Here is a 224122-nt window from a genome sequence, read left to right as displayed (position 1 = left end):
GTGCGCGGCAACTGTTGCGGCGAGCGCCTCTTTCACGGTGTAGCGAGGGCGCCAGCCAAGGCCGTGGGTCAGGGCGCTGATGTCGACTTCGAGCGAACCAAGCAGACGATCGGCTTCCGCTTCTTTGCCGCAAAGCGTCAGCACTCCTCTGAGCACTTTGGGTGGTACTGGAATCAGGTGTGCGGACCTTCCGAGCGCGTTGCCCACTGCGCGGATCAGCGCTGGCGTACTCAGGGGCTCGCCGTCACTGATGAGAAACACCTTGCCGACGGCGTCCGGATGCTCTCCAAGCAGGCACAGCGCGTCGGCGAGATTACCGACGAAGACCAGATCGCGGCGGTTCTGGATGGCGCCGAGCGGCAGCCAGTATCCCTTCCGGACTAAGTGCAACAAGCGCGCGAAGTTTGCGCCGACGCCAGGGCCGTAGACGAGCGGGGGGCGCAGCACGACGGCGTCCACGCACGAGGTCAGCACCGCCGCCTCGGCTTCCAGTTTGGAAACGGCGTAGGGGTCGGTGGGAGCGGGCGGGTCCTCGGGGCGGAAAGGATGTTCCGGTGCGCTGGATTCGCCATTGACCTTTACTGAGCTGAGGTAGACCAGGCGCCGCACACCGGCAGCCGCGGCTGCGGCACAGAGTTCCGCCGTTCGCGCCACATTGACGCGCCGGAATGCGGCCAGTGGGTCGCGTTCGCTTTCCTGCATCACGTGCACCCGCGCGGCCAGATGCCAGATAGCATCGACACCCGACACTGCGACACGCCAGTCGACCGGCAAATTCAGGTCGCCGACGACAACGGATTCGTCCCAGGGGCCTGGCCGAGGTTGGCGAAGCGCAGCGCGCACACGGTAGCCGCGTGCTTTGAGCTGTGGAATCAGTGCCGTGCCAACAAAGCCGTTGGCGCCGGTCACCAGCGCGATAGGGCGGGAACATGACGACATGTTCCCATTTTGCCCGAGCCGGGCGGGCTGGCGCCGCGACGCGCGTGGTGGCGTCGCGGCGGCGCGGTCGCTTACTCCTCGTCGACCGGTTTGAACGCAGCAGTCAATGCCTGCTGTACGTTTGGCGGGGCCGGTTCATAGTCGGCCATCTCCAGCGTGTAACTGCCTTGTCCGCCAGTGATTGACTTGAGGCGCCCCTGAAAGTCGTTCAGCTCGGCGAGCGGTGCTCGTGCATTGATGGTCACCATGCCGCCGCGTGCCGTGCCGGTCTGCGTGACCTGACCGCGCCGAAGTGCGAGTTCGCCGTTCACGTCACCGATGGCCATCTCAGGCACCGTGACCTCCAGGTTCACAATCGGCTCCAGCACCATGCCGCGCGCCTTGCTGATTGCGTCGAGGAAGGCCTTGCGACCGGCCGTGATGAAAGCGACTTCCTTGCCGTCGACCGGGTGGGTCTTGCCGTCATACACGGTGACCTCCAGATCCTGCACCGGGAAGCCGGCAATCGCACCGCCACCGAGCACGTCGCGCACGCCTTTTTCCACTGCGGGAATGAACACACCCGGGATCGTGCCGCCCTTGACGGCGTCGACAAAGCGGAACCCTTCGCCGCGGGCGAGCGGGGCGATCTTCAGGTAGACCTCACCGAACTGACCGGCACCGCCGCTTTGCTTCTTGTGGCGATGGTGGCCTTCCGCAGCGAGCGTGATGGTCTCGCGGTAAGGAATCGTTGGCGGGTGACTGTCCACTTCGAGCTTGTACTGTGCGCGCATCTTTTCGAGGATACGGCTCAGGTGCAGCTCGCCTTGGCCGCGAATCACGGCCTCGTGGGTGGTGACGTCGTGCTCGACGTGCAGGCCCGGATCCTCCGCGGCCAGACGGTGGAGAATCTCGGCGAGCTTCTGTTCGTCTCCCCGGCGTTTGACGCGTACGGCCAAGCCATACACCGCATGCGGAATCGGCAGCGGGTGGAAGTGGATCACTGCGTCTTCCGGGGCATCGTGGAGGACGGCATCGAAGGCCATGTCGTCGATCTTCGTGATCGCGCAGATCTCGCCGGGGCCCGCGCGATCAATCGGGGTGAGCTGCTTGCCCTGCATGCGGAACAAATGAGCGACACGGAAAGGCTTGCGTGCCTCGCCGGCATACAGCTGGGTATCCGGCGTGAGCGTGCCTTGCAGCACACGCACCACGCCGATCTTGCCCATGTAAGGGTCGACTTCGACTTTGAATACATGGGCCAGCGCATGGTCGTTTGGATCGTGGCTGGCGATCAGGGGCTCCGCTGCATCGGCATTGCCGCCCGGCCATTTCTCGAAAAGCGGCGGGTTGCCTTCGAGCGGGCTGGGCGCGAGGCGCACGATGAAATCGATCAGCTCCGGGATGCCGGCACCGGTGCGGGCGGATACGAACAGCACCGGAACCAGGTGATCCTCACGCAGCGCGCGTTCGAACGCGTCGTGCAGCGCTTCCGGTGCGATCTCTTCGCCTTCGAGGTAACGCTCGGTCAGCGCTTCGTCCACTTCGACGACCTGCTCAACTAGGGCACGGTGTGCGTCCTCGATTGAGCTGAAATCGGTCGCGTCTCCGCTCAGGTTGAAGAAGCAATCGACGACGCGGCTTCCACCATCGGCCGGCAGGTTGATCGGCAGGCATTCGCGCCCGAAGGCGGCCTGAAGCTCTTCAACCAGGGCGGGGAGGTTCACCCGCTCGGCGTCGATCTTGTTCACAACGACGAGGCGGCAGAGCTTGCGTGTCTGGGCCCAGAGCATTGCCCGGCGGGCCGTGATTTCGATGCCGTTCTGCGCGTTAACGACGGTGGCGACCGTGTCCGCCGCATCCAGTGCGGCAAGCGCCTGGCCAGCGAAGTCGGGGAATCCGGGTGTGTCCAGCAGGTGCACCAGGGTGCCGGCGCGTTCGAAGTTTGCAACCGCCAGTTTGGCGGAGTGACCATGTTCCTTTTCGAGTGGATCGTAGTCGCAGACCGTGGTGCCGCGGTCTACGCTGCCTGCCTGTGGAATCGCGCCGGCGGAAACGAGGACTGATTCGATCAGTGTCGTTTTGCCGGCGCCCGCGTGGCCTAGCAGGGCGAGAGTCCTCAGATCTTGCGGGGTCGTCATGGCTGCCTCCTTTGTGAGTCTTCTTGGCTGTGACGCTACACCCGGCGCGGTGCGCTCAGGTTTGACGCGCGTCAGCGCGTTGGCGGGCGGTTTGCTGGACTTCGCCGCGGCGCTGGCGTAGCATCCGCGCCCCTTCAGAATAGACGCAACCATGCTTGACCACGCGGCCCGCGCTTGCGGCATTGACTTCGGCACCTCGAACTCCACTGTCGGCTGGCTGCGCCCGGGTGCTCCCGCCTTGCTGACCTTGGAAGACGGCAAGCCGACGCTGCCCTCAGCGGTGTTCTTCAATGCGGATGAAGACAGCGTCTGCTTTGGCCGCGCCGCGCTGGCCGAATACCTGGACGGCTACGAGGGGCGCCTGATGCGCGCGCTGAAGACGCTGCTCGGTTCCAGTCTGATGGATGGCAACACCGAGGTGCTTGGCCGCCTGTTGCCCTTTCGCGATCTGCTCAGGCAATTCATCGCCGAACTCAAGCGGCGTGGCGAGCTCGCGGCTGGCCGCAGCTTTGATCAGGCGGTGTTCGGCCGTCCGGTGCATTTTGTCGACGACGATAGTGCCGCCGACCAACTCGCGCAGGACACGCTGGCGCAGATTGCCCACGCCGTCGGTTTCCGCGAGGTGAGCTTCCAATATGAGCCGATCGCAGCGGCCTTCCACTACGAACAGTCGCTCGACCGCGAAGAGTTGGTGCTGATTGCCGACATCGGCGGCGGCACCTCGGACTTTTCGTTGGTGCGCTTGTCACCGGAGCGCGCGAAGGTGGACGACCGCCGCGAGGATCTGCTCGCCAACGCCGGCGTGCACATTGGCGGTACGGATCTGGACCGCGCGTTCAACCTGGCGCAGGTGATGCCCTTGCTGGGCTTTCGCTCGAAGAAGAAGAACGGCACCGAACTGCCGGCGACGCCGTTCTTCAACCTGGCGACCTGGCATACGATCAACTTTTGCTACACCCGCGCCGCCTGGACCGAGTTCCAGGACATGTATCGCGACGGTGCCGAGCGCGAGAAGCTGGAGCTGCTGCTCAATCTGATTGGCGAACGCGCGGGGCACTGGCTGTCCTTGCAGGTGGAGGAGGCGAAGATCGCGTTGTCCGACGTGCCGGAGGTCGTGCTGGATCTTGCGCGGCTGCACCGCAAAGGCGGTACGCCGGTGCACCCAACGATCACGCGTGCTGCGCTGGATGCCGCGATTGCGCCGCTGGTTGATCGCGTCGGCGACACCGTGGCGGGCATGCTCGATCGCGCGGGGGTGGCGCGTTCGCGCATCGATACGGTGTTCTTTACCGGTGGTTCGAGCGGCGTGCCCTTGCTGCGTCAACGCATTGCGTCGGAAATTCCGACCGCGCGTGCTGTCGAGGGCGATCTCTTCGGCAGCATTGGTGCGGGCCTCGCGGTGGATGCCGCGCGCCGCTACGGCTAGTCACGCGCCGTTCCTGCTCGTTTGAACCCTCACGCGCGCACTGCAGTGCGCCACGCAATCCAGAGTTTGCGAATCGGGCCGAGCGAGGTGCGGTGCGTCAGTACCTGGCAGCCATCGGCGCGGATCTCACTCAGCAGCGTGCGGTAGATCGCGGCCATCACGAGGCCAGCGCGCTGCGATTTGCGGTCTTCCTTCGGCAGCAGCGCCATCGCTTGCTCGTAGTGGTGTTCGGCGCGGTCGATCTGGAATTCCATCAGCGCGCGAAAGTTCTCCGAGTGCTTACGGTCAGAGATCTCACGCGCGGTCACGTTGAAGCGCTGCAAGTCTTCCACCGGCAGGTAGATGCGGCCGCGGCCCGCGTCTTCGCCCACATCACGGATGATGTTGGTGAGCTGGAAGGCTAGCCCGAGTTCGTGGGCGTACTTCTGCGTCTGCCGGTTGCTGTAGCCGAAGATCTCGGCAGCGAGCAGGCCTACCACGCCGGCCACGCGGTGGCAGTATAGCGAGAGCCCCTTGAAGTCTAGGTAGCGGGACTGCGTGAGGTCCATCTCCATGCCGTCGATGATCTCGGACAGGTGCTCCTGCGGCAGGTTGAACTGCTGCACCATCGGCTGCAGCGCCTTGCCAACCGGATGCTGCGGGGTACCGTTGTAGACCGCGGCGAGCTCCTTTCGCCACCAAGCAAGCTTGGTCTGGGCGAGCTGCGGATCAAGCGTTTCATCCACGACGTCGTCGACCTCGCGGCAGAAGGCGTAGAGCGCGGTGATCGCGCGGCGCCGCTCCGGTGGCAGGAACAGGAAGCTGTAGTAGAAGGAAGATCCGCTCGCGGCGGCTTTCTGTTGGCAGTATTCGTCAGGCGTCATGGTTTCATTCGCAGCGCGCGCCAGATCAGGCGCAGCCAGTCTGTCCGTGCCAGCGTGGGGCGGCGGCGGAACACGTCGTAATCATTGCTTTCGATGGCCTCGCAGATGCGCAGGCCGCCCTGAACTACCAGCCGCAATTCCCAGCCGAAGCGGCCCGGCAGGGCCAGCGCCAGCGCGGCCCCGTCCAGCATCATGGTGCGTGCGCGTCCGACCTCGAAGGCCATCAGTGCGCGCCAGTTTGCGTCAATGCGCCCATCGGCGATCTGGGCTTCGTCGACGCCGAAGCGGGCGAGATCTTCGGCCGGAAGATACACGCGGCCCTTGGCCCAGTCGATCGCAACGTCCTGCCAGAAGTTGATCAGCTGCAGGCTGCTGCAGATCTGGTCAGACCAGCGTACATGCTGCGATGTGTCGGCGCGGAACAGCCGCAGCATCAGGCGCCCGACGGGGTCGGCCGAGCGTCGCGTGTAGTCGCGCAGTTCGGCGAAGTCCGCGTAGCGGGTCTTGCCGACGTCCTGACTGAAGGCGTCCAGCAGGTCGCGTAGCAACACGGTGGGCAGCTGGTGCTCGCGAATGGCCGCCGCGAGTCGTGCGAACATCGGCAACTTCGGTGTCTCGCCGCGGTCGATGGCATTGATCTCGCGGCGGTAGTCATTGAGCTGCGCAAGGCGCTGGATCGGTGGCGCGTCGCCTTCGTCTGCAATGTCGTCCGCACTGCGTGCGAAGGCGTAAAGCGCTTCCACGGCCGGACGCAGATGCCGCGGCAGGAGGACGGACGCGACAGGGAAGTTCTCGTAGTGGTCAACCGGCATGGGGGCCGCAGTATAGCGGAGCCGCGTGGCGCGGCCTGGCACGAGGCCGGCTGCACGGGGTATTCAAGGGGGCAGGGTGACGCGGCAACTGGAAATTGAAGGCCTGGCGAAGCAGGTTGCGGGGCGGCCGCTTTTTGCCGGCCTGCAACTGACCATGAAGGCCGGCGAGTTCGTGGCAGTGATGGGTGAGTCCGGCACGGGGAAATCCACCCTGCTGAACCTGATCGCCGGGCTGGAGACGCCGGACGCTGGGGCCATTGCGCTCGCAGGGCAGGCCCTGGGCGGACTCGACGATCGCGCGCTGACCTTGTGGCGCCGTCACGCGCTGGGTTTTGTGTTTCAGTCCTTCCACATCCTGCCGCACTTGTCGGTCGGCGATAACGTTGCGCTTCCGTTGCGGCTCAACGGACATCGCGCGCCAGCGGCCGCCAAAGCCGCCTCCGCGATGCTTGAACGGGTCGGCCTTGCGGCGCGGGCGGCCAGCATGCCTTCGGAACTCTCCGGCGGTGAGATGCAGCGGGTGGCGATTGCCCGCGCGCTGGTGCACCAGCCCTTGCTGGTGCTGGCAGACGAGCCGACGGGCAACCTTGATCCGGACAACGCAGCACGCGTGCTCGCCTTGCTCGCCAAGCAGGTGCGAGAGCAGGGTGCGATGTGCCTGATGGTGACCCACTCTCACCAGGCTGCGCTGGTGGCCGACAGGGTGTTGCGGCTTGCCGATGGCTGTCTGATCGCAGCATGAACCTGGTCGTCGGTCTCTTCATATCCAGCCTGCGCCGGCGGCGGTTTGCCACCGGCCTGAGCCTGATCGCCGTAATGCTGGGTGTCGCGCTGGGCGTGGCGGTCAGTGTCGTGAACCGATCGGCGCTCGACGAGTTTGCGCACGGCGTCCGTGTGTTGTCGGGCGACGCGGATCTGCAGCTTGTCGGTCCGCGCAATGGTTTCGACGAAACCATTTTTCCGCGCGTCGCGATCAGCGACGGCCTTGCGCTTGCAAGCCCGGTGGTGGAGGTTGATGTGCGCTTGCCGGGGCGCGACGCAACGCTGCGGGTGGTCGGCCTCGATCTGCTGCGCTCAATGCAGGTGCAGCCAGCACTTCGTCCAGAAGTCGATGCGTCTTTGGACGCAGGCGCGCTGCTCGATCCAGATGTGATCTACCCGTCGCCTGCCGCCCTGCAGACCTTCGCGCTGCGGACGGGGCAGACGATCACGCTGCAAGCGGGCTTGCAGACCGTATCACTTCGCGTCGGGGGGACGGCGGGCGGCTTCGCGCCTGGTCAGGTCGCCGCGCTGATGGATATCGCGGGCGTGCAGTGGCATTTGGGGATGCTTGGGCGCCTGACGCGGATCGATTTACGCTGGGCGACCGACGGCGATACACCGGCTACCCGTGCGGCGCTGCAAGCACTGCTGCCGCCAGGTCTGCAACTCGTGGCGCCAGTGCAGCGCGAGATGCAGGCCGCCGACATGTCGCGCGCCTATCGCGCCAATCTGACGATGCTGGCCGTGATTGCGCTGGCGACGGGCGCCTTTCTGGTATTCGCCACACAGAGTCTTTCGGTGGTTCGGCGGCAGTCGGAGTTTGCATTGCTGCGAGCGCTTGGGGTGACGCGCGGCCAATTGCTTGGCGGCGTACTCGCCGAGGGCTGTGCCGTGGGCCTTGTCGGCGGCTTGGCAGGCGTGGCCGCGGGGCACGGCCTTGCCGCGATCGCGCTGCGCACGCTGGGTGGCGATCTGGGGGCGGGCTACTTTGCCGGTTCGCGGCCGGCGCTGCAGTTTGATCTCGCGGCGAGCGCTGTGTTCTTGCTGCTGGGCCTCGCGGCCTCTGCGCTCGGCTCGTGGTGGCCGGCGCGGCGTGCCGCCAATGCGGACATTGCGCCGGCGCTGCGAAGCGCGCATCAGCCCTTGCTGCCACCCGCTCGTGTCCATCACCGCGTCGCGCTCTGCCTCGCACTGCTCGCACTGGCCCTCGCAAGCGCGCCGCCGCTGGGCGGCCTGCCTGTCGGCGGTTACCTTTCGGTTGCCTGCGTGCTTGCGTGCGCGGTGGTTTGCCTGCCGGCACTGGCTCATCTCGTGACCCGCTTGCTCACGCGGTGGCCAGGCTTGCTGCTCGGGCTCGTTCGTGCGCGTGTGGCAGCCGCACCCAGCCACGCCGTGATTGCTGCGGGGGGTGTTCTGGCGAGCGTTGCCTTGTCCGTGGCGATGGCGATCATGGTGGCGTCTTTCCGCGATTCCGTGGATGCCTGGCTGGGGCGGGTTTTGCCGGCTGACCTGTATGTCCGCACCGCTCAAGGTGCGGTGGTGGTGGGTCTGGATTCAGCAGCCCTGCAGCGGCTTGCCGCGATCCCGGGCGTAGCGCGTGTCGAGCCGATTCGGCATGAGCAGATCCGGCTAGGCGACAACAGCCTTCCGGTTGCGCTGGTGGCACGTCCGGTACCCGCCGAGGGGGCAGACCGTGTATTCCCGATGCGTGCATTGCGAGCGTGCACGGGGGATTGCATCTGGGTCTCCGAGGCCATGACCGATCTGTATGGCTGGCGCCCGGGCCAGCAGGTAACGATCCCGATCGGCGAAAGCCTGCGGCGGTTTGAAGTGGCCGGTATCTGGCGTGACTACGCGCGGCAGAGTGGCGCGATCCTGATCGACCTTGCCCGGTATCGCGCGCTGACCGGTGACCAGCGGGTGAACGATGTGGCGGTGTGGGCTGCAGCGGGTGTGGCGCCGGATGCGCTGCGCGGCCAGGTCCGGCAGGTCTTCGGGCCCGGTGTCGAGATCGCAAGTGCCGAACTTATTCGGCGCAGCAGCCTTGCGCTGTTCGACCGTACCTTTGCAGTGACTTACGCACTGGAGGCTTGCGCCGTGCTGATCGGCCTCTTCGGCATTGCCGCAAGCTTTGCAGCGCTTGCCGCGGCGCGGCGCCGAGAGTTTGGCATGCTGCGGCACATTGGCGTCACGCGCGGCCAGATCGGCAGCATGCTGGCACTGGAAGGTGCCTTGGTCGCCGGGATCGGTGTGCTCGGCGGCCTGCTGGCGGGCGCCGCGATCAGCGTGCTGCTGATCTATGTGGTGAATCGGCAGAGTTTTCACTGGAGCATGGACTTCGCGGTGCCGGGTGCCAGCCTTGCGCTGTTCTCCGTGGCGATGCTCTTGTTTGCCGCGCTCGCGGCACGCTGGGCCGGCAGCCAGGCAATGCGGCTGGATGCCGTGCGCGCCGTGCGGGAGGACGCGTAATGCGGCCAACGCGTCGTCGCCTGCTGGGCATGCTCGCCGCGGCACCGTTTGCGCCCGCCGTCGCGGCGCCCGAATACCCGAGCGTGCAGCGGCAAGTGCTGCGCTTTCCGGCAGACCATGGCGCCCACCCCGAGCACCGCATCGAATGGTGGTATCTCACCGGCTGGCTGGAGACTGCGGGCCTTGCGCCATTCGGGTTCCAGCTCACCTTTTTCCAGATCCGGCCCGGCATTGCGGAGGGCAATCCGAGCCGTTTCGCCGCTCACCACATTGTCGTTGCCCATGCGGCCGTGGCATGGCCCGGCGCAGGGCATTTGCTGCATGCGGCCCGAACAGCGCGCAGCATGGCGGGGCTGGTCGGCGCAAGTGTTGGCGATTGCGATGTGCGCCTTGATCGTTGGCGCCTATGGCGGCAGGCGGACTCGTTCAAGGCGGATGTCGACGCTGGCGACTTCGCCTTGCAACTTGCTTTTGGGCCAAGTGGTGCGCCATTGCTCCACGGTGATGGCGGCTTCAGCCAGAAGGCGCCCGGCGCGCAACACGCCAGCCAGTATGTGAGCCTGCCGCAGTTGCCGGTGCGCGGGCAGGTACGTGCGGCAGGGCGGGCATTGGAGGTTGAAGGGCGGGCCTGGTTCGATCACGAATGGTCCAGCAGCCTGATGCATCCCGAGGCAGCGGGTTGGGACTGGACCGGCATCAATCTTCACGACGGATCGGCGTTGATGCTGTTCCGCATGCGCCGGCGCGACGGCAGTGCCTTATGGCACGGCGGTACCCTACGGCGAGCGGATGGGGCTATCCAACACTACGGTCCCACGGACATCGCATGGCAAACGCTTCGCGACTGGCGCAGTCCGCGCTCTGACGTCCGCTGGCCTGTGTCGCAGCGCGTCCGATTTGCTGGCCGCGCACTGACGCTGACGCCCTTGATGGACGACCAGGAACTCGACACCCGAAGCACTACAGGTGCGATCTACTGGGAGGGCGCGGTACGCGCTCACGAGGGCGGTCAGGAGGTCGGCCGTGGCTATCTTGAGCTGACGGGCTACGACAAGGCGCTCCGCCTCTAGCACAGCCCTTTTTGGGGGATGGCGCGTAGCTGTCCGAGGTCACAAGGCGAAGGGCCAGAGCCCACGTTCGCAGAGTCCGTCTGCGTAGCGCCTGCAGTGCGTCGCAACATCGGGGCGCAGTGCCGACAGCCAGTGGAGTGGCAGGGCGGATTCGCCGTACATGGCGCCGAGTATCGCGCCGGTGATTGCGCCGGTTGTGTCGGCGTCGCCGCCGCGGTTGACCACGTCGATCAGTGCCGATTCGAAGCTGTCGGTGATGTCGATCGACTGGAGAACGACGCGCATGGTGTCGACGATGTAGCCGGTGGGGTTGCTTTGCGGTTTTGCTCGGAAGTGGAAGCTCGGGTACGCCTTTACCAGGGCGTGGGCCAGCGCGATGACGCCGCGTATGCCGTGCCCGAGTATCCCGGCCTGGATCATGCCGACTACGAACAGCGTCGCGGCATCGGTCAGCGGGTTGTGGTGCGTGACACGCGCTTGCGAAAGCGCGATTCGGCGGATCGTTTCGGGTGGCGCGCCAAGCAGAGCGATCGCTATCGGTGCGCAGCGCATCGTTGCGCCGTTGCCCGCATCGTCGGACGGGGGAACACAGGCTTCGCCGGTTCTTCGAAACCGCATCACACCGCGACGCACCGTGTTGCCGATGTCGACCGGCTTGCTGCGCATCCACGCATCAAAGGCGCGCGCGAAGTCGGCAGGCCCGGGATCGGGCGAGGCGAGAAGCGTGTCGGCGACGGCGAATGCCATCGTGGTGTCGTCCGTCACCTGACCGGGCGGTAGCCTCAGCCAGCCACCACCGCGGATCTGCGCGTGGCAGCCGTACAGGGCGCGAATCTCGCGCGGGGTCATGAATTCCACCGTTGCACCCAGCGCATCGCCAAGTGCGAGGCCGAGCATCGCCCCGCGCGCGTGCTGTCGAATACGTTGCGCTGCCGCGCCGGCTGGCCATAGGCATTGCATCGGTGGCATGTCGAACGGTGAGGGAATTCCGTCGCCAGACATGCTCGCGGCCTAACCGAAGCGCGCGGGGGGGGAGAGCGATCCGGGCGGGTTCAGCGGATCGCCGAGCTCATTCACGATGACGCCTTCGACGGGGCAGATCGCCGCACATTGCGGTGTGGCGTGCGCATCAACGCACTCAGTGCAACGCAGCGGGTCAATCAGGAAGTGTGGTTGCGCTTCGATGATCGCCTGATGCGGGCAGAGTGTGACGCAGGCCCAGCAGTTGACGCAGCCGGCGATGATCTCAAGTGCCATTGCGGCGAGCTCCGGCTATGCGCGGCGTTGATGCGCGGGCGCGTTGGCGAGTTGGCCGCTTTCGAGCATCGCTTGCCAGACTGCTCTTGCGGCGGACGCCACGTCCTCCATCGCGTGCGATCCGTCGGGGCGGATGCCCGCAGCCTCCAGTTTTCCCCACGGCTCGATACCGATACGCGAGCAGAGCATGACCTCGCAGTCAGCGAGCGAGGCCAGGGTTCGGGCGAGGGTGTTGTCCGCCTCGCCGCAGTCCGCCTCGCCACCGCAGTACTGCGCGGCGGCACGCGTGCCAAGGGTGTGCACGCTATCGGCCGTGACCTCAAGAATGCGGAAAGACTTCGCATGGCCGAAGTGCGTGTCGATGATCGCGCCGGTGCTGCTGGCGACGGCCATCCGCACCGGGCGACCGGGCGATACAGTGGCGCGGTGGAGTGCAATGACTTGGGCGCTCGCAGCATGGCGCGCAGCGCGCTTTTCGGCCAGTTCGGCGTTGATGGCCGCCCGCAGTGCGATTCGCCGACCCATGGCGGCGTGCTCGTCGATCTGCATTGCCTCGATCTTTTCCAGCGTGAACTCTGCGCCACGGTCTTCGCCCAGCATGCCGACGGCGTCGGCACGGCATTGCTGGCAGTGGCGCATCATGTTCATGTCGCCGGCACAGTCGTCCTGCAAGGCCTTCAGCTCCTGCGGGGTCGGGCCGCGCTGGCCGGTGAGACCGAAGTGTGTGCCGTGCGCCGGGTCGGAAATCAGCGGCATCACGTTGTGCAGAAACGCGCCTTTGGCGCGCACAACGCGAGAGACTTCCTTGAGATGTTGATCGTTGATGCCCGGAATCATCACCGAGTTCACCTTAACGAGGATGCCGCGTTCGACCAGCATCTCGAGCCCTTTCTGTTGCTGCGAGATGAGAATTTCCGAGGCTTCCCTGCCGGTGACGCGCCGGTGGTTCCAGAAGATCCATGGGTAGATCTGCGCGCCAATTTCCGGGTCGATGCAGTTGATCGTGATCGTGACGTGATCAACGTGATACGCCGCAATCTGGTCGACGTACCGCGGCAGCATCAGGCCGTTGGTGGAGAGGCATAGCTTCAGATCCGGCGCGCGTTCTGACAGTTCGGCGAATGTGGCGAACGTGCGCTCGGGGTTGGCCAGCGCGTCGCCCGGGCCGGCAATTCCCAGCACACTCATCTGCGGGATGGCGGCGGCGACCGCGAGCGTCTTCTTCACTGCCTGTGCCGCAGTCAGAACCTCCGAGACGACGCCTGGGCGGGACTCATTGCTGCAGTCGTACTTCCGGTTGCAGTAGTTGCATTGGATGTTGCAGGCGGGGGCCACCGCCACATGCATGCGCGCGAAGTACTTGTGCGCCTCTTCGGAGTAGCAGGGGTGGTCCTGCACGCGTTGCGCAGTGCTGGCATCCAGTTCGTCGATTTGTTGCGTGCTGGAGCCACAGCGGCCGCTGGCGCAACCGCTGATCGGTGCGGTCGGGTTCGAAGTTGAAGGCGTCGGCATGGGGCGCTCCCGAGGATGTTTGTCCCCGGTTCAGCAATTGCCATGCCGATGCGCGCCTGCACCGCGGCGCCTAGCCGTTGGTGGGGCGGGCGCCGCGTTCTGTCGTTTAGCCTACACAGTGCTATGTACGAAACAGCACAGGCGCGGCAGGCGTCAAGCCTTGCGGCTGAGCAGCAGCCCGCACTCGAGATGATGGGTGTAGGGGAACTGGTCAAACACCGCGGCGGCATCGATGCGATGTGTTGCTTGCAGGGCCTCTACGTTGTCGCGCAGGGTTTGCGGGTTGCACGAGATATAGAGGATGCGGTCGAAGCCGGCCGCCATCTTCAACGTGGTGTCATCGAGCCCGCTGCGCGGCGGATCGACGAACAGCGTACTGAAGTGGTAGCTGTCGAGGTCAATGTCCTTCAGTCGCCGGAAAGGACGCACACGTGCCAGCGCATCGCTCATTTCATCGCTGGAGAGGCGCGCAAAGGCCACGTTCGTTACGCCGTTGGCTTCCAGGTTGTAGGCCGCCGCACGCACCGAGGACTTGCTCACTTCGGTTGCCAGCACTCGCTCGAAGTGAGGCGCCAGCGCGACCGTGAAATTGCCGTTGCCGCAATACAGTTCCAGCAGATCGCCACCCAGGCCTTTGGCCTGCTGACACGCCCAGCCGAGCATTTGGCGGTTCATACCGCCATTCGGTTGGCTAAAGCTGCCCTCGATCTGCTGGTAGCGCAGCGGGCGGCCGTCTACTTCAAATGCCTCCAGCACCCAGTCGCGTTCCAGCACGATCTTCTGTTTGTGGCTGCGCCCGATCAGCATGACCTGCATCTTGGCTGCGAGTTCGCGCGCGGCGGCTTCCCAGGCTTCGTCAAGCCTGCGGTGGTAGATCAGCGTGATCAGCATTTCGCCGCTGAGCGTCGACAGGAAGTTCACCTGGAAGAGCTTGCGCTTGAGCTCCGGCGAGGCGATCACCGCGTCGCGCAAAACCGGCATGGCCTCGCAGATGGCCGCCGACGCGGTCGGGAAGTCTTGCAGCAGCACAGGCTGCTTCGGGTTGTCCGCTTCCCACATCGCGTAGTCCACCCGCTCGCCGTGGTGCCACATGCGGAACTCGGCCCTCATGCGGTAGTGCTGCGGAGCGGATTCAAACACCGCGGGCGCGGGCAGGCCGAAGGCGGCGAAATCGTGTTTGAACTGCTCGACCTTGGGGGCAAGCTGGGTGGCGTAGTGATCGGGGCTGAGGCGGGTCTGAGACATGGCGATGCTTGAAACCGGGGTGGAACGAAGGGCGCAACGATACCGTGTTAAGGCCCGCGGCGGGTAAGCCGTTGCTTGTGCGCTGTCGAGGCACGGCTCGTCGTGTGCAGAGCGCCCCATGTAGATCGAAGCCGAGAGGCGTCCGCCCGCGCTGGGGATACACGTTGGGAAGTGGCGCCTGTTGTTTTGTGTTGCTTGATTGGCTGTCTCGGGCGTTCGCGATGCGGCGGGCGTATGCAACCACGGGGCGGTATTCTGCAATTTGCTTCAGCTTGAAATGCTGCCATCCGTGAACGATTCTTGGAGTCTGCCGGGCGCTGGCTCGGCCAACACGCGGATCAAGGAGGCGTCATGCAAAGAAACCCTGTTGGCTGGTTCGAGATCTATGTGCAGGACATGCCGCGAGCGAAGGGTTTCTACGAAGGCGTGTTCGGCGTCAGCCTGCAAGCGCTTGACAGCCCCGGCATGGAGATGTGGGTCTTTCCGATGACAGACGGCCCCGGTGCCTCCGGCGCGCTCGTCAGAATGGACGGCTGCGTGTCTGCTGGTAACAGCACGTTGGTGTATTTCACCTGTGCGGACTGCGCGGTGGAGGCCGGCCGAGCCGTGGCGCTTGGCGGCAAGGTTTTCAAGGAGAAGTTCTCGATCGGGCAGTACGGCTTCGTCGCCCTGGTTTGCGATCCGGACGGCAACATGATCGGACTGCATTCGATGGCCTGAGTGCAACGCCGCGCCGCCTTTACTGCCTTGATGGAGTCCGTTACTCGCGGCTTCCGCGCGTGAATTCCAATCACGAAGGGCGATTTGGCGAGGGTGCGCACCCTTCGATTTGCGCCATACAGCCGTCGCGCTGGGCTCGATTAGCCAATTTGATCTGCCGTGTCCGTTGCTGAGGTGGTTTGCCCGTTCGCACTTCGGGCGATGCAGATCAGGACGCCCGCGGCGCGCTGGCGCAAAATCGGCATGCCGGCTGCCCTAAGACCCGCGCTGAATGCGATGCAACTGATTGACATCCCGATACCGCCGGAGTTTTCCAACTGGCTCGAACGTGTGAGTTGGGTCGAGATTGCGCCTGATGAGCCGATGCCGGTTTTCGCTGGGGCGCGGGTGAATCTGCTATTCGTGGTCGACGGTGAAGTGCGGGTCGACGGGATCGGCGATGCGTGTATGGTGGCTGCGCCGGTGTGCTGGGGGCCAACGCGACGTGCCGGCGTGGTGCGTTGCGGGAGTGAGCTGGCGCGGGGCTGGCTGGTGAAGCTGGCCGGCGGCGCGGCACCGGCCGTGCTGGGCACCTCTGCCGAGGCGCTCGCTTCCCGCGTTCAGCCCTTGAGCCGGCTATGGCCGCACCTGAGCGCAGAGGCCCTGGGCAAGCAGGCGGATCGCGGGCTGGCGACAGTGCTCGCCTGGATCGCAGCCGCGATCGGACGCTGGGAAGACCGCCTGCTCTGGTCGCCAGGCCAATGCCTGCGCGTGATGGGCCTGATCGACTCGACGCCGGTCGCGCAACTGGCGAGTCAGCTGGGCATCAGTAAAGCCACGCTCGAGCGGCGGACCTGGGCCGCGTTTGGCCTGCCGCCCAAGGGGCTGGCACGTGTGCAGCGCCTCTATCGCAGCCTGGCGATGATCGACGCTGCGAACGACGCCGACCTTGCCGCGCAGGCGGGCTTCTTCGACCAGTCACATTTCATTGCCGATTTCCGCCAGCTGACCGGCTCCACCCCGGCGCAGTTCCGGCGCCTCGCCGTCGATCGCCCCCAGCTGCTGAGTCTCTACAACGCGGCGGATTTGACTGGCGGCATCCACGGCGGCTGAGTCACGCAGACCTCGCCCCAGGCGATCAACGCGTTTTTCACTTTGACCCAGCGAGAGAGGCTGCCCGTCAGGCCAAGGCCGCCGGTCAGGCGCTCCCGCCACAGCGCGATGCGCTCGCCGGCGCTATCAACCAGTTCAGCTTCCACCGTGGCGCCGCCGCTATCGAGCGGATAGAAAACCAGCAAGGCCGAGGCAATGTTCAGCGCCGGGCTGACAGGCGTCAGTTCGCTGAGCGTGACATTCAGGGTTGGCGCGCCGTCGCGCGGAGGCTTGAGCGATGCACGAAGCGACGCAGCGAGCGCGTTGCCGATTTCGTCGACCTCTGCCGCGTCGTCCGGCGCGACGCTGCCCGTGATTCGCACCGCGCCCAGGCGAGGCGCTTCGAGCGTGGCGGGCGAGGCGGATTGGCGTACCAGGACTTCCACGCTGGCGGTCTTTTGCACCACCGCCCATGCTTGCGTTGGGTTTGCTTCGCCCGGACGCTCGTGAAGCACGGCGCAGGCCGACAGGGTACTGATCGAAAGGCCCATAGCGAGGGCGACGAAGGCTTGGTGTTTCATGATGAGTTCCTCAGAGCAATGCAGAAATCCGCTGCGCAGCAAGGCGCGGGCTGGGGGTGTCAGGCGGGTAGGGGCGTGTGCCCACGCGCACCAGCAGTTGAATGTGTTTGAGCCCCAACGCGGCTGCGATCGAGCGGCGCTGTGGCAAGACTTCGAGCGCCTGTGACATCGGGTGCAGCGCGATCGCTGCGGGTACCGCGCGCAGCCAAAGGCGCATCAGCTCGGCGCCTGAGTGGCGCCAGTCCGCAGGGGTGTCATGTTCCGTCGTGAAGACGAGCCAACCGGCGCCTTCCTGCACTTGGCGGGCCGCCAGTTCCAGCGAGCGGGCGCGAAATGCCGGCGTGAGCACGTCATCACGCGAGTACGTCGCAGCCACCCAACGCTGCGCAAGCCATGGCAACTCCATGGTGGCGGGGGTCACGCCGGTCGGGTTCTCGGCGATCTCGCCTTCCCGCCAGCGAATCCAGCGCGCCAGCTCGTGCCAGACGGCGTCTTCCTTGCACTGCGCAGCGGTCGCTTCCAGCGTGGCGTCTGCGATCGCCCGTACCGCCGGGGTGCCGTGGGCGAAGAAGCGCGCGGAGGGTGCGGCGACGAGGCAGGCGGCGAGCGCTGCCTCACAACCGGCCAGCGGCGCCAGTGCCTTGCGCAAGGTGCGGCGTCGGCGAAGCGCCGGCAGCCAGGTGGTGTCGACCGAACGCGGGTTGAAGCGCAGTGGCAGGGCTCCCGCGGCACCCGCGCACTCATCTTGCTCGAGCCGCAGGCCACGCGCGGCGGCAGCGACTTCAAGCCCGACGAGGAATGCGCCAAGGCTTTGCGAGCATTCGCGCCCATCCGGATCGACGACCGGCAGATCGCGGCCGGGCGCCCGGCTCAGGCGCCAGTGCTCACGGTCGTGCAATCCGATCTGCCAGGGTTGCGAATTGTGGCTGCTGGGTGCGCGTGCGGCGTCGTTGATGATTGCATGCGCTTGATCCACCCAGCCGCCCGGTGCGGCTGGCATGCCGACGGGGAGGCCGTAGGAGCTGCCGGCCGGGATGGCCCTGAGCGCGCCTAGCGACAGGCTGGCGCCGAGAAAGTCGCGTCGATTCATCGCGTGCTTCGTTGCTGTGGTGTTGATGGAATTGGGCCACCGGGGGGCAGGGCTGCTATAGGAAAAAAACGTCACGCGTTGGCCCACGCGACGCTGAGCCAGCGCAAAAAGGCAGACGGGTCGCGCCTGGATACTCAAGGCCAGCCTGTGGGAGCGGAGGAATTGTGATGAGCCGAATACCCGCTGAGATCGCCACGTTTCTCGCGAGCCACCATGTCGCAGTGGCGGGCGTCTCGCGCAGCGCGAGCGGGCCCGGTGCGCTGATCGCGAAACGGCTGCGAGACAGTGGCCATGCCGTGTGGCTGGTCAATCCGGCGGCGAACGAGATTGGCGGTGTGCCTTGCTATCCCAGCCTATCCAGCGTGCCGGGCGAGGTGGGCAGCGTGATGGTCGTGACCGCGCCGGCCGATTCGGTGAAGGTGGTTGAGGAAGCGATTGCGCGCGGCGTGCGAGCGGTGTGGCTGCACCGATCGTTCGGTGAAGGCAGTGTCAGCCCCGCAGCGGTCGAACGCTGCCGCGCGGCAGGCGTAACCGTGGTTGAAGGTGGCTGCCCGATGATGTATCTGCCCCCGGTGGACATCGCCCACCGCGTGTTCCGGTTCTGCCTGGAATTGCAGGGCCGTGTGCCGCGCTGCGCTGCGCCAGCGCGATCACGCCGCGCGGCTATCCGCTGGTGTCCCCGCCTGGGCTGGTGGTGCCGCGGGGATGTAGAGCAAGGCCTCGGTGAAGTCCGCAGCGCAATGGCGAAGATCAATCGATTCGAGGTGAAAGGTGGCGTCGAGCCGCCATGCCGATTGCGGCAGCCATTGCAGGAAGATGAAGTCGAGCAATTGCGTCAGGCGCCCAAGATCCAATGCCTCGGGCGGGTGCCAGCCTGCGTAGCGGAATACCGCGAAGCGTCGCGCCGGGATGCGGTGGCGCTCAAGGCCTGCCGGTATCGGTGCGTCCGGCCGCACTTCGAGTGCGGGCACGTAGGTCGCAAGGCCGGTCAACGGGTTTACCGGTTTGACGAGGCCGATGTACACGTCCGGGGCAACGCTGCCCCGGATACGCGGTGCGTCGCGTTCCATGAAAGCGCGCCCGGCGCTATTGGCCAGTCCATCCTGCAGGTCTTCGCTCAGCGCAAGATGGATAGCACGGCCTATCAACATCCGTTGCGGGCAGACGACAAAGCTCGGGTCGGCAAGCAAGCCGCCCCCCGGCGTTTCGCGAACAACCAGTGGGCCGGCGATCTGAATCGCCTTCGGGTTTCGCCGCAAACGGGCCGGGGTTTCGCCGAAGCGGCGCGTAAATGCCCTTGCGTAGCTCTGTTCAAAGCCGAAACCGTAGCGCAGCGCCAGATCGAGCACCGAACCCTTCCCGTTGAGCAGATCGACCAGGCTTTCGTCGAGCTTGCGGTTGCGCACGTAGCTCATCAGCGGTACGCCGGCCAACGCGCCAAAGAGCCGGTGAAAGTGAAAGGGTGAATAGGCCGCCACCGCAGCCAGGTCGGTGAGCGACAAGGGCGCAGTGAGCTGCGCTTCGACATGGCCCAGTACGCGCCGGATTGCGTCGAGCGCGTCGCGGGTGATCGGGGTATCGCAAGAAAGGTTCATTTTCGATCCTTGCCGGCCTGCACGATCCATTTCATGACTGACTCACGGAACACATCATGAAACCAAGGCTCCCTATCCTAACGCTCGCCGGGCTGTGCGCACTTGGCCTGAGCTTGTTTCAGGCCGAGGCAAAGGCTGCCGGCGCGCCGACCACGACAACGGCAAATGCCAGTGCGACGGCCGCGGCACGCAACCGGCTGATGTTCGAGGAGATGCAATCGCCGGCCGTGAATGACGGCGCCTTGAAGGATGGCCCGACGCGCTACTTCTCGGTGTATCTGCCACCCACCTATTTCGAGGAGGCTGAGCGGCGCTTCCCAGTGGTCTACTACCTGCATGGCTTCGGTGGCGGAATGGGCTTTCTGGCCTACTTCAAGGACGTGCTGGATGCAGAGATGCGCAAGCCCGGCACCACCCCGTTCATTGTGATCGAGGCCGACGGTACCAACAGCCTGCGCGGGAGCTTCTACGTGAACTCGGCTGCAAGCGGCCGCTGGGAAGACCACATCGTGCAAGAGCTGGTGGGGTGGGCGGACTCGCACCTGCGCACGATTGCGGCGCCTGCCGGACGTGGTATTGCCGGGGCGTCGATGGGCGGTTTCGGCGCCATCCACCTTGGTTTGCGCCACCCCGATGTGTATCAGTCGGTTCTGGCGTTTGCGCCAGGTCTGGTCGCGCCGGGCCAGATCAAGGCCGCCTGGGAGAGCTGGAACACCGAGATCAAGCGTGCCTATGGCGCCGCCTTCTCGCCCAACCCAGCGCTTCCGCGTCCGTATGCCGAGATCCCGCTGTTTGACGGCTCACCGGAAGATGAGCGCATCGTCGCAAACTGGGAGCGCGGCTTCGGCGCCCCGCAGGAAAAGATCGATGCCTACCTTGCGCAAGCGGCGCGGCTGAAGTCGATCCAGATCGTGGTTGGGAAAGACGACGAGTATGGTTGGATCGTCAGCGGCAGCAAGGCGTTTTCAAAAGCGCTGGAGGCGCATGGCATCGCGCACGAGCTCGTACTGATCGATGCAACGCACGCGATGCCCACAAGCTTTCCGGCCCGCTTCCTGGTGCCGCACTTCTCGAAGGCATTTTCGGCGCGCGATTGACCAGCGGGCGCTCAGAACTGCTTCACCTCGATCCCCAATGTTTGCACGCGGTAAGCGATCTGGCGCGGTGTCATGTTGAGCAGGCGCGCTGCCTTGGCCTGCACCCAGCCGGCTTGCTCCAGCGCGGCGATCACGCGATCGCGTTCATCCAGCGTCGGGTCGTCCAGGTCGATCCGGTTGGCGGCGGCTACGGCGGCCAGCTCGCGCTGGCGGTCGATACGGATCAGGTCGGCATCGATGTGGCCGCTTTCCGACATGACCGCGGCGCGCTCAAGGCAGTTCTCCAGCTCACGGACGTTCCCAGGCCAGTTGTATTGCATCAGGCGCGTGATGGCCGCCTCGCTCAGGTCGAGCGGCCGGCCTTGCGCATTCGCGACACGCCCGATCAGATGGCGGGCGATCTCGGGCACGTCTTCGAGCCGCTCGCGCAGCGGGGGCACGGTAATCGGCATCACGTTGAGCCGGAAGTAAAGGTCTTCGCGGAACTTGCCATCGTCCACCGCGTCTTCCAGATCGCGGTGCGTCGCCGCGATGACACGCACGTCGACCTTCATCGTGCGGCCACCGCCAACGCGCTCCAGCTCGCCCTCCTGAAGCACGCGCAGCAGCTTGGCCTGGAAGGCGGGCGAGATCTCGCCGATTTCATCGAGGAAGATCGTGCCGCCGTCGGCCATTTCAAAGCGTCCCTTGCGTGCCGCCACGGCACCGGTGAAGGCGCCTTTCTCGTGGCCGAAGAGTTCCGATTCGAGCAGGTTTTCCGGCAGCGATGCGCAGTTCAGTCGCACATAGGGGCCGCGGCCGCGGGGCGAGTTGTAGTGGATGGCGTTCGCGATCAGCTCCTTACCGGTGCCGGTTTCGCCGCGGATCAACACGGTGGTGTTCCACTTCGACACCATGCGGATCTGCTCGAAGATGCGGCGCATCGCTGCCGAGTGGCCGACCATGTTGTCGAAGCCGTGCTGCCCGCGCACCGCACGCCTCAATGTGTCACGCTCTTCGGCGATCGTTTCCTTCTCATGCGCCACGTCGAGCGAGAGCTTCACGCTCTGGCCGATCAGGTTGGCGACCATCTCGACGAAGCGTGCGCGTACCGCGAGCTGCCCATCATCAAGGCGGTTCGGCTGCACCGCGAGCGCGCCGTGCAAGGTGCCACCAACGTGGATCGGCGCCGCGATGAAGGGCAGGCGACGTTCGTAGATGCCGAGCCGGTTGAGGAAGCGCGGATTGCTCGCGATGGAGGGCAGGGCGACTGTCTTGCCTTCTTCGAGGATCAGCCCCAGCACGCCCTCGCCAGCCTGGTAGCGGACCGGTTCGAAGTCTTCTGCTTCGACACCTTGCAAGGCGTTGACAACCAGTTCTCCGCTATCGGAATCGAGCACGCTGATCATGCCGCGCGTCAGGCCAGCGGATTCCTCGAGGACCCGCAGCACCTCCTGCGGTGCCTGCTTGACGTCGAGGGTGCGCGAGAGGATTACGCTGACGCGGTAGAGGGTTTCGAGTTGAATGCGGTGGAGTGCGCCTTCGGTGTCCATGGCCTTACCCGATCTCGCGACTGTTGAGCGGCGTCATCGATGCGGACGCGTGGCGAAGCAGGGGCAACACCAGCAGGGCGGTGCAGCCACCGCCCGCCGCGTTACCCAACTCGATGCTGCCCCCGTGATCCACCGCCACCTGCTGAGCGGCGGCCAGCCCTGTGCCGAGGTGATTGCCGTGCTGCTTCTTTGTGCTGAAGAAGGGCTCGAAGGCCTTCAGGCGCAGTTCGTCCGGGAGGCCAGGGCCGCTGTCCTCGACGCGCACCTCCAGGCTGCTGTGCAGCGTACGGGTGCTGATGTTGAGCTCGCGCTGCCGCCAACCCTTGACGTTCATCGCCTCGATCGCGTTGTCGACCAGCGCCTTGAGCAGCGCCCTCAGACGCGTCGGCGAGCCCTGGATGGCCGGCAGCACAAGCTGAGGCTGCCAGCTCACGGATACGCCGGCAGTGAGCAGCCGAACGGCAGAGAGATCCAGCACATCGCGCACCACTTCATTGAGGTTGACCGCTGTGCTGGCCTCTTGCGCGCGCGCCGGAATCGCGCTGCGCAGGGTCTCAAGCGCGGTCTGGCCCGCCTTGAGTGCATCCGCCAGTGCCGCCTGAGCCGGGTCGCAGCCGCGTCGGCCCATCATGTTGACGACCGAGCCGAGAATGTTGAGCGGCCCCTCCATCTGGTACACCGCGGCGGACAAGCTCTCACGTAGCGCTTGCTGGCGGCTTTCCTCGGCCATCACGGCCTGCAAGGCGGCGATGCGCGCCTTCTCCTGCTCCTGCACTTGCCGGCTCACATCGGTGGCCACCAGAAGCAAGAAGGCTTCTCCCTTGCTGGCATAGAAGTCGTCCGCCTCATCGCTATCCGCCGCGACCCACACGGCGGAGCACGAGAACCAGCGCGGTGAGCGCCAATGTGGGCGGTCGAGCCGCACCTGGCGGTCGAGGAAGGCGTGGCTGCCGGGTTTGAAGGGGCCGAAACCGCTGCCCAGTTCGTTGCGGATCGCGTCCAGCAATACCTTGGCTGGCTCGGCCATGCCGAGGTCGGACATCAGCGCCTTGTAGGCGAGGTTGTCGAGCACGACGCGGTCACCAATATCCAGCAGGGCGAGCACCAGCGGGGCGCCGTCGACGACCGACTCGATCAGCGCTTTCTGGTTGCGCACCGCACATTCAAGCTTGTGCAGCGCGGTGATATCGCGGTGCAGGCCAAGGTAATGGCTGATCTGGCCCGCCTCATCCAACACCGGCGTAACGGTGAGGTCGGCGAGGTAAGGGGCGCCGTCCTTGCGGCGATTCACCAGGCGCCCGGTCCATGTCTCCTTGCCGGTGATCCGCCGCCACATCGACTTGTAAACCTCTGGCGGCGTGGTGTGGTTCGACAGGATCGACTGATGCTGCCCGACGGCATCGCTTGCGCTGTAGCCGCTGACGCGTGTGAAGGCCGGGTTCACATACTCGATGCGGGCGCGCGGGTCGGTGATCGAGATCGCGATGTCGGCCTGTTCGACTGCGGCACGGAATAGCGCGGCAGGAATCTTCCGGGCAACCGCAGGTGCGGCCTTCTTCGTGGTGGCGGTCTTCTTCTGCTCTGGCATGGTGGGCCTCGTGTGAACGCTCGCCTAAGGCAATGCAGCAACCGTGCCGAGAATCCGCGCCCCGCCACCGCGCTTGAGCAACGTCAAATGCCGGTGTCGTTGTGAGGATTCGTCACAACGCAACGTCGGTTTGTTGCATCCCCGACACGCTCACGCCCTTGTCAGGAGGGTCGTGATTCACGCGCATTTCCTGCGCGGATGCCTTGTTGCGCGGCGTCCGCGCACTGCCACGGTGCGGCGTGCATCGCCTTGGCACGCTCCATGCGAAAGCAGGGCAGGAGGTCGCAACCGACATGAGTGAATACCTGATCCTGCTCGTCAGCACCGCACTGGTGAACAACGTAGTGCTGGTGAAGTTCCTGGGCTTGTGCCCCTTCATGGGCGTCTCGAAGAAGCTCGACAGTTCCTTCGGCATGGGCCTCGCCACCACCTTCGTGATCACCCTCGCCTCCGGGGCGTGCTGGGCGCTCGAGCACTACCTTCTCGCGCCGCTGGGCCTGAACTACCTGCGCATCCTGACCTTCATCCTCGTCATCGCGGCTGCGGTGCAGTTCATCGAGATGGTGGTGCGCAAAGTCACACCGGAGCTCTACCGCACTCTTGGCATCTACCTGCCGCTGATCACCACTAACTGCGCTGTGCTGGGCATTCCCCTGCTCAACGTGCAGCAGGCCAACAACTTTGCGATGAGCGTGATGGTGGGGTTCGGCGCATCGGTGGGCTTCACGCTGGTGCTGACGATGTTTGCCGGCCTGCGCGAGCGCCTCTCGCTCGCCAAGGTGCCGCAAACCTTCGAGGGTGCGCCGGTCAGCTTCGTGCTTGCTTCACTGCTGGCACTGGCATTCATGGGATTTTCCGGACTGAAGCTCGGTTGAGCGGGGAGGTTGAAATGATTGCGCCGATTGCCAGTGTGATGTTCCTCGGCCTCGTTCTGGGGCTGATCCTCGGCTATGCCGCGAAGGTCTTCCATGTTGAGGGCGACGCCCTGGTGGAAGAGCTGATCGAGCTGATGCCCGGCACGAACTGCGGGCAGTGCAGCTTTCCCGGTTGCTCCGGTGCCGCGAACGCAATCGCGCGTGGCGAAGCAAGCGTCGATTGCTGCCCCGGGGGTGGCCGTGCGTTGGCCGAGGCCATCGCCGCAAAGATGGGCGTGAGCTTGGGCGCAGGTGGCAAGGCCGATAGCGGGCCGAAGCTCGCGCAGGTGGCCGAGCATCTTTGCATTGGTTGCGCGCGCTGCTTCAAGGTCTGCCCGACCGACGCAGTGATCGGTGCAGCCAAGCAGATACACGGTGTGCTGCATGGCGCCTGCACCGGCTGCGGCAGTTGCGAGAAAGAGTGCCCGACCGGTGCCATCGGCCTCGAGCCGGTGCCGGTGACGCTGCGCGACTGGAACTGGACGAAACCGGCTCTGGCCGTCTGAGGAGTAGCAAGATGGGATTGCGTGAACTTCTGAATGGTGTGCGCTGGGGCGTACATCCGCACGACGACCACAAGCGGCCAGCTGCCGACGTGCCGTTGCGAGTGATGCCGCTGCCCGCAAGGTTGTGTGTGCCGCTGTTGCAGCACGTGGGTGCGCCGGCGTTGCCGGTTGTAGCAGTGGGCGAACGCGTGCTGCGTGGCCAGCTGATCGCCGCCGCGCAAGGCAATGTGTCGGCGCCTGTTCATGCCCCAAGCTCCGGCGTGATCAGCGCGATCGGTGAGGTGACTGCGCCCCATCCCTCGGGGCTGCCGTTTTCGGCGATCACGATCGAACTGGACGGCAAGGACGAAGCAGGTGAGCCGCTGACGCCGCAAGTTGATCCGTTCAGCCTCGCGCCGGCGGAGGTATCCCAGCGAATTGCGGATGCGGGCATCGTCGGCCTCGGCGGCGCGACCTTCCCGTCGGCCCCCAAGGCGCAACTGGGCCTCAAGCTCTCGGTGCATACCTTGATCATCAACGGCGGCGAGTGCGAGCCGTATCTTTCAAGCGACGACAGCGTGATGCGGGTGCGCGCAGACGAAGTGATCGATGGCGTGCGAATCCTGATGCACGCCACCGGCGCGACCAAAGCACTGGTGGGCATTGAGGACAACAAACCCGAGGCCACCGCAGCGATGCGCAAGGCGGCCGAGGGTTTTGCCTCGATCGAGATTCGCCCGGTGCCCGCGCGCTACCCGATGGGCTCCGACCGCCAATTGGTGCAGGTGCTCACCGGCAAGGAAGTGCCTTCTGGCGCGCGTACCGCGAGCATCGGCGTGCTGGTCAACAACGTCAGTACCTGCGCTGCCATCCACCGCGCCGTGCGGGTCGGCGAGCCGCTCTATCGGCGCATCGTTACGGTCAATGGCGGTGCGGTCGCACAACCGGGCAACGTCCTGGCGCCGATCGGCGTCCTGATCGAAGACCTGCTGCGCTTTGTCGGCCTGAAGGAAACCCCTGCAAGGCTGGTCATGGGCGGCCCGATGATGGGCGTGGCCTTGCCGCATGCGCAGGTGCCGACGGTGAAGGGCTGCGGCGGCATTCTCGCGCTGACAGCGGGCGAGATCACCGATACCGCTCCTTCGGCCTGCATTCGCTGCGGTTCCTGCGTGAAGGCCTGCCCGATGGGGCTGCTGCCGCTGGAGCTATCGGCCCACATCCATGCTGGCGAGTACGACAAGGCGGAGGCCAAGGGGCTCGACGATTGCCTGGCCTGCGGCTGTTGCGCCTACGTGTGCCCATCGCATGTGCCGTTGGTGCAGACCTTCTATCACGCCAAGGGCGAGGTCTGGAAACGCGCGCAGCAGAAGAAGCGCACCGAGTTCACGAAAAGCCTTGCGCAGGCGCGCAAGGAGCGTCTCGAACGCGAGGCACGCGAGCGCGTTGAAGCCGCTGCACGGCGAAAGGCGGAGCGCGCCGCACAACAGGCCGCTGCGCAGCAGGCCGCAACTTCAGCATCCGCCAACACCGCAGGAGGGGCCAGCGCATGAGCGCCCAAAGCATGATTCTTCAAACTGTGGCGTCGCCGCATGCACGGGCCGGCGAATCGGTCAGCGTCGTGATGCTCAAGGTTGTCGCGACCTTGGTGCCGGCCACCGTCTATGGGTTCTGGCTCTTCGGCTCGCCCGCCTTCTGGCTTTGGTTGATCACGATCGCATCGGCTTTGGCCGGTGAGGCGGTGTGCCTGCGTTGGGCGGGGCGCGATCCCGTGCCTTTGCTCAAGGACGGGTCCGCGCTGCTGACCGGTTGGCTGCTCGCGCTTTCGCTCCCGCCCTGGGCACCGTGGTGGATCGGCGTTGTCGGCGGGCTCTTTGCGACAACGCTCGGCAAACAGGTCTTCGGCGGGCTGGGCAACAACCTGTTCAACCCAGCGATGATTGCGCGGATCGCGCTGCTGGTTTCCTTCCCGGTACAGATGACCTACTGGGTCGTACCGGCGGGAGCGCCCGGCCTGCTCGATGGGCTGCTCATCACGCTCGGCCATATCCCGGTTCCCGACGCCATGAGCAGCGCCACGCTGCTGGGCCATGCGAAGACTGACCTCGCACGCGGCGTTGATTTGCTGCATACCGAGTTGCCGGGCCATGCCTTCAACTGGGTCGGCGCCCGTGTTGGCAGCCTTGGCGAGACCTCGACCTGGCTGATCGCAGCCGGTGGGGTGGCGTTGCTCACGATGCGCATCATCACCTGGCATGTCCCGGTGGCGATGCTCGCCGCAATCGCGGTTCCGGCTGCGATCGGGCATGCGGTCGACCCGGCGCGCTACATCGACTGGACCACGCATCTGATGTCTGGCGGCGCGATGCTCGGCGCCTTCTTCATCGCGACTGACTACGTCACCTCGCCAAGCACCCGGGCCGGGCAGGTGGTCTTCGGTCTGGGCTGCGGTTTGCTGACCTGGGTGATCCGTACCTACGGCGGCTATCCGGAAGGGGTTGCGTTTGCGGTGCTGCTCATGAATGCGCTGACACCGGCGATCGACCGCCTCATCAAGCCCCGGGTCTACGGCCGCACGTTCACCGGAAAACCGGCGTCCGTGCAGAAAGGAAAATCGAAATGAACGTCGCCGCGCTGCGAGAAGGCATCAGTTATCAGGGCGTGTTGCTGGCGCTATTCAGCACGCTGACTGCGGCGGCGCTGGTGGTGGCCAACGGTTTCACCGCGCCCGCGATCCACATCGCCGAAGAGCAGGACCTGGAGGCTTCGCTCCGGCAAGTGCTGCCCGCTGGCTTCAGCGACAACAACCTTCTGACCGATGTTGTTGTGGTGAAGGACAGCGCAGGCCTCGACGTTGAGGTGCACAAGGCGAGCAAGGGGGGTGTTCAGCAGGGGGCTGTGTTCAAGACCAGCACGATCGGCTACGCCGGGCCGATCGTGATCCTCGTCGGCCTTTCGCGCGATGGCGCCGTGCAGGGTGTGCGCGTGCTGCGCCATGCCGAAACGCCGGGCCTGGGCGACAAGATCGAAGTTGCAAAGTCCGATTGGGTGCACGCCTTCGAAGGCAAGGCGCTGACGACCGCGCGCTGGCTGGTGAAGAAGGACGGCGGTGACTTCGACCAGTTTGCCGGCGCCACGATCACCCCGCGCGGCGTTGTGAAGGCGGTGAAGGAAGCGTTGGAATTTCACCAGGCCAACCACGCGGCCATCTACGCCGAACACTGAGACGAGGCTCCCATGAAAACCAAAGACATCATTCGTAACGGGCTCTGGGATCAGAACGTGGTACTCGCTCAGATCCTCGGCATGTGCCCGACGATGGCGCTGACTTCGACCGCCACGAACGGGCTCGGCATGGGGCTCGCAACCACCGCGGTGTTGGTGGTGAGCAACATGGCCGTGTCTTCCGTGCGTGGTGTGGTGACCGAGCAGGTCCGCATCCCTGTGTTCATCGCGATCATCGCGACCATCGTCACGCTGGTGGATCTCGGCCTCAACGCCTGGATGCACGACCTCTACAAGGTGTTGGGCCTCTACATCGCGCTCATCGTCGCCAACTGCGCAATCCTTGGGCGTGCGGAAGCCTTTGCGTGCAAGAACGGCGTCCTCGCGTCGGGTGCAGATGGACTCTTCATGGGACTGGGCTTCACCGCGGCGCTGACTTCGATCGGCGTTGTGCGCGAAATCATCGGTAGTGGCACGCTGTTCTCGCAGGCCAGCCTGCTCCTCGGACCGCACTTCGCCTTCCTCGAAACGCGGGTGCTGCCGGGTTACGGCGGCACGCTGATGATGATTCTGCCGCCGGGCGGCTTCCTCACGCTGGGGTTGTTGCTGGCGGTTCGCAAACGGATCGAAATGCGGCGCGACGCCAGCAAGGCATGCGGTGTGGCGACTCAACCCAGTCATTGTGCGGCTTAACCGGGAGGCAACATGAAAGTATCCATCGCTTACGCAGAGCCGGGTCGGCAGGCTTGGCTCAACATCGAAGTGGAAGAGGGCACGCGGGTACGGGACGCGATTGAGGAGTCCGGCATCTACGCCCAGTTCCCGCACATCGACCTCGCGAGCCAGCGGGTCGGCATCTTCGGCAAGGCCGTCAAGCTCGATGCACCGCTTCGGGCGGGCGACAGGGTCGAGATCTACCGCGCGATCCAGTGCGATCCAATGTCGGTGCCGCGCCGGCCTGGCTTTGAACTGGACAGCGACGACGCCTGAAGCCGCACCTGCGGTTACGGCGGCCCTTCACCTCCCGAAACAATTCGGGGTCGGATTTTCGCCGCATGCCGAATACCATGCCCGGTCCAGGAAACAGTGGATCGGGCAGAGATGGACAGAAGGGCATTCCTCTGGGCGGGCAGTGTCGCGCTCGCCGCGTTCGCGTCTGAGGCCAGCGCGAAGAAGAAGTCACATCAAAAGAAGCCGCATCATCGCAATCGCCACAGCCCTTTTGAGGACATCGAGGCGAAGGTCGGCGGCCGTCTTGGGGTGTGCTGCATCGATACCGAAAGTGGCCGTATCACCGGCTACCGGGAAGGCGAACGCTTCCCGATGTGTAGCACCTTCAAATGGCTCGCCGCCGCTGCGCTGCTCGGGCGTGTCGACGCCGGACAGGAGCAGCTGGATCGGCGCATCGTCATCGCAAAGAGCGATCTGCTCGAATGGGCGCCGGTGACGAAGCAGCATGTCGGTGGTGAAGGGCTGAGCCTGGGCGAGTTGTGTGAAGCCGCAATCACCGAAAGCGACAACACCGCTGCCAATCTGATCCTGCGACAGATCGGCGGCATTCCGCAGTGGAACGCTTACGTGCGCGGCATCGGTGACACGCTGACGCGGCTTGATCGCGGCGAACCGGAGCTCAACGAAGCGCTGCCGGACGACGTGCGCGATACGACGACGCCCGCGGCGATGGCGGTCGACCTGCGCCGGCTGCTCCTTGAAGACAAATTGAGTGCGGGCTCCAAGGCCCAACTCACGCAATGGATGCTCGCCACCAAGACCAGCGACCAGCGCTTGCGAGCCGGCCTCAAGGCCGGCTGGCGACTCGCCGACAAGACCGGCACGGGCAACGCATCGACGGGCACAGCAAACGACGTCGGCGTCTACTGGACGCCCGAAGGCAAGCCGATTGTCGTGACGGTCTACCTCACTCAGGCCAAGGTTGACCGCGCCAAGCAAGAGGCGGTCATCGCTGAAGTTGGCCGTTGGGCGCGCGAACCTGGCACAACGCCTTCGGTTTGAGCTGTGGGGCGGGTGTGTAGCGCCGCACCTGAAAGCCGTCGTTGAAAAGGGGTGAGACGCCCCGTTCTTGGGCATCCGCAACCGCTGCGGTGCGAGCCGAGTCCGCTGGCCCGAGCGCACCTGTTGGCCCAGCTCAGGCAAGCCGCATCGCTCCGTGGCGCTCGCCGATACGGCGCATTACTTGCTTTCGTTAAAGTATTGATCGGCGCCAGCCACAAGTTGGCGCTGGAAGCGTTGCGGGGACGGATCTTTCCCCGGGTTGAGAGCAAGGAAGCAGCATGTTTGAACAGAATGGCAATGCCCGGCGCCTGTCCGCGGGCCTGCTCGAATCAGCGGCGCCGGCCACCGTTGGCCGTGTCGGTGCAAGTGCGGCCGCGAATGTGGCCTACCGTGCAGGCACTGACGAGTCTTCGGCCGTTTTGCAGGACGCCTCACACATTCACCGGTACGCACCGTCGGCGTGGATGTTGGTGCCGCGAAACAAGGCCTACGTCGAGACCTGCACCTTCTATTCCCAGCGTGAGGCACTGGCCCACGCTGAAGACTTCGATTGCGAGCTGGTGCCACTCTTTGAGCAGCCTGAGACACCTGTGCCGCTTCATCGGGTGATTGCGGTGCTGCGCGATTGTGTGGACGCCCTCGTACCCTTGACGGGGTCCGATTCCGACGAACTGCGCACACGGCGTGAAGCCGCGTACCGCGCGGCTGCCGCACTGCTACAGGAGGTGGATCATGGGTAGGCTAGCGCCCGTTGCATGGGTATGGACCGGCCCCGGCCGGCATGTCCAGCTTGAAAGGCCTGTGGGTACCCGGCATCCGGCTTGGAAACCGCTTTACGAGGAAGCGCACTTTGAAGCGGAGCAGGTGGCGCTGCGCGAGTTGAGCGAGACGGTCGAGGCGCTTGAGAGCATCTCGGCAAGTGACGATCTGAGTGCCGCAGAGCTGCAACGCGCGGTGCTGACGATGAAGGGCGCCCTGGCAGCACTCGGCGTTCATCGCTGAGCTTGGGTTGTCGATGTGGCGCGGGTGTCGCGCTACTTCCTGGTGATCAGGCTGCGCAACCACTCCCTCTGGTAGTGCGCGCGCCGCGTACTCAGAATCTGCATGCGGATCTTGTCGCGCACCTTTGCCAGCGGCACACGCCCAGCGGGGCGGATGTGATCGCAACACAGGATGTGGAAACCCATCGGCGACTCGAGTACGCCGGATAACTCGCCTGTCGCCATCGAGAACAGCGCTGCATCGAGCGCCGGAAACAGCTGGCCGCGCGTGACCGGGCCGAGCAGACCGCCTTGCATCGCCGTCGGACACTCCGAATGGCGCAGGGCTTGTTTCGCAAATTGCTCCGGGTCGCGCGCGCACTGAGCCCGTATCTGGTCGATGCGCGCACGCGCCGCGACCCGGCCGCTGCCGGCAAGGTCGTCGTTGATCGTGATGAGGATGTGCCTGACCGTGCGACGCTCGGGCGTGTGGAAACGATCGGCGTGCAGGCGGTAGAAGATCTCGACGTCTTGCTTGCTGACGGGCGGAACGTTGGCGGATACCGCGTCGAGCACCGCATCGACGGTCATGTCGCGCGTCAGCTCTTCGCGCAGCGCTGCTTGCGTGAGCCCTTGCTTTGCAAGTGTGCAGACGAAGTCCGCTTCGCTCTCAAAACGCGACATGACCTCAGTGACGCCAGCGTCCACCATATCGCTGCTGACCGCTACACGGCGGGCTTCTTCGCTCATCAGCACACGCTGCTCGATCGCCAGTTGGCGCGCCACCACTTCGTCGACGCGTGCGCGTTGCGCGTCGGACAGCGCGTCGGGCGCTTGCTGGAACAAGGCCTGCGCATGCTTGATCGTGAGGTAGCGCGACGGGGCATGTGCAACAGCTTGGCTTGTGGTGGCGTCAGGCATCACTCGTCTCCTGAATCGCTGGTGTGACCGGGCCAAGGGCGCGTTCGCGCACCTGGAGCGTGCGGCCAGGGAACACCGGAAAATGGACGTGGTAGGCGATGTCGTCGGCGACATCGCGAATCACCTTGAGCACTTCGCCCACCGCGCCAACGGGCACCCGTACCTTGCCGTTGATCGAGAGTGCTTTCAGGTTGCGCACCCGTTCCCGCGTCTCGAACTGAGATTCCGCCCAAGGGGCGTCAGCGGGAAGCAGTTCTTCCTCGCGGCAGCCGACAATCCGTTTGGCATCCAGAAAATGGACCGAGTAGATGATCTGATCCATCAGGAAGGTGCCGATGTCGACCACATGCCCGAGGCTGCCTCGGCGCACGAGCAGATCGCCGCGGGTGGCGCCGGGAAAGGTGCCGTCGTCGCGCACGTTGCGCACGACTCGCACCACATCGCCAAGTTCGAACTGCGGGTTCATCGCGGGGCCCGCCCGATGTCGCTGAGCTGCACGGTGGAGATGCCACGGGCGCGCTTGAAGACGCGGAACACGCCTTGCGTGATCGCGTCCGAATTCAGGTAGTCGTCGTAGGCGCGCGCGAGGCGCTCGTGCCACTGTTCGTAGACCGGCGGCTCGTCGGCGCTGCGCAGGTAGTCGTGGAAGCGCTGCAGGATGTGCAGCCGGTTGATTTGCACCACCGAACGTTCGTACGGGATACCGAAGTAGGCGAGGAAGTCCTCGATCGTTTCGAGTTCGGCAAGGTCGTCGGCCAGCGTGGGGGAGGGGGCGTGCATGGTGTCCTCGCGTTCGTTCAGCAGGGCAGTGGTTCTGGGGTGACACCGTCGAACAGGCGCATCAGATCGTCGTCGTTGGGGGCGCGCTTGGTTGTGACAACGAACTGCCGTACCCGGCCAAGCAGGGCGTCGGCTTCCATGTCGCCAACCGGGTGGCCCAGGCGGGCGAAGACGGACTTCACCGCGCCCTTGCCGGAATGCTTGCCGAGCACGACGCGGTGCGAGCGGCCGACCAATGCGGGGTCGAAACCCTGATAGTTGCTCGGATCCTTCAGAAGGCCGTCGACATGGATGCCGGCTTCGTGGGTGAAGACGTTGGCGCCGGTCAGGCTCTTCTGCGCGGGAATCGGTCGCCCCGATGCGGCGGCGACGCGCTCCGCGAGCACCGGAAATGCGGTCAGATCGATGCCGGTCGATATGCCGTAACACTGACCGAGGCCGAGCACGACTTCCTCCAGCGCAGCGTTGCCGGCGCGCTCGCCCAGGCCGTTCACAGTGGTGTTCACATGCGTCGCGCCGGCGCGGGCAGCGGCCAGCGTGTTCGCGGTGGCCATGCCCAGGTCGTTGTGCGCATGCATCTCGATCTGCAGGCCGCAGTGGCGTTTGAGCGTGCGAATCGCCCGCCGTACGCCGAAGGGCTCCATGACGCCGAGCGTGTCCGCGAAGCGGAGCCGGATGGCACCGGCAGCCTCGGCGACCTGGGCGATGCGAACGAGAAAACCAAGGTCGGCGCGCGACGCGTCTTCAAGCCCGATCGAAACGCCCAAGCCGAAGCCACGCGCGAGTGGCACCAGACGAGCGATCTCGCCGAGCAACCATTCACGCGACCGGCCGAGTTTGCGGGCCAGGTGTTGGTCGGAGGCCGGAGCGGAGATGTCGATCAGATGTGCGCCAAGCCCTTCGCAGGCGCGCACGTCCGACTCCGTGAGCCGCGCCCACACCATCAGGCGTGCGTGCAGGCCAAGGGCCGCGATCGCGCGGATGCTGGCACGCTCGTGCTCGCCCATCGCCGGGATGCCGACTTCCATTTCCGGCACGCCGAGGGCGTCGAGCCTGCGGGCTACATCCAGCTTCTCGGCGCGACTGAATGCAACCCCCGCGGTCTGCTCGCCGTCGCGCAGGGTTGTGTCATTAACGGTGACGAATGCGGGCATTGCGGTCTCCGTTGCGTTGCGCCAATCAGGCGTAGGCGGGTTGGAACAGCTTGTCCGGGTCTTCGACTGGACCGCTCTCGTTCCAGTAGGGCGAGATCTTGCGCAACTGCGCAATGATTGGCGGCACTGCCTCGATGACGCGTTCGATCTCGTCAAGCGTGTTGTAGCGCGACAGCGAGAAGCGGATGCTGCCGTGCGCCGCGGTGTAGGGAATGCCCATCGCACGCATCACATGCGAGGGTTCGAGCGAGCCCGAAGTACAGGCCGATCCGCTGGAGGCCGCGATACCCAACTTGTTCAACAACAGCAGGATGCCTTCGCCTTCGACGAACTCGAACGCGATGTTGCTGGTGTTCGGTAGCCGGCAGTGCAGATCGCCATTCGGGAAGGCGCGTGGCACGCGCGCGAGAATGCCTTTCTCAAGCTTGTCGCGCAGGAAGCGGACGTCCGTGTTCTCGGTCTCCATGTGTTGCATGGCGAGTTCGGCCGCCTTGCCCAGCGCGATGATGCCCGGTGCGTTTTCGGTGCCAGGGCGGCGGCTGCGTTCCTGCTGGCCGCCGTGCAAGAGCGCGCGGAAGCGCGTGCCGCGGCGCAGGTAGAGCACGCCGATGCCCTTGGGCGCATGCAGCTTGTGGCCCGAGAGCGAGAGCATGTCGATCTTGGTGCGCTTCAGGTCGATCGGCAGCTTGCCCACCGCCTGAACGGCATCGGTGTGGAACTGGATGCCGCGTGCGTGGGCGTACTCGGCCATCTCTTCGACCTGGAAGATCGTGCCGGTTTCGTTGTTGGCCCACATCACCGAAACGATTGCGACGCGGTCGGTCAGCAGTTCGCGGTAGGCGTCCATGTCGAGCCGGCCGCGGCCATCCACCCGCAGCTTGTGCACCACGTAACCCTCTTTCTCAAGCCGGTCGCAGAAAGCGAGCACGGCGGGGTGTTCGACCACGGTGGTGATGATCTGGTTGCGATCGGGCTGGGCCTTGAGCGCGGAGAGAATCGCGGTGTTGTCCGACTCGGTGCCGCCGGAGGTGAAGATGATCTCCGAGTCGTGCTCGGCGCCGAGCAGGGCCTGGATCTGCGCGCGTGCCTTCTTGATCGCCACACCCACCTGATTGCCGAAGCTGTGGATGGATGAGGCGTTGCCGAACTGCTCGGTAAAGAAGGGCAGCATGGCTTCAACGACGGCCGGGTCGCAGGGCGTGGTGGCGTTGTTGTCGAGATAGATCGGTTTCATGGTCGGGCGCTCCGTTGGGGGTCGGACGTTCTTTGCGGCGCGTTCAGCGCGCCATTTCGAGTTGGCTTGCGGGCAGCAGGCGCACGTATTCGCCCAGTTCTTCGAACAGCTTTTGCTGGATCGCCCCAAGCGTGGCGGCTTCGAGCGCGCAGCCCATGCAGGCGCCTTTGAGGTTCACGTAGATGTTCTTGCCGACGATGTCGACGATCTCGATGTCGCCATGATCGTTCTGCAGCATCGGGCGCACCGATTCGATGATTTCTTCGATCTTGCGCATGCGCTGGAGGTTGGTCATGCGCGGTTTCTCGGCAGCAACGGTGTCGATCGGTGCCGGGGCGGCGGCCGCTGGAGCTGCCTCGATTGCGCCGGCTTCGCAACGAGCCGCGACGATCGAGATCAGCACGTCCTCGATCTTCTCGTGGCAGGACGCACAGGCCCCGCCAGCCTTGGTGAAGTGGGTTACCTGTTCGAGTGTCGTGAGCCCGTTCTCGCGGACCACCCGTTCGATCAGCGCCGAATCGATCGCGTAGCACTTGCAGATCAACTCGCCTTCTTCGTGGTCGTCCTTCCATGCCTCGCCGCGGTAGTTCGCAATCGCGGCTTGCAGCGCTTCGCGGCCCATCACCGAGCAGTGCATCTTTTCCGGTGGCAGACCATCGAGAAAGGCGGCGATGTCCTGGTTGCTGACCTTGAGTGCTTCGTCCAGGGTTTTGCCCTTGACGATCTCCGTGAGCGCCGAGCTCGACGCAATCGCCGAGCCGCAGCCGAAGGTCTGGAAGCGCGCATCGCGGATGATCTCGGTTTCCGGGTCGACATCCAGCATCAGGCGAAGTGCGTCACCGCACTGGATGGAGCCGACATCACCAACCGCATTCGCTTGGTCCAGCGGGCCGGCGTTGCGTGGGTTGAAGAAGTGTTCCTTGACCTTTTCGGTGTAGTCCCACATGGCAGGCTCCTTGACGACTTTGAGGGCGCACCGTGCTGAACGGTGCTTGCAAGGTGCTACTGCAAAGCGTGTGCCAAGTGAGCTCGTCGGTCGCAAAGGCCTGTGCGGAAAGGGCTTGGGCGGGCGAGCGTGGCGCGATTGTCGGACTTGCGACAAGGCGCTGTGGGGAAGGCGCCGTAGCGGCGTGATCGGCGGCCGGGCCGCGGATGAAGCGCCACCGGCCGCAATCAATGCGGCCGGTGCGGGTGAGGCGGGGCGGGCGTCAGGCTGCCAGCGGCATCGCGCTGTGTGTGAAACAAGCCTTGGGGCAAACGCGGCTGCATGCGCCGCAGCCGGTGCAGTCCATCGGGTCGGCGAGCGACATCACGGACGAGATGCTCTCGCTGTCGTCGTCATCGTCGTCTTCGGGCAGATCGTCTTCGCTCCGATCGATCAGTTCCAGCACGTCACGCGTGCAGACCTTGTAGCAGCGGCCGCAGCCGATGCACTTCTTGGCATCGAGCGCGACAGCAAATTCAGGCGTCCATGGGGTGCCGCCGCGGGTGATACCGGTAATGTCAGACATGGTGTTGCTCCTGTGATGGTGAAATGGGGGGTGACTCACAAGGGGTGTTCTGTACGTGCCGCGCGCAACCGGGCCTCCGCTTCGGCCCAGGCCTGGCACGCGTCGTAGGTGGATTGCGAGATGCCGGGAATCTCGTGGAACGCGGCGGGAAGTCGATCCTCGACCAGGTCATGCAGCTGGCCTGCCCATTCGGATGCGATGCGCCGCAAGCGGCGGACGTCCTTTTCCAGCGATTCGAGTGTCGGGCTGTCCATGGCAGCGCTCACAGGCCGGCCACGTCCGGGTGGCGGCCGACGAGTTCGATCGCCACGGCGAGCTGCTTGTCCGCTTCCGTCTTCATCTTCGAGAAGGAATCGAAGCCGAAGCGATGCACATCGCGCAGGCTGCGATCCAGTGCAACGAGCTTGCCCACGGTGATGATCACGCGGCCGAAGCCTTCGTGCGACAGATGCACCAGCGGCACGGCCATGTTTCCGCATTCCTTTTCGATCAGCACCGCGATGGCGTTGTAGAAGGCACGCACTCGAGCGAGCGTGACTTCATCCGGATCGCCCAGCAGCGGAATCGCCGCACGGGCTTCCTTGGTCAGCACGAAGGGTGCAAGCAGCTGCTCAACGCTCTTGCCGTCGTGCACGCCATAGCTGTCCAGCGCACGCATCTGGCGCAGCATTTCGCGCATGAAGTCGGTTTCGAAGATCGGGTCGGGCACGGTGGTAGTGGTCGTCATGATTCGGAGCTCCGCTTGTCCGAAGGGGGGAGGGGACTGCAACTGTGTATGGCGGGCTGGTTCCAGTCGTCGCCCAGGCGTGCGGTCAGTACGCGCGCGGGGAGCAGGCCGGCGAACAAGCCAGTCAGGGCGCCTGCGAGGGCGGTCAGGTTGCCGTGGCCGAGGATCTGCCCGAGTACGGCGCCGACCACGCAGCCCACCGCTGGCACCAGGTAGGCAAGGGCGGCAGTCATCAGCAGGCGATGATCTTCAAGCGCGAGCGAAACCTCGGCGCCGAGCACGACGCCAGGGGCGAGCGGCAGCGCGAATACGCGATCTGCGGATTCGCCCTGGCAGGCTTTGCGCGCACCGCATGCGCTGCAGGCTGCAGCGGGCTGCACGGCGACGTCCATATGCCCGGGGTGGATCGCGATGACGCGTGCAGTGCGTTCCATCATTCCTGCCAACCCTCGGCGGCCATGCGCTCGAAGCGCGAATCATCGGTGTCGCGATGAATGCGGCGGTCTATCCACTGCACGCCGCCCGCATTGATCGCGTCGCGGATGCTGTTGAGCAGCGGATCGATCGATGCAGCGTTCTCGAGCCGGATCGGCTGGATGTTGGCCGCCAGCAGCTGGCGCACTGCCGAGCCGCCGACTGCCAGGCAGTAGACCGCCGCGCAGCCCTCCAGCGCCCGGATCCGCTCGCCGAGCTTGTTCTCATTGCCGTCCATGTTTTCGGGCGGGAATTCCAGCACCCCCGCCAGCCGGGCACGCTCAGCGTCTACCGTGAAGATGACGAAGCCTTCGGCGGCGCCGAAATGCTGGTCGACATGAACGCGGTCGCGGCTGGCGAATGCCACCCGCAGCGTGCCCGGCTCGGGGTCAGTGGCGGACCACGCCAGCGCGACTTTGCGAAGGGAGAGGGTGGTCTTCGCGGTCGCGGGGTCCGCCTGACCAAAAAACGGATCGGTAGGCCGGAATGTCATGGTGTTGCTCCAGGACGAGGTTGGCGATGTCGAACAGGGCTTGCCGCGCTGCGCGGTAGCCCACCCAGGGGCGGGCAAAGCCGCCCAGCCGGTCGTATTGCGGGAAGCCTGCGCGTAGCAGCGGAATACCGAGTCGCCCGGCGCACGGTGCAAGGTGCGCGCTGCCAACCAGCAACTGGGCATGCTGGCTTTGCGCTCCCTGTTCAAGATCCTGCAGGTCGCCAATCTGGACGGTGGCACAGCGCAGGCGCACGAGGGATTCGGCGCGCACCGGGGCAACGGCTGTTACGACCTCACAGCCATTGCTGGTCATGAATTCCGTCATGCCCGCAAGCAGGTCGGGCTCCCCTGCAATGCCCACGCGGAGGAAGCCGGTCATGAAGTGACTGTCGACCATGGCATCCTGCAGTTGGGCACGTTGTCGCTCGATCCGTGCCGGGACCGTGATGCCGGATATCTCCGCCAGCGTTTGCGTGAAACGGTCGCAGGCGTCGAGCCCCATCAGGTGGTCGAATCGGTAGTCGGGCACTTCGGTGCGCAGATGCAATTCGTCGGCCGCGCGCTTGAGCGAATCGCCGATGACCAGCGTGGCGACGGAGTCGCCCATTGCGGCAATTTCTTCACGTGGCGTACCGCCGAGCGTCAGCGGTGAGTGCTCGGCTTCGATCAGGTGGCCGTCGAGTGAATCGCCAAGGTCCGGCAGCACCACGGCGCGCAGCCCGAACGCTTCGCACCAATCGCGGATCACCTCGATGTCGCCCGGCGTCAGCGCGGCCGATGCGAGCACGTTCACCTGACGGCGCCGGCGGCCCGCATGTCGGGTGTGCGGCACCAACGTCTGGATGATCGCCTCGACCGCCAGCGCGAAACCGCTCTCCAGACTACCGATGTAGTCGGGCGTGTTCACCGGCACGATGGCCACCTGTGCGTACTGCGGGTGGCTGGCGCGGAACTCGCGCACCAACCGGTGAATGTCGCTGCCCTGGGTTTCGGCGATGCCGGTCGTAGGCAGGCCGATCACATCCGGGCCGCTTTTCTCGCACAGCGTCTTGAGGCCTTCGATGACGTTCTCGTCGGCGCTCATCACCGTGGCGATCTGGTCCATCGCCGTGGTCTGCAGCGGAATGCTCTCGCGGAAGTGGCGCACCAGAAACACCTTGCCGAAGGCGGTGCAGCCCTGCGAGCCATGCATCATCGGAATCGCCCGCTGCAAGCCGAGGAAAGCGAGGCTCGCACCGAGCGTGGAGCTTGTCTTCAGCGGATCGACCGAGAGCGGCTTGCTGCGTTTGATCACTTCGGCCATGTCAGGCTCCCACCGGCGTGCCGGCCAGCTTGCTGCGCGCCCATGGCGCCGGGCGGCGAACCGCATCCCAGACCGGGCTTTCGATGCTGAGCGCCAGCTGGCGCGCGAGTTCGAGCATGCCGCGGTATCCGGCATAACCGAATTCGCGTTCCTGGTTGATGTCGAGGAAGGGGAGGCGCGCCTTCAGCGCGGTGTAGAGGTTGCGTCCGCCCGCGATGAGGATGTCGGCGCGCAGGTCCTTGTAGGCGGTGAGCAGCGCCTTGGGGCTGCCGTCGTCGATCATCACCGCGTCCTCGCCCATCAAGTCGCGAATGCGTGCCTTGTCTTCGGCGGTGGATTTCTTCGTGCCAGTGGCCACCACCTGCATCCCCAGGTCTTGCAAAGCAGAGACGATGGACCAGGACTTCACGCCGCCGGTGTAGAGCAGTACCCGTTTGCCTTGCAGGCGCGCGCGCCACGGGTCGAGTGCTGCGTTGATCCACGCCTCCTCGCGTGCGATCAGCGCCTCGGTACGCGCGTTCAGATCCGCGTCTCGCAGCAGGCCGGCAAAGGCGCGCAGCGCCTCCGAGGTGTCAGCGACACCGTAGAAGCTGCCCTCGAAGTACGGCACGCCCCAGCGCTTCTCGAGCTTGCGCGCCACGTTCAAGAGGGCTTTCGCGCACACCACCATGCTGGCTTCGGCACGATGCAGCGTCTGCACCTCGCGGTAGCGGGCGTCGCCCGACAAGGTGCCGATGATGCGCAGCCCGAGTTCGTCGAACAGCGGCGCGACATTCCAGAACTCGCCGGCGATGTTGTATTCGCCGATCAGGCTCACGTCGTGTACCCGCTGGCCCGGCACCCACGCCACCGATACCGGCTCAGGTTCGCGCGTGCCGATTACATGATCGAGCATGGTCTCGCCGGCGATGCGGTTGCCGAGGTTCTTGCTGCCGTAGAAACCCGCCGCATCGACAGGCACCACCGGCACGCCCCAGCGCGCTTCTGCCGCTTTGCAGACCGCCGAGAGATCGTCACCGGTGAGCGCCGTGACGCAGGTGGCGTAGACAAAAACGGCCGCGGGCGCCTGCTCGTCGATCGCCTGCTTGATTGCGTGAAACAGTTTCTTCTCGCCGCGCCCCATGATCACGTCCTGCTCGCTGAGGTCGGTGGTCATGCCTGTGCGATAGAGCACCGGGCCGCTGGATCGTGTGCCGCGGTTGTCCCAGGAATTGCCCGCGCAGCCGATCGGCCCGTGCACGATGTGGGCGACGTCGGCAATCGGCAGCAGCGCGATCTGCGCGCCGTCGAAGCTGCAGCCACCGGCCGTTGCACCCGGCTTGGGGCGCGCGCAGCCGCTCTTCTCGCCGGCGTTGTGGGCGCAGGCGGGCTCATTCTGCAGGGCGGTGATCTCGGAAGCTTTCACGGTAGATGCCTGTCTGGATCGTGCAGCCTCACCTGCAAGCCCTGTGCCCGCGCCGCAAACGCCCGGCAGCACGCGGTTTGCGGCGCGTGCCACTGGTGACGAATGCGACAAATTGTCGGCATTTGTACAGTGCGCTCCGCCCAAACGACGGCCCGCCGTGCCGGTGCGGCGATGGTCTGATCCTTGCTGAAGAGGGTGCAAAGGAGTTCGCGATGAATGCACCCGAACCAAGCCTTTCACATCTCGCCGAAGTCGTTCCGCCCCTCGAGCAGATCGTTGTCGCCTGCGCGATCGCCCAGAGCCAGCGCATCGGTGCGCAGCCGTTGATTCGGGGCCTCGACGATGCCGCTTTTGCCGCGCTTTGCGCCCGCTGCCTGCCCGATGTGCCGCTGACAAATGGTCGCAGTGCGAGTGCCCCTTTCGATGAGTTCGACGAGCTGTTTGCTTTGCTGTGCGACCACGCCTCACCGCGCGACGAGCTTTCCGTGTGGCTCGCGGCGGCAATCGCGACTGCCGCGCAACGTGACGAGCACCTTTGGCAGGACATGGGTTTGCCATCGCGTCGCGAGCTGTCGGCAATCCTCAATCTGCGTTTTCCGAGCCTGGCGGCACTCAACGATCGCGACATGAAGTGGAAGAAATTCTTCTACCGTCAGCTGTGTCTGCGCGCTGAGGTACCCATCTGCAAGTCGCCGAATTGCGCCGATTGCAGCGACCTTGCGGTGTGTTTCGGGCCCGAAGACTGATCCTTTCCGCGGTCTTCGCTATGATTGGCCACGTCCAGCGCCTTGGCCCGGCGCCAGAACGACAGGAGAGCAATACCGGTGATCAGATCGATTGTGGTGCTGTGCGCCGTATTTGGGGTTTGTTCGCCCGCGTGGGCGGACGAAGTGGCTGTCGCCGTTGCGGCCAATTTCTCGGCGCCGATGCGCCAGATCGCCGACGAGTTCGAGCGCGCGAGCGGCCACCATGTGCGTCTGTCTCCCGGCGCCACCGGGGCGCTGTATGCGCAGATCAAGAACGGCGCCCCGTTCGACCTGCTGCTCGCGGCCGACGATGAAACACCCGCGCGCCTGGAGCGGGAAGGCAACGCGGTGGCCGCCACGCGCTACACCTACGCAATCGGCAAGTTGGTTCTCTGGAGTGCCAAGCCCGGTGTGGTGGACGACAAGGGGGGCGTACTGCGGCAGGGAAACTTCGAGCGGCTTGCGATCGCGAACCCCAAGACTGCGCCTTACGGTGAGGCCGCGGTCGAGGCGCTGACCCGCCTTGGTCTCTACGCCGGATTGCAGGCGAAGCTGGTGCAGGGCAACAGCATCGCGCAGGCCTACCAGTTTGTCGCGAGCGGCAACGCCGAACTGGGCTTGCTCGCGCTGTCGCAAGTCTGGAAAGACGGCGCATTGGTAAGCGGCTCGGCCTGGATCGTGCCGGAGTCTCTCTACGCGCCAATCCGGCAGGATGCCGTCCTGCTTGCTCGTGGCGCTGACAAGGCGGCTGCGTTGGCCCTGCTTCAGTTCTTGAAGGGCGACAAGGCGAGGGCGGTCATCAGGGCCTACGGGTATGGGCTTTGAGCATTGCGGCGCCCATGACTGCGCTTGAATCCCAGGATTGGTCGGCGATCTGGCTGACGATCAAGCTTGCCGCAACGGTGACGCTGCTGCTGTTGCTGCTCGGAACCCCTATTGCGTGGTGGCTTGCGCATACACGATCGCGCTGGCGCAGCGTGGCGAGTGCGCTGGTCGCAATGCCTATCGTGTTGCCACCCACGGTATTGGGTTTCTACCTGTTGCTGTTGATGGGGCCCGACGGGCCGGTGGGGCGAGCAACGCAAGCGCTGGGCATCGGCCTGCTGCCATTCACGTTTGGTGGGCTCGTCGTCGCTTCCACGTTCTATTCGCTGCCATTCGTCGTGCAGCCGATCCAGAACGCCATGGAGGCCATCGGCCCGCGCCCGCTTGAAGTGGCCGCCACCTTGCGTGCCTCGCCGTGGGATGCGTTCTGGTCGGTCGTCGTGCCGCTTGCGCGACCCGGTTTTCTAGCCGGCGCTATCCTCGGCTTCGCCCATACGGTGGGCGAATTCGGTGTCGTGTTGATGATCGGCGGCAACATCCCGGGTGTGACACGTGTGGTGTCGGTGCAGATCTTCGACCATGTGGAAGCGCTCGAATATGCGCGCGCGCACTGGCTCGCTGCTGGCATGGTGGGCTTTTCGTTCATCGTGCTGCTGCTCCTCTACACCCTCAGTCCGCAGGCTCGGCGCAGCTGATATGGCCACTGACGAACAGCGGATACGCCTGCGCTTGCAGCATCGATACCCCGGTTTCGAACTCGAAGCGGATCTCGCGCTGCCCGGGCGCGGCGTAACGGTGCTGTTTGGCCATTCCGGATCGGGGAAGACCACGCTGTTGCGCTGCGTCGCAGGGTTGGAGCGCGCGGCCAGCGCGTACCTGTCGGTCAATGGCGAAGTCTGGCAAGACACAGAACGGTCTCACTTCTTGCCGACCTGGCGTCGTCCGATCGGTTTCGTATTCCAGGAAGCGAGCCTGTTCCCGCATCTCGATGTGCGCGGAAACCTCGCCTACGGTAGCAAGCGTGCCGCGGCGACGGGTGGCGTGCTGACACTGCCGAAGGTCGCCGCCTTGCTGGGTATTGAGCATCTATTGGGCCGCGCCACCGATCGGTTGTCCGGGGGCGAGCGGCAGCGCGTCGCGATCGCGCGGGCCCTGCTTACGCAACCCCGTCTGCTGTTGATGGACGAACCGCTCTCTGCCTTGGACGCGGCGCGCAAGCAGGAGATCCTGCCCTACCTCGAACGGCTGCACGACGAGCTTGAGATCCCGTTGCTCTACGTGACGCACCAGGTCGAGGAGGCTGCGCGCCTGGCAGACCATCTGGTGCTGCTCGAACAGGGCAAGGTGCTGGCTAGTGCGCCGCTGGACGAAGCTCTGTCGCGGCTCGATCTGCCGCTCGCGCGGGAGCACGAGGCCGGGGTTGTGATCAGCGCAGAGGTCGTGGGCCACGATGAGCACTGGCATCTCACTCAACTGCGCTTTTCCGGTGGCGACATTGCGGTTTCGCAACGCCCGCTGAACGTGGGTCGATCGGTGCGTGTCCGTATCCTCGCCCGTGATGTCAGCATCGCATTGAGCGGGGATAACGCATCGAGCATCCAGAACCGATTCGCCTGCACTATTCGCGATATCGTTCCGGCTGACGATCCGTCGCAGTGTCTCGTCGGACTCGTCGCATCCGGCGTTCCTCTGTTCGCAAGGCTTACCCGGCGTGCTGTCAGCCAGTTAGGCCTAACGCCAGGCCTCGCGGTGTGGGCCCAGATCAAGGCCGTGGCACTGCTTGAGTGAGCGGCCGCCCGGCCGCGATGCGACCTCGCGGCTTGGCGACCGCACTGCATGAAACGAAGCGGCTCGGCCTAGCCGCCCACCGTGTCATGCCCGTTCTTCGCGCCGCATCCACAGGCACGCGGCTCGCCACCGGCGCCGCGTCCTCCGCATCCAGCGTTGTTACGGGTGGCTGACTTCTCATGCCCGCCACAACACGCCTTTTCCGTGGTGGGCTTCCCGATCAGTCGCTTGAATGCTGCGCCTAGACCATGTGCTGCCTTGCACGGGATACCGTGCGTAATTCGGCAGACGGTTTCGTGAAGTGATGAGGATGCGGGGTCGGGCTTGGGATCACACATGGCAGGCCTTGTTAGGGGTGTTGAGGATTTGCTCGGGCGGCTTACTCGGCGCTTGGAAATAGCGCCAGCGCTTGTCGCGCGCACTGAGTCAGCCATGCGCTGCGGCATTCATCTGAACTGCCGATCACCGGTTCGAAGTTGATGCGCTCGACCTTGTCGATGCCGCAGAAACCCCAAACACAGCGCTTCCACAAGTTGTCGAGCGGATCGCCGTAGCGTTCGAGTTCCGCTTCGCGGGGGGTGTTTGAGGTCGTGACCACCAAGGCGGCGCGGGCCTTGAGTTGGCCGATAACGACGCCTTCGCCACGGTCGTTGGTACCGAAGCGGTAGGCCTCGCCCGGCCTGAGGACGCGGTCGAGCCAGCCTTTCAGAATGGCCGGCGGCTGGCCCCACCAGTTTGGATGTACGACGACGATGCCGTCGGCCGCGAGGACGGCGTCCGCGTGCTCGCGAATCAGTGGTGGCGCCACGTTGCCGCGCAGCAACTCGTCCTCGGTGAAATTGGGGTCGAAGCGCTCGGCGCAGAGGTCGCGCAGCGTAACGGTGTGGCCCACTGCGGCCAGCTCACTCGCGATGCGTTGTGCGATGCCGTGGTTGAAGCTGCCCAAACGTGGATGGGCGAGAACGATCAGGATATTCATCGGTCGCGATCGTGCGTCAGCAACACTCGATTTCGATCTGGTCGAGCAGGGCGAGCGCCGTCTCGTCGTCATGCATCTCGAGTTGCTCCCGCAGAATGTTCAGGTGCGCATGGATCAGGAACAGCGGGTCATGCTTGGGGCCGCTTTCCGCAGCGAGCTTGCGAGCGAACAATTGCCAGAATCCGTTGGTGCGGGCGGGATCATCGATGTAACGCCGCAGCAGGGCGACGAGCCGCTGCGCTTGGCCGCTACAGTCGAGGCCGACGAAGCTGCAGTATCGGTCGCGTGTCGGGCTGTCGGCCTGAGGCGTGTTTGCCAGTTCAGTCTTCATCGTCGGTCAGGGCAATCGCGAGGCCGCTGGCGGTATCCGCACTGCTGGTCAGTGCCGCGCAGTGCCCCGCGGTGTTGATGCCGTAGAGCGCAAACCCTTCGCCCCGTGCGAGCGGTTGCAGGCGGGAGGGAATGTCGTTGTCGCTGCAAAGCGTGAACGGCATGCCAGGGAAGGCTTCGCGTAACGCGGTATCTACGCCCGCCTGGCGTGCCTTGCCGTGAGCCAGCGCGCCGCACACCTGTTTGAGAAAGTCCGCGGTGATCATGCGTCTTCGTCCGCTGTGGCGAAGCGTTCGAGCGATGGCGGGGTGACCCCCATCACACGGGCCAACCATGGCGGCGGACTCGCGAGGGAGGCTTGAAGGCGAACCGCACTGTCGCGTGCAGGGCCGGGCAGGGGGATCTTCACCGGATGCACGTTGGCGCGGATCACCTTGGCCGCCGCAGGGCCTCCGATCGATTGGACGTAGAGCACATCGCAATCAGCGATGAGGGCTGAGCGGGCGACGTTCTTATCCTCGGCATGATCGGCTTCGAGCGTTGAGCGCACGTCAACCAGGCGCAATTCGTCGGCTGAAACCTGGTAGATGAGGAAGCGCTCGCAGGAACCGAAATGTCCATCCAGCATTTCACCGTTGTTCGAGGCGCATGCAAGCCGAACTGAGCGCGGCATGTCGCCATCGGTATAGGCATCTGGCCGCGGTAGTTCGCTGCCCGTCACGCCCTCGCCCCAAAGCAGTCGCACTGCTTTCTTGAGATCTTCCTTTTCGGCGACGCAGATGCCACCGTCTCCGTCCATCGCCTCGCGCAAGAACTCCACCGAACAACCGGCGAGCTTCGTTTCCGATAACGGCAGATCGAGCTTCTCTGCAAGGGCCAGCGTCAGTTCGCGCGGGCTGACTTCCAGTGCCCTTGCGGCAAGGCCAATACGCAGCGCGGCTTCACGCGTGATCGATGTGTTCATGGCGAGCTCCGGACTTCCGAGACGAGGGCAACTGCGGCGGTGCTGTGCCATTGCTGCACGACACCGCCGCCGCGGGTCACATGTAGACGATGCAAGCGTCGCCCGAGGCACAGGTGGCCTGGCAGCGCGGGCCTTCGTCGTGGTCTTCGCATTCGTTACAGGTGTCGGCTTTGATCTTGACGATGCCGCCCTTGTCGAAGATCGAGTTGGTCGGGCAGACCTTGATGCAGTCGCCACAGCTGCTGCATTCGGCGACGATGATTTTCATTGCCATGATGGTTCTCCTAGCTATTCGACGCCGTCCACCCGACGGGCTCGCACCGAGATGGGCAGCCGTGCAGGGGCCGGGATCGGATCGATGAAGTAGACGCCCCCGTTACCGAGCCGGATTTCGCCACCCCACTTCTCAGGGGTGTCGAATTCGATCGAGGTGATTCGGTCCTCGATGTCGCGCTTGGGCAGGTAGAACGACAACCCACCATCTGGGGCCTTGCGTACCATGATGTTGGCCATGTCTTGGCTCCGGGTTCGTCGAGTCGGCGTGCCGTCGCGGAGCAAAAACGCGATCGGCACGCCGTGCTCGGCTGTGCTGGGTTCAGCGAACGATGTCGAAGTTGTAGTCGGTGTCGTTCATGAACTTGGTCTTCTCGTCCAGCCGCTCCAGTACTGCATTGGTCAGCGTGGTGACGAGGTACATGCCGCCCTCGTAGCCCAGCGTGGTCATGCGGTGCAGGTGGTGGCGATCGAAGATCGGAAAGCCCAGGCGGATCAGCGGCACTTCGAACTCCGGCCCCTTGTAGAGCGTGTCGCGCTGGATCGTCTTGCCGTAGGTGCTGCCAACGATGAAGTCCGGCTTGTCGGTGAAGCACAGGCTGCGCATGTGCCACAGGTCGCAGCCCGGGTACAGCTTGGCGTGCACACCGTAGGGCGAGGATTCGAGCAGCTTCTTCATCGCCTTTTCCCAACGCTTGTTGCTGTTGTTGCAGACGATGTGGGTCGGCTCGATGCCCAGTTCCAGCATCACCTTGGTGAGCCCCAGCAGGAAGTCGGGGTCGCCGAACAGCGCCATCTTCTTGCCGTGCAGCCAGGCGTGCGAGTCGGTCATCATGTCGACCAGGCGACCGCGCTCCTTGAGCAGCGATTCGGGGATCGGCTTGCCGGTGACTTCGGACACCTTCATCAGGAACTCGTCAGTCCACTCGACACCCATCGGGATGTTGAGCTTCGGCACCTCGTGGTTCCAGGTCGACTCGATGAACTTCTTGCTCTTCTCGAGCGAAGTCGGTTGCAGCATCAGCGTGGTGATGGCGTTCGGCGCGTCCTTCACTTCGTCGATCGTCGTGCCGCCGGCATACATCTGGTATTCGCCATTCGCCGGGGTGTCCAGCACTTCTTCCGGATCGCACAGGAAGGTGTAGTCGACGTCCATCTCCTTGAGCATCCGCTTGATGACGCGGTAGTTGCCCAGGTAGGTCTCGAAGCCCGGAACGATGTTGATCTTCTTGTTGCTGCCAACCACCTTGCCGTCCATCGTCGCTTGCGTGAAGTAGCTGACGATGCCCTCGAACATGTTGTCCCAGCCGGTGATGTGCGATCCGACGAAGGAGGGGGTGTTCGCGTAGGGGATCGGGAAGTCCTTCTCGACGTGGCCTTCCTTGCGCGCGTTGCCGATGAAGGCGCCGAGGTCGTCGCCGATGACTTCCGCGATACAGGTGGTGCACACCGCGATCATTTTCGCGTCGTACAGTTTGGTCGCGTTCTGCAGGCCTTCGTGCACATTCTTCTGGCCACCGAACACCGCCGCGTCTTCAGTCATCGAGTCGGCGATGAAGGCAATCGGCTCTTTGAAGTGACGGTTGAAGTAGGTGCGGAAGTAAGCGACGCAGCCTTGCGAGCCGTGGATGTAGACCATGGTCTTCTCGAAACCCATGCCGCACAGGGCGCCGCCGAGCGGCTGGCAGACCTTGGCCGGGTTGATCGTCAGCGCTTCGCGCTTGAAATTGAGGTCCTGGTATTCCTGGGTGGTCGTCCAGGCAAAGGTCTCGGCGATCTTCTCTTTCGAGACGGTCTCTTCAAAGGTCTCGCGCTTGTTCTTGATGAGCTCGCGATACTCCGGCTCGTTGAAGAGCGGGAAACACGGTTTCGTATCTTCGACGGTTTGCATCTTGCATCTCCTTGCCCGGCCAACTAGCTGTGGACGCGGGCGAAGCTTGATCGGCCGTGCGGCGGTAGCCACACGTGCTCACACGGACTTTTCTTGGGGCGGGCGGCTACGCGCTGCAGACCGGAATCCGGGGCAGGGGAGCCCCCCGGATTCCGCAGTACGGCAAGCGCGTAGGCTCAAGCGGCCTTGAGATCGTCAGCGCTGGTTTCTTCCTTGAGCCAAGGCGCCTTGAGCATTCCCCAGCAGGGGTTATTCACGGTCATGTCCATATCGCGGGCAAAGACCGCGAAACCATCGAAACCGTGATAGGGGCCGGAGTAGTCCCACGAGTGGAGCTGGCGGAAAGGCACGCCCATCTTGTGGAAGGCGTACTTCTCCTTGATGCCGGAGCCGATCAGATCGGGCTTGAGCTTGCGGACGAACTCTTCGAACTCGTAGCCGGTCACGTCGTCGTAGATGAGGGTGGCGTCCTTCATCTCTTTCATCGTGCGGTCGTAGTCATCGTTGTGCGCGAACTCGTAACCGGCGCCGATCACCTCCATGCCCAGATCTTCATAGGCACCGATGGTGTGGCGCGGACGCAGGCCGCCGACGTAAAGCATTACCTTCTTGCCTTGCAGGCGCGGCTTGTACTTAGCGATGATCGCGTTCATCGCCGGCGTGTACTTGGCGATGACGCGCTCGGCGCCTTCCTTGATCGTGTCGTCGAAGTGCGAGGCGATGTCGCGCAGGCTCTCGGCGATCTTGCTCGGGCCGAAGAAGTTGTACTCGAGCCAGGGGATCGCGTACTTCTCTTCCATGTGCCGCGCGATGTAGTTCATCGAGCGGTAGCAGTGGAGCAGGTTCAGCTTCACCTTCGGCGTGTTTTCCATTTCCGCCAGGGTGCCGTCACCCGACCACTGGGCGACGACCCGCAGGCCCATCTCTTCGAGCAGGATGCGCGATGCCCACGCGTCGCCACCGATGTTGTAGTCACCCAGGATCGCAACGTCGTAAGGCGTGCTCTCGAACGCCTGATCGTCGCGGTTAGAGATGATCCAGTCGCGCACCGCGTCGTTCGCGATGTGGTGACCCAGCGATTGCGATACACCGCGGAAGCCTTCGCAGCGCACCGGGATGATCGTCTTGCCGATCTCGGCCGCCTTCTTCTTCGACACCGCCTCGATGTCGTCACCGATCAGGCCGACCGGGCATTCGGACTGCACCGAGATGCCCTTCGACAGCGGGAAGAGGCCCTCGAGTTCATCGATCAGCTTGGCGAGTTTCTTGTCGCCGCCGAAGACGATGTCCTTCTCCTGAAAGTCGGAGGTGAAGTTGATGTCGCAGAAGGAATCCACGCCCGAGGTGCCGGCGTAGTAGTTGCGGCGGCCGCCGCGCGAGTAGGCGCCACAGCCCACCGGGCCGTGCGAGATGTCGATGATGTCCTTGATCGGGCCCCACACCACACCTTTCGAACCAGCGTAGGCGCAGCCGCGCTGGGTCATCACGCCTGGCACCGACTTGCGGTTCGACGTGATGCACTTCTTCGATTGCTCGATGGTCTTGTCGTTCACCATCAAGTGTTTGGCGCGGTCCTTCTTGGCCTTCTCGGGGTAGACCTCAAGCACCTCTTCAATGAGGGCCTGGGCCGCTTCGCGGGTCAGTTCAGTCATTACGTTCTCCCTGCGCCGGCCCCTAGCCGGACACGGCGCACTGGTTCAATCGCTGGATCGTGAAGTGGCTGAATCAGACTGCGAGTTCGGCGGCGGTCTTGCCGACGATCTTCTCGTCTTCCACTTCCATGATCCCGAACTCCATCAGCAGTTCTTCCAGCTCTTCCATTTCGAGCGGATTCGGGATCACGAACTTCTTGTTCTCGACGATCTTGCGTGCGAGTTCGCGGTACTCGTCGGCCTGCTTGGCGGTCGGGTCGTATTCGATGACCGTCATGCGGCGGATCTCGGCGTGCTGCACAACGTTGTCGCGCGGTACGAAATGGATCATCTGGGTGCCGATCTTCTCGGCCAGCGCGATGATCAGTTCGTCTTCGCGATCGGTCTTGCGGCTGTTGCAGATCAGGCCGGCAAGGCGAACGCCGCCCGAATTGGCGTACTTCACGATGCCCTTCGAGATGTTGTTGGCGGCGTACATCGCCATCATCTCGCCCGACACGACAATGTAGATTTCCTGCGCCTTGCCTTCGCGGATCGGCATCGCGAAACCGCCACACACCACGTCGCCCAGAACGTCGTAGAACACGAAGTCGAGGTCGTCGGAGTAAGCACCTTCTTCTTCGAGGAAGTTGATCGCGGTGATCACGCCACGGCCGGCACAACCGACGCCCGGTTCCGGGCCACCGGACTCGGCGCATTTGATGCCCTTGAAGCCGATCTGCAGCACGTCTTCCAGTTCGAGATCTTCGACAGACCCGGCGTCAGCGGCCAGTTGCATCACGGTGTTCTGCATCTTGGCGTGCAGGATCAGGCGGGTGGAGTCGGCCTTCGGATCGCAGCCGACGATCATCACCTTCTTGCCGGCCTCGGCCAGAGCGGCGACGAGGTTCTGCGTGGTGGTCGACTTGCCGATGCCGCCCTTGCCGTAAATCGCGCATTGACGAAGCTTTGCCATGGTGCTTCTCCTTGAGGGAAACGTTTTTCGGGTCAGGCACATGAGTTGCGTGAAATCGGGCAATCACCGCACTGACGTCTCGCACTCAAAATCGCAATGCGCGTGCCAGACCCGTCGAAATCGCTTCAAGCTTCTGAAAAACAAGGAGAAAACGTGGTTGACGGTGCTACGAGTGGCAGTGCGGCATGCGACAAAGCGCCGGCACTGTGTAGGGATGGCGACAAGGCTTGCGACAATCCGACGCTGCCGCCATGGGCGCGCCTATCGATCAACCGCTGCAATCTGCCTGCGGTAATCCTGGGCAGCTACACCTATCAGCAGCATCCCTCTGCACTGGTGCTCGACGGCGTGCTGGAGTTGCACCGCGACTTCTTTGCGCTGCTCGATGCAGAACCCTCAGAGGATGTTCGCCTGCAGCGCTTCTACGACTACATGAGCGTGAGTTTCAGGCTTGATGCGCTGGAAGACGCAGGCTATTCGCAAGGCGTATCGAAGCGGCGCGGCAGGCTCAATTACCTGAAGCTGATCCGCGGCTGGCACTTCAACTCAGACAGCGTGGAGGGCGCTGTACTCAAGGCGTGGGTCGAGTCCCGCTTCGGCCTTTTGCCGCGTCATCATCGCGCGCCGATTCGAGATTTTTCGGGCGAACCTTATCGCCTGTACCTGGAACAGCGCGCAACCGGGCTGTACAACACCAATGCGCTCGAGGCGCAGTTGGACCTCGTCTACACCTGGACCCAGTACGAACTCAAACGGCGCTTCCCGGATACGAGCCATTTCACGCTATTCCGCGGCCTCAACCGCTGGGAAGCACATGAGATTCTTGGTGAGCACGACGGCCAGTCGCTCGTGCTGCTCAATAACGTCAATTCCTTTACCTTCCAGCGCGAACGCGCCGAGGAGTTCGGCGATAGCGTGATCCGAACCCAGGTACCTGTACCCCGCGTGCTCTGCCTTGCGCGCCTGATGGCCGCGCGTCTGCAGGGTGAGGACGAAGTGCTTGCGATTGGCGGGGTCTATGGTGTCGATGGAATCTAGCGGTGCCCCGAGCGCTGGTCCGCCTCATCCCAAGAATTGCTTGATTGGCGCTGCGAAGCGGCAAGCGCTAATTGGCAGCGCGTCGATCGCGCACCGCTACGGGCTGAGCATAAAAAAGAATCAGGCCGCTGTGAGCGGCAAGAATGTGTCTAAGGAGTCCGGGGCGATTCAACCGCCATTTCATCAAAATCCTCGTCCCATCGTCCGGATGCAAAAGCGGCAATCGCAAGATCCGAGTCGTCCTGATGAAAATACCCGGATGCAGAGATGGCAAGACTCCTGAACACAAGCATCCCCACATCCTCGTAGACTTGACTGTCGAGAAGCAGGAGCTCCTTCAAGCGGTCTATCTTTGGGGGGAGAACACGGCAACACCACGCACAGAGCGATTGGTGCATGTCCGCGGAAACCCCAGCTCCACTAGGGCATTCTCCTTTGAATAAGTCGCCGATACACCGCTTCTGTATTCGACTCGCTCCTTTAGGGCATTCGAACTGGTTCGATCAGGTGCCCCCCAAAGGCCTTCGACCTCATCCGGTGACATACCAAACTTAACGGCCTCGACACCGACATAGGGTTCAAGGCGGAATATTTGCGTGACATCCATTGGTGAAGTTCCGGTGTCACGATGTTTGACGTCATTTGCGCAGCAGCCGGCCCGCCTGGCGAGCCGGGGCGCATGACCTGTCTCAGCCTTTAGCCATCTGCGCCACGTCGGCCATGACTTGCAACTCGGTAACTTGCGAAAGGATGCTCAGGTGTATATGAGCGTTGAGCTTTTGCAGCCGGTTCAGCGAGGGCTCACCGCCAAGGGCCAGCGCGGGCACGAAGCCGTACATGGTGTCGTGGTCAAGGGGGCCGAGTGTGGCTAAAGCGCGCTCGAACAGTGGCTGATCGTCGCTATCGGTGACATCGTAGGTATCGCGAGAGGTGCTGCTGAAAAACAGCTGTAAGGTTAGGTCCGGACCGTCTTCTTTGAACTCTTCCAGATCGAAAGCAGGGAAGGCAAGCCCGTCGGGTGCGTTGATCCTTAAGGACTGTCCACTGTTGGTACCCCATAAAACCAGCTTTCCAAAAGCCGACCGCGCGATGACGTAGTAGGCATCCCGTTCCATGAACGGCGTATCCCCAATCCAGTCATCCAGCACCTCTTCCCATTCGTCTGGATCCACTGTCCAGAACAAACCCTTTGCATAGCCGCACCAACCGTACTCTTGCCAGTACTCCAGGAGCTTGTCAGGCAGCTTGCCGCGGAACTTGGCGATTTTCTCTGGCGGTACGTCACGCCGCGCTATGGGCGGTCCAAAACCTTCGTACTCTAGAAAGTTCTCCATGAATTGATCCATGCGCACGTCTCCTTTTGCTATTTGCAGCGCTTCAGCTTGGCATTCATCTTCGTGTCGCCACGCTCATGTGCCGGGACTTCCTTGGCGGCCTTGTCGAGTTCACCTACACGATCTTTCCACTGTGAGCCGATGGATGAATTGACGCCCTTATCTCCCATTGAAGTCACCACGTCTTTGCCGCCAGCAATCATATCGGGGTTATGCAGGGCAGCCAGAGTCTTCATTCGGTCGGTAGCCATTGCTGCTGCTTGTTGCTGGGCCTCCGATCCCAGAACACCTTGCTTGTTGAGTTGTTTCTTGAACCTCTCAGTCAGTTCCTTGCTGTACTCAGCTCTGGCCCTCTGCTGTGCCGCCCCGGTCCCATGCCGCCCAATCTCTTGGTACTTCGCCCGACCTTCCAGGTACTCCTTGATACTCAACTTATTGAGGCCGCGCTCCTGATCAAGGAGTTGCCGATCATATTCGGCTGGGTCGCCTTTTGAGTTCTTCTTGAAGCACTTGACCTGGTGCTCCTTCATTCGCTGGGCTTTGACCTTCCCCCCATCCTTGCCTTTGCCCGCCTTCTCCGCCGCTTCCTTCTCCGCCTTCTCCGCGGCTTCTTTTGCAGCCTTCTCGGCTGCTTCCTTCGCTGCGCGATCGGCGGCTTCTTTGGTCGCTTTGGCGCCGGCCTCTGCCGCCATTTTCGCACCGCGCCGGCCTGCCTTGGCGGCCGAGGCGCCCCAGCCGGCGAACGGAATGGCCGAGGCGAGCGAAAGGCTCGCCCCAATCCAGTCGCCGCGCGCGGCACTGATGCCCGCGTTGGCCAGGTCTGCGATTTCGCCCACACCGGGGATCAGTCCTACGACATCCAGCCCGAGCTGAACGCCGTCCATAATCTGTGCGCCGGTGCCGGCTTCTGCCGCGGTTTCAGCCTTGACCGGTGGATTGGCCTCTGCCGCAGGGATCTTGGGCGCACTGGGTGTGCCAACGATCTTGCCGACGGTGTTGCCCTTGCTCATGAGCCGTTCATCCAGAATTCGTCCTCATGACGCAGAATCGGCTTACCTTTGGCTCGCACCGTGCCGGAGTGGGCCTTCGGGTAACAGGTGCCGCCTACCGTACCGCTCTTGATGCCCTTGGCCACGCCTGCGGCGTCCCCGATCGTGCTGGGCACTTTGCTTTGGTCAAAGACCACCAGCGGTGCCCCATTGGCTCGCACATTGGGTACCACCGCCACGGCGTCACCCAGCTTGGCGATTACCGGATAGGGAATCGGAGGAGTGCTGTTGCCGATCGGTGTTTTGCACACGTCGGGCGCGAGGCTCACGACCAACCATTGCGTATCTTTGCGCGCGATGACTTGATCAGCCATGAACGCGTTCCTCTGTGCGGGGTTTGGCCATGCGCACCAGGGGGGCTTGCGGATTGACCTCGTAGCGGGTTTCTGCGACCCGAATCGGCAAGGACTCTGGTAAGACCAGGCGCCAGACCAGATCAATGCGCTGGGCATCGAGGTCGGCGATGAGCGTGTCGATGCGCATGGGCAGCGGCAGCAAGAGGCCGTCGTGCCAGCGCGTCAGCACGAAAGCACGGTGCCGCGGCAGCGCGCAGCGCAGCACGCTGTTGCCGTTCTGATCGCGCTGCACGCCCGGTGTGTCGGCAGCAGAAAGGTTGGTGAAGCTGAGCTGTTCGTCCCCCACGAGATAGGGCACTTGCTGATCGTCGGGGGCGCAGTTCCAGTAGCCAAAGTCAAAATCCTCGGGCAGGTTGGGGTGGCGTGTGTCGAGCCAGTGCTGATCGTAGGTGCCAGCGAGCGCGCGGCGCGGTTGCCAAGGCCGGGCCAGGGCGCCGAAGCCTGCAGGCTGGCATGCGGTGGGAGGTGTCGCGCTAGGCTTCTGTGCGTGCCGCCAGAAGTCTCTGGCGCTCACCCGTGCGCTTGGCCGTTCAATCCGTGGTGCGGGTACGCTGCGCGTGCGTGTGGCTTTCAACCACCAGCTGCTGACGGCACCATGCCCGAGTGGGTTGTACTCACACGCGTCGTGCGCAATGGCCTGTTGAGTCTCGGGCGCCTGGGCATCCGGATGCTCGGCGCGCTGCGTCGGCGTCAGGCGCGCATTCTTCGGGACGCGCTTGGCTGCTGCCTCGCCGGCGTTGATCCGGCTCTGGCCGCCCCAGGCGTATTCGTACCGCAGCGGCAAGGTGGTGAAGGGTTTCGGAGCGGTCAGACGCCACGGCGTGGGCTTCATGACGCCCAAGCTCAGGATCTGCACGAGTTTGCCGAGCGGGGCAAGAGGCCAGGGCAGGCGCCGAAAGGATCGCTCGCCAGTCACGATCAGGGTTTTGTCGAGCAGCACCTCGCCGGGTTTGGGCGTCCGTTGGGCGCGTTGCTTGGCATCCTTCCAGGCATCAAGCGCTTCGGTTGAGGGAGCCATCAAGGGGTTGAGCCCGCGCGGTCGCTCAGGAATAGGCATCGCGCCATCCGGGCGCTGAATCCGGCAATTGACGCGCACCTGGGGCTGCGGGTGGTCCTGCGGCGTATGGGCACTGCCGATCACAATGATGTCGCAAGCCGGTTTGTACGGCGCCAGGTCGCTTTCCTGGCGCGGACTGCTGGTGTTGAGCGCCTCGAAGCATTCGTCCTGGATGCAGAGCGGTACCGCATCCTCATCCATCGGAGTGAGCACGGTTGCGCCCTGTGCGTCGAGCGTGATGCGGTAGCCCACCCGCATCACGATGGTTCGGTGCGGCGTATCTTGGGCATCGAGCGAGGCAAAGCAGAGCGCATCGAATGGCGTGAGGTTGCGAAATTCCATGGCAGCCTCAGTTGATGTCTACGTCTTTGCCGTTGATCTGAACCGCACCGCTGGCGCTGAAATCAAAACGCGTACCGTTGATGAGCACGGTGCCGTCGGATTTCATGACCAGGCTGGCCTGCCCGACCGTGATCTCCAGTTCGTCTCCGGCGTTGATGCTGTATTTCTTGCCGACGGTAGTGCTCTTCGAGAGCCCGACCTGTTCAAGCTGAGCCAAGCCGACTGCGGTGTTCATCGCGCCACCGACCGTCACCGCATAGCCTGCACCCACGGTGAGCGCTTTGGCAATCGCGACCGTTTCGGTCTTGCACTGACCTACTGAAACCGATTGGTTGGCGCCAATGCTGGTGGTCTCGTTCTGCCCCACATCCTCGGTGCGGTTGTCGCCGATCGAGATCGTTTCATTGTGATCGACGCGTTCGGTGCGGTTGCCGTGGACGGTGATGGTTTCGTTGTTGTCGACGGTCTCGGTGCGGTCGTGTTTAACGTGCACCGTTTCATTGTTGTCGATGGTCTTGGCTCGGTCATGACCGACCCAGTGGGACTCGTCGTGTTCGACTTCGATGCGCTGGTCTTTTTCGGCGTGCAGCCAAAGCTCTTCCGAGCCCTTCTTGTCTTCGAAGCGGATCGCGTTGGCGTTCTCGTAGGAGCCTTTCGGCGTGGAGCGCGTGAGGATGCCGCTTTGCGTCTTGTTGGCGGGAAGACTCCAGGGCGCCATCGTTTCGGCGTTGGGCACCATGCCGGTGATCAGCGGCCGATCGGGGTTGCCATCGAGGCATTGCACGATGACTTCGGTGCCGATGCGCGGAATGCTGGTCATGCCGAAGTTCGCCCCCGCCCAGGCGGTGGCGACCCGCAGCCAGCAGGAACTCTTCTCGTTGTAGCCGCCCTCGCGGTCCCAATGAAACTGCACGCGCACGCGGCCGTATTCGTCGGTGTAGATCTCTTCCCCGGCGGGACCGACCACCGTGGCGGTCTGCAGCCCGTAGACTTTGGGCTCGACGCTGTTGTAGCCGCGGCCCGGGCGCCAGGGGATCTTCTTCCTCAGGCAGGTGAAGACGTTGCGATAGGCCGGCGTGCTGTCGCCGCCGTGGGCGGCCATCTCGTAGTTGTTGGTGACGTGATGGTAGGTGTCGAGGATCAGCAACTGGGCGTCGGTGCCGCCGCTGCCGATGGCACCGAAGTCGAAGTGACCACGCAAGGTAAAGTGCCGCCCGGGTTGGGCATAGCGTTCGTTGCCGCTTGCCTCAAACCGCTTCGTGGCGGCCTCGATCTCTTCCATGCGCAGCTTGACCAACGCATCGCCTTCGCCGCTGTTCTGAAACCCGTAGGCGCCGGCGTATTCGTATACTTCCATCGCGGGCAGCTCGCCCTGCTGGTTGAGCGTGGGCACGTCGGCGCTAAGCGGATGCGGGTTCTTGAAGTCGAAGCTGCGGGCGCTGTAGCGCGTTGAGGCGACCTGGCGTACCGGTGTGAGGTTGGCAATCCCGTCGTCGTCTTGAGAGCCGCCTTCGGCTTGCCAGACCATGAAGGGCTCGCCGTCGATCGCTTCACACACTTGCGTGGTGTCGTCACCGATCACCAAGGTGTGGCCATCGGCCCGGTGCTCGTACCAATAGCTCCAGCCACGCGCTTCGAGTCGGCGATGCACGTAGTTGTAGTCACTCTCTCCGGCCTGGCAGGCGAAGGTCATCGGCGCATCCGCACCGATCACCCTCAAGCGCCAATCCTGCTGGGGATAGTCACCGAAGATGGCGTTGAGCTGCGCCTCGAGGTTCTGGTCATGGAACAGGTAGTGATCGAAGCGGTGGCGCAGGAACGCGAGCCACGGCCGCAATACCATCTTGTAGAAGGCCAGACCGCCGTCTACCCGCTCCAGACTGAACTCGAACACATGGCCATTGAAATGACGCAGGCTGCCATCTTCACGCACCAGCGAAAGTGTGACGCGCTTGCCGATCAGATCCTTGAGTTCGAGCGAGGCATCGTCCGAGAGTACTTCCGCCACGAACTCGAAGTCGCGCGACATGCGCTCGGTGGCACTGAGCTGATTGGCGAGCAGTTGCGCCGCCGGGCCGTCATTGCCGGGGAAAGCGAGCGTGAGGATGCGCTTATGCTGTGCGCCGAGCAAGGACGCGAGCGTCGCTGCGATGGCAGAGTCGTAGACAGTCATTGACGAGGTCCGAAGGGCGAATACGTAGGCGTGCGCGTCAGCGGTGGCTTTCCAGGTCGAGACGCGGAATCGTGCGTGCGTCCGCACCGGTGCCAAACGTGACGCCTTGTTCCGACCATGCAATGTGCCCCCAGCGCGCTACGGCCTCAATGTCGTCGGCGGCGGTACCCAGCACGATCGGCGTGTGCTCATAGCTCTGCCAGAGCGTCGGGCGCCCGACATAGACAGTGGCTGTGACCCGCACGCCAGCACCATCAGGCTCGGCGTAGACGTAGGCACCGTAGAGGGCTTTGCCTTGGGTGCCGTCTCCCCAGCTGACTGCGATCAGGTTCTGGTAGCGCTGCGCAGGTGGCCACGCCATGGCAAGGAGTGCAAAGGCAATAAGGAGCAGCGCAAGGCTGGCAGCGGCCAGTAAGCGATGGCCACGCGGCATGGCATCACTCATTGCATCAGGATGGCAAACGGGTTGGAGGATTTAGCGCCCAGAGCGGGCTTGGGGGTCACCGTCTTACTGGACTTGCCGACGGTCTCCGGTGCGAAGACTGGGCGCGGCGCTCTCCAGGCGACCCGCTTGCGAAGTACGCCACGGACATCAAACTCCTTCGCGTAGCACTGCTGATGAAACCTCTGCATCGCCTCGTCGGTGATCGTGATGCCGGCGAGGCGAACCGACTTGCCGCCGTCCCAGTTGTAGCGGTCATAGAAGTGGAAGTCGAAGTCCAGGGTGTACGCGAATTCGTCCTTCTCAGCGGCATCGATCTGCACAGCGCCTTGACCCCAGTAGGAGTAGCCGCCAATCGCAAAGAACAGGTTCGTGTCGTCGCGCTGGCGAAAGTAGCCATGCCCGAGCGCACCGGAGGTGATGGCTTGGCGGCCAGGCCGCAGGGTTTGGGCGAACGCTTTGGCCAAGGCCAACTCGCTGTCGAACTGACTGCGCAATTGCGCAGACTTGCCCAGCAACTCGGGCATGTTCAGCGTGTAGTCGTTGCCCGTGTTGTTGAGGTAGTGCCGCATGTGACGGACCGCATCGACGCCAATCGTGACATCCAGGCCGTGCGTGTCCATCGCCATCTCCAAGGCGCGCTTGTAGAGCAGGTACTGCGCCGTTTGCGGGGCGCTGCACCAGGCCCCGGAGCCCGGGTCCGGCTTGATCTTCGGCGGCGCGCTTCCGAGCAGGTAGTTCGGCATGTTGATCGGCAGTCAGTGGGCGCTCAGCGCGAGCGCGTGATACTTAGGTGCCCCCATCTCTGGAGCGCGGGCTTTCAACGCCGGCCGACCCAAACCACGGCCGAACCAACAGTGCTTCACGGGTAGAGAGCAGCTTTGCGTGTCAGAGCGGGAGCAGCGCGGATTCTAGGGCGAGCGGCACCAGCAACTATGCCAAATAGTTATCCGCTCGTATGCGAAATCTTCATCGCGTGAAGCGATTGCTGGAGACGGAACACGAAGCACCCCACAGAACTTGCTGGCCTAATGGACCACGCTGGCCAAAATCGACCAAGCTGACCCAAGCTGGCGCGCAGGCCCGAGTTGTCCGCGCTGGCCCAGGGCGGCCTCGCTCGCCCACGGTGGCTACGCTAGATCGAATGGATCATGCCGGTCAGCATGGTGAAGGCCAGCTTGCGCTTGTGCAGATAGCCGTCTTACGCCGACGTGTTTGAAACTGGGGCGTTTCAGGGGCGTAGGAGGTCGGACTCTCTCAAATAGAACCGATCGAGCGCCTGTCGCGCTAAGACGCACCGTCAGCGTGATTGGGTGGGCTGGTCGCGCTCGGATGATCGCTGCGCCGATCAGTGCAAGCAAGAACTGACGCGGAGTCCATTGTAGATATCGTCGACCTCTGTCAGACAACCCCGAGCCAACACCCTAGATCGAGGCAACCGCTGCGCCGAAGCTTCTCTTGACGTCCAACCGGCGCATCCCAATTGGTGCGGGCACTTCATCGGTGGGGAAACCTGAACGGTCGAATTGCGCAGGGCCTCTGCGGATAGGAGTGCTAGCATTCCCCCCGTTACTGTGCGCGAATCGCTGCATAGGGGTGGGCTGTCTAGCTAGTCGTCGAGGTACCGTCCATAGCCGTCTTCACGGCTAGCGCCGTGGCGGGTAATACGACCAGCTTCTCCTAAATCTTTGCTATAGACCCGCCGCTGGACTGAGGCAGGCATCGCACATTAGCGGATTGCCGAGTTACTCGACGGCGGCGCGCCTGATGGTCCCGAGACGCCGCGGCGTCTGGGGTCGCTCAGGGTTGGGTCGCGGGTGGACCTGGAGCTTACGATCGGCGAGCGTTGCTTGAGCGGGTTGGTGCAGGCTCGTCGCTAGGCAGCGGCGGGCTACGAGGCAGCGATTTCCGAGGGGCAACGCGCGGCGCTGGTAAGTGGCGCCCGCGCGGACCTTAAGCAGATCACGTTGGGGAACCTGCAGCCGGGCGATGCCGTCTAGGTGTTGAGGATCACCAAAAACTGACCCACTTATAGGGTCCGCGATCGCCGAAAACTGACCCACGTAGAGACACTGTCCCGCTCTGAGCTGAGCGGGGGAAACAGGAGTGATCAGCGTGGGCATGTTGGCCAAGATCAGGCGGCTGCATTTGCGCGATGGACTGTCCATCCGCGAGGTGAGTCGTCGCACGGGGTTGTCGCGCAACACCGTGCGTGAGTGGTTGCGCCAGGAGGGCGTAACCGAACCGAGGTACGCGAAGCGCGAGCGCCCCAGCGTGGTCGCGCCGTGGGCCGAGCAATTGGAAGCGGCGCTGCGCGCCGATGCGCATCGACCGGTGCGCGAGCGTCGTACGGCCAAAGCGCTTTTCGAGCAGATCCAGGCGTTGGGCTATTGCGGCAGCTACCCGCGCGTGGTGGTATGGGTGCGCCGCTGGCGCGAAGCGCAGGCGGCCGCGCCCCGGCGTGCGGCGTTTGTGCCGCTCGCCTTCGAACTCGGGGAAGCCTTCCAGTTCGACTGGAGTTGCGAGTACGTCTTCATCGGCGGCCTGCGTCGGCGCCTGGAAGTCGCGCATACCAAGCTTGCCGCCTCGCGTGCGTTCTGGCTTAGCGCCTACCCGAGCCAGAGCCATGAGATGTTGTTCGATGCGCATGCACGCGCGTTTGGCGCCTTCGGTGGTGTGCCGCGGCGCGGCATCTACGACAACATGAAAACGGCTGTCGATAAGGTCGGCGTCGGCAAAGCGCGTGCGGTGAATGCACGCTTCGCCGCGATGTGTTCGCACTACCTGTTCGAGCCCGAGTTCTGCAACCGCGCCAGCGGTTGGGAGAAAGGGATTGTCGAGAAGAACGTCCAGGATCAGCGACGCACGATCTGGCGCGAGGCGGCCGAGCAGCGCTGGCCGGATCTGGCGCACCTGAACGACTGGCTCGCCTCGCGTTGTCGCCAGAGCTGGGAAGACACTGCGCATCCGGACTGGCCGCTGCTGACTGTCGCCGACGTGCTGCAGGATGAGCGCGCCCAGTTGCTGCCGCTCGCCCAACGTTTCGATGGCTACATCGAACACCCGGTACGCGTCTCGCACACCGCGCTGATTCATTTCCAGCGCAATCGCTATAGCGTGCCGACCGCACACGTGAATGCCGTGTTGAGCCTGCGCATCTATCCGGAAGAGCTCGCGCTGATCGCCGAAGGTGGCATCGAAGTCGCGCGTCATCCGCGCTGTTTCGAGCGCGATCAGACGCGCTACGACTGGCGTCACTACATCGACCTGGTGCAGACCAAACCCGGTGCGTTGCGCAACGGCGCACCGTTTCGCGTCATGCCCGAGGCGCTGCAGCGCCTGCAGCGTCACCTGCTGCGCCACGCCGGGGGAGATCGCGTGATGGCGCAGGTGCTCGCGGCCGTGCCGATCCATGGGCTCGACGCCGTGCTGGTCGCGGCCGAACTCGCGCTGGAGGCCGGCCGCCCCAGCGCCGAGCATGTCCTCAACGTGCTCGCGCGGCTCAAGGAGGGCACGCCCAAGCATGTATCAACCGCCGCCTTGGTGCTGACCCTCAGCGAGGAGCCGCGGGCCGATGTGGATCGCTACGACCGACTGCGCGGAGGGCTGCAATGAGCAACGCGATTGTGATGCGCCTGAAGGCGCTCAAACTCCATGGCATGGCGGCCAACTGGCCGGAACTGCTGGCCCGCTGCCAGCATGCTGCGCTCGGCCCCGAGGCGCTCATCGAACAACTGCTCGAAGCTGAAACGGCCGAACGCACGGTGCGTTCGATCGCCTATCAGATGAGTGCGGCGCGCTTCCCGGCGCATCGCGATCGGGCGGGCTTTGATTTTGCGGCCGCACGCGTCGACCAAGCCCTCTTCGATACGCTGCACACCACGGCCTTCACCGAAGCCGCGCACAACGTGGTGTTCATTGGCGGTCCCGGCACCGGCAAGACGCATCTGGCTACCGCGCTCGGCGTGGAAGCGGTGCAGCGACACGGCAAGCGGGTGCGCTTTCACGCCACGATTGAGTTGGTGAACGCGCTCGAACAGGAGAAGGCAGCCGGCAAGGCCGGACAGATCGCGCATCGGCTGATGTACGCCGACATGCTGATCCTCGATGAGCTCGGCTATCTGCCGTTTAGCCAGGCGGGTGGCGCCTTGCTATTTCACCTGCTGAGCAAGCTCTACGAGCACACCAGCGTTGTGATCACCACCAACCTCAGCTTTTCCGAGTGGGGCTCCGTGTTCGGCGACGCGAAGATGACCACGGCGCTCCTCGATCGCCTCACCCATCACTGCCACATCGTGGAGACGGGCAACGATTCCTGGCGCTTCCGGCACAGCACAACCACCGCTGACGCACTTCGCGCCGCATCATCCAAGAAACGAAAAGGAGGAAAAACCGAACCGCAGGAACAACTGACTTTCACAGACCAAGGCCCCCTCGGGTAGCCTTGCAGGGTGGGTCAATTTTCAATGATCGCGCTGGGTCAGTTTTAGGTGATCCTCAACAAGTTGGGGGCCTTGAGCGCATAAGCCACGATGCCACGCAGCACGAGTGTCTCGGGTCTGACCAAGTAAGAGTCGAATCCCTCGCAGCGGTACGCGATACCCTCGGTCATCAGCGCGCTCTCGATTTCAATCGACAGATGCGGACTGCGCAGGATGACAGCCTGGTCCTCCGATCTGTTTGCCTCGTCACTCTTGCGCCAAGCCCTGATCGCCTTCACAACGTGTGGGGCAGCAGTCGCCGGGTTGGATGCCACGTATTCGCGTACCCAGATGTCGGCGCGAACGACGCGCCCTGACTCCGTGGGCGTTGTCTTCTTGTACGCGGTAGCGTGGGTCATCGCAGGCCCATGACGGAACGTCTTGCTCAGTCGCATTCGCTCGACGCCAGCGGCATTCACTAATGACATGACGAAGTCGACGGTCGCACCGCGACGGCTATGAATGACCTGATCGAAGTCACCAGCCGCCGTGATGAAGGTGCGCGGTGCGCGCTCCATGTGCTCGACCAATCGGGCGGTGATCGGGTTCATGTCCTGCATCTCGTCGATGACGATGACGCGGAACGCTGGCAGGGCGCTGGACGCGGACTGATCGAGTAGACGAACCAAATCGAAGACGGCGTCCTCAGATGTCCGCCAAATCACATCGACGAGACGGCGCTGGCGCTCTACCTCAACGTGCAGTCTCAACAGGAACGGATCGATGTCACGCTCGCGCGCGTGCTCCTCAATGGGTTCGGCGTTCTCTTCATCAGCGTCATTGAGCCCATACATCTGCGCCTTCAGGAATTGGGAGATCTCGAGGAACTCGGCGATCTGAGCGTTGTATTCGGGTAGCGCCGAACTGATTGCGACACATCTTGCCTCCGCACGCCGGCGCACGTGGCGAACCGCTTCGCGAACCATGGGAGCCAACTCCTCTGGCCGATCACGAACCGGCGCGCGATCGTTGAATTGGTCAGCGAGCACCTGAAGGGCGAAAGCACGGAACGTCTGGATCCGAACATGCCGGGCGAGCGTCGGAGCGACGCCGATTTCCTCGAGACGGCCACGCAGCACTGCGGCTGCCTCATCCGAAAAGGTCAGACCGAGCAGATGCTCTGGCGCGACCTGGCGCCGCAGCGACTCTGCGAGTCGCAGCGCCAAGGTCGTGGTCTTCGCTGCACCTGCGTCCGCTACCACAACCACTTTCCGTTCTCGGTGCGTCTGGATCGCCAACTGCTCGTCAGTCGGCGGGAAATTGGTCGGTTTGAATCGAGGCTCGCTAGGGGTCATGGTGACGTCAGAAGGTTCATACGAGAGAGGCAGATGGTTCCCGGGAGGCCATGGTCCCCCGGACACAATGAAGGTCTTTGGTGATGCCTCTCGGCAGAAGAAGCGGCGGGAGTTTACGCTTCCTCGGGTGCCCGACTCGCCAACTTGGGGTCTGCCAACCGCGACACAGATAACTTTAATATTATCGCTTGGGTGCGATCCGCAATGATGAACGCCATATCGTGCCCGGACTGAGTCCGATACGGTTTTGTGACGTCACTCTACTTGCCGAGGACGGGGGCCGACTCCGGCCCCACGAGATATCAGTCCGCCTGCGTGTGATGGGCCAGGGCATTCTTCGCGCTGCGCACGGTGCGGAAATCGCGCCAGATGCGCGAGCAGGATGATGGGTCCCACCACGACGCCGATGAGCCCTACTGCGAATGCTTGGACAGCGAATTTGATCCACCGCATCAGTGGTGAGTAGTAGCCACCGCTCGGAGAAAAGTAGCGCCCCAAGAACTGCCAACCGGACGGGAGGAAGCCCGCGATCAGCGCGAACCAGAGCGCTAGACCAAAGGATGTCTGACCAATGAAGCGCAGGAACGCCCCGACGAACAGGACGCCCATGAGCGCGAGTTGAAGCCAGAGCGACCTCGTAATGCCCTTGTTATGCGTAGTGAGTGCAGACGCCTACCGGACATCCACGACCAATGCGTCCTTCCAGTGCCAGAGCGTTGTCGCGGCGTCGTGGTAGCGGTGGTTCGGCAACTCCTGTTCCATGAAGCGTACGACGGCGCTCGCTTCCGCTTTCAGACCGACCAGGGAGAGCGACTCAATCATCCGCGAGATACGGTAGTCGTGATCGCCGCTGCGGTTGGCCCACCAGTCGAAGCGGCGCTCCCAGTTGCCGGCTTTGCACACTTCGCCTTCGACCCAATCGAGGCCAAGTACCGCCAGCGTGCGTGCAAACGAGCGTCGCATGGCGTCGATGACCGCGGCGTCCTGCGCGAAGATCGCGAAGTCTTCCGGCGTCGGTGCCGGGCCCAAGGGGCAATTGCGCCCCTTTCGAGGCAGCGGAAACTGCCATCCCGCCAGGTCCGGTGCGGTGCAGTAGTCAAGGTCCGACATCTCCAGGATGCGCTGGAGCGAGCGGCCTGCATGATCCTTGCCGTATCCCACCAGGAAAGCGTGTGCAGCGGCCCCGTTGGAACTCAGTTGTCCAAGGGATGGCATCGGAGCCGCCGGCCGCGCGAGGCGCTCGGCCAGGCGCTTCACGACGTGCATCGAGCCCCCGAGCACACACTCATCGACTAGATCCATGCTCGCCCGCGGCCCGGAGCCGAGCATCACGATGATCGCGCCGCGCGACCGAGCCTTCTCGATCAGAGACCGCGTCGGGGTGAGCGTCATATCACTTTCCACCACCAAGATAACGTCAGAGCGCTTTGCCCGCAGTTGCGCCTCGTTCAGGGCCATGTCATAAGGAAGTTCATCGAGCAGCGTGATCGCCGGTCTGCGGCACGGCGCGTAGCGTCTGCAATGGTGGCATGTAGTCGCACTGTCGCTCAGCGGTGCGCCACATTCGCCGCAGGAATCCTTGAAAAGGGAACCGAAGAGTTCAATCGGCGCAGGCACCCCTGCGCGCTGCAGCCATTCGTCGGTGCGCTCGGTCATGATCCATGGGCAGCCCAGTGTGCGATAGAGCTTTTGGACCTCGCTGAAGAGCGCGGGTATCGGGTGTTGCTTAAGTTCGGTGCGCAGACCGTTCCAATGTGCCAGAAAGCCGGTCGGGTCAGCGTGAAATGCGGCCGCACTGGCAAAGCGCTTGCGGTCTGCGCTCCGCCAAGCGTAGAAGTTCTCTCCGCGGGCCAGGCCGTTCTGACTGATTGCGTATCCGGAGCCGACCAGTATCGTCACGGTCTCGGCTGCCTGAAGCCGGCGGGCCACGCTCTCGATCTGGATCGGCGAAACAGCCTCTTCGTCGCGGTCGCGGTAGGCGCCATACAGGTGCTTGCGAGCGCGCTTGCGCTGGTACATGTCTTCGTCCGCGTGCTTGAGGAAGGACTTCGGATTGTCAGCCGACTGGGCCTCGGCGACGCCGATGGAGAGGCTCACGCGTAGGCCGGTCCTGACCTTCGCCCAGTCGCGGCTACGCACCTGCGCTTCGATGCGGTCGCAGATGAGACGTGCCACTTCATCCGTCGTGCCGCGAAAGAGCAGGGCGAACTCGTCGCCGCCGATACGGGCGGCGAGATCGCGCTCGCGCACATTGGCGCAAAGCACCGCCCCAACTTCCTTGAGGACCAGATCGCCCATCTCATGGCCAAACACATCATTGATCTGTTTGAAGCGGTCCAGATCGATCAGCGCGACCGAGAACGGCTCACCTGCGTCGTGCGCCTGTGCGAGCCATTCACCGATGCTGTCCTCGAAGCGGCGCTTGTTGGCAACGCCGGTCAGGCTGTCTTCATAGGCGAGCTTTTCGAGTTCGAGCGTATGTGCCCGCAGCGCCCGGTTGGCCTGCGCGTTCGTGCGCGCTTCGATCAGGGTGGTGGCCGCGAGTCGGCGCTCACTCAGGTCGCGGTTCAGGCGCTGCTGCTCGATCTGCGTCAGTTCAAGCATCACTTCGAATGCGACGTCCCGGGCGTTGAGCGCCCGCATTGCCGATGCAGCGGCCTGACGCGCGAGCACGCCCAGCGCCTCGCTCTCCAGCGCATTGGCAGCAATGCATGCCGTTGAGAGGTGATCGCGGATCGAATCGGTGCTGCGACTTAGGTACCCGCGCTCGATACCGATGAGCGCATCGAGCAAGGCAGGCAGCGCCTCAGGGCTATTGGAAGTGCGGCGCGATATAGCCTCGTGACCTGTCGCGTCAGCGGCGTCGGGGGCGTCACCTTTGATCGCCCGCAAACTCAGCTGAAAGCGCGCCATCAAATCTACCGTCGCCTGCTGCCCGGGGAAAACGCACTTCGGCGACGGCCCTGGTCGCACCGCGGCGGGCGTCGGTGTGTCATCGGTCAGTTCGGGGCGTGCGGCTTGCGGCCACGCGCGCAGATCGATCCAGTCTCGGTATGCGATCCAGGCAGACAGTTCGGCAAGTTCGGCCGGTGCGGCCAGTGCCGGATCGGTGGCGGAGCGTTCGGCAATCCGCTGGAGGGTGCGGCGCGCCATCGCGACGTTGGCGTTCCACAGGTAGGCATGGGCCAACGCGATGTCGGCGCGCAGCGTCCATTGGCCGGATGGCGTGCGTGCAGCCAGTTCGGTGGCAAGCAGCGCGAGCTCGAGTGACGCCACCGGCTGCCCGATACGGGCGCTCGCCAGCGACTGAACCGCCAGCGCGCTGATTTCGGTAGTGAGGTCTTGCGCCGCTTGGGCGGCCTCGACGGCGCGCCCGGCGGCGTCGCGCGCACGCCGCAGCCTTCCCAGCGCGAGATCGAACAAGGATTGGCCGAATTCGATCGCGATGCGATGCGCTGCCGATGCTTCCGCTCGCGTGTGGTGCAGAGCGCCTTCGGCGGCATCGAACTGTCCGGCCGTCAGGAGGGCTTCGACGGTATCGGTGAGCTGAGGGTGACGGGCGTCGGTGGTCAATGTGCCTTCAGGGGCGAGGCGATCAGTCGGCATGGTCTGCGGTGGGAAAACGGAAGGTAGGTGCGCCGAGCGGAGCATTGGCTACGTGCGGCGGTGGCGTATGAGTTGGGGGGACATCAGATTGCTCGGCATGGGAGGGATAACGACTGCGCTCGCGCGAGCTTGAGCTGACTGCTTGGTCAGGCGTCTGTTTCGTTGGCGATGCCATAAAGCACTTGCCCGGTCGGGCCGGCGCTGACTGCGCTTTCGCAGTGGCCCGCCTGGTCGTCGAAGAAAAAGTCCGGTTCGAATGCTTTGAGGAAGGGGCCTTTGGGCAGACCGCCGAGAAAGCAGGCTTCATCGACCTCGATGCCCCAGTGCAGCAGGGTGCGGATCGCGCGCTCATGCGCCGGGGCGCTGCGGGCGGTCACCAGTGCGGTACGAATCTGCACGGTGTTTTCGCGCGCACGCGACTGCAAGCCATGCAGCGCGGCGAGGAAAGGTTTGAAGGGTCCCGCTGGCAGCGGCTCGTTGATGCGGATCACCTCGTGCTCGACAAAGCGCGCCAGGCTCTCACCCTTGAACACCCGTTCGGCCTGATCGCTGAACAGCACCGCGTCACCGTCGAAGGCGATGCGGATCTCGTCCGGGTTGCGCGCCGCATCGGCGGCGGAGGCGGGATAGACCTGGGCGGCCGGATAGCCAGCGAGCAAGGCTGCACGCACGTCCTGCGGATTGGCCGAGAGGAACAGGGAGGCATTGAGCGGCGCGAGGTAGCGGTGCGGCGAGCGCCCGCGGGTGAAGATGCCGCGTTCGATCGACAGCCCGTAGTGTTTGGCGGCGCGGAAGATGCGCAGGCCACTGACCGGGTCGTTGCGCGACGCGATCACCACCTCCACCGGCTGTGTCGACGCGCTGTTCAGACGCAGCAGTTTTTGCACCAGCGGATACGCGACCCCGGTCGGCGGGGGATCGTCGAGGCGTTCGAGCTGCAAGGCCCGATAGGCGCCATCGTCACCCGTTTCAAAGACCGCGTTCTCTGATTCCAGGTCGAAAAGCGCGCGCGAGGAAATGGCGACAACCAGTTTTCCGTCAAGGGTCGGGGACATCGCTGTGCCTCTCAGTTCGTGTTCGCTTGATCCGTCATCGCCACGGCATCGCTCGCAGGCGTCGCCAGCCCTCAGGGATCCAGAAGAGCGCGGGCAACGCGAGCACCAAGCACAGCGCTTCCGTGCCTTCCCACGACAACGCGCCTTGCAGCGGATTGGCCTCGGTCAGTGGCCACCATGGCCGAATGTCCTGATGCACGATACCGTCGAGCAGCAGGTGGCTCAGCGTGCCGGCCAAGGCCCCGGCCAGCGCCGAGCGGGCTGAGATGCGGACGCCCAATGCGCGTTCCGGCCATCGTTTGATGGCGACACAGATCAGCGTGATCAGCAAGGCGCCGGCCAGGGTATGCGAATAACCATGCAGCACGCTCGCGCCACGTAGCATGCCGATGCCCGGTTCCAGGTCGATCAGGATCTGTGCGCAGGTGAAGCTTGCAAGGCTCATGCGCGGGCCTGCCACGCGCTTGAGCGTGATGCCGGGGCCAAGGTGGAAGGGCGTGAAAGGCATCGCTGTCTTCGGCGGACGGTCGGTGATGAAAGTCGGGCGCCCTGGCGATCAGGGCGTCCAGTCCCAGGCGAGTCTAGTCCAGTCCAGCGCATCGATCCGCGTGAGCACCCAGGGCTCGGTCGGAACACCGATGGCATCCTGGAACCACACAGCCGCGAGGGATGAGTAACACCCGCCCTGGTCACGTGCGACCTCGGACGATTCTCACACCCCGATGCATGTGATAAAGCCGACGCGCTGCCAGCGCTCGCTACTCCCGTCGCTTCGCGTGACCTCCCCCACGAAGCGCTGAGGCGTCAGCAATACAGGCGTTCCGAAATGGGGCGGTAACCGGCCGCGCGCGCTGCGCAGAGCTTCCTTGCCGCGATATTCGATCTCATCCCGGATCTGACCGGGCAGGCCACACAGCATGCCATCGTAGGTCCCGAATTGAATCAGCTCAGTCAAAGTGATCACTCGCCCATCGGCCAGCGTGCGCGTCCAGCGCGGATGCGTCAGCGGATGGCCTTTCGTGTGGCCGCTATCGATGACCGGCCCGTTGGCGCTGCAGCGCTTGGCCTGCATCTCGAACATCTCGCGTTCTGCTTCGTTCAGATCGCCGTGCATGGACTGTCTCCAGTAAGGACTTCGGGTTGGAGCTGGCTCGGAGGGCCTCGTAGAGCTCGCGCAGCGACGCGGCACCGAGGCGACAGCGATCCATCAAGATGATGATCTCGGCGGGAGCAAGGCGGCCGGTCAGCAGCCGTCGCACCGAATCGAAGGGCGGTCCGATGTGCGTGCCCAGGGCAGCGATGCTTCCAGCGCGACCGCCGTATCGTCAGCCGTGTAACGGTGCGCGCTTGCGTGGCGCAAAAAAAGGGAGGAGCCGCGCGCGACGGCCGGTTGGGGCTTCGAGGATATGCGTGGATTTCGCGATCGGGCGGCTGATGCTGGTCGCCCTTAGGATCGAGCGTTTGGATGTGGTCGAGCAGGGCTTTGGAACGAGGACACCTAGCTTGCTGTTACGAAGCTCGGGGGTGATGCGCCGTGACGAGGCACATGGCGTGTAACTCCAATCCCATGCCTGACGGGGGGCCTCTGGGCGAGCGACGTCGCGGGGGCTGCCCGACGTCATTCGGTCCGCGTCAATCAGAACCTCAGTGAGTTCGATGAGCAGGCCTGTGTCATTGAAGAGCACCTTTGATGATCGTGGCGCGTGGCGAGAGTCCGTCCTGCAGAGCAGCCTGTCCGGCTTTTCGCCCCTCCAGGCTGACGCCGGTCAGGTATTTATCGCGCGCCCGCGCCTAGAAGCAGAACGCGGGCCTCTGACAGGCATCGCAATCTATTGGCGGAGGCGATCAGCCTGATGACGTTCCAACTCGAATCCCTTTAGGGCGCTCTTGTCGAGTGAGTCATTGGCCAAACAGAAATGCCCAACGTATGTGCTTGGCGGGCGAGAGGCGCCCGGCGGGTGCTAAAGCGCCCGCGGCTCCAAAGAGCAGCTGTCGTGCGTGGGATTCACGTACCTTGCCTTGCCAACAACGCCAAGACTGCGGAGCTGTCCGCTGCACCGGTGGCCGGCTTGCTCGGTCGCGAAGCGGGAAAATTCGGGAGAAGACTCTGGGGAAAACCGCAGCACTAGAGAGTACTTCGCGGTACATCGACGTACAAAAAACGAATAAAACCAATGGTGCGGGTGAAAGGACTCGAACCTTCACGCCTTGCGGCGCCAGAACCTAAATCTGGTGCGTCTACCAATTTCGCCACACCCGCACAGGGTGACTGAGGGGCGCGATTATAGCGTGTTCGAACGCTTCCGCGGCCCCTCTGGTGCTGATCGTTACGCGACGAGCGACTCGCCCTTGTGCGCCTGAATGATTTGGATCAGTTGGGCAAACACCTTCGGTGTGCCGGCGACGATATTGCCGGTGCTGACGTAGTTGGCGTCGCCAGCAAAATCGCTGACAAGGCCACCGGCTTCCTGAACCATCAGCGCAGCCGCGGCAAAATCCCAAGGCGCGAGGCCGATCTCGAAGAAGGCGTCGAAGCGGCCGCAGGCAACATAGGCGAGGTCCAACGAGGCGGCACCGGGGCGGCGCAGGCCGGCGGTTTTCTCGGTCAGCTCGCGGAACATCTTCATGTACGCGTCGGCATGCTCGAATGCGCGGTATGGGAAGCCGGTGCCGACGAGCGAATCGTTCAGGCGAATCCGGCGCGAGACGCGAATACGGCGGTCGTTCAGGAAGGCGCCGCGCCCGCGCGAGGCAGTGAATAGTTCATTGCGGGTCGGGTCGTACACAACGCCGTGCTGCACGACGCCGGCTTGCGCATACGCAATCGACACGGCGTACTGCGGAAAACCATGGATGAAGTTGGTCGTGCCATCAAGAGGATCGATGATCCACTGGTGCTCGCTCTCGCCGAGGGCGCCGGACTCCTCTGCTAGAATTGCGTGGTCCGGATAGGCTTCACGGATCGTCTCGATGATCGACGCTTCGGCTGCGCGATCGACTTCGGTAACGAATTCGTTGGGCTGTTTGGTGCGTACCTCGACTTGGTCGAGATCCATCGATGCGCGGTTGATGATGCCGGCCGCGCGGCGCGCTGCCTTGACGGCGATGTTGAGCGTCGGGTGCATGAAGTGCGTCTGCCTTGCTGCGGCGTGAGCCGCTTGGTCGTCGGCCCGCAGCGAACGGCGGGCTATTCGAATTCGTAAAACCCTACATTCTACTATGACTGAGCCTTTGGCGCTGCGCCGGATTCGTGTTGTTCTATCGCGCCCCAGTCATCCGGGCAATATTGGCGCGGCAGCGCGAGCGATGAAGACGATGGGACTGCATCAGCTTGTGCTGGTGTCGCCCAAGGAATTCCCGAGCGCCGAGGCGACCGCGCGCGCGTCCGGTGCGACCGACGTGCTTGAAAATGCGCGTGTCGTCGATAGTTTGGAAGAGGCGCTGGCTGGTACGGTGATGGCTGCAGCATTCACCTCTCGGATCCGCGAAATGTGCGCTGCGCCGCGGTGGGCGAGTGAGGCTTCCGGCGAGTTGCTGTCGTTTGCAGGGCAAGGTGATGTGGCCATTGTGTTCGGCAATGAAACCTTCGGGCTGTCGAACGAAGAAGTGATGCTGTGCCAGCGTGCGGTGACCATTCCCGCCAATCCGGAATACGCGTCGCTGAACCTTGGGGCCGCAGTGCAGGTAATCGCGTACGAGTTACGGCGAACTGCGCTTGAAGGGCGGTTGGCGCCGCTGCCGCAGGCCTTGGGTGAGGTGGCGCCGCATGAGGACGTTGAGCGACTGATCGCACATTTTGAACGTGCAATGATTGCGTCCGGCTTTCTGGACCCGGATAAGCCGCGCCGTTTGATTCCCCGTCTTCGTCGGCTCTTTGGTCGTGCGGCCGTCGAGCGGGAGGAAGTCGCGATCCTCCGCGGCATGCTCGCGAGTTTTGAGCCTAAAGTTGACCGGAATACTCGGGATTTCTAGCATTTCACCTCGAACCGTATTTGTACTGAAACCTGACAGGAAGCCCCATGTTTGCGCGATTGCGTGAAGACATCGCCAGCGTTCTCGAACGCGACCCCGCCGCCCGTTCGCGCTGGGAGGTGCTGACCTGTTACCCGGGTGTGCACGCGCTGATCTACCACCGGGTTGCGAACGCACTCTGGCGGCGAGAGTTTCACTGGGCTGCGCGGTTTGTGTCGCAGATTTCGCGTTGGCTCACCGGAATCGAGATCCATCCTGGGGCGCGGATTGGGCGGCGTGTGTTCATCGATCACGGCATGGGTGTTGTGATCGGCGAAACGGCTGATATTGGCGACGACTGCACGATTTATCAGGGCGTCACGCTCGGTGGTACCTCGCTCTACCGCGGTACGAAACGTCACCCAACGCTTGAAGCGGGTGTCGTGATCGGTGCGGGAGCGAAGGTGCTGGGCGGCTTTACGGTTGGGGCTGGCGCCAAGGTCGGTTCGAACGCGGTGGTGGTGAAGCCCGTTCCGGCCGGGGCTACGGCGGTAGGTAACCCGGCCCGGATCATCGAGTCGGCGCGCGACCAGGCGCGAGAAGAGAAGGCCATGGAGATGGGCTTCTCCGCCTACGGGGTGACGCAGAACATGGACGACCCGGTATCCAAGGCGATGCACGGTCTGCTGGATCATGCGGTTGAGACCGACCGACGCTTCGAGGTGCTGGTAGCGCGACTCAAGGCGGCTGGCTTCGACCTGGATGCCGACGTTGCTGCCTGCGACCGTTTCGATCCGAACCAGCTCTCGAAGATGGTCGATTAAGGCTCCCGCGGTGCCCTAATGTTGACTGATTTGATCAGGAATTGTATTCTTGAGTAAATCGATCAACTATTGAGGTCGTGTCCCGCCGATGTGTGCAGGGGCCGACTGGTGCGGGAACGAACGATGAGACTGACAACCAAGGGGCGTTTTGCGGTGACCGCGATGATCGACCTCGCGCTGCGCGAGGGCGATGGCCCGGTGACTTTGTCAGGGATCAGTGAGCGTCAGCGCATCTCACTTTCCTATCTTGAGCAGCTCTTCGGCAAGCTTCGCCGCCATAACCTGGTGGCCAGCGTTCGCGGGCCCGGCGGCGGCTACTGTTTGGCCCGGCCAGCACCCGAGATTTCGGTCGCGGACATCATCTTCGCCGTTGATGAGCCGCTCGATGCAACGCAGTGCGGTGGCAAGGAGAATTGCCAGGACGAGCACCGCTGCATGACGCACGACCTCTGGACGAATCTGAACAAGCGCATGTACGAGTATCTGCACTCGGTTACGCTGGGCACGCTGGTTTCGCAGCAGCGCGCGCGGGCCGAAGGTCAGCAGGTCCTGCACGATGAGCGTGCCTGTATCGCTAAGGGCAAGCAAAAGCTCAAGCCGGAGGCGATTGCCCCCGCCTGATCGCTGCCATGTTCGCTCCGACCTACCTCGATCACAACGCCACCACGCCGCTCGATCCGCGCGTGCGCGAAGCGATGTTGCCTTACCTTGACGCGCGCTTCGGCAACCCGTCGAGCCGGCACGAGTATGGTCGGCAGGCGAGGGCGGCGGTCGATCGTGCGCGTGAGCAAGTTGCCGCTGCTGTTGGCGCGCATCCGACAGAAGTGGTCTTTACCTCCGGCGGTTCAGAGGCAAATAACCTCTTCATCAAGGGCGCCGCTGCGCAGATGAAACCGGGGCTGATCGTTGTTGGCGCTTCGGAGCATCCGTGCGTTCGTGAGCCCGCACGCCAGCTTGAACGATCGGGCTGGCGCCGCGAGACGGCACTCATCGACGGCTCGGGTCGGATTCGTGCGGACGTGTTTGCCGAGCTGATGAAGCAATCGCCGAGACTTGTGTCGGTGATGGCGGCAAACAACGAGACCGGCGTCTTGCAGGAAATTGACAGGCTTGCAGCGGAGGCGCGCGCCGCTGGCGCGCTGTTTCACACCGATGCGGTGCAGGCGCTGGGCAAAATGCCGATTTCGTTCAGGGCTCTCGCGGTGAGCGCAATGACGATCTCGTCGCACAAGATCCACGGCCCCCTTGGCGCTGGCGCTTTGGTGCTGGACAAGCGTGTTGAGCTTGCGCCGCTGGTTGCCGGCGGTGGCCAGGAGCGTGGCTTGCGTTCTGGGACCGAGAACGTCGCGGCGATTGTTGGCTTTGGTGCAGCAGCGGAACTCGCGGTGGCAGAGTTGAACGAATGGACGTCGCGTGCTGCACGACAGCGCGACGCACTTGAAGCGTCGCTTCTGAGCCTGGGGGCGTGGGTATTTGGTGCTGGCGCTGCGCGCCTTCCGAACACGGCGTTTTTCGCGTTCGACCATGTCGACGGCGAAACGCTGGTGGCGAAACTGGATCGTGCGGGTTTTGCGGTTGCGAGCGGGTCGGCCTGCTCCAGCGCAGATCCGCGGCCGTCGGCAACGCTGCTGGCGATGGGTGTAGAGGATGAAGTTGCGCGTGGCGCAATCCGGGTGAGCCTCGGGCGCGACACGCAGGATGAGGCGCTGGCCCGATTCGTGAAAACGTTGGGCGAAACGCTGCAAGGCTTAAGAACGCTCTCCGCCGTGGCGGTCTGAGTATATGAGTGATGCGGGTCCGGCCCGCCTGGAGTGGACGCAATGCTGAAGTTTCCGATCTACCTTGATTACTCTGCGACGACGCCGGTGGATCCGCGCGTGGCGGCCAAGATGATTCCGTACCTGACGGAGCATTTCGGCAATCCGGCGAGCCGCTCGCATGCCTTTGGCTGGGAGGCCGAACGTGCGGTGGAAGAAGCGCGCGAGCAGGTGGCTGCGCTGGTTAACGCCGACCCGAAGGAAATCATCTGGACGTCTGGCGCGACCGAGTCGAACAACCTGGCGATCAAGGGCGCCGCGCACTTCTATGCGGGCAAGGGCAAGCACCTGATTACGGTGAAGACGGAACACAAGGCGGTGCTGGACACCACCCGTGAGCTTGAGCGTCAGGGCTTCGAGGTGACCTACCTCGATGTGCAGGACAACGGTTTGATCGACCTGGAGCAGTTCAAGGCGGCGATTCGCCCGGACACGATCGTGGTTTCCGTGATGTTCGTGAATAACGAGATCGGCGTTGTGCAGCCGATCGCCGAGATTGGCGAGATCTGCCGCGAGCGTGGAATCGTCTTCCATGTGGACGCCGCGCAAGCGACCGGCAAGGTGGAAATTGACCTTGAAAAACTGAAGGTCGACTTGATGTCGTTCTCAGCGCACAAGACTTACGGCCCGAAGGGCATCGGCGCGCTGTATGTGCGTCGCAAGCCGCGCGTTCGCCTTGAAGCGCAGATGCACGGCGGTGGGCATGAGCGCGGTTTGCGTTCCGGCACATTGGCTACGCACCAGATTGCAGGTATGGGTGAAGCGTTCCGTATTGCGCGCGAAGAGATGGCAGCGGACAACGCCCGCATCGGCAAGCTGCGCGACCGCTTGCTAAAGGGCCTGTCGGATATCGAAGCGACCTACGTCAATGGCGACATGGTTCAGCGTGTGCCGCACAACCTGAACATCAGCTTTGCTTACGTCGAAGGCGAGTCGATGATCATGGCGGTCAAGGATCTCGCGGTGTCGTCGGGCTCGGCCTGTACCTCGGCGTCGCTGGAGCCTTCGTACGTGCTGCGCGCCTTGGGGCGCAATGACGAGCTGGCGCATAGCTCGATCCGTTTTACGATCGGCCGTTTCACGACCGAGGAAGAGATCGACTACACGATCGATCTGCTGCACAAGAAGATCGGCAAGCTTCGTGAGCTGTCCCCACTGTGGGAAATGGTTCAGGAAGGCATCGATCTCAACACGGTCCAATGGGCCGCGCACTGAAGAATACTGAGGAGTACGAAGATGGCCTATAGCGAAAAAGTTCTGGATCACTACGAGCATCCGCGCAATGTTGGCTCGTTCGGCAAGACCGAAGCCGGCATCGGTACCGGCATGGTTGGCGCGCCGGCCTGCGGCGACGTGATGAAGCTCCAGATCAAGGTCAACCCGGAAACCGGTGTGATCGAAGATGCGAAGTTCAAGACCTACGGTTGTGGCTCGGCGATTGCGTCGTCGTCGCTGGTAACCGAATGGGTCAAGGGCAAGACGCTCGACCAGGCCCTTGATATCCGCAACACACTGATCGCTGAAGAACTTGCGCTCCCGCCGGTTAAAATCCACTGCTCGATTCTTGCTGAAGATGCGATCAAGGCGGCTGTGGAAGACTACCGTCAAAAGCATGCAGAGGCGTCGCCCAAGGCCGACTGAGGAAATCATGGCTGTCACGTTGTCTGAAAGCGCTGCAAAACATGTCGCCAACTTTCTTGCCCGGCGCGGCAAGGGGGTCGGTGTGCGGCTTGGGGTGAAGACCTCAGGCTGTTCCGGCATGGCCTACAAGCTCGAATACGCCGATCAGGCCGACGAGGCCGATATCGTGTTCGAGAGCCATGGTGTGAAGGTTCTGGTGGACCCGAAGAGCCTGCCGTACATCGATGGCACTGAGCTGGATTTTGTCCGCGAGGGTCTTAACGAGGGGTTCAAGTTCAACAACCCCAACGTCAAGGACCAGTGCGGTTGCGGCGAGAGTTTCAACGTCTGAGCCTGGCCTTGCCTGACCGGCGCGACGCCGCCGCGGCGCACCGATGCGCACGGCGGCGTTGTCATTACTGAATCCGATGAACTTTTCCGACGCTCTAGGCGACTACTTCTCTTTGTTCGGATTGCCGCGCCGCTATACGGTCGATCCGTCGGTGCTGGAATCTGCCTATCTTGATGTGCAGGCGAAGATCCACCCGGATCGCTACGCGCACCTTGCCGAAAACGAGCGTCGTGTGGCGATGCAGTGGGCCTCGCACGCCAACGAGGGCTACCGCATTCTTCGCCGCCCGGTGCCGCGTGCGCGCTACTTGCTGCATCTGGCTGGCATCGATCCGCAGATCGAGTCAAACACGGCAATGCCACCCGATTTCCTGATGCGCCAGATGCTATTGCGCGAGGCGGTTGAAGAGGCCGAACAGGATGGCGACGTTGCAACACTCGACAATCTGCTACGCGAATTGCGACGCGATGCGCGGGCGATGGAGCAGTCCCTGGCGGACGATTTCGATGTGCGCGGTGACTTGATCGCCGCCACGGCACGTGTGCGGCAATTGATGTTCCTCGAGCGACTGCAGGAAGAAATCGGCAGCGCTCTCGAAACCCTGGAAAACTGATGGCACTTCTTCAGCTCGCCGAACCTGGCCAGTCTGCTGCCCCGCACGAGCATCGGCTCGCGGTCGGCATCGATCTTGGTACTACTCATTCGCTCGTCGCCACGGTGCGCCATAGCCTGCCGGAGTGTTTGCCTGGCGAGCAATGCGGCATCCTGTTGCCGTCCATCGTTCGCTACTTGGCTGACGGCCGCGTGCAGGTCGGCAAAGAGGCTGCCGAGCATCAGGCCACGGATTCGCAGAACACGATCGTGTCGGTCAAGCGTTTCATGGGGCGCGGTCTGGCCGACGTCGAAGCCGGTGCGAGCAAACAGTACGATTTCGTTGATGCCGAAGGCATGGTTCGCATCAACACCGTGGCAGGCGTAAAGAGCCCGGTTGAAGTCTCCGCAGAGATTCTGAAAGTCTTGCGTCAGCGTGCCGAGAGCCGCCTTGGCGGCGAGCTGGTCGGTGCGGTGATCACGGTTCCCGCCTATTTTGACGACGCGCAGCGTCAGGCAACCAAGGATGCGGCACGGCTGGCTGGCCTGAACGTTCTGCGGCTGCTGAACGAACCCACCGCTGCCGCGATCGCCTACGGTCTCGACAACGAAACCGAGGGCACCTATGCCGTCTTCGACCTCGGTGGCGGAACCTTCGACTTCTCTGTGTTGAAACTCTCGCGCGGCGTGTTTGAAGTGCTCGCCACCAGCGGCGATGCGGCACTTGGTGGCGACGATTTCGATCAGGCCCTTGCCATGTGGCTGCGCGAGCAATGCGGCGCGACTGACCTGCGGCCCGAGGATTCTCGCGCCGTGTTGGTCGAGTGCCGTCGGGTCAAGGAGGCCTTGTCGCGTGCTACGGCCGAAGAGGCTCGGGTGGTACTGAGCGATGGGCGCGAATTGGTCGCGAATGTGACTCGCGAACAGTTCGAATCGCTGACCGCCAAATTGGTCGCCAAGACCCTCGCGCCGGTGCGTAAGGCGCTGCGCGATGCGCATCTCGACGTCGAGGACGTGAAGGGCGTCGTGCTGGTCGGCGGCGCAACGCGGATGCCGCAGATCCGCGCCGCGGTCGAGCAGCATTTCGGTCGCGAGCCGCTCACCGATATCGACCCGGATAAAGTGGTCGCAATTGGTGCCGCGATCCAGGCCAATGTGTTGGCGGGCAACCGGCGCGACGAGGATGACTGGCTCTTGCTGGACGTCATTCCCTTGTCGCTGGGGATCGAAACGATGGGCGGCCTGGTGGAGAAGATCGTCACGCGCAACTCGACGATCCCGACTGCGAAAGCGCAGGAGTTCACGACCTACAAGGATGGTCAGACCGCAATGGCGATCCACGTCGTGCAGGGTGAGCGTGAGCTCGTGCGCGACTGTCGTTCGCTGGCGCGCTTTGAACTGCGTGGTATTCCGCCGATGGCGGCCGGCGCGGCACGCATCCGTGTGACCTTTCAGGTCGATGCCGACGGATTGCTGTCGGTCTCGGCGCGCGAGACGGGTTCGGGCGTCGAAGCGTCGATTGCGGTGAAGCCCTCGTACGGGCTGTCGGACGACGAGATCGCCGGCATGCTGCGCGCAGGTTTTGATCACGCGGATGCGGACATGCGCTTGCGTGCGTTGCGCGAGCAGCAGGTGGAGGCACAGCGCATGATCGAGGCGGTCCAGTCGGCGTTGGCGGCCGACGGAGATCTGCTCGATGCCGGCGAATGCGCCGCAATTCATGCTGCACTTAACGAACTGGCTGTCCTCAATGCAGGTGACGACGCACGCCAGATCAAGTCGGCGCTCGATGCGATGAACAAGCTGACCGAGACTTTTGCTGCGCGCAGAATGGACAAGACCATTCGAGCTGCCCTGGCTGGACAGAAGGTCGACGACCTGAAGGTATGAACGTATGACCCAAGTGATTGTATTGCCGCATGTGGAGTTGTGCCCCGAAGGCACGGTGATCGAGGCGCCGCAGGGCGAGTCGATTTGTGACGCTCTGCTCGGTGCTGGCATTGAGATTGAGCACGCCTGCGAAAAATCCTGCGCGTGCACGACCTGCCATGTCGTGATCCGCGAGGGCTTCAACAGCCTTGAAGCCGCCGAGGAGCTTGAGGAAGACCTGCTCGACAAGGCCTGGGGCTTGGAGCCGACTTCCCGGCTATCGTGTCAGGCCAAGGTTGGTACGACGCCGCTGGTGGTCGAAATTCCGCGTTATACGATCAACATGGCCAGGGAGGGCAAGCGATGAAATGGACCGATGTGCGCGAGATTGCGATTGAGCTCAGCGAGCGCCATCCCGACGTTGATCCGCTGCGTGTGAACTTTGTTGATCTGATGAATTGGGTGATCGCCTTGCCGGGCTTCGACGATGACCCGAAGCATTGCGGCGAAAAGATTCTTGAGGCGATTCAGGCGACCTGGATCGACGAGGCAGACTGAGCACTACGACGGGGGGTGAGGCGATGACTGCAGCAATCCATGAGTTCAGCACTCGCACGCTGGACGGCAAGCCACTCAATCTGGCCGACTACGCCGGCAAGGTGCTGTTGATTGTTAACACCGCGAGCAACTGTGGTTTCACGCCGCAGTACGCAGGGCTTGAGGCCCTGCAACGTCAATACGGCGCGCGCGGTCTTGTGGTGCTTGGTTTCCCCTGCAATCAGTTTGGTGCGCAGGAACCTGGTTCCGAAGCCGAAATCGGCGCGTTCTGCGAGAAGAACTACGGCGTGACGTTCCCGTTGTCCGAGAAGGTCGAAGTCAACGGTGAGGGCGCGCATCCGCTGTTCAAGTACCTTACGAAAGAAGCGCCGGGTCTGCTTGGTACGACTGCGATCAAATGGAATTTCACCAAGTTCCTGGTCGACCGTGACGGCAATGTGGTTGAGCGCTTCGCCCCAACGACGAAGCCTGAGGAACTGGCAGCACAAATTGAAACGCTGCTCGCTTGAGCATGGCGTGCGCATGAAAAAGGCGACCGACGGTCGCCTTTTTTCTTTGCCGTTCTGCTTTGGCTAAACGAGTGGCGCCTCGGCCGGTTCGTTCAGCGATAGCCAGTACATGCCAAGCTGGCCTACGGTCTGGATGAAGCGTTCGAAGTCCACGGGCTTTCGGATGTAGCTGTTGGCGCCGAGTGAATACGCGTCATGGATATCCTGCTGCTCTCGCGATGTGGTCAGCACCACCACCGGGAGCAGGGCGGTCCGCACGTCTGCGCGTATGCGGCGCAGCACCTCCAGACCATCGATGCGAGGCAGTTTGAGGTCGAGCAGGACCACTGCAGGCATCTGGCTCAAGTCGCGATTCAGGTGGCGACCCGTGCCAAAGAGATAGTCAAGCGCCTCAACACCGTCCCGGGCGACAACTACCGGGTTTGCAATGCGGTTCTTCGTGAAGGCTCGCAGCGTCAGGGCCTCGTCGTCAGGGTTGTCCTCGACGAGCAGGATAGGGCGATCGGTGGTCATCATGTGTCCGGGTCGCGATGGGGGCGTCAAACTTGCCTACGGCATGGCGCGCTTGTTCTGAAGGCCACTCTGCATCGCGCACCTGTCCGTCAGTCTAACGGACTAGGCAATCACCGTCGACATGGCGGGTTTCATCGCCATGTCTGGATCAGTGTGGAAGGTCTTCTCGATGGATCAGAAAGACCCCTTCATCGGCACCGGCCGTATTCAGCCAGGTCAGCGGCAAGTCGGGCCAGGCGGCTTCGACGAGATGTCGATTGTGACCAACCTCAACCGCAAGCACGCCGCCCGGGTTCAGATGGGCATGCGCCTGCGCAAGAATCGTCCGCACGACATCGAGCCCATCTTCGCCTGCGCCCAGCGCCATTTCGGGCTCGTGACGGTACTCGGGCGGCAGCGCGTCCATGGCTTCCTGCGTGACATAGGGCGGGTTGCTGATGATCAGGTCATAGCTCCGGTCGCCAAGTGCTTCGAATACGTCGGAGCGGATCAGCTCCACACGATCCTCGAGGCCGTAGTCGGCAACATTGGTGTGGGCGACTGCCAGCGCGCCATCGGAGAGGTCGACCGCATCGATTTTGGCGTTGGGGAATACATGCGCCATGACGATTGCAAGGCAGCCGCTGCCGGTGCACAGGTCGAGCGCGGCTTCCACCTCTTCCGGATCCTGAATCCAGGGCGCAAACCCATCCTGCAGCAACTCGCCGAAGTACGAGCGCGGCACGATCACCCGTTCGTCGACACTGAAGCGGTAAGGGCCGAGCCACGCTTCACCGGTGATGTAAGCGGCTGGTTTGCGGCTTTGCACGCGCTCGTCAATGACGGCGAGCACTTCCGCGCGCTCATCCGACGGAATGCACGCATCAAGGAAAGGATCGAGCCGATCAAGTGGCAGATGCAGCGTATGCAGGATCAGATACACCGCCTCGTCGAACGCATCCTCGGTGCCATGGCCGAACACGAGTTTTGCGCGGTTGAACTGCGATACCGCGTAGCGCAGCAGATCGCGCACGGTGACCAGTTCGTCGCGCGGGTCGTGATCGTGTGTGTGATGTTCGTGGTCGCACTGATCGTCGTCACAGCGTTCCGGGTGATGGGTCATGTCGATCTTTCAGGCGAGAAGCAGGCGTTCAATGATGCCGCGATAGGCAACGGACAGCGGTTCGATCGCCGATACGGCGATGCGTTCGTTAACTTTGTGGATGCTCGCATTCACCGGGCCGAACTCGACTACCTCGGGGCAGTGCGTGGCGATGAATCGGCCGTCCGACGTACCGCCGGTCGTCGATAGTTCCGGCTTGATGCCGGTGGCGGCCTCAATTGCACCCTCCATCGCGTCGACGAGCTTGCCGCGCGGCGTGAGGAACGGGTTGCCCGAGAGCTGCCAGTCGATCTCGTAATGCAGGTGATGGGCGTCCAGCACCTGATGCACCCGCTGCTTCAGCATCTCGGCCGGGCTGGCTGGTGAGAAGCGGAAGTTGAAGCGCATCTCGAGCGAACCGGGGACGATATTGGTCGCGCCCGTACCCGAGTGGATGTTTGAAATCTGGAAGCTCGTCGGGGGGAAATACTCGTCCCCGCTATCCCATTCGATCGCGGTCAGTTCTGCGAGTGCGGGCGCAATCAGGTGGATCGGGTTGCGTGCGAGCTGCGGATACGCCACATGGCCCTGTACCCCGATTACCCGCAACAGCGCGTTGAGCGAACCACGGCGGCCGTTCTTGATCATGTCGCCGAGGGTGTCGACCGACGTCGGTTCGCCCACCACGCAGAAGTCCATCGCCTCACCGCGCGCGGCGAGTGTTTCGACGACGATTTTTGTGCCGTGGGTCGCCACACCTTCCTCGTCAGAGGTCAGCAGCAGCGCGATCGAGCCAGGATGATCAGGGTGGGCCGCAACGAAGGCCTCGATTGCGGTGACGAAAGCGGCCAGCGAGGTCTTCATGTCGGCGGTGCCGCGGCCATAAAGGTAGCCGTCGCGCTCGACCGGATCGAACGGATGGCTCTCCCATTCGACGATCGGCCCGGTCGGCACCACATCGGTATGGCCGGCAAAGCACAGCACTGGCCGGGCGGTACCGCGACGTGCCCAGAGGTTGCTGACGCCGTTGGCTTCGATGCGCTCGAAGCGGAAGCCGAGGGGCGCAAGGCGCTCCTCGATCAGTTCGAGGCAACCCTCATCCTTGGGGGTGACGGACGCGCGCCGGATCAGCGCTTCGGTGAGGGCTCGTGTCGGGGAATGCACTGTTGTTATCGCGTTCTTGTGGGGTCAGGAAGGGGACGACTCGTCCATGTGCAGCGTGAAGGACTTGAACGACGCACCGTCGGTTTCGCTTTGCTCGAAATCGATGATCGGCGGTTGCGTCGACTGGTTCTCAAGCTCGGTGCCGCCGAGTTGCTGGTTGTTGATCAGCCAGGCAAGGTTCGTCGGCGAGTCGGCGTTGCCGAGCGCTTCGTCGAGCGAGATGGTGCCTTCCTTGTAGAGTCGGAAGAGGTCTTGCTCGAAGGTTTGCGAGCTGGGTGCCAGCGATTGCTCCATCGCTTCCTTGATCTCGGGGAAATTGCCCTTCTCGATCAGGTCTGCGATGTGGCGGGTATTCGAAAGGAGCTCCACCGCAGGAATGCGGCGACCGTCCGGCCGCTTCACCAGGCGCTGCGAGATGATTGCCCGCAGCGCGACCGAAAGGTCGAGGTAGAGCAGGGTGCGATTCTCGAGCGGGAAGAAGTTCGCGATCCGGTTCAGCGCGTGGTAGGCGTTGTTTGCATGCAGCGTGGCAAGACACAGGTGACCGGTCTGCGCATAGGCAATTGCTGCCTGCATTGTCTCGCGGTCGCGGATTTCACCGATCAGGATGCAATCCGGCGCCTGACGCATCGCGTTCTTCAGCGCGATATGCCAGTCGTGCGTGTCGAGGCCGACTTCGCGCTGGTTGACCACCGAGCGCTTGTGCCGGAACAGATACTCGATCGGGTCTTCCAGTGTGAGGATGTGGCCCGGTTTCGTGTTGTTCCGGTGATCCAGCATCGATGCCATGGTCGTCGACTTGCCCGAACCGGTGGAGCCGACGACCAGGATCAGGCCGCGCTTCTCGAGGATCAGATCGGCCAGCGAATCGGGCAGGCCGAGCGAGTGGAGCTGCGGAATCTCACCCTGAATGAACCGTACGACGATGGCGATTGAGCCGCGCTGCCAGAACATGTTGACGCGGAAATTGCCCAGATCGCGGCGGCCGAACGACAGGTTCAGCTCCTTCGTCTTCTCGAAGGACTGGATCTGTTCCGGCGTCATCATTTCGTAGGCCATGCGCTGGATGACTGCAGGCTCCATTACCTGCTGGTTCACCGGCATCACGGTGCCCTGGATCTTGATGTGGATGGGCGCGCCCGCCGAGACAAAAATGTCCGACGCATGTTTGTCGCCCATTAGCTGGAACAGCTTGTCGAGGATCATGGTCCGCCGCTCTCTGTTTGGCTGGATTCGGTTTTAGGCGCGCAGCAGATCGTTGATGCTGGTCTTCGCGCGGGTCTTTGCATCCACCTTCTTCACGATGACTGCGCAGTACAGACTGTACTTGCCATCGGAGGAGGGCAGGTTGCCGGAAACCACTACCGAGCCGGCCGGGATGCGGCCATAGCTGACGGTGCCGGTCTCGCGATCGTAGATCTTGGTGCTCTGGCCGATGTACACGCCCATCGAGATCACCGAATTCTCTTCAACGATCACGCCTTCCACGATCTCGGAGCGTGCGCCGATGAAGCAGTTGTCTTCGATGATCGTCGGGTTGGCCTGCATCGGCTCCAGCACGCCGCCAATGCCCACGCCGCCCGAGAGGTGCACGTTCTTGCCGATCTGTGCGCAGGAGCCGACGGTCACCCAGGTGTCGACCATCGTGCCTTCATCAACGTAGGCGCCAATGTTCAGGTACGAGGGCAGCAGCACCGCATTGCGGGCCACAAAGCTGCCGCGGCGGGCAACCGAACCGGGCGTCGCGCGGAAACCGGCAGCGCGGAAGTCTGCTTCGGTCCAGTTCGCGAACTTGGTCGGCACCTTGTCGAAGTACTTGTTCACGCCGTCGTCGGTCAGCACGTTGTCGTTGGCGCGGAAAGACAGCAATACGGCCTTCTTCACCCACTGATGCGTCACCCATGCGCCGTCAATCTTCTCCGCCACGCGCACGCGGCCGGCGTCCAGATCGGCAATCGTGTGCTCGATCGCGTCGCGCAGTTCTGCGGCCACGTTGCTCGGATTGATTTCGGCGCGCTGTTCCCAGGCGTTTTCGATGATGGTTTGCAGGTTGCTCATCAGGGGGACCTCGATAATTGGTGGTTGAAAACGGTAGATCAGGCGGCGCCGAAGCGTCGCGCGACAAACGATGCAATACGCTGCGCGGCCTCGATGCACTCTTCGTGCGACGCCACCAGTGCAATCCGGACAAAGCCTGCACCCGGGTTCACGCCGCGGCTCTCACGCGAGAGGAACTGACCGGGCAGCACGGTCACATGCGTTGCGGCAAACAACTCCCGTGCGAACTCGCGGTCGTCGATTGGCGTGCGGGCCCAGAAGTAGAACCCGGCGTCGGGCAATTGCACTGGCAGCGCTGGGTCCAGAACCGGCTTGAGTGCCGCGAACTTTTCGCGATAAAGCGTTCGATTGTCGCGCACATGGGTTTCGTCTCGCCACGCAGCCACGCTTGCCGCCTGCACTGGAAGACTCATCGCACAGCCGTGGTAGGTGCGATAAAGCAGGAACTGCTTGAGCACTGCGCGATCGCCTGCGACGAAGCCCGAACGCAATCCGGGCACGTTCGAGCGCTTTGAAAGGCTTGAAAACACGACCAGGCGCTCGTAGCCAGTGCGGCCGAGCGCCTTGGCCGCCTCCAGCGCACCCAGCGGCGGCTTGCCTTCATCGAAGTAGATTTCCGAGTAGCACTCGTCGGCCGCAATCACAAAGCCATAGCGGTCTGCGTACTCGAACAGACGTTTCCAGTCTTCGAGCTGCAGCACCTTGCCGGTCGGGTTGCCGGGCGAGCAGACGAACATCAGCTGAACGCGGGACCATTCGGCCGCGCTGAGCGAATCCAGATCGAGGCCGAAGTCGTTCTCGGGCAACTGATTCAGGAAAACGGGCTCGGCGCCGGAGAGCAGCGCCGCGCCTTCGTAGATCTGATAGAACGGGTTCGGGCAGACCACCAGCGGTTTCGCGGCACTGGCATCGACGACCGCCTGAGCAAACGCGAACAAGGCCTCGCGCGAGCCACACACGGGCAGTACCTCATGGGCGGGGTCAATTGGTGTCAGCGCATAACGCTGTGTCAGCCACGCGGCAATTGTCTCGCGCAGGGCGTCGCCACCGGCAGTGGTTGGATACGCCGAGAGCCCGCGCAGGTTCATTACCAGCGCTTCTTGAATGAAGGCCGGGGTGGCGTGCTGTGGCTCGCCGATCGAGAGCCGCACCGGGCGCAGCCCGGCCGGAGGCTCGACGCCGGCAAACAGCTGGCGAAGGCGTTCGAACGGATAGGGCTGCAGCAGGTCGAGGCGCGGATTCAAATCAGGCTCCAGGCGAGGCTTGCGGTCGGTGTGACGGGCTTGGCGCTGCGCGTTGCGGCTTGCCACATGGCATGCCGGGCAGCGTTGCGGGGGTGATATTATAGCCACCCGTTTTGCCCGCCGCGCCGCCGATTGCCGCGCCCACGCCAGTTCCGGTTCTGCTCACGTGCGCCTTTCCAAGCTCAAACTCGCCGGGTTCAAGTCCTTCGTCGATCCAACGACCGTGCTCACGCCCGGTCAGCTGGTCGGCGTTGTCGGCCCGAATGGCTGCGGCAAGTCCAACATCATCGATGCGGTCCGCTGGGTACTCGGCGAATCCCGCGCCGGCGCGCTGCGCGGCGAATCGATGATGGACGTGATCTTCAACGGGTCGACCACGCGCAAGCCGGTCAGCCGTGCGAGCGTCGAACTGGTATTCGACAACGCCGAGGGGCGCGCGGCCGGTCAGTGGTCGCAGTACGCCGAGATATCGGTCAAGCGCGTACTCGATCGCAGCGGCGAATCGAGCTACTGGATCAACAATATCCACGTCCGTCGTAAGGACGTGATCGACCTGTTCCTTGGTACCGGCCTTGGGCCGCGCGCTTACGCGATCATCGAACAGGGCATGATCTCGCGCATCATCGAAGCGCGCCCCGAGGATGTCCGCGGCTTTCTTGAAGAAGCGGCGGGGGTTACCAAGTACAAGGAACGGCGCAAGGAGACCGAAGGTCGCCTGTCCGATGCGCGCGACAACCTCGCACGCGTCGAGGACATCCGCAACGAACTCGGTGCGCAGATCGAGCGCCTCTCAGGCCAGGCCGAGGTGGCTCGCCGATATAAGTCCCTCAACGAGGCCCTGCGCGAGCAACAGATCCTGTTGTGGTTGCTGCGCCGCAATGAAGCGCGCGAGGATGCAGCCCGAGTCGCCGCGGCGGTGGCGGAAACCACTGCACGGATCGAGGCCGAGACGGCCCGTTTGCGCGAAGCCGAGGCGCTTGCCGAGACGGCCCGCGAAGCCCATTACAAGGCATCGGACGCGCTACACGCCGCCCAGGCGGACCTTTACGCCGCGAACGGTGAAGTGACCCGACTCGAAGGCGAAATGACGCGTATGCGCGAGCGTCGTCAAATGCTTGGCAGCCGGGTCGGGCAGCTGCTCACCGACGAGGCGCGCTGGATCGCGCAACGCGACGCCGCGGAAGGCGACCGCCAGCGCTGGGAGAGCCTTCTTGATGCGGCAGGGCTGCGTCACGAACAAGCCCAGGCGCGCCACGAGGAACTTGCAGCGCGGCTCCCCTCGGCCGAGGACGCGCTCGCCGGCGCTCAGGCGGCGACACGCTCCCTGCGGCACGAGCTGGGCAGCACCGAGCAGCAGTTGCGGGTTGAAGAGACGCGCCGCGCGAGCGCGCTGCGCGCCCTCGATACGCTCGCGCAACGCCGCATGCGTATCGAGGGCGAACGCCACGGTCTGCAGGCGCCCGATGCAGAGGCCCTAGCGCGAGCGGAAGCAGCGGCTGAACTCGCCGCCGGTCGCCTGGAGCAACTGCAGGAAGCGCTGGATGACGGCACCGCAAACCTGCCTGCGCTGCTCGCGGCGGTGCGCTCAGCACAAGATGCCGAACGCCAGACCAATCGCCAGCTCACCGAGGCGCGGGCACGACGCGAGGCGTTGTTGCGAATTCAGCAGAAGGCCGCTGCGCCCGGGGCGTTGGCCGACTGGCTGAAAGCGCGTGGCCTTGATAGTGCCAGGCCGCTGTGGCAATCGCTGCGCGTAGAGGCAGGCTGGGAGTTGGCGCTGGAAACGGCGCTGCGCGAGCACTTCAACGCCTTGCAGATCGCTGACGCAGCAACCGCCGGTGACGCGCTTGCTTCGCAGCCGCCGGCCAGCGTGTCGCTCGCCTTGCCGCTTACCGCATCGACGAATGTGGAGGAGCCGGCGCAGTCGTTGCCGGGTGTGCCGCTCCGTAGCTTGGTTCAGCTGGAGTTGCCAGATTGGGCCTCTGGGCTTGCCGTATGGCTGCATGGTGTTCGGGCGGTTGAGGATTGTCGCGAATGGCTCGCGCAAGCCGGAACACTGCCCCTGGGCGTGCGCCTGATCGACCGGGCAGGGCGCGAGCTGAGCCGCGCGGCATGCTCTTGGCTGCGGGCTGATGCCGGCAGCCACGGTGTGCTGGAACGCCAGCGCGAACTCGAAGAGCTTGAAGCGCACGTCGAAGCGCTGGAGGCAGAGGCCGCTGCGGCTCATGCCGCGCTGGCGGAGGCTGAAGCGGCAAGCCATCGTGCGCAGGAATCGCTCACCACGCTGCGTCGCGAGCATCAGGCCGCCCAACAGACCGCGCATCGCGAACAGCTCGCCGCAGTTCAGCTTGGGCAGGCTCGGCAACGCTACGATGAACGCGCAGGCCAGCTGCTGCGCGACATCGAAGAGCTCGACTTGCAGGTCGCCGCGGAACGGACTCACCTGGAAACTGCAATCACCGCGCAGTCGGTACAGGAAGAGCGCGCAGAGCAACTGCGTGAACGGCTTGAAGCGACCGAGGGCATCGCCCAGCAGCAGGACAATGCGCTGCGCGCACTCCGCCAGCAGGAGCAGCAACTCGCGCGCGAAGTGCAGGAGGCTGCGTTCTCCGAACGCGAGTGCCGCGGCAAACTCGACGACCTGGCGCGCCAGCTTGCTCAGGCCGCCGAGCAGATCGTGCGTTGTGCGCGTGAGCGCGAGGCCGCTGAAGCAGAGCAGGCCGGCCTGGACGAAACGCCGATCGGCGATGCCTTGCAGGGCGCGCTGGAGATGCGCGAAGCGCGCGAGGCGATGCTGGCGCAAAGTCGCGAAGCGCTCGACGTCGCTGCGACCCGCCTGCGGGAACTCGACGAAGCCCGTCTGCGCGCCGAACTCGCGCTGCGCCCCTTGAACGACGCTTTGGCAGAGGCGCGCCTTAAGTTGCAGGCGGCAGAGCTGGGTCAGCAGCAGTACGACGAGCGACTTGCGGAGATCGAACTCGACGAAAATGAGTTCGCCGCTCGGCTTGCGGCGGGCCCGAAGGACCAGACGCTGGTGCGGGAGATCAACCGCCTTACCCGCGAGCTGGCCGATCTGGGGCCGGTAAACCTTGCGGCAGTGGAAGAGTTGCTCGCCGCCGAAGAGCGGAAAGGCTACCTTGATGCGCAGTCAGGTGACCTGAACGAGGCAATCGGTACGCTGGAGGATGCAATCCGGCGTATCGACCGCGAGACTCGGGAGCAATTGCAGGAGACGTACAATACGGTCAATCGTCAGTTTGGCGAGCTCTTCCCACAGCTATTCGGCGGTGGCGAGGCGCAGCTGATCCTGACCGGCGACGAAATTCTCGACGCGGGCATCCAGATCGTGGCGCGCCCGCCTGGCAAGAAGAACAGTTCAATCCACTTGTTGTCCGGTGGAGAGAAAGCGCTGACCGCAATCGCGCTGGTGTTTTCGTTCTTTCAACTCAATCCGGCGCCGTTCTGCCTGCTCGACGAGGTCGATGCACCGCTCGACGACGCCAACACCGAACGGTTCTGTGCGATGGTCAAACGCATGTCGTCCATCACGCAGTTCATGTTTATCAGTCACAGCAAGATCACGATGGAGCTGGCGCGCCAGCTGGTGGGCGTCACGATGCAGGAGCAGGGCGTCTCCCGCGTGGTCGAGGTGGATATCGAAGAAGCGCTGCGCCTGGCCGACCCAGTCGCAGCTTGAGAGGTCTCATGGCAGGCAACGAACTCCTTTATGGTCTGATTGGTTCCGGCGCCGGCGTGGTGGTGTTGGTTCTCGGTTACAACGCCTGGCAGGAACGCAAGGCCCGCCGCAACGCCGAAAAGGCGTTTCGCTCGGAGCATCGCGACGTTCTGCTGGAGGGCGCGGGTGCTGCAAGCGGCCCGGCAGAACCGGTAGAACCGGGCGGGCGGCTCGAACCCGCGTCTGCGCGCATCCCCGCGCAACCGCCGATTGGCCGCGCGGCCGAACCCGAATTGCCACTTGAAGCGCGCGCGATTGACTGCGTTGCGCGTATCGAAGCCCCCGCCGGTGTGATCGGCGGGGCCCTAGTTCAGGGCGCTGGTGGCCCGTTGTCGCAGGTGCATCGCGCCGTGCGTTGGTACGGATTCGATGATGCGGCCCACGCCTGGGTTGCGCTCGACGCCGGTGACAAACGCAGTTTCACGCGCATGAGCGCAGCGATGCAGCTGGCGGATCGCCGTGGCGCGGTCGGCGAACGTGAGGTCGACGCATTCTGCGCGGCAATTCAGCGAGTCTGCGATCAGTTCATGGCGGTGCCGCGCTTCATGGACCGCGGCGAAGCCCTGACCCTGGCCCAGGGCGTTGATCAGTTCTGCGCAGCGCTCGACATCCAGATCGCGGTCAATGTGGTTGCTGGGGAGCATGCCTTCCCGGGCACGAAGTTGCGCGGGCTGGCCGAGGCGGCGGGCATGGTGCTCGATGGTGACGGCTGCTTCCATGCTCGTGACGATGCAGGGCAGAGCCTGTTCGTCCTTGCCAATCGCGACGCCGCGCTCTTCTCGCCGGAATCGCTACGCCACGGCAGCAGCAGTGGGGTCACCCTGAGCCTTGATGTGCCCCGCGTGGCAGCGGGCATTGAGGCCTTCGATCGCATGGTGGCGCTTGCGCGGCAGTTTGCCGGCGCGTTGCATGGACACCTGGTCGATGACAATGGCAAGCCACTCAGTGACGCCTCACTCTCGATGATCCGCAGCCAGGTGCAGCAGTTCCAGGAGCAGATGGATCGCCAGGGCGTGCCGGCAGGCAGCACCCTCGCACTGCGCCTCTTCACCTGAGGGCTTCCGATGATCGCGCCTCGTGAGGCGTTCGAGCAGGCCGCCACCTTGCGGGCGACGCTCGAGCGCTACAGCCATGCCTATTACGTCCTGGACGAACCTCTTGTTCCAGACGCGGAGTACGACCGGTTATTTCAGGCGCTGCAAGCGCTCGAAACCGAGTATCCGGAACTTTGCACCGCCGATTCGCCGACCCAACGGGTCGGCGGCAAAGCTCTCGCGCAGTTCGCGCCGGTTCGGCACGCCGTGCCGATGCTCTCCATCCGAACCGAGACCGACACCGAGGCGAGCGGCGCTCGCGCATTCGACGCGCAAGTGCGTCGTGAGCTTGAGCTGACCGAAACCGATCCGCCGGTTGAATATGCCGCGGAGCTGAAGTTTGACGGGCTCGCAATCAGCTTGCGCTACGAGCGCGGTATTCTGGTGCAGGCGGCAACCCGCGGTGACGGCGAAACCGGCGAAGACGTCACGCAGAATATCCGCGCGATCCGCCAGATACCGCTTCGACTTCGTACCGACACCCCACCTGAAGTCTTTGAGGTGCGCGGAGAGGTCTACATGCGGCGCGACGATTTTGCGCGCATGAACGAGCGGCAGATGGCGCGTGGTGAAAAGACTTTCGTCAATCCGCGCAACGCGGCGGCCGGAAGCGTGCGTCAGCTCGACCCTGCGATCAGCGCGCAGCGCCCACTGTCCTTCTTTGCCTACGGCATCGGTGAAACGACGGGTTGGGGAGGGGCGGACAGTCACGGTGCGCTGCTCGACCAACTCGCGCAATGGGGCTTCCCGGTCTGCAGCGAGCGCTGCGTGGCACTCGGGGCGGAGGGGCTGATCGCCTTTCATGATCGCGTCGGCGCGCAGCGCGATGCACTGCCATTCGACATCGATGGTGTCGTCTACAAGGTCAATTCGCTGGCGCTTCAACGCCGGCTCGGCTTCCGTACCCGTGAGCCACGCTGGGCGGTCGCCCACAAGTACCCGGCACAGGAAGTCATGACGCGGGTTCAGGGAATCGAGGTGCAGGTCGGCCGGACGGGGAAACTGACGCCGGTTGCGCGCTTGGAGCCTGTCTTCGTCGGAGGTGTGACCGTAACAAACGTGACGCTGCATAACCAAGACGAGGTCACGCGCAAGGGTGTGCGAGTCGGTGACAGCGTGGTTGTTCGGCGCGCCGGCGATGTGATTCCCGAGATCGTTGCTTCCTTGCCCGAGCGTCGTCCCGAGGGGACGACAGCCTTTGTAATGCCCCAAAGCTGCCCCGTGTGTGGCTCTGCCGTCACGCGGGAAGAGGGCGAGGCGGACCATCGTTGCAGTGGCGGTCTTTACTGCCCGGCTCAGCGCAAGCAGGCACTGCTGCATTTTGCCTCGCGTCGCGCGATGGATATCGAGGGGCTCGGCGACAAGCTGGTGGATCAACTCGTCGATGCGGCGATCATTCGTACGCCGGCCGATGTCTACAAACTGGGCGTGCTTGCGCTCGCCAACCTCGACCGGATGGCCGAGAAGTCAGCCCAGAATCTTGTCGACGCGATCGATCGCAGTCGGAGCACCACCCTCGCGCGCTTCATCTACGCCCTGGGCATTCGCAACGTGGGTGAAGCGACTGCGAAGGATCTCGCACGGCACTTCGGCACCCTTGACGCGTTGATGGCCGCTGATGAAACGGCCCTGCTTGCGGTGCCGGACGTCGGGCCGATCGTGGCTGCAAGCATCGCGGGCTTCTTTGCGGAGGCACACAACCGCGAGGTGGTCGAACAGCTTCGGGCGGCGGGCGTGCACTGGCCGGAATCAGCAGGCCTTGCCGATGCTGCCGCAACCGCCCCCCTGAGCGGCAAGACATTCGTGCTGACCGGCACTCTGCCGACACTGTCGCGCGACGAAGCCACCGCGTTGATCGAGGCGCAAGGCGGCAAGGTGGCAGGTTCGGTGTCGAAGAAGACCAGTTACGTGGTGGCCGGCTCCGAGGCCGGCTCCAAGCTCGACAAGGCGCAACAGTTGGGCATTACGATCCTCGACGAGGATGCACTCCTCGCGCTGCTGCGTGAAAGCAGTGCTGGGCCCCAAACAATGGATCAAGAACAATGAAGCGAATTCGCAAGGCTGTATTTCCGGTAGCGGGGCTGGGTAGCCGCTTCCTGCCGGCAACCAAGGTCATGCCCAAGGAAATGCTGCCGATCGTCGACAAGCCGATCATCCAGTACGCGGTGGAAGAGGCGGCCGATGCGGGCATCACTGATATGGTTTTCATCATCGGGCGTACCAAGCGCGCGATCGCTGACCATTTCGACAAGGCCTATGAGCTCGAGAACGAGCTCGTGACCCGTGGCAAACACGACATGCTCAAGATCGTCGAAGACACGATTCCGAAGGGCGTCAATTGCATCTTCATTCGCCAAGCCGAGGCGCTGGGTCTGGGGCATGCGGTTTTGTGTGCGGAAGCGGTGGTGGGCAATGAGCCTTTTGCCGTGCTGCTGGCGGACGATCTGCTGGACGGTGCCACGTCCGTCACCAAGCAGATGGCGGACGTCTTTAACTACAACCGTTGCTCGGTGCTCGGCGTGATGGAAGTGCCGCGTGAGGCGACGGGCTCTTACGGTGTGGTGAGTACCGAGAAAGACTCGGGCGATCTGCGCCGCATCTCGGGCATTGTCGAAAAGCCCAAGCCTGAGGAAGCGCCTTCCAACCTCGCGGTGGTCGGCCGCTATATCCTGACGCCGCAAATCTTTGAGCACCTGCGCAACCTGAAGCCGGGTACACACGGCGAGTTGCAATTGACCGATGCGATTTCCGCGCTGTTGCGTGAAGAGTCCGTGTTGGCGTATCGATTCGACGCCACGCGCTATGACTGCGGCGACAAGCTTGGTTACCTGAAAGCCACGGTCGAACTGGGCATGCGCCATCCGGAGATCGGCGCGGACTTCAAACGTTTCCTGGCAGAGCGATTCGGTCACGCCTGACCTTGCCGTCGGCCATGGCGGTTGGGACAAAACCCAACCGATGTGCAAAAAGAAAGGGCAGCCATGCGGCTGCCCTTTTTGTTTGATGCGGCCGAAGCCGCACTCAATCAGGCTGCGTCGTTCTTCGCGGCGCGCTTGCGGTCGGTTTCCTTCAGGTGGCGCTTGCGCAGGCGGATCGACTTCGGCGTGATCTCGACAATTTCGTCGTCAGCGATGAACTCGATCGCCGACTCCAGCGTCAGCGAGATCGGCGGCGTCAGACGCACAGCCTCATCGGTGCCCGACGCACGCACGTTGGTCAGCTGCTTGCCCTTGATCGGGTTGACGACCAAGTCGTTGTCGCGGGTGTGGATACCGATGATCATGCCTTCGTACAGCGCTTCACCCGGGCTGACGAACATGCGACCGCGGTCTTGCAGGTTCCACAACGCGTAGGCCACGGCCTCGCCATCGTTCTGCGAGATCAGCACGCCGTTGCGACGCTCTGCCATTACACCGGCCATCGGGCCGTAGTCGTCGAACACATGGCTGGCGAGGCCGGTGCCGCGGGTCAGCGTCAGGAATTCACCCTGGAAGCCGATCAGGCCACGTGCGGGAATGCGGTATTCGAGACGCACACGACCCTTGCCGTCCGGCTGCATGTCTTGCAGTTCGCCACGGCGGCGGCCGAGTTCTTCCATCACTGCGCCCTGGTGGTTTTCTTCCACGTCCACCGTCAGCATTTCATACGGCTCGCACTTCTCGCCGTTGATTTCCTTGAACACCACGCGCGGGCGACCAACGGCCAGTTCGTAGCCTTCACGGCGCATGTTTTCGAGCAGGATGGTCAGGTGCAGTTCGCCACGGCCGGAGACTTCGAATACGTCCGAATCGCCGGTGTAATTCACGCGCAGCGCGACGTTCTTCAGCAGTTCCTTCTCGAGGCGCTCGCGGATCTGGCGGCTCGTTACGAACTTGCCTTCGCGGCCGGCGAGCGGTGACGAGTTGACCATGAAGTTCATCGTCAGCGTCGGTTCATCGACGGCGATCGGCTTCATGCCCTCGGGCTTCTCCGGATCACAGATCGTGACGCCGATGTTCACCTGATCGATACCCGACACGAGCACGATGTCGCCTGCTTCGGCGGACTCAGCCTGGCTGCGTTCAAGGCCCTTGAAGGTCAGCACTTGGCCGATCTTTGCCTTGCCGCGGTTTTCTTCGCCGTACATGACGACCACTTCCTGGTTCGGGCGGATACGGCCGGCACGGATGCGGCCAATCCCCAGCTGACCGACGTAGGTCGAGTAGTCGAGCGAGCAGATCTGCAGTTGCAGCGGTGCGTCCGCGTCCACTTCAGGTTGCGGCACATGCTTCAGGATCGCTTCGTACAGCGCGGTCATGTCGGTGCCGGGCTTGTCAGCCTCCAGCATCGCGTAGCCGTTCAGTGCCGAGGCGTACACGACCGGGAAGTCGAGCTGCTCTTCGGTCGCGCCGAGTTTGTCGAAGAGATCGAAGGTGTGGTTGATCACCCAGTCCGGACGCGAGCCCGGGCGGTCGATCTTGTTGATCACGACGATCGGCTTCAGCCCCATTGCGAGCGCCTTGCGGGTGACGAAGCGGGTCTGGGGCATCGGGCCTTCGACCGCATCGACCAGCAGCAGCACGCCGTCGACCATCGACAGCACGCGTTCGACTTCACCGCCAAAGTCAGCGTGTCCAGGGGTGTCGACGATGTTGATATGGGTCTCGCCGTACTGGATGGCGCAGTTCTTGGCAAGAATCGTGATGCCGCGCTCCTTTTCCAGATCGTTGGAGTCCATCACGCGTTCTGCGACCTGCTGGTTTTCACGGAAGGTGCCGGATTGGCGCAGGAGCTGGTCGACCAGCGTGGTTTTGCCGTGGTCGACGTGAGCGATGATGGCGATGTTACGGATTGCGCGGCTCATTGGTTTTTGCCAAGTCTTTGAAAAAGGGCAAGATTCTAGCACGGGCATGCCGCGGTGCAGCGAAAATCCGGAATGCTGCGTGCTACCATTTTCGGCTAACCAGAATTCACCGGAAGGCCATCTTCATGCTCGCGATCATCGGCGGTAGCGGACTCACCCAGCTCGCCAACCTGAACATCGAACGTCGCGAGGTGGTGCGCACCCCGTACGGCGAACCCTCCGGGGTGCTGCTGTTCGGCCGAGTTTGCAGCATGAATGTGGTCTTTCTAGCACGTCATGGTTACGGCCATACGATTCCGCCGCACATGGTCAACTACCGCGCCAACATGTGGGCCCTGCACAAGGCCGGCGCGACGGGCGTGCTGTCCGTGGCCTCGGTGGGCGGGATTCGCGCTGACCTTGGGCCTGGCGTGCTGGTCGTGCCGCACCAGATCATCGACTACACCCACAGCCGCCGAGGCACGTTCTTTGATGGCGTCGATGGTCCAGTTGTACATGTCGATTTCACCGAGCCGTACGATTCTGTGTTGCGGCGTCGCATCCTCGCTGCCGCCGTCGAAGCGGGGGAAGCGGTGGTCGATGGCGCCGTGTACGCGGCTACCCAAGGCCCACGGCTGGAGACTGCCGCCGAAATCGAACGCCTTGCCCGCGATGGAGCGGATGTCGTGGGGATGACCGGTATGCCCGAAGCGGCTTTGGCGCGCGAGCTCGATCTACCGTATGCGGCCCTAAATGTAGTGGTCAATTGGGCGGCGGGGCGCGCGGACAGCGAGCACGAGATCCGCTTCGAGAAAATCGAGCAAACCGCCCAAGCTGCGATGGGCCGCGTGCGGCATGTGATTGACCGGATCTGCGGCTGAGGCCGGCGCCATGATTCGGGAAGTCCTGCGTATGGGCGATGCCCGGCTGCTGCGTGTTGCCCGTCCCGTCGAGCATTTCGATACACCCGAGCTTCATGCGCTGGTGGCGGACATGCTTGATACGATGCGCCATCTCAGTGGTGCGGGTTTGGCGGCGCCTCAGATTGGCGTCGATCTTCGCGTCGTGATTTTCGGCGTCGAGCGCAGCCCGCGGTATCCCGATGCGGAGCCGGTTCCCTTGACCGTGCTGTGCAATCCGACCATCACCTTCCTCGGCGACGAGATGGAGGAGGGATGGGAGGGCTGTTTGTCAGTGCCGGGTTTTCGCGGTGTCGTGCCGCGCTACGCACGCCTGCACTACTCAGGTTTTGGTGTGTCGGGTGAGGTGATCGAACGAGAAGCGAGTGGCTTCCATGCGCGCGTCGTGCAGCATGAGTGCGACCACCTCGACGGCGTGCTTTACCCGATGCGGGTGCAGGATTTCCGCCGCTTCGGCTTCACCGACATCCTCTTTCCCGGGCTGGATGCGGTTGGCGACGACTAAAGGAACGGTCGTCGCCCGATCGCTATTGCTGAAGGCGTGCGAGTAGCGCCCCTTCGAGCCGCACGACAGCGCTTGTTGCGCCCAGCTCGGGGCCGGAGATCAGGAAGGTATCCTCGGCTCGCTCGCCGAGCGTAGCGATCTTCGCTGTATGAAGATTCACCCGGCATTCCGCCAAGACACTCGCGATATCGAAGAGCAGCCCAGGCCGGTCGGCCGCTGCAACTGACAGGATGTAGTGCTGACCGCGCTCGTCGGGCCGGATTGCCACTTCCGGCGTAATCGGAAAGTGCCTGACCTGACGGGAAAGGCGCCCGGAGCCGGGTTTGTCGATGGGCCCCTGATTGCGTAACCGCTGCGCGAGGTCGTGTTCGATCAGCGGAACGATGTCGCGGTAGTTCTCGTCACCACTTGGGTCCATCAGCACGAAGCTGTCCAGCGCATAGTTGTGGCGCGTCGTATGGATCTTGGCATCCAGAATGCTCAGGCCTTGGCGGCTGAAGAAACCGCACAGGCGCATGAACATGTCTTGCGAATCTGGCGCGTAAACCATCACCTGAAGGCCTTGCTCCACCTGGCTCGGTCGCGCCTTGACGACGGCCTCGCCCCCCGCGGGGCGGTAGTACAGCATGCGCGTATGCCAGACGATCTCGTCGATGTCGTGGCGCATGAAGTAGACGGTGTCGAGTTCTTCCCACAGCGGGCGTTCAACGCCCTCGACGAGGCCGTAGAAGCGCAGGCGTGCCCGCGCTTCGTCCTGGCGTTCGGCCAGGCCCTTGGCCTGTACCGGTGTATCGCCCCGTAGCAGGCGCTGTGTGGTCAGGAAAAGGTCTTCAAGCAGCTTCGCCTTCCAGCCGTTCCAGACCTTCGGACTGGTGCCGCGAATATCTGCGTGGGTCAGCAAGTACAGCGCCGTGAGGCGTCGTTCATCCTTGACCAGCGCCGCAAACCCACGAATGACGTCTGGGTCCGAAAGATCGCTCTTCTGGGCGATCTGCGACATCGTCAAATGCTCGCCGACCAACCATTCGACGAGGTCGGTGTCTTCGGGCGAGATGCCGTGGTCTTCGCAGAAATGGCGTGCATCGCTCATGCCCAGCTTGGAGTGATCGCCGCCGCGTCCCTTGGCGATGTCGTGGAACAGTGCCGCAATATAGAGGAGCCAGTTGCGGTCGAATGCACTGATCAGGCGAGTGCACAGCGGATACTCGTGCGCGTGCTCATCCATCGTCATCCGGCGCACGTTTCGCATGACTTGCAGGATGTGCTGATCCACGGTGTATACGTGGAACAGGTCATGCTGCATTTGCCCGACGATCTGTCCGAATGCAGGGATGTAGCGGCCGAGGATGCCGTACTGATTCAACCAACGGAAAACGTGCGTAATGCCCTGCGGTTGCTGGAACAGGGCGACGAAGCGCCGGCGGTTTTCCGGATTCCGGCGAAACGCAGCATCAACCCGGCCTCGGCTCTGCCACAGGGCGCGAAGGGTGCGCGCCGTCATGCCTTTGAGTTCGTCGTGCTGCTCCAGCAGCAGGAACGCGTCCAGGATCGCCGACGGCTCTTTGATGAAGAGCTTGTCATCGAGTACGTCGAGCAGATTCTGTCGTTTGCAGAAACGCGCATCGATCGGTGTGGGCGTGTCCAGGCCGCTGGGCAGGATGCGGCTGGCGAGGTTCTGCAACAGCAGCGCGTTGAGCTGGGTGACCTTCTTGGCGACCAGGTAGTAGCGCTGCATCATGACTTCGGACGCGCGGCGCGTCGAAGTGGCGCTGATGCTGAGCGAGCGAGCGAGGGCTTCCTGGTGGTCGAACAGAATCCGGTCTTCCCGTCGGCGGGTAAGGCGGTGCAGCCGGATCCGCAAGTTTTGCAGGAAGCGCTCTGACTTGTTCAGTTCGGCGCATTCTTCCTGTGTTACGAGCCCCTGTTCGGCGAGCGCCTCCCAGCTTGAGCCAAGGCCTGATGCGAGCGAAATCCAGACGAGCGTTTGCAGGTCGCGCAGGCCGCCCGGGCTTTCCTTGCAATTCGGCTCGAGCGAGTAGGGGGTGTCGTTGAACCGGTTGTACCGCTGCTCCTGCTCCGCTCGCTTGGCAATGAAGAAGCTCGGGAGATGCAGTGCGGCGCGATGCTGGGCGAGGAGACTGGCAACGAGCTCTTCGTCGCCGGCCAGCCAGCGTGCTTCGAGCAGATTGGTCTGGACGGTAACGTCGCGCTCGGACTCCTCAAGGCATTCCTCGATGGTGCGGACGCTGTGACCGACCTCAAGCCCGATATCCCAAAACACCCCGACCAGCTGTTCGATGCGTTGGCGAGCTGCGCGCTCCGGCTCGTCGCCGAGCAGGATCAGGATGTCGACGTCCGAATGTGGATACAGATGGCCGCGTCCATAGCCGCCAACGGCTACAAGCGCTGAATTCGGCGGCAGGCTGGCTGCGGACCAGAGGTCTCGGAGGACGCCATCGACGAGCTCGGCGTTCTCGCAGAGAAGCCGAGCCGGATCTGGTTTCGCGTCGAACTTTTCGCGAAGCTGCGCGCGTCCGTCGGTGATTCGTTTGCGCAGCGTCTCTGCGACCGACCGAAGGTCGTCGCTGCCAACAGGGCTGTTCATCGGCTCAGGCTGCGAACTGTTTCGCGACGATATCCGGAATCGCGGGGGTGCCGGATGAACGGGTCAGGACCTCGACGCCGGTTTCGGTGACCACGACGGTGTGTTCCCACTGCGCGGACAGGCTTCGATCCTTCGTGACAATGGTCCAGCCATCAGGAAGCTCAGAGATCGCGGCCTTGCCGGCATTGATCATCGGCTCGATCGTGAAGATCATGCCCGGCTTCAGCTCGAGCCCAGTGCCAGGGCGGCCGTAATGCACCACTTGCGGTTCTTCATGGAAGTTCCGGCCGATGCCGTGACCACAGAACTCACGTACCACCGAGAACCCTGCGGCCTCTGCGTGGCGTTGAATTGCGTGGCCGATGTCACCCAGATGCGCGCCGGGGCGTACCTGCGCGATGCCCAGCCACATGCACTCGTAGGTAATGTGACAGAGGCGTTTTGCAAGAATGCTGGCCTCGCCACCGACGATGAACATCCGGCTGGTATCACCGTGGAAACCGTCCTTGATGACGGTGATGTCGAGGTTGACGATGTCGCCACGCTTGAGCTGCTTGTTTGCGGGTATTCCGTGGCATACCTGATGGTTGATCGAGGTGCAGATCGACTTCGGGTACGGCTTGTAGCCGGGTGGGGCGTAGTTCAGCGGCGCCGGAATCGTCCCCTGCACGTTCACCATATAGTCGTGGCACAGCTGATCCAGCGCTTCAGTGGTCACGCCGGGCTGCACATGCGGGGTAATGAAGTCCAGCACCTCTGAGGCCAAGCGGCCGGCAACGCGCATCGCTTCGATTTCTGCGGGGGTCTTGATTGTGACGCTCATTGTTCTTCTGGCTGCAGCGGGATAAACCGAAAGGTTAGCTGCTTTCGCTGGCATCGGCCATATCCGGCCATCTGTCACGCGCGCGCGGCTTGAGCGATGGTAGTGCAACCTGCTACAATCGCGGGCTTGGCTGCACCCATGGGGGGTGTGGCGAACTACGCACGTCCCTGTTGAAAGGGTCCCGCATCGGCGGGCTGAGGTCGCGATCTCTGCGCGGCCACCAGGGACGGAGGCTAACCCTTAGATCGGAGAATCAATATGTCCGTGACTATGCGCCAGATGCTGGAAGCCGGTGTTCACTTCGGCCACCAGACCCGTTTCTGGAACCCCAAGATGGCCCCGTTCATTTTTGGCCATCGCAACAAGATTCACATCATCAACCTCGAGAAGACCCTGGCCAAGTACCAGGAGGCGATGGCTTTCACGCGCAAGCTGGCAGCCAATCGCGGCACCATTCTCTTCGTTGGCACCAAGCGTCAGGCCCGCGAGATCCTCGCTGAAGAAGCGCAGCGCGCTGGCATGCCGTTTGTCGATGAGCGCTGGCTCGGCGGCATGCTGACCAACTTCAAGACGGTCAAGCAGTCGATCAAGCGTCTGAAGGAAATGGAGCAGATGGTTGAGGATGGCTCGATCGAGAAGCTCTCGAAGAAGGAAGCGCTGATGGCTACGCGCGAACTCGAGAAGCTGCAGAAGTCGATCGGCGGCATCAAGGAAATGGGCGGCCTGCCCGATGCACTGTTTGTCATCGACGTCGGCTATCACAAGATTGCGATCACCGAAGCGCAGAAGCTTGGCATTCCGGTTGTTGCTGTGGTCGATACGAACCACTCGCCGGAAGGTGTCGATTACGTGATTCCGGGTAACGACGATTCGAGCCGCGCGATCCGTCTGTACGCCCGTGGCGTCGCCGATGCGGTTCTGGAAGGTCGCAGCCAGGTGATCAACGAGATCGTTGCCGCTGGTGAAGCAGACGAATTCGTTGAAGTGGACGAAGGCACCGAAGAGCAGGCCTAAGCCGCTCCGGATCTTTCCACTGCATTAACTGAATTTAAGGAGTCAGCATGGCGGAAATTACCGCAGGCATGGTTAAGGAGCTTCGGGAAAAGACCGATGCTCCGATGATGGAATGCAAGAAGGCGCTCACCGAAGCCGCTGGCGACATGGCCAAGGCTGAGGAGATTCTGCGCGTCAAGCTCGGTAGCAAGGCGACCAAGGCTGCTGCACGCGTCGCCGCCGAGGGCGTGGTTTCCACGTTCATCTCGGCCGATGGCAAGCTTGCTTCGATCGTTGAAATCAACAGCGAAACCGACTTCGTTGCGAAGAACGACGACTTCCTGAAGCTCGCTCGTGACTGCGCCGAGCTGGTTGCCAGCAAGGCGCCGGCCGACGTCGCTGCGCTGTCGGCGCTGCCGCTCGGTGACGGCACTGTCGACTCGGTGCGTACCGCACTGGTCGGCAAGATCGGCGAGAACATGTCGATCCGCCGCTTTGTGCGCATCGAGGCCAAGGGCAAGGTTGCGCAATACATCCACGGCGGCTCGAAGATCGGCGTGCTGATCGACGTCGAGGGTGGTGACGAGGCGCTGGCCAAGGATCTGGCTATGCACATCGCTGCCAACAAGCCGAAGTCCCTGGATGCTTCCGGCGTTTCCGCCGAACTGATCGAGACCGAACGTCGCGTTGCCATCGAGAAGGCCAAGGAAGCCGGCAAGCCGGAGGCGATGCTCGAGAAGATCGCCGAAGGTACCGTGCAGAAATTCCTCAAGGACGTGACGCTGTACGGCCAGGTCTTCGTTAAGGCTGAGGACGGCAAGCAGACGGTTGAGCAACTCCTCAAGGCCAAGGGCGCAACGGTGCACAGCTTTACGCTGTTCATCGTTGGCGAAGGCATCGAGAAGAAGACGACCGACTTTGCAGCAGAAGTTGCGGCGCAAGCCGCTGCCGCCGCCGCACAACGCTGAGGACTGCCCCATGACTGCTCCCGCCTACCGCCGCATTCTGCTCAAGCTCTCCGGTGAAGCCCTGATGGGCGATGATGCCTTTGGCATCAATCGCGACGTCGTTTCCCGGATCGTTCAGGAGGTGGCGGAGGTGGTGAGCCTCGGGGTTGAGGTCGGTGTGGTCATCGGCGGGGGGAATATCTTCCGTGGTATGGCTGGCGCGGCCAGTGGAATGGACCGCGCGACGGCGGACTACATGGGAATGCTTGCAACCGTCATGAACGCCATGGCGCTTGCTGATGCGATGAAGCATGTAGGGGTTGTTGCGCGCGTTCAGTCCGCGTTGAATATGGAAGCTGTCGTAGAGCCCTATATTCGGGGCAAGGCGATTCGCTACCTGGAAGACGGCAAGGTTGTAATCTTCGCAGCCGGTACCGGCAATCCGTTCTTTACGACGGATACCGCCGCAGCGCTTCGCGGTGCCGAGATCGGCGCGGAGATCGTGCTGAAGGCGACAAAGGTTGACGGGATCTATACCGCTGACCCCAAGAAGGATCCGTCCGCGACGCGGTACGGCAAGATCAGCTTTGATGAGGCGATCGCGCGCAACCTTCAGGTTCTCGATGCAACGGCATTTGCGTTGTGTCGTGATCAAAAGTTGCCGATCAAGGTTTTCAGCATCTTCGCAACCGGCGCGCTCAAGCGCGTGGTAATGGGCGAAGACGAAGGCACGCTGGTGCATATCTGAATCAAGGGCTCATGACATGATTGCTGACCTGAAGAAGAACACCGAGCAAAAAATGCAGAAATCTGTCGAGGCGTTGAAGAACGATCTCGGCAAGGTTCGGACCGGGCGGGCCCACACGGGTTTGCTTGATCATGTGCAAGTTGATTATTACGGCTCGATGGTGCCGGTGAATCAGGTTGCCAACGTTAACCTCCTCGATGCGCGCACGATCGGCGTGCAGCCTTGGGAGAAGACGATGCTGGCCAAGGTTGAGAAGGCGATTCGTGATAGCGATCTCGGCCTCAATCCTGCAACGATGGGCGACACCATTCGTGTGCCGATGCCTGCATTGACCGAAGAGCGCCGCAAGGATCTGATCAAAGTGGTTCGTGGCGAGGCGGAGAACGCGCGCGTTGCGGTCCGCAACCTGCGCCGTGATGCCAACAACCACCTCAAGGAGGCGGTTAAGGCCAAGGAGATCTCGGAGGACGACGAGCGTCGCGCCGAGGAAGATATCCAGAAGTTGACCGACCGCTACGTAGCCGAAGTCGACAAGCTGCTCGCCGAGAAAGAAAAAGACCTGATGCAGGTCTAAAGACCCGCCAACCCTTAGGCGGAGTCTCATTCCACCATGGCGCTCAGCCGATTCTTCAGCAGCACACGCGACGTGCCGGCCGTCAGTGCGGTCCCGCAGCACGTCGCGATCATCATGGATGGCAACGGGCGTTGGGCGCGCAAACGTCTCATGCCGCGCGTGGCTGGCCATAAGCGCGGGCTCGAGACCGTCCGGCAGATCGTGTCGGCGTGTATCGATCGCGGTATTCGTCACCTGACCCTTTTTGCTTTCAGTTCCGAAAACTGGCGTCGTCCAGCCGACGAAGTCAGTTTCTTGATGAACCTGTTCCTGAAGGCCTTGCAGCAAGAAATTGCAAAGCTTCACCGCAATAACATCAGGTTCAGGGTCATCGGCGACCTGAGCAAATTCGACGAGCAGATTCGGCAGATGATTGCCGATGCGGAGTCATTGACCTTCGAGAACAGTGGATTGACGCTGACGATCGCCGCAAATTACGGTGGTCGCTGGGACATCCTGAACGCGGTCGAGTCGATGTTGGCCGCCCATCCTGCAAAGCAATCAGGGTTTCAGGAGGAGGATCTCGCGCCTTACTTGGCGCTTTCCGATGCTCCGGAACCGGACTTGTTCATCCGCACCGGAGGGGAGGAGCGCATCAGCAACTTCCTTCTCTGGCAGCTGGCCTACACCGAGTTCTATTTCACCGACACCCTCTGGCCCGAGTTCGATGCGGCAGCGTTCGACCTTGCGCTTGACTCCTATCGGCAGCGCGAGAGGCGTTTCGGCCGTACTAGTGAGCAAGTGCAGGAACAAACGCCAAGCGCGACGGAGTAAGCAATGCTGCGCGAACGTGTCATTACAGCCCTGTTGATGTTGGCGGGGCTGCTCGCCGCTGTGTTCTATCTGCCGACTAATGGCTGGTGGATTGCCTGCGGTGCGCTTGGTTTAGCGGCAGCCTGGGAATGGGCGGGTCTGTTTCATCTTCCTTCTGCTGTCCGCTGGGGTTACGGGGTGGTGGTCGCAGCAGCAGTGGTCGCGTTCGCGGCGATCGCCTCGCCTGCTATTGATGCGGCGCTGTTCGTGCTATCGGCGCTATTTTGGATGCTGGTGGCGCCGCCGTGGCTCAAGCAGCGTTGGCGTCTTTCTGGTGGCGCAGTCCTGCCGCTGATTCTTGGTTTAGTCATCCTTCTGCCTTCTGCCGTTGCCCTTGCCCGCCTGCGCGAGGCAAATGTCTGGCTGATGTTGGCGGTCATGGCTGTGGTCTGGGTGGCGGACATTGCGGCGTATTTCGGTGGGCGGGCTTTTGGTCGGCGCAAGCTCGCACCGGAGATTTCGCCAGGAAAGAGCTGGGAAGGTGTCTATTCTGGGCTGGCGGGTGTCTTGCTCTACGGGGCGGTGGTGTTTTCCGTGTGGATGCCGTTCGTCCCGCAGCGCTTGGGTTGGCCGATTGCGCTAATGTTGCTGCTTGCTCTTTCGGCCCTGAGCGTGATCGGCGACTTGTTTGAGTCTTTGCTCAAGCGACAGGCCGGCCTGAAGGATTCGTCTGGGCTATTGCCGGGGCACGGCGGAGTTCTAGACCGTATCGATAGCCTGACCTCAACGCTACCTCTGGTGGCGCTCTGGGCACTCGTCTGGCGGCTTGCAGGCTCATGATGCAGCACTTGACCATTCTGGGTGCGACAGGATCCATCGGCACCAGTACGCTCGACGTCGTGGCGCGCCACCCGGATCGCTATCGGGTTTTTGCGCTTACCGCGTTTCGGCAGCTTGAAAAGCTGGCGGAGCAAATAGCCGCATTTCGCCCGACCTTTGCCGTGGTGCCGGACTTGGCGTCTCGCGAGTCGCTTCGTCTGATGCTTATCGAACGCGGTGTCACATGCGAACTGCTGGTCGGCGAGGGCGGTTTGTGTGAAGTCGCTACCCATGCCGAAGTCACCACCGTGATGGCGGCCATCGTTGGGGCGGTGGGTTTGCCGCCTACGCTTGCAGCCGTTCGGGCTGGCAAGCGTGTATTGCTGGCAAACAAGGAGGCCTTGGTCATGTCTGGGCGCCTCTTCATGGATGAGGCTCGACAGTCGGGAGCGACAGTTCTGCCGATCGACAGCGAACACAATGCCGTGTTCCAGTCTTTGCCCTCTCAATTTGAGTATGGCCTTGAAGAGGCTGGTGTCACGAAGGTATTGCTCACTGCCTCCGGTGGGCCGTTCAGGACTTGGCCGATCGAGCAGCTGAAATCAGTCACGCCTGATCAGGCTGTCGCGCATCCGAATTGGGTGATGGGGCGAAAGATCTCTGTCGATTCGGCCACCATGATGAACAAGGGCCTTGAGGTGATCGAGGCGCGGTGGTTGTTTGGCATTGGCGGTGATCGAATTGATGTGGTGATTCATCCGCAAAGCGTGATCCACTCGATGGTTCAGTATGCGGACGGTTCGGTCGTAGCTCAGCTTGGCAATCCGGATATGCGGACTCCGATTGCGCATGCCTTGGCGTATCCGCAGCGTATTGCTTCAGGCGTTGCACCGCTCGATTTCGCTTCCATCGCCGCCCTGACGTTCGAGACGCCCGATCTGAATCGTTTTCCGTGTCTCCGGCTGGCCTACGCCGCACTGAAGGCCGATGGGTTGGCGCCGACGGTGCTAAATGCTGCCAACGAAATCGCAGTGTCGGCGTTTCTTGACCGACAGATCTCGTACCTTGATATCGCGTCAACGGTTGAGGCTGTGCTGGATTCCTGCGATACGGGTAAGGCGGAATCGCTGGAGGACGTCCTTGTGGCGGATGGTTCTGCACGTCGAATGGCGCAGGCATTCATTGATAAGCGTTTGCGAGGCGCTGCGTGACGATACTCTGGTACGTCGGTGCGTTCGCTCTTGCGATTGGTGTTCTGGTTACTGTCCACGAGTTTGGCCACTTCGCAGTCGCAAGACTCTGCGGCGTCAAGGTGCTCAGGTTCTCATTGGGCTTCGGCCGCGTCTTGTTGCGCCGTCAGAAGACGCCTGAAGACACCGAGTGGGTGCTCTGTGCGGTGCCCTTGGGCGGTTATGTCCGAATGCTTGATGAACGTGAAGCGCCCGTTCCGACGTCCGATTTGTCACAAGCCTTCAATCGGAAGTCCGTCTGGCGTCGGTTGGCGATAGTCGCTGCTGGCCCCGCAGCAAACCTGTTGCTGGCAGTGCTGATCTACTGGATCGGCTTCATGCAGGGGGTGACCGAACTGCGCCCCATCATTGCGCAGCCCTCCGTTGAGAGTCCAGCCGGCAAGGCGGGGATGCAAGCTGGCGATGAAATCGTTGCGGTCAGTGCTCAATCCGTGCGGTCTTGGTCCGACGTTCGCTGGGTGTTGGTTCGTCATCTGGTCGACAATCAAACGGTTGACCTCAAACTCCATTCGCATGGTGGGGAGCGGATGGTTACGCTTGCCACTGAGGGCTTGGGCGACGACCTGGAGCGAGCGGATCCGCTAAAGGATCTCGGCCTTGCTCCGTTTCGCCCGGACGTGCCCCCTGTTATCGGAAGTCTCGCCGAGGGTGGTCCGGCGGCCAAGGCGGGGATTCTTTCGGGTGACCGTGTTCTGAGCATCGATGGCAATCCCCTCAAGGGCTGGGACGATCTGGTTCGTGGCGTCAGCGCTTCACCGGGCAGGGCACTTTCGATTGAGGTGCGACGTGGTAACGAGTTCAAGTCGTTCTCGATCGTGCCGGAAGCCCATAGCGACCAAGGAAACACGATCGGGCGAATTGGTGTAGCTGTGCAGGCTGATAGTGCTTGGCGCGACCGGCTTCTGGTTGAGCTTCGCTACGGCCCAGTCGAGGCCTTCGGGCGCGCGGCTCGCCAGACTTGGGAGATGGCCGGGTTCTCGCTGAAGATGTTGGGGCGGATGATCACCGGACATGTGTCCCTGAAGAACATCAGCGGGCCGGTGACGATCGCCGACTACGCAGGGCAGTCGGCCAAGCTTGGTGCGGATGCCTACATTCGTTTTCTGGCGCTCATCAGCATCAGTATTGCGGTACTCAATCTGTTACCGATCCCTCTGCTGGACGGTGGACACATCATGTATTATCTGGCCGAGATCCTGATGCGGCGCCCTGTTTCACAGAAAGTCATGGAAATCGGCCAGCAGATCGGGTTTACGCTGCTGGCAAGCCTGATGGCCTTCGCTTTTTTCAACGACATCACCCGGTTGTTGTCCTGACTCTCCCAATGCGACTCAAGTTGATTCCGGGGCTGTTCCTGTCCCTTTTTGCTGCAAATTCCGTTTGGGCGTTCGATCCCTTTGTTGTTAAAGACATTCGGGTTGAAGGTCTGCAGCGCACCGAAGCCGGTACTGTATTCAACTACTTGCCGGTCAAGGTCGGGGAGAAGCTGAGCGAGGAGCGTGCTGCACAGGCGATCCGAGCGCTCTACGCTACCGGCTTCTTTAAGGACGTACGCCTTGAGGTGGACGGCGGCGTGCTGGTGGTTGTCGTTGACGAACGACCGGCAATTGGCTCGATTGAATTCGAGGGCAACAGTGCCTTTGATGGCGACAACCTGCGCAAGGGATTGCGGGACGCGGGAATCATTGAGTCGCGAATTCTCGATCGTGCCCTATTGGAGCGCGCTGAGCAGGAACTCAAGCGGCAATATCTGAACCGCAGCTACTACGGCGCCACGATCGTTACCGAGATCACGCCGCTGGAGCGCAACCGGGTCGCGCTCAAGTTCAAGATTGTTGAGGGTGAGATCGCTGCGATCAAGCAAGTGAGTATCACTGGCAACAAGGTCTTTTCGGAATCGGATTTGAAGGGGCAGATTTCGGCTCGGCCGAAGCACTGGTTCCCCCCGGTTAACTGGCTGTCAAAAGGGCATGAATACTCGAAGCCTAAACTTCAGGGTGATCTCGAGAGCCTTCGCAGCTACTACCTCAATCGCGGGTATCTCGACTTCTCCGTTGAGAGTTCTCAGGTATCAATCACCCCCGATAAGCAGGATGTGTATATCGCAATTGCGGTCGCAGAGGGTGAGCAATACAAAGTCTCCGCCGTTAAGATTGCGGGTGATCTGATTATTTCCGATGCCGAGGCAAAGGCCCTGGTTGCACTTCGTCCGGGCGATATCTTCTCTCGGGATCAGCTCACCGAGACGACTCGTTCGATAACCGAACGCCTCGCTAATGAAGGGTATGCGTTCGCTAACGTCAATGCTGCGCCGGAGCTTGATAAAGAAAAGCGTGAGGTTGCTTTCACGATTTTTGTGGATCCGGGGAAGCGCGTTTATATACGGCGCGTGAATATCTCGGGCAATACACGCACTCGGGATGAAGTGATTCGGCGCGAACTTCGGCAATTCGAAAATGCTTGGTATGACGGCACGAAGATCAAGCGTTCGAAAGCGCGACTCGACCGAACCGGCTTCTACGAGGAGACCAATCTGGAGACTCAGCCGGTCGCTGGTACCAGCGACCAGGTTGACCTGAACGTCGTGGTCAAGGAGCGGGCAACCGGCAATTTCTTGTTGGGGGCGGGCTACTCCACGACCGACAAGCTTGTGTTGCAAGGCTCGTTGTCGCAGAACAACCTGTTCGGAACGGGCAACGCACTGTCACTGAATCTGAATACGGGTAAGTCGAACCGGACGCTGGTGCTGTCCTACACAAATCCGTATTTCACACCCGAAGGCGTGAGCGTCGGCTATAACCTGTACCACCGTAATTACAACCCGTCGGCGACGACGAATGTTGCGTATTACAAGACGCAGTCGTCTGGTCTCGGCATGACTTTCGGTTACCCGATTGCCGAAGATGATGCGATCTATTTCGGGGCATCTTTCGACTCAACCCGAACCACGGTATCGAGTTCGAGTGATGTGCAGTACATCGACTTTGTTAACAAATTCGGTGAACTGACCAACACGTTCCTGTTAACGGCGTCTTGGTCGTACGATTCCCGAGACAGTTACCTGACGCCGGTGTCAGGGTTTTACCAGCGCCTTCAGACCGAAGTGGCTGTGCCTCCTGCCGAGCAGCGGTACTACCGGGCCAATTACCAGGCACAGTATTTCATTCCGTTGTTCTTCAAGGATGCGACGCTGCAGTTCCATGGCAACGTGTCTTACGCGGCGGGGTACGGTGGGCTTCCGGTTCCGTTCTACAAGAACTACTACGCTGGTGGCATCGGTTCGGTCCGCGCGTATGACGACAATTCACTGGGGCCGCGATCGGGCAGCGGAAACGCGCTCGGCGGGACACAGTTGCTGACCTATGGTGCGGAGTACTTCTTCCCGCTCCCGATGACCAACATCGACAAGAGTTTCCGCTTGGGTTTGTTCGTCGATGGCGGTCAGGTTTGGGGTGCCGACCAGAAAATCCAGTATGCGGATATCCGGTATAGTGCGGGCCTAGGTCTGGCGTGGGTTTCACCGATCGGACCGCTGAAGTTCAGCTTCGGTCAGCCGCTTAACAAGCAGGAAGGCGACCGGACGCAGCGCTTCCAGTTCCAGTTGGGCAACATTTTCTGATGCTGAAGGAGACGGTTGTGAGAAAGACTCGTGCTGTTCTGGCTGTCGCTGTGGCCCTTGGCCTGTCCGCGAGCGCCATGGCTCAGAGCAAGATCGGATTCGTGAATTCCGATCGCGTTCTGCGGGAGTCTGCGCCGGCGGTGGTTGCTCAGAAGAAGCTGGAGAAGGAATTCGAGAAGCGTGACCAGGATCTCCAGAAGCTCACCAAGCAGCTGCAGGGCATGCAGGAGAATCTTGAAAAGAACGCGGTCACGATGTCCGAGAGTGATCGGAAGACGAAAGAGCGGGAATTCGCTGATCTGAATCGCGAGTTCCAGCGGCGCCAACGCGAGTTTCGCGAAGATCTGAACCAGCGACGTAACGAAGAGCTGGCAAGCGTTCTGGAGCGCGCCAACCGGACGATCCGCGAGATCGCAGACGCCGAGAAGTACGATGCGATCCTTCAGGATGCGATCTACATCAGCCCGCGTGTTGATCTGACCGACAAGGTCATCAAAGCACTTAACGCGAAGTAATCCGGCGTGCCCACTCTCGTCGAAATTGTCGGCCGCCTCGGCGGCCGCGTCGTTGGTGACGGCGCAACCGTAGTCAGTCAAGTTGGCAGTCTGGAGTCAGCGCAAGCGGGCGAGATCGCGTTTCTCGCCAGTGCGAAGTATCGCAAGGCGCTGGCGACGACAGGAGCGTCGGCGGTGGTTTTGCCCCCTGCGGCAGAATCGGCGAGTGAGCTGCCGCGGATCATCGTCGACCAACCCTATTTGTATTTCGCGCGCTTGGCGCAATTGCTCAACCCGACGCTCAAACCGGAGGCAGGAATCCACCCGTCGGCGGTCGTCGAGTCTGTGATTCCGCCCTCGGTGAGTGTCGGCCCGCTCGCTTATGTTGGCCCGCGGTGCGAAATCGGTGAGCACGTGGTCATCGGCCCCGGCTGTGTTGTTGAGGCGGGCTCGAAGATTGGCGACCACTCGTTGCTGTATGGAAACGTCAGCCTCTATCACGAGACGGTGATTGGGCAGCGCTGCATTATTCATTCCGGCGCCGTCATTGGTGGTGACGGTTTCGGATACGCCCGAGAGCGGTCTGGGGCCTGGGTGAAGATTCCCCAGATCGGCCGGGCTGTTCTTGGCGACGACGTTGAGGTCGGTGCCAATACGACCATTGATCGTGGCGCGCTCGACGACACCGTGATTGGAAACGGTGTAAAGCTGGACAACATGGTGCAGATCGCCCACAACGTCAAACTGGGTGAGCACACGGCAATGGCTGGCTGCTCCGGTGTTGCGGGCAGCACCGTTGTCGGGGCCCGCGTGATGGTGGGCGGTCAGGCAGGCATAAACGGCCATATTGAAGTGGCCAGCGATACCGTGGTGTCGTCCCGCACCTTGATCAGCAAGACAGTTAAAGAACCTGGGATCTACACCTCAGCCATGCCGGCGATGCCGCATGACGAGTGGATGAAAAGCGCAGCCCACTTCAGACACCTCGATGCGTTGGTGACGAGGCTGCGTGAATTAGAAAAGCGCATCGCAGAACTGGAGAGGAAGCCTTGAGCATCATGGAAATCGGCGAGGTCATGGAGTACCTGCCGCATCGTTACCCGTTCCTGTTGATCGACCGCGTCATTGAAATGACCTCCGGTGAGTCGATCAAGGCGATCAAGAACGTAACGATCAACGAGCCCTTCTTTACCGGGCATTTCCCGCATTTTCCGGTGATGCCGGGGGTGCTTGTGATCGAAGCGATGGCGCAAGCGGCGGCGATCCTGTCCTACAAGTCGCGCGACATGAAGCCGGACTGCAACACCGTTGCATACTTTGCCGGTATCGATAACGTGCGCTTCAAGCGCCCGGTGGTGCCGGGCGATCAACTGGTTTTTGACGTTCATCTGGTCAAGAACAAAGGTGATCTTTGGAAGTACCGTGGTGTTGCAAACGTCGACGGCCTGCCGGTGGCTGAGGCCGATCTGATGTGCTTCTTCAAGAGGCTGAAATGATTCATCCGACTGCAATCGTTCATCCGGGCGCTTGCATCGCTGAAGGGGTCGAGATCGGCCCCTTTTCCGTTATTGGCGAGCATGTCGAGATCGGTGCCGGAACCCGCGTGGGGCCACATGTGGTCATTACCGGCCATACGCGCATTGGTCGCGACAACAGGATCTTCCAGTTCTGCTCGCTCGGCGAAATGCCGCAGGACAAGAAGTACAGTGGTGAGCCGACCCGACTTGAGATCGGCGACCGGAATACGATTCGCGAATACTGCAATTTCAATACCGGTACCGTACAGGATGCCGGCGTTACCCGCATCGGCGACGATAACTGGGTGATGGCGTCGGTTCACATCGGTCACGATTGTCAGGTTGCGAACAAGACAATCATGGCGAACAACGTGACCCTGGCTGGCCACGTGACGGTGGGCGACTGGGTGATCCTTGGCGGGATGACCGCGGTGCATCAGTTTGCACGAATCGGCGCGCACAGCATGTGCGGCGGCGGCACGATTCTGCTGCAAGACTTGCCTCCCTATGTCATGGTGTCCGGCAACCCGGCCGCGACACATGGCACGAACAGCGAGGGGCTGCGTCGGCGCGGATTTTCCGCCGAGGCGATCTCTGCAATCAAACGCGCTTACAAGACGATTTATCGTTCCGGGCTTACGCTTGATGAAGCGCGCAAGCAACTCGCCGAGGCCGCTGTGGCGACGCCGGAACTGCAGCCGCTGCTCGATTTCATTTCTGCGGCCGGACGCGGCATCGTTCGCTGATGGCGACCTGTATTGCGATGGTCGCTGGCGAGGCGTCCGGCGACCAACTTGGTAGTCGCTTGATTGCTGCTATCAGGCGCCATCTGCCCGATGCTCGGTTTGTTGGCATTGGTGGGCCGGGCATGCAGCGCGAAGGTATGGAATCATGGTTCCCGGCTGAGCGTTTGGCCGTCAATGGCATTGGCGACGCGCTTCGGCGCGTGCCCGAACTCCTCGGGATTCGGCGTCAGCTCCTGGCCCGGATCAAAGCTGAGCAGCCCGCGATTTTCATCGGGATTGATGCGCCGGATTTCAACCTGGGCGTTGAGCGTCGCGTGAAGGCGATGCGCATTCCGACGGTGCATTACGTAAGTCCCTCGGTGTGGGCGTGGCGAGGCGGGCGGGTCAAGAGGATCCGCAAGTCGGCGGACCACATCCTGTGCCTCTTTCCTTTTGAGCCGGAGCTCTACGAACGCGCGGGCGTGGCCGCCACCTTTGTCGGGCATCCGCTCGCTGATGAGTTTGCGCTTGAGCCGGACCGGGTCGGCGTGCGCGAGCGCCTTTGCTTACCGCGCGACGCGAAGATCGTTGCCGTGATGCCCGGCAGTCGGAATGGCGAAGTGAGCCGCCTCGCGGCGGACTTCGTCGGCGCGGCAGTTCGGATTCACGAGGCGCGGCCCGACGTGCGCTTCCTGGTGCCTCTGGTGACGCGCGATACGCGCACGATGTTTGAACAAGCCATGCATGACGCGTCTTTGGGGCCAGATTTTCCGATGACGTTGATGTTCGGACACAGCCATGACGCGATGATCGCTTCCGATGTCGTCATGCTTGCGAGCGGCACCGCCACGCTGGAGGCTGCGTTCCTCAAGCGGCCGATGGTCATCGCGTACAAGATGGCCGGTTGGACCTTCTCGATCGTCAAACGGATGATGTATCTGCCTTACGTTGGCCTGCCGAACATTTTGTGTCGCGAGTTCGTCGTGCCGGAACATCTGCAGGAAGACTGCGAGCCGACGAAGCTGGCCAACGGTGTCTTGAAGTGGCTTGATGACGCTGACAGCGTCGTCGCACTCCAGAAACGTTTCATGGACCTCCATTTGAGCCTTCGCCAGGACAACGCGAGCCGCGCAGCCGAGGCCATCCTGAGTCTGATTGGTCGAGGGCGTCGGTGAACTTGCCTCCGCGGCCAGGTGGGCTCCTCGCGGGCGTTGACGAGGCTGGGCGTGGGCCGCTTTGCGGCGCGGTCGTAGCGGCGGCGGTGATTCTTGATCCATCACGTCCAATTGAGGGTCTCAACGACTCGAAGAAACTCACGGCCAAGAAACGCGACGCCCTAGCACTCCAGATTCGTCAACATGCGTTGGCTTGGTGTGTTGCGGAGGCCTCTCCGGAAGAAATCGATCGTTTGAACATCCTCGGCGCGACAATGCTTGCCATGCAACGTGCGGTGAAGGGGCTTGCGATCTTGCCGGACGAGGTGTGGGTGGATGGCAACCGCTGCCCTCAGCTGAATTGCGCCACGCAGGCTATCGTGTCGGGCGATGCGCTCGTTGAGGAGATTTCGGCCGCGTCAATTCTGGCCAAGACGGTGCGCGATGCGCAGATGCAGTCGCTTGACGCGCAGTACCCGGCGCTTGGCCTTGCCAAGCACAAGGGCTACCCCACGGCGGCGCATATCGCGGCGCTGCGCAAGCATGGGGTGCCGGATTTTTACCGACGCAGTTATGCACCCGTCCGCGACATTCTTGCGCAGGGCGAGCTGTTCTAGGTGCCAAGCGGCACCGCCCTGCGCTGACCGAGACCGAGCCTGTGCAGACGCTCAACCCAATCAGTTCCCGCGAGAATCCTATCGTCAAGCGCTTTCGGCGTTTGGGCGAATCGTCGCGAGCGCGTCGGGAAGAACGGCTGGCGTTGATTGATGGCGCGCATCTGATCGCGGCCGCGATGGATGCAGGCTGGCGATTTGGCGACATTCTGGTTGCAGAATCTGCTCGCCATTCCGACGAGGTTCTGCGCTTGTTGGCGCGTTCAACGGGCGTGTCGAGCTACCTGCTACCCGACGCATTGTTCCGCCAGTTGAGCCCGGTGGAGACACCGTCCGGTATGCTCGCGAGTGTTGATTGGCAAGAACCTGAGACGCCTCCGGACCCGACTACGGACTGGCTGGTGCTCGACGGCGTGCAAGATGCTGGAAACGTCGGGACCATGATGCGCACGGCGGCTGCGACGGGCGTGAAGGAAGTCATTCTCGGGCCGGGGTGCGCGCAAGCGTGGGGACCTAAGGTGCTGCGGGCAGCAATGGGGGCGCACTTCGTTGTCCGGATCCATAGCGTGGACGACCTGCCCCCGCTGTTGCGGGCCTATCCGGGCCGCGTTGCCGCCACGCGATTGGACGGTGCCCAGTCCTTGTTTGAAACGGATTTGCGCACGCCTACGGCCTGGCTATTTGGAGCCGAAGGGCAGGGGCTCTCTGCGCCTGTGGCAGCGACGGCGCGGCAGGGTATCTTGATCCCGATGGCGCCGGGCATTGAATCACTCAACGTGGCCGCCGCTGCGGCGGTTTGCTTGTTCGAGCAGCGCCGGCAGCGCTTGCTCCCCGCTCAGTAGCCGTTCTTGTCGATGCGGATATCCTGGATGATCTTCGCAGAGATCTCTTCAATCGAGCGCGCCGTCGAATCAATGAAGGGAATCTGCTCCCTGCGCATCAGCCGCATCGCCGCCTCGATCTCGAACTTGCAGTTGTCAGCTGACGCATAAACGCTGTTCGGCCGCCGCTCTTGCCGGATCTGAGACAAACGCTCCGGCGTGATCGTCAGGCCAAAGAGCTTGGTGCGGTGCTTCGACAGTTCTTGCGGCAGGCGGTTGCGTTCAAAGTCTTCGGGAATCAGCGGATAGTTCGCGGCTTTCACGCCGAACTGCATCGCCAGGTAGAGGCTGGTTGGCGTCTTTCCCGAACGCGACACGCCCACCAGGATCACGTCCGCGTCCTCCAGATTCTCGTGAGAGACACCGTCGTCGTGCGACAGCGTGAAATTGATTGCGTCGATCCGTTGCGTGTAGCTGCGTGAATCGGCGCCGCCGTGAAAACGCCCGATGGTGTGGGCGGACTTCATTCCCAGTTCCATCTCAAGTGGTTCGATGAAGGTCAGGAAGAGATCGACGAACTGTGCCTCGGCTTGGCGCAGCGTATCGGCGGTGACCTGGTTGACGAGTGTCGAGAAGACGATCGGCTTTACCCCGTCTCGCCGCGCTGCATCATTGATGCGGAAGATTGCGTCCTTGGCTTTGTCGTCGGAGTCGATGAAGGGCATACGGACGTGGCGAAAGCGCATTTCCGGAAACTGGGAGAGCAGGCTGTGCCCAAGGGTTTCCGACGTGATCCCGGTGCCATCTGAGATGAAGAAAACGGTGCGAGTAGGGCGCTGTTGAATGGACACGGCAAGCTCCGGGATCAGGGAAAACGTCGATGCGGTGCAGCAAGATTGCTGTCTAGAATGGGATTTTCCCTGCAACACCCATAACTGACAACGAAAGGGCCGCACAATGACCCGCTACGTCATACCGTTCGAATCGCTGCGCATGACGGACGTCCACGAGGTTGGGGGCAAAAATGCCTCGTTGGGCGAAATGATCAGCCAGCTTGCTGCCTCGCACGTTCGCGTTCCGGGCGGCTTTGCCACCACGGCGGCGGCTTACCGCGAGTTTCTCGCACATAACGGCCTCGCGGCGCGTATCAACGCACTGCTTGATGGTCTTGACGTCGACGATGTCGATGCTCTGGTGAGCGCGGGGGCGCAGATCCGGGGCTGGATCGTCGACACACCGTTTCCGGCAATGCTGGAAAGTGAAATCAAGACGCACTACGAACGCCTCGCGAGTGAAGGGGAGGGGTCGTTCGCAGTGCGTTCTTCCGCTACCGCTGAGGATCTGCCGGACGCATCGTTTGCTGGCCAGCAGGAGTCCTTCCTGAATGTTCACGGCTACGAGAACATCCTCCATGCGATCAAGGAGGTGTTCGCGTCGCTATACAACGACCGGGCGATTGCCTATCGGGTGCACAAGGGATTCGTGCATGCAGACGTAGCGTTGTCTGCCGGCGTGCAGCGCATGGTGCGTTCGGATCTCGGTGCCTCGGGCGTTATGTTCACGCTGGATACCGAGTCGGGATTCAAGGATGCCGTATTCATCACCGCAGCCTACGGCCTGGGTGAAACCGTCGTACAGGGGGCGGTCAACCCGGACGAGTTTTACGTCCACAAGCCGATGCTCGAAGCGGGCAAACCGGCGATCGTGCGCCGCAACCTCGGGTCAAAGCTGATCAAGATGGTGTTCACCGAATCCCGCGCGGCGGGCCGCTCAACGCGTACCGAAGACGTGGCCGAACAGGATCGGAATCGCTTTTCCATCACCGATGCAGATGTGCTCGAACTGGCCCGCTATGCGGCGATCATCGAAAAGCACTATGAACGCCCGATGGACATCGAGTGGGGCAAGGACGGCGTCGACGGCAAGCTCTATATCCTGCAGGCTCGCCCCGAGACAGTGAAGTCGCAGACCTCCGGCCATGTGATGGAAAAGTACCGAATCAAGCAGCACGGCAAGGTCGTGTGCACTGGCCGCGCGATCGGTCAGAAGATCGGGGCCGGCGTTGTGCGCATCGTTTCCGATGCGTCGCAGATGAACCGCGTTCAGGCGGGCGACATCCTGGTCACGGATATGACCGACCCGAATTGGGAACCGGTCATGAAACGCGCCTCGGCGATCGTCACGAATCGTGGCGGTCGCACCTGCCACGCCGCAATCATCGCGCGGGAGTTGGGCATCCCGGCAATCGTCGGGTGCGGTGATGCCACCGAAGTGCTCACCGAAGGGGACTCCGCTACGGTGTCGTGCGCCGAAGGCGACACGGGTTATGTGTACCGCGGCCGCCTTGAGTTCGAAGTGGTTACGCGGGATACCGGCCATCTGCCGGAGATCCCCGTCAAGATCATGATGAACGTCGGCAATCCTGAGCTTGCGTTCGAATTCGCACAGATTCCCAATGCAGGCGTGGGTCTTGCGCGGCTGGAGTTCGTCATCAACAACATGATCGGTATCCACCCGAAGGCGGTGCTGGATGTGGCGCAGGTGCCTGCGAGCCTACGCGACGAGATTCTCCGGCGTGCCCGTGGTTACGCCACGCCACGCCAGTTCTTCATCGAAAAGCTGGTCGAGGGTGTCGCCACGATCGCTGCGGCGTTCTGGCCGAAGCCCGTGATCGTGCGACTGTCCGATTTCAAGTCGAATGAGTATCGCAAGCTTCTCGGTGGCGATATCTACGAGCCGGAAGAGGAAAATCCGATGCTGGGTTTCCGTGGGGCCTCGCGCTACATCGCGAATTCGTACCGCGAATGCTTCGAACTCGAATGCATCGCCATGCGGCGCGTACGCGACGAGTTGGGGCTAACCAACGTGCAGTTGATGGTGCCGTTCGTACGCACCGTGGCTGAGGCGAAGGGGGTGGTGGATCTGCTCGCCGAGAACGGGCTGCGCCGTGGGGCTAACGATCTCAAGCTCGTCATGATGTGCGAGATCCCATCGAACGCCTTGCTGGCTGAGGAGTTCCTCGCGCATTTCGATGGTTTCTCGATCGGGTCGAACGATCTGACCCAGCTTACGCTCGGGCTGGATCGCGATTCGGGACTCGTGGCGCATGCCTTTGACGAACGCGATGCGGCGGTCAAAGCACTGCTCAAGATGGCGATCAACACGGCCAACCGACTCGGCAAATACGTTGGGATCTGCGGGCAGGGGCCGTCAGACCATTCGGATTTCGCCGAATGGCTGATGGACGAAGGCATTCAGTCGATCTCGCTGAACCCCGATACGGTGCTCGATACCTGGTTGCAGCTTGCTGAGCACCGCAAGCACTGACTGACCTTGCGCCAACAAAAGACGGCGGGGATACCCGCCGTTTTCTTTATGCGCGCTTGTCGCGAACAAGGCGTTGTTTTTCGCGCTCCCAGTCGCGCTCCTTCTCCGACTCGCGCTTGTCGAACATCTTCTTGCCTTTGCCGAGGCCGATCGCCATCTTGATACGACCCTTCGTGAAGTGAAGGTCCAGCGGCACCAGCGCATAGCCGGCGCGCTCGGTCTTGCCGATCAGGCGCGAAATCTCGGCTTCGTGCAGCAGCAGCTTTCGCGTGCGCACTGGATCCGGCTTGATATGGGTGGACGCCGACTGCAGCGGGCTGATGTGCATCCCGATCACGAAGATCTCGGCGTCACGCACGATCACGTACGCTTCCTTGATTTGCACGCGTCCAGCACGAATCGCTTTCACCTCCCAACCCTCAAGCGCCATGCCGGCCTCGAAGCGTTCTTCGATGAAGTAGTCGTGTGTGGCCTTGCGGTTGTCGATGATGCTCATGTGCGTGCAGGATGCCCGTTACGGTGTGACCCGTTAAAATGAAGGATTCTACCAATACGGCAATCGCGTCGCCCTGCTCATGGCGGAAGTCCGCAAACTTGTCCTTCTTGAATTCACGCCAGCCCAGATGTTCGAACTGGTTGACGGCGTTGAAGACTATCCGCTCTTTCTGCCGTGGTGTGGGGGGGCAGAGGTGCTCGGACGTACCGATGAGCAAACCTCCGCGCGCTTGCACGTGAATTACCACGGTATCAAGACTAATTTCGCGACCGAGAACGCGAAGGACTTTCCGCGCCGCATGGATATCCGCCTGGTGGAGGGGCCGTTCCATCACCTCGAAGGAGATTGGGTGTTCACGCCGTTGGGGGACAGCGCCTGCAAGGTCGAATTCCGGTTGATCTACGAGTTCTCGAACAAGCTGATCGAAAAGGCGGTGGGGCCTGTGTTCCACCATATTGCGAACACCTTTGTCGACGCGTTCGTCAAGCGTGCAGAACAGATTTTGAAGAAGGCTGGCAGTGACTGACTCGATTCATGTTGAAGTGCTCTACGCCCACCAACACAAGGCGGACCTTGTGCGAGTGAATCTGCCCCAGGGAAGCACGTTGCAGCAGGCGATTGACGCGTCCGGATTGCTTCAGAAGCATCCCGAAATCGATCTTGCTGTGAACAAGGTGGGGGTGTTCGGCAAGCTCTGCAAGGTCGATACCGTGCTGCGCGAGCGCGACCGCGTGGAGATATACCGCCCTCTGATTGCGGATCCGAAAGAGGTCCGGCGCAAGCGTGCCGAGGACGGCAAGGTGATGAAGAAGGGTGGCGGCGAGGCCTGAACAAAATCGGGGCCTGACGGCCCCGATTTTTTGCCGCTATTGCACGGGGTTAGCGGCAGTCCTTATCCTGCCGTGACTTCATCTTCGAGAGCTCGGACGCGATTTGGTCGTCGCTCAGGAATACGCGCTCGCCGCCCTCCTGGGTTGCGATGCGACCACCCTGCTCAAACAGCGCGATGCGGTTGCGCAGGTTGTTGCACGCCTCGTCCTTGCTGGCCTTGCGAGCGGCCTGTTCGGCATTCTTCTTGTCAGCGTCACCTTGTTTGGCTTGGCGTTCCTTGAAGTCGCGCTCCGCCTTGGACAGGTCCGCTGAAGGGCTACCGGCAGCATTCGGCGCCTCAGAGCGGATGAGCTTTGCATCCACATCGGCCGGCGGTTTATCCGAGTAGTGCACCTGGCCGTTCTTGTCCTTCCATGTGTAGACCTCGCTTGCAAACACGTTGCCTTGAGCGATGAGGGTCAGAAACAGCGCGATAGTCAGGTGCTTCATGCAAGAGCTCCGGGAAACCGTTGATTTGCCGGCAAATACGGCATCCCGGTATAATACGTATTTGCCCGAAAGGATGACAGCCATGCGACTCGTCAGGAAAGCGCTGACGTTCGACGACGTCCTTCTCGTCCCCGCACACTCCACGGTTCTGCCCCGCGACGTCAGCCTTGCAACGCAGCTGACCCGCAACATCCGCCTGAACATCCCGCTCGTGTCCGCTGCCATGGATACGGTGACCGAAGCACGCCTCGCGATTGCCCTCGCACAGGAAGGTGGCATCGGTATTGTTCACAAGAACCTGAGCCCGCGCGATCAGGCCCGAGAAGTAGCCAAGGTCAAGCGTTTTGAGTCCGGCGTACTCAAGGATCCGATTACCGTTCCGCCAACGATGAGCGTGCGCGAGGTGATCGCCGTCACTCGCCAGCACCGCATCTCCGGGTTGCCGGTGGTCGAAGGCAAACACGTGGTCGGTATCGTGACCAACCGCGATCTGCGTTTCGAGATGCAGTACGACCAGCCCGTGTCGGCGATCATGACGCCGCGCGAGCGCTTGGTTTCGGTCAAGGAGGGCGCGTCGGTTGAAGAGGCGAAGGCGCTGATGCACAAGCATCGCCTTGAGCGGGTGCTGGTGCTGAACGACGCTGGTGAGCTTTGCGGCCTGATGACCGTGAAGGACATCTTGAAGTCGACCGAGCATCCGCTCGCCGCCAAGGACAACTTTGGCCGCTTGTTGGTGGGTGCTGCCATCGGCGTTGGCGCTGGCACTGAGGAGCGCGCAGAGTTGCTGGTGGAGGCTGGCGTCGACGTGGTCATCGTCGATACGGCGCACGGCCACTCGCAGGGCGTTCTCGAACGCGTCAACTGGGTCAAGAAGAACTTCCCGAACGTGCAGGTGATCGGCGGCAACATCGCCACTGGCGATGCGGCGCGCGCGCTGGTTGATAACGGCGCGGACGGCGTGAAGGTCGGTATCGGCCCGGGCTCGATCTGCACGACGCGGATCGTCGCTGGCGTGGGTGTTCCGCAGATCACGGCGGTTGATAACGTATCCAGCGCGTTGGCAGGCACGGGCGTGCCGCTGATCGCCGACGGCGGTATCCGCTTCTCGGGCGATATTTCCAAGGCAATTGCAGCGGGTGCTTCGTGCGTCATGCTCGGTGGCCTGTTCGCAGGTACCGAAGAGGCGCCGGGCGAGACGGTGCTTTACCAAGGGCGTTCGTACAAGAGCTACCGTGGCATGGGCTCCCTGGGCGCGATGCAGCAGGGTTCCAGCGATCGTTACTTCCAGGACAACGAAGGCAACGCCGACAAGCTGGTGCCGGAAGGCATCGAGGGTCGGGTTCCGTACAAGGGTGCCGTGACCGCGGTGATCCACCAGCTGATGGGCGGTTTGCGTTCGTCGATGGGCTATGTGGGCTGCGCCTCGATTGCCGACATGCATCAACGTGCTGAGTTTGTCGAAATCACGTCGGCGGGCATGCGCGAATCGCATGTTCACGATGTGCAGATTACGAAAGAAGCGCCGAATTACCATATCGACTGAGTTCGGTCGATGAAGTGTACGCGCGAGGGGTAAGGCGAGAGCCTTGCCCCTTGCGCATTCAAGTGCAGTACCCAACTCCGAAGCCCGCCATGCACGACAAGATCCTGATTCTCGATTTCGGCTCCCAGGTCACACAACTCATCGCACGGCGCGTGCGTGAGGCGAACGTCTATTGCGAAATCCACCCCTGCGATGTTTCCGATGACTTCGTCCGTGGCTTTGGCGCCAAGGGCGTAATCTTGTCCGGCAGCCATATGTCCGCTTACGAAGAGGCCAACGACAAGGCGCCGTCAGCGGTGTTCGAACTCGGCGTGCCCGTCTTCGGCATTTGCTACGGCATGCAGACGATGGCCCAACAACTGGGTGGCAAGGTGGAGCCGGGTACGGTTCGCGAATTCGGTTACGCCGAGGTCCGCGCACACGGCCATACCAAGCTGCTCGACGGTATCGAAGATTTCCGTACGGTCGAAGGCCACGGCATGCTCAAGGTGTGGATGAGTCATGGCGACAAGGTCACCGAGTTGCCGCCGGGCTTCAAGCTGATGGCCTCGACCGCATCGTGTCCGGTTGCGGCGATGGCCGACGAGGACCGCCGCTTCTACGCCGTCCAATTCCATCCTGAGGTGACGCATACGCTGCAGGGTGCCGAGATCATCAACCGCTTCGTGCGCGATATCTGTGGCGCGAAGGCGGACTGGATCATGAGTGACTACATCGCCGAAGCGGTCGAGAAGATCCGCGCGCAGGTGGGCGACGAAGAAGTGATCCTCGGCCTCTCGGGCGGCGTCGATTCCTCCGTTGCTGCGGCGCTGCTGCATCGTGCGATCGGCGATCAGCTGACTTGCGTGTTCGTTGACCATGGCCTGCTGCGGCTCAATGAAGCCGAGATGGTGATGGATATGTTCGCGCGCAACATGGGTGTGAAGGTGATCCATGTGGACGCGACGGCGCAGTTCATGGGCAAGCTGGCTGGTGTGACCGACCCCGAAGCCAAGCGGAAGATCATCGGCAAGGAATTTGTTGAAGTCTTCCAGAGCGAATCTGCAAAGCTTTCGAACGCCAAGTGGCTCGCGCAGGGTACGATCTACCCGGACGTCGTGGAGTCTGGTGGCGCGAAGTCGAAGAAGGCCACCACGATCAAGAGCCACCACAACGTGGGTGGGCTGCCGGATACGCTGCACCTCAAGTTGCTCGAACCGCTGCGCGAGTTGTTCAAGGACGAAGTCCGCGCACTCGGCATCGCGCTGGGTCTGCCGCACAACATGGTCTATCGCCACCCGTTCCCGGGGCCAGGCCTCGGCGTCCGAATCCTTGGCGAAGTGAAGAAGGAATACGCCGATCTACTGCGTTGTGCGGACGCGATCTTCATTGAAGAGCTGCACAAGACGGTCGATGAGAACTCCGGTAAGACTTGGTATGAACTCACCAGCCAAGCCTTTGCGGTCTTCCTGCCGGTCAAGAGCGTCGGCGTAATGGGTGACGGACGGACTTACGATTACGTTGTCGCGCTGCGCGCGGTTCAGACGCACGACTTCATGACGGCCCATTGGGCGCATCTGCCGTATGACTTGCTGGGTCGCGTTTCGAACCGCGTGATCAACGAAGTGCGTGGCATCAATCGCGTCGTCTACGACGTTTCCGGCAAGCCGCCGGCGACGATCGAGTGGGAATAACTGCGTTTCCGCGCGCGCGGCGCCAATGAGGAAAAACAGGGGTGCAGGGGCCGGCCAGCTGGCGCTGGCGGGCTTTGAAGCACCTTCCGAGCGGGTGCCGCGCGACGACTTGTTCTTCGCACTTCAGCCATCATCGGATGTCATCCCGGCGATCATGGAGGCTGCGCAGCTACTCCATAGCGAGTATCGACTCTCAGGCCGGATGCAGCGGGTTGATCGGCTACACGTTTCGCTGTGGGGTGTAAGGATCCCGGCGGATCAATCCGAGGTGCTCGCCAACACCGCGACGCGTGTTGCTGCTCAGATCCGCCGAAGTGCTGTTGCCCTTAGCCTTGAACGCGCATTGAGTTTCGCCGGGCGCAAACCACCCGGCGACGCTGTGCCCGTCGTATTGAGGGGCGAAGGCGGTAATACCGGCGCTACGAACCTGGGCACCGAGCTCGCGGCAGCAATGCGGGTCCCCGGTGGTGCTGTTGCCACGCCCCACCTGACGCTTGCGTACGACGCGCAGGTCGTACCTGAGCGCGCTATTGAGCCGATCTGCTGGACCGCGCACGAGTTTGTATTGATCCGCAATCGGATAGGCTCCGGGCGCCCCTACGAAATTCTCGGTCGCTGGCCGCTCTGCGGCTGACGACTGGCTCTGGGAGACTTCGATGGCCATTCCCGGCTTCTTGCTGCGCCTGCTGCCTGGCGCGCTGCTGCGCTTCGCTGAACGGCTGCGCTTCCCGCAGCTCTTTCTTTTGACGCTAGCGCTGTTCGTTTTTGATCTGCTGATCCCGGACTTCATTCCTTTCGTCGATGAGTTGCTGCTGGCGCTCGGAACGCTGCTGCTCGGGTCCATACGCAAGCGGCGGGAACCGGACGCACCGACAACAGAACGATGAATCAAGACGCTTTGTTTGACGCCGCGGATGAATCCTTCATGCGCGAGGCGCTCGCGCTTGCGCGACAGGCAGCGGACGCGGGTGAAGTGCCGGTTGGTGCCCTGGTCGTGCTGGACGGGCGCGTCGTCGGCCGCGGCTTCAATCAGCCCATCCTCGCCAACGATCCGACCGCGCACGCTGAGGTGATGGCGCTGCGCGACGCCGGGCAGGTGCTTCAGAACTACCGCATGCCGGGCACGACGCTGTATGTGACCCTGGAACCGTGCGTGATGTGCACCGGTGCGATCTTTCACGCGCGCGTTGAACGCATCGTATTTGGTGCAACAGATCCGAAGACCGGCGTGGCTGGAAGCGTGATGGATCTTTATGCTCAGACGCAGCTGAACCACCATGCCGGCATTCGCGGTGGCTTGCTGGCCAGCGAATGCGGTGCGATGCTTTCCGCCTTCTTCGCGGCGCGGCGCAAACGCCGCGATACCAACTGAGGCTCCGCCTGCTATGGCCTGTTTCGGTTTTTTTGCGCCCTCGGGCTTCAGTCGTGATACGCAGGCCGTTGAGCGCGCGGCCGAGCGCTTGCGCGGCCTTGGCCACACCGTCGTGCTCGACGAGTCGCTACTGTGCTGTGACACCCGCTTTGCGGGCGACGACGACACTCGGTTGGCGGCGATAGAACGCATCGCGGCAGACTCTCGGGTCGACGTCGCTGTTGCGCTACGCGGCGGCTATGGGCTCACCCGCTTGCTCGATCGCATCGATTTCGCGCGCTTGGCGGGCAGCGGCAAGGTGTGGGTCGGACACAGTGACTTCACGGCACTTCAATGCGGTCTGTTGTGTGCTGGTGGCGTTAGCCTGCACGGGCCGATGGTGGTATCCGATTTTGGGGCGGAATCAGTGAGTGATTTCACCCTTGAACACTTTGGTCGGATGCTCGAGACCGGACACGACGGGCTGCGGATCGACGTGGCACAGGGGTGGTGTGGTGCGCTTGAGGGCCCCCTTTGGGGCGGCAACCTGAGCATGCTGGCGCATCTGGTCGGCACGCCGTGGATGCCCGTGGTTGATGGTGGCTTCCTCTACCTTGAAGACGTGGCCGAGCCGCCGTTCCGGATCGAACGCATGCTGCATCAACTCCATTTTGCCGGTGTACTCGACCGTCAGCGTGCGCTGCTGCTTGGCGACTTCGGCGGCTACCGTCCCGGCGCTACCGATAATGGCTTTGATTTCGATGCGATGGTGCGTTACCTGCGTGAGCGATTCGATGTGCCGATATTGACCGGCCTGCCTTTCGGCCATGTCGCGGACAAGTTGTCGCTGCCGTTTGGTGGGATCGCGGCGCTGGAAAGTGATGAGGGCGGTTGGTCCCTCGATTACCGGCTTGAAGGAGTAACGAAGTCATGAACGAGCGGGCCTTTGCGGTACGCCGCGCAGATTGGTCCAGCGAGCAACACTTGCTGAGGGCCGTTCGCACGACGGTCTTCGTTGAGGAGCAGCACGTGCCCGCCGAAATTGAGTGGGATGAGATGGATCCACTCTGTGTGCATGCACTGGCGTTTGATAGGGCGGGAGCCCCAATCGGCACTGCGCGGCTTCTTCCGGACGGCCATATCGGCCGCGTCGCGGTGCTCGCGCAGTGGCGTGGCGGCGGTGTCGGACTGGCCCTAATGCACTGGATGATCGACGCGGCCCGCGAGGCCGGGCATGCGCATGTTGCGCTGAACTCGCAGCAGAGCGCAGCGGGTTTCTATGAGCGGCTCGGATTTCAGATCGATGGCGATGGATTCTGGGAGGCGGGGATTCCTCACGTCCCGATGAGCTTGGCGCTGGCCGCGCGCTAGATCAGCACGCGCTCGATCAATTGAGGCTCCCCGGCATGCGGTAATGCCACGACGGACTGGCTTCGGGTACCGTATCCGGGCGCGGCAATCCGGATAGCCGACAGCCAACGCTCCCAGTCCAGCGGTACGCCAGTGTTCGGCAGCGAGTCGTCGGGTGCGAGACGGTCGTCCGAAAGCAGCGTGAACAGGTCCTCGGGATCGGCGCGTCGCTCGACCGCTTCGGCGAGTGCGTTTGAGCCTCGGATCACTTTGGGCCAGGGTGTGTCGAGGCTGGCATTGGATAGCGCGTGGATGCCGGGCGCGACGCGCTCCGCGCGCGCCTGCTCACTGTTGAAGTGCCAAAGCGTTTCGCGGTCACCCACGAGCAGATTGAAGCCATTGTATTGGTGGGCAGTGCGCTCGATATCAAGCAGGAAAGCGTCGATGCACCGCGCCCGTAAGGCGGCTGTGACGATCTCGCCTCGGCTGCGCGCATCGCTTCGCTGCCGCGAAGGCGCACGGATGTTCGTCAGCGCGGCGAAGCGGCAGTTTCGTGTGACGCCCATCCAGGTTCCGCCAGCGCGCAAATCCCTGCCAGCGTAGATCCGAGGTTCATCGGGCCACCAATGCGCGGCCTGTGTCGGGCGATCATGAAACTCGTCGCGGTTTGCTGCGACCAGAAGCGGAAAGTCGGGGTGCGTTTGCCAGGCCAGGAGAATCAGGCACACGTTGGTGCTTCCAGTGGCACGAAGTGCTCCACATGCATTGCACCGCCGACGATGAATTCAGCAAGGCCACTGTTCGCGACAGCGTGCTCGCGTGCTGCAAGGAGCACGGAGGCTGAGGTCACGTCTTCGTAGACCTCCATCCAGGTATCGGGATCGTCGGCACGGCGCATCAGACGGGCATGACGCGCATGCGGGGCGAGCGAGGCGAGCAGTGCGTGCGCCAGCACCGACGCCGTGTCGTCGGCGCCAGGCTGGATCCGGTAGTAGATGTAGAGGTGGCTCACAGCGTTTTGGGGCTTGAGCTTGGTGCGCTTGTTACGAGACCGTGTAGGGCAGGGGCTCGAACTTCAGCAGCGGGCCGCTTGGCGTGGCGTGATGCACTTCGTTGGCCTCGCGGCTTGAAAGCTGCAATACCGCCAGTACTTCATAGCTGGCGTCTGGCGCGGGCGTCGCGGTGACGATCTTGCCACAGGACTGTTCGCCAAAATCTGGCGCGAAAAGATCGTCTCCGGCGCGCGGCGGCTCAACGCTTGCCACCTGCGCACGGAACATGCGCTTCTTCAGCTTGCCGAGATACTGCGTTCGCGCAACGATTTCCTGGCCGGGGTAGCAGCCCTTCTGAAAACTGACGCCGCCAATCAGCTCGAAGTTGAGCATCTGGGCGACGAATTCGTCCTGGGTTGCCTGCGTGACCACCGGGACGCCGGCGCGGATGTCCAGCCAACGCCAGGCTGCTGTGCCAGCGGGACTTGCTCCGGCGCCGACGAACTTCTTCCACAGATCACCGGCCTGTGCGACGGGGGCGTGGATCTCAACGCGAGCAGCGTCGATGCGGATCACCTGGATTCCGCCCTGGGAAACGCTCATCGCTTCCGGCGGCAGCGTCAGCCCTGCCGCGTCCAGAGTCGTTGCGACCGCCGGACCGGCGAGGCCAATTGCCGCGTACTCGGGTGTCACGTCAGTCAGCCGCACCTTGGAGCGCAGGACGTACATGCTGAGCTTCTTGTGCATTGCCGCGAGCAGATCGGCCGACAGTTGCAACAGGAAGTCTGAGCCGTCCCGCCATACCAGGAAGCTGGCCAGCATCCGCCCCTTGGGGCTGTTGAAACTGTTCCAGTGGGCGCGATGCAGTTCGAGCTTCTTGATGTCGTTCGACATCAAATTGTGCAAGAAGGCAGAAGCGTCTTCGCCAGAGGCGCGCAAGGTCCCCAAATGCGTGAGCGGCACCACCACGGTACCGCTTGCGGCACGCGCAACCTCCGATCGCGGGTCGTCCGAAAAGGAAACCGTGCCGGGTGCGTCTTCCGCAAAGCGGGCCCCAATCTGGTCGAGGTGCAGCAGCCAAGGTGATTGCATGGAGTGATCGATCCTCGTTTCGGGATTCAGGTAAAGCGGATGTGGGGCTATTATACGAGCCCACAAGAGGCGCCCCGCGGGGCGCCTTTGCGTATTCGGCCCTTAATCCGCCACGCGGTTCCCTTGATGCGCCTTTTCTTCCGTCGTTTGTTGCTTGCTGTCACGCTCCTCGGCCTGATCTTCGCGCTGGTGCTGGCGTGGCGGGTCAACACGCCGCTTGCGCTGCGTTCCTCGCCGTTGGAGATCGAGATCGAGCAGGGCAGTTCGATGCGCCAGGTGGCGCGTCAGGTCGCCGCGTCCGGGGTGGATATCAATCCATGGCTGTTCGAAGCCCTGGCTCGTGCAAGCGGCCATGCGTCGCGAGTGAAGGCAGGGAGCTACGAGATTCTGGAGGGCGTGACACCGTGGACCTTATTGCAGAAACTGGTTCGCGGTGACGCGTCTCAAGGCGAGTTCGTACTCGTCGATGGCTGGACCTTCCGCCGATTGCGCGAAGAGCTGGCTCGCCTGCCTGGGCTCAAAGCCGATACGGCGAATCTGAGTGACCAGGAGGTGCTTGCGCGCCTGGGTGTCAGCGCCAGCAACGCCGAAGGTTTGTTCATGCCGGACACGTACTTTTACGCCAAGGGCGGCAGCGATCTCGCGCTGCTCGCGCGTGCCCAGCGCGCAATGGCCCGCCATCTCGATGGTGCATGGTCGAAGCGGGATCCGGATCTGCCTGTCAGCTCGCCTTACGAGGCGCTGATCATGGCCTCGCTGATCGAAAAGGAAACCGGTATCGCGGAGGATCGGCCACGCATCGCGTCGGTTTTCTACAATCGTTTGCGGATCGGTATGCCGTTGCAGACCGATCCCACGGTGATCTATGGTCTCGGCCCTAATTTCGACGGCAACCTGCGCAAGGCCGATCTGCAGGCCGATACGCCGTACAACACCTACACCCGTCGCGGCTTGCCGCCAACACCGATTGCGATGCCGAGCGAGGCAGCGCTGGCTGCGGCCTTGCACCCGCCGCGCACGCCCTACCTGTATTTCGTGGCTCGTGGCGATGGGTCGAGTGAATTCTCCCGTACCTTGGACGAACATAATCGCGCCGTCGCGCGCTATCAGAAACGCAAGGGCAACAACCGATGAGCGGACGCTTCATCACCTTTGAAGGGATAGACGGTGCTGGCAAGAGCACCCAGATCGCAGCCGCGGTGGCATTGATCGCTGGCCGAGGCCTCCAGGTCGTGCAGACGCGGGAGCCTGGCGGTACTCCGTTGGCCGAAAAACTGCGTGAACTGGCGCTGCATGAACCGATGCATCTTGAGACCGAGGCGCTGGTGATGTTCGCTGCGAGGCGGGAACATCTGGCCGCGAAGATCGAGCCGGCGCTGTCTGCCGGGCAGTGGGTCGTCTGCGATCGCTTCTCGGACGCGACGTACGCGTACCAAGTGGGCGGGCGTGGCCTTGCCGCGGACAAGTTTGCCGTGCTTGAGCAATGGGTCCATCCCCATCGCCAGCCGGATCTGACCTTCCTGTTTGATCTGGATCCCGCGATCGCCGCCGCGCGTATGGCGGCAAGCCGCAGCGAAGGCGACCGCTTCGAACGCGAGCAAGCCGACTTCTTTGCGCGCGTGCGTGCCGCCTACCTCGCGCGCGCTCGTGACTGTTCCGCGCGCTTCCATGTGCTGGATGCCACCCGGACGCCGGATGACATTCAGCGAGAGGTGGAAGAGGTGATCCGGGAGCGCTTCTTCGCATGATTCTTCCCTGGCATCAAACGCTGTGGACACGTCTGGCCGCCGCGGGCGAACGCGGGCACCATGCCTTGCTGCTGGCCGGCCCCCCAGGTGGCGGCAAGCGCCAGTTCGCCGAGGCGGTTGCCGCTGCGAGGCTGTGCGATCGGCCCGGCGCAGAGGGATACGCCTGCGGTGAGTGTGAGGCCTGCACCTGGCGCGCAGCGGGTACCCATCCGGATCTGTTCCGGCTCGTGCCTGAGGCGGACGAGGCCGCGGATGACGTCAGCGAGGCTGACAAGGAAAGTGCCAAGTCACGCCAGATCAAGGTGGAGCAGATCCGGCAGCTCCAGGACTCGCTCACCCGCAAGGGTCATCGTGGCGATCGCCGCGTGGTGCTGGTGGACCCTGCGGAGGCCATGAACGCCGTGACCGCAAACGGGCTCCTCAAGCTGCTCGAAGAGCCGCCGGTTGGCGTGCTGTTCCTTCTGATCACGCGCGCGCCGGATCGGCTGCTCCCGACCATTCGCAGCCGCGCGCAACGTTGGGATTTCCCAGCCCCGGATGCCGCTCAGGCGTCGGCCTGGCTGGCTGAGCAGGGGATCAAGGATTCGGCGACCTGGCTCGGCTTTGCTGGCGGTATGCCGGTTGCAGCAGAGGAACTTTCGTCCGGCCCGCTGGCGGCCTGTCGCGCTCGCTTCGTCAAGGACATCACGACCCTGCCACAACGCGACCCCGTCGAACTTGCCGGCACATGGGATACCTGGCTTCGAAGCAAGGATGCTCAGGCGGCCGCATTCGACATGCCGCGCCTGGCCGACTGGTTGTTGCGCTGGTATGCCGACCTGGCTGCAGCAGCCAGCGGTGCGCCGCTTCGGTATTTCACCGATGCAGAATCCGCTTTGCGTGGGCTGACGCGCGGCTGGAACGCCGAAGAAGCGCTCGGTTGCTACAATGATGGACTGAACCTGCGCCGCGTGGCGGCGCACCCGCTCAACGCACGCTTGCTGCTCGAAGATACCCTGCTGCGATACTGTCGCCGCCTCGCTACCGGGAGAACCGCATGAGTACGCCCCAGCCATCGACCATTGCGCGTCCAGCGGTGCTGTCGCTCAGCATCAACTCCAAGTCCGCACTGTTCGCGGCCTACATGCCTTTCATCCGCAACGGTGGCTTGTTCATCCCGACCAACAAGACCTATGGTCTGGGCGACGAAGTCTTCATGCTGCTGCAGTTGATGGACGATCCGGCCAAGCTGCCGGTCAAAGGCAAGGTCGTCTGGTGTACGCCGCCCAACGCCCAGGCCGGTCGTACGCAGGGCGTCGGCGTGCAGTTCACCGAAGACGAGAGCGGCTCCACCGTTCGCGCCAAGATTGAGCAAGTGCTCGGCGCGCATATCGGCTCGAATCGCCCCACCCACACCATCTGATTTGGCGTTCGCGCCGCGTCGTGCCACCGCGATCGTTTATCGCGTCGGCGGGCCGTCGCGTGCTTCTCGTAGCGCGCTTGGATAGCCATGTTTGTAGATTCACACTGTCACATCGATTTCTCTGATCTGGTCGACCTTGGCGAGAAGTTGTTCGCCGATATGCATCAGGCGGGCGTCACGCACGCGCTTTGTGCTGGCGTCAGCATCGAGCGCCTCCCTGGGGTACTCGCGATTGCGGAGGCGCGCCCCAACGTGTTCTGCTCCGTGGGCGTGCACCCGGAACACACCGAGGGTGAGGATCCGGATGCCGCGCGTCTGCAAGCACTCGCAGCGCACCCGAAGGTAGTGGCGATTGGCGAGACCGGGCTCGACTACTACTGGCACAAGGACAAGCCGGAATGGCAGCGCGAGCGTTTTCGCCAACATATCCGCGCAGCCCGCGCCTGTGGCAGGCCGCTGATCGTGCATACGCGCGATGCGGCGGATGACACCTTGCGGTTGATGCGCGAAGAGGGCGCCGATGCATGTGGCGGCGTGATGCACTGCTTTACGGAGTCTTGGGATGTCGCCGCCGGCGCGATGGAGCTGGGCTTCTACATTTCCTTTTCCGGCATCGTTACCTTCAAGAACGCTGCGCAGATCAAGGATGTTGCGACACGCATGCCGCTCGATCGCATGTTGATCGAGACCGATTCGCCGTATCTGGCGCCGGTTCCGTATCGAGGCAAACTCAACCAGCCGGCCTACGTGCCGCATGTCGCACACGAGATCGCGCGGCTGCGGGGTATCTCGGTCGATGAGGTCGCGGCAGCAACGACCGACAACTTCTTCCGCCTGTTCGCGGCGGCTGGCCGCTGATGAGGCTTGTCCCGGCGCTGCTGTTGGCGCTCACGGTTGCCGGTCCCGCGCTGGCGACCAGTCTTGATGCCGCACGTACCGGTGCCGAAATGGGGCGTGTGTCGGTGGTACGGGACTATCTCGACGAAGGCGGCGCCGTTGATGCCCTCGATTTCCGTGGCAGCACGCTCCTGATTCAGGCTGCAAGGACGGGCCAGACCGAGGTGGTGGCGCTGCTGCTCGCGCGTGGCGCAAACCCGGCCGTGCGCAGCGGCGCCGGTGAGAGCGCAATTTCACTCGCGGCGATGAACGGCCATCTCGACACTGTGGAGGCCTTCATCACCGCCAATGCGCCGCTGGAAGTGCCGAATGCCTGGTCGCCGCTCCACTACGCGGCGTACATGGGCCATGAGGCCATCGTCAAGCGGTTGCTCGGGGCCGGAGCGCAAGTCGATGCGCGCGCCGACAACGGCGCGACGGCGCTGATGCTGGCCGCGCGTGGTGGTTATCTCGCAATCGTCGAGCAGCTGCTCGACGCGGGTGCCGATATCCGCTTGCGTAGCGACCGCGGCGTCACCGCGCTAGGCTGGGCATTGGCCAACGATCGCGCCGAGGTGGCTTCCCGTCTGCGCCGCGCGGGCGCGATCGACTAGCACCCGCTGTCACCGATTCTTAGCCTGCGGTGCTTCAAGTGCGTCGCACTGGGCGTGGCGCTGGGCTTCGGGAACCGACGCCACTGCGGCAAAGCCACCGCCTGGCGTGCGGAAGTTCGTCGTTTGCCCACGATAGAGACGGGCGGCGAAGAGTTGAACCTGCCCGCAGTAGGCGTAGGCGCGCAAATCGCTCTTGAGCTCGATTGAACTGCCGTCAACCCGCTTGACGCGCGACGAGGGTGAGACGATCCGTTGCGCTACGTAGTCGCCCGCCAGGATCTCGTCGAACACCCGTCGTGTCAGCTTGTCGCCGCGATAGGCAGCCTTGCTTCCGAAACCGCTTGCGGGTTTGAAGAACCACTCGCGTCGCGTTTGCCACAGCGTGTCGGCTTCGGCGCGTTCAACCCTGCGCGTGGCTGGTACCACTTGCTCACACAAGGCGATGTCGCTTGCGGCAACGCCTATCGACGCAAGGAAGTCAGTGTCGGAGAGCAATGCCAAATGCCGCTTGTCTGCGTACAGCGCATGGGCGCGTGGATGGGGTGTGATGACCGCGAGGTCGCCCAGCCACGCCTGGCGCAACGCGGCGCTCTCGGGTTGGTCGAAAGCGAAGTCGGTGCTGCGGTTGTAGACCAGATCGATGCCGTCGTCGCCCAGGTATAGCCGACCGTCGCGAACCCGCAGTTCGGCCGGGTCGCAGATGCTGGTGCGAATCCCCGCGCGCTCGAAGAGGCGCTGGAAGAGCAGGAATTCCGGCAGAAGGTATTGCGACGCCGGCGCCGCGTCCACGATCGCGATGTGGGCCAGCGGCTCATCACCGCGCGCAAGCCGCCATTCCTTGCGGAACATGTGCAGAAACTCGGTCGCGACGTCGGCACCGCATTCAAGCTTTCCGCCTTCCCCTCGCACCGCGTTGCAGCAGGCAAACTGGGCACGAGCGAGTGCGGCGTTGAGCAGCCCGCCGCCCGCGTTGGTGTTGATTTCAATCAGGCGGGGGCCGTCGTCACCGAGATGGAAGTCGTAACCCATGAAGACGCTGCGCGCAGCGCTTTCGGTGACCGCGCTGGCAGGCGCGTCGGCCAGCACGCGGGACTGCCATCCGGGCAGGGCAACGATGCGTTCGTGCGCGGCCACAAAGGCTCGCATCGTTGCGAGATCACGCTCGCCGACAAAGACGGTGGTGTCAGAGAAAAGGTTGGGGCGCGCGTCCTCGACCATCGCAAGCAACGCGCCATCCTGCGGGTCGCCACAAAGCTCACGCTGCAGCTGGCTGCGATTCAGGGTCACGCACGCACAGCGCTGATTGAGCCAGGACGCGATCGACGCGCTGTTGGAGCGCTGGGCGTGGGGGGTGGGCACGTTGTGGGCTCCCGAGTGGTGTCACCACCGAGTATCGGGGCTGACCACCCGGAGTCAAGCCCTCAAGCAATCAAAAGCGGCTGAAGTCCGGCTTACGTTTCTCGACGAATGCCGCAAAGGCTTCCTTGGCCTCGTTCGACTGCAGGAGTTCGCGGAACATCGCGCCCTCGGCTGCGATTGCTCGCCGCGCTGCATCGGCCGCCGCGCTGCGAATCAGGGCCCGTGTGCCTTGCAGGGCCCGTGGCGGTTTGCTCGCGAGGCGCTTCGCCCAGTCGAGCGCCTGCGCGAACACATCTGCATTTGGCAGTACGAGATTGACGAGGCCCGCTGCCGCCGCGCGCTCCGCGCTGACCGGTTCGCCCAGCAGCAGCCATTCATTCGCGCGGGCTTGCCCTACGCGCTGGGCAAGCAACAGGCTGGAGCCGCCCTCGGCGCACAGGCCGAGGTTGACGAAGGGCATCGCGAAGCTCGTCTGCTCGCCACAAGCGACCAGGTCGCAGTGCAGCAGCAAGGTTGTGCCGATACCGACTGCCGGCCCGCATACGGCGGCGACCAAGGGCTTGCGCAACTCGGTAAGCAGGCTGAGCAAGCGCATCACGGGCGCCTGGTCGTCCGATGGCGGATTGGCGAGAAAGTCGACGATGTCGTTGCCGGCGCTGAAGGCATGCTCGCTACCGGTGATCAGCATCGCGCGGATATTGGCGTCCGCCTCGGCGTCCTGGAACGCGGTGATCAGGGCCTCATACATCTCTGCGGTCAGCGCATTCTTCTTCTCCGGCCGGTTGAACCGGATGATCCGCACGCGCTCCAGCGTCTCGGTCGCAATCAGTGGGTTGTGTGACACGACTGCCTCTCCATCGTCCCTTTGTCCATACGGTACGGTATCTTGAAAGGGCCGGGTACGCCAAGCTGCTTTGGCTTTTGCCTTGATGCGCACCGTTGGCAGCCGAAGGCGCTTCTGCGATCCTTGCTGCTTTTCGTGCTCGATTGTTCCCATGAAGGTATTCGGATTCGCCGGCTACTCTGGCTCCGGCAAGACAACACTGATCGAGCGCCTGATCCCTTTGCTGCGCGCGCGCGGCCTGCGGGTTTCCCTGATCAAGCACACCCACCACGGTTTTGATATCGATAAGCCGGGCAAGGACTCGTTCCGCTTTCGCGAAGCAGGCGCCACCGAGGTGCTGCTTGCCGGTGGGCAGCGCTGGGCGCTGATGCACGAACTGCGCGACGAACCGGAACCCACGCTGGACGACCAGTTGGCTCGGCTTGCTGCCGTCGATCTCGTTCTTGTGGAAGGCTTTCGTACCACGCCGATTCCGAAGATCGAGATCCATCGCCCGGCTGCGGGTCACCCCTTGCTGCACGACAAATTTCCGAACATCGTGGCGATTGCGTCGGATACCCCGCTCGACGTGCAGTTGCCGCAACTTGATCTCAACGATCCGGGTCAAATCGCCATGTTCATTCTCAAATCGGTCGATCTCGCATGAAGGCGCCTTTGTTGACCTTCGAAGAAGCGCTGGGCCAGTTGTTGGCATCGGCGCGCCCGGTGCCCGAGCACGAGTCGGTCGGCCTGCTGGATGCAACCGGCCGCGTGCTTGCCAGCGATCTGGTGTCCAGCATTGCGGTGCCACCGCACGACAACTCCGCCATGGATGGCTACGCCGTGCGCTGTGTCGATGTCACGCAGCCGGGCGTTCGCCTGCCGGTGAGCCAGCGTGTCCCGGCCGGCGCGAGCCCGGCGCCTCTGGCCGCCGGCAGCGCGGCGCGGATCTTCACGGGGGCGCCCATTCCCTCCGGGGCGGATGCCGTTGTGATGCAGGAGCGTTGCCATGCCGATACCGACGGTGTGGCTATCGATGAACTGCCACGCCTGGGGCAGAACATACGACGGCGCGGCGAGGATATTGAGGTCGGTGCGTCCGTACTGAGTGCGGGGGTGCGACTCAATGCCGCGCGGATTGGACTTGCGGCGTCGATCGGGGTGCCTCAGCTGAACGTGCTGCGCCGCCTTCGCGTCGCGGTGTTCTTCACTGGCGATGAACTGCGCGAGCCCGGCGAAGCACTTGGGCCCGGCGCAATCTTCAACTCCAACCGCTACATGGTGCGCAGTCTGCTCGCCATGCTCGGCTGCGAAGTCACCGACCTGGGCATCGTGCGCGACGACCTGACCGCAACCCGCGACGCGCTGCGCCGCGCCGCGGCCGCGCACGACGTGGTGCTGACCTGCGGCGGCGTGTCGGTTGGCGAAGAGGATCATGTGAAGGCGGCAGTCGAGGCAGAAGGCGCGCTGTCCCTTTGGAAAATCGCGATCAAGCCGGGCAAGCCGCTCGCATTTGGTCGCGTTGGCGAGGCCGACTTCATTGGGCTGCCCGGCAATCCGGTGTCCGCCTTTGTGACTTTCGTGATGTTGGTTCAGCCATTCTTGTGCCGTCGTATGGGTCTGCGTGATGTCGGTCCAGTGCGCCGTGAGGTGCCGACTACATTCGATTGGCTACGTGCAGAGAGCCGGCGCGAATTCGTGCGCGTGCAATTGGATGCCGACGGGCGAGCCGTGCTGCACCCGCGCCAGGGCTCCGGCGTTCTGAGTTCCTGCGCTTGGGCCGATGGTCTGCTGGATGTCGCGCCGGGTCGCACCTTTGCCGCCGGAGAGCTTTTGCCCTATATCAGCCTGCGGGAGGCTAACTAGATCATGGCAGTCCAGGTTCTCTTCTTTGCGTCGTTGCGTGAGGCCGTTGGCATGACGTCACTGAGCTGCGAGCTATCGCCATCAGTCGCAAACGTCGGGGCCTTGCGCGAGTCGCTTGCCGCGCGGGGAGGTGACTGGCTTGCCCTGGCACCGGGCCGGGCAGTGCGGGCGGCGGTCAACCAGGACATGGTGGATGCTGCCCATCCGTTGCGGGACGGGGACGAAGTGGCTTTCTTCCCGCCGGTAACCGGTGGCTGAGTTCGCGACATGAGCGTTTCGGTTCAAACACAGGATTTTGACGTCGGCATCGAGTCGTCGGCGCTCACATCGGGCCGGTCCGATTGCGGCGCACTGGCCAGTTTTGTTGGCCTGGTGCGTGGTGCCTCCGACGGCGTGCTTGCGATGACGCTTGAGCACTATCCGGGCATGACCGAGCGTGCACTGACGGCGATTGAAACCGAGGCGCGCAGCCGCTGGAAACTGGGTGAAGTCCGGATCATCCACCGGATCGGCCGGCTCTTGCCGGGCGAGCGGATCGTGTTCGTCGGCGTCACCGCCTCGCATCGCCATGAGGCCTTCGCCGCATGTGCGTTCATCATGGATTACCTGAAGACACGCGCGCCCTTCTGGAAGAAGGAAGAAACGCCCGACGGCGCACGGTGGGTGGACGCACGTGAAGCCGACGATGAGTCGGCCGCGCGCTGGGAAAAGCCCTGATCAAGCTTCAACGAGCGATCAGGAGCTCTTCAGGCTTGCACGGGTTTGCCGTAAACTGGGGCTCTTCGATCAGTCCGTAACCATCACGTGACCTCAGCGGCCTCTTCAAACTCGACACACCGCTGGGCCGATCTCCAGACACAGTTCGAGCGCGTATGGGGTTTGCTGCTGCGCGAACCCCAAGAGGCCCACGACCTTGCGCTTGGGCTTGAGCGCGCCAGCCGCATGGCAGGTGATTCGCACAGCCTGCTACTCGCAGAACTTCTGCTGCTGACGATCCGCGCCCGCATGGCGCATGACCCGCAGGCGGTCGTCGTCGAGGCGCAACGCATCCGGGGAAAGTTGGCGGCTCAAGGAGATCTGCGTAACGCGCTACGCTGCGTGGTGACGGAAGCCAACGCGCTGGCCGACCTCGAACGCCGCGCCGACGCGTTGGCACTGATCCGTGAATCGCTACCCGGTGCGCGCGAGCTGCTGGACGCGGCCGACCTTGGGCGGCTACTCAATTCCTGCGGCGCCATCGAGGTCGACGAAGGGCGTCATGTCGAAGCCGTGACCGCGTGGTACGAGGCGCTTGAGCTGTTGAATGGCGTTCCGCCTACGGCCGTGCTGGCCATGGTGATGCTCAACGTCGGTGTGATGTACGTGCGCTTCGGCAATTTCGCTGCGGCGGAGCCGCATCTGCGCGACGCCCTGAGTCTGGTCGAGGAGCAGTCGCTGCTCGGTATGACCAACATCTGCGCTGGCAACCTGGCCTACAACCTGATCCAGCTCGGGCGCGCAGACGAAGCATCGCGCTTCATGGAGGCGCTCGCGCCGCGTGTCGAGCGCGACTACGACCTGCGCGAATACGCCTTCTTCCAGATCGTGCGGGCTGAGGCAAAGTCAGCCATCGGCCAGCTTGATGGCGCGCGTGCGTGCCTCACCGAAGTGGCCGAATTGGGCGCGAGTGCGCTGGATCTGCAGAACGTGCTGTACCTGCGCATTGCCGACATGCGCTTGCTGCGCCGCGAGGAGCGACTCGATGAAGCGCGCAATGCACTGCTGCAAGCCGAAGCGGATCCGATGCATATCGACGATCCGATCTACGAACTGCAGCTGCTGCTTGAAGCCTCCGAGATCATGCATTGCTGTGGCGACGATCGTTCCGCATTCCGCTACGCCCGCCAGCATCACATGTACTCGATCGAGATGGATCGCGAGTTCCAGCGCGCCGATTTCATCTCGCTGCATACGCGTTACGAAGTGCGCAAGACGATCGTTGACCGCGACTTTGAGGTACGCCGCCGCGAAGAAGCCGAGCGAGCGCGGCTCGAAATTGAAGCGCTGAACGCGGCATTGGCGGCGCGCGTGCAAGAGATTGAACGCCTGCAAGGCGAACTGCGCGAGCAGGCGATCCGCGATCCGCTAACGGGCGTGTACAACCGTCGCTTTCTGCAAGAGCTCCTGCCGACCGAAATTGCCCGGTGTGTTCGGGAGGGCCGCCCACTGAGCCTGTGCCTGGTCGATGCGGATCACTTCAAGCAGATCAACGATCAACTTGGCCACGGCCATGGCGACATGGTGCTGTGCGCCCTGGCTGCGGCCCTGAGCACCCTGGCGGTTGATGGACTCGTTGTCGCGCGGTTTGGCGGCGAGGAGTTCTGCGTGGTGCTGCCGGACTGCGATGCGCTTGCCGCGGCGCGTCTGGTCGATGGACTTCGGCTCGCATTCAGCGCGCGATCACCCTTGCCGCAATTGGGCAGCGAGCTGCGCGTCAGTTTCTCGGGCGGCGTCGCGGCGCTGAGCGACTGGATCCATCAGCACCCCCGCGCGGTGGAACGCTGGATTGCGGCTGCAGACGAGGCCTTGTACAGCGCCAAGCAGAGTGGCCGCAACCGCATTGCGATCGCTGCGGAAAGGCTGCGATGCGACTGATGGACCGTATGCAACCGCCTTTGCCGCGAGGTCTTGAACAGGTCGCCTCGATCGAAGGCGACTGGCGCACGATTGCAGAACACCTCTGGCGTGCGCGACTCGGATGGCCGCAGACAGTCAGGCGGCTGGCCTTGCCGATTCGCGAGCGCACTGTGCGGAGGGGGGCGGCGGTAGACACCGCGCGAATCGACCTCGTGCTGCTTGCGCTGGAGCAGTTTGATCGGCAGGCCGTGCGGCAGCAGACAGCCTATGCGCAGAGCCTCGCAGGCGTCTTTGAAGCGGCGGGTGATTCCGCGTGGTTGTCGCTGGCGCGGCTGCATGTGGCGCGTGACCTGCTGATGGCAGACGATGCCGCGGCCGAACCAGCCATGCGCGCATGGATTGATGGTTGTGGCCAGACGGCCGCATTGCAGGATCAGGCATGGGCGCAGTCCACGCTCGGTGGCTTGCTGGTCCGAAAAGGGCAGGAGGAGGATGGATTCCGCCTGCGCTACGGCAGCATTGAAACGCTACGAAGGGCCGAGCCTGCGCCGGAACTTGTGTTCGCATTGATGAATCTGGGCGTCACGCATTTGCGTTTTGGCAACTTGCGAAGCGCCGACGCACTGCTGTCCGAGGCGTGGGCTGCGGCGCAACAACTCGCGATGCAGGAGCGCTACTACCTGGTCGCGAGCAACGTCGCCTCCGCAGCGATTGAGCTCGGTGCCCCGCAGCGTGCGCTCGATACGCTGACACCGCTGATCGACCTGAGCGACGCCGGCAACGACCGCTTGCATTACCAGCTGATGATGGCGGACGCGTTGCGTGCGCTGGGCCGCCTCGACGAATCCCGTAGTTGGCTCGATGCGGTGATTGCGACGATCGATACCGCGGCGCCTGGGCAGCTTCTGCCACAGACACGCCTCTCTAACCTCGCGCTGTTGCGCGCGGAGGGGCGGCTGGATGAAGCGCTCGCCGAACTGCGCCGGGCGGAGGCCGATCCGCCCGCGTTCCTGACTCACACGCATGCGCTGCATCTCTTCTCTGAGGCCGCCTCGCTGTTTGCGGATCGCGAGGAGTGGGATGCAGCCTACGAGTACGAGCGGCGTCATCGCGATCGATACGTCGCGTTGCAGAAAGTCGCCGCGAACGCTGAGCGCTTGTCCTTGCAGGCGCGCTATGAGCTTTACCGCAACCAGGTTGAACGTGATTTCGAGCGCCGCAAGCGTGAAGCGGCCGAAAGTGCCCATGCCACCGTTCAGGCGCTCAACCACAGCCTTTCGCAGCGGCTCGATGAGATCCAGGCGCTCCAGGCTGCGCTGCAGGAACAGGTGATTACCGATCCGCTGACCGGCTTGTACAACCGACGCTTTCTCGCCGAGGTTTTGCCACGTGAGATTGAACGTGCATCGCGCGAGGGCCACCCAGTCGCGGTCGCCCTGATCGACCTCGATACCTTCAAGCGTGTGAATGACTTGCATGGGCACGCCGTTGGGGACGAAGTGCTGCGCCGCCTGGCCATGCTGCTGCGCGAAAACACGCGAGGCACGGACTACTGCTGCCGCTTTGGCGGCGAGGAGTTCTGTGTGTTGCTGACCGGGCTTGATGCGGAGGCGGCCGCGGTGCGGATCCGGGACATTCTCGAAGCGTTTTCCGAGCTGTCTTTCGAAGCGGCTGGCGGCGAACAGATCCTGGGGCTGAGCTACTCGGCGGGTATTGCTGCTTATCCGGCCCATTCAGCCGACGCCGAAACTGTTCTGGCGCTTGCTGATGCAGCCCTGCTGAGAGCAAAACGCGCCGGCAAGCGGCGCGTTTATCAGAGCGAACCGAGCCTAGACAGACCCGGCGAGCCGGCCTGATCCAGGCCGGTTTTCGGTCACTTGGCCTTGCGGGTGGCGGCCTGGGTCGTTGCCGAGAGGGCATCCATCGACACTTTGGCGATCTGTTCGTACATGCCCCGAGCGGCGTCGAAGGCGTTTTGCGCAACCGCCATCGCATCGGCCGGGTTGAAGCCGGATCCCTTGAAGGCTTGCTGCATTGCTTCGCCGAGATCGGTGCCGCCGGTCAGTTGCTGTCCGACAATCTTGCCGAATTCGGCTTGTGCGTTGGCCGTCATGCCAGCGATCTCGCGCGTTACGCCAAGCATCCGTTCCGCCGTTTTCTGTGCCAGGCGCGAACGCACCTGAAGCGCTTCGGCAGGGTCGGTGACGCTGGTGGCATCCTTTGCGTTGGCAAGGCCGTCTTCGAACAGCTCACGTGCGAGGTTGACCTGCAACTCGATGATCTTGCGGGCATTCTCGAACGACATTTGCGCCATCTTGGCCGCGAGTTCGAGGTTGCGTTGATGGACTGCCTGCATACCTGCGTCTGTCTTGTTGCTCATGGTGTCTCCCCGTTTGGTTGGCGTCACTCTTTAACCATAGCAGTTTGATTGCTGCACTGCAAAATCTGGCGGCGGCCGGTTGATAGTCGTCAAGCGATGAATTGCGGTGGTTGAAATGTCGGCAAGCCCCCCCATTGTTCGCTTCAATGAAACAGGGAGGAATGCCACCATGCGTTTCGACAAGCTGACGACCAAATTCCAGTCCGCCCTTGCCGATGCACAGAGCATCGCAGTGGGTAACGACAATCCGACCATCGAGCCGCAACACCTGTTGCTGGCGTTGCTCAATCAGGACGACGGCAGCACGGTTTCGCTGCTGCAGCGTGCCGGCACCAACGTGCCACCGCTCAAGCGTGCGCTGGAGCAATCGCTTGACCGTATCGCCAAACAGCAAGGGGCTGGCGGCGAAGTGCAGATCGGCCGCGATCTGGGCAACCTGCTGAATCTCACCGACAAGGAGGCGCAGAAGCGCGGCGATCAGTTCATCGCCAGTGAAATGTTCCTGCTTGCGCTCACCGAGGATAAGGGTGAAGCGGGGCGTCTGGCCAAGGAGCACGGTCTACAGCGCAAGGCGCTTGAGACCGCGATCGAGGCGGTGCGCGGCGGCGCCAGTGTGGGCAGTGCGGATGCCGAGGCACAGCGCGAATCGCTTAAGAAGTACTGCCTCGACCTGACCGAGCGGGCGCGCAGTGGCAAGCTCGACCCGGTGATCGGCCGCGACGACGAGATCCGCCGCGCGATCCAGATCCTGCAGCGGCGCACGAAGAACAACCCGGTGCTGATCGGCGAGCCCGGCGTGGGCAAGACGGCAATCGTGGAAGGCCTTGCGCAACGCATCGTGAACGACGAAGTGCCCGAAACCCTCAAGGGCAAGCGGGTGCTGTCGCTTGACATGGCTGCGCTGCTGGCGGGCGCCAAATACCGCGGTGAGTTTGAAGAGCGCCTCAAGGCGGTGCTCAACGATATCGCGAAGGAAGAGGGCCGCATCATCGTCTTCATCGACGAGATCCATACGATGGTTGGCGCCGGGAAGGCTGAGGGTGCCATCGACGCCGGCAATATGCTGAAGCCCGCCTTGGCGCGTGGCGAACTGCACTGCATTGGCGCCACCACGCTGGATGAGTACCGCAAGTACATCGAGAAGGATGCCGCGCTGGAGCGGCGCTTCCAGAAGGTGTTGGTCGACGAGCCGACGGTGGAGTCCACCATTGCGATCCTGCGTGGTCTGCAGGAGAAGTACGAACTGCACCACGGTGTCGACATCACCGACCCTGCGATCGTCGCGGCCGCGGAGCTGAGCCACCGCTACATCACGGACCGCTTCCTGCCGGACAAGGCGATCGACCTGATCGACGAAGCCGCAGCACGGATCAAGATGGAGATCGATTCCAAGCCGGAGGCGATGGACAAGCTCGACCGCCGCCTGATCCAGCTGAAGATCGAACGCGAGGCGATGAAGAAGGAGAAGGATGAAGCCTCGCAACGCCGGCTGGGCCTCATCGAAGAGGAGATCACTCGGCTGGAGAAGGAGTACGCGGACCTCGACGAGATCTGGAAGGCCGAAAAAGCGCAGGTGGCTGGCAGCCAGCACATCAAGGAAGCCATCGACAAGCTGCGCGTGCAGATGGACGACGCGAAGCGCAAGGGCGATTGGCAGAAGATGAGCGAGCTTCAGTACGGCGAACTGCCGAAGCTCGAGGCGCAGCTCAAGGCTGCAGAAGGCAAGGAGGGCGATGCCAAGCCCAACAAACTGCTGCGCACCCAGGTTGGCGCAGAGGAAATTGCCGAAGTGGTGTCACGCGCAACCGGCATTCCGGTTAGCAAAATGATGCAGGGCGAGCGCGAGAAGCTGCTGAAGATGGAAGAGAAGCTGCACGAGCGTGTGATCGGCCAGGATGAAGCCGTGCAGCGGGTATCGGATGCGATCCGTCGCTCTCGTGCGGGTTTGTCGGAAGAAAATCGTCCCTACGGTTCCTTCCTCTTCCTCGGCCCGACCGGCGTCGGCAAGACCGAGCTGTGCAAGACGCTGGCAGGTTTCCTGTTCGACAGCGAAGAGCACCTGATTCGCATCGACATGAGTGAGTTCATGGAGAAGCACTCCGTCGCCCGCCTGATCGGCGCACCGCCCGGATACGTTGGCTACGAGGAGGGCGGCTACCTGACCGAACAGGTGCGCCGCAAGCCGTACTCCGTCATTTTGTTCGACGAGGTGGAGAAGGCTCATCCGGACGTCTTCAACGTGCTGCTGCAGGTGCTGGACGACGGCCGTATGACCGACGGGCAAGGTCGCACGGTCGACTTCAAGAACACCGTGATCGTGATGACCTCAAACCTCGGCAGCCAGATGATCCAGGCGATGGCGGGGCAGACCTACGAGGCGGTGAAGGACGCGGTGATGCAGGAGGTGAAAACCTACTTCCGGCCGGAGTTCATCAACCGGATCGATGAAGTGGTGGTCTTCCACGCACTGGCCGATGCGCACATCCGTTCGATCGCCAAGATCCAACTGGCGTATCTGGAGAAGCGCCTTGCGCGGCTGGAAATTGGCCTCACTGCTTCCGACGCGGCCTTGGACGAAGTGGCGAAGGCGGGGTTTGACCCGGTGTTCGGCGCGCGGCCGCTCAAGCGGGCGATTCAGGAGCACATCGAGAATCCGCTCGCCAAACTCATCCTCGAGGGCCGTTTCGGTGCGAAAGACACCGTGGTCGTCGACGCGGAGGGCGGCCGTATCACCTTCCGAAAGCCGAGTTGAGCCAATCGCGTAAGTGACAAAAAAGGCCCGGAATCCTCCGGGCCTTTTCTTTGGTTTCAGGCGCCCAGCAAGGGCAGGATGCCGTCGAGACCGCTGAAGTCCAGCGCATAGCTGGCACTGGCGCGCACCACCGGCTTGGCCCGGAAAGCGAAGGACAATCCGGCGGCGCTGAACATTTCCAGATCGTTTGCGCCGTCGCCTGCCGCAATGGTTGCCGTTGGCGCGATGCCATATTGGTCGCGCAGGGTCTCGAGCGCGTTACGCTTGGTGCTCGCGTCGACAATCGCGCCGCTGACGCGTCCAGTGAGCTTGCCGTCGCGCTCTTCGAGCTGATTCGCGAAGGTGTGGTCGAAACCCAGGCGCTCTTTCAGCCGATCGGTAAAGAACGTGAAGCCGCCCGATACCAGCACCGTGCGCAGTCCCGCGGCCTTGAGCCGTCGCATCAGCTGCTCGGCGCCTGGGTTCAGCGCCAGACGTTCCGCATACACCCGATCGAGCGCGCTCACTTCGAGCCCCGCGAGCAAGGCGACGCGGCGGGTGAGCGACTCGGAGAAATCCAGTTCGCCGCGCATCGCGGCTTCAGTGATCTCGGAAACCCGAGGCTTCACCCCGATCATGTCCGCGATTTCGTCGATGCACTCGATCGTGATCAGCGTCGAATCCATGTCGGTGACGAAGAGGCCGAACTGACTGAGTCTCCGGTCCGCGGGGATCCAACCGAAATCCAGCTCGGCAGCAGCGCACTGTTCGGCCAGTTCGGCATGAGCTGTGGCGCCAACGAGGCGAAATGCGTTCGGCTGAATCTGCTCGATCGCCGATGCGCCGGTGAGGCGGGCAATCGACTTCAGGGCAGGGGTTGGGACATCCGCCCCCTGCACGATCAGGATATTGCTCACCCGCGACCTCGTGCAGCGATGACCGGTGCCAGCACCTCATGGGCGTGGCGCAGCATCTCTTCGGTGGTCTCCCAACTGACACAGGCATCGGTGACCGAGCAACCGTAGCGGAGCTCGGACAAATCCTTCGGGATCGGCTGGTTGCCCGCTTCGATGAAGCTCTCGATCATCACGCCGATGATCGAACTGTTGCCTTCGCGGATCTGATGCACCACGTCGCGCAACACGAGCGGCTGGTATTCGGGCTTCTTCCAGGAATTCGCGTGCGAGCAGTCCACCATCAGGTTCTGCCGCAGGCCACTCTTGGCAAGAGCTTGCTCGGCAAGCTTCACCGAGACGCTGTCGTAGTTCGGCCGACCACCGCCACCACGCAACACCACATGGCCGTATTTGTTGCCACCGGTACGGATGATCGAGGCTTCGCCGCGATCGTTCATGCCAAGGAAACTGTGTGCAGCGGCGGCAGAGAGGATGCCGTTGATTGCAGCATCCAGCGAGCCGTCGGTACCGTTCTTGAACCCGACGGGTGTCGACAGGCCGGAGGCCATCTCGCGGTGCGTCTGGGATTCGGAGGTGCGCGCGCCGATGGCCGTCCAGCTCACCAGGTCGCCGTAGTACTGGGGCGCGATCGGGTCGAGCGCTTCAGTCGCAGCCGGCAGGCCGATCTCGGCCACATCGCGCAGGAAGCGACGGCCTCGCTCCATGCCCTCGACGATCCGGAAAGAGTCGTCCAGATGCGGGTCGTTGATGAACCCCTTCCAGCCCGTGGTGGTGCGCGGCTTTTCGAAGTACACCCGCATCACGATGTAGAGCGTGTCCGAAACCTCGTCGGCGAGCGCTTTCAGGCGCTTGGCGTAGTCAAGGCCGGCAACCGGATCATGGATCGAGCACGGGCCAACGACGACGATCAGGCGCGGATCCTCGCGGTCGAGGATACGGCCGAGCACGGTACGGCCTTGCACAACGGTTGCAGCGGCAGCTTCGGTAAGCGGGACGCACGCCTTGATTTCAGCCGGCGACGGCATCGGATCGAGGCCGAGCACATTGAGGTTTTCGGTTTGGGCGATCATCTCGCTCTCCTGCTAAAAACTGCGGAGGCGAGATTTTACGCGATCCGGCGCCGTACCTCCCGCGCCGGAGGGCCCGCCCACGCGATTCGCAGGCGGTTCAGGTCAAAAACTCAGGCCCGCGCTTGGGCGGCCGGCGCAAACTTGGTCAACAGTTCGTCAATCTGCTGATCCTTGTGCGTCCACATTTCAACGATCCAGGCCTGGATACGGGCGCGGTAGGCGGCGTCGCGTTCGTAGTCGCCATCGAGTAGGTCGCGCGGGATCTCTATCGGCCGGACCCGCACGATCACTTCACGCACACGCCCCGACAAGATGTCCCAAAAGGTCGGCACGCCTTGCGGATACACGATGGTTACGTCGAGCAGGGCGTCGAAGATGTCGCCCATCGTTCCCAGTGCGGTCGCGATACCGCCCACGCGGGGCTTGAGCAGGTGCTTGAAGGTGGAGCGTTGGGTGCGGTGCTTCTCGCGCGTAAATCGCGTGCCCTCAAGGAAGTTCATCACCGAGGTCGGAATCAGGCGGAAGCGCTCGCAAGCTTTACGGGTTGTCGCGAGGTCCGTCTTGCCACGGCTCATGCCGCCTTTACGCTGCATGAACGGGAAGTCGAGTGCCCACCATGCAAGCCCGATCACCGGCACATAGATCAGCTCGCGCTTCAAGAAGAACTTCAGGAAAGGGATGCGGCCCTGGAAGATCTTCTGGAGGACGAGGATGTCGACCCAGCTTTGATGGTTGCTGCTGACGAGATACCAACCGCGCGGATTCAGGGTGTCGACGCCCTCGACATCCCAGCGTATCGGCTGTGCAGCGCCGATCCACCAACCATTGATGCGCACCCATGTTGCCGCAAGCGCATTGAGAATGCGGTCGGAAAACCGACGTACGCCGGCCGTACGGATCGCGGCCTTCAGCAGCGCGAACGGAATCATTGCCGAGAATACGATCAGGGTATTCAACGCAACGATGAGGCTCGTGATGCAGCCTTTGACTAAACCGACGATGCGTTGAACAGGCGAGGGTGAGGGGAGCTGGAGTTGTCGCGTCATAGGCGACGGATTTTAAGGCATCGAGGCCCGACCGGGTTGATACCTCACAAGCGCCGCCAGTGCGGTTCGCGACAAAATGTTTCCGGAAGCCGCTCAGGCGTTGCTGACGGACTCTTCCCTGCCGGCCACTTTGGGCGTGTCGAAGAAGTATGCGACCCGCTTGCGTGGGGACAGATAGTCGAAAATTGTCTTCGGCAACTGCCCGGGGCGCAGCGTGCGTGCGATCTGGATTTCGGGTTCCTGCTCCAGACTCAGGATGATCGCGTCATCCTTCGGAATTGCAGCGTCGTAGACGAGTACATCGGGTTTCAACGGTCGGCTGGAATTGACCGAGACGACCAGGCCGAAGGCGTCGTTATTCAGCACCACGATCGTGCCTGGCGGATAGACGCCGAGACAGCGGATGAAGGTGTTGAGCGGCGCGGCTTCAAAACGATTCCGGTACTGCGCGTACATCAACGCCAGCGCCTCGTGAGGCGTCATCGCCCGCTGCGGGTTCGCCGGGTTGCAGAGGTTGTCATAGGTGTTGGCGATCGCGACGACCTTCGCCAGCAGAGTGATGCGTTCGCCGGTCACGCCGCGCGGATAACCGCTGCCATCGACATGTTCGTGATGCTGCGCGACGACGGAGAGCACCTCCGGCGTCAAACCGATCCGGGCGCCAATCTTGCTGCCGAACACTACGTGTTCGCGCAGCAACAGGTTTTCCGCGTGGGTCAGCGGCTCCTGCTTGAGGAGCACCTTGGGCGGCACATCGAGCTTGCCGATGTCGTGAAAGAACGCGCCAAGGCCGAGAGAAACCAGTTCTTCGCGCCCCATGCCTTGCTCACGCGCGAGCATCAGCGAGAGCACGGCCACATTCAGCGAATGGACGTAGACGTCCTCGCCGCCAATTCGATCCGCCATCAGGTTGACGGCCATGTCGCCATCGACCAGGAGCTTGTCGACCAGCGAGCCGACAAGCACCGTGGTCTCTTCCTTCGCCCACTCTGGCTTGTTGATGACGTTCTGCGCGACGAGTTTGACCGTGTGCGTAGCGCGCATGAAATCGCGCTCGCAGCGCGCGAACAGATCCCGCCTCGCCTTGAGGCGCGCAGCGCGATCGCGCTTGGCCTGAATTGCGGGGTCTTCCTCTACGGTGCTGGCGGGTGCTACCGCTTCGACTGCTGGCTCCGGCATTTCCGTGCTCACCTCTGGGCTTGGCGTTGCAGTCGGAAGCGGTGCCGGCTCGGCATCGCTTCGTTCCGGTGAGTAACGGATACGCGGAAGCTTCAGGGCGCGCAGCTGGGCGATCTGGCCGTCGTTGCGGATCTTGAAGGACGAGAACGAGAACGGGTGATCCATCCACGACAGGTCGAGATGAATGTAGAGCCCGATCCGCAACTGGTCAGGGTGGATGTAATGGGCTTCAGTGGATCCCGACATGACGGCCAAATTGTCCTCCTGCCGCAGTCAACGGCCGCGTCGTCGCCGGCTTGAGCGGTACGCACAAGGGGCAGCAGTTGAATTGGCCGTGGTTGCCTCGGCAATCACGGCCTTCCCGCGACCGAGCGGAACGCTCAGGCCTCGCGACGCCGTACTTCAACGGCCTGGTAAACGCCGCCGAAATACGTCGTCTTGTGCCAGGTGAAGGCGTCCGCGTTACTTGCAAAGTCGCGGATTTCGCGGCCCCACATCGCGTAAGCGAAGGGCTCGAGGTAGTGATTCACGAGACGCAGCAACCAGCCCACGGGTTGCCACAGGGCAGGGCGGTGATAGTCGACGAAGAAAACGGTTCCGCCGGGCGCGACGCGGCTGAGCATGCGATCGACCACCGCGTGCTTGAGCGCGTCAGGGATTTCGTGCAGCAGAAAGAAGCTGCAGACGAGGTCGTAGTCGGCGCTGCCGGCCCAGGTCGACGCATCGTGTTCGGTGACATGGGCTTGCGGAATCCCGCCGAGTTTTCCTCGTGCCTGCGAGATCTGAATCGGCGTGACGTCGGTCAGGTCAAAGTGGCCTTCCGGCCCGACACGCTGCGCGACGCGCTGCACCAGATCGCCGTACACATGAGCCACTTGCCAGACCCGCATGCCCGGCTTGATGCGCTTCAGGTAGGCGCGCATCAGGCGGCCTGCATTGCCGAACAGGAGTGTACTGACAACCGCGTTGCGATCGAGGAACCTTACCCAGCGCGGGTTCACATAGGCCCAGTCATAGACTTCGGTCATGTAGTCGGGCAGGCCCGCTGCGGGCGCACGGGCGGCGGGAGCCCGTTGTGCTGCGATGGCTTCGTTGGTCATCGTTTTTGGCCGGGTGTTTTCGGGGAGTTCGCAGGTTAGCATCGCTCGCGGCCGCCACGCTTGCGCCATGGCAAAGGCACACCGGCACTGTTGCGGCGGGCGCGAACCAGGCTTTGCGAATACGCAAAGACGCAGGCCCGGAATCGGGGATCACGCGGCTGGAGACGCGCCACAGCCTAACGGCGAGGCGCCCCGTTGGGCTTATCCGCCCAGCGCCTTCAATACGTCGCGAATCCGCGCGACACGGTCTTTCAGCGTTTCGGACGCAATCGTGACGGTTAGCTTGTCCTGCCCGGCCAGCTTGTAGTGGCGATGCTTCTGGATCAACTGGATGATCCGGATCGGCTCGATCGGCGGGTTGGGTACAAATTGCAGATTGATGCGCGCTTCCGATGCGTCGATCTTGATGATGCCAAGCGGCCGCGCGGCGATACGCAGCCGGTGCGTGTCGAGCAGCGTCTGCGTCTGCGGTGGCATTTCGCCGAAGCGGTCGATCAGCTCTTCCTGGATTGCCTGCAGGTCGTCATTGCTATCGGCGTTAGCCATGCGCTTGTACAGTGTCAGGCGCTCGCCAATATCGCTGCAGTAATCGTTTGGCAGCAGGGCCGGCGCGTGCAGGTTGATCTCGGAGGTTACATCCAGCGGCTGCGCGAGATCCGGCTCCTTGCCCGACTGCAGATCGCGCACCGCACGCTTGAGCATTTCACTGTAGAGCGAGAAACCGATCTGCTGGATCTCGCCGCTCTGGTTCTCGCCCAGCACCTCGCCAGCGCCACGGATCTCGAGATCGTGCATCGCAAGGTAGAAGCCGGAGCCCAGCTCTTCCATCATCGAAATTGCTTCCAGCCGCTTCTGCGCCTGCGGTGTGGGCTTGGCGTGGGGGTCGGTCAGCAGGTAGGCGTAGGCCTGGTGGTGCGACCGCCCGACGCGACCACGCAGTTGGTGCAGCTGCGCGAGGCCAAAGCGATCGGCGCGATGGATGATGATGGTGTTGGCGGTCGGGATGTTGATGCCGGTTTCGATGATCGTCGTGCACAGCAGCAGGTTGGCGCGTTGCGTCGTGAAGTCGCGCATCACACGTTCAAGTTCGCGCTCCGGCAGCTGGCCGTGGCCCACCACGATGCGTGCTTCCGGCAGCATCTCGGTCAGCTGCTGGCGAACGTTCTCGATCGTCTCTACCTCGTTGTGCAGGAAGTACACCTGCCCGCCACGCTTGAACTCGCGCAGCACCGCCTCGCGTACCACGCCCTTTGAATGCTTCTGAACGAAGGTTTTGATCGCAAGCCGCTTCTGCGGTGCGGTCGCGATCACCGAAAACTCGCGCAGGCCTTCCATCGCCAGGCCCAGCGTGCGGGGGATCGGGGTGGCGGTCAGCGTGAGAATGTCGACTTCGGCACGCAGCGTCTTCAGCGCCTCTTTCTGACGCACGCCAAAGCGGTGCTCTTCGTCGATGATCACAAGCCCAAGGCGCTTGAATTCAACGTCCTTTTGCAGCAGGCGATGCGTGCCGATCAGGATGTCGACCTTGCCTTCCGAGAGCAACTTCAGGGCGTCCGCTTGTTCCTTTGCACTGCGGAAACGGGAGAGCTCGGCGATTTTAACAGGCCAGTCGGCGAACCGGTCGGCGAAGGTCTGGTAATGCTGTTCAGCCAGCAGCGTGGTCGGCGCCAACACCGCCACCTGCTTGCCGTCCGCGACCGCAATGAAAGCGGCACGCAGCGCAACCTCGGTCTTGCCGAAGCCGACGTCACCGCAGACAAGGCGGTCCATCGGGCGGCCCGAGCGCATGTCGGCGACCACCGCCTCGATGGCGGCGAGCTGGTCGGGCGTCTCCTCGAAGCCGAAGCCCTCGGCAAAGGCTTCCAGGTCGTGCTGCTTGAAGTCGAAGCGGTGGCCTTCGCGCGCCGCCCGCTTCGCATACAGGGCCAGCAGCTCCGCGGCAGTGTCGCGCACCTGCTGGGCGGCCTTGCGTTTGGCTTTCTCCCACTGGCCGCTGCCGAGGCGGTGCAGATCAACATTGTCCGGGTCTGCGCCGGCGTAGCGGCTGATCACATGCAGCTGCGAAACCGGTACGTAGAGCTTGTCGCCGCCGTTGTATTCGAGATCGAGGAATTCGGTTTCGCCCTCGCCGAGGTCGAGGTGAACGAGGCCCAGATAGCGGCCGATGCCGTGCGAGACATGCACCACCGGGTCGCCGATGCGCAGTTCGGACAGATCGCGCAGCCAGCCTTCCATCGTGGCGGCTTTGCGGTTGTCGCGCCGGGATCGGGTGCGCGCCTGCGTGGCGTAGAGCTCCGCCTCGGTGACAAGTGCGATATTCGCCTGCGGCAGAACAAAGCCACTCGCGATCGGACCGTGCAAAACCGCCAGCGGTGCATCGCCAGCGGCAAACGCAGCCAGATCGGCGGATGCGCTGGCGGCCACGCCGTACTCGCCGAAGTAGTCGACCAGCGTCTGTTGCCGGCCAGCCGATTCGGCCACGACGAGCACGCGTCCCGCGAAACCGCCGATGAAGCCCTTCAAGCGGTGCAAGGGGTCCGCAGCGCGCCGCTCGACCGCCAGTTCAGGCAGGGCTGCCGAGGCTTCGCCCGCGCCCTTGTCGCCAATGACGATGCGTGGCCGCTCGCCGGTGGCCACAAAGAACTGCTCGGCAGACAGGAACAGCTGTGCCGGGGGCAGCAGTGGCCGCGCCGGATCGCCGGCCATCAGCTTGTAGCGGCTGTTGGTCTCGCGCCAGAAGTCGTCAAACGCGGCGGGCACGTTGCCGTGCAGGGTCAGCGCTGCGTTTGCCGGAAGGTAGTCGAGCACCGTCGCGGTCTGCTCATAGAAGAGCGGCAGGTAGTACTCGATGCCGGCGGGTGCGAGGCCGTTGGAGACATCCTTGTAGATCGGGCTGCGCGACGGATCGCCCTCGAATACTTCGCGGAAGCGCGCGCGGAAGGCGGTTCGCCCCTTTTCGTCGAGCGGGAACTCGCGCGCCGGCAGCAGCCGGATCTCCTTGGTTGGGTACACCGTGCGTTGCGAATCCGGATCGAAGGTGCGGATCGTGTCCACATCCTCGTCGAATAGCTCGATCCGGAATGGCAGTTGCGAGCCCATCGGGAACAGATCGATCAGCCCGCCACGCACTGAGAATTCGCCCGGCCGCACCACCTGTGTCACGTGTTCGTAGCCGGCCACCACCATCTGCGCGCGCAACGCGTCGGTATCCAGCCGATCACCCTGCTTGATGAAGAAGGTATGCGCGGCGAGGAAGGAGGGTGGGCAGAGCCGGTAAAGCGCTGTCGACGCGGGCACCAGCGTGATGTCCGCATCGCCGCGCTGGATCGCGTAAAGCGTCGCCAGCCGTTCCGAAACGAGATCCTGATGTGGCGAGAAAGCGTCGTAGGGCAGCGTTTCCCAGTCCGGCAGCAGATGTACCCGCAAATTTGGTGCAAACCACGCAATCTCATCGCGCAGGCGTTGCGCGTCGAGCGGATTGGCGGTGATGACGGCCAGCGCCTGTTGGCCCGCCAGCTGTGCAAGCGCCAGCGCGTCGGCAGAGCCATGCAGGCGAGGCAGATCGATGCGGCGGCCGGCGGCCGGAATAGGACTGGCGTCGATCGCCTGCAGGCGAAGCGGGAGCGGCTGGGTCATGGGCGCGGGGGCATATGAGCGAGGCGCAGGATTATACGCGCCGTGCCCACTGGCGCCGCCGCGGCGGGCTACGCCCGGCGCGAATCAAGCGCGCGCGGCAATCAGGTTACCTGCGACAGCCGAAAAGGCCTCTTCCGCAGCCTGGTAGGCTTTGACCGCGCTGGCCGCAGCCGAACTGATGCCGGCTGCCTTGGTCTGGGACTCTTGCGTGTTCTGCGCCATCTCCGCCTGAGCTTTCGCTGCAAGGCGGCCCGCTTGGGCGGCGACGCTGTAATCCTGTGCCGATGGATCGGACGGCGCCATGGCTGCGTTGCGGATCTGCTCGGCCTTGCGCACGGTTTCTTGTGGCGTCCGCGCCTTCGACACGTCGATCGATACGTCACCACCCACCGCGTAGCGTTGGCCGTCGGGGCCTGTCTCGTACTTGAAATTGACGCCGCCGCGAATCAGGTTGCCGCCAGCGGCAACGTGCGCCTGCTCATGCGCACGAACTTCCTGGTCGCGCTTCTTCAGCTTCTCGACCTGCTTCTTCTGTTCCTCGCTGAGTTCGCCGCTCGATGCTGCATCGGATTTTTGAGCGCGAGAGGCTCCTTGCGTCGGGGCGGACGCAAAGGTACGCGCGACGAAACTGGCATCCACTCCGCCAATCATTCTGGGCCTCCAGTTCTAAGCCTAGAACGTGGGGAGGCGCCTGACGAGGGTACGACTCTGCTTGTGGTGCCTGGGCAATTACCCGTTGCTGGCCAGATCGAGCGTAGCGGGGCGCCATTGCTCGACCCATTGCAGGGCGGCGCGTGCGGCCTCGTCCAGTGTGCCGGGCTCGATAAAGCGCTCACTCGCACGCGAAATCTCAAGCCAGGACTTGTCGCTTTCGAGCAATTGGTAGGCGTGGGCCGCCGGGTCGCGCGTCGGGTCGTCGCTGCCGCCGGCGATGGCAAGCAAGGGCACCCGGTTACGCCGAAGTGGGGCGGCGCCGGCGAGGTCGATGCGGCCGGCACGGGTGACGAGCGCGAAGGGCTGCGGGTCGATGACCTCGGCGGTCTTGATGGCAGCGGCACCGCAGGTTCCGACGGCGCTGATGGCGAGCGCCAGCTGGCCAAGCTGCGGTTGGTGCTGGGCCCATTCGATGACCTGGGTCAGGCGTTCGGTCAGCTTGGGTACATCGAATCGCGCATCCGGGTCGCGCTTCTCTTCATATGCAGTCAGGCCGTCGAGCAGAAGCGTGGCGTAGCCCGCTTTGCGGAAAACTTCGGTGAAGACGAACTCGCGACTGTCAGCCCGCGCGATTGGTGCTGCGGCAACGCAGACAAGGAGCGCCTTCGCATCCGGGATATGCGACAACAGGGCGCTCAGCCAGGCGCCCTTGGCGGGAATGCTCAGTTCAGTAGTGCGATGGATGAAGCCGGCCATGGGTACCGCAAACCTTCCTTCTGCCAACGGTGCCCGGTGCGCCGGCCCTGGCCTTCAGCCCTGGGCCGTACCCAGGTGGACGGGAATACGTCGCGCACCGAACGGTTTTTCAAACTTGCCGAAATGCCCGGCCAATCGCGTGCCGCACGCGCTGCAGCAGCCCTGATCGTCGAGCCGATAATCAAGAATGTTGTACCAGTCTCTGACGATTAACGGCACACCGCAGCCGGAACAATAGGTCGTTCCGCCTTCGCTGTCGTGAACGTTGCCCGTATAGACGTGATGTAGCCCGGTGTCTCGGGCGATGCGCCGGGCGAGTGAGAGCGTCGCCGGTGGCGTTGGCGGCCGGTCGGTGAGTTTGAAGTCCGGGTGAAACGCGGTGAAATGCAGCGGCACGTCGGGCCCGAGTTCGCGCAGGATCCAGTCCGCCATGGCGGCCAGCTCTGCTGGGCTGTCGTTCGCGCCGGGAATCAGCAAGGTGGTGATCTCTACCCATACCTTGGATTCGTGGTGCAGCCACACAAGCGTGTCGAGCACCGGCGCGAGGTGGGCGCCAGTCAGCCGCACGTAGAAATCGTCGGAGAAGGCTTTCAGATCGACATTGGCGGCATCGATGTCGGCGTAGAACTCGGCGCGGGCTGCCGGCGATATGTACCCGGCTGTCACCGCGACGGTATGAACGCCGCGTGTATGGCAGGCCACAGCCGTGTCGATTGCGTACTCGGCAAAGACCACAGGGTCGTTGTATGTGAACGCGACACTGGCTGCGCCGTAGCGCTGCGCGGCCGATGCGATCTGATCAGGCGCGGCCTGGTCCATCAGCCGATCCATGTCGCGCGATTTCGAAATGTCCCAGTTCTGGCAGAACTTGCACGCCAGATTGCAGCCCGCGGTGCCGAAGGACAGCACGCTGCTTCCGGGGTAGAAATGGTTCAGCGGTTTCTTCTCGATCGGGTCGATGCAGAAGCCGGAGCTGCGCCCGTAAGTCGACAGGAGCATCGCATCGCCGCGACGCTCGCGGACGAAGCAAGCGCCGCGTTGATCGGCATGCAGCTTGCACTCGCGTGGGCACAGATCGCACTGGATGCGACCATCGTCGAGCCAGTGCCACCAGCGCGCGGGGTAGTCGGCAGGCGGGCCGACACGCTCACGCATCATGGAATTTCTCGACCTGGTAACGACCAACGTGCATCGTGTCGGGCCAGTGCTCCAGGCGCATGCCGGCTTTGCGGCGCAACTCGGTGAGGAACTGCGACGGTTCGGAGAGCGATTCCCACACTTGAGGCAGGAAGGTGGCGCGGTGGGCGCCGTATTCAAGGATGACGCCGTCGACCCCGGGGCGTATCCAGGCGATCGCGTCAGCCTCGGTCGCACAGACGCGCCACTCCGTAGGCCCGAGCACCGACACCTCCACTTGCAGATCGCCCCATTCGTTTGGTGCCACGGGCGGGAAACGCGGGTCGTGGAAGGCCGCGGCGGCCGCATTGGCGGCAATGTCCTCACCCAGCGCGCGCTGCGGCGTCAAGGAACCGATGCAGCCGCGCAGACGGCCGAAGTGGGTGAGGGTGACGAAAGCCGCGCCCGGCTTGTGCAGGGCCGGCGCATCGTCCGGTTCGGGGAAATCAAGCCCCAGCCGGCTCGCAATGGCGTGTCGGGCATGGGCAACCAGCAGCGATCCGTTTTCAGTGAGCATTTCGTTCCCCTTCAAACAGAGCGACCGCGCAGTAGCCGACCACGCGTGCACGGTCACCGGCCGTGTCACCGGAACTGCATTGGTCGAGCAACTGGGTGCGCATTGCGTGATGCGCCGCGGTCTGCAATAGCCCGTTCAGCGGGTAGGCGCCGCAGGCCTGTTCAGGTTCGATATTCGACTCCAGATCCAGGATGCGTCGCACCGTATCGCGGTCCAGCTCCTGCGCCTCGCGATAGCCGTGGTAGTGCGAGAGGTCCGTGCTGAGCACGAAGAGCGTTTCGGGCCCGCCCCACAGGTGCTCGATCACGCTGGCGACCGTTTGAGCATCCGCTTTCCCTACCGCCAGCGGAACCACTTTGAAGTGGTCGAGAACTGCCTGAAGAAATGGCAGCTGCACTTCCAGGCTGTGCTCGGCGGCGTGCGCAGCGTCATACACGCAGACACCCGGCATGGCCCGAATGCCGGCCAGCGCTTCCTGGTCTACCGGCACAACACCGAATGGGGTCGCGAAAGCGTCGCAGGCGGGAAGGGCGATGCCATGCAATGGCACGCGATGCGTGGGCCCCAGGATGACGACGCGCGAATACTGGGCGGCCCAAGGCTTGAGGCAAGCAAACGCATGCGCTGCGGTACGCCCGGAATAGATGTAGCCGGCGTGTGGCACCACCAGTGCCTTCGGGCAGTTGCCGGGCACGGGCGCACTGTTGCGGGCAAACAGCTGCTCCAGCATGGCGTCGAGCTCTCGCGGATCGCCGGGGTAGAAGAATCCAGCGACTGCAGGGGGACGGATGCTCGCTGACGCCATGGCAACTCCCGATTGGGCCGGAGGGCGGCCCTTGCGATTCAATTATAGAAACTGGCCGGAGCGCTACTGCGCCGTGTGCATCAAGGCCAGCGCGACCGCAAGACCGCCGCCAACCAGACCCATGCCAATCGCGACCGGTCGCGCTAATTCACGCCCGCCGACGACCAGCGCGGTGCCGGCCTTGAAGACGAGGTTGGATAGCGCGGCAAGCGCGATCGCAGTCGCCGCTGCAGTCGGTGCCAGTTTGCCTGCCGCCTGCAGTTGCAGGCTCGATAGCGAGATTGCGTCCACGTCCGTCAGCCCGGAGGCCAGCGCCACGGCGTAGAGGCCGCGCGTACCAACGCTTTCGGTCAGCCATGTGGATAAAAGCAGCACGCCGCCGTAGAGCACCGCGAAACCGATCGCTACCCGCACTTCGGTCGGGTTGCGTGTCTGCGGCAAAGGCAGGCTGCCGGGGCTGGCGGCGGCACTCCAAGAAGCAAGCAGATAGAGCATGCCCGGCACCAGGCCAGCTGCCATCATGAGGGCTACGGGCGACAGCGCTGCCGGGGCAACCACCGCAGCGAACAGGCTTAGCCGCACCAGCATCACCAAGTTGGCGATCAGAATCACGCGCCCCGCGGTACCGGCGAACTTTGCGTCGCCGCGCGCATGGCGGGCGAAGATCAGCGTTGTCGCCGTCGAGGAAACAAGCCCGCCTGCGAAACCGAGTAGCAGCGTGCCGTAGCGATCGCCGAAGAGCCGCAAGCCTGCATAGCCGGCCAGACTGACGCCCGAGATCAAGACCACCATCCACCAGATCTGGTGTGGATTAAGGGCGCCATATGGGCCGAACCCCTTGTCCGGCAAGACTGGCAGCACCACCAGGCTCAAGGTGGCGAACTGCAGCATCGAGATCCACTCGGCATGGGTCAGCTTGCTCGCGATCCCGGACAACTCGGTCTTGAAGTAGAGCAGGGCGGTAATCAGCACTGCGAGAATCACGGCCAATGGCGTCTGCCCGAGCCACACCAGCACGCCAAGCAGATAGCAAGCGAGCAGCGCGACCACAGAGGTCGTGCCTGAATCCGCCGGGTTCGGGTGGCGCAGATGGGCCGCGATGATCATCACCGCGACCGAGAGCAGGCTTGCGCCAATCAGCCAAGGGCTGGCGAGCTGCTGTGCGACCAGCGCTGAGAGGGCGCCCAGGAGGGCAACCAGCGTGAAGGTGCGCACACCGGCTTGAGCCGAGCTGTTCCGTTCACGCTCAAGCCCGATCAAGAACCCAATGCCGCCACTTACGATCAAGGGCTGAAGGCTGGCCAATACTGGCGTCTGGGCGAACTCCATGAAGTGATCCTCCCTCTGGCTGCCAGCATACGGCGGCATCGCCGCCAGCGCACGTCACGCTAGAATTCGGCGATGACGCTTATCAATCCTCAACCGAGCTTTCACGCGCTGATTCCCGCCGCGGGCAGCGGCTCGCGCATGGGCAGTGAGCTACCGAAACAGTACATCGACCTCCTTGGTCGCCCGGTGATCCGGCATACGCTCGACGCCCTGCTTGCTGTGGGCGCCCTGAGCCGTGTCTGGGTCGTGCTCGCGCCCGACGACGCACACTGGACCAACTACCAATGGCCCAGCGATCCACGTATCACCGTACTCCGTTGTGGTGGTGCGACACGCGCCGAGAGTGTTGCCAACGCCTTGCAGGACGTCGCCAAGCAGACGGATCCGGCCGCTTGGATGCTGGTGCACGATGCGGCGCGGGCTTGTGTATCGCCCCAGTTGGTGGCTCGCATGATCGAGGAGCTCTCGGATGACCCTGTCGGCGGTTTGCTCGCCGTGCCGGTGGCGGACACCTTGAAGCGCGCGGGGGACGACGGCCGCGTGGCGCAGACAATCCCCCGTGCAGGCCTGTGGCAGGCGCAAACACCGCAGATGTTCCGCCTCGGCATGTTGCGCGAGGCACTTGCTGCGCATCCCGATGTGACCGATGAGGCCGGGGCGATTGAGGCCTGCGGCCTGAGCCCGCGTTTGATTGCGTCCGATGCGACCAACTTCAAAGTCACCTTTCCCGATGACCTCGCAATGGCGGCGCGCCTTTTGTTGAGCAGCGCTGCGGAGCTCCAGAAATGATTCCATTCCGTGTTGGCCAGGGCTTCGATGTGCACGCACTGGTGCCGGGCCGCAAACTCATTATCGGCGGTGTCGACATCCCTTTTGATCGCGGGCTGCTCGGGCACTCCGACGCCGATGTTCTGCTCCATGCCATCACCGATGCCGTGCTGGGCGCTGCTGGCCTGGGTGATATCGGTCGGCATTTTCCCGATACCGATGAGCGTTTTGCAGGGGCGGACAGTCGCATTCTGCTGCGCGAGGCTGTGGCCTCAGTGCATGCGGCCGGTTGGCGCGTCGGCAACCTCGACGCAACGGTGATTGCTCAAGCACCGAAGATCCTTCCGCACGTGCCGGCGATGGTCGCAAACATTTCAGCCGATCTGGGCGTTGCCGCAGACGCTGTAAACCTGAAAGGCAAGACCACCGAACGCCTTGGTTTTACCGGCCGTGGCGAAGGTATTGCGGCTGAGGCAGTCGCATTGCTGGTTCGCGATGGGGTCGCCTGAGGCAGCGTCTCGTCTTTTCTTCGCGCTCTGGCCGACCGAGCGCGCCGCGAAGGCGCTTGCCAGCATGCGCGACGACGCGTCGCTGGTCCGCGCCGGCCGCGCCATGCCGACGGACTCATTGCACTGCACGTTGGCCTTTGTCGGTGATCAGGATGCTGCCTCGCTCGGGCGGCTGATGACAGTCGCCGCAGTGGTACGCGGCGGCTCGTTCGACGTTCGCTTCGATCAGCTCAATTATTGGCCGCACAACCGCATTGTCTGGGCGGGTATGTCGGCAGTGCCTCCGGCGCTTGTTCGGCTCGCCAGTCAGCTACACGCTGGTTTGCATTCGGCGGGCTTTGGCCCGCTCGCACCGCTGACGATGCCGCACATCACGCTGCTGCGCCACGCGCGTCCCGAAGGCGTATTGCCCGAACCTGACCCCGCCGCGTGGTGCTGCGCCGAATTCGTCCTGGCCTGCGCAGCAAAAAAAGAGGCGAGCAGTTCGCGCTATGAAGTGCTCGCGCGATGGCCGCTCGCCGGGGGAGGGGAGTGAGGGCTATTTCACGGGCACAGGCAGTCGCCCAGCTTGCCGCACAGGTCGGCAGGGGTGTTCTTCGTGTAATCCTTTTCCAGGCGTCCGCTGACCTTCATCTGGGTCGGTGAATCGAGTTCGGCATTCAATAAGCCCATGAAGGTGGGCGGTGCCACCAGCACCGCGCGCGAGAAGCGGTTGTGGTTGCGCCCGCTCTTGAGTTCGCCCGCAAGCCGATGCGCGAACCCTTTGGCGCGGTTTCGTCGCAGGTCTCCAGGGCCGTGCCAAGCACTTCGATCCATCGCGCCGATCGACAGGTCCTCGACCAGGCCATCGCTCTCCGGCTCGATCTGTTTGACCAGGGTCAAACCCTTGTTAGGACCCTGATTCTCATAAAGCGCGGCGGAACGGGCGTTGGCTACGAGCACCCAGGTAATCGACATATCAATCCTCCTCACGGGTTCGAATCGCGCCGAATGGCACGAAATTCCAGACTAGACCCTCGTTCGAGGAAGGAAAAGGCGATGTGCAGGTGACAGCTTCCTGAGTGGCAGAAAAGCCGGTTTTGCCGTGTCGGATTGCTGCAATGCAGCGCGATAAACACCGTTTATCAAGCAATGTAGATCAAGAAGGCCATCGGGCACCCCGGTAACTTCCGCCCCACGTTACCGCCCCGGTACCTGCTTGGTTGCTTCAGACAGACAGCTTTGCAACCAGCAAATGTGCTATCTATGGATACACGCACCACCGGAGCGGTTTGGCAGACAAATGCGCAGTAAGCGCAAAGGAGTCAAACCCATGTCCCCCCGAATTTCTGGCCTGTTGTCCCTACAAGGAGCAGTGATGAACAAGATGGGCTCCGAACCTCTCGATCAGGGCGGTATCGATGTCACCTTCGACGTCTCGGTCGAGCGTCACCTCAAGAATGAAGTCGGCGCTACCCAAGCGACGGCAACCCCGACGGACTGGATGCGCGCAACCGCGCTGACCGCCCGCGAAGGTCTGGCAGCCCGCTGGCTGCAGACCCAGCATGACGACAACGCCGTGGGTGCGCGTCGTGCTTACTACCTCTCTGCCGAATTCCTGATCGGTCGTGCAATGAGCAACGCGCTCGCCGCACTGAACCTCGACAAGGACTTCGCGTCGGAAATGAAGAAGATGAAGCTTGAAGCTTCCGACGTGCTCGAAACCGAACCGGATGCCGCGCTCGGCAACGGCGGTCTGGGTCGTCTGGCAGCCTGCTTCCTTGATTCGCTCGCAACACTTGGCGTGCCGTCGTTCGGCTACGGTATCCGTTACGAGTTCGGCATGTTCACGCAGCGTATCCAGGACGGCAAGCAGGTCGAAACGCCGGATAACTGGCTCGCAAACGGCAACCCGTGGGAATTCCCGCGTCGCGACATTCACTACATCGTGCCGTTTGGCGGCTGGGTGGAATATGTGAATGGCCGTCCGGTCTGGACCCCGTCCGAGCGCATCATGGCGCGCGCCTACGACATGGTGATCCCGGGCCACGGTACCGAGCGCGTGTCCACGCTGCGTCTGTGGAAGGCCACCGCGCTGGAAGAGCTGGATCTGTCGGCACATACCCGCGGCGACTACGCACGTGCTGCCGAAACGCGCAGCAAGGCCGAGAACATCTCCTGGGTTCTGTACCCGGATGACAGCACCCCGCAAGGTCGCGAGCTGCGTCTGCGTCAGGAATTCTTCTTCGTCACCGCTTCGCTGCAGGACATCATCGCACGCCACATCCGCGCCTACAGCAGCCTCGACAACCTGTACGAAAAGGCGGCCATCCAGCTGAACGATACGCACCCGGCCCTGGCTGTGCCTGAGCTGATGCGCTTGCTGATGGATGAGCATGATTTGACCTGGGACGATGCCTGGTATCAGACCTCGCGCATCATCTCCTACACCAACCACACGCTGATGCCGGAAGCGATCGAGACCTGGCCGGTCGGCATCATGCAGTACCTGCTGCCGCGTCACCTCGACATCATTTACGAGATCAACCGTCGCTTCCTTTCGATGGTTGCTGCTCGCTTCCCTGGCGACACCGCGCTGCTGAGCCGCGTTTCGCTGATCGCTGAAGATGGCGAAAAGCGTGTCCGCATGGGCAACCTGTCGATCGTCGCTTCGACCAAGGTCAACGGCGTTGCCAAGCTGCACTCGGATCTGATGGTGCAGACGATTTTCGCCGACTTCGCGAAGATCTATCCGGATCGCTTCACCAACGTGACCAACGGCGTGACGCCGCGTCGCTGGCTTGGCCAGTGCAACCCGGGCCTCACCAAGCTGATCAGCAAGAAGCTGCGCGGTCAGTGGCAGATCGACCTTGATCAGCTGAGCAAGCTGAAGAAGTATGCGGATGACGAAGCGTTCTGCGCCGAAGTCGCCAAGGTCAAGCTTGCGAACAAGGAACGCTTGGCCGCTTACATCAAGCGTGAGACCGGCATCGTGGTCGATCCGAATGCGCTGTTCGACATTCAAGTCAAGCGTATCCACGAATACAAGCGCCAGCTGCTGAACGTGCTGCACGTGATTCAGCGCTATCGCGAAATGATCGCGAACCCGGATGCTGATTGGCAGCCGCGTGTTCACGTCTTCGCCGGCAAGGCCGCTTCGGCCTACAAGATGGCGAAGCTGATCATCCGCCTGATCCATGACGTTGCCCGCACCGTCAACAACGATCCGCGCATCAAGGATCGCCTGAAGGTTGTTTTCCTGCCTGACTATCGTGTCTCCGTGGCAGAAAAGATCTTCCCGGCAGCGGACATTTCCGAGCAGATCTCGACCGCGGGTACGGAAGCTTCGGGTACCGGCAACATGAAGTTCGCCCTGAACGGCGCACTGACTGTCGGCACCTGGGACGGCGCCAACATCGAAATCGCCGAGAACGTCGGTCTGGACAACATCTTCATCTTTGGTCTGCGCACCGAAGAAGTCGAGAAGCTGTCGCAAGAGGGCTACAATCCGCGTGCGTGGTACGAGGGGAACGCCGATCTGAAAGCAGTGCTAGACATGATCGCCAGCGGCTACTTCACCCCGGAAGAGCCGAACCGTTATCAGGCAATCGTCGAAACGCTGCTCGGCCGCGACCAGTACTTCCTGCTTGCCGATTTCGCAGCCTACGTTGAGACCCACCGTCAAGTTGACGCCGCTTACCGCGATCGCGCCAACTGGCTGACCAAGGTGGTCCACAACATCAGCGGCATGGGGATGTTCTCGTCAGACCGTACGATTGGCGAATACTGCAAAAACATCTGGGGCATAAAGACTCGCTGACATGCTGACAGCCGACGACATCGCGGCATTGCTCGAAGCCAGGCACGGTGATCCATTCGCCGTGCTCGGCATGCACACGGACGCTGACGGTCGCTTGCGACTGTCAGCGTTTTTTCCTGGCGCAACGGAAGTCGTTTGCGTGGACACGGCGGACGGACGTGATGTTGTCGCGCTCGACTGCCTTCACGCCGACGGCTTCTACGAAGGCATCATTCCGCGCAAGCGGGAGGTCTTCGCATATCGCTACAGGGTCACCTGGCACAACGGTACGGTGTCTGACATCGAAGACCCGTATCGTTTTCCGCCGATCCTTGGCGAAACAGACGCCTGGCTGCTGGCCGAAGGTACGCACCTGCGTCCCTTTGAGGTACTTGGCGCTCATCCGCGGGTGATCGAGGGCGTTGCTGGCACAGCGTTTGCCGTCTGGGCACCCAATGCGCAACGCGTGTCAGTCGTTGGCGACTTCAATCAGTGGGATGGACGGCGTAACCCGATGCGTCTGCGTCGGGAATGCGGTGTCTGGGAAATCTTCATGCCGGGCCTCGGTGTGGGGACGCTCTACAAGTTTGAGATCCGCGCACAGAGCGGCGAGTTGATGAGCAAGGCGGATCCCTGCGGTTTCGGGTCCGAGTTGCGGCCGCGCACTGCGAGCGTCGTGGCGAATTTGCCTGCACGCCGGGCCTTGCCCGATGGCCGCAAAGAGGCCAACTCGCTCGATGCGCCGATCAGCGTTTACGAAGTACATCTCGGCTCCTGGAAGCGCGTCCCGGAAGACGGTGACCGATTCCTGAACTGGGACGAGTTGGCTGCGGATCTGATTCCGTACGCCAAGGACTTGGGCTTTACCCACCTCGAATTGATGCCGATTTCCGAGCATCCGTTCGATGGTTCTTGGGGCTATCAGCCGGTTGGCATGTATGCGCCGACGGCTCGGTTTGGTTCGCCTGATGGGTTCGGGCGCTTTGTTGATGCGGCCCATGCGGCGGGCCTCGGCGTGCTGCTTGACTGGGTGCCGGGCCATTTCCCGACCGATTCGCACGGGTTGGGCCGATTCGACGGTTCGTCCCTGTACGAGCACTCGGATCCGCGCGAGGGTTACCACCCAGACTGGAACACCCTGATCTTCAATTACGGGCGCACGGAAGTCCGTAACTATCTGGTGGGCAACGCGCTTTACTGGATCGAGCGTTGGGGTACGGATGGCCTGCGCGTTGATGCGGTTGCGTCGATGCTTTACCGCGACTACTCCCGCAAAGCCGGCGAGTGGGTGCCCAACGTTTATGGCGGGCGCGAGAACCTTGAAGCGATCGGGTTCCTCAGGCGCGCCAACGAAGTTGTTGGCGAGCATTGTCCCGGCGCGATCATGGCTGCGGAAGAGTCGACGGCCTGGCCGGCGGTTTCGCGGCCAACCTACGCTGGCGGGCTTGGCTTCCACTACAAGTGGAACATGGGGTGGATGCACGACACGCTTGAGTACATGAAGCGTGCGCCGATTCATCGTCGCTACCACCACGATCAGCTTACATTCGGTCTCGTCTATGCCTTTGACGAGAACTTCATGTTGCCGCTATCGCATGACGAAGTCGTCCACGGCAAGGGCTCTTTGCTCGACAAGATGCCGGGTGATGCGTGGCAGAAGTTCGCGAATCTGCGCGCTTACTACGGTTTCATGTGGAGTCATCCGGGCAAGAAGCTGCTGTTCATGGGTGGCGAGTTTGCCCAAGGGCGGGAGTGGAACCATGATCGCAGCCTTGACTGGCACCTCCTTGAGCATCCGCTTCATCGCGGCATGCAGCAGTTGGTGAAGGATCTCAATGCGCTCTACCGGCGTCTGCCGGCATTGCATCAACGGGATTGCGAGCGCGAGGGTTTCGCCTGGCTCGACATGCACAATGCTGATTGGTCAACGCTTGTCTTTGCGCGCTTCGGCCGTGATGACGATGCGATGGCTGTAACAGCCTGCAACTTCACGCCCGAACCGCGTAACGGCTACCGGATTGGCGTGCCGCGTGCTGGCAGCTATCGAGAAGTCTTGAATACGGACTCCGAAATTTACGGCGGGTCCAATCTCGGTAACGGCAACGCGCCTATCGTCACCGAACCGGTGCCGTGGGCCGGTCACGCACAATCGATCGTGGTGACGCTACCGCCGCTGGCTTCGATCGTTCTTGAATACGCGCGCTGATGCATCTTCCTTCCCGACTCGCAAATGGGCGCGCATGGCCGCTCGGCGCAACTGCTGATAGTGAGGGCGTAAACTTCGCCCTCTTTTCGGCCAATGCGACCCGGGTAGAACTTTGCATTTTCAACCACGACGGCACCACGGAGATCACGCGATTTCCGATGCCGGCGCGGACCGGCGACGTCTGGCACGGCTATCTGGAATCGGTTGGTCCTGGCTTGGTCTATGGCTACCGGGTGCACGGGCCGTACGAGCCGGAGCGCGGCCATCGGTTCAACCCGAACAAGCTGCTGCTGGACCCTTACGCACGCGAGATCGTTGGCGAGTTTCGGTGGAAGAATGAGCATTTCGGTTTCGAGATGCGTCACCCCGACGGTCATCGTTCGTTCAGCACGACTGACAATGGCCGGTCGGCGCTGAAGGCCCGCGTAGTCCTTGATTTGCCCTCGACGGGTGAAGTTCGCCCTCGAGTACCGCCAGAGCAGACCGTCATCTATGAAGCCCACGTCAAGGGGCTGACGATGCTTCACCCCAAGGTGACCGACGAGTTGCGTGGCACTTATCTGGGCGTCTGCCACCCGGCGGTCATCGAACATATGCAGAAACTCGGCGTCACGACCATCGAGTTGCTGCCCGTTCAGTTTGGCGTTCCGGAGCAGCATGTCGTTGCGCGCGGCATGACCAACTACTGGAATTACAACCCGCTCGCGTATTTCGCGGTCGAGCCGCGTTACTGGTCGCGTACCACCTCGTCGCCCGAGGCTGAGTTCCGCGAAATGGTGGATACCCTCCATGCTGCCGGGCTCGAAGTGGTGATCGATGTGGTGTACAACCACACCGCCGAAGCAGGTGAGACCGGGCCCACCCTTTGTTACCGCGGCATTGACCACCAAAGCTATTACCGGCTTCAGCCCAACGACCCATCGCATTGCGAGAATCTCACCGGCTGCGGCAACACAGTGAACGTGGCGCATCCGCGCGTGACGCAGCTGGTGCTGGATTCCCTGCGGTATTGGGTCAATAACTTTGGCGTCGACGGTTTCCGCTTTGACCTAGCTCCGGCCATCGGACGGCGGGCGCATGGCTTTGATCCGGATGCCGCGTTCTTCGTGGCCTTCGAGCAGGATCCGGTGCTGTCGACCGTGAAGCGCATCGCCGAGCCGTGGGATCTTGGCCACGACGGCTATCGGCTCGGGCAGTTCCCGACTGCGTGGATGGAGTGGAACGACAAGTTCCGCGATACCGCACGCGGGTTCTGGCTACAGCACAACCGCAGCCGTGGCGAGTACGCGCGGCGCATCATGGCGTCGAGCGACATCTTTCAGGGCTCGCATCGAGCGCCGCTGTGCAGCGTCAACTTCATCACCGCGCACGATGGCTTCAGCCTCGAGGACCTTGTTTCGTACAAGGAAAAACACAACGAGGCTAACGGCGAGGACAACCGCGACGGGCATTCTCACAACCTCAGCACGAACTGCGGCGAAGAGGGTCCGACGACCAAACCCGCCGTGCTGATGGAGCGTCGCCGCCTCAAGCGCGCGCTGCTGGCAACGCTGCTGCTTTCACGCGGCACGCCGATGCTGCTGGCTGGCGACGAGTTCGGCCGGTCGCAAGGCGGTAATAACAACGCCTATTGCCAGGACAACGAGATCTCTTGGCTGGATTGGTCGCAGTTCGACGAGAAGTTGTGCGAGTTCGTCGCATTGCTGATTCGCCTGCGCGGCGTCCACGGTGCCATGCCGAATGCCATGTGGGGCGGTCGCATGGACGCTGCCCACGCGCCCTATGACCTCGTTTGGTACAACCCGCATGGCGGCGTGATGACCGCGGAAGACTGGAATCAGAGCCACGAACACAGCTTCAGCGCGATCTTTACCCCGTCACCGGGGACGCGTGGACCGCGACTCGCGCTGCTGCTCAATGGCGATGTTCAGGCCGTTCAGTTCGAACTTCCATCGGGCCCTTGGCAGCGGGTGTTCGATACGGATCTGGACGAACCCTTCCAGCCCGCGAGCTGTACAACGCGCTACACCTTGGCGCATCGCGCCGTAGCAGCGCTTTTCTCATTGCCGGTTGGCGCCCCCTGAACGCCAAATGGCCCGCTAGATAGATCACGACAATAAAGAAAGGACTCGCAGATGGTCTTTGATAGACGCACCAGCGGCGTTTTGCTGCACCCGACTTCGCTTCCTGGCCCGAACGGCTGTGGCGATCTCGGTCAAGCGGCCTATCACTTTGTGGATTGGCTGGTTGGTGCCGGCCAGACACTGTGGCAGGTACTTCCGCTGATGCCGATCGGCCCGGCCGATTCGCCGTACATGAGCGTCTCGGCGTTCGCCGGCAACCCGCTGATGGTGGATCTCGACGAGCTGGTTGCGAAGGGCTGGCTTGCTCCGATCACCGATGCCGAACGAGTTGGTTTCAGCGATGAGCGCGTGAACTACGCGAAGGTCGTTCCGTTCCGCAATGAGAAGCTGCGCCAGGCTGCCGCGGGTTTTGCCGCCAAGGCGTCCGCAGCCGACAAGGCCGCGTTTGAAGCGTTCTGCAAGGCAGAGGCAAGCTGGCTCGACGACTACGCACTGTTCATGGCGCTCGATGAGCGCTTTGCCGGAAAGCTCTGGCCGGACTGGGACAAGGGCGTTGCGAAGCGCGAGCCCAAGGCGTTGGCCAAGGCACGCAAGGATCTGGCCGAATCGATCACCTTCTGGCAGTTCGTTCAGTGGTGCTTTGATCGTCAGTGGAAGTCGGTCAAGGCTTACGCAAACGAGCGTGGTGTTCAGCTGATCGGCGACATGCCGATCTTCGTTGCGCACCACAGCGCGGATTGCTGGGCTCGCCCGGACCTGTACTACCTCGACGAAAACAAGTGGCCGACGGTGATTGCCGGTGTGCCGCCCGATTTCTTCTCCGCAACCGGCCAGCGCTGGGGCAACCCGCTGTACGACTGGGCTGCGATGGACAAGGATGGCTACGCATGGTGGATCGAGCGGATCAAGCGTCAGCTGGCACTCGCTGACGTCGTGCGTATCGACCACTTCCGTGGCTTTGCCGGCTATTGGGAGATCCCCGCATCGGAGCCGACCGCGATTCACGGGCGCTGGGTTCCCGGCCCGGGCAAGGCGCTGTTTGCCGCCATCGAGAAGGCGCTTGGCAAGCTGCCGATCATCGCAGAGGACCTCGGTGTCATCACGCCGGACGTCGAAGACCTGCGTGACAGCTTCGCGCTGCCGGGTATGCGCATCCTGGAGTTCGCATTCGCTGCAGGCCCGGATCACAACTTCCTGCCGCACAACTACGTGCCGAACACCGTTGTGTACACCGGTACGCACGATAACGACACGATTCGCGGATGGTGGGCGACCTGTACCGAGCGTGAACGCGACTTCGCGCGTCACTACCTGGCAACCGATGGTCACGATATTCACTGGACGATGATTCGTGCGGCTGCGATGTCCGTTGCCCGCATGGCGATCTACCAGTTCCAGGACGTGCTTGGTCTGGACGGCTATCACCGCATGAACACGCCGGGTCAGATCGGTTGCTGGACTTGGCGCTTCAAGTGGGACTACGTGGGTCCTGAGCCGGCGCGTCGTCTGGCCGAACTCTGCGCCTTGTCCTCGCGGACCGGTGCTGACAAGCTCCCGCGCATGTCGGAGTGGCCGGCTGACAAGCCTTTGCCTTGAGCGAACCGCGTTAGTCAGAAAGGGGCCTATAGGCCCCTTTTTTATTGCCCCCGAGCCAACGGATCCTGTCGATAGAACATCGCCAACTGTTCGTAGACGCGTGGGTAGGTGCTGTTCAGAAGTTCCGGCTCAACAAAGAACACCTCACTGACCACCGCAAAGAACTCTGCCGGGTGTTCAGCGGCGTAAGGGTCAATCTGCGTTTCTTCGCCCGCGTCGACGCGATCGCAGAAGTCATCGTACGCGTCGCCGAGTGCGGCATCCCAAGCCTCGACCGACATGCCGGCATGCAGAGGTGGCAGGCCGTCCGCCTCGCCGCTGAGCATGTCGAGCTTGTGGGCGAACTCGTGCACGACCACGTTTGCACCTTCGTACTCCTCGGGGTCATCGAACCAGGCCAGCACGACCGGGCCGCCATCCCAGGCTTCGCCGAGCGCCGCTTCGTCGTATTCATGCAGGACGCCATCCTCGTCCATCGTACGACGCGGAATCACGAAGTCGCCCGGGTAAATAACGATGCCCACCCAGCCGTCGTAGGCCGATAGGCCTAACTCGAGTACCGGTAAACAGGCCTGTAATGCAATCGATGCCTGCATGAAGGCGGTTACTTCAAGACCCGCAGCGCCAGAAAACTCCTTTCCGGCCAGGAATTCCAGCGCCATCTGGCGCAGCCGATCCCGCGCGTCGGGCGTCAAGTTTTGAATGAAGGGGAGGGCGGCTTCTGCCTCAGCGAGGACGTCCTCCGCTGCCGGTTGATCTGCTTGCGGCGCTGACCAAAAACGTTTGAGCCATCTCATGCCGCAAGTCTAGCTGGCATGGCGTCGGGGAGCATGGTCGAGGGCTTGTGGAATAATGCGCCCATGGTTCAAGTTGCCCATTCTCTCGATAGCTCCGATTCGTCGGTCCCAAGCGCAGCAGCCTTGGCGGAAGGGCTCGGCGGCGACGCCCTGGTGCCGTTGCAGTCTGCGTTGGACTGGATCGTGCCGCTTTACGGCGAGCACACGCTGCGAACTGGCGAACCGACGCTCCGACATGCGTTGGGAATGGCGCTCATTGCCGTTGCACTCAAGCTCGATCTCGACACCCGTTTGGCGGCATTGCTTTTTGCGGTCGTCGAGTACGTCGATGAGCCCAGCGAGGAGGTCGAACGACGCTTCGGGCGCAATGTTGCAAGGCTGACGGACGGCATGGCGCGTCTCAACGGCCTGCGCCTGATCACCCGGAAGGCGGCGCAATCGGCGGCTACCGACGTACGAGCCCAGACCGAAGTCCTGCGCAAGATGGTGCTTGCGATGGTGGAGGACATCCGCGTCGTGCTGCTGCGGCTCGCAAGCCGCACGCAGACGCTGCGCTACCTCACCGAGCATGATTCGGATTCGAAGGAAGAGCTTGCGCGCGAAAGCATGGATCTCTACGCGCCATTGGCAAACCGGCTCGGCGTCTGGCAGCTGAAATGGGAGCTTGAAGACCTTTCGTTTCGGTTCCTTGAGCCGCAAACCTACAAACGCATTGCAAAGATGCTCGACGAGCGCCGCGTCGAGCGCGAGGCATTCATCGAGACGTCGATCGCGCGGCTCAAGGATGACCTTGCCGCTGCCGGCGTACAGGCCGATGTGTATGGGCGGCCCAAGCACATCTACTCCATCTACAACAAGATGCGGGCCAAGCATCTGGACTTCTCCCAGGTGTACGACGTGCGGGCGCTCCGCGTACTCGTGCGCGATGTGCGCGACTGCTATACCGCCCTCGGGATCGTGCATACGATCTGGCAACCGATTCCCGGCGAGTACGACGACTACATCTCGAAGCCCAAGGGCAACAACTACCAGAGTCTGCACACCGCTGTGCGGGCCTCGGACGGGCGGGCGCTTGAAGTGCAGATCCGGACGATGGAGATGCACCGGCACGCCGAACTTGGCGTTGCTGCGCATTGGCGCTACAAGGAAGGCGCGCGCGAGACAGGCGAGTACGACGAGAAGATTGCCTTGTTGCGCCAGCTGCTCTCGTGGCGCGACGAGATCAGTGATTCCGCACAATGGGAATCGCATTACAAGAACGCTTCGCTCGACGACACGATCTACGTCATGACGCCGCAAGGGCGGGTGGTTGATTTGCCGAGTGGCGCGACGCCGATCGACTTTGCTTACCGCGTTCATTCCGACCTCGGACACCGTTGCCGCGGCGCGAAAATCAACGGCCAGATGGTGTCGCTGAATACCGCGCTCGACAATGGCCAGGTGGTCGACATCATTGCGGCGAAGCAGGGCGGGCCTTCACGCGATTGGCTCAATCCACAGCTTGGCTACCTTGCCACGTCGAACGCGCGCTCGAAAGTGCGGCGTTGGTTCACGTTGCAGGAAGAGGCCGAAACCTTGTCGCAGGGGCGCACGATCGCCCTCAAGGAGCTGCAGCGCGAAGGGCAGGCGCATTCCAGTCTTGATGATCTCGCCTCACGGCTCGGTTTCAAGACCACGGATGCCTTCCTGATTGCGGTGGGGCGTGGCGATGTAGGCACACGCCAGATCCAGATCGCCTTGCATGGCGACGTCAGCCCGGCCGAGCCTGCCCCGGATGTCGTGATCGGGCGGAGTCGCGGGCGGGGGCGCGACGACAAGATTCTGATCGTCGGGGTCGGGCGGCTGATGACCACCCTGAGCCGCTGTTGTAAACCGGCGCCGCCGGACGCGATCTCCGGCTTTGTCACGCGTGGCAAAGGGGTTTCCATTCACCGTAGCGATTGCCGCGACTTCAAGCATGTGGCGCTGAAGCATCCTGAGCGTGTGGTCGAGGCCGCCTGGGGCGAGGCAGACACCGCTGCTCAGGTCAGCGACGTCTATCCGATCGATATCGCGGTTGACGCACACGACCGGCAAGGCCTGCTGCGCGACATTTCCGAGATTCTCTCGCGCGAGAAGCTCAATGTGATCGCGGTGAATACCATGTCAAAAGGTGGCCGGGCCTTCATGCGCTTTACGATCGAGGTGCGAAACGCGAGTCAGAGCCAGCGTGCGCTGACCCTGATCGGTGAAGTTGAAGGCGTGGAGCGTGCGCGCCGCGCTTGAGCGGCGCGTAGGTCGTTCAGCTCGTGGTGCCGCTGGCGCCACCGACGAGTTCTGACAACAGGATTTCCTGCGCCGAACGGCGGATCGTGCGCCCCTGCTTGCGACGGTAACTACCATCGTCGCCCGATAGATCCCAAGCTTGGCAGTTGTCGCCCAAGTAAGGTTTGAGGCCTTCCTTGATCACCCGGCGCTTGAGTTTCGGGTCGAGGATCGGGAAGGCTGTCTCGATCCGCCGGAAGAAGTTGCGCTCCATCCAGTCCGCGCTCGAGAGATAGACGCGGTCCTCACCGTTCGCGCTGAAATACAGCACCCGGGTGTGTTCGAGGAAACGGCCAACGACCGAGCGGACGCGGATGTTGTCCGACAGGCCCGGGACTTGAGGGCGCAGCGCGCAGGGGCCGCGGACGATCAGGTCGATTTCCACGCCAGCCGCGCTCGCATCGTAGAGCGCCTCAATCGTCTCAGCCTCAAGCAGCGCATTCAGCTTGGCGATGATGCGGCCCTTGCCGCCAGCGCGTGCGATCTCGGCTTCATTCCTGATTGCTGCGACGACGCTGGGCTGCAGCGTGAAGGGCGCCTGCCAGAGGTGCCGGAGCGCACGCGGGTGACCAAGGCCGGTCAGCTGCTTGAAGATGTCGCTGACGTCTGCGCCGATGTCTTCATTCGCAGTGAACAGCCCGAAGTCCGTGTAGAAACGCGTGGTGCGCGGGTGGTAGTTGCCGGTACCAAGGTGTACATAGCGCCGCAAAACCCCGCCGCCGCCGCTGTCGGTATCCTCACGGCGAACGACCATCAGCATTTTGGCGTGCGTCTTGTAGCCCACCACGCCATACACCACATGCGCGCCAGCTTCCTCCAGGCGCGAAGCCCAGCTGATGTTGGCTTCCTCGTCAAACCGCGCCAGCAGCTCAACGACGACGGTGACTTCCTTGCCTTTGCGCGCGGCCCGGATCAGGTGCTCCATCAGCACGGAATCGGTGCCGGTGCGATAGACCGTCATCTTGATTGCCAGAACCTGCGGATCGTCCGCGGCGTTGCGCAGCAGGTCGATCACCGGCGCGAAGCTCTGGAACGGGTGGTGCAGCAGGTGGTCGCGCTTGCGGATTGCCGCAAAGATGTCACAACGCGAGTCGAGATCCTTCGGGACCACCGGCTTGAACGGACGGAACTTCAGATCGGGTCGATCGACCCAATCGGGCACTTGCATCAGGCGAACGAGGTTGACGATGCCGGGCACCTGGTAGAGCTCCTGGCGCCCCAGATCGAACTGCTGTAACAGGAAGTCGGCCATCGCATCGGAACAGTTGTCCGCCACTTCCAGGCGCACTTCATCGCCAAAGTGGCGATGCTGCAGTTCGCCCTGCAGAGCGGTGCGCAGATCCTTGATGTCTTCTTCGTCGAACAGCAGGTCGCTATTGCGGGTAACGCGGAACTGATAGCAGCCGAGCACCGTCATGCCTTCGAACAGCGCGCCTACATGCGCGTGCAGGATCGAGGAAAGGAACACGAAGGTGTGCGGGCTGCCGCCGAGTTCGGGCGGAATGTGGATCACGCGTGGCAAGGCGCGCGGCGCCTGCACGATCGCCGCGTTCGAGACGCGGCCGAACGCGTCCCGCCCTTCGAGTTCGACTGCAAAGTTAAGGCTCTTGTTGAGCACGCGCGGGAACGGGTGAGCGGGGTCGAGGCCGATCGGGGTCAGCACCGGCATCACTTCGCGATAGAAGTAATCGCGAATCCAGGCCTGCTGTTCGGGTGTCCATACACTGCGCCGCAGGAAGCGGATGCCCTCGGTTGCAAGTGCGGGCAGGATCGTGTCGTTCAGCAGCGAGTACTGCTCGGCAATGATGCCGTGAACTTCCCGACAGATGCGCGGGTACAGCTCGTTCGGCTGGATTGCGTCCGGCGCGTTCGAGTTGGCGCCCAGGGCGTTCTGGGCGCGCACACCAGCGACGCGAATTTCGAAGAACTCGTCGAGGTTGCTCGATACGATGCAGAGAAACTTCAGCCGCTCCAGCAGCGGCACGGTGGGGTCCGCGGCCTGCGCCAGCACGCGGCGCTGGAAGGCCAGCAGCGACAGCTCACGATTCAGGTAATGCTCGGCAGGGTGTTGGCGTTGCCAGGGCGTACGAGTCATTTCACGGTCCGTTCTGAGCGATGCACTATTGTGTGACATTTCCGTTACGGTTCGTTGACATGAGGCTATCCGCAAGCGAATCCGCGTCGCGCACGCAGGGCGGCGAGCATCCGGGCTAGAATCGGCCGCCAGCTCCAACCGCCTTGGTGGCAAAACATATGAAACACGAGCTTATCGCTGCAGTCGACCTGGGCTCAAACAGCTTTCGCTTGATTGTCGGCCGCGTCGTCGGAGACCAGATCTTTGCGCTCGATAACCTCAAGGAACCAGTGCGCCTTGCTGCCGGGCTGTCCGCCGACAAGCATCTCGACATCGCGTCGCAAGCGCGCGGCCTGACGGCGTTGCGGAAATTCGGTGAACGTCTGCGGGGCTTCCAACCGGAAGAAGTGCGCGCTGTTGCGACCAACACCCTGCGTGTCGCGAAGAACGCCACGAGTTTTCTGGAGCAGGCCGAGAAGGCACTCGGGTTCCCGATCGAAGTGATCTCCGGTCGTGAAGAAGCCCGCCTGATCTATCTCGGCGTGGTGCACACCTTGCCCGATCCGGGCCGCAAGCAATTGGTGTTCGATATTGGCGGCGGTTCGACCGAATTCATCATCGGGCGTGGCTTGCAACCAATCGTGCTCGAGTCGCTCTACATGGGCTGCGTGAGCTACAGCTTGCGCTTCTTTCCCGACGGGCGCATCGACAAGGCCGGGCTGCGTGCCGCCGAAATTGCTGCAATGCGTGAGCTGGAAACCATTTCCCGCACCTATCGAGAAGTCGGTTGGGAGTTCGCGATTGCTTCCAGCGGTAGCGCGAAAGCAATCGCCGAAATCCTCGAACTGAACCATTTCTCCGAGGGTGGCATCACCCGCGATGGCATCGCCAAGCTGCGCAATGAACTGATCAAGGCAGGCAATGTAAATCGCCTGGCCATTGCAGGCGTGCGGGCAGACCGTCTGCCGGTGCTGCCGGGCGGTTTCGCGATCATGTCTGCTGCGATGGAGGCATTGGATCTCGACAGGATTACCTTCTGCGACGGTGCACTGCGGCAAGGCGTGCTGCACGACCTGATCGGCCGCTATACCCACCACGATCTGCGCGATGCCACCGTCGAGACCTTCATGCGTCGGCACGAGGTCGACGCGGCCCAGGCGCTACGTGTTGCGGATACCGCCTGCAAGTTGCTGATCCAGGCAATGCCCGCGGCAGCGGACCCGGACCATATCGATCGCCGTTTCCTCAACTGGGCGGCACGGCTGCATGAAGTGGGCCTTTCGGTTGCGCATTCGAGCTACCACAAGCACAGCGCGTACATCCTCGCCAACGCCGACATGCCGGGCTTCTCGCGCAAGGATCAGGCGCGGCTGGCCTGTCTCGCCCTCGGACATCGCGGGAAGCTTGAGCGGGTATTGCCCCTCGGGCCAACTGAAACGGACTGGATGCTGATGCTATGCCTGCGGGTGGCCTTCATCCTGCATCGCACGCGTGACCTCACTCCCGCACCAGAGCTTGTCGTGACCGCCTCGCGCAAGGGCTTCCAATTGTCCGCCTCGGCTGCCGATCTGCAGGATCGTCCACTGACCGCTGCCTTGCTTGAGGAGGAGGGGGCGCAATGGGAGGCCTGCGGCATGCCGGTCCGCCTGCGTGTCGGTCGTGGGCCAACCGGGAAGCGCGATGCCTGAGCGCGCCAAGCCGACGCTCGCCCAGACCGAGCAGGGGGTCCGACTCGCAGGGTGTTGGACGCTGGCGACGCTGGCGCGTGCCCCGCAAGGGCTGCGGGCCGCCATCGCGAAAGCGCCACGCGAAGCGGTTTGGGATCTCCAAGAGGTCGTCGCGCTGGATACCTACGGCGCCCTGCTCTTGTGGCGAGCGTGGAAACGGGCGATCCCGGCCGCGTCGTCAATCCCGCCGGAGTACCAGGCCCTATTTGAACGACTCCATCAGCACGTTGCCGAGGCGCCCGCTGCGCGGCCAAAGCGCGATCCCCTTGCCTGGGTCGTGGCGACCGGGGTGCTGGCAATGACCTTTGCGTCGCACCTCGCGAGTTTCGTTGCCTTGCTGGGGCAATTGGTCATCGAGTGCCTCTACGTCTTGCGCACGCCGCGACGGATTCCCTGGCTCGAGATTTCGGCTAACTTGCACAAGGCTGGGGTACGAGCGATGCCGGTGACTGCCCTGGTCGCATTCCTGATCGGCGTGGTGCTGAGCTACCTGTTCGCATTGCAACTCAAGCGCTTTGGCGCCGAAGCCTTCATCGTCGATGTGTTGGGCATCGGCGTGATCCGGGAACTCGGGCCGGTGCTTGTTGCGGTCCTGGTGGCGGGGCGCTCGGGTTCGGCGATGACCGCCCAGCTCGGCACCATGCGGGTGACGGAGGAAATCGACGCGCTGGCGACCATGGGCGTACCGCGTCACCTGCGTCTGGTGTTCCCGAAGGTCGTCGCGCTGGGCGTTGCGATGCCGCTGCTGGTGGCATGGACCTGCGCGATCGCGCTGGCCGGCGGCATGATTGCGGCCTATTTCGAGCTTGGCTTGGACTTCCAGTTCTTCATCGCGAACCTGCCGCGCGCGGTTCCGCTGCCGAACCTTTGGATCGCCATTTCCAAGGGCGTCGTGTTCGGCATGACGATCGCCCTGGTGGCTTGCCACTTCGGGCTGCGCGTCGAACCGAACACCGAGAGCCTTTCTGGCAATACGACGCGATCGGTTGTGGCGGCGATCACACTGGTGATCCTGCTCGATGCGGTGTTCGCGTTGGCCACGCGCAACGTTGGGCTGGGGCGCGGATGATCAGCGCACCGCCTGTTGAACTCTGCGGCATCGGAACGCGGTTCGGCCGTCACTGGGTGCTGCGTGGCGTCGACCTCACCGTACAGCGCGGGGAATTACTGGCCTTGGTTGGCGGCTCCGGCAGCGGCAAGACCACCATGCTGCGCCAGATTGTCGGCCTGCTGGCCCCGACCGAGGGCGAGATCAAGCTGTTCGGCGAATCCTTGCACGACGGGGACCGCGATGAACTTGCCGCGCGGCGGCGCCGGTTCGGCATGCTGTTCCAGCATGGCGCACTGTTCTCAGCGTTGAACGTGTTCGACAACATCGCGTTCCCGCTGCGTGAGATGCGCTGCCTGCCCGAGTCGGAGATCCGTGACCTGGTGTTCACCAAGCTGGGCATGGTCGAGATCGACCGCGATGCGGCCTGGCGGATGCCCGCGGAACTCTCTGGCGGCATGATCAAACGCATCGCCCTGGCGCGTGCCTTGGCGCTTGACCCTGAGTTGCTGTTGCTCGACGAGCCGACCGCCGGCCTCGATCCGGATCGCTCAGCGGCCTTCGTCACACTGATCCGCACGCTGCATCAGGCGCTCAACCTGACTGTTGTTTTCGTTACGCACGATCTGGATACCCTTGCTGCACTCGCCAATCGACTGGCCGTGCTGGCCGAGGGACGTATACTCGCCACCGGGTCGCTGGACGAGGTGGTGCAAGTCGATCATCCGTTCATCCAACGCTTCTTCCTCAGCGAGCGCAGCATGCATGCCTTGCGCCGCGGCAAGGGTACTGACTGATGGAAAACCGCGCCTATGCGCTGGCGGTCGGGCTGTTCACGATCATCCTGGGCCTCGCTACCGCGACTGCCTTCTGGTGGTTTGCCGGCCGCACCGAACGCACTTACGACGTGTATCTCTACACGGATGGCAGCGTCGGCAGCCTCAACGAGCAAGCGGCAGTGCGCTTTCGCGGCATTCGTGCGGGGCGCGTGACGGATATTGATCTTGACCCTTCAACGCCTCGCCGGATCCTGATCCGCCTGCGGCTCGACGCCAGCCTGCAGTTGTCCCATGCAACCCGCGCGCGATTGGCGACGCAGGGGCTCACCGGCTTCATCTACGTCCAGCTTGAAGACGACGGCAGCGACCCGCGCCCCTTGGAGGCGCCGCCGGGTGAATTGCCGCGCATTGCACTCGATCCGTCGAACACCAACACCGTGGAAGCGGCGATCAACGCCTTGAACCGTATCCGCGATGTCGCGGACCGGCTGACCCTGGTGCTGGATGACACCAATCGCGGGAACCTGAAGCAAAGTCTCGCCAACATCGCGGCGACAACCAAGCATCTCGACGAGGCGCTCGCCAAAGTGCCGCAACTCGTTGAGCACGCCGACAACGTCGTCGCGCGCTTCGACTCGGATAAGCTCGACCGCACGCTTGGCAATCTGGAGCGCACAACGGGCGAGCTGCCGCAAACGATGGCGACCTTGCGCACCACCTTGAGTGGCCTGCAGAGCCTGACCTCACGCTGGGAGGCGCTCGGCAGCGACGTGCAGACCCGGTTGATCGCTGACGGCGGCGGCCAGTTGGGCCAGACGCTGGATGACCTGCGTCGCACGAGCGGCGAACTGTCCGCACTGATCAACACGCTGGAGCGCAATCCGCAGTCCATCGTGTTCGGACGCCCGCACCCGACGCCGGGCCCGGGCGAACGCGGCTACAGCCCGCCCGCAAGACCATGAAGATACTGACCATGCGCAAGTTCCTCGGCTTCGTATTTCCCGTACTGGCCCTTGCTGCCTGCACATCGCTGCCGGCTGAGACGGGGCCGTCCGCTGTTCACGACCTTGGGTTGCCGGTCCTTGCCGGTAGCGCGCCGAGTCCGCTGCCATTGCGCCGCGTGGAAGTGCTGGGCAACGCTGCGCTGGGCGGCCTTGCGATGCAATACCGCTATGCCGAAGACCAAACCACGCGGCGCCTCAACTATGCTGACAATCGGTGGTCGGCGACACCGGCACAGCTGCTTGAGGGCGTGGTGTCGCGCATGTTGAGCGGGCCGACACAACCGTCACGCTGCAAGCTGACGCTTCGGCTCGACGAGTTCGTGCAGGTGTTCGCGCGTGATGGCAGCAGCGCGGGTTATATCGCCGGCAGCTTCTTGCTGATCGGTGAGCGGGCCGACGAAGTGCTTGCGCAAACGCCGTTTGAGGCACGCCTGGCCGCGCCGAGTGCAGATGCAAGCGGAGGGGCGCAAGCCCTGCGCGGTGCAAGCGAGATGGTCGGCAGACAGGCGGCGCGGTGGCTCGCCACACAGGATGCGAGGCGCTGCACGGCAGGATAGTCAAACACGATCGCGTCTTCGGGGGAGGAGCGATCAGATCCGGGGGGATTCATGGAACGACCTGGCAGCCCGTACGCGAGCGGGCTCGATCAATGCGCGGCAAATCATGTTGCACTCACGCCGCTGACCTTTCTTGAACGCGCTGCGTCGATCTATCCGGATCGCGTCGCGGTGGTGCACGGCAAACGCCGCTACAGCTGGGCAGAGACCCAAGCACGGGCACGCCGGCTGGCTTCCGCGCTGCGCCGCCGCGGGATCGGCAAGAGCGACACCGTCGCGGTAGTCCTCAACAACACGCCCGAGATGTACGAGTGCCACTTCGGCGTGCCGGGTGCCGGTGCGGTGCTCAACACCATCAACACTCGCCTTGATGCCGAAGCGATCGCGTTCATCCTGAACCATGCCGAGGCGCGCGTGCTGCTCACCGACCGCGAATACTCGGCGACCGTGCGTGAGGCCGTCCGGCTGGCGAATCGCCCTGAGCTGCTCGTCATCGATGTGCTCGACAGCGAGTACCAGGGTATTGGCGAGGCGATCGGCAGCCTGGACTATGAGAGCCTCCTTGCTGAAGGCGCCGCGGGCGAACCCTTGGTCTATCCCGAGGACGAGTGGGATGCAATCTCCTTGAACTACACCTCGGGCACCACTGGCAATCCGAAAGGCGTGGTGTATCACCACCGCGGCGCTTATCTGAATGCCATGTCGAACATTGTCTCCTGGGGTATGCCGCCGCAGTCGGTCTATCTTTGGACGCTGCCGATGTTCCACTGCAATGGCTGGTGCTTCGCGTGGACCATGGCCGCCAATTGCGGAACAAATGTGTGCCTGCGCCGCGTCGACGCCAGGTTGATCTTCGATGCGATTCGCCAGGAGCGCGTGACCCACTACTGCGGCGCACCGATCGTTCATTCGATGCTGGCGAACGCACCCGCAAGCTGGCGTGACGGTATCGATCACCCGGTGGCGGGGCTTGTCGCAGCGGCGCCACCGCCGGCGGCAGTGATTGAAGGCATGGCGCGGATCGGTTTCGATGTCACTCATGTGTATGGTCTGACCGAGACCTATGGCCCGGCATCGGTCTGCGCCAAGCACACCGAATGGGCCGATCTGCCACTGGATGAGCAGGTGCGCCTGAACGGTCGCCAAGGTGTGCGCTATCACGCTCAGGAGGCAATCGAGGTGATCGATCCGTTGACCATGACGCCCGTGCCGCGCGATGGCGAGACGATGGGTGAAATCATGTTTCGCGGCAACCTCGTCATGAAGGGTTACCTGCGCAATCCAAAGGCGACGGAAGAGGCATTCCACGGTGGCTGGTATCACACCGGCGATCTTGCCGTGATGCAGCCCGATGGCTACGTGAAGATCAAGGATCGCTCGAAGGACATCATCATTTCAGGTGGCGAGAACATCTCGTCAATCGAGGTGGAGGATGTGCTCTACAAGCACCCGGCGGTGATGGCCGCTGCTGTGGTGGCCGTGCCCGATGACAAATGGGGCGAGGTGCCGTGCGCCTTTGTGGAGCTGCGCGAGGATGCGCGGGTCGACGAGGCGACGTTGATCGACTTCTGTCGAGAACGCATGGCGCGTTTCAAAGCCCCGAAACGCATCATCTTTGGCGAACTGCCGAAGACCTCGACCGGCAAGATCCAGAAGTACGTGCTGCGGCAACGCGCCAAATCGACGGATGCGATCGAATGACGGCGCAGCGCTGTCACTGAACAGACAGCGCTTTCGGCCGATCTCCGCCAGCGTTGGCAAGACTGTCTTGAGGATGGATCGATGAGTACTGAATCCGAAGCCTATGTTCTGCGCCAGGACGAAGCTGGCGTCGCAACGCTGACCCTCAATCGGCCTGGCCAATACAACGCGCTGTCATCGGCAATGATCGGAGCGCTGGCCGACGCGCTAAAAGCGGTTGCCGAAGACCGCGCGATCCGCGTTGTCGTGTTGGCGGCGGCCGGCAAGGCGTTTTGCGCTGGGCACGACCTCAAGGAAATGCGCGCCAACCCGAGCAAGGCTTTCCAGCAGGCGCTGTTCTCCCGCTGCGGCAAGTTGATGACGAGCTTGCTGGCTTTGCCTCAGCCGGTCATTGCGCGCGTGCACGGCATTGCCACCGCAGCCGGCTGTCAGCTGGTATCGATGTGCGACCTTGCGGTTGCGGCGGATACGGCCCGCTTTGCGGTGTCCGGCATCAACGTGGGTTTGTTCTGCAGCACGCCGGCGGTTGGGCTCTCGCGCAATGTCGGTCGCAAGCGTGCGTTCGAGATGCTGGTGACCGGCGACTTCATCGATGCCGCAGCCGCGAGCCAGGCTGGGTTGATCAATCGTGCCGTACCCGCGGATGCGCTGGATCAGGAAATTGCGCGACTCGCCCAGTCGATCTGCGCGAAGAGCCCCCACGCGATCGCCATCGGCAAACGCTTGTTCTACCGCCAGCTGGAAATGGGCATCGAAGCGGCCTACCAGGTCGCTGGCGAGACAATGGCCTGCAACATGATGGCCGAGGACGCCGCCGAAGGCATCGACGCCTTTATCGCGAAGCGGCCGCCCGTTTGGCAGGGGCGCTGAGCACCGCGTGCTGATCGATACGCATATCCATCTCGACGCGGTGGAATACGCGTCTGGGCTGCAGGCGGTGATGGACTCAGCGCGCGATGCGGGCGTGCAGTCATTCGTACTGCCCGCGGTTGAACCGGCCAATTTGCCTGTGGTGTCGCGCTTGGCCAGCGAGGCCGACGATATAGCGGTGGCCTATGGATTCCATCCCCTCTACATTGATCGTGTGGGTGACGACTCGCTTGCATTACTGAAAACCCAGCTTGGCAATCATCGACCGATTGCCGTGGGGGAAATCGGGCTCGACTACTTCGTCGAGGGATTGGACCAAGAACGCCAGCAAGCCGTGTATGCGGCCCAGCTGGTGATGGCGAGAGAGTTCGATCTACCGGTTCTGTTACATGTGCGGCGCGCGCTGGACGATGTGCTCAAGCACTTGCGCCGTATCCGCGTTCGCGGCGGGATTGCGCATGCATTCAACGGCAGCCGGCAGCAGGCGGATACGTTCATCAAGCTCGGGTTCAAGCTCGGCTTCGGCGGCGCGATGACCTACAGCGGATCGACCCGCATACGCGCGCTGGCGGCCTCACTGCCGCTGGAATCGATCGTACTGGAAACCGACGGGCCTGACATTCCGCCGGCCTGGCGCCCCCAAGGGCCTTCGCTGCCTGCAGAGTTGGTGCGCTACGCCGCGGTTCTGGCTGAACTGCGCAATGAGCCGGTCGAAAAGATTATCGATCAGACCGGGCGTAACGCTTGCGAAGCGCTGCCCGGTCTCGAACGCTACCTCAGGCGGGCGTAGCGCCGCGGGCGATGAAGTCGGCTATCTGCGCGCGCAGTGCGCCGACGTCGCCATCGAAGTGCTCGTAGATCATCAGGCTGAGGCCGAACGAGTAGGCGTAAAGCAGCAGTGAGCGGCTCGCGGCTTCCCGAGCCTCCATGCCCGAAGCGATGAACAGATCCTTGCCTAGCTTGAGGCGCCATTGATCGACTTCCTCAACGGCCTTGGCGGCCTTCGGATCGCGACGCGCCCAGTCGCGTACCGCCAGTTCGATCTGGATGCCTCGGCGGTTGCGCGACGAGGAATAGACGTCGATCACGCGCACGAGTTGTTCCAAGGGTTTGCCTGGTTCGCCACGCGCCTGCTTGCTGACGTCGCGGATGCGGCCCTCCTTCCAGAGGTTCAGCACTTCGTCGAGCAACTCCTGCCGATCGCGGAAGTGCCAATAGAAGCTGCCCTTGGTGACGCCACAGCGTTTGGCGAGCACTTCAACGCGCAAACCTGCGAGGCCTTCCTCGGCGAGCGCATCGGTTGCGGCTTGGATCCACGCCTTGCGGTCAAGTGGAGGGCGGGTGGCGGCCGAGGCGCGCGATTTCGGGGGTGTCTTTTCCATTGCTTTCGCGATTGACAGGGGGAAAGGCCATACGTTACCGTATGGCTAACCATACGCGAACGTATGGGTGATTGTCCGGCCCAAGACCGACACTGTCAATGTTCTGGCCGGGAGGCGCGATAATGACGTGCTTTGCGCCGCTGGCGCCAATCCCGCATCCGATTGAAGGAGATTGAGTTGAAGATCCTTGTTCCGGTGAAGCGAGTCGTTGATTACAACGTCAAGGTGCGCGTCAAATCCGACGGCACCGGCGTTGAACTCGCCAACGTCAAGATGTCGATGAACCCGTTCGACGAGATAGCAGTCGAGGAAGCCGTTCGCTTGCGCGAAGGTGGCATCGCAACCGAAACCGTGGCCGTGTCGTGCGGCACCGCCGCGAGCCAGGAAACCCTGCGCACGGCGATGGCGATTGGTGTCGACCGCGCGATTCTCGTCGAAAGTGACGTCGAACTCCAACCCCTCGCGGTTGCCAAACTCCTTAAGGCTGTTGTTGAGCGCGAACAGCCGCAGCTGGTCATCCTCGGCAAGCAGGCGATCGATGACGATGCGAACCAGGTCGGGCAGATGCTCGCCGCGCTGCTTGGCTGGCCGCAAGCCACCTTCGCATCGAAAGTACAGATCACTGATGGCCGCGCAGTGGTGATGCGCGAAATCGACGGCGGTCTGGAGACCGTTGAAATTGCGCTGCCGGCAATCGTGACGACTGATCTGCGCCTGAACGAACCGCGCTACGCGACGCTGCCGAACATCATGAAGGCCAAAAAGAAACCGCTCGATACGCTGAAGCCGGCTGATCTGGGCGTCGACCCGGCGCCGCGCCTCAAGACGTTGAAGGTGGCAGAACCGCCGAAGCGCGCGAGCGGTGTGAAGGTGGCCGATGTGCAGGAACTGGTCGCCAAGCTGAAGAACGAAGCCAAGGTACTGTGAGGAGCCCGAGCATGACGATCCTGGTAATTGCAGAACACGACAACGCTTCGCTCAAGGCTTCCACGCTCAACACGATCACGGCGGCTGCCGCAATCGGTGGCGATATCCATGTGCTCGTGGCCGGGCACAACGCCGGCGCCGCCGCGCAAGCGGCCTCGCAGGTGGCCGGCGTGAGCAAGGTATTGCTTGCCGATGCGCCACACTATGCGGATCAGCTCGCCGAGAACCTCGCTGCGCTGGTCGTCGCGCAGGCTGAGGGGCGCAGCCATGTACTGGCACCGGCTACGACCTTCGGCAAGAACTTCATGCCACGCGTCGCAGCACTGCTGGATGTCGCCCAGATATCGGACATCATAGCGGTGGAATCGGCCGACACCTTCGTTCGCCCGATTTACGCCGGCAACGCACTGGCGACGGTACAGAGCAGTGATGCGACCAAGGTGATCACGGTGCGGACAGCGGCGTTCGACGCCGCTGCGACTGGCGCTTCGGCGCCGATCGAGGCGATTGCGGCCGGTGCGGATCTCGGCGTCGCGAAGCTGGTGGGGCGCGAGCTTACGGTTAGCGCGCGGCCGGAACTTGGTGCGGCGAAGATCATCGTTTCGGGTGGCCGCGGCCTTGGCAGCGGCGAGAACTACCACGCCGTGCTGGAGCCGCTTGCAGACAAGCTTGGCGCTGCTATGGGCGCCTCTCGCGCCGCGGTGGACGCCGGTTATGTGCCGAATGACTACCAGGTCGGCCAGACCGGCAAGGTTGTCGCGCCGCAGCTCTATCTGGCCATCGGCATCTCGGGCGCGATCCAGCACCTCGCCGGCATGAAGGATTCCAAGGTGATCGTCGCGATCAACAAGGATCCGGACGCCCCGATCTTCCAGGTTGCGGACTACGGCTTGGTGGGTGACCTGTTCGAGCTGGTGCCCCAGCTCACCGCGGCCATCAACTAATCGCGGCAGGGAGGGGCGGTGGATTTCAGCCTCGACACCCTCCCTGGCGGGCTGGCTTGGGCCGGCGGTGTGCTGGCCCTTGCCGCGCTGATTTACGAGGCGCGGCAGGCGGAATGGCGAACACTGATTAGCGGGCCGGTACTCGGGCGCTTGCTTGGGGCGGCGGTCATGCTGATGTTGCTTTGGAGCCTCAAAGCCAATCTGGCGCCGGGGTTTCGCCTGCATCTTCTCGGCGTAACGGTTGCCGTCCTCACGTTTGGCCGCGCACGGGCAATCTTCGCGATCGCCATCGGCAGCCTCGCTTCCGCGATCGGCACGTCGACCGAGCTGGCGGCCTGGCCCTTCAACTTTGTCTTGCTCGGCGTGCTGCCCGCCTGGTTGAGCCATGTGGCGGATCGGCTGCTGCAAGCACGGCTGCCGAACCACCTGTTTGTTTTCATATTTGCCAACGCATGTGCGGTGTCAGCCGCGTGCATGCTGGCTGTTGGTGTGGGCGCAAGTCTGGTTCAGGCGCTGGGGGGCGCTGCGATCGGACGGATCCTCGAAGACTATCTGCCTTATTTCCTGCTGCTTGGTTTCGCCGAGGCGTGGCTAAGCGGCATGGCGGCAACCTTGCTGGTGGTCTTTTGCCCCGGCTGGGTCGCGAGCTTCGACGATCGCCGCTATCTGTTGGACAAATGATCTGCGCGGCAGTTCGCCGCGGTGTTTTTTGGGGGGAGTGATTTATGAGCCAGTACACTGCACCGATCCGCGATATGCAGTTTGTTCTCAACGAGCTTGCTGGTTTGGGGGAACTCTCCAGCATGCCCGGCTGCGAGGAAGCAACACCTGATCTGGTCGACGCAATCATGGAGGAGGGCGGCAAGTTCGCCGCCGGCGTGCTCGCACCGCTCAACGTCGTCGGCGACCGCAACGGCGCCAAGTGGGATGCCGGCACCGTCACGACCGCCCCAGGCTGGAAGGACGCCTACCAGCAGTTCGCCGAGGGCGGCTGGACGGCGATCGGTTGCCCTGTCGAGTTCGGCGGCCAAGGACTACCCAAACTCGCATCCACGCCGGTGTCCGAAATGTTCAAGTCGGCCAACCTTGCGTTCTCGCTGGGGCCGATGCTGACGCAAGGCGCAATCGAAGCGCTCGTGCTGCGCGGTTCGGATGAGCTAAAGGCGAAGTTCCTCGACAAGATGGTCGCCGGCGTCTGGACCGGCACGATGAACCTCACCGAGCCGCAGGCCGGCTCCGACCTTGCCGCCGTGCGCAGCAAAGCGGTGCCGCAAGCCGATGGTAGCTATCTGATTTCCGGTCAGAAGATCTTCATCACCTACGGTGAGCACGACATGACCGAGAACATCATCCACCTGGTGCTCGCCCGCTTGCCGGACGCGCCAGAGGGGGTGAAGGGCATTTCACTGTTCGTGGTGCCGAAGTTCATGGTGAACGACGACGGCTCGCTGGGGGCACGCAACGACGTGCATTGCGTGTCGATCGAGCACAAGCTGGGCATCCACGGCAGCCCGACCTGCGTGATGTCGTACGGCGACAAGGGCGGCGCGGTTGGCTATCTGGTTGGCGAAGCCAATCGCGGCCTCGAGTACATGTTCATCATGATGAACGAAGCGCGCTTCTCGGTTGGCCTTGAAGGGCTCGCGATCAGCGAGCGTGCCTACCAGAAGGCGGTGCAGTACGCGCGCGAGCGGACACAGGGCACGGAGTTGGGCGTGAAGGGTGGCGGCAAGGTCGCGATCATCAAGCATCCGGATATCCGCCGCATGCTGATGACGATGAAGTCGCATGTGGAAGCGATGCGAGCCATTGCTTACGTGACTGCAGCGGCACTGGATACCGCGCACTGCCATGCTGACGCGGCCGAGCGTGCCAAGGCGCAGGCGTTTGCCGACTTCATGATTCCGATCGTGAAGGGCTGGTGCACTGAAACCGGTATCGAGATGGCCTCGCTCGGCGTACAGGTGCACGGTGGCATGGGCTACATCGAGGAAACCGGTGCAGCACAGTATTTGCGCGACGCCCGAATTTCCGCGATCTACGAAGGCACCACGGGCATTCAGGCGAACGACCTCATCGGCCGCAAGATGGCGCGTGAAGGCGGGATCACCGCGAAGGCAGTGATCGGCATGATGCGCCGGCTCGACGGCCAGTTGGCGGAAGCCGCGGCAGGCAGCCAGGGCGAGCACCTCGCGGTTATCCGCAAGGCGTTGGCGGACAGCGTTACGGCGGCAGAGCAAGCGGTTGAGTATGTGCTTGCGACCTTTGGCACCGATATCAAGGCCGCTCACGTCGCCGCAGTGCCGATGCTCAAGCTGATGGGTATCGTTTGCGGCGGTTGGCAGATGGCTCGCGCCGCGGTGATTGCCCAGCGCAAACTGGAGGCGGGCGAAGGCGATGCCGACTTCTACCGCACCAAGATCATCACAGCACGCTTCTTCGCGGACCACGTGATGTCGCAGGTTGGTGGCCTATCGCACACCGTCTGCTGCGGTGCGGCGGGTGCGATGGCGCTCGACGAAGCCTTGTTCTGACCCGGAAAAGTGCTTTCAGCAAGGGCGCTGGCAACCCCGGCGCCCTTTTTCATTGCGCCTTCGGTTCAGAATCGTTCGGGAAAATGCGTAAGCCAGACCCAGGCAACAGCGACTTGCACGACCACCATGAACGAGCCGGTCGCGGTGAGATAGCAGCAGGCGGCGGGCACAACGACCGATAACGCGGTCTCGCAGAGCGCTCCCGCGCCAAACCAAAGCGCGGATAGACAACACCACTTCACCGCGAATCCGGGAAGGTAACGGCGCATCGTGCGATTGAAGCGGTAGTTCTGCACTTGCTCCAGCTGCGAGCCGCGCGTCACATCGCGAAAGTACTGGAACGGCCAGAAGTAACGGTAGAGCAACTGGCCGAAGGAACGCTGGGTTGGATCACCAGTTTTCATTTTCGCCTCCGTACGTTGTCGAGCCGGAACTGCAATAACGGCACGACACGGACGGAAGTTCAAGGCCGATGTTCAAACAAATGGGGCAACTATTGCCCCATTTGACACTGCAAACCGCAGACGAAGATCAGGGCTGCGCGGGCAGGGCGATCTTGTTGTCTTTGCTGAACTGGTAGTCCTTGAACACATGCTCTGCCGAAAGCGCCTGGTAGCTGCCGTCCGCGAGGCGGTTGGTCGTGTCCTTCAGGCGGTACACGTAATGGCCACAGGTCCAGCAGTCAAAGTTGTGCATCTGTGTGCAGAGACAGGTCTTGTCCATCACCTTGATCTGGCGCGCGCCGGGGTGTGCAGCGACCTCGCGGTTGTACGACGTAATGTAGGCACAGGAGCCGGCACCGTCCAACAGATAACCATAGGCCTCGCAGTTCGGGCGAATGCCGTCACCAATGGCGGGGCTGCTCTTCAGCATCCGCATCGGGTACCCGGTCGGTGACACGCCGTTTACCTCCACATCCGCCTCACTGGCGCGGAAGTATTCCTGACGCACCTTTTCCGGCAAACCGCATTCGTCGGTGACGGTAAAGCGCGTCGCAACTTGCACCGCGGCCGCACCGTTTTCGAGGAATCCAACAGCGTCGGAACCCGTAAAGATGCCGCCGGCCGGAATTACCGGGATATCGAGCTGTTCTTTCTGCAGCCAGGCGATGATCTCGGCAACGATGGTTGCCAGATCATAGTTTTGCCAGTCGGTCAGGCCAAAACCGAGATGGCCGCCAGCGAGCGGGCCTTCCACCACGATGTAGTCCGGCGCGCGATTCAGACGGGCGTTCTTGCGCAGGAAAAGCTGCAGCGCGCGCAAGGACGACACGATGATGCCGAGCTTGGCATCGCGGAAGCGCGGGTGATCTTCGATCAGCGCAAATGAGCCAAGGTGCAGACCGGCCGACAAGGTGATGCCATCGATTCCCGCATCGAGAGCCGATGCGAGGCGCACGCGCAAAGTGTCGCGCGCCGCGTTCATCGTCAGCTTCTCCATGCAGTTGATGAAGATCATGCCGTCGCCGCGCTTGGCCTCCATCGTCGAGCCGACATGCAGGCGGGTCGCTTCCGCCAACTGGGCGAGGTTGAACTGCACGTCGGACTTGTCGGAGTTCGCGACGTTGTACTTGTACTGCTGCAGCTTGTCGCGCGTGAATTTCGTCTTGAAGCGGCGGTCGGAAACCGTCTGGACCATTGCATCGGAGATGTGGCCGATTCCGCCCAGCCGCGCCGCTTCGAGCGCAAGTTCGGCAGACGAGATGTCGACACCCATGCCACCGATGATGATCGGCACCACCTCGCGCTGACCAAATTTGAGACGAAAATCATCCACGCACTTCATGACCATCCTTTTTGCTATTCGAGGTGCGCCGCCGCACCCGCGTTTTCAGCCCTTGGCGGGCATATCTCTGTTGGAACCTGGCGAGATTGTACCGATCAGCTGCGACACGGCCGCGACAGTACTCGGAAAGAGTGCAATCAGGCCGCCGCAGTGAGTGATTTCGGCACCATACGGACGTCACGCGTCAGAAGGCGCCGCCCCGTAATGTTATCGAAGCCGCGACATACCCGTACGAGCCTGCCGGGGCAGCAGAGTGGTGCGCCTGCCGGCAGTTCGCGCAGCACAGGCTTCGTGTGCACGGGCACCAGAGGCCTGCATTGCGGCACGCGTTACGCCAAGGGCTGGCAAACCAGTGAGCGCCTAGCCGGATCGGCGTGGCGCCAAACACAACTGGCGGTGCTATAAATCTGCGGGCCAAGGAAGGGGCGCGATCCGTTTGCCCCGACAACCGCTCACTCTGCACTCTGGAGCCCAGCCATGACGAAACCCATTATCAACATTGCTGACATCGAATTCGAACCGCGCCCAGCCGTATTTGCCCCGACGGGTGCTGCGGCGGACAAATTCGATGCGCGAATGGCCTACATCAGCCCGAGGATCGGTGCGCAGAAGCTTGGGTACAACATCACGGCGGTACCGCCGGGGAAGCGAGCGTTCCCGTTTCACAACCACCGCGCCAACGAGGAGATGTTCTTCGTGCTTCAGGGCTCAGGCGAGGTGCGAATTGGCGCGAACACCTATGCCATTCGCACCGGTGACGTCATCGCCTGTCCGCCGGGTGGCAACGAAGCGGCGCACCAGATTACGAACACTGGCACGGAGGAACTGCGTTACCTGGCGGTCAGCACCAAACTTTCCCCGGAGATCGCCGAGTATCCGGATTCGGGAAAATTTGGTGTCCTCGCCGAACTACCGCCGAGTGCTGACGGCAAGCCACAGCGGTTTGTGTACGTCGGTCGGGCAGGTGATTCGCTCAACTATTGGGATGGCGAATAGCCTCCGCCAATCACCGGGGCCATTGCGGCCAAGGTGATGGTGCCCGGGGAGGGGCGGGTGCGTAGTGACTCAAGCGGGGTGTTGCGTGCCGGCACATTCAAACGCTAGCCGGACGGCGGCCGGACACCCTGATGCCCCTGCTTAGCCGCTGAACTTCGACACCAGCATCTGCAGCTTTTGCTGGCGCAGTTCCTCGGCCTTGCGGGCCTTCTCTGCTTCCTCGGCCTGTCGGCGAGCTTCTGCACGCTTGCGCTGGACTTCCTTGATCTGTTCCGTTGCATGCGCGCGCTGCTGCTCGGTGACCTCGCCTGCAGCTGAGCCATCGAGTGCGAAGCGTTCTTTCGCCTTCGCGACCGAGCGAAGGTAGGGCAAGGCGCGCGTGTGGATCAGCAGCGCGGTCCGCAGGTGCTTCGGTGCAAACTCCGGATGCAGTGCGATCAACTGCTTGTCGATTCCGATCGCCAACGGCTGCCAGTTGCGCAAAACCGGATACTTGCCGGCGAGCTGCTTCAGCACTTCCCGGGGCGACTGTACTTGAGGTGTAGTGGTCATTCGAAAGGCACGATGCGTTAAAACCGGACGCAGGGTATCACTCAAGGCGACCGCCTGCCGGCCGGTTGTTCAATTTCCCAACGGCGCGCGGCTTGTGGGATTGACGGCTCTCAAAGATGGGGCTGCCGTTCGATCGTTCTGATTCCGCTGTAGCAGCACCTGCCTGCCCGGGCGACCTTGCAGGTTTGCTGCCACGGCTTGCCGAATGCCCTCGGCCAGCCGCGGCCGCTGTGTCAGGCGGCGCCTATCGAACGCAGCTACTTCGCGTCGCGCGACTGCCACGCCGAAGCGCTCCATGTCGGCGCGGCTTCGGCGATCAGTGAGAGTATTTCGGGAGGAAGGTCCCCGGCGCCAGTAAGTTGGCGAACCTCCAGAACATCGTCCTTCCCAAAGCCGGACGGCGCTCGCAGCGCCCACTGGATAGCCTCTTCAAGTGAGGGCACCTCGATGAGGTAGAAGCCGCCCACCAGCTCCTTCGACTCGGCAAAGGGGCCGTCCATAACGTAGCGCTTGCCATTTGCGACGGCGATGCGGGCGCCCGGCGCCGAAGGATTGAGCCCCTCGGACGCGACGAGCACGCCAGCCTGGTGCATGTCCTCGTTGAACCGCATGTAGGCCTTGAACAGCTCGACGTCGAAGTCTGCCTGTTCTTTTGTCGTTTCCTGCTCCGTACTCTGCTGCGCTGTGATGATGAACCGCATGGATTGCTCTCCGAATCTGGGTTGGCCTTGGTAAAGCTACGACGAGCGAGCGCCAGGAAGATCGACAAATCGGAAACCTTGCCGTTTGCGGATAATGCGGAACTGACTGCCCGTGCTTGCGATTTGAGCAGGTGGAGCCACTTTCGACCCTATGCCCGTAAAGGAAAAGATGACCCGCACCAAGCTTGAACCCCCCGATCAGGCGGAGACCATCGCACTGATCGCCGAACTCGATGCCTATCAAGACACGCTCTATCCGCAGGAGTGCAGATATTCGCTGGACATCGGTGCCATGACGCAAGCCAACGTATTGTTTGCCGTGGCGCGAACTGCCGGTGGTGTGGCAATCGGGTGCGGGGCCATTGTGCTCGGCACATCCTATGGTGAGGTCAAGCGCATGTATGTTCGGCCTGAGGCCAGGGGCGATGGAGCCGCGCAGTCAATCTTGTGCGTGCTGGAACACGCTGCGCATGCCAAAGGCTGTCGTAGCCTCATGCTCGAGACCGGCCCGTACCAACCGGCCGCACTCGCTTTCTACGGCAAGCAAGGGTTTGTTCGGTGCGGTGCCTTTGGCGACTACCCAGAGCACCCGCTCAGCGTTTTCATGCGCAAGGAGCTGGCGCTCGAAGGCGTTGCGCAGGACGTGTCCGAAGCGTAGGCCGACCCCGCCGGCACTGGCGAATCGTCACCAATGGCCAAGCAGCCGCGACAGCTACGTTTCCTCCGGCGCACGGCTCGCCCACACCTGATGTGAGGCGGGCGCTTGTCAGCCGAGTGCCATTACAACCCGGCGGGCGGCCCAATTTGGCGATGGCGCAGGGCTGGGGGCGGCGAGCAGTGCGCAACCGAGCCACCGGTGGCCTGGGCGATCGTGCGACGTGGTCATCGCGCGCCGCTTCGACTTGGGCGTGCCAAGTGTGGCAAGTGCGACGGCTTGTCTGCCTCGGCTTGGCCAGCGGTCGCGACCCGTTGCGTCGCCGCCGCCTCCTTAGGCCGCGGCCTTCTTCAGCTTCGCTGCCGCCAATTCGCGCATACGGCGGGCTTCGTCGAGCAGGAATTGCTGGTAGTCGTCGAGGTCGCCGTCGAAGGGTTCCACGCCACCCTTGGTGACGAGCCAGAACTCGTCGCACACAGCGCGCAGCAGGGCGCGGTCGTGGCTGACCAGCATCACGGTGCCTTCGAATTCGTTGAGCGCCATGCCCAGTGCCTCGCGCGTGGCGAGGTCCAGGTGGTTGGTCGGTTCGTCGAGCAGCAGCAGGTTGGGGCGCTGCCACACGATCATGCACAGCACCAGGCGCGCCTTCTCGCCGCCGCTCATGGTGCCGACGGCCTGGTGGACCATGTCACCGCTGAAATTGAACGTGCCAAGGAAGGTTCGCAGCGATTGTTCCGTGCCACTTTGCCCCGGCGCCCGCAGGTGCGCTGGCGTGTCCTTGGCGAGGCGGGTCATGTGCAGCAGCGGTGAGGCGGCCGGATCCAGCACGTCCAGCTCCTGCTGCGCGAAGTAGCCGATGTTAAGGCCCTTGCCTTCGCTGATTTCGCCCGCGATCGGCGCGAGCGCGTGCGCCACCGTCTTCACCAGCGTGGACTTGCCCTGGCCGTTGGCGCCGAGGATGCCGATGCGCTGGCCGGCGAGGACGGATCGGTTGATGTTGCGCACGATCACCGTTGGCGGCGTACCCGCGGGGGCATCGTCCGGTGCCGGGTAGCCGAAGCTCGCGTCGAGCATCGACAGCATCGGGTTGGGGACGTTGAGCGGCTCCTTGAACTCGAAGTTGAACTCGGCGTCCGCCAGCACCGGCGCGATCTTCTCCATGCGTTCGAGCGCCCTGACCCGGCTCTGCGCCTGCTTGGCCTTGCTGGCCTTGGCCTTGAAGCGGTCGATGAACTTCTGCAGGTGGGCGATCTTGTCGGCCTGCTTCGCCATGGCGGCTTGCTGCAGCACCAGCTGCTCGGCGCGCATGTCTTCGAACTTGCTGTAGTTGCCGCCATAGCGCACCAGCTTGGCGTTATCGACGTGCACCGTCACCTGCGTTACCGCGTCGAGGAACTCGCGGTCGTGGCTGATCACGACCATGGTCCCCTGGTAGCGCTTGAGCCAGGCTTCCAGCCATACCAGCGCATCGAGGTCGAGGTGGTTGGTCGGTTCGTCGAGTAGCAGCAGGTCCGACGGGCACATCAGCGCGCGCGCGAGTTGCAGGCGCATGCGCCAACCGCCCGAAAAGCTGTTCACCGGTTCATCGAGCTGCGCAGCCGAGAAGCCGAGGCCGAGGATCAGGGCCTGCGCGCGGGCGGCAGCGTCATGCGCGCCAGCATCGTGCAGATCCATGTAGGCGTGCGCCATGCGCATGCCGTCGTCACTGGCTTCGGCCGCCGCAACTTCTGCCTGCGCGGCAAGCAGTACAGTGTCGCCCTCGATGACGAAGTCCGTCGCGCTTTGCTCGGTCTCCGGCATGTCTTGCGCCACCTGCGCCATCTTCCAGGCCGCTGGGATGGAGAACTCGCCACTGTCTTCATGCAGCGTGCCGTTGAGGAGGCCGAAGAAGGAGGACTTTCCGGCACCGTTTCGGCCCACAAGCCCGATCTTTTCGCCAGGGGTGAAGGTGACGGATGCGCGGTCGAGCACGACCTTGACGCCGCGACGCAGCGTGACATTACGAACGGAAATCATGAGGGACTACTTCGAAGAGGACCGGCATGATAGCCGTCTGCCGATAACCGACTGTGTTTTTTTGCGTGGCGGCTGCCGGGCCGGACGCAAAGCCAACGCTGCCGCCAGATTGACCTGGTTGTCGGTCGCCCGCGGAGCGGGCTGTCGCTGCGGGCGTATTTCGCGGAGCGCGGTCGTGTGTGACCACGAGCTGCTTGAGCTTGCTCCCGTAGCCGTGGAACCCGCGGTTGGGCAGGTCTTCGGGATTCGACCCGAAAGACGGACTCATGCCCGGGACGAGCCTGCGAAAGTGTGGCACCCAGCAAGAAGCCACTCAGCAATGTGCGGAATCGAAGGCAAGCACGTTCGATTCCGTGCCGAGGCGGCTGTCGGCCGGGTGCCTCCTCCTTGTGCCTTCGCGCGCGCTTAGTCCTTGGCCAGATACGCGCTGACGATTTCCGAATCGACTTCGAACAAGCGCACCAGGGCGTCGAACATGGCGCCGTCCCACTTCTGGCCAACTTCACTGGTAAGGATGGCGATGATCGCGCGATGCGGCCGGGGCGGGCGGTAGGCGCGCACCGCGGCCATCGCGTCGTAGGCATCGGCGATCGATACGATCTGCGCGATGAGAGGGATCTCGCTGCCCTGCAAACCGTCCGGATAGCCCGTTCCGTCAAACCGTTCGTGGTGATGGCGGACGTAGCCGGCAATTGAGCAAAGCAAGGGGTTCTCGGTCGCGCGAAGAATGCGCTCGCCAATCTCTGCGTGCGCCTGCATTTCGAGCCATTCGGCCTGGGTCAAGGGGCCTTGCTTGAACAGTGTTGCGTCGGAGATGGCGATCTTGCCGATGTCGTGGTGCAGGCCTGCGCTCCGCGCTTGACGGGCCTCGGCGTCCGATACACCGAGTTGACGCGCAAGGTGCTCGGCAAGCAAGGCAACCCGATCCTGATGCCAAACGGTCGTGTGGTCTCGTGCGCGCATCGCCGCCACCAGACCTTTGCCGGCGAGGACCGTCGCCGCGAATTGATCTTCCGTCATTGTTGCCACACCTCTCCGGTGGGTGCCAGCCCGGGACGGTGAGACCACTCACCCCAGGCGGCGTACTCCGCGTAACGAGAGATCTATGGCCCTCGGAGCGGGACCTTGCTCTCGAATTCTCCCCTGTGTATTCGACAACTAACTTGCCCGATCGGCACAGCACGTCGAGATTGTGCGCTCAACCGAAGAACTGCCGCCGAACCATCGGCCCGGTCGTGCAGCCGTTCTGGCTGGAACGCCAGCCTGAGATCTAGCCGTCTTCTTGCTTCAGCTCTGTTTCCTCGACCTTGAAGTGCGTCATCAATGAGGGCTTGAGCGCCAACGCTGCCGCAACCGCACGTGCGACGGTATCCGTTTAGTGCGCGTGACGCAGGAGCGACACGACCTGCAAGGCCGGTTGATGTTCGCGGGACAGGGAGACCAGACGTGTTGCTCGTCGGAGCTGAAGTCCTTGCAGAGTACGTTCCGGGTCGAGCGGATCTCGGCGTTCAACGACGATGTGTGACGCGATTCCGCGGACCTTGAATTTCGCCTGAGGCGCCAGATGCGGGGGAGTTCGTCAGGCCAAGTGGCAGGTCGTAAAGCATGGCCAGGGGAGGGTGGGGCGATTCACTTATCCCGATGCGTGCCCGCGCTCTGCGCGGTGGTGACGAGCGGCGCGCAGGCCCAGCGACGCGCCGATTCCATGTCTTGAAAGACCTGCAAAGGGTAGGGGCTGAGGTGCGATGCCGAGTAGGCGGCAACCGTGTCCATCACGGCCTGCGGCCCCTGTACGACCGCCACGCGTACACGCGGATTGGTCAGAAACGCAGCACGGTCCATCGCCGCGACTTCGTCCATGACCTCGGCGTCCAGTTCGATTGAACGTGTAGCCCGGAAGTCGTTGATCACATAGCGGTATTCGTCAAACGCCGGTGCCTCATGACTCTCGATGACTGCGCGAGCAATCTCTGCGCTAGTCACATGACCGGCAAATTCGCGCAGCAAACCGTGCTGCTCCCAAGTGTGCAAGTAGGGCATGGTGCGCATTTTACTCGCGCTCAAGGTGACCGAGCTTGTGCTTGGCCTGCCCTCAGTCACGAAGCGACCGCGCGAACCACTTCTTACCTTGCTGCAGGCAGGGCGAACGAATATCGGCTGGGCAAAACGCAGTACCTGTCTTTCCCTTGTGTTGAAACTCGGTAACCGAAGAAGGCACATGCGAGCGCAGCCCCGGTGGCCCGCTCATCGCAACCAAACCTGCGCGGTCCCTTTGGGCGTTTGGACAACTTCCCGGACGGTAGGGTCGGCGCCAGCGATCGTTAGCCAAAGCAGCTGCTTCGGCGCTGCCACAACGCGACATCGACGAAGCGATTCGTTGGGGATCCGGCTCGAAACGCGTGGAGGACTTCTGCGCGAATGAGTACGCGAATGCGGCGAACATGCGCTGCGCGCCCTGTACGACGTTCGTGTACTCAACGTTGGTTTCTGATCCCGCAGCTCGGACTACACCGCCACGGCCTCGGCACAAATTAAATATATCGTAGGGCGATATATTGAACTACGCTTCAACTGAAGCGATTGCTGTACATGCGGATTAGAGAGCAGCGCGTTGGTTGCGGGTGGTTCGAGCGTATCGCGTACGGACGATGTCCAGGGCAGGGTTCAACTTCAATGATGGCGAGGACGAAGAACGCATTGGGCCGGCTTCCCGAGAAGTCGGTCACCTCGGCGGACTACGAACGCTTGGCTGCGTTTCGTCTGGCGCTGCGTCGTTTCCTGGAGTTCAGCAGTTCGGCCGCCTGCGATGCGGGCTTGACACCTCAACAACATCAAGCGCTGTTGTCGATCAAGGGTAAGCCGGGCGACGTGCCAATGAGTATTGGTGAGCTTGCAGAACATTCATGCGTTCGGCATCACACCGCAGTAGAGCTGGTCGATCGATTGGAAAAGATGGATTTGCTTGTACGGGAGCCTGACGTCGAGGATGCGCGAAAGGTCCGTCTGAGACTGACTGCGAAAGCGGAGCGCATTCTCGTTGACCTGTCAGCGGCTCACCTCGATGAACTTCACAGGATCGGACCCAATCTGGCAGCCCTGCTGAATGAGCTTGCTGCCAAGCACGATTGAAGCAGAGCGATCGCTCGCAGCGCTCAGGGAAGTTGGCCCATTGTTCACGGAGCGTTCATGGCGATCCACCACGCATCACCGGGCGAACTGATCGACATTCGCCCTCGCCAAGGCAAGATCGAAGGCGCACTCAGCAAGGCGCTCTACAAATCAAAGGGCCTTGAAGTCTTCCGCCTCTTTCTGGTTGCCGGAAAGGTGATTCCTGAGCATCGGGTGCCAGGGGAACTCACCGTTCAGTGCCTGGAGGGGATCGTTGAGTTTACGGCTGCGGGTAGCAGCCGGATCATGCGCCAGGGCGACCTGATCTGTCTGGAGGGGGGCGAACCTCATGCGCTTAAAGGCGTTGAGGATGGCTCAGTGCTTGTCACGTTGCTGCTCGATCACCGGTAGTTGTTCTGGGTTGCACGAAGGATTTGCGCTTCTTGTGCCTTCCATGCCACCGCCCACTCACGATGCCCAGAGAGGCTGATCTATGCATACCTCATTGGTGTACGGGTCATTGAAGACCCTGGCTCTGATTGTCATCGCGGTTCTGGTCGTGGCGCTGGCGTATGCCGGCTACATGTCGATCGTGCATTGGTCGGGCATCGGCGTGTGATGCATCCATGAACAAACGTCAAAGCCGCCTTTTCGCAATCGGGGCCACAGCCCTCTCGGCCCTCGCTTTCCTTGGGCTGACGATCGACAGTCACCGCCAGTTCGGCACCCTGACCCATGCCGAAAACATTACGCCAGCCGTGGCACACGGCAAGGATGTCTGGCACAAGTACAACTGCATCAACTGCCACACGCTGTTTGGCGAGGGCGCTTACTACGCACCGGATCTGACCAAGATCACGCAGCACCGTGGCGCTGCCTACCTTCAGGCCTATCTGCGGGATCCGGCGCGCTTCTATGACGAGAAACGCAGCCGCCGCCTCATGCCCACCCAGAATCTGTCGGAGAGCGAAATCACGGACGTGATTGCCTTCCTCGACTGGGTCAGCAAGGTTGATAACCAAGACTGGCCGCCGCGCCCGATCCTCGTCGTCGGAAACGCGCTTCCGGGCGCCGATCAGGCCGCCAAACGCGAGTCTGGCGTTGCTACGCCGACCGCTGACCGTTCAGCGGCGTCTGCACAGGATCCCATCGCCTCTGGGCAGGCGCTGTTCAGCGCGGTGACTCCGCCATGCGCCGTATGCCATTCGGTGACGCCTGGCGTGAATATGGCAGGGCCTTCACTCGGTGGCATCGCCACCCGCGCTCAACAGCGAATCGCGACGGCGGACTACAAGGGCCGTGCCAAGGACGTGCCTTCCTATATTCGTGAGTCGATAGAACACCCAAGCGCCTACATCGTGCCGGGCACCATGTACTCGTCGAACGGACAGAGTTTCATGCCTTCGACCTATGCCTCGTCGCTGAAACCTGAACAGATCGACCAGCTCGTGGCCTATCTGGCCACGTTGAAATAGCCCGCCGGATACAAGGAGAGAGACTCGATGAGATACCGTTCCCAATCGGTCGCCTACTGGTACTTCGCGGTCGCAATGGCCCTGTTTGGCCTGCAACTCGTGTTTGGCGTGCTATCCGCTGCCAAGTACCTGGGGCCGGACCCCCTGCTGTACATCCTGCCTTTTGATGTGACCAAGATGATCCACACCAACCTGCTGGTGGTGTGGGTGCTGACCGGTTTCATGGGTGCAACCTACTGGATGGTGCCCGACGAATCACGCACCGAGCTTTACAGCGTGAGGCTGGCCTACTGGCAACTGGGCCTGTGGTCCGCCATGGGCGTTGGCACCATCGTCGGATACCTGTTCCGCTATGGCACCGGCAACAAGCTGCTGGAACAGCCCCTGGTGTCGAAGCTGATCATTGTCCTGGTCATGCTGATGTTCCTCTACAACATCCTGATGACGATCCGAAAGGCCGGCCGGCTGGCCACCAGTGAGGGTGTCCTGCTGCTGGGGCTCGCGCTGGCGGCGGTGCTGTACCTGCCTTCGCTGTTGAGCTTCAACAACTACGTTATCTCCATTTACTACCGTTGGTGGACCATCCACCTGTGGGTGGAGGGCGTGTGGGAGATGATCCAGGGCGGCTTTCTGGCCTATCTGCTGATCCGCCTCTCGGGCGCTGACCGCGAGGTGATGGAGAAGTGGCTTTACGTGATCGTCGGGCTGGTCTTCATCGCCGGCATCATGGGGACTGCCCACCACTACTACTGGGTCGGTGTGCCGTCGTACTGGCTCCCGATCGGCGGCCTGTTCAGCGCGCTCGAACCGCTAGCCCTGATCGGCATGGCGATGTACGCCTACACCGCGATGCGGCGCTCCGGGCTTGCACATCCGAATACCTTGGCGCTCCACTGGACGATCGGCAGCGCGGTGTTCACCTTGTTCGGTGCCGGCTTGCTGGGGTTGGCCCATACCTGGCCCGGCGTCAATAAATGGACGCACGGTACCTTGATCACCGCCATGCACGGCCACGCCGCGTTCTATGGCGCCTACGCGATGATCGTGATGGCCATGATTACCTACGCGCTGCCCGCATTGACCCCGGGGCGCCGTGAAGAAGGTACAGCGGTGGGATATTGGGCGTTCTGGCTTCAGATCGCAGGCATGTTCGGTATGACTTTGTCGTTCGCAACGGCGGGCATCGGGCAGGTCTACCTGGAGCGAATCCTCGGCATGGGTTATCTCGATGCGCAGCTCAAGATCCAGGTGCACTTCCTGATGCTGCTGGCCACCGCGAGCGTGTTCTCGACCGGCGTGGCGCTCTTCATCTGGGACTTCTTCCGTTTCCGTCCGAGCTTCGATCTCATCGGCGCAGACGAGTCCGGCCCGGTATCACGCGCGCCGGTCGCCAGCGGGCGGCAGTCGCCCAAGGCGGCATGACGGCACCCTGCAATGGCTGAAACCGAGCGTGAGACGGGCCAGGCAGACGAGCCGTTCTACCTGCCCGTCGCGCGAGAGGTCGAGGTGTTCGAGCGTTGCCATGCTGAACAGTTGGCAGTGATGCTCAAGGGCCCGACCGGTTGCGGCAAGACACGCTTTGTCGAGCACATGGCGTGGCGCTTGGGCCGGCCTTTGATGACCGTGGCCTGCCACGATGATCTGTCGGCGAGCGACCTTATTGGGCGTTACCTCATCCACCATGAAGGCACCGTGTGGCACGACGGCCCCCTGAGCCGCGCCGTCCGCGCTGGCGCGATCTGCTATCTGGATGAAGTCGTCGAAGCGCGCCAGGACACCGTTGTGGTGCTGCACTCGCTGACCGATCACCGGCGCAGCCTGCCGATCGACAAGACTGGCGAAATCCTGCACGCGCCCCCCGGCTTCATGCTGGTGATCTCGTACAACCCGGGCTACCAGCGGATGCTCAAGGACTTGAAGCCCAGCACTCGGCAGCGCTTTGTCGCGCTCGAGTTCGATTTTCCTGCGCCGGAGCTCGAGGCCCGCATCGTGATCCGCGAGGGCGGCGTCAGCCACGCCGACGCCGTGGCGCTGGTCGCGCTGGCGCAGCGTCTGCGAGCACTGGGTGACCGCGGGCTCACCGAGGTGCCCAGCACCCGGTTGCTGGTCGCCGCGGCGCGCCTCGCCCGGGCCGGCATTGCGTTGCCCGAGGCCTGCATGGCCGCGCTGGTCCGCCCGCTGTCGGACGACCCCGCGCTGCTCGGTGCGATGCGGGATCTGGTCGACGCCAGCTTCTTGTAAAGCCCGTGGCCGAAGCCGAAGACGTTATCGTCGATGCAGCCCGGCATGCGACGGTCTATGCCCAGGCGCTACTGAAGCGGCGCCGAGCCGCTGTAACTGGCACCGAGCACGCGGCCACGCTACTCGAGCTCGCACCGCGGCTTGATCTTCTGCTATCCGCCGTTCATGGGCGCGCGTGGCCGCTGCGCGTAGCGCGCGCGCCGATCCCCGTTTCGGCACTCAAGCGTCTCTTCTCGCGTGAGAAGGGGCCGTATCAGCTAGACACGGTGCCCTCCGCCGATGCACATGCCATCTGGTTGCCACGCACGCTGGCAGGGGTGAGCAGCGTCGATGCGCCGGTACTGTATCGGGCGATGGCGCTGCAACAAGCGCAGCGCGTGCTGCTGCGCAGGGAATGGGCAGATGGAATGCCCGCGGGAGGGCTGGCACGCGATTTCGCACTGGTGCTCGAGGCTGTACTGGCGGATGCAGCGCTGATAACCAAGCTCCCTGGGCTGCAACGCGCGCTGGCGCAGTTGCGTGCCGAGGTGCTGCGAAGGCGGCCGTCGCTGGAGCGCTTCCCTACCGCACGAGCCTCGTTGGAGCGCTGGCTGCGCGACCGCCTGATGGCACCGCTGGAACGGCCGCCTGCTGCGGTGTCCGTTGAAACCCTCGCGCTCGCTGCGGGGCAGCTGGCGGCCGAGTGGCCCGAAGATGATCCAGCCGCGTTGCTCAAAGACTGGTGGACCGGCGATTGGCCGCTCGATGAGCCGGGCAGTTCGGATGTGCCCGGTAAGGCCGCGCCAAAGGAAGAGGAGGGCTGTGCTCCGGTGCGCAGCGCGCGCCTCGCCAGGCGGCCGACCGTCCGGGCAGCGCAGCCGGACGACGAGGATTCGAAAACCGGCGCATGGATGATCCAGACCTCGCAGCCGCATGAGCACGCAGAAGACCCGATGGGACTGCAGCGCCCCGGCGATCGCGATACCGACTCCGCCGCCGAGGGGCATGCCGGTTCGGTGTCCGAACTGGAACAGGCCCGCCTGGTGCGCAGCGCACAACGTTCCAATGAGGTGCTGCTGTCTGACGATGCGCCGACCCCGACCGCATACGCCGGTCCGCCACAAGCCTTTGCAGCGGGCGGCGGCATCCGCTACCCGGAGTGGGACTACCGCCTCCAGGCCTATCGGGACCCTGGCGCTACGGTCTGGGAGTCTGAGGCGCAAGCAGGGTCCGCCGAATGGGTAGCCCGTTGCCTGAAGGCGCAAGCCAACTTGCTTGCAGCGGTGCGCCAGCGCTTCGAGATGCTGCGGGCGGCGCGCGTCGTGTTGCGCAAGCAAGCGGATGGCGACGAGCCCGACCTCGACGCCTGCATCGAGGCCTACGCCGATCGGCGCGCAGGTGTTGGCGTGGCGCAGGCCTTTTATCGCACTAGCCGTATCGCCCAGCGTGATTGCGCGGTGCTGGTGCTGGTCGATGTCAGTGGGTCGACCGATAGCTGGGTCGCAGGCCAGCGGCGCATCGTCGACGTCGAACGCGAAGCGCTGCTCGTGCTGTCAGTGGCGTTGGACGGGAGCGGTGACCCGTATGCGATCCTCGCGTTCTCCGGGCATGGTCCGCAGCAAGTCACGGTGCGCACCGTTAAGCGGTTTGACGAACGCCATGGCGATCCGGTCGCCCGGCGCATCGCAGGGCTTGAGCCTGAGCACTACACACGGGCTGGCGCCGCGCTACGGCACGCCAGCCGCCTGCTGGCGCAACAGCCGGCGCGTCATCAGCTGCTCGTGTTGTTGTCGGACGGTAAGCCGAACGATTGCGATGACTACGAAGGGCGTTACGGGGTTGAAGACATGCGCCAGGCAGTGCAGGAAATCCGGCGCGCCGGACAATCCGCGTTCTGTTTGACGGTGGACCGTCACGCGGCTGCCTATCTGCCGCACATCTTCGGTCCGCATCAATATGCGCTGCTACAAGACGCGGACCGTTTGCCCAACGCATTGCTCGACTGGATGCGAAGGCTGCTTGTTCATTGAGCTTGGGCTGATGGCAGATTCGATCGATTCTCGTGTGTTAGTGCTCGGGGCAGGTCCTTGGAGTCGCGTGAAATTGTCTGCCGCGATCTCTGCGTACCAGAGCGAGTGGAACGCAGGCCGTGGCGCACGCGGACGATCGCGCGTAACCCCCGACGGAACGAGTCAACGCAATCGTAACTGCTCGTTATGGCTCGGAAGCGATAAGGCTCAGTGCACAATCGCGCAGGACGACTCCGGGCGCCAGACCGACGCGTCGTGTCGGCTATATGGATCAACCACCTCGGTGCGCGGAATGACGGGTGTCGAGATGAGCGATCAGCGCGATTGCGCGATCTTGAGAGACCATAAATAGCCGATGGAATGTCGCTCATTCTTGGCACGCCAAGGACCGCAAGCGCTGCGCTGCGGGCGCTTGGCACTAGTCGGATCGCTATGGCGCCGATGTTAGATAGCGGTCAGCGCACAGTCCATCGCGGTGACCTGTTTGCGTCGCAGCCAATTGACAAGGTGCTGTATCGCAACGCGCATCGCTGAGCTGCGTGGGGCAAGTATCGAACGTGCTCTAAATCGATGTGTGTTGCGTCCCCTATGAAGACTGGCATGTCCCGCGGAATGGTGCGACAAGGGCTTGTTCGGTCAGGGTGATTTCGTCGCAGTTGCTTCCCGTGCCGCTGCGATCGAGCACCAGGAAGTCGCTGATCTCGTCCAGCGCAAGCAGGGGGTGGTGCCAAGTGCCTGGTGCGTAATTCACGCCTTGGGCACCGCGCGCAAGGAAGCAGCGTAGCGCCGACGGCGTAGGCTCCAGCGCGACGACGACAAGATAGTCGCGCCCGCTGAGCGGAACGAAGGCCTGTGAGCCGAGCGGATGGCGCTCGAGCAGTGTGATCGTGAACGGGAGGGTTCGCGGCTGGGCGCGAAAGATACTGACGATGATGCGGCCGCCTTCGCCCGGCTCCAGCCGAGCAAGGTCGTGATAGCGCTCCGTGTTGCCGCCGTTGATGGCGAAGTGGTGAGCTGAGTTGCTTGCCTCGATCACATCCCCGAACGGCGCGAAGGCTTCACGGGTGAGTTCTTCAACCGGCAGCACCTTCACGCCGAGGCCACCTTGCCAAACAGTCGCAATCGACTGACCCCGCCATCCGGGAAGATGTTGAAGCGCACGTGCGTTACGACGCCGAGCTTGGTGAGTTCTTCAAAGCTCTGAACTGCGTCCATCTGCAGCTTTTGCGGTGCCAGCAGTTCGGGCCAGAACATACTTTGCGTGACCAAGGATTGTGGCGTGCCGCTAGGCATGTGGGCGGCTTGAAGTGAACACGCGTCGGGGTAGTTGCCCTTGAAGTGCGCGGTGTCGACCTCCACGCGGTGGATGATGCCAGGTGCGGCCAGTGCGACGACGCACCAGTCGTTGCCGGGTTCGCGGCGCCGCCGTGTTTCCCAACCGTCGCCCATGTTGACGCCGCGCCCCGGCAACAGAAGTGTCGCTGCTCGACCGAAGTGTTCATTGTTGGTGGCGACAACGTGGGCGCCATTGATGGCTGCCGCGAGGTCGAGTTCGGCGCCCACTATCGGATTTGCAGCCGGGCGTCCATAAACTCGCAGGCGTGCAATGCCACCGTCCGGATAGATTGAGAGGCGAACGTGCGTCCACACCGCGTTGCTCGCGATGGTGTGGTAATGGTGAGCGTTGCCTTGCAGTGCAACGGTGGGCAGAAGCGGTGTCCATAGCGTGTCGGCGTCAGGATCGCCGTGCGTGCAGTGGCACGCCTCCAGGGAGGCGCCCGGTGGGTAGTTGCCGGTGAAGTGGCGGGTATCAATGTCGACGCCAACGATGGTCGCCGCGCGCGCCAATCGCACCACGCACCAGTCGTTGCCGGGCCCGCGCTTGCGGCGCGATTCCCAACCGTCCATCCACTTTCCGTGTGTGTCGTACTTGCCCGGAACGAAGACTGGGTCGTCCGGCGCGAGCATGCGCGCCATGGCGGCGAAGAAGTCGTCGCTGCAAGCGATGGTCTCGGCACCCAGGCGCGGATCGGCGAGGTTGGTGAAGTGGCGGGTAAAGTCCGGGGCGTCCGGGTCCAGCGTGACGACGGCCATGATCAGGCTTCCTGTTCGGCGTGCTCGTGGGTGTTGAATGGATGCGTACGATGCCAGTGCCGTGCAATGTCGACCCGGCGGCAAACCCAAACGCGATCATGCGCCTCGATGTGGTCGAGGAATCGTTGCAGCGCGCGCATGCGGCCGGGGCGGCCGAGCAGGCGGCAGTGCATGCCGACGCTCAACATCTTCGGTGCTTCCTCACCTTCGGCGTAGAGCACATCAAAGGCGTCGCGCAGGTAGGTGAAGAAGTCATCGCCCTGGCTGAATCCCTGTGGCAGCGAGAAGCGCATGTCGTTGGTGTCCAGCGTGTAGGGCACGATGAGCTGCGGGGCAGTCGTGCCGTCGCTCCTGGTTACTCGCGTCCAGAAAGGCAGATCGTCGCCGTAGTAGTCGCTGTCGTAGAGGAAGCCGCCGTAGTCGGCGACGAGTCGGCGCGTGTTGGGGCTGTCGCGGCCGGTGTACCAGCCCAGCGCGCGCTCACCGGTGAGGCGCTCAATGATCTCCATGCCGATGCGCATGTGTTCGCGTTCGGTGGCTTCGTCGAGCGTCTGGTAGTGAATCCAACGCCAGCCATGGCAAGCGATCTCGTGCCCCAACTCCTTGAAGGCGGCAGTGAGATCCGGGTGGCGCTCCAGCGCCATCGACACGCCGAATACCGTGAGGGGCAGGCCGCGGCGTTCGAACTCGCGCAGGATGCGCCATACGCCGACGCGTGAGCCGTATTCGTAGACCGACTCCATCGAAAGGTGGCGGTCCGGGTAGCTCGCAGGGTTGAACAGTTCCGAGAGAAACTGCTCACTGCCGGCATCGCCATGGAGCACGCAGTTCTCGCCGCCTTCTTCGTAGTTGAGCACGAACTGCACCGCGATCTTCGCATTGCCGGGCCAGTGCGCATGCGGTGGCGTGCGGCCGTAGCCGATCAGGTCGCGAGGGTAGGTCGGGTGTGTCATCGCTGCACTTACCTTAGCGTGTGCCGCCGAGATACCAGGCGGCGATAAGTGCGCGCTCGTCATCGGTGATGCCGGTGATATTGCCCAGCGGCATGTCTTTCGTCTGCGTGGCGCGCGCGAAGATCCGTTGCGCGTGCTGACGGACGCGCGCTTCGGTATCGAACATCACGCCACCGGGGGCAGACGGCATCATCGTTGCCTTCTCGGCATGGCAGGCGGTACAGCGGGCCTGAATGACAGGCAGGACTTGCGCGAGCGCTGGCACCGGTTTTGACGCGTCGCGCACGACCGGCGCCGGCGCTGTCCACCAGAGCACGGCGAGCAGGATCGCTCCACCGGCGACCGGGTATTCCCAACGCCATTCGCCCTTGTGCTTGAGGTTGAAGAAGTGGCGGATCAGTGCCGCGCCCAGCATGATGAGCACCAGCACCAGCCAGCCCTGTGGATGGCTGTAGGTGAAGGCGTAGTGGTTGCTGATCATCGCGAAAAGCACCGGCAGCGTCAGGTAGTTGTTGTGCACGCTACGCTGCTTGGCCTTTTTGCCCAGCGTGGGGTCGGGCGCTTCGCCACGCTTCATCGCCGCGACGAGCTTGCGCTGGTTCGGGATGATGATGAAGAACACGTTGCCACTCATCGTCGTGGCGATCATCGCGCCGACGTGGATATATGCGGCGCGACCTGCCAGCAGGTGCGTCAGCGCCCAGGCCACTGCGGCGACGAAGAGCGTGTAGATCACCGCGAACACGAGCTGACTGCGTTCGATCAGCAGGCGCGACAGCAGGTCGTAGACGATCCAACCGCCGGCCAACGTGCCAAGCCCGATCAGTACCGACTGCGTCGCGCTGATCTGCGCAACCGCCGGGTCGACCATCCAAGTCGCTGCCTGAAAGTAGTAGAGCACCGAGATCAACAGAAAGCCGGTGATCCAGGTCGAGTACGACGGCCAGAAAAAGAAGTGCAGTTCCTTCGGCAACTCCTTGGGCGCGACCAGGTACTTCTGCGGGTTGTAGAAGCCCCCGGCATGCATCGCCCACAGCTCGCCGCCGACGCCGGCCTCCTTGAGCTTCGGGTCGGTCGGCGGCTTGATGGAATTATCGAGCCATACGAAGTAGAACGATGAGCCGATCCAGGCGATGCCGACGATCAGGTGCAGCCAGCGGAGCAACATGCTGGCGACTTCGATGAGGTATGCGTGATCCATGCTCAGCTACCCCGGTAGGTGCTGTACGCCCAGGGCGAAACCAGCAGCGGCACATGGTAGTGGGCTGCGGTGTCGGCCACGCCAAACGCGATGCTGACTTCACTGAGGAATGGCGGTTCGGGGAGCTGCACGCCCGCGGCACGGAAGTACGCCGCGACCTCGAAACGCAGCTCATAGTGGCCGGCTACGAGCGACTCGCCCTCCAGCAGCGGCGCGTCGCAGCGCCCATCGGCATTCGTCACCCCTTGCACAAGCGGTGTCGTGCCGTCCGCGGCAAAGAGTGCGTAATGCATGCCGGCGGCCGGGCAGCCGTGGGCGGTGTCGAGTACATGGGTTGTCAGTCGTCCCATCTTGATTCCGATCTGGGGGAGGCCGGCGGGAAGTCGGCACATGGCGGGATTGTAGGAAGGGGGCTCGCCTGATCGGTGGATACCCGCTATCCACAAGTTCGAATGAGCGCCGGCCCACCGGTGGAACGCCTCGCACGCTCGGGCTCCGCCGCCTGTCATCCGCAATTGGCGAATATCGCTATTCGATTTGGCGCCTTGCGGCGGATGTTGCGGCTCCCTAGTCTGATTCCATCGGGCCTGTGCCCCAACCGATGCCTGAAGACATCTCAATGCCCTGCACACCTGTTTCCGTTGCCGCCCTGTCCGCCCTGGAGCGCGAGGCGTTTGTTGCAGCCCTCGACGGCATCTTTGAACACTCGCCTTGGGTGGCGGATGCTGCTTGGTCTGCACGCCCGTTTGCCGATCGCAATGACTTGCTCGATGCTCTAGTCACCGCAATGCGAAGCGCACCGGAAGCACTGCAACTGGCCTTGATTCGCGCGCATCCGGAACTTGCCGGGCGCGCCGCGGTTCGCGGTGAGCTGACGGTGGAGTCGCGTGGAGAACAGGCGGGGGCGGGGCTCGATACCTGCACCGCCGAAGAATTCGAGCGCCTGCAACAACTCAACACGCGCTACATCGCTAAGTTCGGCTTCCCGTTCATCCTCGCCGTTCGTGGCTATGACCGTGCCGGGATCATCGAGCGTTTCGCGGCGCGTCTGGGCAATACACCGGAAGCCGAGTTCGATGAAGCGCTGACACAGATCGCAAGGATCGCTGCCTTGCGCCTCGCGGATCGCGTGATCTGAAGCGACTTACTTAAACCCCCTGCTGTGGAGGAAGGGCGCGGCATCCGTGCGTGGTGGGGGCACGCCAGGCATGCCCCCGTTCTGCTAGGCGGCTACCGTCAGCATGTGCTCCTGCGGTTTGCGCGCAACGTTGACGATCTGCTCCCGGAACCAGCGACATTCGTCTGCAAGGTGCGTGCGGTCGTGCCACAGAAGATAGAAGGCCATCTTCGGAAAATCGATTGGCACCTCGGTTACTGCTAGCGGCATCAGCTTCGCGAAGTGCTCGGCGAACACGCGCGGGCCGGTGAAGATCATGTCGGTCTGCAAAAGCAGGTAGGGCACCAAGCCGAAGTAGGGGACATACGCCACCACATTGCGTTTGATCCGCTCGCGTGCAAGGTGCATGTCAATCACGCCGCGGCGACCAACGGAATAGGGTGTCGGCGCCAGGTGGTCGGCCTCAAGATACCGTTCGGTCGTTAGGGGGCGGTTGGCGAGTGGGTGGTCCTTGCGCATCACGCACACCAGATCGTCCTCGAATAGCGGGGTCATACGCAGCAACTCGGGCGGTTGTGGCCAGTTGCCGATCACGACATCGAGTTCGCCGGATTCGAGGGCCTGTGTGAAGTCGCTGTCGGGCCCGAGCGAGTGGAACACCACCTGAGAATGCGGCGCGAACTTGCGCAGCCGCGCGACGATTTCGCCCAGCACCACCGCGTTGAGGTAATCCGGCGTGGCGATGTTAAAGACGCGGCGCGACTTTGCCGGATCGAAACGCACCTGGCGTACTGCGATTGCTTCGATCTGCGCCAGCGCCAGCTTGACGGGCTCAAGCAGCGCGGCGCCGCGTTCGGTCGGAGTCATGCCGTTGCGCGAGCGCACCAGCAGTTGGTCGCCGGTGATATCGCGCAGCCGACGAAGCGCGGTGCTCACCGCTGGTTGCGACTGATTCAGGCGCAGCGCCGCCTTGGTGACGCTGCATTCGGCCAGCACTGCGTGGAGCACGCGCAGCAGGTGGACGTCCATCGTGTCCCAGGAGTTGTTGGCCATGTTCTTTCCGTTTGTACGTTGCAACGCAGCAAGCTATGCAAGTCTCGTTCCACGGACCTGGCGGCCTTCTCCCATGCATCGATGAGGCCAACGTCTGGCCTCACGGCACCGAGGTGGTGCCTCTGGCGGTGTCCCTTCGCTGGCGTATGGTGCATGGATGCGCCGCTTGGCGAGGACTGGCGCGCTTTCGCCGACGGAAGCAGGACTACGTATGCGCAACCAGAGTGTTGGCGCGCGGCGCTATCGCGAAGCACGCAATCGCGCGCCAGGCGCGGTGGCCCGGAACCTGCGTTATTCTTATCTTGTACACAAAACTGCACGCAAGGTGAGTGATGCCGATTCCTGCGGATCAGATCAATATTCCTGCCATCTGCAATGAGCTGACGGCGATTGCCGAACGCTATGAGGTGGCCCTGGTGGGCAACGATCGCCTTGCGTTGGATCGTTTCTTCATGCCGGGGGAAAACACACTGCGCTTCGGTTTGGCAGACGAGCAGTTCGGCTACGACGCAGTGGTCGCCTTCCGCGCCAGTTTGCCGCTGCAGAGCTCGCCAAGGCGGATCGTGCGTTGCGAGGTCAGCACGTACGGCACGGATCTGGGTACGGTGAACCTGGTGTTCCGCTATACCGATAGGGAAGGCGGTGGGCGGCAGAGCCAGACCTGGGTGAGATCGGATCTCCCGGAGCATGGTGGCTGGCGCATCGTTGCTGCGCATGTAAGCCTGAAGAACGAGTCGCAGGCATGACAGCGCGTCGTGCCTCGCAGCCAAAGCCGCCGTCGAAAGGGGGGCGCCGCAGCGTTGCCGGCGCGCGTGCTGCGGAACAACCGGCGACCCGAGCGCAGGCGGTTTATGCCGCGATCAAGGACGACATTGCTGAGTTTCGGCTTCTCCCCGGCGACCGCTTTACCGAGACGGAGCTTGCCGAGCGGCTAGGCGTGTCACGCACACCGGTGCGCGAAGCGCTGTACCAGTTGCAGCGCGAGGGTTTCCTCAGCGTTCAGTTTCGCAACGGCTGGAGCGTGAACCCCTACGATTTCGATCGCTTCGAGAACCTCTACGACCTGCGTCAGTTGATCGAACTGGAGTCAGTGCGCCGCTTGTGCGATCGCAAGGAATCCCTTTCGGCTTTGACCCGTCTGGAAGCCTATTGGCTCCTCGATGAGTCGGAGCGCGACAACGACGGACGCAGCGTGGCGCTACAGGACGAAGCCTTCCACATGGCGCTGGTCGAGGCCGCTGGCAATCCCGAGATGGCGCGGGTGCATGCCGACGTGACCGAGCGCATCCGGATCGTGCGGCGCCTCGATTTCACGCAGCGCGAGCGCATCGAGACCACCTACGCGGAACACGCCGCGATCCTGCGCGCCATCCGGCGACGCGGCAGCGAGCGGGCGACCTCATTACTTGCGGCCCACATCGAGGCGAGCCGCGCAGAGGTGCGCAAGATCACGCTGCATAAGCTCTACGAAGCGCGCCGGACAGGGCGCGGTTAAGCAGGTCGGCTGCTTCGGTAGGCGCAGCTCAAGCGCGACGCTTCCGCCACCAAGTCCGTTCTTCGCATTGGCGGAGTCGCCTTGTGCGCGAAACGTGGCGAGGGGCCGTCGCGCTGCCTGCTTTCGCGGTCCTTAAGAACGGGCTGTCGCACCGGACACCTTCGTCGTCGTCACGCCTCGATCTCCTGCGCGATGGAGCACGCCAACGGTGCGCGCCGCACCAAGGCGGCTCGTAAATCGGGCGGTTCCAACGTACTCCTGATTGCGCCGCAGGCGCATCCCGTACGACCCATGTTGCCCGCTCAGCCTTCTGCGTACTGCCCGCGCGCCCTCCAGCCTTGGCAGGCACATCGCGGTGGTTTCGATGGCAAGACTGGCACGCGCTTTGCGTATCTTGCATACAAGACGGCGTACAAGAACTGCGCTGTCAGTGATACGCCCTCCGGCCAATGACATCGATCAGGGAGAAACGCCATGCAGGATCGTTCCAGCTTTTCGCGTCGCAATTTCATCAAGGCCGCGGCGGCGGCGCCTGCGCTGGGGCTGCTGCCCGCGTCGGTGCGCGACGCGCTGGCGGCGGGCGGCATCACGGTCGGGTTCATCTACGTCGGTGCGCGCGACGACTTCGGATACAACCAGGCCCACGCGCAGGCCGCTGCAGCATTGAAGAAGCTGCCCGGCGTGAAGGTCATCGAAGAAGAGAAAGTGCCGGAAACCGTTGCGGTGCAGAAGTCGATGGAAGCGATGATCGTGCAGGACAAGGCCGCCGTGGTGTTCGCCACCTCGTTCGGCTACTTCGATCCGCACGTGCTGAAAGTGGCGCAGAAGTACCCCAACGCGCACATCGCGCACTGTGGCGGCCTGTGGTCGGAAGGCAAGCACCCGAAGAACGTCGCGAGCTACTTTGGCTACATCGATGAATGTGAATACCTGAGCGGCATCGTCGCCGGACTCACCAGCAAGACGGGCAAGTTCGGCTTCGTCGCCGCCAAGCCGATTCCGCAGGTGCTGCGCAACATCAACGCCTTCACCCTGGGCGCGCGCTCGGTGAACCCGAACGCAACGACCCGCGTGATCTTCACCGGTGACTGGGCGATGCCGGTGAAGGAAGCGGAAGCGGCCAACAGCCTGCTGGACCAGGGCTGCGACGTGCTGACCTGCCATGTGGATGGCCCCAAGGTCGTGGTTGAAACCGCCGAGCGCCGTGGCGCCTTTAGCTGTGGCTACCACGCCAGCCAGGCCAAGCTGGCCCCGAAGGGCTACCTAACCGGCGCGGAGTGGGACTGGGTGACCCCCAACACCACCTTCGTGAAGGCGCTGCAGGAAGGCAAACCCTTCCCGAACTTCGTGCGCGGCGGCCTGAAGGAAGGCTTCGTCAAGATGTCGCCCTACGGTGCCGCTGTGGGCGACAAGGCACGAAAGGCCGCCGACGAGGTGAGGGCGAAAATGCTCAAGGGCGAGTTCGTGATCTTCAAGGGCCCGCTGAAGGACAACACCGGCAAGGAAGTGATCGCCGCAGGCAAGAGCTTCGCGCAGCAGGCGATCGAGCTTGAGGGGATGAACTACCTCGTCGAAGGCGTGATCGGTTCGGTCTGAGGCCACGCAGATGAGCGCCGCGCCTGCCCGCCCACGTCCGTTGATCGATGCGCTGCTGCCGGTTGCAGCGCTGGCGATCGCGTTGATGTTGTTCTCGCTGTTTGTGGCGCTGGAAGGGCAGGCGCCACTGGAGGTGCTCGAAACCATTTTTGCCGGAGCGTTTGGCGATGCATTCGGCTGGCAGAACACCCTGCTGCGTGCGGCACCGCTGATTCTCACTGGCCTTGCGGTTGCGCTGCCAGCGCGCGCAGGGCTGGTGATCATCGGCGGCGAAGGGGCGCTGGCCTTTGGCGCGCTGGGCGCCGCGGCGGTGGCCGTGCCACTGGCGGGCAGCCCGAACCCGCTGCTGTGGCTGGCCATGGCCTTGGCCGGCATGATTGCCGGTGGGGTGCTGATTGGCTTTGCGGGTGCGCTGCGTCAGTGGCGCGGCGTCAATGAGACGATCTCCAGCCTACTGTTGTCGTACATCGCGGTGGCCTTGATGAATCATTTTGTCGAGGGTCCGCTGCGCGATCCCGCCAGTCTCAACAAGCCCTCGACCTATCCCTTGGCGCCGGAAGCGATGCTGGGCGCACTGCCGGGGCTCGATGTCCATGTGGGGCTTGCGGTCGGTGTCGTGTGTGCGCTGCTGGCCTGGGTCTTCCTGCACTTCACCGTGTGGGGCTTTGCCGTGCGCGTGGTGGGCGGCAACCCGCGCGCCGCGGCGATGGCGGGGCTCGCCGTCACGCCGTGGGTGATCGGGCTGTGCGCTGCTGGCGGCGCCATGGCCGGGCTTGCCGGCATGATCGAAGTCGCGGCGGTGCATGGCGCATGCAACGCGTCGGTGCTGGTCGGCTACGGCCATGCGGGCATCCTGATCGCCTTCATCGCACGGCAGAACCCGCTGGCCGTGGTCCCCGCCGCGGTCCTCATCGGCGGCATTGGCGCCGCCGGCAGCTTGCTGCAGCGCCGGCTGGACATGCCGGACGCCACCGTGCTTGTGCTGCAGGGCATCTTGTTCGTCGTGCTGATCGCGATCGAAACCCTGCGCGGCCATGCGTGGCGGCTGCCGCAGCTGGCAGCGCCGCGGCATTCGCCAACGCCAGCTCTGGCGGCCAAGACTGACGTCAGCGTTTGAGGAGGCCCCAATGCACGTCGATGCGATCACTGCGGTGCTGCTGGCCATGCTGGGTGGCGCGATTCGCGTCAGCACGCCCTTCCTGTTCGTGAGCCTGGGCGAAACGATCACCGAGAAAGCGGGGCGCATCAACCTTGGCCTCGAAGGCACGCTGGTGATGGGGGCGATGAGTGCGTACGCCGCCTCGCTGCATAGCGGCCAGCCCTGGCTCGGGGTGCTCGCCGCGGCCGGTGCCGGCGCCGTGTTCGGCCTGTTACATGGGCTGCTCGCGAGTTTGCGGCGGGTGAACGACATCGCGCTCGGCATTGCCCTGATGCTGCTCGGCACCGGCTTGGCCTTCTACTGGGGCAAGGCCTACATACAGCCGCAGGCGCCCACGCTCACCGCGTTTCACCTCGGGGCGTGGAGCGATTCGCCCGCGCTGCGTTCGGCGCTCGACATCAACCCGCTCTTCATCGCGGGTCTGGTGCTGGCGTTTGCCCTGCACTGGGCGTTCGCGAATACCCGACTCGGCCTGACGCTGCGCCTGGTTGGCGATAGCGAGGCCGCCGCACGCGCGGCCGGTGCCGCGGTTATCCCGACCCGCATCGCGGCGACGGTATTCGGTGGCGCCCTGGCGGGGGTGGGCGGCGCCTTCCTGTCGCTGTTCTATCCGGGCAGCTGGAACGAAGGGCTCTCGAACGGGCAGGGGATCATGGCGGTTGCGCTGGTGATCTTCGCGCGCTGGCAGCCGCGCCGCTGTGTGCTGGCAGCGTTGATGTTCGGCGCCGCCGGGGCGATCGGACCGGCCTTGCAGTCCGTCGGCATCTCGTCCGGCTACTACCTCTTCAATGCTGCGCCCTACGCGCTGACCCTGCTGCTGATGGCGCTGACCTGTTCGCGCGATACCAGCCTCAAGGGCGCGCCTGGCGAGCTTTCCCTGAATCGCTGATGACCGAGGCACGACCATGAGCCTGACCCTGGAATCCAAGCCCTATCCCTGGCCGTTCGATGGCGCGCTGACGCCCCCGAACACCGCGCTCGTCATCATCGACATGCAGACCGACTTCTGCGGCAAGGGCGGCTATGTCGACACGATGGGCTACGACATCTCGCTGACCCGCGCGCCGATCGAACCGATCGGCAAGCTGCTGGCGAAGTTCCGCGCAGCCGGTGCACACGTGATCCACACCCGCGAGGGCCATCGACCCGATCTGTCGGATCTGCCTGCGAACAAGCGCTGGCGCTCGCAGCGCATCGGCGCGGGTATTGGCGACGCCGGGCCCTGCGGCCGTATCCTGGTACGCGGCGAGCCGGGCTGGGACATCATCCCCGAGCTCTACCCGCTGCCGGGCGAAGTGATCATCGACAAACCCGGCAAGGGTTCCTTCTGCGCGACCGATCTGGAGCTGGTGCTGCACACCCGCGGTATCCGCAACATCGTGCTCACCGGCATCACCACCGATGTGTGCGTGCACACCACGATGCGCGAAGCGAACGATCGCGGCTTCGAATGCCTGCTGGTCACCGATGGTTGCGGCGCGACTGATTACAACAATCACCTTGCCGCGATCAACATGGTGCTGATGCAGGGCGGTGTGTTCGGCGCGGTGGCGGATTCGGCCGCGGTGCTCGCTGCGCTGGCCGCGTGGTCGGACGCCTGAGGCGCGCGCCATGTTCGAATCGGCAATCGTTGTTCCGGGGGTTGAAGCCCCGCAAGGCGAGGCGGCAGAAGTCGAGGTACTCAACCTCACGAAACGCTTCGGCGACTTCGTCGCGCTCGACGATGTGTCGATCCATGTCGCCGCCGGCAGCTTCCACGCCCTGCTGGGCGAGAACGGCGCCGGCAAGAGTACCCTGGTCAAATGCCTGATCGGCTATCAGCCGGCGGATAGCGGCAGCGTCAGTGTCGACCGCCGCGAGCGCAGCATCGGCAGCCCGCGCGAAGCAGCCGCGCTGGGCATCGGCATGGTGTTCCAGCACTTCACGCTGGCACCGAATCTCTCGGTGGCGGAGAACCTGTTGCTTGCCCAGCCGAGCCTGCCCGCACTGCTGGACTGGAAGCGCGAGCGCGCCGCGCTCGACGCGATGCTCGCCGAGATGCCGTTCCGCGTGCCGCTCGACGCGCTCGCCGGCGAACTGGCGGCAGGTGAGAAGCAGAAGGTCGAGATCATCAAGCAGCTCTACCTCAAACGCCGTTTCATCATCCTCGACGAACCGACATCTGTGCTCACCCCGGGGGAGGCCGACGAGCTGCTGGGCTATCTGCAGACACGTACGCAGGCCGGCAAGCTGACAGTGCTGATGATCACCCACAAGTTCCGCGAGGTGATGCGTTTTGCCGACGCGGTGACGGTGCTGCGGCGCGGCAAGCATGTGGCCGGGGCAAAGGTGTCGGAAACCGACCCCCATCGCCTGGCCGTCGCAATGATGGGCGCCGACGACGCGTCGACCGAAGCCGAGCCCTCGCCGGCAACCAGCCACACGACCGGTGACGAAGTGTTGCGGGTCAGCGCGCTCACGGTGATTGGTGATCGCGGCGTGCCGGCGGTGGACAAGGCGAGCTTCAGCGTGCGGGCGGGCGAGATCGTCGGCGTTGCGGGCGTGTCCGGCAACGGCCAGCGCGAGCTGGTGGAAGCCTTGCTCGGGCAACGCCGGCACCTCAGCGGCAGCGTCACGATCGACGGTAAGCCCTACCGCCAGCGGCGCCACGAGATGCAGGCGCTGGGCGTCCGCAGTCTGCCGGAAGAGCCGCTGCGCAATGCCTGCGTGGGCGAGATGAGCGTGGCGGACAACATGGCGCTGCGCAGTTTCGACAAAGCGCCGCTCGCACGCGGCCCCTGGCTGCGGCCCAAGGCACTCGCCGAGCAGGCGCGCAGCATGATCGAACACTTCGGTGTGCGCACGCCGGGGCCGGGCGCGCCGATTGCCTCGCTCTCCGGCGGCAATGTGCAGCGCGCCGTGCTGGCGCGCGAGCTGAGCGCCGGCGCCCAAGGCCCGGTGCGGGTGTTGATCGTGGCCAATCCGGTGTTCGGGCTCGACTTCCGCGCGGTGGCGGCGATCCACGCCCGGCTGCGCGCGGCGCGCGATGCCGGTTGCGCGGTGCTGCTGGTGAGCGAAGACCTGGACGAACTGCTGGAGCTTTCGGATCGCCTGCTGGTGATGCACGCAGGGCAGATCGGGTACGAGTGCCTGCGCGCCGGCGCCGATGTTGCGACGCTGGGGCGCTACATGGCCGGTGAGGCGCACGCTTAGGGAGGGGCTATGGAACTGGGCATCGACGCACAACCGGGGCTGTTCAGGTTCGAGACCACGCGCAGCGCGCTGATCATGATCGACATGCAGCGCGACTTCCTGCTGCCGGGTGGTTTCGGCGAGGCACTGGGCAACGATGTGTCGCAGCTTGCGGGGTGCATTGCCCCTGCGCGGCAGTTGCTTGATTGGGCGCGCAGTGTGCGCATGAGCATCGTGCATACCAAGGAGGCACATGCGCCGAACCTGTCTGACTGTCCGCCCGCCAAGCTGCAGCGCGGTGCGCCCGGCAAGCGCATCGGCGATGCCGGTCCGATGGGCCGCATCTTGATCGACGGCGAAGCCGGTAGCGACTTCGTGCCCGAACTGGCGCCCCTGGCGGGCGAGCGTGTGTTGCGCAAGCCGGGCAAGGGTGCGTTTTACGCGACGGATCTGGGCGAATGGCTCGCGCGCCGCAACGTCGACACGCTGATCTTTGCCGGCGTCACCACCGAGGTCTGCGTGCAGACGACGATGCGTGAAGCGAACGACCGCGGCTACAACTGCCTGTTGGTCGAAGAGGCCACCGCCAGCTACTTCCCGCACTTCAAGCAGGCGACGCTTGATATGGTGCGAGCGCAAGGCGGCATCGTGGGCTGGACTGCGAGTCTCGCGGCGCTCACTGGTGCCCGAGAAACGCTGCTCGCAAAGGGGCGCGCATGAGCAAACCCGAAGCGGCGCTGCACGCGCAGAGCCTGGATATCGCCAGTCTCCAGACGGCCTATCGCGAAGGCAGGCTGACACCGCTCGATGTGGTGGACGAGGTGCTTCGGCGCACCGCAGAAGATCCGAACTGTGTGTGGATCACGCGGCTCTCGGATGACGCCATCCGCCGCTACGCGCAGGCGCTCGCCGGGCGCGACCCCGCGTCGCTGCCGCTCTACGGCATCCCGTTTGCGATCAAGGACAACATCGATCTGGCCGGTGTGCCGACGACCGCCGCCTGCCGCGAGTTTGCCTACACGCCGCAGGCCAGCGCATTTGTCGTGCAGCGTCTGATCGAAGCGGGCGCGATTCCGATCGGCAAGACCAATCTTGACCAGTTTGCCACCGGGCTTAACGGCACCCGATCGCCCTGGGGCGCGTGTCGCAACGCCTTCAACCCCGACTACATTTCGGGCGGGTCGAGTTCGGGGTCTGCGGTTGCGGTGGCGAAGGGCTATGTCAGCTTCGCGCTGGGCACCGACACCGCGGGCTCCGGCCGCGTGCCAGCGGCCTTCAATAACCTGGTCGGGCACAAACCGACCCTGGGTTGGCTGTCCACAACCGGCGTGGTGCCGGCGTGCCGCTCGCTCGATACCGTGTCGGTCTTCGCGCTGACCGCCGACGATGCCGAGGCGGTGACCGGCGTGGCCGCCGCTTTCGATGCCGACGACTGTTTCGCCCGGGAGCCTGAAGGCCACGGGTTTGATTTCGGCAGCGCCAGCCGTTTCCGGGTTGGCGTTCCGCCGAGCGAACAACTGGCCTTCTTCGGCAACGACGAAGCGAGACGTTTGTTCGGTGAGGCGATCGCGCGGATCGAGTCGCTCGGAGGCGAGGTCGTCGAAGTTGATCTGCAGTCCTTTATTGATACGGCAAAGCTGCTCTATGACGGCCCTTGGGTGGCGGAGCGCTATGCGGCAATCCGCGAATTCTTCGACGCCAATCCAGCGGTCCCGTTACCGGTGATCCGCGAGATTATCGGCGGTGCCCGTCGATGGTCAGCAGCCGACGCCTACACCTTCGGCTATCGATTGAAAGCCGCCAAGCGACAGTGCGATGCGATCTGGGAACGGATCGATTGCGTGCTTACGCCAACTGCGGGCACGATCTACACGATCGCCGAGATGCTCGCGGATCCGATCCGGCTCAACGCGAATCTCGGCACCTACACCAATTTCATGAACCTGCTGGACTATGCCGCCACCGCGGTACCCGTGGGCTTTCAATCCGATGGTCTGCCATTCGGCGTCACCCTGTTTTCGTGTGCACACCAGGATGGGCCACTGCTGCGGCTTGCGGCGCGGATGCAGCGCGCCTTGGGGGCGCAACTTGGTGCAACCGGGCTTCCGATGCCCGGGGCATTCGAAAACCCCTTGCTCCCAAGCGGGCAAGTGCGTGTTGCGGTGTGCGGCGCTCACATGAGCGGCCTGCCACTCAACACGCAACTCACGAGCCGTGCCGCTCGTCTTGTGGCCGACGTGATGTCGGCACCGGAATACCGCCTCGTCGCGCTACCCGGCGGGCCACCGTTTCGCCCCGGCATGATTCGAGTCGGGGAGGGGGGTGGCTCGGTGCAGATGGAAGTCTGGGAGATGCCTGCGCGCGAATTCGGTAGTTTCGTCGCGGGGATCCCCGCACCGCTTGGTATTGGCGTTGTGAAGCTTGCAGATGGTTCAAGTGTGCAAGGCTTTGTCTGTGAAGCGTTCGCAGCGGACGGGGCAGAAGACATCACCGGTTACGGCGGCTGGCGCGCCTATCTCGCCGCGCGCTGAGCGCGGCGGCAGCCACCGAATCTCGTTCCAACAAGGGGGCGCCGTGCTGGCTTCGCTTGATGTTCGGTGTCGATGTAATTCTCCCGGCGAGTAAATAGAAAAGGCCCGCATGAACGCGGGCCTTTGTTCATTCCAATCGCGGATCCGAATCAGAAATGCACTTCCGCCTTGATCATCGGCGTCTTGCCGGTTGAACCGACAACCTGTTCATGGTCGTTGCCGAACTTGTTCTGCCAGTACTCGTACCCGACCCCCGCCAGGAAAGTGCCCTTCTTGCCAGCCAGCGCGCCAAGGTCGGCCATCAGGAAGATGTCGGTGAGCGTTTCAGGCTTCGTGTCGGCGCCGAATCCATCTTTGCCCTTCTCGCCGGTGTAGGTGAAGAAGCCGTTCAGGCTGATCGGCAGCGGGCCGGCGTTGAATGGGATGCCCCACGCGGCCGCCACGCGGTAGGTGCTCTCGAAATTCACATCCTTGCCAACGATACCGTTGTGGTTGGTTTCCTTGTAGTACATCAGGCTGAAGTCGACCCAGCCGTCGAGTACGCCGAATTTCAAGGTCGGGCCAAACGTGAACTTGCGGACGCGCGCCGCGAAGTCGGTGTTCTTCGCGCTGGCGTCGAAGCCAGTCGTGATCGCGATATCACGCACGGGGCCAAACGACAGATCGGCGCCGGTGACTTTGCCCAGGTGCAGTTGGTTCTGATAGACGGCATAGACTTCTTGCGCGCCGCCTTTCCCGCCCGCGGCCGGGTCGTTTTCATCCGACAGCAGGAAGTCGACGTTGAAGAAGTTGCTACCGTACTTGTAGCCGCTGACATGGGTCAGCGCGAAGATGTTCTTCTTGATGTCCTTGTCGATCGCGGGTTCGGCGAACTGCGTGCCGTAGCGCCAGCTAGCCGAGGTATCGCTCCAATCCGCCGCGGAGGCGGGGGCGGCGGCTATTGCGCTGAGTACGGCGGCGACGCCGAGCGAAAGTTTTGCTTTCATGTGAATCTCCCTGTCTGTTCGGGCTGGCTTTGAATGAAATCGGAAACTCGCCTGCGGTCACGGCCTTCGTGCCGGCAGCGCTTTGATTCGATTCGATGCTAGCAGTGCAAGGGAGTGGGGGTGCTTATACCCGGGATAATGATTCCGTAATACACGAACCTTAACGGCGGATTAAC

Annotated in this window: 217 protein-coding genes, 1 tRNA gene and 1 pseudogene (1 of these 219 cut by a window edge); 120 read left to right on the top strand and 99 right to left on the bottom strand. The window is 63.1% G+C overall.

Annotation, left to right across the window (positions count from 1 at the left end; all coding sequences use genetic code 11):
* On the bottom strand, window positions 1–939 hold the 5' portion of the coding sequence (locus JY500_RS11935; protein WP_206252595.1) for an NAD-dependent epimerase/dehydratase family protein. It extends 3 nt beyond the left edge of the window; only the first 939 of its 942 coding nucleotides appear in the window; the start codon lies at window positions 937–939; its stop codon lies beyond the left edge, outside the window.
* Window positions 940–1010: 71 nt separating this feature from the next.
* Window positions 1011–3059 carry an elongation factor G gene (gene fusA / locus JY500_RS11930; protein ID WP_206252594.1) on the bottom strand — a complete coding sequence of 683 codons (2049 nt, stop codon included), beginning with the start codon at window positions 3057–3059 and terminating at the stop codon, window positions 1011–1013.
* Here fusA and JY500_RS22325 point away from each other — a divergent pair.
* Both JY500_RS22325 and JY500_RS11925 read left to right on the top strand, forming a co-directional pair.
* Window positions 3058–3180 (top strand): hypothetical protein, encoded by a 123-nt coding sequence (locus JY500_RS22325; protein ID WP_256378316.1) that lies wholly within the window; start codon window positions 3058–3060, stop codon window positions 3178–3180. The genes fusA and JY500_RS22325 overlap by 2 nt on opposite strands.
* Window positions 3181–3210: 30 nt before the next feature.
* A complete protein-coding gene (locus JY500_RS11925; protein ID WP_172199540.1) occupies window positions 3211–4485 on the top strand; it encodes an Hsp70 family protein in 1275 nt (424 codons plus the stop codon).
* Between the two features lie 29 nt (window positions 4486–4514).
* Here JY500_RS11925 and hpnD read toward each other — a convergent pair whose 3' ends face one another.
* Together hpnD and hpnC are read right to left on the bottom strand one after the other, a co-directional pair.
* Window positions 4515–5348: a presqualene diphosphate synthase HpnD gene (gene hpnD, locus JY500_RS11920; protein WP_172199543.1), complete on the bottom strand. Its 834-nt coding sequence runs from the start codon at window positions 5346–5348 to the stop codon at window positions 4515–4517.
* Window positions 5345–6160 (bottom strand): squalene synthase HpnC, encoded by an 816-nt coding sequence (gene hpnC, locus JY500_RS11915; protein WP_206252592.1) that lies wholly within the window; start codon window positions 6158–6160, stop codon window positions 5345–5347. Before hpnC ends, hpnD begins: the two co-directional genes overlap by 4 nt.
* 76 nt (window positions 6161–6236) lie before the next feature.
* Here hpnC and JY500_RS11910 point away from each other — a divergent pair, with 76 nt between their 5' ends.
* The 3 genes from JY500_RS11910 to JY500_RS11900 are packed head-to-tail and all read left to right on the top strand — an operon-like array spanning window position 6237 to window position 10461.
* A complete protein-coding gene (locus JY500_RS11910) occupies window positions 6237–6902 on the top strand; it encodes an ABC transporter ATP-binding protein (protein ID WP_246479598.1) in 666 nt (221 codons plus the stop codon).
* Window positions 6899–9391 carry an ABC transporter permease gene (locus JY500_RS11905; protein WP_206252590.1) on the top strand — a complete coding sequence of 831 codons (2493 nt, stop codon included), beginning with the start codon at window positions 6899–6901 and terminating at the stop codon, window positions 9389–9391. Before JY500_RS11910 ends, JY500_RS11905 begins: the two co-directional genes overlap by 4 nt.
* Window positions 9391–10461 carry a lipocalin-like domain-containing protein gene (locus tag JY500_RS11900; protein ID WP_206252588.1) on the top strand — a complete coding sequence of 357 codons (1071 nt, stop codon included), beginning with the start codon at window positions 9391–9393 and terminating at the stop codon, window positions 10459–10461. The genes JY500_RS11905 and JY500_RS11900 overlap by 1 nt, the downstream gene beginning before the upstream one ends.
* A gap of 39 nt (window positions 10462–10500) precedes the next feature.
* On the opposite strand, the gene draG is transcribed toward JY500_RS11900, so the two are convergent.
* The 4 genes from draG to trmA all read right to left on the bottom strand — a co-directional run bounded on the left by draG (window position 10501) and on the right by trmA (window position 14475).
* Window positions 10501–11463 carry an ADP-ribosyl-[dinitrogen reductase] hydrolase gene (gene draG, locus JY500_RS11895; RefSeq protein WP_246479597.1) on the bottom strand — a complete coding sequence of 321 codons (963 nt, stop codon included), beginning with the start codon at window positions 11461–11463 and terminating at the stop codon, window positions 10501–10503.
* Window positions 11464–11472: 9 nt separating this feature from the next.
* Window positions 11473–11718 carry a 4Fe-4S dicluster domain-containing protein gene (locus JY500_RS11890; RefSeq protein ID WP_206252586.1) on the bottom strand — a complete coding sequence of 82 codons (246 nt, stop codon included), beginning with the start codon at window positions 11716–11718 and terminating at the stop codon, window positions 11473–11475.
* 15 nt (window positions 11719–11733) lie between these two features.
* Window positions 11734–13230, bottom strand: coding sequence for a nitrogenase cofactor biosynthesis protein NifB (gene nifB / locus JY500_RS11885; RefSeq protein ID WP_206252584.1), 1497 nt, complete (start codon window positions 13228–13230; stop codon window positions 11734–11736).
* 153 nt (window positions 13231–13383) lie between these two features.
* A complete protein-coding gene (gene trmA, locus JY500_RS11880; protein ID WP_206252576.1) occupies window positions 13384–14475 on the bottom strand; it encodes a tRNA (uridine(54)-C5)-methyltransferase TrmA in 1092 nt (363 codons plus the stop codon).
* 351 nt (window positions 14476–14826) lie between these two features.
* On the opposite strand from trmA, the gene JY500_RS11875 reads away from it, so the two are divergent.
* Both JY500_RS11875 and JY500_RS11870 read left to right on the top strand, forming a co-directional pair.
* Window positions 14827–15195, top strand: a complete 369-nt coding sequence (locus JY500_RS11875) for a VOC family protein (protein ID WP_206252574.1) — start codon at window positions 14827–14829, stop codon at window positions 15193–15195.
* Window positions 15196–15471: 276 nt separating this feature from the next.
* Complete coding sequence (locus JY500_RS11870; protein WP_206252572.1) at window positions 15472–16287, top strand: helix-turn-helix domain-containing protein; 816 nt, start codon at window positions 15472–15474, stop codon at window positions 16285–16287.
* Here JY500_RS11870 and JY500_RS11865 read toward each other — a convergent pair.
* Complete coding sequence (locus tag JY500_RS11865) at window positions 16245–16847, bottom strand: hypothetical protein (protein WP_206252571.1); 603 nt, start codon at window positions 16845–16847, stop codon at window positions 16245–16247. The two genes, JY500_RS11870 and JY500_RS11865, sit on opposite strands and share 43 nt — an antisense overlap.
* A gap of 10 nt (window positions 16848–16857) precedes the next feature.
* Complete coding sequence (locus tag JY500_RS11860) at window positions 16858–17937, bottom strand: nitroreductase family protein (protein ID WP_206252569.1); 1080 nt, start codon at window positions 17935–17937, stop codon at window positions 16858–16860.
* Window positions 17938–18104: 167 nt separating this feature from the next.
* On the opposite strand from JY500_RS11860, the pseudogene JY500_RS22420 reads away from it, so the two are divergent.
* A pseudogene (locus tag JY500_RS22420) lies at window positions 18105–18488 on the top strand (CoA-binding protein); the annotation flags it as partial.
* A 99-nt stretch (window positions 18489–18587) separates the two neighbouring features.
* On the opposite strand, the gene JY500_RS11850 reads toward JY500_RS22420, so the two are convergent.
* Window positions 18588–19532, bottom strand: coding sequence for an AraC family transcriptional regulator (locus JY500_RS11850; RefSeq protein WP_206252567.1), 945 nt, complete (start codon window positions 19530–19532; stop codon window positions 18588–18590).
* Between the two features lie 56 nt (window positions 19533–19588).
* Between JY500_RS11850 and JY500_RS11845 the strand changes: the two genes are divergently transcribed.
* The gene (locus JY500_RS11845; protein WP_206252566.1) at window positions 19589–20629 is read left to right on the top strand and encodes an alpha/beta hydrolase; all 1041 of its coding nucleotides are present in this window, start codon (window positions 19589–19591) and stop codon (window positions 20627–20629) included.
* Between the two features lie 11 nt (window positions 20630–20640).
* Here the strand turns inward: JY500_RS11845 and nifA are convergent, their stop codons facing one another.
* Both nifA and nifL read right to left on the bottom strand, forming a co-directional pair.
* Window positions 20641–22161, bottom strand: a complete 1521-nt coding sequence (gene nifA / locus JY500_RS11840) for a nif-specific transcriptional activator NifA (RefSeq protein WP_206252564.1) — start codon at window positions 22159–22161, stop codon at window positions 20641–20643.
* A 4-nt stretch (window positions 22162–22165) separates the two neighbouring features.
* On the bottom strand, window positions 22166–23749 hold the full coding sequence (gene nifL / locus JY500_RS11835) for a nitrogen fixation negative regulator NifL (protein WP_206252562.1): 1584 nt from the start codon (window positions 23747–23749) through the stop codon (window positions 22166–22168).
* A gap of 293 nt (window positions 23750–24042) precedes the next feature.
* On the opposite strand from nifL, the gene rsxA reads away from it, so the two are divergent.
* The 10 genes from rsxA (at window position 24043) to JY500_RS11785 (ending at window position 31385) form a co-directional block, all read left to right on the top strand.
* On the top strand, window positions 24043–24624 hold the full coding sequence (gene rsxA / locus JY500_RS11830) for an electron transport complex subunit RsxA (protein ID WP_206252560.1): 582 nt from the start codon (window positions 24043–24045) through the stop codon (window positions 24622–24624).
* Window positions 24625–24638: 14 nt separating this feature from the next.
* Complete coding sequence (locus JY500_RS11825; protein WP_183632685.1) at window positions 24639–25169, top strand: RnfABCDGE type electron transport complex subunit B; 531 nt, start codon at window positions 24639–24641, stop codon at window positions 25167–25169.
* A gap of 11 nt (window positions 25170–25180) precedes the next feature.
* Window positions 25181–26698, top strand: a complete 1518-nt coding sequence (gene rsxC / locus JY500_RS11820; RefSeq protein ID WP_206252558.1) for an electron transport complex subunit RsxC — start codon at window positions 25181–25183, stop codon at window positions 26696–26698.
* 11 nt (window positions 26699–26709) lie between these two features.
* Window positions 26710–27768, top strand: coding sequence for an RnfABCDGE type electron transport complex subunit D (locus tag JY500_RS11815; protein WP_246479596.1), 1059 nt, complete (start codon window positions 26710–26712; stop codon window positions 27766–27768).
* Complete coding sequence (gene rsxG / locus JY500_RS11810; protein WP_206252554.1) at window positions 27765–28370, top strand: electron transport complex subunit RsxG; 606 nt, start codon at window positions 27765–27767, stop codon at window positions 28368–28370. Before JY500_RS11815 ends, rsxG begins: the two co-directional genes overlap by 4 nt.
* Before the next feature lie 12 nt (window positions 28371–28382).
* On the top strand, window positions 28383–29063 hold the full coding sequence (locus JY500_RS11805) for an electron transport complex subunit E (RefSeq protein ID WP_206252552.1): 681 nt from the start codon (window positions 28383–28385) through the stop codon (window positions 29061–29063).
* A gap of 12 nt (window positions 29064–29075) precedes the next feature.
* Complete coding sequence (locus JY500_RS11800) at window positions 29076–29360, top strand: RnfH family protein (RefSeq protein WP_206252550.1); 285 nt, start codon at window positions 29076–29078, stop codon at window positions 29358–29360.
* A 111-nt stretch (window positions 29361–29471) separates the two neighbouring features.
* Entirely contained in the window at window positions 29472–30383 is a 912-nt protein-coding gene (gene bla, locus JY500_RS11795) for a class A beta-lactamase (protein WP_172202877.1), read from the top strand.
* Between the two features lie 278 nt (window positions 30384–30661).
* On the top strand, window positions 30662–31123 hold the full coding sequence (locus JY500_RS11790) for a hypothetical protein (protein ID WP_206252548.1): 462 nt from the start codon (window positions 30662–30664) through the stop codon (window positions 31121–31123).
* A complete protein-coding gene (locus tag JY500_RS11785; RefSeq protein ID WP_172202875.1) occupies window positions 31116–31385 on the top strand; it encodes a hypothetical protein in 270 nt (89 codons plus the stop codon). The genes JY500_RS11790 and JY500_RS11785 overlap by 8 nt, the downstream gene beginning before the upstream one ends.
* Window positions 31386–31417: 32 nt before the next feature.
* Here the strand turns inward: JY500_RS11785 and nifM are convergent, their stop codons facing one another.
* From nifM to nifE, 13 genes are all read right to left on the bottom strand, one after another.
* Window positions 31418–32284, bottom strand: a complete 867-nt coding sequence (gene nifM, locus JY500_RS11780; RefSeq protein ID WP_206252546.1) for a nitrogen fixation protein NifM — start codon at window positions 32282–32284, stop codon at window positions 31418–31420.
* Window positions 32277–32750: a nitrogen fixation protein NifZ gene (locus JY500_RS11775; RefSeq protein WP_206252544.1), complete on the bottom strand. Its 474-nt coding sequence runs from the start codon at window positions 32748–32750 to the stop codon at window positions 32277–32279. The genes nifM and JY500_RS11775 overlap by 8 nt, the downstream gene beginning before the upstream one ends.
* Entirely contained in the window at window positions 32747–33064 is a 318-nt protein-coding gene (gene nifW / locus JY500_RS11770) for a nitrogenase-stabilizing/protective protein NifW (protein WP_172202872.1), read from the bottom strand. Before nifW ends, JY500_RS11775 begins: the two co-directional genes overlap by 4 nt.
* A gap of 17 nt (window positions 33065–33081) precedes the next feature.
* The gene (gene nifV / locus JY500_RS11765) at window positions 33082–34218 is read right to left on the bottom strand and encodes a homocitrate synthase (RefSeq protein WP_206252543.1); all 1137 of its coding nucleotides are present in this window, start codon (window positions 34216–34218) and stop codon (window positions 33082–33084) included.
* Window positions 34219–34243: 25 nt separating this feature from the next.
* Window positions 34244–35452, bottom strand: coding sequence for a cysteine desulfurase NifS (gene nifS, locus JY500_RS11760; protein ID WP_206252541.1), 1209 nt, complete (start codon window positions 35450–35452; stop codon window positions 34244–34246).
* A gap of 43 nt (window positions 35453–35495) precedes the next feature.
* Complete coding sequence (gene nifU / locus JY500_RS11755; RefSeq protein WP_206252539.1) at window positions 35496–36398, bottom strand: Fe-S cluster assembly protein NifU; 903 nt, start codon at window positions 36396–36398, stop codon at window positions 35496–35498.
* 262 nt (window positions 36399–36660) lie between these two features.
* Window positions 36661–36963, bottom strand: coding sequence for a ferredoxin III, nif-specific (gene fdxB / locus JY500_RS11750; protein WP_172202868.1), 303 nt, complete (start codon window positions 36961–36963; stop codon window positions 36661–36663).
* Window positions 36964–36998: 35 nt separating this feature from the next.
* Complete coding sequence (locus tag JY500_RS11745) at window positions 36999–37217, bottom strand: CCE_0567 family metalloprotein (RefSeq protein ID WP_172202867.1); 219 nt, start codon at window positions 37215–37217, stop codon at window positions 36999–37001.
* An 8-nt stretch (window positions 37218–37225) separates the two neighbouring features.
* Window positions 37226–37690 (bottom strand): NifX-associated nitrogen fixation protein, encoded by a 465-nt coding sequence (locus JY500_RS11740; RefSeq protein WP_183632663.1) that lies wholly within the window; start codon window positions 37688–37690, stop codon window positions 37226–37228.
* Window positions 37687–38124: a SoxR reducing system RseC family protein gene (locus tag JY500_RS11735; RefSeq protein WP_206252537.1), complete on the bottom strand. Its 438-nt coding sequence runs from the start codon at window positions 38122–38124 to the stop codon at window positions 37687–37689. Before JY500_RS11735 ends, JY500_RS11740 begins: the two co-directional genes overlap by 4 nt.
* Window positions 38124–38657, bottom strand: coding sequence for a NifB/NifX family molybdenum-iron cluster-binding protein (locus tag JY500_RS11730; RefSeq protein ID WP_242533087.1), 534 nt, complete (start codon window positions 38655–38657; stop codon window positions 38124–38126). The genes JY500_RS11735 and JY500_RS11730 overlap by 1 nt, the downstream gene beginning before the upstream one ends.
* Window positions 38554–39960: a nitrogenase iron-molybdenum cofactor biosynthesis protein NifN gene (gene nifN / locus JY500_RS11725; RefSeq protein WP_206252535.1), complete on the bottom strand. Its 1407-nt coding sequence runs from the start codon at window positions 39958–39960 to the stop codon at window positions 38554–38556. The genes JY500_RS11730 and nifN overlap by 104 nt, the downstream gene beginning before the upstream one ends.
* Window position 39961: 1 nt before the next feature.
* Window positions 39962–41365: a nitrogenase iron-molybdenum cofactor biosynthesis protein NifE gene (nifE, locus tag JY500_RS11720; RefSeq protein WP_206252533.1), complete on the bottom strand. Its 1404-nt coding sequence runs from the start codon at window positions 41363–41365 to the stop codon at window positions 39962–39964.
* A gap of 212 nt (window positions 41366–41577) precedes the next feature.
* Here nifE and JY500_RS11715 point away from each other — a divergent pair, with 212 nt between their 5' ends.
* The 4 genes from JY500_RS11715 (at window position 41578) to modC (ending at window position 44724) form a co-directional block, all read left to right on the top strand.
* Window positions 41578–42111: a nitrogen fixation protein NifQ gene (locus tag JY500_RS11715; RefSeq protein ID WP_206252531.1), complete on the top strand. Its 534-nt coding sequence runs from the start codon at window positions 41578–41580 to the stop codon at window positions 42109–42111.
* A gap of 81 nt (window positions 42112–42192) precedes the next feature.
* Window positions 42193–42936 (top strand): molybdate ABC transporter substrate-binding protein, encoded by a 744-nt coding sequence (gene modA, locus JY500_RS11710; protein WP_425493206.1) that lies wholly within the window; start codon window positions 42193–42195, stop codon window positions 42934–42936.
* Between the two features lie 14 nt (window positions 42937–42950).
* Window positions 42951–43631, top strand: a complete 681-nt coding sequence (modB, locus tag JY500_RS11705; RefSeq protein WP_206252523.1) for a molybdate ABC transporter permease subunit — start codon at window positions 42951–42953, stop codon at window positions 43629–43631.
* A 1-nt stretch (window position 43632) separates the two neighbouring features.
* Entirely contained in the window at window positions 43633–44724 is a 1092-nt protein-coding gene (modC, locus tag JY500_RS11700) for a molybdenum ABC transporter ATP-binding protein (protein WP_206252514.1), read from the top strand.
* 379 nt (window positions 44725–45103) lie between these two features.
* Here the strand turns inward: modC and JY500_RS11695 are convergent, their stop codons facing one another.
* From JY500_RS11695 to nifH, 9 genes are all read right to left on the bottom strand, one after another.
* Window positions 45104–45703 carry an NAD(P)H-dependent oxidoreductase gene (locus JY500_RS11695; protein WP_206252512.1) on the bottom strand — a complete coding sequence of 200 codons (600 nt, stop codon included), beginning with the start codon at window positions 45701–45703 and terminating at the stop codon, window positions 45104–45106.
* Window positions 45704–45719: 16 nt separating this feature from the next.
* Window positions 45720–46034: a N(2)-fixation sustaining protein CowN gene (gene cowN, locus JY500_RS11690; RefSeq protein WP_206252510.1), complete on the bottom strand. Its 315-nt coding sequence runs from the start codon at window positions 46032–46034 to the stop codon at window positions 45720–45722.
* Window positions 46024–46299, bottom strand: a complete 276-nt coding sequence (locus JY500_RS11685) for a DUF6129 family protein (protein ID WP_206252508.1) — start codon at window positions 46297–46299, stop codon at window positions 46024–46026. The genes cowN and JY500_RS11685 overlap by 11 nt, the downstream gene beginning before the upstream one ends.
* Window positions 46296–46997, bottom strand: coding sequence for a dinitrogenase iron-molybdenum cofactor biosynthesis protein (locus tag JY500_RS11680; protein WP_206252506.1), 702 nt, complete (start codon window positions 46995–46997; stop codon window positions 46296–46298). The genes JY500_RS11685 and JY500_RS11680 overlap by 4 nt, the downstream gene beginning before the upstream one ends.
* 76 nt (window positions 46998–47073) lie before the next feature.
* On the bottom strand, window positions 47074–47271 hold the full coding sequence (locus tag JY500_RS11675) for a 4Fe-4S binding protein (RefSeq protein WP_172202850.1): 198 nt from the start codon (window positions 47269–47271) through the stop codon (window positions 47074–47076).
* 14 nt (window positions 47272–47285) lie between these two features.
* Window positions 47286–47510 carry a putative nitrogen fixation protein NifT gene (gene nifT / locus JY500_RS11670; protein ID WP_172202849.1) on the bottom strand — a complete coding sequence of 75 codons (225 nt, stop codon included), beginning with the start codon at window positions 47508–47510 and terminating at the stop codon, window positions 47286–47288.
* Window positions 47511–47592: 82 nt separating this feature from the next.
* The gene (gene nifK, locus JY500_RS11665; RefSeq protein ID WP_206252505.1) at window positions 47593–49161 is read right to left on the bottom strand and encodes a nitrogenase molybdenum-iron protein subunit beta; all 1569 of its coding nucleotides are present in this window, start codon (window positions 49159–49161) and stop codon (window positions 47593–47595) included.
* Between the two features lie 176 nt (window positions 49162–49337).
* On the bottom strand, window positions 49338–50813 hold the full coding sequence (gene nifD, locus JY500_RS11660; protein WP_206252503.1) for a nitrogenase molybdenum-iron protein alpha chain: 1476 nt from the start codon (window positions 50811–50813) through the stop codon (window positions 49338–49340).
* A 73-nt stretch (window positions 50814–50886) separates the two neighbouring features.
* Window positions 50887–51768 (bottom strand): nitrogenase iron protein, encoded by an 882-nt coding sequence (gene nifH, locus JY500_RS11655; RefSeq protein WP_172202846.1) that lies wholly within the window; start codon window positions 51766–51768, stop codon window positions 50887–50889.
* Between the two features lie 153 nt (window positions 51769–51921).
* Between nifH and JY500_RS11650 the strand changes: the two genes are divergently transcribed.
* A complete protein-coding gene (locus JY500_RS11650; RefSeq protein ID WP_246479593.1) occupies window positions 51922–52806 on the top strand; it encodes an NAD(+)--dinitrogen-reductase ADP-D-ribosyltransferase in 885 nt (294 codons plus the stop codon).
* Between the two features lie 149 nt (window positions 52807–52955).
* Here JY500_RS11650 and JY500_RS11645 read toward each other — a convergent pair whose 3' ends face one another.
* The 8 genes from JY500_RS11645 to JY500_RS11610 all read right to left on the bottom strand — a co-directional run bounded on the left by JY500_RS11645 (window position 52956) and on the right by JY500_RS11610 (window position 60305).
* Window positions 52956–53147 carry a hypothetical protein gene (locus JY500_RS11645; protein WP_206252499.1) on the bottom strand — a complete coding sequence of 64 codons (192 nt, stop codon included), beginning with the start codon at window positions 53145–53147 and terminating at the stop codon, window positions 52956–52958.
* Between the two features lie 348 nt (window positions 53148–53495).
* A complete protein-coding gene (locus JY500_RS11640) occupies window positions 53496–54152 on the bottom strand; it encodes a GAD-like domain-containing protein (protein ID WP_206252497.1) in 657 nt (218 codons plus the stop codon).
* Between the two features lie 17 nt (window positions 54153–54169).
* On the bottom strand, window positions 54170–55150 hold the full coding sequence (locus JY500_RS11635; RefSeq protein ID WP_206252495.1) for a polymorphic toxin type 15 domain-containing protein: 981 nt from the start codon (window positions 55148–55150) through the stop codon (window positions 54170–54172).
* Window positions 55147–55503: a DUF4150 domain-containing protein gene (locus tag JY500_RS11630; protein WP_206252493.1), complete on the bottom strand. Its 357-nt coding sequence runs from the start codon at window positions 55501–55503 to the stop codon at window positions 55147–55149. The genes JY500_RS11635 and JY500_RS11630 overlap by 4 nt, the downstream gene beginning before the upstream one ends.
* Complete coding sequence (locus tag JY500_RS11625) at window positions 55496–56944, bottom strand: DUF2169 family type VI secretion system accessory protein (RefSeq protein ID WP_206252492.1); 1449 nt, start codon at window positions 56942–56944, stop codon at window positions 55496–55498. The genes JY500_RS11630 and JY500_RS11625 overlap by 8 nt, the downstream gene beginning before the upstream one ends.
* Before the next feature lie 7 nt (window positions 56945–56951).
* Window positions 56952–59117 carry a type VI secretion system Vgr family protein gene (locus JY500_RS11620; RefSeq protein WP_206252490.1) on the bottom strand — a complete coding sequence of 722 codons (2166 nt, stop codon included), beginning with the start codon at window positions 59115–59117 and terminating at the stop codon, window positions 56952–56954.
* Window positions 59118–59154: 37 nt separating this feature from the next.
* Window positions 59155–59550, bottom strand: coding sequence for a hypothetical protein (locus tag JY500_RS11615; protein WP_206252481.1), 396 nt, complete (start codon window positions 59548–59550; stop codon window positions 59155–59157).
* 8 nt (window positions 59551–59558) lie between these two features.
* Window positions 59559–60305 (bottom strand): hypothetical protein, encoded by a 747-nt coding sequence (locus JY500_RS11610; protein WP_206252479.1) that lies wholly within the window; start codon window positions 60303–60305, stop codon window positions 59559–59561.
* A 1369-nt stretch (window positions 60306–61674) separates the two neighbouring features.
* Between JY500_RS11610 and istA the strand changes: the two genes are divergently transcribed.
* Complete coding sequence (gene istA, locus JY500_RS11605) at window positions 61675–63174, top strand: IS21 family transposase (RefSeq protein ID WP_206252477.1); 1500 nt, start codon at window positions 61675–61677, stop codon at window positions 63172–63174.
* The gene (gene istB, locus JY500_RS11600; RefSeq protein WP_206252475.1) at window positions 63171–64001 is read left to right on the top strand and encodes an IS21-like element helper ATPase IstB; all 831 of its coding nucleotides are present in this window, start codon (window positions 63171–63173) and stop codon (window positions 63999–64001) included. The genes istA and istB overlap by 4 nt, the downstream gene beginning before the upstream one ends.
* Window positions 64002–64045: 44 nt before the next feature.
* On the opposite strand, the gene JY500_RS11595 is transcribed toward istB, so the two are convergent.
* The 7 genes from JY500_RS11595 to JY500_RS11565 form a co-directional block, all read right to left on the bottom strand.
* Window positions 64046–65335 (bottom strand): UvrD-helicase domain-containing protein, encoded by a 1290-nt coding sequence (locus JY500_RS11595; protein WP_206252474.1) that lies wholly within the window; start codon window positions 65333–65335, stop codon window positions 64046–64048.
* A gap of 672 nt (window positions 65336–66007) precedes the next feature.
* Window positions 66008–68941 (bottom strand): diguanylate cyclase, encoded by a 2934-nt coding sequence (locus JY500_RS11590; protein WP_206252472.1) that lies wholly within the window; start codon window positions 68939–68941, stop codon window positions 66008–66010.
* 146 nt (window positions 68942–69087) lie between these two features.
* The gene (locus JY500_RS11585) at window positions 69088–69996 is read right to left on the bottom strand and encodes a 5'-nucleotidase (RefSeq protein ID WP_206252463.1); all 909 of its coding nucleotides are present in this window, start codon (window positions 69994–69996) and stop codon (window positions 69088–69090) included.
* A gap of 34 nt (window positions 69997–70030) precedes the next feature.
* Entirely contained in the window at window positions 70031–70504 is a 474-nt protein-coding gene (locus tag JY500_RS11580) for a metal-dependent hydrolase (protein ID WP_206252461.1), read from the bottom strand.
* A 204-nt stretch (window positions 70505–70708) separates the two neighbouring features.
* Window positions 70709–71110, bottom strand: a complete 402-nt coding sequence (locus JY500_RS11575) for a hypothetical protein (RefSeq protein ID WP_206252460.1) — start codon at window positions 71108–71110, stop codon at window positions 70709–70711.
* A gap of 1061 nt (window positions 71111–72171) precedes the next feature.
* A tRNA-Leu gene (locus JY500_RS11570) sits at window positions 72172–72256 on the bottom strand.
* 67 nt (window positions 72257–72323) lie between these two features.
* Complete coding sequence (locus JY500_RS11565; protein ID WP_172202736.1) at window positions 72324–73121, bottom strand: inositol monophosphatase family protein; 798 nt, start codon at window positions 73119–73121, stop codon at window positions 72324–72326.
* Window positions 73122–73215: 94 nt separating this feature from the next.
* Between JY500_RS11565 and JY500_RS11560 the strand changes: the two genes are divergently transcribed.
* From JY500_RS11560 to JY500_RS11505, 12 genes are all read left to right on the top strand, one after another.
* Complete coding sequence (locus JY500_RS11560; RefSeq protein ID WP_206252458.1) at window positions 73216–73968, top strand: RNA methyltransferase; 753 nt, start codon at window positions 73216–73218, stop codon at window positions 73966–73968.
* Window positions 73969–74015: 47 nt separating this feature from the next.
* Window positions 74016–74771, top strand: a complete 756-nt coding sequence (gene cysE / locus JY500_RS11555) for a serine O-acetyltransferase (RefSeq protein WP_206252456.1) — start codon at window positions 74016–74018, stop codon at window positions 74769–74771.
* 123 nt (window positions 74772–74894) lie between these two features.
* Window positions 74895–75392: a Fe-S cluster assembly transcriptional regulator IscR gene (iscR, locus tag JY500_RS11550; protein WP_206252454.1), complete on the top strand. Its 498-nt coding sequence runs from the start codon at window positions 74895–74897 to the stop codon at window positions 75390–75392.
* 8 nt (window positions 75393–75400) lie between these two features.
* The gene (locus tag JY500_RS11545; protein ID WP_206252452.1) at window positions 75401–76549 is read left to right on the top strand and encodes a cysteine desulfurase family protein; all 1149 of its coding nucleotides are present in this window, start codon (window positions 75401–75403) and stop codon (window positions 76547–76549) included.
* Window positions 76550–76591: 42 nt separating this feature from the next.
* Window positions 76592–77803: an IscS subfamily cysteine desulfurase gene (locus tag JY500_RS11540; protein ID WP_281391141.1), complete on the top strand. Its 1212-nt coding sequence runs from the start codon at window positions 76592–76594 to the stop codon at window positions 77801–77803.
* Between the two features lie 21 nt (window positions 77804–77824).
* On the top strand, window positions 77825–78229 hold the full coding sequence (gene iscU / locus JY500_RS11535; RefSeq protein ID WP_172202730.1) for a Fe-S cluster assembly scaffold IscU: 405 nt from the start codon (window positions 77825–77827) through the stop codon (window positions 78227–78229).
* Between the two features lie 7 nt (window positions 78230–78236).
* Entirely contained in the window at window positions 78237–78560 is a 324-nt protein-coding gene (gene iscA / locus JY500_RS11530) for an iron-sulfur cluster assembly protein IscA (RefSeq protein ID WP_172202729.1), read from the top strand.
* Window positions 78561–78636: 76 nt separating this feature from the next.
* Entirely contained in the window at window positions 78637–79173 is a 537-nt protein-coding gene (gene hscB / locus JY500_RS11525; protein ID WP_172202728.1) for a Fe-S protein assembly co-chaperone HscB, read from the top strand.
* On the top strand, window positions 79173–81041 hold the full coding sequence (gene hscA, locus JY500_RS11520) for a Fe-S protein assembly chaperone HscA (protein ID WP_206252450.1): 1869 nt from the start codon (window positions 79173–79175) through the stop codon (window positions 81039–81041). The genes hscB and hscA overlap by 1 nt, the downstream gene beginning before the upstream one ends.
* Before the next feature lie 4 nt (window positions 81042–81045).
* A complete protein-coding gene (fdx, locus tag JY500_RS11515; RefSeq protein ID WP_172202726.1) occupies window positions 81046–81387 on the top strand; it encodes an ISC system 2Fe-2S type ferredoxin in 342 nt (113 codons plus the stop codon).
* Window positions 81384–81578, top strand: coding sequence for a Fe-S cluster assembly protein IscX (iscX, locus tag JY500_RS11510; protein WP_172202725.1), 195 nt, complete (start codon window positions 81384–81386; stop codon window positions 81576–81578). The genes fdx and iscX overlap by 4 nt, the downstream gene beginning before the upstream one ends.
* A 23-nt stretch (window positions 81579–81601) precedes the next feature.
* A complete protein-coding gene (locus JY500_RS11505) occupies window positions 81602–82087 on the top strand; it encodes a glutathione peroxidase (protein ID WP_206252443.1) in 486 nt (161 codons plus the stop codon).
* 63 nt (window positions 82088–82150) lie between these two features.
* Here JY500_RS11505 and JY500_RS11500 read toward each other — a convergent pair whose 3' ends face one another.
* The 6 genes from JY500_RS11500 to dapC all read right to left on the bottom strand — a co-directional run bounded on the left by JY500_RS11500 (window position 82151) and on the right by dapC (window position 88147).
* Window positions 82151–82600 carry a response regulator gene (locus tag JY500_RS11500; RefSeq protein ID WP_172202723.1) on the bottom strand — a complete coding sequence of 150 codons (450 nt, stop codon included), beginning with the start codon at window positions 82598–82600 and terminating at the stop codon, window positions 82151–82153.
* A 148-nt stretch (window positions 82601–82748) separates the two neighbouring features.
* Window positions 82749–83702 (bottom strand): 50S ribosomal protein L3 N(5)-glutamine methyltransferase, encoded by a 954-nt coding sequence (gene prmB, locus JY500_RS11495; RefSeq protein WP_206252441.1) that lies wholly within the window; start codon window positions 83700–83702, stop codon window positions 82749–82751.
* 9 nt (window positions 83703–83711) lie between these two features.
* Complete coding sequence (gene dapE, locus JY500_RS11490) at window positions 83712–84854, bottom strand: succinyl-diaminopimelate desuccinylase (RefSeq protein ID WP_206256464.1); 1143 nt, start codon at window positions 84852–84854, stop codon at window positions 83712–83714.
* 15 nt (window positions 84855–84869) lie between these two features.
* Window positions 84870–86051 (bottom strand): PilT/PilU family type 4a pilus ATPase, encoded by a 1182-nt coding sequence (locus tag JY500_RS11485; protein WP_172202721.1) that lies wholly within the window; start codon window positions 86049–86051, stop codon window positions 84870–84872.
* 33 nt (window positions 86052–86084) lie between these two features.
* Window positions 86085–86903, bottom strand: a complete 819-nt coding sequence (dapD, locus tag JY500_RS11480) for a 2,3,4,5-tetrahydropyridine-2,6-dicarboxylate N-succinyltransferase (RefSeq protein WP_172202720.1) — start codon at window positions 86901–86903, stop codon at window positions 86085–86087.
* 38 nt (window positions 86904–86941) lie between these two features.
* The gene (gene dapC / locus JY500_RS11475; protein ID WP_172202719.1) at window positions 86942–88147 is read right to left on the bottom strand and encodes a succinyldiaminopimelate transaminase; all 1206 of its coding nucleotides are present in this window, start codon (window positions 88145–88147) and stop codon (window positions 86942–86944) included.
* A gap of 166 nt (window positions 88148–88313) precedes the next feature.
* On the opposite strand from dapC, the gene smc reads away from it, so the two are divergent.
* The 4 genes from smc to galU are packed head-to-tail and all read left to right on the top strand — an operon-like array spanning window position 88314 to window position 95895.
* Window positions 88314–91844: a chromosome segregation protein SMC gene (gene smc / locus JY500_RS11470; RefSeq protein ID WP_206252439.1), complete on the top strand. Its 3531-nt coding sequence runs from the start codon at window positions 88314–88316 to the stop codon at window positions 91842–91844.
* A gap of 8 nt (window positions 91845–91852) precedes the next feature.
* Entirely contained in the window at window positions 91853–92938 is a 1086-nt protein-coding gene (locus tag JY500_RS11465; RefSeq protein WP_172202717.1) for a cell division protein ZipA C-terminal FtsZ-binding domain-containing protein, read from the top strand.
* A 9-nt stretch (window positions 92939–92947) separates the two neighbouring features.
* The gene (ligA, locus tag JY500_RS11460) at window positions 92948–95023 is read left to right on the top strand and encodes an NAD-dependent DNA ligase LigA (protein ID WP_206252431.1); all 2076 of its coding nucleotides are present in this window, start codon (window positions 92948–92950) and stop codon (window positions 95021–95023) included.
* Window positions 95020–95895: a UTP--glucose-1-phosphate uridylyltransferase GalU gene (gene galU, locus JY500_RS11455; protein WP_172202715.1), complete on the top strand. Its 876-nt coding sequence runs from the start codon at window positions 95020–95022 to the stop codon at window positions 95893–95895. Before ligA ends, galU begins: the two co-directional genes overlap by 4 nt.
* A 107-nt stretch (window positions 95896–96002) precedes the next feature.
* Here the strand turns inward: galU and typA are convergent, their stop codons facing one another.
* Window positions 96003–97820: a translational GTPase TypA gene (gene typA / locus JY500_RS11450; protein WP_172202714.1), complete on the bottom strand. Its 1818-nt coding sequence runs from the start codon at window positions 97818–97820 to the stop codon at window positions 96003–96005.
* 125 nt (window positions 97821–97945) lie between these two features.
* Between typA and JY500_RS11445 the strand changes: the two genes are divergently transcribed.
* Both JY500_RS11445 and def read left to right on the top strand, forming a co-directional pair.
* Complete coding sequence (locus JY500_RS11445) at window positions 97946–98680, top strand: S-methyl-5'-thioinosine phosphorylase (RefSeq protein ID WP_172202713.1); 735 nt, start codon at window positions 97946–97948, stop codon at window positions 98678–98680.
* A 10-nt stretch (window positions 98681–98690) separates the two neighbouring features.
* Window positions 98691–99224, top strand: a complete 534-nt coding sequence (gene def / locus JY500_RS11440) for a peptide deformylase (protein ID WP_206252430.1) — start codon at window positions 98691–98693, stop codon at window positions 99222–99224.
* 22 nt (window positions 99225–99246) lie between these two features.
* Here the strand turns inward: def and JY500_RS11435 are convergent, their stop codons facing one another.
* On the bottom strand, window positions 99247–101829 hold the full coding sequence (locus JY500_RS11435; RefSeq protein ID WP_206252428.1) for a [protein-PII] uridylyltransferase: 2583 nt from the start codon (window positions 101827–101829) through the stop codon (window positions 99247–99249).
* Between the two features lie 4 nt (window positions 101830–101833).
* Window positions 101834–102652 carry a type I methionyl aminopeptidase gene (map, locus tag JY500_RS11430; protein WP_172203140.1) on the bottom strand — a complete coding sequence of 273 codons (819 nt, stop codon included), beginning with the start codon at window positions 102650–102652 and terminating at the stop codon, window positions 101834–101836.
* A gap of 258 nt (window positions 102653–102910) precedes the next feature.
* Here map and rpsB point away from each other — a divergent pair, with 258 nt between their 5' ends.
* From rpsB to JY500_RS11350, 16 genes are all read left to right on the top strand, one after another.
* Window positions 102911–103666, top strand: coding sequence for a 30S ribosomal protein S2 (gene rpsB / locus JY500_RS11425; protein ID WP_172202710.1), 756 nt, complete (start codon window positions 102911–102913; stop codon window positions 103664–103666).
* A 47-nt stretch (window positions 103667–103713) separates the two neighbouring features.
* Entirely contained in the window at window positions 103714–104613 is a 900-nt protein-coding gene (gene tsf, locus JY500_RS11420; RefSeq protein WP_172202709.1) for a translation elongation factor Ts, read from the top strand.
* Window positions 104614–104623: 10 nt separating this feature from the next.
* Window positions 104624–105340 (top strand): UMP kinase, encoded by a 717-nt coding sequence (pyrH, locus tag JY500_RS11415; protein ID WP_172202708.1) that lies wholly within the window; start codon window positions 104624–104626, stop codon window positions 105338–105340.
* 16 nt (window positions 105341–105356) lie between these two features.
* Entirely contained in the window at window positions 105357–105914 is a 558-nt protein-coding gene (frr, locus tag JY500_RS11410) for a ribosome recycling factor (protein WP_172202707.1), read from the top strand.
* Window positions 105915–105950: 36 nt separating this feature from the next.
* Window positions 105951–106727 carry a polyprenyl diphosphate synthase gene (gene uppS, locus JY500_RS11405; RefSeq protein ID WP_172202706.1) on the top strand — a complete coding sequence of 259 codons (777 nt, stop codon included), beginning with the start codon at window positions 105951–105953 and terminating at the stop codon, window positions 106725–106727.
* 3 nt (window positions 106728–106730) lie between these two features.
* Window positions 106731–107546 (top strand): phosphatidate cytidylyltransferase, encoded by an 816-nt coding sequence (locus JY500_RS11400; protein ID WP_206252427.1) that lies wholly within the window; start codon window positions 106731–106733, stop codon window positions 107544–107546.
* A complete protein-coding gene (gene ispC, locus JY500_RS11395) occupies window positions 107546–108736 on the top strand; it encodes a 1-deoxy-D-xylulose-5-phosphate reductoisomerase (RefSeq protein ID WP_425493205.1) in 1191 nt (396 codons plus the stop codon). The genes JY500_RS11400 and ispC overlap by 1 nt, the downstream gene beginning before the upstream one ends.
* On the top strand, window positions 108733–110091 hold the full coding sequence (gene rseP / locus JY500_RS11390) for an RIP metalloprotease RseP (protein WP_206252423.1): 1359 nt from the start codon (window positions 108733–108735) through the stop codon (window positions 110089–110091). Before ispC ends, rseP begins: the two co-directional genes overlap by 4 nt.
* A gap of 8 nt (window positions 110092–110099) precedes the next feature.
* Window positions 110100–112394: an outer membrane protein assembly factor BamA gene (gene bamA, locus JY500_RS11385; protein WP_206252421.1), complete on the top strand. Its 2295-nt coding sequence runs from the start codon at window positions 110100–110102 to the stop codon at window positions 112392–112394.
* Between the two features lie 77 nt (window positions 112395–112471).
* A complete protein-coding gene (locus JY500_RS11380; RefSeq protein ID WP_246479897.1) occupies window positions 112472–112909 on the top strand; it encodes an OmpH/Skp family outer membrane protein in 438 nt (145 codons plus the stop codon).
* Window positions 112910–112915: 6 nt separating this feature from the next.
* Entirely contained in the window at window positions 112916–113941 is a 1026-nt protein-coding gene (gene lpxD, locus JY500_RS11375; RefSeq protein WP_206252420.1) for a UDP-3-O-(3-hydroxymyristoyl)glucosamine N-acyltransferase, read from the top strand.
* 5 nt (window positions 113942–113946) lie between these two features.
* On the top strand, window positions 113947–114384 hold the full coding sequence (gene fabZ, locus JY500_RS11370; protein WP_218044788.1) for a 3-hydroxyacyl-ACP dehydratase FabZ: 438 nt from the start codon (window positions 113947–113949) through the stop codon (window positions 114382–114384).
* Entirely contained in the window at window positions 114381–115151 is a 771-nt protein-coding gene (gene lpxA / locus JY500_RS11365; protein WP_206252418.1) for an acyl-ACP--UDP-N-acetylglucosamine O-acyltransferase, read from the top strand. The genes fabZ and lpxA overlap by 4 nt, the downstream gene beginning before the upstream one ends.
* Window positions 115151–116305, top strand: a complete 1155-nt coding sequence (gene lpxB, locus JY500_RS11360) for a lipid-A-disaccharide synthase (RefSeq protein ID WP_206252412.1) — start codon at window positions 115151–115153, stop codon at window positions 116303–116305. The genes lpxA and lpxB overlap by 1 nt, the downstream gene beginning before the upstream one ends.
* 2 nt (window positions 116306–116307) lie before the next feature.
* Window positions 116308–116901 (top strand): ribonuclease HII, encoded by a 594-nt coding sequence (gene rnhB / locus JY500_RS11355; RefSeq protein ID WP_425493204.1) that lies wholly within the window; start codon window positions 116308–116310, stop codon window positions 116899–116901.
* A gap of 41 nt (window positions 116902–116942) precedes the next feature.
* Window positions 116943–117740, top strand: coding sequence for a TrmH family RNA methyltransferase (locus tag JY500_RS11350; protein ID WP_206252408.1), 798 nt, complete (start codon window positions 116943–116945; stop codon window positions 117738–117740).
* On the opposite strand, the gene ppsR is transcribed toward JY500_RS11350, so the two are convergent.
* On the bottom strand, window positions 117734–118564 hold the full coding sequence (ppsR, locus tag JY500_RS11345) for a posphoenolpyruvate synthetase regulatory kinase/phosphorylase PpsR (protein ID WP_172203137.1): 831 nt from the start codon (window positions 118562–118564) through the stop codon (window positions 117734–117736). The two genes, JY500_RS11350 and ppsR, sit on opposite strands and share 7 nt — an antisense overlap.
* A gap of 112 nt (window positions 118565–118676) precedes the next feature.
* Here ppsR and ppsA point away from each other — a divergent pair, with 112 nt between their 5' ends.
* Window positions 118677–121046 carry a phosphoenolpyruvate synthase gene (ppsA, locus tag JY500_RS11340; protein ID WP_206252406.1) on the top strand — a complete coding sequence of 790 codons (2370 nt, stop codon included), beginning with the start codon at window positions 118677–118679 and terminating at the stop codon, window positions 121044–121046.
* 46 nt (window positions 121047–121092) lie between these two features.
* Here ppsA and smpB read toward each other — a convergent pair whose 3' ends face one another.
* Window positions 121093–121542, bottom strand: a complete 450-nt coding sequence (gene smpB / locus JY500_RS11335; protein WP_172202695.1) for an SsrA-binding protein SmpB — start codon at window positions 121540–121542, stop codon at window positions 121093–121095.
* Between the two features lie 79 nt (window positions 121543–121621).
* Between smpB and JY500_RS11330 the strand changes: the two genes are divergently transcribed.
* Both JY500_RS11330 and JY500_RS11325 read left to right on the top strand, forming a co-directional pair.
* A complete protein-coding gene (locus JY500_RS11330) occupies window positions 121622–122068 on the top strand; it encodes a type II toxin-antitoxin system RatA family toxin (RefSeq protein ID WP_172202694.1) in 447 nt (148 codons plus the stop codon).
* Window positions 122061–122372, top strand: coding sequence for an RnfH family protein (locus tag JY500_RS11325; protein WP_172202693.1), 312 nt, complete (start codon window positions 122061–122063; stop codon window positions 122370–122372). Before JY500_RS11330 ends, JY500_RS11325 begins: the two co-directional genes overlap by 8 nt.
* Window positions 122373–122421: 49 nt before the next feature.
* On the opposite strand, the gene JY500_RS11320 is transcribed toward JY500_RS11325, so the two are convergent.
* Complete coding sequence (locus JY500_RS11320) at window positions 122422–122862, bottom strand: DUF4124 domain-containing protein (RefSeq protein ID WP_206252404.1); 441 nt, start codon at window positions 122860–122862, stop codon at window positions 122422–122424.
* Window positions 122863–122944: 82 nt separating this feature from the next.
* On the opposite strand from JY500_RS11320, the gene guaB reads away from it, so the two are divergent.
* Both guaB and guaA read left to right on the top strand, forming a co-directional pair.
* The gene (gene guaB / locus JY500_RS11315; protein WP_172202691.1) at window positions 122945–124405 is read left to right on the top strand and encodes an IMP dehydrogenase; all 1461 of its coding nucleotides are present in this window, start codon (window positions 122945–122947) and stop codon (window positions 124403–124405) included.
* An 89-nt stretch (window positions 124406–124494) separates the two neighbouring features.
* On the top strand, window positions 124495–126078 hold the full coding sequence (gene guaA / locus JY500_RS11310; protein WP_206252403.1) for a glutamine-hydrolyzing GMP synthase: 1584 nt from the start codon (window positions 124495–124497) through the stop codon (window positions 126076–126078).
* A 220-nt stretch (window positions 126079–126298) separates the two neighbouring features.
* Here the strand turns inward: guaA and JY500_RS11305 are convergent, their stop codons facing one another.
* Window positions 126299–126742: a hypothetical protein gene (locus JY500_RS11305; protein ID WP_206252401.1), complete on the bottom strand. Its 444-nt coding sequence runs from the start codon at window positions 126740–126742 to the stop codon at window positions 126299–126301.
* On the opposite strand from JY500_RS11305, the gene JY500_RS11300 reads away from it, so the two are divergent.
* Genes JY500_RS11300 through JY500_RS11285 form a run of 4 tightly spaced genes read left to right on the top strand, consistent with a single transcriptional unit; the run spans window position 126735 to window position 128800 of the window.
* A complete protein-coding gene (locus JY500_RS11300; RefSeq protein WP_206252400.1) occupies window positions 126735–126965 on the top strand; it encodes a DUF6116 family protein in 231 nt (76 codons plus the stop codon). The genes JY500_RS11305 and JY500_RS11300 overlap by 8 nt on opposite strands.
* Window positions 126962–127450, top strand: coding sequence for a tRNA adenosine(34) deaminase TadA (gene tadA / locus JY500_RS11295; RefSeq protein WP_246479592.1), 489 nt, complete (start codon window positions 126962–126964; stop codon window positions 127448–127450). The genes JY500_RS11300 and tadA overlap by 4 nt, the downstream gene beginning before the upstream one ends.
* A gap of 13 nt (window positions 127451–127463) precedes the next feature.
* Window positions 127464–128363 carry an LD-carboxypeptidase gene (locus JY500_RS11290; protein WP_206252398.1) on the top strand — a complete coding sequence of 300 codons (900 nt, stop codon included), beginning with the start codon at window positions 127464–127466 and terminating at the stop codon, window positions 128361–128363.
* Entirely contained in the window at window positions 128360–128800 is a 441-nt protein-coding gene (locus JY500_RS11285; protein WP_206252392.1) for a GNAT family N-acetyltransferase, read from the top strand. The genes JY500_RS11290 and JY500_RS11285 overlap by 4 nt, the downstream gene beginning before the upstream one ends.
* Here the strand turns inward: JY500_RS11285 and JY500_RS11280 are convergent.
* Genes JY500_RS11280 through ygfZ form a run of 3 tightly spaced genes read right to left on the bottom strand, consistent with a single transcriptional unit; the run spans window position 128797 to window position 130863 of the window.
* Window positions 128797–129507, bottom strand: coding sequence for an NRDE family protein (locus JY500_RS11280; RefSeq protein ID WP_206252391.1), 711 nt, complete (start codon window positions 129505–129507; stop codon window positions 128797–128799). The genes JY500_RS11285 and JY500_RS11280 overlap by 4 nt on opposite strands.
* Window positions 129498–129791, bottom strand: coding sequence for a DUF4936 family protein (locus JY500_RS11275; RefSeq protein WP_206252389.1), 294 nt, complete (start codon window positions 129789–129791; stop codon window positions 129498–129500). Before JY500_RS11275 ends, JY500_RS11280 begins: the two co-directional genes overlap by 10 nt.
* Window positions 129792–129822: 31 nt before the next feature.
* A complete protein-coding gene (gene ygfZ / locus JY500_RS11270) occupies window positions 129823–130863 on the bottom strand; it encodes a CAF17-like 4Fe-4S cluster assembly/insertion protein YgfZ (protein ID WP_206252387.1) in 1041 nt (346 codons plus the stop codon).
* 126 nt (window positions 130864–130989) lie between these two features.
* Between ygfZ and mltG the strand changes: the two genes are divergently transcribed.
* The 6 genes from mltG to JY500_RS11240 all read left to right on the top strand — a co-directional run bounded on the left by mltG (window position 130990) and on the right by JY500_RS11240 (window position 135503).
* Entirely contained in the window at window positions 130990–131997 is a 1008-nt protein-coding gene (gene mltG / locus JY500_RS11265) for an endolytic transglycosylase MltG (protein ID WP_206252385.1), read from the top strand.
* Window positions 131994–132611 (top strand): dTMP kinase, encoded by a 618-nt coding sequence (tmk, locus tag JY500_RS11260; protein WP_206252384.1) that lies wholly within the window; start codon window positions 131994–131996, stop codon window positions 132609–132611. Before mltG ends, tmk begins: the two co-directional genes overlap by 4 nt.
* On the top strand, window positions 132608–133651 hold the full coding sequence (gene holB, locus JY500_RS11255) for a DNA polymerase III subunit delta' (protein WP_206252382.1): 1044 nt from the start codon (window positions 132608–132610) through the stop codon (window positions 133649–133651). Before tmk ends, holB begins: the two co-directional genes overlap by 4 nt.
* Window positions 133648–134013 carry a PilZ domain-containing protein gene (locus JY500_RS11250; RefSeq protein WP_172200366.1) on the top strand — a complete coding sequence of 122 codons (366 nt, stop codon included), beginning with the start codon at window positions 133648–133650 and terminating at the stop codon, window positions 134011–134013. Before holB ends, JY500_RS11250 begins: the two co-directional genes overlap by 4 nt.
* Window positions 134014–134100: 87 nt before the next feature.
* Window positions 134101–134871, top strand: coding sequence for a TatD family hydrolase (locus tag JY500_RS11245; protein ID WP_206252380.1), 771 nt, complete (start codon window positions 134101–134103; stop codon window positions 134869–134871).
* The gene (locus JY500_RS11240) at window positions 134871–135503 is read left to right on the top strand and encodes an ankyrin repeat domain-containing protein (protein ID WP_206252378.1); all 633 of its coding nucleotides are present in this window, start codon (window positions 134871–134873) and stop codon (window positions 135501–135503) included. Before JY500_RS11245 ends, JY500_RS11240 begins: the two co-directional genes overlap by 1 nt.
* A gap of 9 nt (window positions 135504–135512) precedes the next feature.
* Here the strand turns inward: JY500_RS11240 and JY500_RS11235 are convergent, their stop codons facing one another.
* Window positions 135513–136862, bottom strand: a complete 1350-nt coding sequence (locus JY500_RS11235; RefSeq protein ID WP_206252376.1) for a hypothetical protein — start codon at window positions 136860–136862, stop codon at window positions 135513–135515.
* A gap of 70 nt (window positions 136863–136932) precedes the next feature.
* The gene (locus JY500_RS11230) at window positions 136933–137706 is read right to left on the bottom strand and encodes an enoyl-CoA hydratase (protein WP_246479590.1); all 774 of its coding nucleotides are present in this window, start codon (window positions 137704–137706) and stop codon (window positions 136933–136935) included.
* 151 nt (window positions 137707–137857) lie between these two features.
* Between JY500_RS11230 and mobB the strand changes: the two genes are divergently transcribed.
* From mobB to JY500_RS11200, 6 genes are all read left to right on the top strand, one after another.
* Complete coding sequence (gene mobB / locus JY500_RS11225) at window positions 137858–138352, top strand: molybdopterin-guanine dinucleotide biosynthesis protein B (RefSeq protein ID WP_206252373.1); 495 nt, start codon at window positions 137858–137860, stop codon at window positions 138350–138352.
* Entirely contained in the window at window positions 138349–139551 is a 1203-nt protein-coding gene (locus tag JY500_RS11220; protein ID WP_246479589.1) for a molybdopterin molybdotransferase MoeA, read from the top strand. The genes mobB and JY500_RS11220 overlap by 4 nt, the downstream gene beginning before the upstream one ends.
* 3 nt (window positions 139552–139554) lie before the next feature.
* A complete protein-coding gene (moaD, locus tag JY500_RS11215) occupies window positions 139555–139809 on the top strand; it encodes a molybdopterin converting factor subunit 1 (protein WP_206252371.1) in 255 nt (84 codons plus the stop codon).
* A gap of 9 nt (window positions 139810–139818) precedes the next feature.
* Window positions 139819–140268, top strand: coding sequence for a molybdopterin synthase catalytic subunit MoaE (gene moaE / locus JY500_RS11210; protein WP_206252369.1), 450 nt, complete (start codon window positions 139819–139821; stop codon window positions 140266–140268).
* Window positions 140269–140355: 87 nt separating this feature from the next.
* Complete coding sequence (locus tag JY500_RS11205; RefSeq protein WP_206252368.1) at window positions 140356–142185, top strand: tetratricopeptide repeat-containing diguanylate cyclase; 1830 nt, start codon at window positions 140356–140358, stop codon at window positions 142183–142185.
* A complete protein-coding gene (locus tag JY500_RS11200; RefSeq protein ID WP_206252361.1) occupies window positions 142176–144023 on the top strand; it encodes a GGDEF domain-containing protein in 1848 nt (615 codons plus the stop codon). The genes JY500_RS11205 and JY500_RS11200 overlap by 10 nt, the downstream gene beginning before the upstream one ends.
* Before the next feature lie 17 nt (window positions 144024–144040).
* On the opposite strand, the gene JY500_RS11195 is transcribed toward JY500_RS11200, so the two are convergent.
* A complete protein-coding gene (locus tag JY500_RS11195) occupies window positions 144041–144547 on the bottom strand; it encodes a phasin family protein (RefSeq protein WP_172200302.1) in 507 nt (168 codons plus the stop codon).
* A gap of 169 nt (window positions 144548–144716) precedes the next feature.
* On the opposite strand from JY500_RS11195, the gene clpB reads away from it, so the two are divergent.
* The gene (gene clpB / locus JY500_RS11190) at window positions 144717–147299 is read left to right on the top strand and encodes an ATP-dependent chaperone ClpB (RefSeq protein WP_206252347.1); all 2583 of its coding nucleotides are present in this window, start codon (window positions 144717–144719) and stop codon (window positions 147297–147299) included.
* 56 nt (window positions 147300–147355) lie between these two features.
* Here clpB and serB read toward each other — a convergent pair whose 3' ends face one another.
* The 12 genes from serB to JY500_RS11130 form a co-directional block, all read right to left on the bottom strand.
* Window positions 147356–148195, bottom strand: coding sequence for a phosphoserine phosphatase SerB (gene serB / locus JY500_RS11185; protein WP_246479588.1), 840 nt, complete (start codon window positions 148193–148195; stop codon window positions 147356–147358).
* Complete coding sequence (locus JY500_RS11180) at window positions 148192–149265, bottom strand: 3-deoxy-7-phosphoheptulonate synthase (protein WP_206252345.1); 1074 nt, start codon at window positions 149263–149265, stop codon at window positions 148192–148194. Before JY500_RS11180 ends, serB begins: the two co-directional genes overlap by 4 nt.
* Window positions 149266–149375: 110 nt before the next feature.
* The gene (locus tag JY500_RS11175; protein ID WP_172200293.1) at window positions 149376–150311 is read right to left on the bottom strand and encodes an acyltransferase; all 936 of its coding nucleotides are present in this window, start codon (window positions 150309–150311) and stop codon (window positions 149376–149378) included.
* Between the two features lie 93 nt (window positions 150312–150404).
* A complete protein-coding gene (locus JY500_RS11170; protein ID WP_206252343.1) occupies window positions 150405–151736 on the bottom strand; it encodes a cyclic di-GMP phosphodiesterase in 1332 nt (443 codons plus the stop codon).
* A 134-nt stretch (window positions 151737–151870) separates the two neighbouring features.
* On the bottom strand, window positions 151871–152590 hold the full coding sequence (gene rquA / locus JY500_RS11165) for a rhodoquinone biosynthesis methyltransferase RquA (protein ID WP_172200287.1): 720 nt from the start codon (window positions 152588–152590) through the stop codon (window positions 151871–151873).
* A gap of 201 nt (window positions 152591–152791) precedes the next feature.
* Window positions 152792–156226 (bottom strand): transcription-repair coupling factor, encoded by a 3435-nt coding sequence (gene mfd, locus JY500_RS11160; RefSeq protein ID WP_206252342.1) that lies wholly within the window; start codon window positions 156224–156226, stop codon window positions 152792–152794.
* A gap of 84 nt (window positions 156227–156310) precedes the next feature.
* Window positions 156311–156877: a putative metalloprotease CJM1_0395 family protein gene (locus JY500_RS11155; protein WP_206252340.1), complete on the bottom strand. Its 567-nt coding sequence runs from the start codon at window positions 156875–156877 to the stop codon at window positions 156311–156313.
* A gap of 78 nt (window positions 156878–156955) precedes the next feature.
* Window positions 156956–157636 (bottom strand): alpha/beta hydrolase, encoded by a 681-nt coding sequence (locus JY500_RS11150; protein ID WP_206252338.1) that lies wholly within the window; start codon window positions 157634–157636, stop codon window positions 156956–156958.
* Between the two features lie 54 nt (window positions 157637–157690).
* Window positions 157691–158791, bottom strand: coding sequence for an AmmeMemoRadiSam system radical SAM enzyme (gene amrS / locus JY500_RS11145; RefSeq protein ID WP_206256459.1), 1101 nt, complete (start codon window positions 158789–158791; stop codon window positions 157691–157693).
* Window positions 158784–159329: an AmmeMemoRadiSam system protein A gene (amrA, locus tag JY500_RS11140; RefSeq protein WP_206252337.1), complete on the bottom strand. Its 546-nt coding sequence runs from the start codon at window positions 159327–159329 to the stop codon at window positions 158784–158786. Before amrA ends, amrS begins: the two co-directional genes overlap by 8 nt.
* Window positions 159319–160134 (bottom strand): AmmeMemoRadiSam system protein B, encoded by an 816-nt coding sequence (gene amrB / locus JY500_RS11135; protein WP_172200272.1) that lies wholly within the window; start codon window positions 160132–160134, stop codon window positions 159319–159321. The genes amrA and amrB overlap by 11 nt, the downstream gene beginning before the upstream one ends.
* A 63-nt stretch (window positions 160135–160197) precedes the next feature.
* Window positions 160198–161463 (bottom strand): MgtC/SapB family protein, encoded by a 1266-nt coding sequence (locus JY500_RS11130; RefSeq protein ID WP_206252335.1) that lies wholly within the window; start codon window positions 161461–161463, stop codon window positions 160198–160200.
* A gap of 72 nt (window positions 161464–161535) precedes the next feature.
* Between JY500_RS11130 and ispD the strand changes: the two genes are divergently transcribed.
* From ispD to thpR, 3 genes are read left to right on the top strand one after another with little or no spacing between them, the layout of a single operon-like run.
* Window positions 161536–162252, top strand: coding sequence for a 2-C-methyl-D-erythritol 4-phosphate cytidylyltransferase (gene ispD / locus JY500_RS11125; protein ID WP_206252333.1), 717 nt, complete (start codon window positions 161536–161538; stop codon window positions 162250–162252).
* Window positions 162249–162740: a 2-C-methyl-D-erythritol 2,4-cyclodiphosphate synthase gene (ispF, locus tag JY500_RS11120; RefSeq protein WP_206252331.1), complete on the top strand. Its 492-nt coding sequence runs from the start codon at window positions 162249–162251 to the stop codon at window positions 162738–162740. The genes ispD and ispF overlap by 4 nt, the downstream gene beginning before the upstream one ends.
* Entirely contained in the window at window positions 162727–163275 is a 549-nt protein-coding gene (gene thpR / locus JY500_RS11115; RefSeq protein WP_206252329.1) for an RNA 2',3'-cyclic phosphodiesterase, read from the top strand. Before ispF ends, thpR begins: the two co-directional genes overlap by 14 nt.
* A gap of 8 nt (window positions 163276–163283) precedes the next feature.
* On the opposite strand, the gene JY500_RS11110 is transcribed toward thpR, so the two are convergent.
* Window positions 163284–163697 carry a host attachment protein gene (locus JY500_RS11110; protein ID WP_172200257.1) on the bottom strand — a complete coding sequence of 138 codons (414 nt, stop codon included), beginning with the start codon at window positions 163695–163697 and terminating at the stop codon, window positions 163284–163286.
* A gap of 355 nt (window positions 163698–164052) precedes the next feature.
* Between JY500_RS11110 and JY500_RS11105 the strand changes: the two genes are divergently transcribed.
* Genes JY500_RS11105 through malQ form a run of 4 tightly spaced genes read left to right on the top strand, consistent with a single transcriptional unit; the run spans window position 164053 to window position 172404 of the window.
* Entirely contained in the window at window positions 164053–166539 is a 2487-nt protein-coding gene (locus tag JY500_RS11105; RefSeq protein WP_206252327.1) for a glycogen/starch/alpha-glucan phosphorylase, read from the top strand.
* A gap of 1 nt (window position 166540) precedes the next feature.
* Entirely contained in the window at window positions 166541–168724 is a 2184-nt protein-coding gene (gene glgB / locus JY500_RS11100) for a 1,4-alpha-glucan branching protein GlgB (protein WP_172200254.1), read from the top strand.
* Window positions 168724–170808: a glycogen debranching protein GlgX gene (gene glgX, locus JY500_RS11095; RefSeq protein ID WP_206252325.1), complete on the top strand. Its 2085-nt coding sequence runs from the start codon at window positions 168724–168726 to the stop codon at window positions 170806–170808. Before glgB ends, glgX begins: the two co-directional genes overlap by 1 nt.
* A 51-nt stretch (window positions 170809–170859) precedes the next feature.
* A complete protein-coding gene (gene malQ / locus JY500_RS11090; RefSeq protein ID WP_206252323.1) occupies window positions 170860–172404 on the top strand; it encodes a 4-alpha-glucanotransferase in 1545 nt (514 codons plus the stop codon).
* A gap of 41 nt (window positions 172405–172445) precedes the next feature.
* Here malQ and JY500_RS11085 read toward each other — a convergent pair whose 3' ends face one another.
* Complete coding sequence (locus JY500_RS11085) at window positions 172446–173201, bottom strand: M90 family metallopeptidase (protein WP_206252321.1); 756 nt, start codon at window positions 173199–173201, stop codon at window positions 172446–172448.
* A 63-nt stretch (window positions 173202–173264) separates the two neighbouring features.
* Between JY500_RS11085 and JY500_RS11080 the strand changes: the two genes are divergently transcribed.
* Window positions 173265–175466 (top strand): RelA/SpoT family protein, encoded by a 2202-nt coding sequence (locus JY500_RS11080; RefSeq protein WP_172200242.1) that lies wholly within the window; start codon window positions 173265–173267, stop codon window positions 175464–175466.
* A gap of 16 nt (window positions 175467–175482) precedes the next feature.
* Here the strand turns inward: JY500_RS11080 and ppk1 are convergent, their stop codons facing one another.
* A complete protein-coding gene (ppk1, locus tag JY500_RS11075; protein ID WP_206252319.1) occupies window positions 175483–177600 on the bottom strand; it encodes a polyphosphate kinase 1 in 2118 nt (705 codons plus the stop codon).
* Between the two features lie 158 nt (window positions 177601–177758).
* Here ppk1 and ppx point away from each other — a divergent pair, with 158 nt between their 5' ends.
* From ppx to JY500_RS11035, 8 genes are all read left to right on the top strand, one after another.
* On the top strand, window positions 177759–179267 hold the full coding sequence (ppx, locus tag JY500_RS11070) for an exopolyphosphatase (RefSeq protein WP_172200236.1): 1509 nt from the start codon (window positions 177759–177761) through the stop codon (window positions 179265–179267).
* Window positions 179260–180375 (top strand): MlaE family ABC transporter permease, encoded by a 1116-nt coding sequence (locus tag JY500_RS11065; protein ID WP_206252311.1) that lies wholly within the window; start codon window positions 179260–179262, stop codon window positions 180373–180375. The genes ppx and JY500_RS11065 overlap by 8 nt, the downstream gene beginning before the upstream one ends.
* Window positions 180372–181151 (top strand): ABC transporter ATP-binding protein, encoded by a 780-nt coding sequence (locus tag JY500_RS11060; protein WP_172200230.1) that lies wholly within the window; start codon window positions 180372–180374, stop codon window positions 181149–181151. The genes JY500_RS11065 and JY500_RS11060 overlap by 4 nt, the downstream gene beginning before the upstream one ends.
* Window positions 181151–182095 carry an MlaD family protein gene (locus tag JY500_RS11055; RefSeq protein ID WP_206252309.1) on the top strand — a complete coding sequence of 315 codons (945 nt, stop codon included), beginning with the start codon at window positions 181151–181153 and terminating at the stop codon, window positions 182093–182095. The genes JY500_RS11060 and JY500_RS11055 overlap by 1 nt, the downstream gene beginning before the upstream one ends.
* Window positions 182092–182694, top strand: a complete 603-nt coding sequence (locus JY500_RS11050) for an ABC-type transport auxiliary lipoprotein family protein (protein WP_206252307.1) — start codon at window positions 182092–182094, stop codon at window positions 182692–182694. The genes JY500_RS11055 and JY500_RS11050 overlap by 4 nt, the downstream gene beginning before the upstream one ends.
* Window positions 182695–182745: 51 nt before the next feature.
* Window positions 182746–184395 carry an acyl-CoA synthetase gene (locus JY500_RS11045; protein WP_172200220.1) on the top strand — a complete coding sequence of 550 codons (1650 nt, stop codon included), beginning with the start codon at window positions 182746–182748 and terminating at the stop codon, window positions 184393–184395.
* A gap of 81 nt (window positions 184396–184476) precedes the next feature.
* Window positions 184477–185265, top strand: coding sequence for an enoyl-CoA hydratase (locus JY500_RS11040; RefSeq protein WP_206252305.1), 789 nt, complete (start codon window positions 184477–184479; stop codon window positions 185263–185265).
* A gap of 7 nt (window positions 185266–185272) precedes the next feature.
* Complete coding sequence (locus JY500_RS11035; protein WP_206252303.1) at window positions 185273–186055, top strand: TatD family hydrolase; 783 nt, start codon at window positions 185273–185275, stop codon at window positions 186053–186055.
* Here the strand turns inward: JY500_RS11035 and JY500_RS11030 are convergent.
* Window positions 186042–186647 carry a TetR/AcrR family transcriptional regulator gene (locus JY500_RS11030; RefSeq protein WP_206252301.1) on the bottom strand — a complete coding sequence of 202 codons (606 nt, stop codon included), beginning with the start codon at window positions 186645–186647 and terminating at the stop codon, window positions 186042–186044. The genes JY500_RS11035 and JY500_RS11030 overlap by 14 nt on opposite strands.
* 177 nt (window positions 186648–186824) lie before the next feature.
* Here JY500_RS11030 and JY500_RS11025 point away from each other — a divergent pair, with 177 nt between their 5' ends.
* From JY500_RS11025 to JY500_RS11010, 4 genes are read left to right on the top strand one after another with little or no spacing between them, the layout of a single operon-like run.
* Window positions 186825–187574 carry an electron transfer flavoprotein subunit beta/FixA family protein gene (locus JY500_RS11025; RefSeq protein ID WP_206252300.1) on the top strand — a complete coding sequence of 250 codons (750 nt, stop codon included), beginning with the start codon at window positions 186825–186827 and terminating at the stop codon, window positions 187572–187574.
* Window positions 187575–187585: 11 nt separating this feature from the next.
* The gene (locus tag JY500_RS11020; protein ID WP_206252298.1) at window positions 187586–188518 is read left to right on the top strand and encodes an electron transfer flavoprotein subunit alpha/FixB family protein; all 933 of its coding nucleotides are present in this window, start codon (window positions 187586–187588) and stop codon (window positions 188516–188518) included.
* Window positions 188519–188536: 18 nt separating this feature from the next.
* On the top strand, window positions 188537–189199 hold the full coding sequence (locus tag JY500_RS11015) for an energy-coupling factor ABC transporter permease (protein ID WP_206252296.1): 663 nt from the start codon (window positions 188537–188539) through the stop codon (window positions 189197–189199).
* Between the two features lie 44 nt (window positions 189200–189243).
* Window positions 189244–191052: an acyl-CoA dehydrogenase gene (locus JY500_RS11010; protein ID WP_206252287.1), complete on the top strand. Its 1809-nt coding sequence runs from the start codon at window positions 189244–189246 to the stop codon at window positions 191050–191052.
* Window positions 191053–191117: 65 nt separating this feature from the next.
* Here JY500_RS11010 and JY500_RS11005 read toward each other — a convergent pair whose 3' ends face one another.
* On the bottom strand, window positions 191118–191456 hold the full coding sequence (locus JY500_RS11005; protein ID WP_206252286.1) for a hypothetical protein: 339 nt from the start codon (window positions 191454–191456) through the stop codon (window positions 191118–191120).
* Between the two features lie 127 nt (window positions 191457–191583).
* A complete protein-coding gene (locus JY500_RS11000) occupies window positions 191584–192837 on the bottom strand; it encodes a nitronate monooxygenase (RefSeq protein ID WP_206252284.1) in 1254 nt (417 codons plus the stop codon).
* Between the two features lie 477 nt (window positions 192838–193314).
* On the opposite strand from JY500_RS11000, the gene JY500_RS10995 reads away from it, so the two are divergent.
* On the top strand, window positions 193315–193833 hold the full coding sequence (locus JY500_RS10995; RefSeq protein WP_206252282.1) for a cupin domain-containing protein: 519 nt from the start codon (window positions 193315–193317) through the stop codon (window positions 193831–193833).
* A 141-nt stretch (window positions 193834–193974) separates the two neighbouring features.
* On the opposite strand, the gene JY500_RS10990 is transcribed toward JY500_RS10995, so the two are convergent.
* Together JY500_RS10990 and JY500_RS10985 are read right to left on the bottom strand one after the other, a co-directional pair.
* On the bottom strand, window positions 193975–194385 hold the full coding sequence (locus JY500_RS10990) for a ProQ/FINO family protein (protein ID WP_206252280.1): 411 nt from the start codon (window positions 194383–194385) through the stop codon (window positions 193975–193977).
* A 257-nt stretch (window positions 194386–194642) separates the two neighbouring features.
* The gene (locus JY500_RS10985; protein WP_206252278.1) at window positions 194643–195086 is read right to left on the bottom strand and encodes a YciI family protein; all 444 of its coding nucleotides are present in this window, start codon (window positions 195084–195086) and stop codon (window positions 194643–194645) included.
* A gap of 169 nt (window positions 195087–195255) precedes the next feature.
* On the opposite strand from JY500_RS10985, the gene JY500_RS10980 reads away from it, so the two are divergent.
* The gene (locus JY500_RS10980; RefSeq protein ID WP_206252276.1) at window positions 195256–195744 is read left to right on the top strand and encodes a GNAT family N-acetyltransferase; all 489 of its coding nucleotides are present in this window, start codon (window positions 195256–195258) and stop codon (window positions 195742–195744) included.
* A gap of 330 nt (window positions 195745–196074) precedes the next feature.
* Here the strand turns inward: JY500_RS10980 and JY500_RS10975 are convergent, their stop codons facing one another.
* The 3 genes from JY500_RS10975 to JY500_RS10965 form a co-directional block, all read right to left on the bottom strand.
* Window positions 196075–197757, bottom strand: a complete 1683-nt coding sequence (locus JY500_RS10975) for an ABC-F family ATP-binding cassette domain-containing protein (protein WP_206252274.1) — start codon at window positions 197755–197757, stop codon at window positions 196075–196077.
* A 405-nt stretch (window positions 197758–198162) separates the two neighbouring features.
* A complete protein-coding gene (locus JY500_RS10970) occupies window positions 198163–198777 on the bottom strand; it encodes an HD-GYP domain-containing protein (protein ID WP_206252265.1) in 615 nt (204 codons plus the stop codon).
* A 609-nt stretch (window positions 198778–199386) separates the two neighbouring features.
* On the bottom strand, window positions 199387–199797 hold the full coding sequence (locus tag JY500_RS10965; RefSeq protein ID WP_206252263.1) for a hypothetical protein: 411 nt from the start codon (window positions 199795–199797) through the stop codon (window positions 199387–199389).
* A gap of 633 nt (window positions 199798–200430) precedes the next feature.
* Here JY500_RS10965 and JY500_RS10960 point away from each other — a divergent pair.
* The 6 genes from JY500_RS10960 (at window position 200431) to JY500_RS10935 (ending at window position 206590) form a co-directional block, all read left to right on the top strand.
* Window positions 200431–200886 carry a MarR family winged helix-turn-helix transcriptional regulator gene (locus JY500_RS10960; RefSeq protein WP_206252261.1) on the top strand — a complete coding sequence of 152 codons (456 nt, stop codon included), beginning with the start codon at window positions 200431–200433 and terminating at the stop codon, window positions 200884–200886.
* A 57-nt stretch (window positions 200887–200943) separates the two neighbouring features.
* A complete protein-coding gene (locus JY500_RS10955; protein ID WP_206252260.1) occupies window positions 200944–201276 on the top strand; it encodes a cupin domain-containing protein in 333 nt (110 codons plus the stop codon).
* A gap of 215 nt (window positions 201277–201491) precedes the next feature.
* Complete coding sequence (locus JY500_RS10950; RefSeq protein WP_206252258.1) at window positions 201492–202340, top strand: c-type cytochrome; 849 nt, start codon at window positions 201492–201494, stop codon at window positions 202338–202340.
* A 27-nt stretch (window positions 202341–202367) separates the two neighbouring features.
* Window positions 202368–203762 carry a cbb3-type cytochrome c oxidase subunit I gene (locus tag JY500_RS10945; protein WP_206252256.1) on the top strand — a complete coding sequence of 465 codons (1395 nt, stop codon included), beginning with the start codon at window positions 202368–202370 and terminating at the stop codon, window positions 203760–203762.
* Window positions 203763–203774: 12 nt separating this feature from the next.
* Window positions 203775–204581, top strand: a complete 807-nt coding sequence (locus JY500_RS10940; protein WP_206252254.1) for an AAA family ATPase — start codon at window positions 203775–203777, stop codon at window positions 204579–204581.
* Between the two features lie 5 nt (window positions 204582–204586).
* Complete coding sequence (locus tag JY500_RS10935) at window positions 204587–206590, top strand: nitric oxide reductase activation protein NorD (protein WP_206252253.1); 2004 nt, start codon at window positions 204587–204589, stop codon at window positions 206588–206590.
* 586 nt (window positions 206591–207176) lie between these two features.
* On the opposite strand, the gene JY500_RS10930 is transcribed toward JY500_RS10935, so the two are convergent.
* Genes JY500_RS10930 through uraH form a run of 5 tightly spaced genes read right to left on the bottom strand, consistent with a single transcriptional unit; the run spans window position 207177 to window position 211188 of the window.
* On the bottom strand, window positions 207177–207683 hold the full coding sequence (locus tag JY500_RS10930) for an ureidoglycolate lyase (protein WP_206252251.1): 507 nt from the start codon (window positions 207681–207683) through the stop codon (window positions 207177–207179).
* A complete protein-coding gene (gene alc, locus JY500_RS10925) occupies window positions 207680–208684 on the bottom strand; it encodes an allantoicase (RefSeq protein ID WP_206252250.1) in 1005 nt (334 codons plus the stop codon). Before alc ends, JY500_RS10930 begins: the two co-directional genes overlap by 4 nt.
* Window positions 208685–208686: 2 nt before the next feature.
* The gene (gene puuE, locus JY500_RS10920) at window positions 208687–209637 is read right to left on the bottom strand and encodes an allantoinase PuuE (protein WP_206252248.1); all 951 of its coding nucleotides are present in this window, start codon (window positions 209635–209637) and stop codon (window positions 208687–208689) included.
* A 13-nt stretch (window positions 209638–209650) separates the two neighbouring features.
* A complete protein-coding gene (locus JY500_RS10915; protein WP_206252246.1) occupies window positions 209651–210838 on the bottom strand; it encodes a urate hydroxylase PuuD in 1188 nt (395 codons plus the stop codon).
* Window positions 210839–210840: 2 nt separating this feature from the next.
* Window positions 210841–211188, bottom strand: coding sequence for a hydroxyisourate hydrolase (gene uraH, locus JY500_RS10910; protein WP_206252244.1), 348 nt, complete (start codon window positions 211186–211188; stop codon window positions 210841–210843).
* 269 nt (window positions 211189–211457) lie between these two features.
* Here uraH and uraD point away from each other — a divergent pair, with 269 nt between their 5' ends.
* A complete protein-coding gene (gene uraD, locus JY500_RS10905) occupies window positions 211458–211976 on the top strand; it encodes a 2-oxo-4-hydroxy-4-carboxy-5-ureidoimidazoline decarboxylase (protein WP_206252238.1) in 519 nt (172 codons plus the stop codon).
* An 84-nt stretch (window positions 211977–212060) separates the two neighbouring features.
* Here the strand turns inward: uraD and JY500_RS10900 are convergent, their stop codons facing one another.
* Window positions 212061–213008: a LysR substrate-binding domain-containing protein gene (locus tag JY500_RS10900; protein ID WP_172200103.1), complete on the bottom strand. Its 948-nt coding sequence runs from the start codon at window positions 213006–213008 to the stop codon at window positions 212061–212063.
* A gap of 332 nt (window positions 213009–213340) precedes the next feature.
* Here JY500_RS10900 and JY500_RS10895 point away from each other — a divergent pair, with 332 nt between their 5' ends.
* From JY500_RS10895 to atzF, 9 genes are all read left to right on the top strand, one after another.
* The gene (locus JY500_RS10895; protein ID WP_206252237.1) at window positions 213341–213754 is read left to right on the top strand and encodes an AtzH-like domain-containing protein; all 414 of its coding nucleotides are present in this window, start codon (window positions 213341–213343) and stop codon (window positions 213752–213754) included.
* Window positions 213751–214503, top strand: coding sequence for a GntR family transcriptional regulator (locus JY500_RS10890; protein ID WP_206252235.1), 753 nt, complete (start codon window positions 213751–213753; stop codon window positions 214501–214503). Before JY500_RS10895 ends, JY500_RS10890 begins: the two co-directional genes overlap by 4 nt.
* A gap of 474 nt (window positions 214504–214977) precedes the next feature.
* Complete coding sequence (locus tag JY500_RS10885; protein WP_206256458.1) at window positions 214978–216099, top strand: BMP family ABC transporter substrate-binding protein; 1122 nt, start codon at window positions 214978–214980, stop codon at window positions 216097–216099.
* A gap of 10 nt (window positions 216100–216109) precedes the next feature.
* Entirely contained in the window at window positions 216110–217216 is a 1107-nt protein-coding gene (locus tag JY500_RS10880) for an ABC transporter permease (protein WP_206252234.1), read from the top strand.
* 10 nt (window positions 217217–217226) lie between these two features.
* Window positions 217227–218147 (top strand): ABC transporter permease, encoded by a 921-nt coding sequence (locus JY500_RS10875; RefSeq protein WP_206252232.1) that lies wholly within the window; start codon window positions 217227–217229, stop codon window positions 218145–218147.
* A 16-nt stretch (window positions 218148–218163) separates the two neighbouring features.
* The gene (biuH, locus tag JY500_RS10870; protein WP_206252231.1) at window positions 218164–218859 is read left to right on the top strand and encodes a biuret amidohydrolase; all 696 of its coding nucleotides are present in this window, start codon (window positions 218164–218166) and stop codon (window positions 218857–218859) included.
* Window positions 218860–218869: 10 nt separating this feature from the next.
* The gene (locus tag JY500_RS10865) at window positions 218870–220450 is read left to right on the top strand and encodes an ABC transporter ATP-binding protein (RefSeq protein WP_206256370.1); all 1581 of its coding nucleotides are present in this window, start codon (window positions 218870–218872) and stop codon (window positions 220448–220450) included.
* Window positions 220451–220459: 9 nt separating this feature from the next.
* Window positions 220460–221149 carry a cysteine hydrolase family protein gene (locus JY500_RS10860; RefSeq protein ID WP_206256369.1) on the top strand — a complete coding sequence of 230 codons (690 nt, stop codon included), beginning with the start codon at window positions 220460–220462 and terminating at the stop codon, window positions 221147–221149.
* The gene (atzF, locus tag JY500_RS10855; protein ID WP_206256368.1) at window positions 221146–222960 is read left to right on the top strand and encodes an allophanate hydrolase; all 1815 of its coding nucleotides are present in this window, start codon (window positions 221146–221148) and stop codon (window positions 222958–222960) included. Before JY500_RS10860 ends, atzF begins: the two co-directional genes overlap by 4 nt.
* 149 nt (window positions 222961–223109) lie before the next feature.
* Here the strand turns inward: atzF and JY500_RS10850 are convergent, their stop codons facing one another.
* Window positions 223110–223946, bottom strand: a complete 837-nt coding sequence (locus tag JY500_RS10850) for a hypothetical protein (RefSeq protein WP_172200072.1) — start codon at window positions 223944–223946, stop codon at window positions 223110–223112.
* Window positions 223947–224122 lie beyond the last annotated feature (176 nt).

This window comes from Niveibacterium microcysteis (assembly GCF_017161445.1).
In the GTDB taxonomy this organism is placed as follows: Bacteria; Pseudomonadota; Gammaproteobacteria; order Burkholderiales; family Rhodocyclaceae; genus Niveibacterium; species Niveibacterium microcysteis.
The sequence above is the reverse complement of the archived record's forward strand: the minus strand, read 5'-3'. Positions and strand labels throughout refer to the sequence as shown.

Excerpts from the sequence above, each read along its gene's own strand:
- JY500_RS11105 (WP_206252327.1), top strand. The coding sequence starts at position 164,053 with ATGTCCCCCCGAATTTCTGGCCTGTTGTCCCTACAAGGAGCAGTGATG.
- hscA (WP_206252450.1), top strand. The coding sequence starts at position 79,173 with ATGGCACTTCTTCAGCTCGCCGAACCTGGCCAGTCTGCTGCCCCGCAC.
- JY500_RS10865 (WP_206256370.1), top strand. The coding sequence starts at position 218,870 with ATGTTCGAATCGGCAATCGTTGTTCCGGGGGTTGAAGCCCCGCAAGGC.
- JY500_RS10915 (WP_206252246.1), bottom strand. The coding sequence starts at position 210,838 with ATGGATCACGCATACCTCATCGAAGTCGCCAGCATGTTGCTCCGCTGG.
- JY500_RS11030 (WP_206252301.1), bottom strand. The coding sequence starts at position 186,647 with ATGGAAAAGACACCCCCGAAATCGCGCGCCTCGGCCGCCACCCGCCCT.
- JY500_RS11595 (WP_206252474.1), bottom strand. The coding sequence starts at position 65,335 with ATGACCCCTAGCGAGCCTCGATTCAAACCGACCAATTTCCCGCCGACT.
- JY500_RS11790 (WP_206252548.1), top strand. The coding sequence starts at position 30,662 with ATGTTTGAACAGAATGGCAATGCCCGGCGCCTGTCCGCGGGCCTGCTC.
- atzF (WP_206256368.1), top strand. The coding sequence starts at position 221,146 with ATGAGCAAACCCGAAGCGGCGCTGCACGCGCAGAGCCTGGATATCGCC.
- JY500_RS10975 (WP_206252274.1), bottom strand. The coding sequence starts at position 197,757 with ATGATTTCCGTTCGTAATGTCACGCTGCGTCGCGGCGTCAAGGTCGTG.
- iscX (WP_172202725.1), top strand. The coding sequence starts at position 81,384 with ATGAAATGGACCGATGTGCGCGAGATTGCGATTGAGCTCAGCGAGCGC.
- malQ (WP_206252323.1), top strand. The coding sequence starts at position 170,860 with ATGGTCTTTGATAGACGCACCAGCGGCGTTTTGCTGCACCCGACTTCG.
- uppS (WP_172202706.1), top strand. The coding sequence starts at position 105,951 with ATGGCGCTCAGCCGATTCTTCAGCAGCACACGCGACGTGCCGGCCGTC.
- lpxA (WP_206252418.1), top strand. The coding sequence starts at position 114,381 with ATGATTCATCCGACTGCAATCGTTCATCCGGGCGCTTGCATCGCTGAA.
- istB (WP_206252475.1), top strand. The coding sequence starts at position 63,171 with ATGAGCAACGCGATTGTGATGCGCCTGAAGGCGCTCAAACTCCATGGC.
- JY500_RS10875 (WP_206252232.1), top strand. The coding sequence starts at position 217,227 with ATGCACGTCGATGCGATCACTGCGGTGCTGCTGGCCATGCTGGGTGGC.
- JY500_RS11485 (WP_172202721.1), bottom strand. The coding sequence starts at position 86,051 with ATGATCCTCGACAAGCTGTTCCAGCTAATGGGCGACAAACATGCGTCG.
- JY500_RS11285 (WP_206252392.1), top strand. The coding sequence starts at position 128,360 with ATGAACGAGCGGGCCTTTGCGGTACGCCGCGCAGATTGGTCCAGCGAG.
- JY500_RS11245 (WP_206252380.1), top strand. The coding sequence starts at position 134,101 with ATGTTTGTAGATTCACACTGTCACATCGATTTCTCTGATCTGGTCGAC.
- fdxB (WP_172202868.1), bottom strand. The coding sequence starts at position 36,963 with ATGTCTGACATTACCGGTATCACCCGCGGCGGCACCCCATGGACGCCT.
- ispC (WP_425493205.1), top strand. The coding sequence starts at position 107,546 with ATGCAGCACTTGACCATTCTGGGTGCGACAGGATCCATCGGCACCAGT.
- modB (WP_206252523.1), top strand. The coding sequence starts at position 42,951 with ATGACTGCGCTTGAATCCCAGGATTGGTCGGCGATCTGGCTGACGATC.
- alc (WP_206252250.1), bottom strand. The coding sequence starts at position 208,684 with ATGGCCGTCGTCACGCTGGACCCGGACGCCCCGGACTTTACCCGCCAC.
- JY500_RS10900 (WP_172200103.1), bottom strand. The coding sequence starts at position 213,008 with ATGGCCAACAACTCCTGGGACACGATGGACGTCCACCTGCTGCGCGTG.
- JY500_RS10955 (WP_206252260.1), top strand. The coding sequence starts at position 200,944 with ATGGCGATCCACCACGCATCACCGGGCGAACTGATCGACATTCGCCCT.
- tsf (WP_172202709.1), top strand. The coding sequence starts at position 103,714 with ATGGCGGAAATTACCGCAGGCATGGTTAAGGAGCTTCGGGAAAAGACC.
- fdx (WP_172202726.1), top strand. The coding sequence starts at position 81,046 with ATGACCCAAGTGATTGTATTGCCGCATGTGGAGTTGTGCCCCGAAGGC.
- modC (WP_206252514.1), top strand. The coding sequence starts at position 43,633 with ATGGCCACTGACGAACAGCGGATACGCCTGCGCTTGCAGCATCGATAC.
- JY500_RS11610 (WP_206252479.1), bottom strand. The coding sequence starts at position 60,305 with ATGCCGAACTACCTGCTCGGAAGCGCGCCGCCGAAGATCAAGCCGGAC.
- cowN (WP_206252510.1), bottom strand. The coding sequence starts at position 46,034 with ATGAAGACTGAACTGGCAAACACGCCTCAGGCCGACAGCCCGACACGC.
- JY500_RS11905 (WP_206252590.1), top strand. The coding sequence starts at position 6,899 with ATGAACCTGGTCGTCGGTCTCTTCATATCCAGCCTGCGCCGGCGGCGG.
- JY500_RS10890 (WP_206252235.1), top strand. The coding sequence starts at position 213,751 with ATGACAGCGCGTCGTGCCTCGCAGCCAAAGCCGCCGTCGAAAGGGGGG.
- rsxA (WP_206252560.1), top strand. The coding sequence starts at position 24,043 with ATGAGTGAATACCTGATCCTGCTCGTCAGCACCGCACTGGTGAACAAC.
- JY500_RS11050 (WP_206252307.1), top strand. The coding sequence starts at position 182,092 with ATGAAGATACTGACCATGCGCAAGTTCCTCGGCTTCGTATTTCCCGTA.
- JY500_RS10880 (WP_206252234.1), top strand. The coding sequence starts at position 216,110 with ATGAGCGCCGCGCCTGCCCGCCCACGTCCGTTGATCGATGCGCTGCTG.
- JY500_RS11080 (WP_172200242.1), top strand. The coding sequence starts at position 173,265 with ATGGTTCAAGTTGCCCATTCTCTCGATAGCTCCGATTCGTCGGTCCCA.
- JY500_RS11180 (WP_206252345.1), bottom strand. The coding sequence starts at position 149,265 with ATGATCGCCCAAACCGAAAACCTCAATGTGCTCGGCCTCGATCCGATG.
- bamA (WP_206252421.1), top strand. The coding sequence starts at position 110,100 with ATGCGACTCAAGTTGATTCCGGGGCTGTTCCTGTCCCTTTTTGCTGCA.
- JY500_RS11500 (WP_172202723.1), bottom strand. The coding sequence starts at position 82,600 with ATGACCACCGATCGCCCTATCCTGCTCGTCGAGGACAACCCTGACGAC.
- JY500_RS11590 (WP_206252472.1), bottom strand. The coding sequence starts at position 68,941 with ATGCCGACTGATCGCCTCGCCCCTGAAGGCACATTGACCACCGACGCC.
- JY500_RS10895 (WP_206252237.1), top strand. The coding sequence starts at position 213,341 with ATGCCGATTCCTGCGGATCAGATCAATATTCCTGCCATCTGCAATGAG.
- JY500_RS11925 (WP_172199540.1), top strand. The coding sequence starts at position 3,211 with ATGCTTGACCACGCGGCCCGCGCTTGCGGCATTGACTTCGGCACCTCG.
- JY500_RS11240 (WP_206252378.1), top strand. The coding sequence starts at position 134,871 with ATGAGGCTTGTCCCGGCGCTGCTGTTGGCGCTCACGGTTGCCGGTCCC.
- JY500_RS11865 (WP_206252571.1), bottom strand. The coding sequence starts at position 16,847 with ATGAAACACCAAGCCTTCGTCGCCCTCGCTATGGGCCTTTCGATCAGT.
- JY500_RS11010 (WP_206252287.1), top strand. The coding sequence starts at position 189,244 with ATGAGCCAGTACACTGCACCGATCCGCGATATGCAGTTTGTTCTCAAC.
- guaB (WP_172202691.1), top strand. The coding sequence starts at position 122,945 with ATGCGACTCGTCAGGAAAGCGCTGACGTTCGACGACGTCCTTCTCGTC.
- JY500_RS11250 (WP_172200366.1), top strand. The coding sequence starts at position 133,648 with ATGAGTACGCCCCAGCCATCGACCATTGCGCGTCCAGCGGTGCTGTCG.
- frr (WP_172202707.1), top strand. The coding sequence starts at position 105,357 with ATGATTGCTGACCTGAAGAAGAACACCGAGCAAAAAATGCAGAAATCT.
- JY500_RS11640 (WP_206252497.1), bottom strand. The coding sequence starts at position 54,152 with ATGGATCAATTCATGGAGAACTTTCTAGAGTACGAAGGTTTTGGACCG.
- JY500_RS11175 (WP_172200293.1), bottom strand. The coding sequence starts at position 150,311 with ATGACGCGACAACTCCAGCTCCCCTCACCCTCGCCTGTTCAACGCATC.
- JY500_RS11805 (WP_206252552.1), top strand. The coding sequence starts at position 28,383 with ATGAAAACCAAAGACATCATTCGTAACGGGCTCTGGGATCAGAACGTG.
- JY500_RS11220 (WP_246479589.1), top strand. The coding sequence starts at position 138,349 with ATGAAGGCGCCTTTGTTGACCTTCGAAGAAGCGCTGGGCCAGTTGTTG.
- JY500_RS11585 (WP_206252463.1), bottom strand. The coding sequence starts at position 69,996 with ATGTCCCCGACCCTTGACGGAAAACTGGTTGTCGCCATTTCCTCGCGC.
- amrA (WP_206252337.1), bottom strand. The coding sequence starts at position 159,329 with ATGCTCACTGAAAACGGATCGCTGCTGGTTGCCCATGCCCGACACGCC.
- JY500_RS11800 (WP_206252550.1), top strand. The coding sequence starts at position 29,076 with ATGAAAGTATCCATCGCTTACGCAGAGCCGGGTCGGCAGGCTTGGCTC.
- tmk (WP_206252384.1), top strand. The coding sequence starts at position 131,994 with ATGAGCGGACGCTTCATCACCTTTGAAGGGATAGACGGTGCTGGCAAG.
- JY500_RS11870 (WP_206252572.1), top strand. The coding sequence starts at position 15,472 with ATGCAACTGATTGACATCCCGATACCGCCGGAGTTTTCCAACTGGCTC.
- mfd (WP_206252342.1), bottom strand. The coding sequence starts at position 156,226 with ATGACCCAGCCGCTCCCGCTTCGCCTGCAGGCGATCGACGCCAGTCCT.
- nifU (WP_206252539.1), bottom strand. The coding sequence starts at position 36,398 with ATGTGGGACTACACCGAAAAGGTCAAGGAACACTTCTTCAACCCACGC.
- JY500_RS11400 (WP_206252427.1), top strand. The coding sequence starts at position 106,731 with ATGCTGCGCGAACGTGTCATTACAGCCCTGTTGATGTTGGCGGGGCTG.
- iscA (WP_172202729.1), top strand. The coding sequence starts at position 78,237 with ATGGCTGTCACGTTGTCTGAAAGCGCTGCAAAACATGTCGCCAACTTT.
- JY500_RS11435 (WP_206252428.1), bottom strand. The coding sequence starts at position 101,829 with ATGAACAGCCCTGTTGGCAGCGACGACCTTCGGTCGGTCGCAGAGACG.
- ygfZ (WP_206252387.1), bottom strand. The coding sequence starts at position 130,863 with ATGCAATCACCTTGGCTGCTGCACCTCGACCAGATTGGGGCCCGCTTT.
- JY500_RS11505 (WP_206252443.1), top strand. The coding sequence starts at position 81,602 with ATGACTGCAGCAATCCATGAGTTCAGCACTCGCACGCTGGACGGCAAG.
- JY500_RS11170 (WP_206252343.1), bottom strand. The coding sequence starts at position 151,736 with ATGTCGGGATCCACTGAAGCCCATTACATCCACCCTGACCAGTTGCGG.
- JY500_RS11045 (WP_172200220.1), top strand. The coding sequence starts at position 182,746 with ATGGAACGACCTGGCAGCCCGTACGCGAGCGGGCTCGATCAATGCGCG.
- JY500_RS11085 (WP_206252321.1), bottom strand. The coding sequence starts at position 173,201 with ATGAGATGGCTCAAACGTTTTTGGTCAGCGCCGCAAGCAGATCAACCG.
- JY500_RS11065 (WP_206252311.1), top strand. The coding sequence starts at position 179,260 with ATGCCTGAGCGCGCCAAGCCGACGCTCGCCCAGACCGAGCAGGGGGTC.
- JY500_RS11130 (WP_206252335.1), bottom strand. The coding sequence starts at position 161,463 with ATGGAGTTCGCCCAGACGCCAGTATTGGCCAGCCTTCAGCCCTTGATC.
- JY500_RS11330 (WP_172202694.1), top strand. The coding sequence starts at position 121,622 with ATGGCGGAAGTCCGCAAACTTGTCCTTCTTGAATTCACGCCAGCCCAG.
- JY500_RS11635 (WP_206252495.1), bottom strand. The coding sequence starts at position 55,150 with ATGAGCAAGGGCAACACCGTCGGCAAGATCGTTGGCACACCCAGTGCG.
- JY500_RS11730 (WP_242533087.1), bottom strand. The coding sequence starts at position 38,657 with ATGACATTCCGGCCTACCGATCCGTTTTTTGGTCAGGCGGACCCCGCG.
- JY500_RS11845 (WP_206252566.1), top strand. The coding sequence starts at position 19,589 with ATGAAACCAAGGCTCCCTATCCTAACGCTCGCCGGGCTGTGCGCACTT.
- JY500_RS11785 (WP_172202875.1), top strand. The coding sequence starts at position 31,116 with ATGGGTAGGCTAGCGCCCGTTGCATGGGTATGGACCGGCCCCGGCCGG.
- JY500_RS10995 (WP_206252282.1), top strand. The coding sequence starts at position 193,315 with ATGACGAAACCCATTATCAACATTGCTGACATCGAATTCGAACCGCGC.
- hpnC (WP_206252592.1), bottom strand. The coding sequence starts at position 6,160 with ATGCCGGTTGACCACTACGAGAACTTCCCTGTCGCGTCCGTCCTCCTG.
- JY500_RS11685 (WP_206252508.1), bottom strand. The coding sequence starts at position 46,299 with ATGATCACCGCGGACTTTCTCAAACAGGTGTGCGGCGCGCTGGCTCAC.
- JY500_RS22325 (WP_256378316.1), top strand. The coding sequence starts at position 3,058 with ATGGCTGCCTCCTTTGTGAGTCTTCTTGGCTGTGACGCTACACCCGGC.
- puuE (WP_206252248.1), bottom strand. The coding sequence starts at position 209,637 with ATGACACACCCGACCTACCCTCGCGACCTGATCGGCTACGGCCGCACG.
- JY500_RS11900 (WP_206252588.1), top strand. The coding sequence starts at position 9,391 with ATGCGGCCAACGCGTCGTCGCCTGCTGGGCATGCTCGCCGCGGCACCG.
- JY500_RS11775 (WP_206252544.1), bottom strand. The coding sequence starts at position 32,750 with ATGAACCCGCAGTTCGAACTTGGCGATGTGGTGCGAGTCGTGCGCAAC.
- JY500_RS11825 (WP_183632685.1), top strand. The coding sequence starts at position 24,639 with ATGATTGCGCCGATTGCCAGTGTGATGTTCCTCGGCCTCGTTCTGGGG.
- hpnD (WP_172199543.1), bottom strand. The coding sequence starts at position 5,348 with ATGACGCCTGACGAATACTGCCAACAGAAAGCCGCCGCGAGCGGATCT.
- fusA (WP_206252594.1), bottom strand. The coding sequence starts at position 3,059 with ATGACGACCCCGCAAGATCTGAGGACTCTCGCCCTGCTAGGCCACGCG.
- JY500_RS11860 (WP_206252569.1), bottom strand. The coding sequence starts at position 17,937 with ATGAATCGACGCGACTTTCTCGGCGCCAGCCTGTCGCTAGGCGCGCTC.
- JY500_RS11055 (WP_206252309.1), top strand. The coding sequence starts at position 181,151 with ATGGAAAACCGCGCCTATGCGCTGGCGGTCGGGCTGTTCACGATCATC.
- draG (WP_246479597.1), bottom strand. The coding sequence starts at position 11,463 with ATGTCTGGCGACGGAATTCCCTCACCGTTCGACATGCCACCGATGCAA.
- JY500_RS10985 (WP_206252278.1), bottom strand. The coding sequence starts at position 195,086 with ATGCGGTTCATCATCACAGCGCAGCAGAGTACGGAGCAGGAAACGACA.
- ppx (WP_172200236.1), top strand. The coding sequence starts at position 177,759 with ATGAAACACGAGCTTATCGCTGCAGTCGACCTGGGCTCAAACAGCTTT.
- nifT (WP_172202849.1), bottom strand. The coding sequence starts at position 47,510 with ATGGCCAACATCATGGTACGCAAGGCCCCAGATGGTGGGTTGTCGTTC.
- JY500_RS11040 (WP_206252305.1), top strand. The coding sequence starts at position 184,477 with ATGAGTACTGAATCCGAAGCCTATGTTCTGCGCCAGGACGAAGCTGGC.
- JY500_RS10960 (WP_206252261.1), top strand. The coding sequence starts at position 200,431 with ATGATGGCGAGGACGAAGAACGCATTGGGCCGGCTTCCCGAGAAGTCG.
- thpR (WP_206252329.1), top strand. The coding sequence starts at position 162,727 with ATGGGGTCGCCTGAGGCAGCGTCTCGTCTTTTCTTCGCGCTCTGGCCG.
- glgB (WP_172200254.1), top strand. The coding sequence starts at position 166,541 with ATGCTGACAGCCGACGACATCGCGGCATTGCTCGAAGCCAGGCACGGT.
- JY500_RS10940 (WP_206252254.1), top strand. The coding sequence starts at position 203,775 with ATGGCTGAAACCGAGCGTGAGACGGGCCAGGCAGACGAGCCGTTCTAC.
- JY500_RS10885 (WP_206256458.1), top strand. The coding sequence starts at position 214,978 with ATGCAGGATCGTTCCAGCTTTTCGCGTCGCAATTTCATCAAGGCCGCG.
- prmB (WP_206252441.1), bottom strand. The coding sequence starts at position 83,702 with ATGACCCATCACCCGGAACGCTGTGACGACGATCAGTGCGACCACGAA.
- nifB (WP_206252584.1), bottom strand. The coding sequence starts at position 13,230 with ATGCCGACGCCTTCAACTTCGAACCCGACCGCACCGATCAGCGGTTGC.
- JY500_RS11815 (WP_246479596.1), top strand. The coding sequence starts at position 26,710 with ATGATTCTTCAAACTGTGGCGTCGCCGCATGCACGGGCCGGCGAATCG.
- JY500_RS11290 (WP_206252398.1), top strand. The coding sequence starts at position 127,464 with ATGGCCTGTTTCGGTTTTTTTGCGCCCTCGGGCTTCAGTCGTGATACG.
- JY500_RS11005 (WP_206252286.1), bottom strand. The coding sequence starts at position 191,456 with ATGAAAACTGGTGATCCAACCCAGCGTTCCTTCGGCCAGTTGCTCTAC.
- moaE (WP_206252369.1), top strand. The coding sequence starts at position 139,819 with ATGAGCGTTTCGGTTCAAACACAGGATTTTGACGTCGGCATCGAGTCG.
- rpsB (WP_172202710.1), top strand. The coding sequence starts at position 102,911 with ATGTCCGTGACTATGCGCCAGATGCTGGAAGCCGGTGTTCACTTCGGC.
- uraD (WP_206252238.1), top strand. The coding sequence starts at position 211,458 with ATGCCCTGCACACCTGTTTCCGTTGCCGCCCTGTCCGCCCTGGAGCGC.
- JY500_RS11020 (WP_206252298.1), top strand. The coding sequence starts at position 187,586 with ATGACGATCCTGGTAATTGCAGAACACGACAACGCTTCGCTCAAGGCT.
- nifV (WP_206252543.1), bottom strand. The coding sequence starts at position 34,218 with ATGCCCGCATTCGTCACCGTTAATGACACAACCCTGCGCGACGGCGAG.
- JY500_RS11580 (WP_206252461.1), bottom strand. The coding sequence starts at position 70,504 with ATGCCTTTCACGCCCTTCCACCTTGGCCCCGGCATCACGCTCAAGCGC.
- guaA (WP_206252403.1), top strand. The coding sequence starts at position 124,495 with ATGCACGACAAGATCCTGATTCTCGATTTCGGCTCCCAGGTCACACAA.
- map (WP_172203140.1), bottom strand. The coding sequence starts at position 102,652 with ATGAGCGTCACAATCAAGACCCCCGCAGAAATCGAAGCGATGCGCGTT.
- pyrH (WP_172202708.1), top strand. The coding sequence starts at position 104,624 with ATGACTGCTCCCGCCTACCGCCGCATTCTGCTCAAGCTCTCCGGTGAA.
- JY500_RS10860 (WP_206256369.1), top strand. The coding sequence starts at position 220,460 with ATGGAACTGGGCATCGACGCACAACCGGGGCTGTTCAGGTTCGAGACC.
- ligA (WP_206252431.1), top strand. The coding sequence starts at position 92,948 with ATGATCGCGCCTCGTGAGGCGTTCGAGCAGGCCGCCACCTTGCGGGCG.
- amrS (WP_206256459.1), bottom strand. The coding sequence starts at position 158,791 with ATGCGTGAGCGTGTCGGCCCGCCTGCCGACTACCCCGCGCGCTGGTGG.
- JY500_RS11465 (WP_172202717.1), top strand. The coding sequence starts at position 91,853 with ATGGCAGGCAACGAACTCCTTTATGGTCTGATTGGTTCCGGCGCCGGC.
- galU (WP_172202715.1), top strand. The coding sequence starts at position 95,020 with ATGAAGCGAATTCGCAAGGCTGTATTTCCGGTAGCGGGGCTGGGTAGC.
- trmA (WP_206252576.1), bottom strand. The coding sequence starts at position 14,475 with ATGTCTCAGACCCGCCTCAGCCCCGATCACTACGCCACCCAGCTTGCC.
- typA (WP_172202714.1), bottom strand. The coding sequence starts at position 97,820 with ATGAGCCGCGCAATCCGTAACATCGCCATCATCGCTCACGTCGACCAC.
- rsxG (WP_206252554.1), top strand. The coding sequence starts at position 27,765 with ATGAACGTCGCCGCGCTGCGAGAAGGCATCAGTTATCAGGGCGTGTTG.
- JY500_RS11745 (WP_172202867.1), bottom strand. The coding sequence starts at position 37,217 with ATGGACAGCCCGACACTCGAATCGCTGGAAAAGGACGTCCGCCGCTTG.
- biuH (WP_206252231.1), top strand. The coding sequence starts at position 218,164 with ATGAGCCTGACCCTGGAATCCAAGCCCTATCCCTGGCCGTTCGATGGC.
- nifH (WP_172202846.1), bottom strand. The coding sequence starts at position 51,768 with ATGGCAAAGCTTCGTCAATGCGCGATTTACGGCAAGGGCGGCATCGGC.
- nifL (WP_206252562.1), bottom strand. The coding sequence starts at position 23,749 with ATGCCAGAGCAGAAGAAGACCGCCACCACGAAGAAGGCCGCACCTGCG.
- nifM (WP_206252546.1), bottom strand. The coding sequence starts at position 32,284 with ATGCCTGACGCCACCACAAGCCAAGCTGTTGCACATGCCCCGTCGCGC.
- ispF (WP_206252331.1), top strand. The coding sequence starts at position 162,249 with ATGATTCCATTCCGTGTTGGCCAGGGCTTCGATGTGCACGCACTGGTG.
- clpB (WP_206252347.1), top strand. The coding sequence starts at position 144,717 with ATGCGTTTCGACAAGCTGACGACCAAATTCCAGTCCGCCCTTGCCGAT.
- moaD (WP_206252371.1), top strand. The coding sequence starts at position 139,555 with ATGGCAGTCCAGGTTCTCTTCTTTGCGTCGTTGCGTGAGGCCGTTGGC.
- JY500_RS11060 (WP_172200230.1), top strand. The coding sequence starts at position 180,372 with ATGATCAGCGCACCGCCTGTTGAACTCTGCGGCATCGGAACGCGGTTC.
- ispD (WP_206252333.1), top strand. The coding sequence starts at position 161,536 with ATGACGCTTATCAATCCTCAACCGAGCTTTCACGCGCTGATTCCCGCC.
- JY500_RS11320 (WP_206252404.1), bottom strand. The coding sequence starts at position 122,862 with ATGAAGCACCTGACTATCGCGCTGTTTCTGACCCTCATCGCTCAAGGC.
- JY500_RS11545 (WP_206252452.1), top strand. The coding sequence starts at position 75,401 with ATGTTCGCTCCGACCTACCTCGATCACAACGCCACCACGCCGCTCGAT.
- JY500_RS10965 (WP_206252263.1), bottom strand. The coding sequence starts at position 199,797 with ATGCCCTACTTGCACACTTGGGAGCAGCACGGTTTGCTGCGCGAATTT.
- JY500_RS11850 (WP_206252567.1), bottom strand. The coding sequence starts at position 19,532 with ATGAACCTTTCTTGCGATACCCCGATCACCCGCGACGCGCTCGACGCA.
- nifK (WP_206252505.1), bottom strand. The coding sequence starts at position 49,161 with ATGCAAACCGTCGAAGATACGAAACCGTGTTTCCCGCTCTTCAACGAG.
- JY500_RS11540 (WP_281391141.1), top strand. The coding sequence starts at position 76,592 with ATGCTGAAGTTTCCGATCTACCTTGATTACTCTGCGACGACGCCGGTG.
- iscU (WP_172202730.1), top strand. The coding sequence starts at position 77,825 with ATGGCCTATAGCGAAAAAGTTCTGGATCACTACGAGCATCCGCGCAAT.
- smpB (WP_172202695.1), bottom strand. The coding sequence starts at position 121,542 with ATGAGCATCATCGACAACCGCAAGGCCACACACGACTACTTCATCGAA.
- rquA (WP_172200287.1), bottom strand. The coding sequence starts at position 152,590 with ATGACCAACGAAGCCATCGCAGCACAACGGGCTCCCGCCGCCCGTGCG.
- amrB (WP_172200272.1), bottom strand. The coding sequence starts at position 160,134 with ATGGCGTCAGCGAGCATCCGTCCCCCTGCAGTCGCTGGATTCTTCTAC.
- nifN (WP_206252535.1), bottom strand. The coding sequence starts at position 39,960 with ATGGCCGAAGTGATCAAACGCAGCAAGCCGCTCTCGGTCGATCCGCTG.
- JY500_RS11200 (WP_206252361.1), top strand. The coding sequence starts at position 142,176 with ATGCGACTGATGGACCGTATGCAACCGCCTTTGCCGCGAGGTCTTGAA.
- tadA (WP_246479592.1), top strand. The coding sequence starts at position 126,962 with ATGAATCAAGACGCTTTGTTTGACGCCGCGGATGAATCCTTCATGCGC.
- mobB (WP_206252373.1), top strand. The coding sequence starts at position 137,858 with ATGAAGGTATTCGGATTCGCCGGCTACTCTGGCTCCGGCAAGACAACA.
- JY500_RS11575 (WP_206252460.1), bottom strand. The coding sequence starts at position 71,110 with ATGCACGGCGATCTGAACGAAGCAGAACGCGAGATGTTCGAGATGCAG.
- JY500_RS11715 (WP_206252531.1), top strand. The coding sequence starts at position 41,578 with ATGAATGCACCCGAACCAAGCCTTTCACATCTCGCCGAAGTCGTTCCG.
- JY500_RS11735 (WP_206252537.1), bottom strand. The coding sequence starts at position 38,124 with ATGGAACGCACTGCACGCGTCATCGCGATCCACCCCGGGCATATGGAC.
- JY500_RS11155 (WP_206252340.1), bottom strand. The coding sequence starts at position 156,877 with ATGATTGGCGGAGTGGATGCCAGTTTCGTCGCGCGTACCTTTGCGTCC.
- JY500_RS11695 (WP_206252512.1), bottom strand. The coding sequence starts at position 45,703 with ATGAATATCCTGATCGTTCTCGCCCATCCACGTTTGGGCAGCTTCAAC.
- glgX (WP_206252325.1), top strand. The coding sequence starts at position 168,724 with ATGCATCTTCCTTCCCGACTCGCAAATGGGCGCGCATGGCCGCTCGGC.
- rsxC (WP_206252558.1), top strand. The coding sequence starts at position 25,181 with ATGGGATTGCGTGAACTTCTGAATGGTGTGCGCTGGGGCGTACATCCG.
- JY500_RS11630 (WP_206252493.1), bottom strand. The coding sequence starts at position 55,503 with ATGGCTGATCAAGTCATCGCGCGCAAAGATACGCAATGGTTGGTCGTG.
- JY500_RS11150 (WP_206252338.1), bottom strand. The coding sequence starts at position 157,636 with ATGGCCGGCTTCATCCATCGCACTACTGAACTGAGCATTCCCGCCAAG.
- JY500_RS11305 (WP_206252401.1), bottom strand. The coding sequence starts at position 126,742 with ATGGCCATCGAAGTCTCCCAGAGCCAGTCGTCAGCCGCAGAGCGGCCA.
- JY500_RS11625 (WP_206252492.1), bottom strand. The coding sequence starts at position 56,944 with ATGGAATTTCGCAACCTCACGCCATTCGATGCGCTCTGCTTTGCCTCG.
- nifS (WP_206252541.1), bottom strand. The coding sequence starts at position 35,452 with ATGAAACCGATCTATCTCGACAACAACGCCACCACGCCCTGCGACCCG.
- JY500_RS10950 (WP_206252258.1), top strand. The coding sequence starts at position 201,492 with ATGAACAAACGTCAAAGCCGCCTTTTCGCAATCGGGGCCACAGCCCTC.
- JY500_RS10945 (WP_206252256.1), top strand. The coding sequence starts at position 202,368 with ATGAGATACCGTTCCCAATCGGTCGCCTACTGGTACTTCGCGGTCGCA.
- iscR (WP_206252454.1), top strand. The coding sequence starts at position 74,895 with ATGAGACTGACAACCAAGGGGCGTTTTGCGGTGACCGCGATGATCGAC.
- JY500_RS10970 (WP_206252265.1), bottom strand. The coding sequence starts at position 198,777 with ATGACGGAAGATCAATTCGCGGCGACGGTCCTCGCCGGCAAAGGTCTG.
- JY500_RS11380 (WP_246479897.1), top strand. The coding sequence starts at position 112,472 with ATGGCTCAGAGCAAGATCGGATTCGTGAATTCCGATCGCGTTCTGCGG.
- JY500_RS10850 (WP_172200072.1), bottom strand. The coding sequence starts at position 223,946 with ATGAAAGCAAAACTTTCGCTCGGCGTCGCCGCCGTACTCAGCGCAATA.
- JY500_RS11300 (WP_206252400.1), top strand. The coding sequence starts at position 126,735 with ATGGCCATTCCCGGCTTCTTGCTGCGCCTGCTGCCTGGCGCGCTGCTG.
- ppk1 (WP_206252319.1), bottom strand. The coding sequence starts at position 177,600 with ATGACTCGTACGCCCTGGCAACGCCAACACCCTGCCGAGCATTACCTG.
- hscB (WP_172202728.1), top strand. The coding sequence starts at position 78,637 with ATGAACTTTTCCGACGCTCTAGGCGACTACTTCTCTTTGTTCGGATTG.
- JY500_RS11615 (WP_206252481.1), bottom strand. The coding sequence starts at position 59,550 with ATGCCGCGTGGCCATCGCTTACTGGCCGCTGCCAGCCTTGCGCTGCTC.
- JY500_RS11000 (WP_206252284.1), bottom strand. The coding sequence starts at position 192,837 with ATGAAGTGCGTGGATGATTTTCGTCTCAAATTTGGTCAGCGCGAGGTG.
- fabZ (WP_218044788.1), top strand. The coding sequence starts at position 113,947 with ATGGAAATCGGCGAGGTCATGGAGTACCTGCCGCATCGTTACCCGTTC.
- nifD (WP_206252503.1), bottom strand. The coding sequence starts at position 50,813 with ATGACTGAACTGACCCGCGAAGCGGCCCAGGCCCTCATTGAAGAGGTG.
- JY500_RS11620 (WP_206252490.1), bottom strand. The coding sequence starts at position 59,117 with ATGACTGTCTACGACTCTGCCATCGCAGCGACGCTCGCGTCCTTGCTC.
- JY500_RS10990 (WP_206252280.1), bottom strand. The coding sequence starts at position 194,385 with ATGACCACTACACCTCAAGTACAGTCGCCCCGGGAAGTGCTGAAGCAG.
- lpxB (WP_206252412.1), top strand. The coding sequence starts at position 115,151 with ATGGCGACCTGTATTGCGATGGTCGCTGGCGAGGCGTCCGGCGACCAA.
- JY500_RS10980 (WP_206252276.1), top strand. The coding sequence starts at position 195,256 with ATGACCCGCACCAAGCTTGAACCCCCCGATCAGGCGGAGACCATCGCA.
- JY500_RS11565 (WP_172202736.1), bottom strand. The coding sequence starts at position 73,121 with ATGCACCCGACGCTCAACATCGCCGTCAAGGCAGCGCGCCGCGCGGCC.
- cysE (WP_206252456.1), top strand. The coding sequence starts at position 74,016 with ATGTTTGCGCGATTGCGTGAAGACATCGCCAGCGTTCTCGAACGCGAC.
- dapD (WP_172202720.1), bottom strand. The coding sequence starts at position 86,903 with ATGAGCAACCTGCAAACCATCATCGAAAACGCCTGGGAACAGCGCGCC.
- mltG (WP_206252385.1), top strand. The coding sequence starts at position 130,990 with ATGCGCCTTTTCTTCCGTCGTTTGTTGCTTGCTGTCACGCTCCTCGGC.
- JY500_RS11445 (WP_172202713.1), top strand. The coding sequence starts at position 97,946 with ATGCTCGCGATCATCGGCGGTAGCGGACTCACCCAGCTCGCCAACCTG.
- JY500_RS11890 (WP_206252586.1), bottom strand. The coding sequence starts at position 11,718 with ATGGCACTTGAGATCATCGCCGGCTGCGTCAACTGCTGGGCCTGCGTC.
- JY500_RS11560 (WP_206252458.1), top strand. The coding sequence starts at position 73,216 with ATGACTGAGCCTTTGGCGCTGCGCCGGATTCGTGTTGTTCTATCGCGC.
- nifA (WP_206252564.1), bottom strand. The coding sequence starts at position 22,161 with ATGGACACCGAAGGCGCACTCCACCGCATTCAACTCGAAACCCTCTAC.
- uraH (WP_206252244.1), bottom strand. The coding sequence starts at position 211,188 with ATGGGACGACTGACAACCCATGTACTCGACACCGCCCACGGCTGCCCG.
- bla (WP_172202877.1), top strand. The coding sequence starts at position 29,472 with ATGGACAGAAGGGCATTCCTCTGGGCGGGCAGTGTCGCGCTCGCCGCG.
- JY500_RS11875 (WP_206252574.1), top strand. The coding sequence starts at position 14,827 with ATGCAAAGAAACCCTGTTGGCTGGTTCGAGATCTATGTGCAGGACATG.
- holB (WP_206252382.1), top strand. The coding sequence starts at position 132,608 with ATGATTCTTCCCTGGCATCAAACGCTGTGGACACGTCTGGCCGCCGCG.
- JY500_RS11680 (WP_206252506.1), bottom strand. The coding sequence starts at position 46,997 with ATGAACACATCGATCACGCGTGAAGCCGCGCTGCGTATTGGCCTTGCC.
- nifW (WP_172202872.1), bottom strand. The coding sequence starts at position 33,064 with ATGCACGCCCCCTCCCCCACGCTGGCCGACGACCTTGCCGAACTCGAA.
- ppsA (WP_206252406.1), top strand. The coding sequence starts at position 118,677 with ATGACCCGCTACGTCATACCGTTCGAATCGCTGCGCATGACGGACGTC.
- JY500_RS11110 (WP_172200257.1), bottom strand. The coding sequence starts at position 163,697 with ATGTCGATTACCTGGGTGCTCGTAGCCAACGCCCGTTCCGCCGCGCTT.
- JY500_RS11675 (WP_172202850.1), bottom strand. The coding sequence starts at position 47,271 with ATGGCAATGAAAATCATCGTCGCCGAATGCAGCAGCTGTGGCGACTGC.
- def (WP_206252430.1), top strand. The coding sequence starts at position 98,691 with ATGATTCGGGAAGTCCTGCGTATGGGCGATGCCCGGCTGCTGCGTGTT.
- JY500_RS11740 (WP_183632663.1), bottom strand. The coding sequence starts at position 37,690 with ATGACGACCACTACCACCGTGCCCGACCCGATCTTCGAAACCGACTTC.
- JY500_RS11195 (WP_172200302.1), bottom strand. The coding sequence starts at position 144,547 with ATGAGCAACAAGACAGACGCAGGTATGCAGGCAGTCCATCAACGCAAC.